The organism is Actinomyces sp. oral taxon 171 str. F0337 (genome assembly GCF_005696555.1).
Taxonomy (GTDB): Bacteria; Actinomycetota; Actinomycetes; order Actinomycetales; family Actinomycetaceae; genus Actinomyces; species Actinomyces oris_E.
This window is the reverse complement of record NZ_CP040005.1, coordinates 459,867-690,552: the sequence shown is the minus strand read 5'-3', so window position 1 is coordinate 690,552 and position 230,686 is coordinate 459,867. Positions and strand designations below refer to the sequence as shown.

The 230,686-nt window shown below is 68.3% G+C and carries 183 protein-coding genes, 3 tRNA genes and 5 pseudogenes (1 of these 191 running past the window's edge); 102 read left to right on the top strand and 89 right to left on the bottom strand.

Annotated elements, in window-relative coordinates:
- Both FBF36_RS02975 and FBF36_RS02970 read left to right on the top strand, forming a co-directional pair.
- Positions 1–338, top strand: partial view of an MFS transporter gene (locus FBF36_RS02975; RefSeq protein ID WP_034491321.1) — the end only. Its footprint begins 1,261 nt before the window's first position; only the last 338 of its 1,599 coding nucleotides appear in the window; its start codon lies beyond the left edge, outside the window; its stop codon occupies positions 336–338.
- 40 nt (positions 339–378) lie between these two features.
- On the top strand, positions 379–1,047 hold the full coding sequence (locus tag FBF36_RS02970; RefSeq protein ID WP_009394109.1) for a potassium channel family protein: 669 nt from the start codon (positions 379–381) through the stop codon (positions 1,045–1,047).
- A 46-nt stretch (positions 1,048–1,093) separates the two neighbouring features.
- On the opposite strand, the gene dhaM is transcribed toward FBF36_RS02970, so the two are convergent.
- The 3 genes from dhaM to dhaK form a co-directional block, all read right to left on the bottom strand.
- Positions 1,094–1,585 carry a dihydroxyacetone kinase phosphoryl donor subunit DhaM gene (dhaM, locus tag FBF36_RS02965; RefSeq protein ID WP_138137157.1) on the bottom strand — a complete coding sequence of 164 codons (492 nt, stop codon included), beginning with the start codon at positions 1,583–1,585 and terminating at the stop codon, positions 1,094–1,096.
- The gene (dhaL, locus tag FBF36_RS02960) at positions 1,582–2,241 is read right to left on the bottom strand and encodes a dihydroxyacetone kinase subunit DhaL (protein WP_138137155.1); all 660 of its coding nucleotides are present in this window, start codon (positions 2,239–2,241) and stop codon (positions 1,582–1,584) included. Before dhaL ends, dhaM begins: the two co-directional genes overlap by 4 nt.
- Before the next feature lie 67 nt (positions 2,242–2,308).
- On the bottom strand, positions 2,309–3,325 hold the full coding sequence (gene dhaK, locus FBF36_RS02955; RefSeq protein WP_034491717.1) for a dihydroxyacetone kinase subunit DhaK: 1,017 nt from the start codon (positions 3,323–3,325) through the stop codon (positions 2,309–2,311).
- Between the two features lie 304 nt (positions 3,326–3,629).
- On the opposite strand from dhaK, the gene FBF36_RS13390 reads away from it, so the two are divergent.
- From FBF36_RS13390 to FBF36_RS02930, 5 genes are all read left to right on the top strand, one after another.
- Positions 3,630–5,906, top strand: coding sequence for a hypothetical protein (locus FBF36_RS13390; protein ID WP_225792445.1), 2,277 nt, complete (start codon positions 3,630–3,632; stop codon positions 5,904–5,906).
- Positions 5,907–6,012: 106 nt separating this feature from the next.
- Complete coding sequence (locus FBF36_RS02945) at positions 6,013–6,516, top strand: nodulation protein NfeD (RefSeq protein WP_009394164.1); 504 nt, start codon at positions 6,013–6,015, stop codon at positions 6,514–6,516.
- Between the two features lie 118 nt (positions 6,517–6,634).
- Positions 6,635–8,113, top strand: a complete 1,479-nt coding sequence (locus tag FBF36_RS02940) for a flotillin family protein (protein ID WP_138137152.1) — start codon at positions 6,635–6,637, stop codon at positions 8,111–8,113.
- A 127-nt stretch (positions 8,114–8,240) separates the two neighbouring features.
- Positions 8,241–9,626 (top strand): hypothetical protein, encoded by a 1,386-nt coding sequence (locus FBF36_RS02935; RefSeq protein ID WP_009393742.1) that lies wholly within the window; start codon positions 8,241–8,243, stop codon positions 9,624–9,626.
- 270 nt (positions 9,627–9,896) lie between these two features.
- Positions 9,897–10,631 carry an L-ribulose-5-phosphate 4-epimerase gene (locus FBF36_RS02930; protein ID WP_009393739.1) on the top strand — a complete coding sequence of 245 codons (735 nt, stop codon included), beginning with the start codon at positions 9,897–9,899 and terminating at the stop codon, positions 10,629–10,631.
- Between the two features lie 137 nt (positions 10,632–10,768).
- On the opposite strand, the gene FBF36_RS02925 is transcribed toward FBF36_RS02930, so the two are convergent.
- The 5 genes from FBF36_RS02925 to FBF36_RS02905 form a co-directional block, all read right to left on the bottom strand.
- A complete protein-coding gene (locus FBF36_RS02925; RefSeq protein WP_009393738.1) occupies positions 10,769–12,109 on the bottom strand; it encodes an MFS transporter in 1,341 nt (446 codons plus the stop codon).
- 80 nt (positions 12,110–12,189) lie between these two features.
- Positions 12,190–13,140, bottom strand: coding sequence for a sugar kinase (locus FBF36_RS02920; RefSeq protein WP_009393737.1), 951 nt, complete (start codon positions 13,138–13,140; stop codon positions 12,190–12,192).
- A gap of 128 nt (positions 13,141–13,268) precedes the next feature.
- Positions 13,269–14,174, bottom strand: a complete 906-nt coding sequence (locus FBF36_RS02915; RefSeq protein WP_138137151.1) for an L-ribulose-5-phosphate 3-epimerase — start codon at positions 14,172–14,174, stop codon at positions 13,269–13,271.
- Positions 14,171–14,839: an orotidine 5'-phosphate decarboxylase / HUMPS family protein gene (locus tag FBF36_RS02910; RefSeq protein WP_009393735.1), complete on the bottom strand. Its 669-nt coding sequence runs from the start codon at positions 14,837–14,839 to the stop codon at positions 14,171–14,173. The genes FBF36_RS02915 and FBF36_RS02910 overlap by 4 nt, the downstream gene beginning before the upstream one ends.
- Positions 14,840–14,855: 16 nt before the next feature.
- A complete protein-coding gene (locus FBF36_RS02905; protein ID WP_009393734.1) occupies positions 14,856–15,848 on the bottom strand; it encodes a phosphotriesterase in 993 nt (330 codons plus the stop codon).
- A 231-nt stretch (positions 15,849–16,079) separates the two neighbouring features.
- Here FBF36_RS02905 and FBF36_RS02900 point away from each other — a divergent pair, with 231 nt between their 5' ends.
- From FBF36_RS02900 to disA, 6 genes are all read left to right on the top strand, one after another.
- Entirely contained in the window at positions 16,080–17,039 is a 960-nt protein-coding gene (locus tag FBF36_RS02900; RefSeq protein ID WP_009393732.1) for a sugar-binding transcriptional regulator, read from the top strand.
- Positions 17,040–17,216: 177 nt separating this feature from the next.
- Entirely contained in the window at positions 17,217–19,307 is a 2,091-nt protein-coding gene (tkt, locus tag FBF36_RS02895) for a transketolase (protein ID WP_034491126.1), read from the top strand.
- A 233-nt stretch (positions 19,308–19,540) separates the two neighbouring features.
- Entirely contained in the window at positions 19,541–20,065 is a 525-nt protein-coding gene (locus FBF36_RS02890) for a hypothetical protein (protein WP_009393730.1), read from the top strand.
- A 75-nt stretch (positions 20,066–20,140) separates the two neighbouring features.
- On the top strand, positions 20,141–20,854 hold the full coding sequence (locus FBF36_RS02885; RefSeq protein ID WP_009393727.1) for a conserved domain protein: 714 nt from the start codon (positions 20,141–20,143) through the stop codon (positions 20,852–20,854).
- A gap of 62 nt (positions 20,855–20,916) precedes the next feature.
- Positions 20,917–22,335 (top strand): DNA repair protein RadA, encoded by a 1,419-nt coding sequence (radA, locus tag FBF36_RS02880; protein ID WP_138137149.1) that lies wholly within the window; start codon positions 20,917–20,919, stop codon positions 22,333–22,335.
- 258 nt (positions 22,336–22,593) lie between these two features.
- The gene (gene disA / locus FBF36_RS02875; RefSeq protein WP_009393164.1) at positions 22,594–23,664 is read left to right on the top strand and encodes a DNA integrity scanning diadenylate cyclase DisA; all 1,071 of its coding nucleotides are present in this window, start codon (positions 22,594–22,596) and stop codon (positions 23,662–23,664) included.
- Positions 23,665–23,727: 63 nt separating this feature from the next.
- Here disA and FBF36_RS13385 read toward each other — a convergent pair whose 3' ends face one another.
- From FBF36_RS13385 to FBF36_RS02845, 6 genes and pseudogenes are all read right to left on the bottom strand, one after another.
- Entirely contained in the window at positions 23,728–24,966 is a 1,239-nt protein-coding gene (locus FBF36_RS13385) for a hypothetical protein (protein WP_225792444.1), read from the bottom strand.
- Between the two features lie 97 nt (positions 24,967–25,063).
- Entirely contained in the window at positions 25,064–26,089 is a 1,026-nt protein-coding gene (locus FBF36_RS02865) for an A/G-specific adenine glycosylase (RefSeq protein WP_412784061.1), read from the bottom strand.
- 153 nt (positions 26,090–26,242) lie between these two features.
- Positions 26,243–27,097 carry a hypothetical protein gene (locus FBF36_RS02860; RefSeq protein WP_050792643.1) on the bottom strand — a complete coding sequence of 285 codons (855 nt, stop codon included), beginning with the start codon at positions 27,095–27,097 and terminating at the stop codon, positions 26,243–26,245.
- A gap of 132 nt (positions 27,098–27,229) precedes the next feature.
- Positions 27,230–27,370 (bottom strand): annotated as a pseudogene (locus FBF36_RS02855) (SRPBCC family protein); the annotation flags it as partial.
- A 175-nt stretch (positions 27,371–27,545) separates the two neighbouring features.
- Positions 27,546–28,190, bottom strand: coding sequence for an amino-acid N-acetyltransferase (locus FBF36_RS02850; protein ID WP_034491744.1), 645 nt, complete (start codon positions 28,188–28,190; stop codon positions 27,546–27,548).
- A 137-nt stretch (positions 28,191–28,327) separates the two neighbouring features.
- Entirely contained in the window at positions 28,328–29,473 is a 1,146-nt protein-coding gene (locus tag FBF36_RS02845) for a sugar-binding transcriptional regulator (protein WP_034491742.1), read from the bottom strand.
- A gap of 363 nt (positions 29,474–29,836) precedes the next feature.
- On the opposite strand from FBF36_RS02845, the gene FBF36_RS02840 reads away from it, so the two are divergent.
- From FBF36_RS02840 to FBF36_RS02815, 6 genes are all read left to right on the top strand, one after another.
- Entirely contained in the window at positions 29,837–31,648 is a 1,812-nt protein-coding gene (locus FBF36_RS02840) for a glycerol-3-phosphate dehydrogenase/oxidase (protein WP_138137147.1), read from the top strand.
- A 167-nt stretch (positions 31,649–31,815) separates the two neighbouring features.
- On the top strand, positions 31,816–32,556 hold the full coding sequence (locus tag FBF36_RS02835) for an MIP/aquaporin family protein (protein WP_009394445.1): 741 nt from the start codon (positions 31,816–31,818) through the stop codon (positions 32,554–32,556).
- 89 nt (positions 32,557–32,645) lie between these two features.
- Positions 32,646–34,181 carry a glycerol kinase GlpK gene (gene glpK / locus FBF36_RS02830; protein ID WP_009394447.1) on the top strand — a complete coding sequence of 512 codons (1,536 nt, stop codon included), beginning with the start codon at positions 32,646–32,648 and terminating at the stop codon, positions 34,179–34,181.
- A 231-nt stretch (positions 34,182–34,412) separates the two neighbouring features.
- Positions 34,413–36,458, top strand: a complete 2,046-nt coding sequence (locus FBF36_RS02825; RefSeq protein ID WP_138137145.1) for a heavy metal translocating P-type ATPase — start codon at positions 34,413–34,415, stop codon at positions 36,456–36,458.
- Between the two features lie 278 nt (positions 36,459–36,736).
- Positions 36,737–38,446 (top strand): L-lactate permease, encoded by a 1,710-nt coding sequence (locus FBF36_RS02820; protein WP_050792632.1) that lies wholly within the window; start codon positions 36,737–36,739, stop codon positions 38,444–38,446.
- A 141-nt stretch (positions 38,447–38,587) separates the two neighbouring features.
- Positions 38,588–39,421: an RCC1 domain-containing protein gene (locus FBF36_RS02815; protein ID WP_034491463.1), complete on the top strand. Its 834-nt coding sequence runs from the start codon at positions 38,588–38,590 to the stop codon at positions 39,419–39,421.
- A gap of 230 nt (positions 39,422–39,651) precedes the next feature.
- Here the strand turns inward: FBF36_RS02815 and FBF36_RS02810 are convergent, their stop codons facing one another.
- Entirely contained in the window at positions 39,652–40,269 is a 618-nt protein-coding gene (locus tag FBF36_RS02810; protein WP_009394456.1) for a TetR/AcrR family transcriptional regulator, read from the bottom strand.
- Between the two features lie 178 nt (positions 40,270–40,447).
- On the opposite strand from FBF36_RS02810, the gene FBF36_RS02805 reads away from it, so the two are divergent.
- The 5 genes from FBF36_RS02805 to FBF36_RS02785 all read left to right on the top strand — a co-directional run bounded on the left by FBF36_RS02805 (position 40,448) and on the right by FBF36_RS02785 (position 46,533).
- The gene (locus tag FBF36_RS02805; RefSeq protein ID WP_138137143.1) at positions 40,448–41,128 is read left to right on the top strand and encodes a GAP family protein; all 681 of its coding nucleotides are present in this window, start codon (positions 40,448–40,450) and stop codon (positions 41,126–41,128) included.
- Between the two features lie 457 nt (positions 41,129–41,585).
- Positions 41,586–42,416, top strand: coding sequence for a (Fe-S)-binding protein (locus tag FBF36_RS02800; protein WP_034491464.1), 831 nt, complete (start codon positions 41,586–41,588; stop codon positions 42,414–42,416).
- Entirely contained in the window at positions 42,413–44,146 is a 1,734-nt protein-coding gene (locus FBF36_RS02795) for a LutB/LldF family L-lactate oxidation iron-sulfur protein (protein WP_138137141.1), read from the top strand. The genes FBF36_RS02800 and FBF36_RS02795 overlap by 4 nt, the downstream gene beginning before the upstream one ends.
- The gene (locus tag FBF36_RS02790; RefSeq protein WP_075375997.1) at positions 44,146–44,796 is read left to right on the top strand and encodes a LutC/YkgG family protein; all 651 of its coding nucleotides are present in this window, start codon (positions 44,146–44,148) and stop codon (positions 44,794–44,796) included. Before FBF36_RS02795 ends, FBF36_RS02790 begins: the two co-directional genes overlap by 1 nt.
- Before the next feature lie 165 nt (positions 44,797–44,961).
- A complete protein-coding gene (locus tag FBF36_RS02785) occupies positions 44,962–46,533 on the top strand; it encodes a mannitol dehydrogenase family protein (RefSeq protein WP_009396843.1) in 1,572 nt (523 codons plus the stop codon).
- A gap of 24 nt (positions 46,534–46,557) precedes the next feature.
- Here the strand turns inward: FBF36_RS02785 and FBF36_RS02780 are convergent, their stop codons facing one another.
- Positions 46,558–48,030, bottom strand: a complete 1,473-nt coding sequence (locus FBF36_RS02780; protein ID WP_009396845.1) for an OmpA family protein — start codon at positions 48,028–48,030, stop codon at positions 46,558–46,560.
- A gap of 552 nt (positions 48,031–48,582) precedes the next feature.
- On the opposite strand from FBF36_RS02780, the gene FBF36_RS02775 reads away from it, so the two are divergent.
- Complete coding sequence (locus tag FBF36_RS02775) at positions 48,583–49,851, top strand: alpha-hydroxy acid oxidase (RefSeq protein ID WP_009396847.1); 1,269 nt, start codon at positions 48,583–48,585, stop codon at positions 49,849–49,851.
- 215 nt (positions 49,852–50,066) lie between these two features.
- The gene (locus FBF36_RS13200; RefSeq protein ID WP_034492521.1) at positions 50,067–50,330 is read left to right on the top strand and encodes a hypothetical protein; all 264 of its coding nucleotides are present in this window, start codon (positions 50,067–50,069) and stop codon (positions 50,328–50,330) included.
- Here the strand turns inward: FBF36_RS13200 and FBF36_RS02765 are convergent.
- The 5 genes from FBF36_RS02765 to FBF36_RS02745 all read right to left on the bottom strand — a co-directional run bounded on the left by FBF36_RS02765 (position 50,282) and on the right by FBF36_RS02745 (position 57,608).
- Entirely contained in the window at positions 50,282–51,652 is a 1,371-nt protein-coding gene (locus tag FBF36_RS02765; protein WP_009396851.1) for an aspartate aminotransferase family protein, read from the bottom strand. The genes FBF36_RS13200 and FBF36_RS02765 overlap by 49 nt on opposite strands.
- A gap of 177 nt (positions 51,653–51,829) precedes the next feature.
- Entirely contained in the window at positions 51,830–53,413 is a 1,584-nt protein-coding gene (locus FBF36_RS02760) for an APC family permease (RefSeq protein WP_009396853.1), read from the bottom strand.
- The gene (locus tag FBF36_RS02755; protein ID WP_009396855.1) at positions 53,410–54,270 is read right to left on the bottom strand and encodes a universal stress protein; all 861 of its coding nucleotides are present in this window, start codon (positions 54,268–54,270) and stop codon (positions 53,410–53,412) included. Before FBF36_RS02755 ends, FBF36_RS02760 begins: the two co-directional genes overlap by 4 nt.
- A 30-nt stretch (positions 54,271–54,300) precedes the next feature.
- Entirely contained in the window at positions 54,301–55,728 is a 1,428-nt protein-coding gene (locus FBF36_RS02750; protein ID WP_009396857.1) for an aminobutyraldehyde dehydrogenase, read from the bottom strand.
- A gap of 299 nt (positions 55,729–56,027) precedes the next feature.
- Positions 56,028–57,608, bottom strand: a complete 1,581-nt coding sequence (locus tag FBF36_RS02745) for a PucR family transcriptional regulator (protein WP_009396859.1) — start codon at positions 57,606–57,608, stop codon at positions 56,028–56,030.
- 192 nt (positions 57,609–57,800) lie between these two features.
- Here FBF36_RS02745 and gabT point away from each other — a divergent pair, with 192 nt between their 5' ends.
- The 3 genes from gabT to FBF36_RS02730 all read left to right on the top strand — a co-directional run bounded on the left by gabT (position 57,801) and on the right by FBF36_RS02730 (position 62,040).
- Positions 57,801–59,123, top strand: a complete 1,323-nt coding sequence (gabT, locus tag FBF36_RS02740; RefSeq protein WP_009396861.1) for a 4-aminobutyrate--2-oxoglutarate transaminase — start codon at positions 57,801–57,803, stop codon at positions 59,121–59,123.
- Positions 59,124–59,214: 91 nt separating this feature from the next.
- The gene (locus FBF36_RS02735) at positions 59,215–60,465 is read left to right on the top strand and encodes a Glu/Leu/Phe/Val family dehydrogenase (protein ID WP_009396863.1); all 1,251 of its coding nucleotides are present in this window, start codon (positions 59,215–59,217) and stop codon (positions 60,463–60,465) included.
- Positions 60,466–60,504: 39 nt separating this feature from the next.
- Complete coding sequence (locus FBF36_RS02730) at positions 60,505–62,040, top strand: NAD-dependent succinate-semialdehyde dehydrogenase (RefSeq protein WP_009396865.1); 1,536 nt, start codon at positions 60,505–60,507, stop codon at positions 62,038–62,040.
- A 113-nt stretch (positions 62,041–62,153) separates the two neighbouring features.
- Here the strand turns inward: FBF36_RS02730 and fepB are convergent, their stop codons facing one another.
- The 4 genes from fepB to FBF36_RS02710 are packed head-to-tail and all read right to left on the bottom strand — an operon-like array spanning position 62,154 to position 66,413.
- Positions 62,154–63,257 carry a Fe2+-enterobactin ABC transporter substrate-binding protein gene (gene fepB / locus FBF36_RS02725; protein ID WP_009396866.1) on the bottom strand — a complete coding sequence of 368 codons (1,104 nt, stop codon included), beginning with the start codon at positions 63,255–63,257 and terminating at the stop codon, positions 62,154–62,156.
- Positions 63,254–64,288 carry an ABC transporter ATP-binding protein gene (locus tag FBF36_RS02720; protein ID WP_225792443.1) on the bottom strand — a complete coding sequence of 345 codons (1,035 nt, stop codon included), beginning with the start codon at positions 64,286–64,288 and terminating at the stop codon, positions 63,254–63,256. Before FBF36_RS02720 ends, fepB begins: the two co-directional genes overlap by 4 nt.
- A complete protein-coding gene (locus FBF36_RS02715; RefSeq protein ID WP_009396869.1) occupies positions 64,285–65,403 on the bottom strand; it encodes a FecCD family ABC transporter permease in 1,119 nt (372 codons plus the stop codon). Before FBF36_RS02715 ends, FBF36_RS02720 begins: the two co-directional genes overlap by 4 nt.
- Positions 65,400–66,413, bottom strand: a complete 1,014-nt coding sequence (locus FBF36_RS02710) for a FecCD family ABC transporter permease (RefSeq protein WP_009396871.1) — start codon at positions 66,411–66,413, stop codon at positions 65,400–65,402. Before FBF36_RS02710 ends, FBF36_RS02715 begins: the two co-directional genes overlap by 4 nt.
- A gap of 260 nt (positions 66,414–66,673) precedes the next feature.
- Between FBF36_RS02710 and FBF36_RS02705 the strand changes: the two genes are divergently transcribed.
- Genes FBF36_RS02705 through FBF36_RS02695 form a run of 3 tightly spaced genes read left to right on the top strand, consistent with a single transcriptional unit; the run spans position 66,674 to position 68,559 of the window.
- A complete protein-coding gene (locus FBF36_RS02705; protein ID WP_009396873.1) occupies positions 66,674–67,411 on the top strand; it encodes a pentapeptide repeat-containing protein in 738 nt (245 codons plus the stop codon).
- A complete protein-coding gene (locus FBF36_RS02700) occupies positions 67,408–67,971 on the top strand; it encodes a DivIVA domain-containing protein (RefSeq protein ID WP_009396875.1) in 564 nt (187 codons plus the stop codon). Before FBF36_RS02705 ends, FBF36_RS02700 begins: the two co-directional genes overlap by 4 nt.
- A gap of 51 nt (positions 67,972–68,022) precedes the next feature.
- The gene (locus FBF36_RS02695) at positions 68,023–68,559 is read left to right on the top strand and encodes a DivIVA domain-containing protein (RefSeq protein ID WP_009396877.1); all 537 of its coding nucleotides are present in this window, start codon (positions 68,023–68,025) and stop codon (positions 68,557–68,559) included.
- Here FBF36_RS02695 and FBF36_RS02690 read toward each other — a convergent pair.
- The 4 genes from FBF36_RS02690 to FBF36_RS02675 all read right to left on the bottom strand — a co-directional run bounded on the left by FBF36_RS02690 (position 68,556) and on the right by FBF36_RS02675 (position 71,194).
- Positions 68,556–69,104 carry an RloB family protein gene (locus tag FBF36_RS02690; RefSeq protein WP_009396879.1) on the bottom strand — a complete coding sequence of 183 codons (549 nt, stop codon included), beginning with the start codon at positions 69,102–69,104 and terminating at the stop codon, positions 68,556–68,558. The two genes, FBF36_RS02695 and FBF36_RS02690, sit on opposite strands and share 4 nt — an antisense overlap.
- A 61-nt stretch (positions 69,105–69,165) precedes the next feature.
- A complete protein-coding gene (locus FBF36_RS02685) occupies positions 69,166–70,467 on the bottom strand; it encodes an AAA family ATPase (RefSeq protein WP_009396881.1) in 1,302 nt (433 codons plus the stop codon).
- 212 nt (positions 70,468–70,679) lie between these two features.
- Positions 70,680–70,991 carry a cupin gene (locus tag FBF36_RS02680; RefSeq protein ID WP_009396883.1) on the bottom strand — a complete coding sequence of 104 codons (312 nt, stop codon included), beginning with the start codon at positions 70,989–70,991 and terminating at the stop codon, positions 70,680–70,682.
- Positions 70,988–71,194 (bottom strand): hypothetical protein, encoded by a 207-nt coding sequence (locus FBF36_RS02675; protein ID WP_138137139.1) that lies wholly within the window; start codon positions 71,192–71,194, stop codon positions 70,988–70,990. The genes FBF36_RS02680 and FBF36_RS02675 overlap by 4 nt, the downstream gene beginning before the upstream one ends.
- On the opposite strand from FBF36_RS02675, the gene FBF36_RS02670 reads away from it, so the two are divergent.
- Positions 71,186–72,127, top strand: coding sequence for a GlxA family transcriptional regulator (locus FBF36_RS02670; protein WP_009396887.1), 942 nt, complete (start codon positions 71,186–71,188; stop codon positions 72,125–72,127). The two genes, FBF36_RS02675 and FBF36_RS02670, sit on opposite strands and share 9 nt — an antisense overlap.
- Before the next feature lie 12 nt (positions 72,128–72,139).
- Here the strand turns inward: FBF36_RS02670 and FBF36_RS02665 are convergent, their stop codons facing one another.
- The 4 genes from FBF36_RS02665 to panC all read right to left on the bottom strand — a co-directional run bounded on the left by FBF36_RS02665 (position 72,140) and on the right by panC (position 76,845).
- The gene (locus FBF36_RS02665; RefSeq protein WP_009396889.1) at positions 72,140–73,840 is read right to left on the bottom strand and encodes a lysine--tRNA ligase; all 1,701 of its coding nucleotides are present in this window, start codon (positions 73,838–73,840) and stop codon (positions 72,140–72,142) included.
- 106 nt (positions 73,841–73,946) lie between these two features.
- Entirely contained in the window at positions 73,947–75,146 is a 1,200-nt protein-coding gene (locus tag FBF36_RS02660; RefSeq protein WP_009396891.1) for a hypothetical protein, read from the bottom strand.
- Between the two features lie 84 nt (positions 75,147–75,230).
- Positions 75,231–75,686 carry an aspartate 1-decarboxylase gene (panD, locus tag FBF36_RS02655; RefSeq protein ID WP_009396893.1) on the bottom strand — a complete coding sequence of 152 codons (456 nt, stop codon included), beginning with the start codon at positions 75,684–75,686 and terminating at the stop codon, positions 75,231–75,233.
- Positions 75,687–75,837: 151 nt separating this feature from the next.
- The gene (gene panC / locus FBF36_RS02650) at positions 75,838–76,845 is read right to left on the bottom strand and encodes a pantoate--beta-alanine ligase (protein WP_138137137.1); all 1,008 of its coding nucleotides are present in this window, start codon (positions 76,843–76,845) and stop codon (positions 75,838–75,840) included.
- 63 nt (positions 76,846–76,908) lie between these two features.
- Here panC and FBF36_RS02645 point away from each other — a divergent pair, with 63 nt between their 5' ends.
- Positions 76,909–77,892, top strand: a complete 984-nt coding sequence (locus FBF36_RS02645) for a Rossmann-like and DUF2520 domain-containing protein (protein WP_138137135.1) — start codon at positions 76,909–76,911, stop codon at positions 77,890–77,892.
- 1 nt (position 77,893) lies between these two features.
- Here the strand turns inward: FBF36_RS02645 and FBF36_RS02640 are convergent, their stop codons facing one another.
- The 5 genes from FBF36_RS02640 to folP are packed head-to-tail and all read right to left on the bottom strand — an operon-like array spanning position 77,894 to position 84,321.
- Complete coding sequence (locus FBF36_RS02640; RefSeq protein ID WP_009395896.1) at positions 77,894–79,654, bottom strand: PH domain-containing protein; 1,761 nt, start codon at positions 79,652–79,654, stop codon at positions 77,894–77,896.
- On the bottom strand, positions 79,651–80,235 hold the full coding sequence (locus tag FBF36_RS02635) for a PH domain-containing protein (RefSeq protein WP_009395897.1): 585 nt from the start codon (positions 80,233–80,235) through the stop codon (positions 79,651–79,653). The genes FBF36_RS02640 and FBF36_RS02635 overlap by 4 nt, the downstream gene beginning before the upstream one ends.
- On the bottom strand, positions 80,232–80,732 hold the full coding sequence (locus FBF36_RS02630) for a DUF3180 family protein (protein ID WP_009395899.1): 501 nt from the start codon (positions 80,730–80,732) through the stop codon (positions 80,232–80,234). Before FBF36_RS02630 ends, FBF36_RS02635 begins: the two co-directional genes overlap by 4 nt.
- Positions 80,732–83,482, bottom strand: coding sequence for a 2-amino-4-hydroxy-6-hydroxymethyldihydropteridine diphosphokinase (gene folK / locus FBF36_RS02625; RefSeq protein ID WP_138137133.1), 2,751 nt, complete (start codon positions 83,480–83,482; stop codon positions 80,732–80,734). The genes FBF36_RS02630 and folK overlap by 1 nt, the downstream gene beginning before the upstream one ends.
- The gene (folP, locus tag FBF36_RS02620) at positions 83,479–84,321 is read right to left on the bottom strand and encodes a dihydropteroate synthase (RefSeq protein ID WP_412784060.1); all 843 of its coding nucleotides are present in this window, start codon (positions 84,319–84,321) and stop codon (positions 83,479–83,481) included. The genes folK and folP overlap by 4 nt, the downstream gene beginning before the upstream one ends.
- A 396-nt stretch (positions 84,322–84,717) precedes the next feature.
- Here folP and FBF36_RS02615 point away from each other — a divergent pair.
- From FBF36_RS02615 to FBF36_RS02555, 13 genes and pseudogenes are all read left to right on the top strand, one after another.
- Positions 84,718–85,419: pseudogene (locus tag FBF36_RS02615) on the top strand (ABC transporter ATP-binding protein); the annotation flags it as partial.
- A gap of 362 nt (positions 85,420–85,781) precedes the next feature.
- The gene (locus tag FBF36_RS02610; protein WP_009393169.1) at positions 85,782–88,262 is read left to right on the top strand and encodes an FtsX-like permease family protein; all 2,481 of its coding nucleotides are present in this window, start codon (positions 85,782–85,784) and stop codon (positions 88,260–88,262) included.
- A gap of 68 nt (positions 88,263–88,330) precedes the next feature.
- Positions 88,331–88,555 (top strand): actinodefensin, encoded by a 225-nt coding sequence (locus FBF36_RS02605; RefSeq protein ID WP_009393170.1) that lies wholly within the window; start codon positions 88,331–88,333, stop codon positions 88,553–88,555.
- A gap of 188 nt (positions 88,556–88,743) precedes the next feature.
- On the top strand, positions 88,744–89,085 hold the full coding sequence (locus FBF36_RS13720) for an actinodefensin (protein ID WP_318655712.1): 342 nt from the start codon (positions 88,744–88,746) through the stop codon (positions 89,083–89,085).
- A gap of 296 nt (positions 89,086–89,381) precedes the next feature.
- A complete protein-coding gene (locus FBF36_RS02595) occupies positions 89,382–89,585 on the top strand; it encodes an actinodefensin (RefSeq protein WP_087943934.1) in 204 nt (67 codons plus the stop codon).
- A 200-nt stretch (positions 89,586–89,785) separates the two neighbouring features.
- Entirely contained in the window at positions 89,786–89,986 is a 201-nt protein-coding gene (locus FBF36_RS02590; RefSeq protein ID WP_009393172.1) for an actinodefensin, read from the top strand.
- Between the two features lie 93 nt (positions 89,987–90,079).
- Positions 90,080–91,228, top strand: a complete 1,149-nt coding sequence (adfA, locus tag FBF36_RS02585) for an actinodefensin-associated protein A (RefSeq protein ID WP_009393173.1) — start codon at positions 90,080–90,082, stop codon at positions 91,226–91,228.
- On the top strand, positions 91,195–91,440 hold the full coding sequence (gene adfB, locus FBF36_RS02580; protein WP_138137129.1) for an actinodefensin-associated protein B: 246 nt from the start codon (positions 91,195–91,197) through the stop codon (positions 91,438–91,440). The genes adfA and adfB overlap by 34 nt, the downstream gene beginning before the upstream one ends.
- On the top strand, positions 91,437–92,228 hold the full coding sequence (locus FBF36_RS02575; protein ID WP_009393175.1) for a MauE/DoxX family redox-associated membrane protein: 792 nt from the start codon (positions 91,437–91,439) through the stop codon (positions 92,226–92,228). The genes adfB and FBF36_RS02575 overlap by 4 nt, the downstream gene beginning before the upstream one ends.
- Entirely contained in the window at positions 92,195–93,949 is a 1,755-nt protein-coding gene (locus FBF36_RS02570; protein ID WP_009393176.1) for an ATP-binding cassette domain-containing protein, read from the top strand. The genes FBF36_RS02575 and FBF36_RS02570 overlap by 34 nt, the downstream gene beginning before the upstream one ends.
- On the top strand, positions 93,946–95,934 hold the full coding sequence (locus FBF36_RS02565) for an alpha/beta hydrolase family protein (protein WP_009393177.1): 1,989 nt from the start codon (positions 93,946–93,948) through the stop codon (positions 95,932–95,934). Before FBF36_RS02570 ends, FBF36_RS02565 begins: the two co-directional genes overlap by 4 nt.
- Positions 95,935–95,960: 26 nt before the next feature.
- Positions 95,961–96,341, top strand: coding sequence for a hypothetical protein (locus FBF36_RS02560; RefSeq protein ID WP_009393178.1), 381 nt, complete (start codon positions 95,961–95,963; stop codon positions 96,339–96,341).
- Positions 96,335–97,648: a S8 family serine peptidase gene (locus FBF36_RS02555; RefSeq protein WP_009393179.1), complete on the top strand. Its 1,314-nt coding sequence runs from the start codon at positions 96,335–96,337 to the stop codon at positions 97,646–97,648. The genes FBF36_RS02560 and FBF36_RS02555 overlap by 7 nt, the downstream gene beginning before the upstream one ends.
- 41 nt (positions 97,649–97,689) lie before the next feature.
- Here FBF36_RS02555 and FBF36_RS02550 read toward each other — a convergent pair whose 3' ends face one another.
- Positions 97,690–98,361, bottom strand: coding sequence for a response regulator transcription factor (locus FBF36_RS02550; protein ID WP_009393180.1), 672 nt, complete (start codon positions 98,359–98,361; stop codon positions 97,690–97,692).
- A 42-nt stretch (positions 98,362–98,403) separates the two neighbouring features.
- Between FBF36_RS02550 and FBF36_RS02545 the strand changes: the two genes are divergently transcribed.
- A complete protein-coding gene (locus FBF36_RS02545; protein ID WP_009393181.1) occupies positions 98,404–99,567 on the top strand; it encodes a sensor histidine kinase in 1,164 nt (387 codons plus the stop codon).
- A 984-nt stretch (positions 99,568–100,551) separates the two neighbouring features.
- Here the strand turns inward: FBF36_RS02545 and FBF36_RS02540 are convergent.
- The 4 genes and pseudogenes from FBF36_RS02540 to FBF36_RS02525 all read right to left on the bottom strand — a co-directional run.
- Positions 100,552–100,875, bottom strand: a complete 324-nt coding sequence (locus tag FBF36_RS02540) for a DMT family transporter (protein WP_009393184.1) — start codon at positions 100,873–100,875, stop codon at positions 100,552–100,554.
- On the bottom strand, positions 100,872–101,225 hold the full coding sequence (locus FBF36_RS02535) for a DMT family transporter (RefSeq protein ID WP_034490799.1): 354 nt from the start codon (positions 101,223–101,225) through the stop codon (positions 100,872–100,874). Before FBF36_RS02535 ends, FBF36_RS02540 begins: the two co-directional genes overlap by 4 nt.
- A 116-nt stretch (positions 101,226–101,341) precedes the next feature.
- Positions 101,342–101,752: a YvaD family protein gene (locus tag FBF36_RS02530; RefSeq protein WP_009393186.1), complete on the bottom strand. Its 411-nt coding sequence runs from the start codon at positions 101,750–101,752 to the stop codon at positions 101,342–101,344.
- 49 nt (positions 101,753–101,801) lie between these two features.
- A pseudogene (locus FBF36_RS02525) lies at positions 101,802–101,966 on the bottom strand (GTP cyclohydrolase I); the annotation flags it as partial.
- 64 nt (positions 101,967–102,030) lie between these two features.
- On the opposite strand from FBF36_RS02525, the gene FBF36_RS02520 reads away from it, so the two are divergent.
- Positions 102,031–103,251 (top strand): ATP-binding protein, encoded by a 1,221-nt coding sequence (locus tag FBF36_RS02520; protein ID WP_034490795.1) that lies wholly within the window; start codon positions 102,031–102,033, stop codon positions 103,249–103,251.
- 60 nt (positions 103,252–103,311) lie between these two features.
- Here FBF36_RS02520 and folE read toward each other — a convergent pair whose 3' ends face one another.
- The 6 genes from folE to dacB all read right to left on the bottom strand — a co-directional run bounded on the left by folE (position 103,312) and on the right by dacB (position 111,124).
- Positions 103,312–103,884, bottom strand: a complete 573-nt coding sequence (folE, locus tag FBF36_RS02515) for a GTP cyclohydrolase I FolE (RefSeq protein ID WP_009393189.1) — start codon at positions 103,882–103,884, stop codon at positions 103,312–103,314.
- Positions 103,885–103,936: 52 nt separating this feature from the next.
- A complete protein-coding gene (gene ftsH, locus FBF36_RS02510; protein WP_009393190.1) occupies positions 103,937–106,003 on the bottom strand; it encodes an ATP-dependent zinc metalloprotease FtsH in 2,067 nt (688 codons plus the stop codon).
- Between the two features lie 248 nt (positions 106,004–106,251).
- Positions 106,252–107,562 (bottom strand): hypothetical protein, encoded by a 1,311-nt coding sequence (locus FBF36_RS02505; RefSeq protein WP_034490797.1) that lies wholly within the window; start codon positions 107,560–107,562, stop codon positions 106,252–106,254.
- A 210-nt stretch (positions 107,563–107,772) separates the two neighbouring features.
- Positions 107,773–108,327: a hypoxanthine phosphoribosyltransferase gene (hpt, locus tag FBF36_RS02500; RefSeq protein ID WP_003789094.1), complete on the bottom strand. Its 555-nt coding sequence runs from the start codon at positions 108,325–108,327 to the stop codon at positions 107,773–107,775.
- 115 nt (positions 108,328–108,442) lie between these two features.
- The gene (locus FBF36_RS02495) at positions 108,443–109,645 is read right to left on the bottom strand and encodes a zinc-dependent metalloprotease (RefSeq protein ID WP_138137127.1); all 1,203 of its coding nucleotides are present in this window, start codon (positions 109,643–109,645) and stop codon (positions 108,443–108,445) included.
- Positions 109,646–109,726: 81 nt separating this feature from the next.
- Positions 109,727–111,124 (bottom strand): D-alanyl-D-alanine carboxypeptidase/D-alanyl-D-alanine-endopeptidase, encoded by a 1,398-nt coding sequence (gene dacB, locus FBF36_RS02490; protein WP_009393799.1) that lies wholly within the window; start codon positions 111,122–111,124, stop codon positions 109,727–109,729.
- 234 nt (positions 111,125–111,358) lie between these two features.
- On the opposite strand from dacB, the gene FBF36_RS02485 reads away from it, so the two are divergent.
- Positions 111,359–111,859 carry an inorganic diphosphatase gene (locus FBF36_RS02485; RefSeq protein ID WP_009393796.1) on the top strand — a complete coding sequence of 167 codons (501 nt, stop codon included), beginning with the start codon at positions 111,359–111,361 and terminating at the stop codon, positions 111,857–111,859.
- 81 nt (positions 111,860–111,940) lie between these two features.
- On the opposite strand, the gene FBF36_RS02480 is transcribed toward FBF36_RS02485, so the two are convergent.
- Positions 111,941–113,350: an NlpC/P60 family protein gene (locus FBF36_RS02480; RefSeq protein WP_138137125.1), complete on the bottom strand. Its 1,410-nt coding sequence runs from the start codon at positions 113,348–113,350 to the stop codon at positions 111,941–111,943.
- Between the two features lie 837 nt (positions 113,351–114,187).
- Between FBF36_RS02480 and FBF36_RS02475 the strand changes: the two genes are divergently transcribed.
- From FBF36_RS02475 to FBF36_RS02455, 5 genes are all read left to right on the top strand, one after another.
- Positions 114,188–115,612 carry an O-acetylhomoserine aminocarboxypropyltransferase/cysteine synthase family protein gene (locus FBF36_RS02475; protein ID WP_009393789.1) on the top strand — a complete coding sequence of 475 codons (1,425 nt, stop codon included), beginning with the start codon at positions 114,188–114,190 and terminating at the stop codon, positions 115,610–115,612.
- An 11-nt stretch (positions 115,613–115,623) separates the two neighbouring features.
- The gene (metX, locus tag FBF36_RS02470) at positions 115,624–116,847 is read left to right on the top strand and encodes a homoserine O-acetyltransferase MetX (protein WP_009393788.1); all 1,224 of its coding nucleotides are present in this window, start codon (positions 115,624–115,626) and stop codon (positions 116,845–116,847) included.
- A 140-nt stretch (positions 116,848–116,987) separates the two neighbouring features.
- On the top strand, positions 116,988–117,272 hold the full coding sequence (locus FBF36_RS02465) for a hypothetical protein (RefSeq protein ID WP_138137123.1): 285 nt from the start codon (positions 116,988–116,990) through the stop codon (positions 117,270–117,272).
- A gap of 55 nt (positions 117,273–117,327) precedes the next feature.
- Positions 117,328–119,532 (top strand): DUF6571 family protein, encoded by a 2,205-nt coding sequence (locus FBF36_RS02460; RefSeq protein ID WP_009393784.1) that lies wholly within the window; start codon positions 117,328–117,330, stop codon positions 119,530–119,532.
- Between the two features lie 749 nt (positions 119,533–120,281).
- Entirely contained in the window at positions 120,282–120,959 is a 678-nt protein-coding gene (locus FBF36_RS02455; RefSeq protein ID WP_009393782.1) for a hypothetical protein, read from the top strand.
- A 194-nt stretch (positions 120,960–121,153) separates the two neighbouring features.
- Here the strand turns inward: FBF36_RS02455 and FBF36_RS02450 are convergent, their stop codons facing one another.
- Positions 121,154–122,101, bottom strand: a complete 948-nt coding sequence (locus FBF36_RS02450) for an NmrA/HSCARG family protein (protein ID WP_034491162.1) — start codon at positions 122,099–122,101, stop codon at positions 121,154–121,156.
- Positions 122,102–122,224: 123 nt separating this feature from the next.
- Here FBF36_RS02450 and FBF36_RS02445 point away from each other — a divergent pair, with 123 nt between their 5' ends.
- The 3 genes from FBF36_RS02445 (at position 122,225) to FBF36_RS02435 (ending at position 126,733) form a co-directional block, all read left to right on the top strand.
- Positions 122,225–122,590 (top strand): winged helix-turn-helix transcriptional regulator, encoded by a 366-nt coding sequence (locus tag FBF36_RS02445; protein WP_009393779.1) that lies wholly within the window; start codon positions 122,225–122,227, stop codon positions 122,588–122,590.
- A gap of 412 nt (positions 122,591–123,002) precedes the next feature.
- The gene (locus FBF36_RS02440) at positions 123,003–125,555 is read left to right on the top strand and encodes an exo-alpha-sialidase (RefSeq protein WP_225792441.1); all 2,553 of its coding nucleotides are present in this window, start codon (positions 123,003–123,005) and stop codon (positions 125,553–125,555) included.
- A 317-nt stretch (positions 125,556–125,872) separates the two neighbouring features.
- A complete protein-coding gene (locus tag FBF36_RS02435) occupies positions 125,873–126,733 on the top strand; it encodes a family 16 glycosylhydrolase (protein ID WP_009395770.1) in 861 nt (286 codons plus the stop codon).
- A gap of 76 nt (positions 126,734–126,809) precedes the next feature.
- On the opposite strand, the gene FBF36_RS02430 is transcribed toward FBF36_RS02435, so the two are convergent.
- The 3 genes from FBF36_RS02430 to FBF36_RS02420 all read right to left on the bottom strand — a co-directional run bounded on the left by FBF36_RS02430 (position 126,810) and on the right by FBF36_RS02420 (position 130,121).
- Positions 126,810–128,414: a Na+/H+ antiporter gene (locus FBF36_RS02430; protein ID WP_009395769.1), complete on the bottom strand. Its 1,605-nt coding sequence runs from the start codon at positions 128,412–128,414 to the stop codon at positions 126,810–126,812.
- Positions 128,415–128,592: 178 nt separating this feature from the next.
- Complete coding sequence (locus FBF36_RS02425; RefSeq protein ID WP_009395768.1) at positions 128,593–129,837, bottom strand: type II toxin-antitoxin system HipA family toxin; 1,245 nt, start codon at positions 129,835–129,837, stop codon at positions 128,593–128,595.
- Positions 129,834–130,121 carry a helix-turn-helix domain-containing protein gene (locus tag FBF36_RS02420; RefSeq protein ID WP_009395767.1) on the bottom strand — a complete coding sequence of 96 codons (288 nt, stop codon included), beginning with the start codon at positions 130,119–130,121 and terminating at the stop codon, positions 129,834–129,836. The genes FBF36_RS02425 and FBF36_RS02420 overlap by 4 nt, the downstream gene beginning before the upstream one ends.
- Positions 130,122–130,201: 80 nt before the next feature.
- On the opposite strand from FBF36_RS02420, the gene FBF36_RS02415 reads away from it, so the two are divergent.
- Positions 130,202–130,540: an AIM24 family protein gene (locus FBF36_RS02415; protein ID WP_009395766.1), complete on the top strand. Its 339-nt coding sequence runs from the start codon at positions 130,202–130,204 to the stop codon at positions 130,538–130,540.
- A gap of 852 nt (positions 130,541–131,392) precedes the next feature.
- On the opposite strand, the gene FBF36_RS02410 is transcribed toward FBF36_RS02415, so the two are convergent.
- The 3 genes from FBF36_RS02410 to FBF36_RS02400 all read right to left on the bottom strand — a co-directional run bounded on the left by FBF36_RS02410 (position 131,393) and on the right by FBF36_RS02400 (position 135,411).
- Positions 131,393–132,295: a hypothetical protein gene (locus FBF36_RS02410; protein ID WP_138137121.1), complete on the bottom strand. Its 903-nt coding sequence runs from the start codon at positions 132,293–132,295 to the stop codon at positions 131,393–131,395.
- Positions 132,296–132,641: 346 nt separating this feature from the next.
- Complete coding sequence (gene ychF / locus FBF36_RS02405) at positions 132,642–133,727, bottom strand: redox-regulated ATPase YchF (RefSeq protein ID WP_009395765.1); 1,086 nt, start codon at positions 133,725–133,727, stop codon at positions 132,642–132,644.
- Positions 133,728–133,818: 91 nt separating this feature from the next.
- The gene (locus FBF36_RS02400) at positions 133,819–135,411 is read right to left on the bottom strand and encodes an alpha/beta hydrolase (protein ID WP_138137119.1); all 1,593 of its coding nucleotides are present in this window, start codon (positions 135,409–135,411) and stop codon (positions 133,819–133,821) included.
- A 308-nt stretch (positions 135,412–135,719) separates the two neighbouring features.
- Here FBF36_RS02400 and FBF36_RS02395 point away from each other — a divergent pair, with 308 nt between their 5' ends.
- From FBF36_RS02395 to FBF36_RS02355, 10 genes and pseudogenes are all read left to right on the top strand, one after another.
- Entirely contained in the window at positions 135,720–136,982 is a 1,263-nt protein-coding gene (locus FBF36_RS02395) for a DNA recombination protein RmuC (protein ID WP_009395762.1), read from the top strand.
- Between the two features lie 159 nt (positions 136,983–137,141).
- A complete protein-coding gene (locus tag FBF36_RS02390; RefSeq protein WP_009395760.1) occupies positions 137,142–137,402 on the top strand; it encodes a GlsB/YeaQ/YmgE family stress response membrane protein in 261 nt (86 codons plus the stop codon).
- 286 nt (positions 137,403–137,688) lie between these two features.
- Positions 137,689–138,173 (top strand): annotated as a pseudogene (locus FBF36_RS02385) (Asp23/Gls24 family envelope stress response protein).
- A gap of 32 nt (positions 138,174–138,205) precedes the next feature.
- Positions 138,206–138,382 (top strand): hypothetical protein, encoded by a 177-nt coding sequence (locus FBF36_RS13245; RefSeq protein WP_009395758.1) that lies wholly within the window; start codon positions 138,206–138,208, stop codon positions 138,380–138,382.
- A gap of 2 nt (positions 138,383–138,384) precedes the next feature.
- Positions 138,385–138,801 carry a hypothetical protein gene (locus FBF36_RS02380; RefSeq protein ID WP_009395757.1) on the top strand — a complete coding sequence of 139 codons (417 nt, stop codon included), beginning with the start codon at positions 138,385–138,387 and terminating at the stop codon, positions 138,799–138,801.
- Positions 138,798–139,346, top strand: a complete 549-nt coding sequence (locus tag FBF36_RS02375) for a DUF6286 domain-containing protein (RefSeq protein ID WP_009395756.1) — start codon at positions 138,798–138,800, stop codon at positions 139,344–139,346. The genes FBF36_RS02380 and FBF36_RS02375 overlap by 4 nt, the downstream gene beginning before the upstream one ends.
- 13 nt (positions 139,347–139,359) lie before the next feature.
- The gene (locus FBF36_RS02370; RefSeq protein ID WP_009395755.1) at positions 139,360–140,007 is read left to right on the top strand and encodes a hypothetical protein; all 648 of its coding nucleotides are present in this window, start codon (positions 139,360–139,362) and stop codon (positions 140,005–140,007) included.
- The gene (locus FBF36_RS02365; protein WP_009395754.1) at positions 139,997–140,653 is read left to right on the top strand and encodes an RNA polymerase sigma factor; all 657 of its coding nucleotides are present in this window, start codon (positions 139,997–139,999) and stop codon (positions 140,651–140,653) included. Before FBF36_RS02370 ends, FBF36_RS02365 begins: the two co-directional genes overlap by 11 nt.
- Positions 140,650–141,198, top strand: coding sequence for an Asp23/Gls24 family envelope stress response protein (locus tag FBF36_RS02360; protein WP_009395753.1), 549 nt, complete (start codon positions 140,650–140,652; stop codon positions 141,196–141,198). Before FBF36_RS02365 ends, FBF36_RS02360 begins: the two co-directional genes overlap by 4 nt.
- Positions 141,188–141,559: a hypothetical protein gene (locus tag FBF36_RS02355; protein ID WP_009395752.1), complete on the top strand. Its 372-nt coding sequence runs from the start codon at positions 141,188–141,190 to the stop codon at positions 141,557–141,559. Before FBF36_RS02360 ends, FBF36_RS02355 begins: the two co-directional genes overlap by 11 nt.
- Positions 141,560–141,690: 131 nt before the next feature.
- On the opposite strand, the gene FBF36_RS02350 is transcribed toward FBF36_RS02355, so the two are convergent.
- Together FBF36_RS02350 and FBF36_RS02345 are read right to left on the bottom strand one after the other, a co-directional pair.
- Positions 141,691–143,295 (bottom strand): amino acid permease, encoded by a 1,605-nt coding sequence (locus FBF36_RS02350; protein WP_138137117.1) that lies wholly within the window; start codon positions 143,293–143,295, stop codon positions 141,691–141,693.
- A 114-nt stretch (positions 143,296–143,409) separates the two neighbouring features.
- A complete protein-coding gene (locus FBF36_RS02345) occupies positions 143,410–144,477 on the bottom strand; it encodes a 4-hydroxy-3-methylbut-2-enyl diphosphate reductase (RefSeq protein ID WP_087943990.1) in 1,068 nt (355 codons plus the stop codon).
- A gap of 44 nt (positions 144,478–144,521) precedes the next feature.
- Between FBF36_RS02345 and xseA the strand changes: the two genes are divergently transcribed.
- Positions 144,522–145,892 (top strand): exodeoxyribonuclease VII large subunit, encoded by a 1,371-nt coding sequence (xseA, locus tag FBF36_RS02340; RefSeq protein WP_034492020.1) that lies wholly within the window; start codon positions 144,522–144,524, stop codon positions 145,890–145,892.
- Positions 145,893–146,017: 125 nt separating this feature from the next.
- Here xseA and FBF36_RS02335 read toward each other — a convergent pair whose 3' ends face one another.
- Positions 146,018–147,397 (bottom strand): MFS transporter, encoded by a 1,380-nt coding sequence (locus FBF36_RS02335; RefSeq protein ID WP_009395748.1) that lies wholly within the window; start codon positions 147,395–147,397, stop codon positions 146,018–146,020.
- Between the two features lie 112 nt (positions 147,398–147,509).
- Between FBF36_RS02335 and FBF36_RS02330 the strand changes: the two genes are divergently transcribed.
- The 3 genes from FBF36_RS02330 to FBF36_RS02320 all read left to right on the top strand — a co-directional run bounded on the left by FBF36_RS02330 (position 147,510) and on the right by FBF36_RS02320 (position 150,279).
- The gene (locus tag FBF36_RS02330) at positions 147,510–148,247 is read left to right on the top strand and encodes an ArsR/SmtB family transcription factor (protein WP_009395747.1); all 738 of its coding nucleotides are present in this window, start codon (positions 147,510–147,512) and stop codon (positions 148,245–148,247) included.
- A gap of 268 nt (positions 148,248–148,515) precedes the next feature.
- Positions 148,516–148,866: an exodeoxyribonuclease VII small subunit gene (locus FBF36_RS02325; RefSeq protein WP_225792439.1), complete on the top strand. Its 351-nt coding sequence runs from the start codon at positions 148,516–148,518 to the stop codon at positions 148,864–148,866.
- A gap of 471 nt (positions 148,867–149,337) precedes the next feature.
- Complete coding sequence (locus tag FBF36_RS02320; protein WP_009395745.1) at positions 149,338–150,279, top strand: carbohydrate kinase family protein; 942 nt, start codon at positions 149,338–149,340, stop codon at positions 150,277–150,279.
- Positions 150,280–150,303: 24 nt separating this feature from the next.
- Here FBF36_RS02320 and FBF36_RS02315 read toward each other — a convergent pair whose 3' ends face one another.
- The 4 genes from FBF36_RS02315 to FBF36_RS02300 form a co-directional block, all read right to left on the bottom strand.
- Positions 150,304–151,350 (bottom strand): AEC family transporter, encoded by a 1,047-nt coding sequence (locus tag FBF36_RS02315; protein WP_138137115.1) that lies wholly within the window; start codon positions 151,348–151,350, stop codon positions 150,304–150,306.
- A 116-nt stretch (positions 151,351–151,466) separates the two neighbouring features.
- A complete protein-coding gene (locus FBF36_RS02310) occupies positions 151,467–152,438 on the bottom strand; it encodes an endonuclease/exonuclease/phosphatase family protein (protein WP_009395743.1) in 972 nt (323 codons plus the stop codon).
- The gene (gene msrB / locus FBF36_RS02305; protein WP_009395742.1) at positions 152,435–152,905 is read right to left on the bottom strand and encodes a peptide-methionine (R)-S-oxide reductase MsrB; all 471 of its coding nucleotides are present in this window, start codon (positions 152,903–152,905) and stop codon (positions 152,435–152,437) included. Before msrB ends, FBF36_RS02310 begins: the two co-directional genes overlap by 4 nt.
- Before the next feature lie 100 nt (positions 152,906–153,005).
- Entirely contained in the window at positions 153,006–154,448 is a 1,443-nt protein-coding gene (locus tag FBF36_RS02300; RefSeq protein ID WP_034492019.1) for a mechanosensitive ion channel family protein, read from the bottom strand.
- A 51-nt stretch (positions 154,449–154,499) separates the two neighbouring features.
- Between FBF36_RS02300 and FBF36_RS02295 the strand changes: the two are divergent.
- Positions 154,500–154,634, top strand: a pseudogene (locus tag FBF36_RS02295) (PadR family transcriptional regulator); the annotation flags it as partial.
- Between the two features lie 206 nt (positions 154,635–154,840).
- Here FBF36_RS02295 and acs read toward each other — a convergent pair.
- From acs to FBF36_RS02270, 4 genes are all read right to left on the bottom strand, one after another.
- A complete protein-coding gene (gene acs, locus FBF36_RS02285; RefSeq protein WP_009395738.1) occupies positions 154,841–156,769 on the bottom strand; it encodes an acetate--CoA ligase in 1,929 nt (642 codons plus the stop codon).
- A gap of 274 nt (positions 156,770–157,043) precedes the next feature.
- Positions 157,044–157,116: transfer RNA gene (locus FBF36_RS02280), tRNA-Phe, on the bottom strand.
- A gap of 47 nt (positions 157,117–157,163) precedes the next feature.
- A tRNA-Asp gene (locus FBF36_RS02275) sits at positions 157,164–157,237 on the bottom strand.
- Between the two features lie 38 nt (positions 157,238–157,275).
- Positions 157,276–157,348: transfer RNA gene (locus tag FBF36_RS02270), tRNA-Glu, on the bottom strand.
- A gap of 168 nt (positions 157,349–157,516) precedes the next feature.
- Between FBF36_RS02270 and FBF36_RS02265 the strand changes: the two genes are divergently transcribed.
- The gene (locus tag FBF36_RS02265) at positions 157,517–157,957 is read left to right on the top strand and encodes a metallopeptidase family protein (protein ID WP_009395737.1); all 441 of its coding nucleotides are present in this window, start codon (positions 157,517–157,519) and stop codon (positions 157,955–157,957) included.
- A 92-nt stretch (positions 157,958–158,049) separates the two neighbouring features.
- A complete protein-coding gene (locus tag FBF36_RS02260; RefSeq protein ID WP_075375787.1) occupies positions 158,050–159,372 on the top strand; it encodes a glycoside hydrolase family 3 N-terminal domain-containing protein in 1,323 nt (440 codons plus the stop codon).
- Between the two features lie 81 nt (positions 159,373–159,453).
- Here FBF36_RS02260 and FBF36_RS02255 read toward each other — a convergent pair whose 3' ends face one another.
- Positions 159,454–160,494, bottom strand: a complete 1,041-nt coding sequence (locus FBF36_RS02255) for a hypothetical protein (RefSeq protein WP_138137113.1) — start codon at positions 160,492–160,494, stop codon at positions 159,454–159,456.
- A 301-nt stretch (positions 160,495–160,795) separates the two neighbouring features.
- On the opposite strand from FBF36_RS02255, the gene FBF36_RS02250 reads away from it, so the two are divergent.
- The 13 genes from FBF36_RS02250 to FBF36_RS02190 all read left to right on the top strand — a co-directional run bounded on the left by FBF36_RS02250 (position 160,796) and on the right by FBF36_RS02190 (position 181,781).
- Positions 160,796–161,635, top strand: a complete 840-nt coding sequence (locus FBF36_RS02250; RefSeq protein ID WP_009395733.1) for an ABC transporter ATP-binding protein — start codon at positions 160,796–160,798, stop codon at positions 161,633–161,635.
- Positions 161,636–161,638: 3 nt separating this feature from the next.
- Complete coding sequence (locus FBF36_RS02245) at positions 161,639–164,221, top strand: ABC transporter permease (protein WP_009395732.1); 2,583 nt, start codon at positions 161,639–161,641, stop codon at positions 164,219–164,221.
- Between the two features lie 362 nt (positions 164,222–164,583).
- Positions 164,584–166,452: an ABC transporter transmembrane domain-containing protein gene (locus FBF36_RS02240; protein ID WP_138137788.1), complete on the top strand. Its 1,869-nt coding sequence runs from the start codon at positions 164,584–164,586 to the stop codon at positions 166,450–166,452.
- Positions 166,452–168,188 carry an ABC transporter ATP-binding protein gene (locus FBF36_RS02235; protein ID WP_009393416.1) on the top strand — a complete coding sequence of 579 codons (1,737 nt, stop codon included), beginning with the start codon at positions 166,452–166,454 and terminating at the stop codon, positions 168,186–168,188. The genes FBF36_RS02240 and FBF36_RS02235 overlap by 1 nt, the downstream gene beginning before the upstream one ends.
- A 299-nt stretch (positions 168,189–168,487) precedes the next feature.
- Positions 168,488–168,964 carry a phage holin family protein gene (locus tag FBF36_RS02230; protein ID WP_009393414.1) on the top strand — a complete coding sequence of 159 codons (477 nt, stop codon included), beginning with the start codon at positions 168,488–168,490 and terminating at the stop codon, positions 168,962–168,964.
- Positions 168,961–169,479 carry a DUF3618 domain-containing protein gene (locus tag FBF36_RS02225; RefSeq protein WP_225792438.1) on the top strand — a complete coding sequence of 173 codons (519 nt, stop codon included), beginning with the start codon at positions 168,961–168,963 and terminating at the stop codon, positions 169,477–169,479. Before FBF36_RS02230 ends, FBF36_RS02225 begins: the two co-directional genes overlap by 4 nt.
- Positions 169,476–169,913: a DUF3618 domain-containing protein gene (locus tag FBF36_RS02220; RefSeq protein ID WP_009393410.1), complete on the top strand. Its 438-nt coding sequence runs from the start codon at positions 169,476–169,478 to the stop codon at positions 169,911–169,913. Before FBF36_RS02225 ends, FBF36_RS02220 begins: the two co-directional genes overlap by 4 nt.
- A gap of 459 nt (positions 169,914–170,372) precedes the next feature.
- Positions 170,373–171,011, top strand: a complete 639-nt coding sequence (locus FBF36_RS02215; protein WP_192574991.1) for an NYN domain-containing protein — start codon at positions 170,373–170,375, stop codon at positions 171,009–171,011.
- A 119-nt stretch (positions 171,012–171,130) separates the two neighbouring features.
- Positions 171,131–174,205 (top strand): helicase-related protein, encoded by a 3,075-nt coding sequence (locus tag FBF36_RS02210; RefSeq protein WP_225792437.1) that lies wholly within the window; start codon positions 171,131–171,133, stop codon positions 174,203–174,205.
- A complete protein-coding gene (locus FBF36_RS02205; RefSeq protein WP_138137111.1) occupies positions 174,205–178,950 on the top strand; it encodes a DNA methyltransferase in 4,746 nt (1,581 codons plus the stop codon). Before FBF36_RS02210 ends, FBF36_RS02205 begins: the two co-directional genes overlap by 1 nt.
- A gap of 42 nt (positions 178,951–178,992) precedes the next feature.
- The gene (locus tag FBF36_RS02200) at positions 178,993–180,066 is read left to right on the top strand and encodes a DUF262 domain-containing protein (RefSeq protein WP_009393567.1); all 1,074 of its coding nucleotides are present in this window, start codon (positions 178,993–178,995) and stop codon (positions 180,064–180,066) included.
- Position 180,067: 1 nt separating this feature from the next.
- Complete coding sequence (locus FBF36_RS02195; protein ID WP_009393564.1) at positions 180,068–180,802, top strand: hypothetical protein; 735 nt, start codon at positions 180,068–180,070, stop codon at positions 180,800–180,802.
- 202 nt (positions 180,803–181,004) lie between these two features.
- Positions 181,005–181,781, top strand: coding sequence for a transposase (locus FBF36_RS02190; RefSeq protein ID WP_225792436.1), 777 nt, complete (start codon positions 181,005–181,007; stop codon positions 181,779–181,781).
- Positions 181,782–182,047: 266 nt separating this feature from the next.
- Here the strand turns inward: FBF36_RS02190 and FBF36_RS02185 are convergent, their stop codons facing one another.
- The 3 genes from FBF36_RS02185 to FBF36_RS02175 form a co-directional block, all read right to left on the bottom strand.
- Positions 182,048–182,254, bottom strand: coding sequence for a hypothetical protein (locus FBF36_RS02185; RefSeq protein WP_009396114.1), 207 nt, complete (start codon positions 182,252–182,254; stop codon positions 182,048–182,050).
- Between the two features lie 171 nt (positions 182,255–182,425).
- Complete coding sequence (locus tag FBF36_RS02180; RefSeq protein ID WP_009396112.1) at positions 182,426–182,689, bottom strand: type II toxin-antitoxin system RelE family toxin; 264 nt, start codon at positions 182,687–182,689, stop codon at positions 182,426–182,428.
- On the bottom strand, positions 182,686–182,946 hold the full coding sequence (locus tag FBF36_RS02175; RefSeq protein ID WP_225792435.1) for a type II toxin-antitoxin system Phd/YefM family antitoxin: 261 nt from the start codon (positions 182,944–182,946) through the stop codon (positions 182,686–182,688). The genes FBF36_RS02180 and FBF36_RS02175 overlap by 4 nt, the downstream gene beginning before the upstream one ends.
- Positions 182,947–183,157: 211 nt before the next feature.
- Between FBF36_RS02175 and FBF36_RS02170 the strand changes: the two genes are divergently transcribed.
- The 3 genes from FBF36_RS02170 to FBF36_RS02160 all read left to right on the top strand — a co-directional run bounded on the left by FBF36_RS02170 (position 183,158) and on the right by FBF36_RS02160 (position 192,970).
- Complete coding sequence (locus FBF36_RS02170) at positions 183,158–189,706, top strand: DEAD/DEAH box helicase (protein ID WP_138137109.1); 6,549 nt, start codon at positions 183,158–183,160, stop codon at positions 189,704–189,706.
- A gap of 1 nt (position 189,707) precedes the next feature.
- Positions 189,708–192,188 carry a UvrD-helicase domain-containing protein gene (locus FBF36_RS02165; protein WP_138137106.1) on the top strand — a complete coding sequence of 827 codons (2,481 nt, stop codon included), beginning with the start codon at positions 189,708–189,710 and terminating at the stop codon, positions 192,186–192,188.
- A 578-nt stretch (positions 192,189–192,766) separates the two neighbouring features.
- Positions 192,767–192,970 (top strand): DUF3073 domain-containing protein, encoded by a 204-nt coding sequence (locus tag FBF36_RS02160; protein ID WP_009395313.1) that lies wholly within the window; start codon positions 192,767–192,769, stop codon positions 192,968–192,970.
- A gap of 326 nt (positions 192,971–193,296) precedes the next feature.
- Here the strand turns inward: FBF36_RS02160 and purM are convergent, their stop codons facing one another.
- From purM to FBF36_RS02145, 3 genes are all read right to left on the bottom strand, one after another.
- Positions 193,297–194,442 (bottom strand): phosphoribosylformylglycinamidine cyclo-ligase, encoded by a 1,146-nt coding sequence (gene purM / locus FBF36_RS02155; RefSeq protein WP_009395312.1) that lies wholly within the window; start codon positions 194,440–194,442, stop codon positions 193,297–193,299.
- Positions 194,443–194,562: 120 nt separating this feature from the next.
- On the bottom strand, positions 194,563–196,395 hold the full coding sequence (purF, locus tag FBF36_RS02150) for an amidophosphoribosyltransferase (protein WP_138137104.1): 1,833 nt from the start codon (positions 196,393–196,395) through the stop codon (positions 194,563–194,565).
- Positions 196,396–196,469: 74 nt separating this feature from the next.
- Positions 196,470–197,336, bottom strand: a complete 867-nt coding sequence (locus FBF36_RS02145; RefSeq protein ID WP_009397805.1) for a DMT family transporter — start codon at positions 197,334–197,336, stop codon at positions 196,470–196,472.
- Positions 197,337–197,372: 36 nt separating this feature from the next.
- On the opposite strand from FBF36_RS02145, the gene FBF36_RS02140 reads away from it, so the two are divergent.
- Positions 197,373–197,891, top strand: coding sequence for a TetR/AcrR family transcriptional regulator (locus tag FBF36_RS02140; protein WP_009397803.1), 519 nt, complete (start codon positions 197,373–197,375; stop codon positions 197,889–197,891).
- A gap of 13 nt (positions 197,892–197,904) precedes the next feature.
- On the opposite strand, the gene FBF36_RS02135 is transcribed toward FBF36_RS02140, so the two are convergent.
- From FBF36_RS02135 to FBF36_RS02105, 7 genes are all read right to left on the bottom strand, one after another.
- Positions 197,905–199,584: an RNB domain-containing ribonuclease gene (locus tag FBF36_RS02135; protein WP_138137102.1), complete on the bottom strand. Its 1,680-nt coding sequence runs from the start codon at positions 199,582–199,584 to the stop codon at positions 197,905–197,907.
- Between the two features lie 383 nt (positions 199,585–199,967).
- Entirely contained in the window at positions 199,968–200,429 is a 462-nt protein-coding gene (locus FBF36_RS02130; RefSeq protein WP_075375795.1) for a sterol carrier family protein, read from the bottom strand.
- 153 nt (positions 200,430–200,582) lie between these two features.
- Complete coding sequence (locus FBF36_RS02125; RefSeq protein WP_009397283.1) at positions 200,583–202,763, bottom strand: fructose-specific PTS transporter subunit EIIC; 2,181 nt, start codon at positions 202,761–202,763, stop codon at positions 200,583–200,585.
- A 238-nt stretch (positions 202,764–203,001) separates the two neighbouring features.
- Positions 203,002–204,012 (bottom strand): 1-phosphofructokinase family hexose kinase, encoded by a 1,011-nt coding sequence (locus tag FBF36_RS02120; RefSeq protein WP_075375797.1) that lies wholly within the window; start codon positions 204,010–204,012, stop codon positions 203,002–203,004.
- Positions 204,009–204,773 (bottom strand): DeoR/GlpR family DNA-binding transcription regulator, encoded by a 765-nt coding sequence (locus tag FBF36_RS02115; RefSeq protein WP_009396950.1) that lies wholly within the window; start codon positions 204,771–204,773, stop codon positions 204,009–204,011. Before FBF36_RS02115 ends, FBF36_RS02120 begins: the two co-directional genes overlap by 4 nt.
- Positions 204,774–205,071: 298 nt before the next feature.
- Positions 205,072–207,480: a bifunctional metallophosphatase/5'-nucleotidase gene (locus tag FBF36_RS02110; RefSeq protein ID WP_009396963.1), complete on the bottom strand. Its 2,409-nt coding sequence runs from the start codon at positions 207,478–207,480 to the stop codon at positions 205,072–205,074.
- A gap of 218 nt (positions 207,481–207,698) precedes the next feature.
- The gene (locus FBF36_RS02105; protein ID WP_225792434.1) at positions 207,699–209,858 is read right to left on the bottom strand and encodes a 5'-nucleotidase C-terminal domain-containing protein; all 2,160 of its coding nucleotides are present in this window, start codon (positions 209,856–209,858) and stop codon (positions 207,699–207,701) included.
- 225 nt (positions 209,859–210,083) lie between these two features.
- Between FBF36_RS02105 and FBF36_RS13240 the strand changes: the two genes are divergently transcribed.
- On the top strand, positions 210,084–210,221 hold the full coding sequence (locus FBF36_RS13240; RefSeq protein WP_192574990.1) for a hypothetical protein: 138 nt from the start codon (positions 210,084–210,086) through the stop codon (positions 210,219–210,221).
- A 138-nt stretch (positions 210,222–210,359) separates the two neighbouring features.
- Here the strand turns inward: FBF36_RS13240 and FBF36_RS02100 are convergent, their stop codons facing one another.
- Positions 210,360–212,795, bottom strand: a complete 2,436-nt coding sequence (locus tag FBF36_RS02100) for a bifunctional metallophosphatase/5'-nucleotidase (protein WP_225792433.1) — start codon at positions 212,793–212,795, stop codon at positions 210,360–210,362.
- Between the two features lie 428 nt (positions 212,796–213,223).
- Positions 213,224–214,561 (bottom strand): NADP-specific glutamate dehydrogenase, encoded by a 1,338-nt coding sequence (gene gdhA, locus FBF36_RS02095; RefSeq protein WP_009396969.1) that lies wholly within the window; start codon positions 214,559–214,561, stop codon positions 213,224–213,226.
- 184 nt (positions 214,562–214,745) lie between these two features.
- Between gdhA and FBF36_RS02090 the strand changes: the two genes are divergently transcribed.
- Positions 214,746–215,579: a class I SAM-dependent methyltransferase gene (locus FBF36_RS02090; RefSeq protein WP_009396971.1), complete on the top strand. Its 834-nt coding sequence runs from the start codon at positions 214,746–214,748 to the stop codon at positions 215,577–215,579.
- 37 nt (positions 215,580–215,616) lie between these two features.
- Here the strand turns inward: FBF36_RS02090 and FBF36_RS02085 are convergent, their stop codons facing one another.
- On the bottom strand, positions 215,617–216,630 hold the full coding sequence (locus tag FBF36_RS02085) for a TIGR01777 family oxidoreductase (RefSeq protein WP_138137096.1): 1,014 nt from the start codon (positions 216,628–216,630) through the stop codon (positions 215,617–215,619).
- 167 nt (positions 216,631–216,797) lie between these two features.
- Here FBF36_RS02085 and FBF36_RS02080 point away from each other — a divergent pair, with 167 nt between their 5' ends.
- The gene (locus tag FBF36_RS02080; protein WP_009393682.1) at positions 216,798–217,799 is read left to right on the top strand and encodes a hypothetical protein; all 1,002 of its coding nucleotides are present in this window, start codon (positions 216,798–216,800) and stop codon (positions 217,797–217,799) included.
- A 67-nt stretch (positions 217,800–217,866) separates the two neighbouring features.
- On the opposite strand, the gene FBF36_RS02075 is transcribed toward FBF36_RS02080, so the two are convergent.
- The 3 genes from FBF36_RS02075 to FBF36_RS02065 form a co-directional block, all read right to left on the bottom strand.
- A complete protein-coding gene (locus FBF36_RS02075) occupies positions 217,867–218,616 on the bottom strand; it encodes a CDP-alcohol phosphatidyltransferase family protein (protein ID WP_009393683.1) in 750 nt (249 codons plus the stop codon).
- Between the two features lie 199 nt (positions 218,617–218,815).
- Positions 218,816–222,631, bottom strand: coding sequence for a WD40 repeat domain-containing protein (locus FBF36_RS02070; protein WP_009393684.1), 3,816 nt, complete (start codon positions 222,629–222,631; stop codon positions 218,816–218,818).
- 341 nt (positions 222,632–222,972) lie between these two features.
- Complete coding sequence (locus FBF36_RS02065) at positions 222,973–223,365, bottom strand: VOC family protein (protein ID WP_009393693.1); 393 nt, start codon at positions 223,363–223,365, stop codon at positions 222,973–222,975.
- 55 nt (positions 223,366–223,420) lie between these two features.
- Between FBF36_RS02065 and FBF36_RS02060 the strand changes: the two genes are divergently transcribed.
- Positions 223,421–223,897, top strand: a complete 477-nt coding sequence (locus FBF36_RS02060) for a hypothetical protein (protein WP_009393695.1) — start codon at positions 223,421–223,423, stop codon at positions 223,895–223,897.
- 167 nt (positions 223,898–224,064) lie between these two features.
- Here FBF36_RS02060 and purL read toward each other — a convergent pair whose 3' ends face one another.
- Positions 224,065–226,425: a phosphoribosylformylglycinamidine synthase subunit PurL gene (purL, locus tag FBF36_RS02055; RefSeq protein WP_009393697.1), complete on the bottom strand. Its 2,361-nt coding sequence runs from the start codon at positions 226,423–226,425 to the stop codon at positions 224,065–224,067.
- Between the two features lie 218 nt (positions 226,426–226,643).
- Here purL and FBF36_RS02045 point away from each other — a divergent pair, with 218 nt between their 5' ends.
- The 5 genes from FBF36_RS02045 (at position 226,644) to FBF36_RS02025 (ending at position 230,235) form a co-directional block, all read left to right on the top strand.
- Complete coding sequence (locus FBF36_RS02045; protein ID WP_009393700.1) at positions 226,644–228,056, top strand: glycosyltransferase; 1,413 nt, start codon at positions 226,644–226,646, stop codon at positions 228,054–228,056.
- A gap of 367 nt (positions 228,057–228,423) precedes the next feature.
- Entirely contained in the window at positions 228,424–228,759 is a 336-nt protein-coding gene (locus tag FBF36_RS02040; protein ID WP_034491116.1) for an ArsR/SmtB family transcription factor, read from the top strand.
- Complete coding sequence (locus FBF36_RS02035; protein ID WP_009393706.1) at positions 228,752–229,186, top strand: SRPBCC family protein; 435 nt, start codon at positions 228,752–228,754, stop codon at positions 229,184–229,186. The genes FBF36_RS02040 and FBF36_RS02035 overlap by 8 nt, the downstream gene beginning before the upstream one ends.
- 21 nt (positions 229,187–229,207) lie before the next feature.
- Positions 229,208–229,579, top strand: coding sequence for a TfoX/Sxy family protein (locus tag FBF36_RS02030; protein ID WP_009393708.1), 372 nt, complete (start codon positions 229,208–229,210; stop codon positions 229,577–229,579).
- Positions 229,576–230,235 carry a DUF2461 domain-containing protein gene (locus FBF36_RS02025; protein WP_009393709.1) on the top strand — a complete coding sequence of 220 codons (660 nt, stop codon included), beginning with the start codon at positions 229,576–229,578 and terminating at the stop codon, positions 230,233–230,235. The genes FBF36_RS02030 and FBF36_RS02025 overlap by 4 nt, the downstream gene beginning before the upstream one ends.
- Positions 230,236–230,686: the final 451 nt, after the last annotated feature.

Sequence of the window (230,686 nt, the reverse complement as noted above, 5' to 3'; positions counted from 1 at the left end):
CCTCGGCGATCCTCAGCGCATCCCAGCAGATCGGTGGCTCCTTCGGGGTAGCACTCATGACGTCCTACGCCACCCAGCACGCCGAGGACTACGTGACCAACCATGCCGCAGAGGTCAAGGCGACAGCCATGGAGGTGATGATGCGGGCCCAGGCCCTGCCACAGTCGTCCGCAGGCAAGCAGATCATCGAGTCCCTCAAGGCCCAGCTCATCGACCGGGCGCAGATCGAGGCCTACTCCGGCGGCTTCTCGATGATGGCCTGGATCCTGGCGGGAGCGGTAGCGGTCCTGGTGGTGTGCGGGATCGGCCTGAGCCTCCGCCGGCACCGCAGGCGGTAGCGTAGAGGCCACTGCCTCATGGCCGACCTCAGGAGACCTCATGCCTGCCCCGCTCTCGCGCACCGACTCCACGCTCGTCATCGGGCTGGGACGCTTCGGCTCGGCCGTGGCCGCCACCCTGGACCGGCTGGGGCGCGAGGTGCTGGCCGTGGAGGCCAATCCCGCGACCGTGCGACAGTGGACCGGCCGCATCCCCCTGGTGGAGGCCGACGCCACGGACGTGGAGGCCCTTGAGCAGCTGGGCGCCACCGAGTTCGGCACCGCGGTCGTGGGGGTGGCGACCTCCCTGGAGGCCTCCGTCCTCATCACCGGCAACCTCGTGGACCTGGAGACCCCCCAGATCTGGGCCAAGGCCATCTCCCGCGCCCACGGCCGCATCCTGCGCCGCATCGGCGCCCAGCACGTCGTCTACCCCGAGTTCGACGCCGGTCAGCGCGCCGCCCACCTCGTCTCGGGCCGCATGCTCGACTACATCGAGATGGAGAAGGGCGGCTTCACCATCGTCAAGATGCGTCCGCCCACGGAGCTACATGGCTTCACCATCGGCCAGTCCAAGGTGCGCTCGCGTTACGGGGTGACCGTCTTCGGTCTCATGAGCCCGGGCGAGCCCTTCGAGTACGCCACCCCCGACACCCTGGTCTCAGCCGAGGACGTGCTCGTCGTCGGCGGGGACGCCGCCCTCCTGGAGCGCTTCGCCAACCGCGCGTGAGTGGCAGGCGGCCCTGACACGCGCCTCTCAGCGCGTCAGAAACACATCAGAAGGCGGCCACCTGGGAGCGTTTGGCCTCGGCGGCGCCGTCGGCCTCAGCGGCCACTGCCTCAAGGTCCTTGCCGATCCCGGCAGCGCCGTAGGCACCGAGCAGACCTTCGACGAAGGGCGCCGCTGACAGGCGCGTCCGCTCGGCGAGGGCCGGCTCGAGCATCTCCAGGGCCATCTCGGCGCTCATGATCCCGCTGCCCAGGTCGGCCAGGACCAGGACGCCCTCGCAGTGGTCGGCGAGACGCTCCACGGCCTCGACGACGGCGCCGGGGTCGGTGCCCAGCTCGCCGCCAGCGAGTCCTGCGGCCGTCTCGACGGGGACGTCAACAGCCACGATGAGCCGATGCGCCAGGTCCAGGGCGGCCTCGGCCAGGGCGCGGGAGTGGGAGACCAGGACGATGCCGACACTCACTGCGGCACCGCTCGACCGTGTCAGCTCAGGGACCGGCTCGGGGGCGGAGGGGCTTACGGGACTCACCGGACTCATGACGCCCTTCCGGTCACGACGTCGTCCAGGGCCGTCAGCAGCAGGACCGTGGAGGCGGCGCCGGGGTCGATGTGCCCCACCGAGCGCTCCCCCAGGTAGGAGGCCCGCCCCTTGGTGGCCACCATGGGCTTGGTGGCGTCGCGTCCCTCGGCCGCGGCCCGCGCCGCAGCGGAGACGCCCGCGGCGAGGTCGTCGGGCTGGGCGCGCAGGGCCTCCAGGGCCGGGCTCCAGGCGTCGAGCATGGTCTTCTCCCCCGTGGTGGCGCGCCCCCGCGCGGCGATACCGCCGACCCCGGCCTCCAGGGCACCCGCGAGCGCCTGGGCGTCGAGCGCCTCCAGGCCGGCCACGGCGCCGCCGGCGCGCAGGAAGAAGGTGCCGTACAGGGGCCCGGAGGCGCCCCCGACGGTGGAGACCAGGGTCGTGCCGACCTTCTTGAGCAGGGCGTCGGCACTGGTGAAGCCGCCCGTCTGCACCGCCTCGGCGGCGGCGGCCAGGCCGCGCTTCATGTTGGCGCCGTGGTCGGCGTCGCCGATGGCGGCGTCCAGGTCGGTGAGCTCCTCGGCGTACTCGGCGACGAGTGCGGCGCTGAGGCGCACCCAGGCCGCCAGGTCCGCCACGCTCAGCGAGTGGCGGGCGGCTCCCACCTCTGCGGTCATGTCGCTTCTCCTTCAGTCTCCGTAGGGTGCCCGCACGCGATCCGGGCACCCCGATTGTGTCAGGTCCTCACACGCCCCAGCGCAGGCCGGGCGTGTTGACCGGGGCGTCCCACAGGCTCAGCAGCTCGGCGTCGGCGCGCACCAGGGTCAGGGAGCAGCCGGCCATGTCGAGGCTGGTGATGTAGTTTCCCACGAGGTTGCGGGCCACGGTGATCCCGGCTCCCTGGAGGAGGCGGGCGATCTCGCCGTACATGAGGTAGAGCTCGAGCAGCGGGGTGGCGCCCATGCCGTTGACCATGGCGATGACGCCCTCGTCGGCGCCGGCGGGCTCCAGCTCGGTGAGCTCGGCCAGGATCGGGGTGACGAGGCGCTCGGCGATCTCGGCGGCGGGGGCGACCTTCTCGCGGTGGCGTCCGGGCTCGCCGTGGATGCCGATGCCGATCTCCATCTCGTCGTCGGGCAGGTCGAAGGAGGGCTTGCCGTTGGCCGGGACGGTGCAGGAGGTCAGGGCCATGCCCATGGACCTGCCGGCTGCGTTGACGCGTGCCGCGATGCCGGCGACCTCGTCCAGCGGGCGTCCCTGCTCGGCGGCGGCGCCGGCGATCTTCTCCACCATGACGGTCACGCCCACACCGCGGCGTCCGGCGGTGTAGAGGGAGTCCTCGACGGCGACGTCGTCGTTGGTGACGACGCCGGCGACCTGGATGCCCGACTCGGCGTCGACGATCTCGGCGGCCATCTCGAAGTTCATGACGTCGCCGGTGTAGTTCTTGACGATGTGCAGCACGCCGGCACCGCGGTCGACGGCGCTGGTGGCGGCCACCACCTGGTCGGGGACCGGGGAGGTGAAGATCTCGCCGGCACAGGCGGCGTCGAGCATGCCGGCGCCCACGAAGCCGCCGTGGAGAGGCTCGTGCCCGCTGCCTCCCCCGGAGATGATGGCGACCTTGCCCTCCTCCTTGGGTCGGCGGCGGTAGACGATGTGCCGGTCGAGGTCGACGTCGAGCTCGAGGGGGTGGGCCGCGGCCATGCCCCGCAGGGCGTCGGTGACCACGTTGTCAACGGCGTTGATGAGTTTCTTCATGGCGCCGACGCTACCGCGCCACGAGCCCGCGTGCGGCGTCTCAGGCTCCGAGGGTCTCACCCTGTGCACATCGGTGCAGGTCATCGCGATCGTGCAGGAGCAGATGCGCGTCGGAGCACCCAGTCGGAGCACCCAGGGGTCGGCGCATCCTGAAGCACCGCACCACCGACCACGCCCCCTCACCCTCCTATCGCGTGAGCGCGGCCACGACCTGCCTGAGTGTCACCCGCAGAGATTCTGGGGACTGTCTGGAGAGGCGCTTTTTCCGCGGCACCACCGGGTCGGTTACGGGCAGGATAGGGGTATGGATCTGTCCGTTGTCGCCGTCGTGGCCACTATCGCAGCCGGTGTCTCCATCCTGGTCGCCGTTGCCGCTGTCTTCGCCGCACGGCGCTCGACGGCGCATGCGGACCTGGCCCTCAAGGAGGCCTCACGGATCTCCCGGGCGAGCATCTCACGGATCAACGAGGTCCAGTCCGAGGCCAGCTCGGCCCGTATGGCGGCGCGTCACGCCGCCGAACGGCTGCACTCGATGACCAAGGAGCGCACAACACCCGACAGTGTCGCCGCCTACCGGGTCTTCCTCCGTGAGGTCGTCGAGGACTCCAAGCACCTGCTGGGCCCTGAGGGCACCGGGACGATGAAGAACGAGGCGCTGGACCGTCTGCGGGTGGGGGCGCTGGTAGGTGGCTCGGACGAGGTGCTGCGCGCCATGCGGAACTTCGCCCTCCTGCGCAGCCAGCGGCCCGAGGCCCCGTGGCCCAGCGCCTACGCCATGGCCTACGCGCGCCTGGAGGCGGACCTGGTCACCGCGATCCGCAACGACCTGGGCTCCTCCGAGGAGTCCCTGACGGCCGACCAGATCTGGGGTGCCGTCAACGCCCGCTGCGTCGACCCCGCCTTCCGGCTGGCCCTGCTCAGCCCCCTGGAGGACGTGCTACGCAACGCCGGGCAGGACCCGACCCACTACGACCTCGACCACATCGCCAAGTTCGCCGACTACCCGACTCCCGCCGCCTCCGCCGGCGCCACCGGATCCACAAGAGCCGTGCCCGCTGCGGGCGGCGCGAGCACCTCCGGCGCCGAGCCCCGGCGGCGCTCGCGGCGGACGCAGAGCCGGGTGGCACGGGAGGCCCCGGCGGCGGCCGCTCAGGCCACCACCGCGCTGCCCGACGCGTCCGCTCAGGCCACCACCGGGCTGCCCGACTCCGATGTCGTGTGGCCTCCACTCACTCCTGGCCGTCGAGGCGGACGCGCAGCGGCCCCGTCGAGCTCCACGACTGTTCCTGAGCCGACTCGGCCGGCATCGACGGCAACGACGACGGCTACCTCCCCCTGGCATGAATCGGCGGCCGAACCGTCTCCTTCGACCTCAGCCCCGGGTATCCGGCCCAGCGGCGTGGAGCCGTCACCCACGGCAGCCACCGTATTCCCCCAGGCAGTGCAGCCCGACGCGTCCTCTGGACCGCCCACCGACTCACTCACCGGCGCACAGTCACAGGCCGTCGGAGCCCAGCAGGCACCACCCATGGAGAGCTCAGCGCGCAGCGGTCAGTCCCAACAGTCCACCGCGGGCCCGACGAGTCACCGGGAGCCCGAGACCCGCAGGCCCGTCTTCGAGGACCCGACCCCCAGCCGCATCTCCCGCCGTCGACACGCTCAGACGGACCTGACCGGATCATCATCCATGCAGGCGGCCGCTGTTCCTGATGCGGTGACGGCCTCAGGGACGATGGCGGCATCGCCCCTGGCCTCCTCGGTGGCTCCGACCTCGGGAGCATCGACGGCGTCAGCCAACACCGAGGAGACCTCCCCCGTCTTCGCCCCGGCTCTCCCCGGGACACCGACCGGGCGCCACGCCACCGATTCGCACGTCTCAGGCGCACCGGGCGCCCCCGAAGAGCCCGCATCACTGGCCGCACCGACTGCTCCCGCCGCCGCTGCGCAGGCAATGCCCCAGCCGGTACAGCCGCACTCCGAGCACATCCGCACCCACGCGAGCCCACCGCCCGCACAGCAGGACGTGCTCGCCGCGAGGGCCGCGGCAGTATCCGCGCAGACCGTCATGGTGCCCACAGGCCCTCAGCCGTCCCCGATTGCGGTCGTGCCTGCGGGACCCGCCTCGGCCGTCGGCCCAGCAGGAGCGACCGGCTACGGATTCCTCCCGTCTCAGGGCGCGGCCCAGGCGCCCGCTCAGGTGCCGGGGAGCATCAACCATCCTGTATCCGCACCATCCGGCCTGCCCGTCCTCTCCGCGTCCCAGCAGGCCGAGCAGTCCTCAGCAGTGGCTGCCGCCGACGCCGTCCCCGCCGTCCCCGCCGACGCCGTCCCCGCCGACGCCGTCGGAGCGCACCGTGCGGCAGCGGTCGTGGCCAGCACAGCCAGCACAGCCAGCACGGCCAGGACAGTCCACACAGCCATCCCGGACGGCCCCGGCCCCGCAGTCGATCCGGCGGCGGAGACCATGACCGTCACCACCGCCCCCTCTGCGGCGACGGCCATCCCGGCGGCGACGCCCTGGCCCTCGGCTGCACAGTCCCTGCATGACTCCGGTCGGCTGCCGCGCGCCCGCGGAGCCTGAGTCCCACCGGGTTGTTCTTCCCATCCCAACCCCGGCTTCATATGCCGGCCTGCGTGGCAGAATCCAGGTGTCGGAGGCCAAGGGGCCTGCGCGGAAGGGAACTGGTGTGGGCATCTTCGCCTGGTGCGCGATCATCGGCTGCACCCTCCTGGTGGCCGGCATCCTGTTCGACGGACTGCTGGACGCCCTCCTGCCCGATGGGCTCGTGCCGATCCTCGCTCTGCCGGTGGCCGTGTTCGGCGCCATCGGCATGGGGGTGACAGCGACGACGGGCTCGGCCGACGCGCAGGTGCCGGCGGCGGTGCTGTGGGGTGTTCCCACCGCAGCGGCCCTCGGATCCGGTGCGCTCATGCGCTGGCTGTGGAACCGGCTCCACCGCTCCATGCCGTTGGACACGGCTCCGCCCACCGCCGCGGAGCTGGTCGGCGAGAAGGTCACCGTCCTGTGGTGGAAGGACGGCAGCGGTGAGGTTCGCGCCATCACGCGCGGCCACCAGCTCACCTTGCCGGCGCGATCCGAGCAGCCGCTGCGCTCGGGGCAGAGCGCCTGGGTGCTCGACGCCGTCGATTCCACCCTGGCCATTGTCTCCTGGGAGCAGATCAGCAGCTGAGCCCACCGGGAGCCGCTGACGGACCGCACCCCGCCCGTCGCTCGCGCCGTCCCTTCCCCCGCCGTCCTCCTCCTTCCTCCTTCTTCATCCCGTCTCTCCGCACAGAAAGGAACCCCGTATGGGTGTATCAGTCATCGGTCTGATCGCCGTCGTCGCCATCATCGTGCTGGCGGCAGTCGCCTACCTGTTCAGCCGCATCGTCGTCGTCCCCTCCAACCTCACCGGCCTGATCTCCGGATCGAACCGGGGCACGGTCAAGATCGTCCACCCCGGTGGACGCGACTTCGTCCTGCCGATCATCCAGACCATCCAGTACCTGCCCTTCACCCAGACCACGATCGGCTTCAAGGTCACTGCCGAGGACGAGAACAAGATCAACGTCAACGTCGCCGCCGTCGCCGCCGTCAAGGTGGGCGACTCCGACGAGCAGGTGCGCGCCGCGGCCAAGCGCTTCCTGGGCAAGCCCAACACGGACCAGGCCATCGCCGACTCCGCACGGGAGGCGCTCATCGGCTCCCTGCGCTCGATCATCGGCCACATGACGGTCACCGACCTCATCTCCGACCGCGACGCCCTGCAGCGCAACGTCTTCGACGACGCCAAGAGCATCATGGCCAACATGGGTCTGGAGATCGACATGCTCCAGGTCTCCGAGATCACCGACGCCGGTGGTTACATCGAGTCCCTGGGTGTGCCCGAGCAGCAGCGCGTCGAGAAGGACGCCCGCATCGCGCGGGCCAACGCCGAGCGCGAGGCCCGCGACGCCGAGGTCACCTCCCGTCAGCAGATCGCCGAGCGCGAGCGCGACCTGTCCCTGCGTCAGGCCCAGCTCAAGGCCGAGACGGACAAGGCCCAGGCCGACGCCGACTCCGCCGGCCCGATCGCCCGCGCCGCCAAGGAGCGCGAGATCGCCATCATCGGGCAGGAGGCGGCCGAGGCCAAGGCCGCCCTGACCGAGCGCGAGCTGGACTCCACGGTGCGCAAGCCCGCCGACGCCGCCCGCTACCAGCGCGAGCAGGAGGCTCAGGCCTCCAAGACCGAGGCGCTGCTACGGGCCCAGGCCGACGCCGAGCGCACCCGCCTGGACGCCGAGGCCCAGGCCCAGGCCACCGTGGCCCGCGCCGAGGCCGAGGCCAAGGCGACCGCCGCCCAGGCCCGCGCCGAGGCCGAGGCCATCGCGGCCCGAGGCCAGGCCGAGGCCGACACGATCCGCGCCGCCGGTGAGGCCGAGGCCAAGGCCATGAGTGACAAGGCGGACGCCCTGGCCAAGTACGGCGAGGCTGCCACCCGCCAGATGCTGCTGGACAAGGCCCCCGAGATCGCCAGGGCCCTGAGCGAGCCGCTGGCCAGCGTGCGCGACCTGTCGATCATCTCCACCGAGGGCGCCTCCGCCCTGCCCAAGGCGGTGGCCAACAACGTCGAGCAGCTCGATCTCATCCTGCGCAGCCTCGTGGGCACCGGACTGACCGACATGGTGGGCAGCCACCTGCCGGGCTCGGACGCCTCCGCCGACCACGCCGGCTCCGCTAACCACGCCGACCGCGATAACCAGGACGGCGCAGCCCCGGTCGTCGTCGTCGAGCACCCGGAGCACTGACAGCCGGCCGGTCCGCAACAAAACAAGATCATCGACGTGGCCGAGTGCGGTATTTCTCCACCCAACCGCACCCGGCCACGTAACATATCCCCGTCAGACCAGCAGAGTCGTCACCGGGCAGGTCATCATGCGTCGTCGCGTCTTCCTCACCGCCGCACTCGGCGCCACCGCGAGCGCCGGTGCGCTGTCCTTGAGCGGCTGCGCGAGCATGAGGCAGCGCATCGCACGCACGCTGACTCCCCAGCCCCCCACGGTCCTTCACGCATCATTGTCCACGCCCCCGAAGGCGACCGCCATCCCGACCAGCTTCGGCAGTGAGGCGGTGTGGCCCCTGCGCATCAAGGAGAATCAGAATCATCCGTGGCCGACCAATGCGATGATCGAGACCGCCCACGGCTCCTTTCTCATCGCCTATGACGTCAACAGCGACGACGACGACACCGCCGCCCTGTCCGGCGACCGCCCCATCATCGTGGACCTGAATGGGCCGAAGACCTACACCCTCGTGCCGGACGACTCCGAGCACGGGTACCGCATCGAGCCGATGACCGTTCCCCAGGTCGGTGGCGTTCCCTCAGGAAGCCGTGTCGTCCCCAGCCCCGGCACAGTCGTCACCGAGCAGTTCACCTGCGCCGGTACGTGCGACGACGAGTTCGCCTACCTCATCACCGGTCGCGAGGACGTCGTCGACCAGCGCCCCAAGAACCGAGGACGAGTCAGTCTGCTCAAGATCCGTCTGGCCGACCGGCGCATCGTCGCCAGCGCGGTGCTCGGGGAGAATCTTGCCCTCAAGGCGAGGGAGTCGACGTACCGCGCCGGCTCCTCGATCACGCTGACCTCCGACGGCGCCGACCTCCTGGTCACCGTCAGCGTCCCGCACCGAGCCCTGCGGCTGTCAACGAAGGACCTGTCCGTACAGTTTGATCTGGCCTCCACCACGTCCCAGAACTTCTGTGCGGTGGAGGGCGGTGAGGCGGTGGCCCTGCTCAGTGATGACGAGAAGGTCCAGACGGCCATTGTCACGCTCGCCGACGGTGTCGCTCACCCCATCGAGAACATGAGTGCCCTGCTCGTGCACCAGGGATATCTCTACGCCGTCGACAGCCGCACGAAAGTGCCGCCCTACCCCGAGCTCTGCATCAACCTCACCACTGGCGAGCGGACCGAGCTGGCGGACCTGCCGGTGGACGGGGAGGACAAGCACGCCAACCTCACCGCGAGCAACGGATACGTCATCAGGAGGACCGACTACATCCAGGTCCGCAAGAACGGCTCCGCGACCGCGCTGCTCACCCGGAAGTCCACCGAGAAGGAGTTCTACAAGAGTGCGGCGATCTACGGCTCCATCCTCTACCTCGCCCTTAATGGCGGCCGTCTGCGCCTCATCAACCTGGACACCGGCAAGGTGGTCCTGGAGTCCCCGACCGGTGGCCAGCACGAGATGGCGACGGTGACGCCCTACGGATTCTGCAACGAGGCCGGCTTCTACCCGGCCACCGCCTGGCAGACCTAGGAGACCGACGCACAGGGAGGCGTCATCCTCATGGTCATCCGCACTGTCCGCGGACGATTGAGAGACCAGTAGCAAACAGGTCGGTGCGCGTCCACGAGGGGGCAGGGACTCATGCAGCACGAGCGAGCGTGAGGTCCTCCACCCTGCTTTCGCAACAGCCCCTGGGAACGGCTATGAACATTCGTGCGTCAGGCGTGGTGACGAGGGTCCGCCGGCTCCGAAGAATCGTCGGTGAAACCGGATATCACTGACGACCAAAGGAGCGCACGCATGAGCGAGAGAATCAGGCTGGCCGACCTTGACGAGCAGACGAAGGGGGCGGTTGCGGACACCAGACGGCGGGTGGCCGCCCTGCACGCCGAGCTCCCCCGGTGGGGCCTGGTGGTATGGACCGCCGGCAACGTCTCCGAAAGGGTCATCGTCGACCGCGGCGACGGCCCCATCAAGACCGACCTGTTCGTCATCAAGCCATCCGGCGTCTCCTACGACGAGCTGACCGCGGACACCATGGTGGTCTGCACGCTCGACGGCGAGAAGATCGACGACGGGACGCCGGCCTCGCTGACGCCCTCATCGGACACCGCCGCACACGCCTACGTCTACCGGCACCGCGATGACGTCGGCGGCGTCGTCCACACCCACTCCCCCTACGCCACCGCCTGGGCCGCGCGCCGCGAGCCGATCCCCTGCGCCCTGACGATGATGGGCGACGAGTTCGGCGGCGACATCCCGATCGGTCCCTTCGCCCTCATCGGCGACGACTCGATCGGCCGCGGCATCGTGGAGACCCTGGAGGGCTCGAGGTCGCCGGCGGTCCTCATGGCCAATCACGGTCCCTTCACCGTTGGCAAGGACGCGCACGACGCCGTCAAGGCCGCCGTCATGTGCGAGGAGGTCGCCCGCACGATGAGCATCGCCGAGCAGCTCGGCGACGTGAAGCCGATTCCGGCCGACATGGTGGATCGCCTCAACGACCGATACCAGCACGTCTACGGCCAGCACTGACCGGCGGTGCAAAGCGCCCCATGCGTGCGGGGGCCGGAACCAGATGGGTTCCGGCCCCCGCACATATGTTCATGTTCCGCTCGATCCCAGAAGTGGGAGCGGGCAGCCCTCCGAACGACGCCGGAGGCCGGGACGGCTCAGATGTCCTCGAGGACCTCGCCCTTGGTCTCCCGGGCCAGCAGGTAGACGAACCCGCCCAGGACCAGCATGGCCGCGAAGAAGAGGAAGGCCGGGAAGACGGCCGCCAGCGGGTGCGCCAGCTCCTTGAGGTTGTCCGAGCCGATCATCGCCCCCATGAGCAGCGGGCCGATGATCTTGGCGATCGCCCCGATGCCGTAGCCCAGTCCTAGTCCCGTGCCCCGGGCGTCGTTGGGGAACTGCTCGCCACCGAAGGCGTTGAGGATCCCGAAGGCGCCGTCGCCGAAGCCCATGGTGATGCAGATGCCGGTGAAGAAGATGATCCAGGAGGTCTCCCAGTGGGCGGAGAGGGCCACGATGACCGCGCCCGCCGCCCCGATGAGACCGAAGGAGAACATCGTCCAGCGCCGCCCGATCCGGTCGGCGAGCCAGGCCGAGGCCAAACGCCCGAGGAGGTCCACCAGGGAGACCCCCATGAAGAGCGTGCCCACGGTGTCGGCGTTGATGTCGTCGAAGCCGACCTCCAGGAGCGTCTGACCCCAGGACTGCACGGTGAAGGATCCCAGGATGAAGCAGAAGGAGCCGATCGAGACGATGAGCAGAGGCCTGAGGTGCCTTCGGAACAGCTCGGAGTAGGCGATGCGCTGCTCGGTCTCCACCGGCGGCAGGGCACCTACCGCGTCGGGGCTCAGCTCCAGGGCCCAGGCGATGGACTCGCGAGCCTCGCGCTCGCGGCCCTGGGAGAGCAGGAAGCGGGGCGACTCCGGGACGATCCGGATCCAGGCCAGCAGGAGGATCGGGATCGCGCCCAGCGCGATGAGGCCGCGCCAGTTGTCATGCATGGCGCGTTGTCCCAGGGACCCCAGGAAGAGCCCCAGCGGGATGAACACCGAGCCGAGCCCGGCCAGCAGGCCGCGCTGCCTGGTGGGGACGAACTCCTGGACGTAAGGAATGGAGACGATGTTGAGGCCTCCGACGCCCACGCCGACCAGCACCCGCAGGAGGGCGAGCATCATCCACCATCCGGTGGGGGTGAACACCGAGGCCAGGGTGAAGATGGTGAAGAGCAGGACGCACCAGAAGAAGGTGCGTCGACGTCCCATCTGGTCGGCGGCGCGGCCCCACAGGACCGATCCGAGGACGGTCCCCAGCCCGGAGCAGGCCAGGATGACGCCGGTCTCGAAGCCGCCCAGGCTCCACTCCTTCTGGAGCTGGACGACGGCGAAGCCGATGAGGAACATGTCGAAGAACTCTGAGACGTTGGCGACGATCGCCAGCCCGATGATGCTTCGCTGGTGACCCGTCAGGGGCCGGGAGTCGATCTGTTCGAGGGCGCTCATGGCGGCAGCTCCCTGTGCCGCGCGTCCCGATGCGGTACTCATATGCGGTCCAATCTACGGTGGAACCGGCACGCAGCCGGTCAGCGGACGATGTCGGAGCCCTGCGCCTGGAGCAGCTCGGCGGGGCGCACGTGGGTGAGGTCTCCGTGGTGGGTCAAGGCCAGGGATGCGACCTTGGTGCCGATCTCGATGCCGCGGCTCACGTCGCCGTCGAGCCAGCCGTGCAGGGTGCCGGCCACGAAGGAGTCTCCCGCCCCGGGGCGGTCGATGACGGGGACGGACTTGATCTCGTAGACGCGCTCGCCCTCGGAGGCGGTGGACAGGTAGGTCCCGGCGCGCCCGTCGGTGGACACGACCGTGGGGGCGCCGATCTCCTCGCGCAGGTTGCGGCACACGTCCACACCCTGGCCCGGGACACCGAAGACGATGCCGGCGTCGGTTCGCGAGCAGAACAGGATCGAGGCTCCCCTGGCGATCGGCTCCAGGACGGCCCGGGCCTGCTCGCCGTCCCACAGCAGGGAGCGGAAGTTGACGTCGAGGGCGACGTCGACGCCCCGGTCCCGGGCGGCGTCAGCGGCGTAGCGCACCACCCGTGCGGTCTCGGGGGTCAGGGCCGCGGTGATCCCGGTGAGGAAGACCAGGCGGGTGTCGAGCAGGGCGTCCCAGTCGAACTCCTCGGGGACGATGCTGCGGAAGGGCGTGTACTCGCGGTCGTAGGTGACCTTGCCCGGCAGCGGGAACTCGCCCGGCTCGAGGAAGTAGAGGGCGACGCGGCCCTCGTCGGTCATGACGACGTGGCTCATGTCCACGCCGACGGCGGAGTACTCCAGCGCGATGCGGTCGGCCAGCTCACCGCGGGGCAGCTTGGTGGTCCAGGCGGTCGAGCGGCCGAGCTCGGACAGGAGCCCGGCGACGTTGGCCTCGGAGCCGGCGGCGGTCATGCGCAGGGACCGGGCGGTGGCCAGGCGCTCCCCGCGCTCGCAGGTCAGCCGGATCTGTCCCTCGCCAATGGTTGTCAGGTCGTACCTCATTGTCGATTCTCCTCTGCAGCGGCTGCGGTGCCGCTCGTGGTTCGGATGGTGGTTCGGGTGCGGTTGTGCGGGTCCGGTAGGGAGAGGCGGTCAGGAGACGATGGGATCCGCTCGTTGCGGGAGTGTCCCTACGGCGCCACGATGGCGATGCCCGCCGAGGCGGCCCGCTCCTCGATGAAGGCGCGGGCGGCGGCACAGCGGCTCAAGGAGTCCGGAACGTCGTCGTTCCACATCTCGATCATGAGGCGGCCGCTCCAGCCCTGGGCGGCCAGGAGCTCGAAGGAGCGGTCCCAGTCGACGACACCAGTGCCCATCTCCACGCGGCGCGGCTCGCCGGGGCGCACGTCCTTGGCGTGCATCGCGACCATGTGGCCTTCTCCGGCGGCGAGCTCGGCTCCCGGGTCGAGGCTCTGCTCGGCGATATTGCCCAGGTCGGGGTAGAGCTGGAGATAGGGTGAGTCGACGGCGTCGACGAACTCCATCGCCTTGGTCAGGGAGGTGACGTCGTCGCCGTCGACGTTCTCAATCCCCATGACGACGCCCAGGCGCGCGGCCAGCGGGACGGCGTCGGCCAGGAGCTGGGCGTACCAGCGCTCGGCATCGGGATTCGGGTCCTCGTAGTAGCAGTAGTAACCGGCCAGCTGGATGACCGGGACGCCCAGGTCGTGGCAGACCTGCAGGCCCCGGGCCATCACCTCGCGGGCGCGCCGGCGCACGGCCGGGTCGGCCGATCCGGGCCCGATCCGACGGTGCACGGACAGGCAGACTCCGCCAATATCGGTCCCGGCCGCCTCGGCGGCCCGGCGCACGGTACGGCACTGCCCGGCGTCCCAGTCCAGGCGGGCCTCCCGCTCGGGGGACTCGTCGATGGACAGATCGAGGAAGGAGAAACCGGCTCGGGGCACCTGGTCGAGGAAGACCCGCCAGGCCTCGCCATCCACCCGGTTCCCGGAGACCGCCAGCGGCCCGCTGCGCAGAGCCTTCTCGTAGATGCCAAGACTGATGCCGGCCTCGAGGTCGGCCACGGCGCTCATGTCCACACCTCCTCCAGGGTGGCGCGCAGCTCGGCGGCCGCGTGGGCGGGCTCCCCAGCGGCGACGATCGCCCGGCCGGTGATGACGATGCCGACCTCGCGTCCGGCGAAGGCCGGCAGGTCGACGGGGCTCAGGCTGCCGGTGATGGTGACGGTGAACCCCATGGCCGCCAGCTCGTCGACCCGGTCCATGTCCTCGCTCTTCCAGGACAGGTCTCCGGAGGCCTCCCGGTCGCGGGAGCGCTTGACGATGACGTGCTCGACGCCGGCCTGGCGCCAGGCGCGGGCCCGTTCGGCGTCGAACCACTCGTCGGCCAGCTCGACCTGGACCTCGCCGCCGAGCTCGTCGGCCACCTGGCAGACCTGGCGGATGGTGGACATGGAGGCTCCGGCCACACAGGAGACGAGGTCCGCACCGGCCTCGAAGGCCAGGCGGGCGATCTTGGAACCGGCCTCGGCGATACGCACGTCGGCGAGGATCTGCTTGTCCGGGAAGAGGGCCCGGATGGCGCGCACGGCGTGAAAGCCCTCGCACAGGACGAGGATGGTGCCGCACTCGATGACGTCGACATAGGGCGCGGCCTGCTGGAGGGGGCCGAGCGCAGCGGGTAGGTCGAGCGTGTCCAGGGCGATCTGAAGTCTGGGGGTTGGCGGCTGCCGGGTCATGGTGATGGCTCCTCCCTCAGCCGGCCAGGGGCTCGAAGGCGAAGAAGGTGGCGGCGTTGCCCACCAGGAGATCCTGGACGTAGGCGGGGTCGACACCCTCGTCCTTGATGAGGCGGGGGCAGAAGACGGCCGGATCGTAGTCGATGCCGGAGACCGACCCGTAGGCCTTCTGGTAGGAGGCCTTGCCCGAGTCGGTGCCCAGGAGGATCTGCTTGCCGTAGCCCTTGGCCCCCAGGGTCTTGATGAGGTCGACCCGGGCATTGTCGGGCACGTACTTGATGCGGTTGGTGCCGTCGAGCTCGACGTAGGCGCCAGTGGCGACGATCTGCTCGTGGACCCACGGGTCCCAGTTGCGCTGAATGTGGCCGATGGCGATCTTCTCCGGGGCGACGCCCTGCTCGATGAGGAAGCGGGCCTGCTCGGGGCCGCAGGTGCCGGCGGTGACGTGGGTGTTGATGGGTGCGCCGGTCTCCTTGGAGGCGATGGCCACGGCCTGGCCGGTCTTGACCTCCCAGTCGGTGATCCTGCCGTAGGCGGTGGCCCACTTGATGCAGCCGGCCCGGATGTCGGTGCGCTTGACGAGTGGCCCCATGTAGTCGTTGGCGTCGACGCCTTCGACGATGTCGGCGATGAGCAGGTCGGCGATCTCGGCGACCGTGTACTGGTTGACCCAGGACTGGCGCCACTCCAGGTAGACCTTCTGCTGGTGGAAGCCAGTGGCCTGGATGACCTGCAGGTCCGGGACGCGGTCGACGACGTCGCGCAGCGTGAGTACGCCGCGTCCCGACGAGGCCGGGCACATGTCGACGATGGTGGCGCCCGCTGCGAAGCGCTTGGAGGCATCGACGAAGGAGGTGGCCTCCTGGACCGCCTTGTCCTCATCGATGAGGAGGTGGTCGGGGTCGATATAGACCTCTCCCGCACCGACGCGGATGAGGTGGTCGTGGGCGTTGACGACTCCGAGGCTTGCGGGGTCGACGTCGCCGTGGATAGTGCGGACGATTCCCATGAGTTCTTCTCCTCCAAACGGGTTTCGGTCACGTGCTGGCGGGGCTTCGGCAGCGGCGCAACGCCGCAGGCCCGTGCCCACCCGTATCCGTCACGCTACGAAGAGCAGGACCGACATCGAAGACGAGTCGTGAACGAATGTTCAGATTGACGACGCAACCGACTTTCCGCTCCCGAAGGAATCGTTGCCAGAACATGAGATCCGATAATCACGATTAGATAACATGAACGCATGTGTGCACAGCTGACTCGGGAGCGGGCCTCGCTGCTGCTGGAGGTGGCCCACCTCTACTGGGACGAGGACCTTGACCAGGCGACGATCGCCAGCAAGATGGGGTACTCGCGCCCCACGGTCTCGCGCATGCTCTCCGAGGCCCGTCGGCACGGCGTCGTCACCGTCACTGTGTCCCACCCCATCGAGCGACTCATGGCCCTGGAGGAGCAGCTGGCGCAGGCCTTCGGGCTCAAGGAGGCGCGAGTCGCCGAGGACCGCGCCGACGGCGTGACCGGCCCGGGCACCGAGGTCGCTCGGGTGTGCGGCGATCTGCTCCTGGAGCACTGCGGACCACGCAGCGTCATCGCCGTGTCCAACGGCCGGGCCGTGGGAGCCGTCGTCCATCACCTGCCCGAGCGCGTCTGGCCCGAGTCGACGGCGGTGGCGATGCTGGGCTCGGCCGGGGAGTCCTTCCATCTCGAGGACGGCCCGGACATCTGCCGTAACCTGGCCCTGCGCCTGGGCGGCCACTACCGATCGCTGCCGGTCCCCCTCGTCTTCGACTCCCTGAAGAACACCCGCGCGGTGCGCAGCGAGGAGCGGGTGGCCACCACGTTGGAGCTCGCAGCCCGCAGCGACGTGGCGCTCACCGGTGTCGGCGCCGTCGAGGAGACGACGAGCAGCCCGCTCCTGCGCCGCTGGATGACACCCGCCGTCATGCGCGAGTGCCGCCGCAAGAACGTCGTCGCCCACGTCTGCGGACACCACCTGGACACCGAGGGCAACCACGTGCGTACGGCCCTGTGCAATCGCACCCTGTGCCTGGACCCCTCCCGGCTCAGCGAGATCCCCCTGGTCATCGGCGTGGCAGCGGGCCGGGACAAGGTCGGGGCCCTGCGAGCAACCCTGCGTGGGAGCTACCTGTCCGCCCTCGTCACCGACGAGGGCACCGCCCGGTCCCTCCTGGAGAGCGTATGAGGCGGGGCGCGGGGGCGAGTTGGAATGAACACGCGTTCATCCGTGTACTTGCCCGGCTCCACGGAAGCGGGAAGGATCACCCCTGATGCCCGGCCGCAGATGCACCGCGATGCACCACCGTCACGGCGCCCACGGCCGCGAGCACTATGCACCCTCATGCACAAGGAGTCCTCAGTTATGAGCGCTGAGCAGTTGCTCACCGACCTCGACCGTCAGACCATCGCAGTGTCCAAGGCCCTGGCCGCCGATGCCGTGGAGAAGGCCGGGTCGGGGCACCCCGGTACGCCGATCTCCCTGGCGGGGGTGGCGTGGCTGCTCTACCAGCGTGAGATGGTCCACGACCCGGCGGACCCGGGCTGGCTGGGACGGGACCGGTTCGTCCTGTCCATCGGGCACGCCTCACTAGTCCAGTACATCCAGCTGTTCCTGGCCGGATACGACATCGACCTCGAGGGCTTCACGGCCTTCCGATCCCCGGCCGGTCTGCCGGGTCACCCCGAGTTCGGCGAGGTCGCCGGGGTGGAGACCACCACGGGCCCGCTGGGAGCGGGTTTTGCCAACGCAGTCGGCCTGGCGATGGCGGCGCGCCGCGAGCACGGGCTGCTGGATGCCAGCACCCCACTGGGTGAGTCGGTCTTCGACCACTTCGTCTACACGATCCTCGGCGACGGCTGCATGCAGGAGGGCGTGACCTCAGAGGCCGCCTCCCTGGCCGGCACCCAGCAGCTGGGCAACCTCATCGCCATCTACGACGACAACGACATCTCCATCGAGGGCAACACGGACATCGCCTTCACCGAGGACGTCTCGGCCCGTTTCGAGGCCTACGGCTGGCAGGTGCTCGACGTCGACTGGCGCACCGGTCCCGACGGTTACGCGGAGAACCTCGAGGCGCTGCACGAGGCCGTCGTGGCGGCTCGCGCCGAGAGCGCGCGCCCGTCGCTGATCCGTCTGCACACGATCATCGCCTGGCCCTCCCCGACCAAGCAGGGCCAGGCCTCCTCCCACGGCGCCAAGCTCGGGGCCGAGGAGATCACCGGGCTCAAGCGGGCCCTGGGCCTGGACCCCGAGCAGAGCTTCATCCTGCCCGACGACGTCGTCTCCCACGCCCGCAAGCAGGCCGCCGAGAGCGCCCGGGCCGCACGAGCGGGCTGGGACGAGCGCTTCGCGGCCTGGCAGCGGGCCAATCCCGCCGGCGCCGCACTGCTGGATCGCCTTGAGGCCCACCGCCTGCCCGAGGACCTGGAGGCGACCCTGCCGACCTGGGAGGTGGGTGAGTCACTGGCCACCCGCGCGGCGTCGGGCAAGGTGCTCTCCGCCCTGGCCGGCGTAGCGCCCGAGCTGTGGGGCGGGTCGGCGGACCTGGCCGGCTCGAACAACACGTCCATGGCCGGCGAGCCCTCCTTCCTTCCCACCTCCCTGGCGCAGTCCGAGGGCGATGGACCCTTCGGGCGCACCATCCACTTCGGTGTGCGCGAGCACGCCATGGGCTCGATCCTCAACGGGATCGCACTGGACGGGCTCACCCGCCCCTACGGCGGCACCTTCATGGTGTTCTCCGACTACATGCGCCCGGCCGTGCGCTTGGCGGCACTCATGGGGATCGGGCCGGTCTTCGTGTGGTCCCACGACTCCATCGGGGTCGGCGAGGACGGCCCCACCCACCAGCCCGTCGAGCACCTGGCGGCGCTGCGCGCGATCCCGGGCCTGGCCGTGGTGCGCCCCGGGGACGCCAACGAGACCGCCGCGGCATGGGCCGAGATCCTCCGCCGTCACGACGAGCCGGCCGGCATCGCCCTGTCGCGTCAGAACCTCACCGTGAGTGCCTCCGCCACCGCTGCGGCCGAGGGCGTGCGCCGCGGTGCCTACGTCCTGGCCGAAGCCACCGGAGCAGATGGCCGACAGACGAGTCCCGAGGTCGTCCTGGTCGCCACCGGCTCCGAGGTCGAGGTTGCCGTGGCCGCCCGAGACATCCTCCAGGAGCAGGGCACCCCCACCCGAGTGGTCTCCGCCCCCTGCCTGGAGTGGTTCGCCCAGCAGGACGCCGCCTACCGCGACCAGGTGCTGCCGGCCGGCACCGCCAAGGTCGCCGTCGAGGCGGGCATCGCCCTGGGTTGGCGCGAGATCGTCGGTGACGCCGGTGAGATCGTCTCCCTGGACCACTACGGCGCCTCCGCCGCCGGCTCCGCGCTGTTCGAGGAGTACGGCTTCACCGGGCAGAACGTCGCTGAGCGGGCTCGCCAGGCACTGGCCCGCACCCGCGGCTGACGCCTACTCCGCCCACCACCACTGAGCCGGGCGTTTTTTGCGTGGCCCTACGGTCTTTCTGTAGGGCCACGCAAAAAACGCCCGGCTCAAAATGATGGAAATGTATGTCACGGGGGTACCCCTCCCCATCATGAGAGAGTGACCTGCCGGCCGATTTTGGGCACGCTGGGAACCGGACGCGCACCTGGCGCACTCCGTCACAACGATTCCAGACATAGAAGAGGCCCTTTCTCATGAGCACACAGCCACCCGCTCAGAACAACCCCCAGCTCCCTCACGCCAATGACTCCGGCGAGGACAAGCCCCTGCGTACGCGCTACTACCTGCTCATCATGACCGCCATGGTCGTGATCGGCATCATCATCGACATCGCGATCTTCATCGGAATCGTTACGAACGCCGAGGGCTCGGTACGTATCCCCTACCTGGTCTTCATTCTTCCCGTTGTCGGTGCTCTGGCGATCGGGAGGCTCGCCGACGCGGCCCTGGCCAGGAAGTCCCCCCACCTGGTGCCCGGCTACGTGGCACCGCACTTCCAGGGAGGGCAGGTCCCTCAGCAGGGCCAGTACGGACAGCCCCAATACGGACAGCCGGCTGCCCAGCCAATGGCACCGCAGAGCACCGGCTACGGACACGTACCCAATCAGCAGGCGGCTCCGAGCACCCCGCAGCAGCCGGGCCAGGTACCGCCGTCGGGCCAGTACGGCCAGGATCCCCAGAATCAGCAGACCTACGGACAGAACGGTCACACGAGCTAGCCCTCAACAGACAGTTCCGGACGCACCCGACTTCACGTTGAAACAACCTTCCAAGATTCAGAGAGGACTTGCTTCATGAGCACAGCTCACGTCCCCCCGAACGCCGGAGGCACCGGTGGCAACGAGTCCACCGAGGATGAGATCACAATCCGTACCCGTCTGTTCTACCCGCTGTTCGGGATCGCCGTGATCGTCGGCGTCATTCTGGACGTTTTCATCCTCATCCTCCTCAACACCTATGTGCCGGGTAGAGCGAGGACTCCGTTCTGGATCTTCATCATCCCCATCGCAGTCCTCGTATTCCTCGTCTCCTTCGTCGATGATGTCCTGGCCAAGCACTTCCCGAATCTGGTTCCCGAGGAACTGCGCCGACAGCTGGCGGCCGCCGAGGCGGCGAAGGCCGCTGGGGCAACCCAGCAGCAGGGATACCTCCAGGCGCCTGGGAACCCGATGCAGGCACAGGCGGCCCCGCAGTACCGGCCCCACCCGGGTACGGCCCCTGCGCAGCAGAGCGGCGGTCAGCCCCAGTACGGGCAACCGGCTGCCCAGCCGATGGCACCGCAGAGCACCGGCTACGACCACACGCCCAGTCAGCAGGTGGCTCCCGGCGCTCCGCAGCAGGCCCCGTACGGTCAGCCTCAGCAGCCGGCCCAGGTGCCGCCATCGGGCCAGGACGGCCGATCCCAGCAGCCGCAGTACGGGCAGGCCCCTACCGGCCAGGATCCTCGGAATCAGCAGTCCTCCGGTCGCAGCGGGCAGCCGTGGCAGACCGGTTCGGTCGGCTACTGAGGCCCAGAAGGCGCCCGGCAGACGCCTGAATAGATGTCGGTGGGGCCCGCTAGTCTCCCGTCATGCCCGCATCGAAGAGTCCCAAGGCCCCCAAGGTCTCCTACTACTGCACCGAGTGCGGTTGGTCCAGCCCCAAGTGGATGGGCCAGTGCCGGGAGTGCCGCGAGTGGGGAACCCTGGAAGGGACCCAGGCCGCCGGCGCCCCGGGTGGGGGTGCCGGCGGCGCTCTGACCGCCGGTGCCGTGAGACCGACAGTGGCCGCCCGCCCCATCGGGGAGGTCAGCGCCACGGAGGCCAGGGCCCGCCCCACTGGGGTGGGTGAGCTGGACCGGGTCCTGGGCGGCGGGATCGTGCCGGGCGCCGTCGTGCTGCTGGCCGGCGAGCCCGGCGTCGGCAAGTCCACGCTGCTGCTCGACGTCGCCGCGAAAGCCGCCGCCGTGGCACGCGGGCGCGGGGACGGTCCGGTCCTCTACGTCACCGGGGAGGAGTCGGCCTCGCAGGTGCGGCTGCGGGCCGAGCGTATCGACGCCTTGGATCCCGGGCTGCTCCTGGCCGCGGAGACCGAGCTCGGGGCCCTGCTGGGGCACGTGGAGGCGGCGGGGCCGTCGCTGCTGGTGGTGGACTCGGTCCAGACCATCGCCTCGGCCCAGGTCGAGGGCAGTGCCGGGGGCGTCACCCAGGTGCGGGCCGTGGCCGGCGCACTCATCGCGGTGGCCAAGGAACGCGGTATCCCGGTGCTGCTCGTGGGGCACGTGACCAAGGACGGCGGGATCGCCGGGCCCCGGGTCCTGGAGCACCTGGTCGACGTCGTCGCTCAGTTCGAGGGTGACCGCCACGCTCGTCTACGGCTGCTGCGGGCCGTCAAGAACCGCTACGGCCCCACCGATGAGGTCGGCTGCTTCGACCTGGGCGAGCGGGGCATCGTGGGGCTGGCGGACCCCTCGGGCCTGTTCCTGTCCGCCGCCCGCTCCGAGGTGCCGGGCACCTGCGCCACGGTCACCCTGGAGGGTCGCCGTCCCATGCCGGTGGAGATCCAGGCGCTCGTGGCCCCCACCAATGCCGGCTCCCCGCGGCGCACAACCTCCGGGGTGGACCACTCGCGCACGGCCATGGCGCTGGCGGTTCTCAGCGCCAGGCTGCGGGTGGACACCTCCAGCGCGGACGTCTACGTCTCCACCGTGGGCGGGGCCCGCGCCGTCGAGCCGGCCACGGACCTGGCAGTGGCCGTCTCCGTGGTCTCGGCCGCGCGCAACCTGCCCACTCCCGCAGGCCTCGTGGCCTTCGGCGAGGTGGGGCTCACCGGTGAGGTGCGTGCCACCGTCGGCATCCAGCGGCGCCTGGCGGAGGCCTCCCGTCTCGGCTTCGACCGGGCGATCGTGCCGTTGGCGGGCTCGACCGAGCTGCGCGAGGTCGCCGGGATGCAGGTCCTTCCGGTCGCGCACGTGGGTGAGGCCATGGGGGCGGCGCTCCCACGAGGCTGAGGTGCCATCACAGAGGCGAGGGCCGGCCGCGGGGGATGAGCAGTCGACGGATCGGCCATGCGCCGCCAACAGACCGACTGGTCCAGTGTGGGAAGGCCCTCTCCGAAGGTCGGCCCGCCTGCCGATACCATGGGGTCGTGAGCACCGGGGTGCGCACGCTCAACCAGATGCCGTGAAACCCGAAGGTCCAGAGCACCGTCCGCTCCCCGGCAGGCACACGGTGCGTTCCCTTCCCAGGACACCGCGAGATCAGGAGAGATGATGATCGAGGCCGCTGGCCAGCTGCGCGAGACGCTTGCGCTCGTCGCTCCCGGCACCGTCCTGCGTGATGGCCTGGAGCGGATCCTGCGCGGACGTACCGGGGCGATCATCGTGCTGGGCTTCGACCCGGTCGTGGAGGCCATCTCCTCAGGCGGCTTTCACCTGGACGTCGAGCTCTCCGCAGCCCGTCTGCGCGAGCTGGCCAAGATGGACGGCGGCGTCGTCGTCGACATGGACACCGCCCGGATCCGGCGCGCCAACGTCCAGCTGCTGCCCAACGCCTCGATCCAGACCTCGGAGACGGGTATGCGTCACCGCACCGCCGAGCGTGTGGCCCGCCAGACCGGATACCCGGTCATCTCCGTGAGCCAGTCGATGCGGATCATCTCCCTGTACGTCGACGGCAAGCGCCACGTCCTGGAGCCCAGCGAGTCGATCCTGGCCAGCGCCAACCAGGCCCTGTCCGCCCTTGAGCGCTACAAGGCCCGCCTCGACCAGACCTCCGCCGGACTGGACTCCTTGGAGATCGAGGACCTCGTCACCGTCCGTGACGTCACCTCGGTACTCCAGCTCATGGAGATGGTTCGCCGCATCTCCGCCGACATCGACTCCTACGTCCTCGAGCTCGGTACCGACGGCCGCCTTCTGGCCCTCCAGGTCGAGGAGCTGACCCGGGGCCTGCTCGCCGAGCACGGATTCCTCCTGGAGGACTACCTGCCCGAGGGCCTGGACACGGCCACCGTGGACGCACGCCTGAAGTGGGTGGGCTCCCCCGCCCTCCTGGACCTGGCGATGGTGGCGCGCTCCATGGGACTTGGCGGCATCGACGGTCAGGACCTGGACGCTCAGGTCTCCCCGCGCGGCCTGCGGATCCTGTCCAAGATCCCGCGCCTGCCCGTGGTGACGGCGCGCGCCGTCGTCGAGCAGTGGGGGTCCCTGCAGGGGGTTCTCGGCGCCACCATTGAGGAGCTTGAGGCCGTCGAGGGCGTTGGCGCACAGCGGGCTCGAACCCTGCGCGACGGGCTGTCACGGCTGGCGGAGATCTCCGTCGTCGAGCGCTACTCCTGAGCCCCTCGGTACCGCGGTGACCTTCACCGGCCGCCCCTGGGGCCTTCCGACCGCAGCATGCCGTCAGCCGACGACGAAGACCCGGTCCTCAGTCAGGTCCTTGCCCCCCATGACGAAGCGGAAACGGTAGGTTCCCGCGCCCGCGGCACTGCCGGGGGCGGTCTGCGCCTGGCCCGCCGAGGGACTCGCAGAGGAGCCGCCGGGGGCGCTCGGCGTGGAGGAGGCCGACGCACTGGTCGGGGAGGCCGGCGCGGCATTGGAGACCGCGCAGTCGGAGGTGGCCGCGTTGCCGTTCCAGGTCACGGTGACATCCGCGGCCTTCCCCACAGGCAGGAGAAGGTCCCGCTCAGTCTGTCCGACGGGACACGTGACGGAGTCCCACACCTGCTGAGAGCCCGAGGAGACCCGTACTCCCAGGGCCTGGCTTCCGACGTCGAGCAGACAGGGCGTCGAGCCGTTGTTGACCAGGGAGATGGAGAAGGTCGCCCCGGTGCCGACACCGACGGACTCGGGTCCCTGAACCGTGTTCGACAGGGTTGATGCGTCGCAGGTTCCCGGCGTCGGATAGACGGTGTGCACCTGAGCGGCGGCGCGCTCCTCATCCTGGCTGCGGATGGTGTTGCGAACCCAGAGGTAGCCGACAACAACGGTCACGATGAGGACGAGGAGGAGCAGGAGGACTCCGCCCAGCACCAGGGCACGGCGCAGACCGTAACGGGGCTGAGGCGGGATCGGCTTGCGCAGGCGTCCGCTGCGGGGCTGGTCCGGGCCTTGCGGGATCGAGTCGGGGGCGCCGGTGAGCCGCCCGCCGCCGATGTGGGCCCACTGGATGCCCTTGCCCCAGCTGTTTCGACGACGATCAGAACGTGCGGCCTGAGTCGAGCTCGTCCGGGCGGAGCGGGCGGTTCCCGGAGCGGCCTGCCGTGAGCGTGCCGGCGAGGGCCCCTGAGCGCCCTGGGAGGGCCGACGGTTCTTGCCGACCTGTCCTCTCTGCGCTCCTTTACCCGCCTGGGAGGACTTGCCCGAGTGCCCGCCGGCGGGCCTGCTCGTCTGCCCCGAGTGCAGGGGATGTCCGGTCGACTTGGCTCCCGAGGCGCGCCCCCCGCGCCCCTTGGCCTGGGAGGACCTGGCCGAGGAGGACTGTCCGGCGCCCGATCGCGGCCCGCCGCCGGCCCCACCCGGGCGAAGGGGCCGGGACTGGGAGCCCGAGGACGAGCGCCCTGATGAGGAGCTCGCACCGCGACGGGCCGAGCCTCGTCGTCCTGCGCTTTCCCCATGGTTGCGTCCGCGTCCTTTGGCCATGGTCACGACTCTACCGGCGTCATGGCCCCAGGACCGTGAGCGCCCCGCCCCGGCGGTGCGCAGATCGGTGCATTCAATACGCCGACTCGGTACTCGGCTAGGGAAGCCGGTAGGTGGCGCCGTCATCATCGGTGGCGATGAGCCCGTCGGCCAGGAGCGTGGCCAGGGCGCGTGCGGGCTGATCGGGATCGGGAGCACCGCCGGAGGATCGCACACCCGCCCTGGTGGCGCAGGCCACGAGCTCACCTGCGTCGACGGACTGCCCGTCGGCGGCCTCCCGCAGGCGGGCCATGACCAGTCCGCGGGCCTGGCGGTCGGTGCCGTGCCAGGCCTGGGTGCGACGTCGGCCCGCATGGATGTCCGCGGGGCGGCCGGCGGCCAGCCAGGCACAGCTCGCCCGCCACGGGCAGGCGCCGCAGTCCGGTTCCCGGGCGGTGCACACCAGGGCGCCGAGCTCCATGACGGCCACCGACCAGTGGGCGGCGGCGGGGTCGTCGTCGGGCAGCAGGTTCAGTGCCCGCTCGCGCTCGGCCCGGTTGAGGCTGGGGGCGGGAAGGGCCTGGCCTCCGACGGCGCGGGCCAGGACCCGCCTGACATTCGTGTCCAGCACGAGGGCGCGCCGACCGTGAGCGAAGGCCAGGACCGCGCCGGCCGTGTACTCCCCCACCCCGGGCAGGGCCAGGAGGGCATCGAGATCGTCGGGCAGGACGCCGCCGTGCTGATCGACGACGCTGCGGGCGCACTCGATGAGCCGCAGGGCACGGCGCGGGTAGCCCAGGCGTCCCCAGACCCGCAGCACCTCGGCGGTGGGGGCCTGGGCGAGCTCGGTGGGGCCGGGCCAGCGCCGCATCCACTCCTGCCAGGCGGGGATGACGCGGGCCACCGGGGTCTGCTGGCTCATGACCTCCGAGACGAGGACCTCCCACGGCGTCGTACCGGGCCGGCGCCACGGCAGATCGCGGGCGTGGACGTCATACCAGGCCATGACGTCCTGCGCCGGGGGCTCAACCGGATCGACGCGCGGCGTCACCGGTGCGACCGCGGGCACGATGTGCACGGGCGGCGCCGGCTTGTCCGGGGTCGCCGCAGTGAGCGTGTCATGAGGGGCGGAACGGGCAGGCACAGGGGACACCGTAGCGGTAACGGCTTGGACGGGGCTCAGATGAGGGAGGACGGGCCGGTCGCAGGCGTCCACCCGGCGGATATCAGCACCGCACCGGCGTTGTCAGGTACCACTGCGCCCGTAGCCCTGAGACGTCATGAGACAACACCTTCGTCAGAAGCGCCCCAGGCCCTGACGGCGCTCCTGACGCTCCCGGGTCCCCTGTTGAATGCCCAGGACACCATTCAGCTCGACGTACTCACCCGTCTCCTGGGTGTACCCGCGCGCGACGGCCCACTCCCAGATGCGGTCCAGCTCGGCGGAGCCCTTGCTCTCCAGCGCCCGGGCGCTGATACCGGACCAGGTCATACCGGCCAGGGCGACGGCCTTGCCGTCGGTGTTGACGACGTGAGCCTCGGCGTGACGGATCTGGATCCTGCCGGCGGCGGCGTTCAGAGCCGCCGGCGCACCGGAGACCTTGACGAACAGACCCGTGCGCGACCGGGGCCAGGGGATGTCGTGGCCTCTGCCGCCGGCCCCGATGTGGATGCCGGTGGCGTCGAGAACCGTGCGCACCGACATGAGGAGCAGAACGGCAAGCGACACGACTATCCCGAGCAGCAGCAGGATGACGAAGGCTGTGATCGTTCCCCCATCACCGAGGTGGATGAGGTTCCAGACCGCACCGGATAGGCACACCAGCGCGAAGCCTCCGCCCACGAGGAACTGGATGCGGCTGGCGGTCGTCGCTGTGGGCCTGAGGACCAGCTTGTCCTGCTCAACGGGGATCGGGCCGAGCTGGGAGGGCCGGTAGTCGGGCTGCGGGGCCAAGGAGGACTGCGGGCCCGCCGGAACGCCGTGGGGAGCCGACTGACTCACTCCGGGCTGTCCGACCTGCTGACCGTATGGGCCGGCACCGGTCTGACTGGTCTGCCCGTACTGAACCTGAGGTCCAGGGGCACCGGATTGACCGTACTGCCCGTACGGGCCGGGCTGACTGTAGGGACCGCTGACCGGTGGCTGACTCATGAGCACTTTCCTCAGGGTTTCTTCGAAGACACGGGGACCTGGCAGGACCTCGCCAGGCTACCGACTCGGTGCTGAGACGGGCGCAGGCAGAACTCCCCATCCACCCGGCCAGCACGTGACTGCTCTCGACAGCTACCTGTCACCGGTGAGGCGGCGCAGCACGCGCACCCTCGAGGACCACGCCGCGGGACGGACGACCGTGCCCGTGGCCTCCCGTTCGGCGTTGTCGAAGAGGTCCTCGACGACGGCGTCGTGCAGGGGCTCGATGGGGGCGTTGATGACGCGTTCGTGAACGTTGCGGATCATGGGCGCTCCTCCACGGTGGTCGTACGGCTGTCACACAGTTGTCGGTTGCTTGCCCGGAAGGATCGCGCCCGATCATGCAGCCACGCAGAGCCACGGCACGCCGCCCTGCACCCGCGCGCCCGGCCCACTCAGCCTGATCGACTCACAGGTGCAGGAGCATGCGGGCGTTGCCCAGGGTGTTGGGCTTGACCCGGGCCAGGTCGAGGAACTCGGCCAGGCCGTCGTCGTGGGAGCGCAGCATCTCGGAGAAGACGTCCGCACCCACCGGCGTACCATCGATGGGCTCGAATCCGTGGGCGCCGAAGAACGGCTCCTCGAAGGTCAGGCAGAACACGCGCTTGAGTCCCATCTCCCGGGCCTGCGTGATGAGCTCGCGCAGGATGGCCGAGCCGAGCCCCGTCCCCAGGGCCTCGGGGTGGACGGCCAGAGTGCGCACCTCGGCGATGTCGTCCCACATGATGTGCAGAGCCCCGCAACCCACGATCCTGGGGGCGGCCAACGGTTCTCCTCCGTCTCCTCCCCCATCTCTTCCGTCGTGGCCGACGCCGCCCGGGACCTCCTCGGCGACGATGAACTCCTGGATGTCCTCGAAGTAGGAGATGAGGTCCTTGGCGATGAGGACGCGGCGCTCGGCGTAGGGGCGCACCAGCTCGGCGATGGCGCGTACGTCCGCCGGGCGCGCCGGCCGCAGGACGCGGAGCACGCCGTCGGCCCCGTAGAGCTCGACCCGGTGCGTCGGCCGACCAGCGGGTCGATGCTCGTCTGTGGTGACAGCCGTGCTACTCATCGTCATCCGTGTTCCGTAGAGATTCCGTAGGGCTCAGTTCTGGTCTTACGCCCCACGATCCGCTGCTCCACCGGCGACGTCGGGGCCATGAGCAGACCGCGGCGCGATCCGGGCCCACATCCTGCCATGTTCACGGCTCATCGAGAACCGCCTCCCGCCTGCCCCCGGGCATCGGCGAGATCGAGGACGGCGCGTGCGGTGGCGTCGTCGACGATGAGATCGGTGGCGATCCGGGCGCGCAGCGCGGCCAGCAGGGCGCGGGCCTTCCCTGTCCCTGCGGCCACGCACAGGCGGCGCGGAATCCGGGTGAGCTGGGCGGGAGTCGGCCCCGTGGCCCGGGCGTTGAGGGTGACGTCACGCCAGGAGCCGTCGGAGCGCAGCAGGACGGTGCACACGTCCCCCACCACGTTCTGGCGGCGCAGGACGGCCTGGTCCCGAGCGGTGAGGTGGCCGCCCTCATAGACCTGGGAGGGCAGAGCCCCGTTGAGGGCATCGAGGGCGCCGACACCGAAGACGGCTAGGCTCGCGCGCCGCGCCACCGACAGGACCCGTTTGACCGAGCGCTCCGACCACATGGCCTCGCGGGTGGCCACATGGTCGAAGAAGGCCGGCACCGGGAAGGAGATCGTGCGAGCTCCCAGCGACAGGCGCATCCGGGAGAGGACCTCACCGGCGCTGGGCCCCTCGCGCACGGGATCCGAGGCGCCGTTGAGCTGGACAACGGTCAGTCCCGGCACGGGGCGCGAGGGCAGGGCGGCGCTGACCTCCGACATGGTGGTGCCCCAGGCGACGCCGACGACGAGGCCTCCTGCTCCAGCGTCCTGGGCGGCCCCGGCGGGCCCACGGGGGGTCTCGTCGTCGGAGCCAGCCGGTCCCGGCTTATCAGTCCCTCCGCTCCCGCCCTGCTCGGCCAGGGCCTCGATGAGGTCGACCATGCGCGCGGCGGCGACTGAGGCGACCTGCTGGAGACGGTGGATCTCCGTGGTGCCCTCGCGCACCGGAACGATGTGCGTGCGGACCCCGAAGACCTGCGCCATCCGCCCCTCCAGGGAGCCTGCGCCACCGGGCTGGACGAGGCTGACCCGCACGATGCCCTCCTGGCGGGCACGCGCCAGGAGCCGGGAGACGGTCGAGCGCGACACCCCCAGGTGGTGGGCGATCACCTCCATCGTCTCGCCCTGGACGTAGTACATGGAGGCCGCCTCATAGGCACGCAGGAGGCCACCGGGGTCGGCGGTGCTCACCGCGCGCCCGGCCGCATCAGAAGCGGTTCTGCCAGTCACGCCATCCTCCTTCTCCTCCCGTCGACGACGGGGCCGTTCCACACAGCGGGAGGGCACGATCCTCCCGCGTACGACGTCGGATGTCCTGGCGAGGAGGACTGCCCACATAGATAAGCGGACATTCTTGTGGATACCTCGAAAGCCATCTGCACATTAGTGCACATATCTTGCGCATTCTCCCATACGCCACGGACAGTGGTGCCCGTCACCACAGAAGGGCCGTGCGAGCGCGACGGAACGCAGCGGGCCCCGGCACCGGAAGCCGGGACTCGGTCTGCATCCGGTCCGGCACCCCGGTCAACGCCGACCGGCCCCGTAGAGCCCCATCAGTTCGACCTCACGACACGTAGGAGCCCAGGAGCCATGACCTCCACCCGCAAGCCCTCCTCCAAGAAGTCCTCCGTCCGCAGCTCCGGCCCGACCGCTCCCGCCTCGCCCTCCTACCCCGCCCCCACCCACGACACCGCGCTCAACGCCCCCCAGCGCGAGCACGCCCTGGAGGAGATGTGCTCGGCCGAGGGCCTGGACGTGCTGGTCGTCGGCGGAGGCGTCACCGGCGCCGGCATCGCCCTGGACGCCGCGGCCCGCGGCCTGCGCACCGGCATCGTGGAGATGGGCGACTGGGCCTCGGGCACCTCCTCGTGGTCCTCCAAGCTCGTCCACGGCGGCCTGCGCTACCTCTACCAGCTCAACTTCGCCCTCGTGCACGAGGCCCTCACCGAGCGCGGCCGCCTGCTGAGCACCACCGCGCCGCACCTGGTCAAGGCCCAGCCCTTCCTGTGGCCGCTCAAGCACCACTACGAGCGCTCCTACTCCGCCGTCGGCGTGGGCATGTACGACGCCCTGGCCCTGGCCGGCGCCCGAGGCCGCAAGACCGTGCCGATCCAGCGCCACCTGGGCCGCAAGGGCACCTCCGCCCTGGCCCCCTCCCTGGACACCAGCGGCCTGGCCGGATCCATCCGCTTCTTCGACGCCCGGGTCGACGACGCCCGCCTGGTCATCGACCTGGTGCGCACCGCCGTCGGCCTGGGGGCGCTGGCCGCCAACCGCACGAAGGTCACCGGCTTCCTCACCGACGAGCGCGGCCACGTCCACGGCGCCCGCATCACCGACCTGACCACCGGCACCACCCACGAGATCCGGGCCAAGCGCACCATCAACGCCGCAGGCGTGTGGACCGAGGACGTCCAGGACCTGGCCACCGACGCCGGCGGTCTGAAGGTCCTGGCCTCCAAGGGCATCCACATCGTGGTCCCCAAGGAGGCCATCGACGCCGAGACCGGCGTCTTCCTGCGCACCGAGAAGTCGGTCCTGTTCATCATCCCCTGGCCCGAGTACTGGGTCATCGGCACCACCGATACCCCCTGGGACCTGGACGTCTCCAAGCCCGTGGCCACCGCCGCCGATGTCGACTACATCCTCGAGCACGCCAACTCCGTGCTGTCGCGGCCCATCACCCACGATGACATCATCGGCGTCTACGCGGGGCTGCGCCCCCTGCTCCAGCCCAAGCTCAAGCCGGGCGCGGAGGCCGCCTCCACGAAGGTCTCCCGCGAGCACACGGTCACCCGGATCGCCCCGGGGCTGACCGCCATCGCCGGGGGCAAGCTGACCACCTACCGGGTCATGGCCGCCGACGCCGTCGACCACGCCCTGGGCGAGGCCCTGGCCCACGCCCACCCCTGCGCCACGCAGGAGCTGCCCCTGGTGGGTGCGGCCGGCTACCACGCCCTGGCCAAGCGGGCCGGACGGATCGCCGGCGAGCGCGGCTGGACCCTGGCTCGGGTCACCCACCTGCTGGACCGCTACGGCGACGAGACCCCGGCCCTGCTGGAGGCCATCGACGCCGCCGGCCCCGAGGCGCGCCTGGGCGAGCCGCTGGCGGAGGCCCCCACCTACCTGCGCGCCGAGGTCGCCTGGGCCGTCACCCACGAAGGCGCCGAGAGCCTCGACGACGTCCTGCTGCGCCGGGTGCGACTGGACCTCTCACGCCGCGACCGGGGCCTGGCCGCCGCCGACGAGATCCTGGCGATCATGGCGCCGCTGCTGAGCTGGTCGGAGGATGACGTCGCCGCCCAGAAGGAGGCCTACGCCCAGCGCGTGGCTCAGATCGCCGCGGCCGAGGCCGAGCTGACTGACGCCGCCGCAGTGGCGCACATCTCCGAGCCGATCTAGCCTCCTGCTGGCCGAGCGGACCGCACCCGGTACCGCTCGGCCCGCGGGATCCCCGTGGCGCCCGCAGATTCCGGCGGAGGCGGGCACCGCGACCACCCACCACCAACACACCGGACCTCGCAGTCCCGAATAGACCCGCACACCGTCGTGCAGAAAGAGAGCCGCACATGTCTGCGACCCTGACCCAGATCTTCGCCTCGGAGGCCCTGGGGACGTTCCTCCTCATTCTTCTGGGCTGCGGCGTCGTCGCCGGTGTCCTGCTGCCCACCTCCAAGGCCAAGGACAGCGGCTGGATCGTCATCACCATGGCGTGGGGACTGGCGGTCTTCGTGGGTGTGTACGCCGGCTACAAGACCGGCGCGCACCTCAACCCGGCCGTGACCATCGGCCTGGCGGTCGCCGGACGAGACCTGGCCGACGGGATCCCAGCGACGGCGACCACCATCCCCGTCTACATCGCCGCCCAGATGGTGGGCGCCATGGCGGGTGCCGCCACCGTCTGGCTGTCCTACAAGAAGCAGTTCGACCAGGAGGCCGACGCCGCCAGCAAGCTCGCCGTGTTCGCCACCGGCCCGGCGGTGCGCTCCTACGGCTGGAACGTCGTGACCGAGGCCGTGGGCACCTTCGTCCTGCTGGCCTGGATCATCGCCTCGGGCAAGACCCCCTCGGGCCTGGGCCCGCTGGCCGTGGCCCTGGTCGTCGTCGTCATCGGTATGAGCCTGGGCGGTCCCACCGGCTACGCCATCAACCCGGCCCGCGACCTGGGCCCGCGCATCACCCACACCCTCCTGCCGATCCCCGGCAAGGGCGACTCGGACTGGGCCTACTCCTGGGTCCCGGTCGTCGGCCCGATCATCGGCGCCGTCGCCGCCGGGCTCATCGTCCCCCACGTCGCCGGGCTGTTCTGAGTCCGCACGACCCCCGTACCGCATCCGCAATCGCTGCCGAGCGCAGCCCTCACCACCGCCCCCTCACACCGCAGTGAAAGGACATTCCTGTGAGCCCCAACAGCACTGAGAAGAAGTACGTCCTGGCCATCGATCAGGGTACGACCTCCTCACGCGCCATCCTGTTCAACCACGACGGAGGGATCGTCGCCGTCGACCAGAAGGAGCACGAGCAGATCTTCCCGCGCGCCGGCTGGGTCGAGCACGACGCGAACGAGATCTGGGACAACATCCGCTCCGTCGTCGGCGGGGTGCTGGTCAAGGCGCAGATCAACCGCCACGAGATCGCATCGGTGGGCATCACCAACCAGCGCGAGAGCGCCGTCGTGTGGGACAAGAACACCGGCGAGCCCGTCTACAACGTCATCGTCTGGCAGGACACCCGCACCCAGAGGATCTGCGACCGCCTGGCCGGCGAGGACGGCCCGGACAAGTACAAGGACCGCGTCGGCCTGGGTCTGGCCACCTACTTCGCCGGCCCCAAGGTCGCCTGGGTCCTGGAGAACGTCGAGGGCGCCCGCGAGCGCGCCGAGGCCGGCGACCTCCTCATGGGCACCATGGACACCTGGACGCTGTGGAACCTCACCGGCGGGGTCAACGGCGGCGTGCACGCCACCGACGTCACCAACGCCTCGCGCACGATGCTCATGAACATCGACACCCTGGACTGGAACCCGGAGATCTGCGCGGACATGGGCATCCCCGTCTCCATGCTCCCCGAGATCCGGCCATCCTCCGGCATCTTCGGCCACGGCCGCAAGAACGGTCTGCTGGTGGACACACCCATCAGCGGCATCCTCGGCGACCAGCAGGCTGCGACCTTCGGGCAGGCCTGCTTCGAGAAGGGCCAGGCCAAGAACACCTACGGCACCGGCTGCTTCATGCTCATGAACACTGGCACCACCCCGGTGCGCAGTGAGAACGGGCTGCTGACCACCGTGTGCTACCAGATCGGGGACGAGCCGGCCGTCTACGCCCTGGAGGGCTCGATCGCCGTGGCCGGCTCACTGGTGCAGTGGCTGCGCGACAACCTGGGCATCATCGCCGACTCCAAGGACATCGAGGCCCTGGCCTCCAGCGTCGAGGACAACGGCGGGGCCTACTTCGTGCCGGCCTTCTCCGGGCTGTTCGCCCCGCACTGGCGTCCCGACGCCCGCGGCGCCCTGGTAGGCCTGACCCGCTACGTCAACAAGGCGCACATCGCCCGGGCCGTGGAGGAGTCGACCGCCTACCAGACCCGCGAGGTCCTCGAGGCCATGAACGCCGATTCAGGGCAGGCCCTCACCGAGCTGAAGGTCGACGGCGGCATGACCCGCGACGAGCTGCTCATGCAGTTCCAGGCCGACCAGGTGGGCGTGCCCGTGGTGCGTCCGAAGGTCGCCGAGACCACGGCGCTGGGGGCCGCCTACGCCTCCGGTATCGCCGTGGGCTTCTGGTCGGGCACCCAGGACGTCATCGACAACTGGGCCGAGGACAAGCGCTGGGAGCCGACCATGGAGGAGGCCGAGCGCGAGCGGCTCTTCCGCAACTGGAACAAGGCCGTCCAGCGCACCCTGGACTGGGTCGACGAGGACGTGGTCGAGTAGGAGTGACATCCGGCAGCACTCAGGCGGCTGCGTCAGCAACCGCCTGACCACCCAGCACCCCAGGCGCCGCCGACGGGTCCCGTCTCCCCACGGGGCCGTCGGCGGCGCCCTTGCGCGCCACTAGTCCTCTCATACACTGTTGACCGGCTCGAATGGTCGGTAGATTCCTGGGTGGTGCTCTCCGGCCCGCTCCGCGGAGTCCTTCCCGTCCCCCTTGCGAGGAGTCCCTGTATGACGGCTCACCCATCCGCTGCCCACGTGTCCCCGCCCGCCTCGGCGCCGTCGGCATCGACGCCGGCACTGCCCGTCGACGAGTCCGACGAGCTCTCCGGCACCGGCGGTTCCTCCGACGCCCGCACGGGCGAGGGGATCCTCGAGCGGATCGAGTGGACCGACGTCGTACGCATCGTCCTGGTGGGACTGGCGGCACTGGGCGCCTGGATCGCGAGCGCGGCCGGCACACCCGGCTGGGCCGTGGGCGCCGTCGGGGCGGTGACGCTGGCGGTGGGCTGCTGGCCGATCATCGTCGAGGCGGTCGGCGACCTGCGCGAACGGCGCATGAGTATGGAGCTGTCGATGCTGCTGGCCATCGTGGCGGCCGCAGCCATCGGCGAGTGGGTGACCGCCCTGGCCGTGACCGTCTTCGCGCTGTGCGCCGAGGTCCTGGAGGAGCTGTCGATGGATCGCGGGCGCGACGCCCTGACCGATCTCATGTCCTTCCTGCCGCAGACCGCGCGGGTGGTGACCGCCCCGGAGTCGGCTGAGTCCGCCGAGTCCGCCGAGACCACCGATGTCCCCGTGGATGAGGTGCGCCCGGGGCAGGTCATCGCCCTGAGCCCCGGGGGCCGGGTACCTGTCGACGGCGTCGTACGCACCGGCCGGGCCGACGTCGACCAGTCCCGGATCACCGGGGAGGCACTGCCCGTGCAGGTCGGTCCGGGCGACCGCGTCCCCGCTGGATCCATCACCCGCGGCGCCCTGGAGCTCGAGGTGGAGCGGGTCGGCGAGGAGTCCTCGTACGGGCGGATCGTGGCGGCGGTGCGCCGTGCCCAGTCGTCGCGTGCTCCGGTCCAGCGCCTGGCCGACCGTCTGGCGGCCCGCATCGTCTACCTGGCGCTGGCGGCGGCCCTCGTCACCTTCCTGGTGACACGGGACGCGCGCGCCACGATCTCGGTCATCATCGTGGCCGGGGCCTGCGGGGTGGCCGCGGGCACTCCCCTGGCGGTTCTGGCGGCCATCGCCCGCGCCGCCCGCTGCGGGGCCTTCGTCAAGGACGGCACCCATCTGGAGCAGCTCTCCGCGGTGGACACGGTGGTGATGGACAAGACCGGGACCCTCACCGTGGGCGCGCCCTGGGTCGCGAGCGTGCATCCCACCGAGGACGCCGCAGGAGAGGACGAGGTACTCGCCCTTGCGGCTGCGGCGGAGTGGAACTCCGAGCACCCGATCGGCCGGGCCATCTACTCCGAGGCCGCCGTGCGCGACCTGACGGTGCCGGTGCCGGGCGACGTCACCTACTCCCCCGGAGCCGGCGTGAGCGCCCACATCGAAGGGCGCCGGATCACCGTGGGGCGCCGCCAGGCGCAGGGGCACCAGGCAGACCGAGCCACCACCGGCTCCGATGACGCCATCGCACTGAGCGCCGGGTCCGACCCGGAGGCGCCGTCGGCCACCTCGGTGGTGGAGGTGCGGTCCGACGGACAGCTCCTGGGCACCATCGCCCTGACCGACAGGCTGCGTCAAGGGGCGGCCACCGCCGTGCGCGACCTGAGTGACATGGGGCTGGAGGTCCTCATGCTCACCGGCGACTCGGCCGCCTCCGCACGCCACGTGGCCGGCCTGCTCGGCCTGACCGAGGATCAGGTGCGCGCCGACCTGCTGCCCACCGACAAGGAGGAGGTCGTCGACTCGCTGCGCCGGGCGGGCAAGTGCGTGGCCATGGTGGGCGACGGAGTCAACGACGCCCCCGCCCTGGGCGCCGCCGACGTCGGCATCGCCATGGGAACCGGTACGGACGTGGCCCGCGAGGCCGGGGACGTGGTGCTGGTGGGATCCGCCCCGGCCGACCTGGTCGAGACCGTGCGGGTGGCCCGGCGTGCCCGGCGCATCATCATGGTGAACTTCGTGGGCACGGTGGTGGTCGACGTCGTCGGCATGATCGCCGCCGGGCTGGGGCTGCTGGGGCCGGTGGCCGCGGCGCTCGTGCACGTCGTCTCCGAATCCGCCTTCATCCTCAACTCGGCCCGACTGGTGCCCCGGCGCACCCGCAGGCGCTGAGTCGGCCGGCCACCAGTACGAGCCATGGCACCGGGAGCCGGTACGAAACGGCCGCGAGCACCATCACGATCCCGGCAGCCTCGGACACCGCGCCCTCCTCCTCACTTTCACCTGGAAGGCTGTGCGAAGACGGCACGCGGCCACGCCACGTGGTGCACAAGTCATCGTCTCCGTGGCATGATCGTTAGGCCTTAGTACCCAGGACGTAACAACGCGGCTGCCAGCCCAGCCCCGTTCGCGACCTGGACGACCCCATCAGTACTCACAGTGGAGTAGCCATGACGCCAGCCGTCCTGTCAGTCCTGCCAATGCATACGGCACCACTCGCCCCAGCCTTGGCGGCACAGTCCGACACCTTCACGCCGTCGACCACCGCCGTGGGAGGCAACGTCTACCTCACCGCCGCCGTGGGCCTGCTGCCGCTGGTGGTGTTCTTCGTCCTCATGGGCGTGTTCAAGGTGGCCACCCACTGGTGCGCCCTCATCTCCCTGGTGATCGCGGCCTTCACCGCGGTCGCCCTGTTCCACATGCCGGTGGGCATGACGGTCATGAGCGCCACCCAGGGCATGGCCCTGGGATTCGTCCCGATCATCTACATCATCATCGCGGCCGTGTGGCTCTACAACCTCACTGACGTCTCGGGTCGCTCCAAGGACCTCAAGGCCGTGTTCAACGTGATCGGCAAGGGCGACATGCGCGCCCAGGCCCTCATCGTGGCCTTCTCCTTCTGCGGCCTGCTTGAGGGGCTGGCCGGTTTCGGCGCCCCGGTGGCCATCGCCGCCGCCATGGTGGCGACCCTGGGTCTGCCCAAGCTCAAGGCGGCCGTCGTCGTCATGGTCGGTAACGCCATCAACGTGGGCTTCGGCGCCATGGCCATTCCCACCACGACGGCCGGCAAGCTCGGCGGCCAGGAGCCGGTGACGGTCGCGACCGCCATGGGGCACCTGACCTGGGTGTTCTGCGCCTTCATCCCGCTCCTGCTGCTGTTCATCCTCGACGGCGCGCGCGGCGTCAAGCAGCTGTGGCCGCTGGCCATCGTCGCGGGACTGGCCACCGGGGTCGGTCACTTCTTCACCCCCTCGATCTCCTACGAGCTCACCGCCGTGCTGGCCTCCCTGCTGGGACTGGCCGCCTCCTACGTCTTCCTGCTGGTGTGGACCCCCACGACCCCTGACGAGTACCGCTCCCAGGTGGCCGCCGACGATGCCCCCGACCGCGAGCGCGTCATCCTGGCCCTGCTGCCCTACGTCCTGGTGGTGGTCATCATCGCCACCACCAAGCTGTGGACCCTGGGTGTCAATCTCGACAAGGCCTTCAAGGCCACCGACCTGAAGATCGAGTGGCCCGGCGTGTACGGCCAGCTCCTGGACGCCAAGGGCGAGGCCTCCAAGAGCGCCGTCTACAACCTTCAGACCCTGTCCAACCCGGGCACCTGGATCTTCCTGACCGCCATCATCGTCACCTTCATCTACACGGCGCGCTCGGTACCCGGGAAGTTCGAGATGAGTGTGGGCAAGGGCTTCGCCACGCTGGCCAAGACCTGCTACACACTGCGCATGGCGATCCTGACGATCGCCGCCGTCATGGCCCTGGCCTACGTCATGAACTTCTCCGGCCAGACCTCCGCCATCGGCGCGGCCCTGGCCGCCACGGGCGCCGCCTACGCCTTCCTCTCCCCGGCCCTGGGCTGGGTGGGGACCGCCGTGGCCGGCTCGGCAACGAGCGCGGGCGCCCTGTTCGCCAACCTGCAGGCCACCGCCGCCAAGGGGGCCGGGCTCGACCCGAAGATCCTGCTGGCCGCCAACACCATCGGTGGCGGGCTGGGCAAGATCGTCTCCCCGCAGAACCTGGCCATCGCCTCGACCGCGGTGGACGCACCCGGTACGGACGCCGAGATCCTCAAGAAGGCGGCGCCCTACTCCATCGGGCTGCTGCTGTTGCTGGGCACTCTCGTGTTCCTGGCCTCCCAGTTCGGACTGGGCGTCTGAGCCTGTCGGCCACCGACTCCCACGCACGGCGCCCCCGGATTCTTCGCGGTTCCGGGGGCGCCGTGCGTGCACTCACTCCTCCGGCTTCAGTGGCGAAAGCGAGGCGATTCTGCTGGGATGGGCGCGAAGGAGGGCCCCGCGATGACTCATGCTCCCCTGGCTGCTGGACGCAGGCACACCGTCCGCTGTCTCCCCAACGGTCAGGTGGTCGCCGTCGGAGCGGATGACGCCGGAGAGTGCCGGGTCTTGCAGTGGCGAGGCGTCATCGCCGTGGCGGCGGGCAGCGTCCATGCGGCCGCCAACACCGGCCGGTCCCACACGCTCGGCCTGTGCGACGACGGAACGGTGCTGGCCTGCGGCTGGAACGCGCAGGGGCAGTGCGACGTCCAGAGCTGGCGAGACGTCGTCGCCATCGCCGCCGGATGGAGATTCAGCGCAGGACTGCGCATCAACGGGACAGTGGTGGCGACTGGCCGCAGTGCCGAGGGGCAAAGGCAGGTCGACCACTGGCGCGAGATCATGGACATCAGCTGCGGCGACTGGCACACGGTGGCCGTTCGGGCCGACGGGAGCGTCTGCTCGGCCGGCAACAACACCGCCGGCCAGTGCGAGGTGCACGACTGGGGCCGGATGCGCGCGGTGTCCGCGGGCTACCTCCACACCCTGGGTCTGCTGGGAAACGGCACTGTTCGCGCGGTCGGACGTCCGGAGTCCTGGGCCGGGGTCGAGCACTGGACTGACATCATCGCCGTGGCGGCGGGCAGCTACCACAGCATCGGACTCAAGGCTGACGGCACCGTCGTCGCAGCAGGCAGGTCTGAGGCCGGTCAGTGCGACGTGAGCCAGTGGCGCGACATCGTGGCCATTGCGGCGGGCACGGCCCACACCGTCGGTCTCCGTGCCGACGGCGGTGTCGTCGCCACCGGCAGCAACAGCCACGGACAGCTCGAGGTCGAGACCTGGTCCGGCAACTGAATCCAGCGTCGCAACTGCACAGACACACGTCAGGATGGAGGGCCGTACCCAAGCCCCGGCGTCGGATCGAGAGCGCACTTATCAATTGAGGGCCGAGCCCTGTCAAGGACCGCCGCGATCAGAATCTGACCATCTACAACGACACGGGGCCCTCGCGGCGAAGGTAGGTCCCTCTCACGGTACCCGTGGCCGACGACTTCACGCTCACTGCCCTCATCGCCCCGCGGGTCTCACAGGCCGCGCAGGACCAGGCCCAGCCCCGAGCGCAGCTGGCCGATCACCTCATCGGGCTCCGTTGGCGGGGCGTTGAGCATGTCGAGGGTCAGCCCATTGACGACGGCGGTCACCAGGCGCGCTCCCTCGGCGGGTGACAGGTCCGCGCGCATACGACCGGCCTTCCGAGCGTCGGCCAGGACACCCTCGACCCAGGTCCGCATGATCTGGAGCGCCTCCCAGTAGGGATCGGCCAGCCAGGGCCTGGTGGATGCGGCGGCTCCGAAGGCGACCCAGGCAGCCGCGTCCTCGCGCTGCACGGCCCCGGTCGGCAGCAGCTCGGCAAGAGCCCTCACCAAAGTCTCCGGCTGCGCGGAGTCGACCTCATGAGAGACCACACGGCCGGCCTGGCGCTGGACGGAGCGGACGAGGGCGTCGGTCAGCAGAGCTCGCCGGCTCGGCGAGCGGTACTGAACGGTGCCCGGGGCGACGCCGAGCCGGGCGGCCACGCTGCGAACACTGACCCGGTCGAAGCCCTCCTCGGCGATGATCGCGATGGTGGCGTCAGCGGTCATGCTCACGGCCGGTGACATCGGGGTGTCGAGGACCGATTGCCGGTTCGTCTCCTGGTCCATTAACGCTCTCCTCCGTCGCTCTTCACCTCAGTACCTTCACGGACACTCTCCGACGTCACTACCGCAGGCCTCCCTGGCACTTTACGGCAGTTGCCTCACCAGACCGTTCCCCGTACGATCGTATAAGAATGATCGTACGATCGTACGACTACATCCGGTCTATGAGCAGAGGTGCCCCATGGAACACGCCACCACACTCGCAGGACTCGCCCTGCTGGACTCCACCAGCCTGGGCACGCTGATCATCCCGATCGCTCTCGTCGTGCGCAGCCGTCGCGTGGACCGCGGGCCGATGACCATCTACCTGACCACCGTGTGCCTGGTGTACCTCGGCCTCGGGATCGCCCTGGTGGCCGGCTTCGACCTCATCGGCTCCACCGCGGCACGCCTGGCCCGCACCGAGACGGCACAGTGGGCGACCCTTGTCATCGGTGTGGTGCTGGCGGGCTTCGGCATCCTCGGCCCCGACCCGGCCAAGCCCGAGCCCGGAACGGATTCTCTGGGAAGCCGACCCACCCCCGCCTCGGCCGGGGCGATGGTCGTGCTGGGACTGGGAGCCTCACTCGCCGAAGCCGCCACCATGGTTCCCTACATCGCGGCGACCGGGATCATCGCCTCCTCACCAGAGGCTTGGCCGGTACGGATCGTCACCTTGATCCTGTACTGCCTGGTCATGATCGCACCCGCCCTCGTCCTGCTCGTCCTGGCCGATACGCTGGGGCAGCGTTTTCTACCCAAGCTGGCCAGAATCGCCCCCAGGCTGGAGTACGAGGCCAAGGTCACTCTCCTGTGGGTCGCAGCGATCCTCGGTCTCCACCTCGCCGGGCGCAGCGCAGGCGCCCTGGGCCTGTTGGGTTAGCCGGACCGATCGAGGACGTACTTTCCGCACGAGGACTGCGCTTTGACGAGAACCGCCGCGGTCAGAACCCGGCCATCTACAACGACACGCATTCCTCACGGCGAAGGTACGTCCTCATCCTCCGACGGCGCCCGCGCACCCGCTCGGTCCGCACCTGAGCCCGCGGATCAGATAACAGCAGTGACCCATGACGCAATCCAGGCCTAGGACTTACCTCCCACACGCCGCGGACGCCTCTCTCCCGAACCAACACTCTCCTGCACAGAACTGCACCATCTCGCCGGAAACCCGCCCCTGGAGAGCAGAACCAACCGACCAGGAGCACGCCGTCATCAGATGAGCGCTGACACCGGCCCGTAGCCTGAGACACAGCCGAGGCCGCGCCGCACCCTGCTCCAGGCAGGCAGTCCGGACGGTCCTCGTGATAGTCCCAGCTACGACGTCGTGGAGGCATATCGTGCGAATCGCCCTTTTCGCCACCTGTCTTGCGGACACCATGTTCCCGCAGGCAGCGCAGGCAACCGTCACCATCCTGGAGCGCCTCGGCCACCAGGTCTGCTTCCCGGAGGGACAGGTCTGCTGCGGCCAGATGCACGCCAACACCGGCTACTTCAAGCAGGCCGCCAAGATCACGCGCAACCACGTGGACACCTTCTCCCCCGTCCTCGACGGCGAGTGGGACGCCATCGTCATCCCCTCGGGCTCGTGCACCGGCGCGGCCCGCCACGAGCAGGGCCTCGTGGCCGAGCACGTGGGCGACACGGCCCTGGCCAAGCGGGTCGAGCAGATCGCTGCCCACACCTACGACCTCAGCGAGCTGCTCATCGATGTGCTGGGCACCGAGGACGTGGGCGCCTACTTCCCCCACACAGTCACCTACCACCCCACCTGCCACTCGCTGCGCGTCGCCAAGGTCGCCGACCGCCCCTACCGCCTCCTCAAGGCCGTCGAGGCCCTCACCCTCATCGACCTGCCCGACGCCGAGGTCTGCTGCGGATTCGGTGGCACCTTCTCCATGAAGAACTCCGAGACCTCCACCGCGATGCTCGCCGACAAGATGAGCAACGTGATGTCCACGCGCGCCGAGGTCCTGTGCGCCGGCGACTACTCCTGCCTCATGCACATCGGCGGTGGCCTCTCCCGCGTCAACTCCGGGGTGCGCATCATGCACCTGGCCGAGATCCTGGCCTCCACCAAGGACACGCCCTTCGAGGGCAACATCTCCTTCGCCCCCAAGCACGTCCAGCACACCAGTAGCTCTCAGCACACACAGGCGGTGGCACGATGACACAGGTATTTCTGGGCATGCCCCACACGGGCGGCTGGCGCACCGAGGTCGAGCAGCCCGAGGACACGCTGCGCTGGGGACCCACCTTCCCCGAGGGCGCGCACAAGACGCTGGCCAACACCCAGATGCGCCGCAACCTGGGCCACGCCACGCGCACCATCCGCTCCAAGCGCGCCGACCGCGTGGCCGAGATGCCCGACTGGGAAGACCTGCGCAACGCCGCGGAGGCCGTCAAGTTCGAGGTCGCCTCGCGCATGCCCGAGCTGCTGGAGCAGTTCGAGGCCAACGTGACCGCCCGCGGCGGAATCGTCCACTGGGCGCGTGACGCCGCCGAGGCCAACCGGATCATCACCGACATCATCGCCTCCAAGGGCGTCGACGACGTCGTCAAGGTCAAGTCGATGGCCACCCAGGAGACGAACCTCAACGAGTACCTGGCCGACCGGGGCATCACCGCCCACGAGACGGACCTGGCCGAGATGATCGTCCAGCTCGCCGACGACATGCCCTCGCACATCGTGGTGCCCGCCATCCACCGCAACCGCTCCGAGGTGCGCGGCATCTTCCTGGACCGCATGGATGACGCCCCGGCGGATCTCTCCGACGACCCGCAGGAGCTCACGGCCGCGGCCCGCTCACACCTGCGCAACAAGTTCCTGCACGCCTCGGTGGCCGTCTCCGGCACGAACATGGGTGTGGCCGAGACCGGTACGGTCTCGATCTACGAGTCCGAGGGCAACGGACGCATGTGCCTGACCCTGCCGGACACGCTCATCACCCTCATGGGGATCGAGAAGCTGGTGCCCCGGTTCCAGGACGTGGAGATCTTCTCCCAGCTCCTGCCGCGCTCGGCCACCGGTGAGCGCATGAACCCCTACACCTCCATGTGGACAGGTGTCACCGAGGGCGACGGCCCCAAGGAGTTCCACCTGGTGCTTATGGACAACGGGCGCACCAAGACCCTGGCCGACCCGGTGGGCCGCCAGGCCCTGGCCTGCATCCGCTGCGGATCGTGCATGAACATCTGCCCCGTCTACCAGCACACCGGTGGGCACGCCTACGGCTCGGTCTACCCCGGCCCGATCGGCTCGATCATCACCCCCCAGCTCACGCAGGGGCTGGCCGACGACGACCCGGTCCACACCCTGCCCTTCGCCTCCTCCCTGTGCGGGGCCTGCGGTGAGGTGTGCCCGGTCAAGATCGACATCCCCACGATCCTCGTCCACCTGCGGGCCCGCTCCGTGGACGTCAAGCGCCGCGTGGTGCCGGACGTGTGGGACGTGGCCATGAACGTCTCAGCCCCGGTGATGTCGAAGAGCTCGCTGTGGGAGGCCGCCTCGCAGACGGTCAAGGCCTCGGCGCTTCTGGGCGGCAAGGAGGGCAAGATCGGCGCTCTGCCCTTCCCGGCCTCCCTATGGACCGGGGCGCGCGACCTGCCGGTGGCCCCCTCGGAGACCTTCCGCCAGTGGTGGCGGCGCACCCACCCCGAGGGCGAGACCCCCCTGAGCCAGGTCCCCGGCACCCGGGTCGGCCGCGGCCACCCGGACGGCTTCCCGGCCGATCCGCCACTGCCTCCCGGCGAGCCGGTGTCCGGCAGCGCGAGCGCCGACGGCGAGCCCGCCCCGGCCGCGCTGGACGCACGCTCAGCCATCATCAACCCTGAGCCGATCACCCCGGAGGCATCCGCCACCCAGGCCCCGGCCGGCTCGACCAGCGAGGAGGAGCTGTGATGGATGCGAAGTCCGCGATCCTGGCCCGCGCCCGCGACGCGATCTCGCGGTCCCAGACCCGACCGGTGGGGCCGATCCCGCGCAACTACATCCGCTCCGGTGAGAATCCCCCCGGCTCCAAGCCCGTGGTCGACGAGATGATCGAGAAGCTCGAGGACTACTCGGCCGAGGTCATCGTCGCCCCCAAGGACGCCGCGATCCTGGATGCCATTGACGAGCTGCTCGGTGAGGCGCGCTCCGTCGTCGTCCCCGCGGGACTGCCCGAGGCCTACAAGGAGGCGGCCGCCCGCAACGGCCGCACCGTGGTGGAGGACTCCCGCCAGGAGGCCATCGCCACCCTCGACCTCAATGAGATCGACGCCGTGCTGACCTGCTCGCGTGTGGGCATCTCGATCTCGGGGACGATCGTCCTCGACGGAGAGCCGGACCAGGGGCGCCGGGCCATCTCACTGGTGCCGGACAAGCACGTCGTGGTTCTGGAGCGCGAGTCGATCATGCCGACGGTGCCGCAGGCCGTCGACGTCCTGGGCGAGCACCCCACGCGCCCGATGACGTGGATCGCCGGCGGCTCGGCCACCAGCGACATCGAGCTCGTGCGCGTCAACGGCGTGCACGGCCCGCGCAACCTGCGCGTCGTCATCGCCCACTGAGGTTCATCAAGCCCACCCGCACTCCGCGTCGCCCGATGGCACACCGCCCGGGCGACGCGGAGCTCTTCTGCGGTTTCTCTTCTCCCACAAGGATTCCTGCGGAAGTGAGGCGGGCACCGGGACGGGCCGATGAGGTCGCCTGGGGCCGGCGCACACCGGTTTTCCATGAAGGCGGAGTTGACTGGAAGTGACTGGTGGCAGCATGGAAAGGACCTCTTCTTGACCACCTCACTGACTGAGTCGCCCCTGGCCCCCGACTATGACCGCTCCGCCATGATCACTGGGATCGTCCACATCGGCGTGGGTGGCTTTCACCGTGCCCACGAGGCCGTCTACCTCGACAGGCTCATGCGCAGGCGCGCCGGGGCCGGCCCCCGAGACGGCGCTGAGCCCATCAAACCGGGGGGATCCTGCCTGGAGTGGGGGATCTGCGGTGTCGGCCTGCTGCCCGGGGACGCACGGATGCGCGACGCGCTGGAGAGCCAGGGCCACCTCTACACCCTCATCCGCAAGCACCCCGGTGGGCTGCGCGACCCGGTGGTCATCGGCTCCATTCACGACTACCGCCTCGCCCCCGACGACCCCGAGGCCGTTCTGGCCCTCATGAGCAGGCCCACCACCCGGATCGTCTCGTTGACGATCACCGAGGGCGGCTACAACGTCGATGACGTCACCGGCGAGTTCCGCACCTTCAGCCCCGGGGCCGTCCACGACGCCACCCACCCGGGTGAACCGACGACGGCCTTCGGATACATCGTCGAGGCGCTGCGGCGGCGTCGGGCGGACGGAACCCCGCCGTTCACGGTGATGAGCTGCGACAACCTGCCCGGTAACGGGAAGGTGGCCCGCACGGCGGTGGTCTCCCAGGCGGCGATGAGCGACCCGGAGCTGGCCGACTGGATCGACGGGAGCGTCGCCTTCCCCAGCTGCATGGTCGACCGGATCACCCCGCAGACCACGCTGGCGGACATCGACGAGCTGCGACGCGGACTCGACATCGAGGACGCCTGGCCGGTGGTCTGCGAGCCCTTCACCCAGTGGGTGATCGAGGACGACTTCCCCGCCGGTCGGCCCCCGTGGGAGGAGGTCGGGGTGCAGATGGTCGACGACGTCGTCCCCTACGAGCTCATGAAGCTGCGCCTGCTCAACGCCTCCCACCAGGGGCTGGCCCACTGGGGGCGGCTGCTGGGGATGGAGTACGCGCACGAGGCCGCGGCCGATGCGGACATCGCCACCTGGGTGAGGGCCTATCTTGAGCGCGAGGCGCGGGCCACCCTGCGCTCGGTGCCGGGGATCGACCTGGACGAGTATGTGGACACGCTCTTCTGGCGCTTCACCAACGAGGCAATTGCGGACACGCTCTTCAGACTGGCGCAGGACGCCTCCAGCCGGATGCCGAAGTTCGTCCTGGGCACGGTGCGCGACAACCTGACTGCCGGCGGGCCGATCCGGCTGGGGGCTGCGATGGTGGCCGCCTGGGCACTGGGTGAGGAGGGCGTTGACGAGAACGGCGAGGAGATCGTCATCGACGACCCGCTGGCCGAAGAGCTCCTGCCCCTGGCGGCGGCTCAGAAAGCCGGCCATGAGACCGCCTTCATCTCCCATGAGGGCGTCTTCGGGGACCTGGCGACAGATGAGCGCTTCCGACGCGCCTTCGTCGAGGAGCTGGACGCTCTGCGCCGGGACGGTGCCCGTGAACGTCTGCAGGCCCTGGCCGGCCACACCCGAGTGGCTTAGCCCCGGCCACGGGCTGGCTCCGGTTCAGCTGTCCTTGACGGGGATGTCGGTGAGGCGGTAGGCGTAGGAGCCGTTGCCCTTCTTGATGCTCTGGTGGTCAACGGTGATGGTATCGCCACCGGGATCTGGCCAGACGACGGCGACGGTCATGGCGGTACCGGCCTGAAGCTTCTCGGCGAGGTTGAATTCGGCCAGTGGCCAGTGCGTGTCCTTCCCGCCGGGCACGTAGTCCGCCGGAAGGATCTGCATGCCCCCTGCGACCACCGCGAGGCCGTCACACGCACTGGAGAGGGTGTACTGGACTGAGGCCGAGTCCTCGTTGCGGGAGTTGGAGAAGATACCCCCGGAGTCGATGTCGTGGAACCAGTCCGACGCCGAGGTGTCGCCATCAACGGCCACGACCTTCACCTCCCCCAGGAGGTAGCCGCCGGCACGGGTGACGTGGTCCAGGCTGATCGTCAGCCAGCCACTGCCATCAGATCTTTTGACAGTGACACCCTCCGTCCCCTTGCCGACAGGCCCTTTGGCCTCAGGCAGGGAGGCACCACCAGACGAGGCCTGGGCCGACGGCGTCGCACTGCCAGCGCCGTTCCCTAATCCGCCGCGCTTCGTGCTGCTACCAGTGCCGCCCGTGGGGGTAAGGGTGATCTCCACGCGTCGGTTGGCGGCCCGCGCCTCGTCAGTAGTGCCGGAGACACGGGGCTCGGACTCGCCCTTACCAGCGACGGAGGGGTTCCACTTGTCCAGGCCGGTGAGCTGCCCCAGACGAGTCTTGACCGTGTTGGCACGCTTCTCGGAGAGGGCCTGGTTGTAGGCGTCATCCTGGACGTCGTCAGTATGCCCCACGATGGTCAGCGTCCCACCATCGGGATACTGGGCGATCTGACCTGCCACGGTCTGCAGCTGAGCCTCGGCCGCCGCAGCCAGATCCGCCGAGTCCGGGGCAAACGTGACATCAGAAGCCATGACGATGGTGACGTCCTTGCCCCCGGTACGGGCACCCAGCGAACCATCGACCGTGCGGGAGTTGATCTCGATGGGTGAGGCCGCAGCCTGCTCGGTGACCGGCTTGTCGTCCTTGACCGCCGTCTCCATGGCCTTGAGGTCGATACCGGTCCTGGACACCTCGTCGCGACTGATGACATCAACGGTGACGAAACCGGTCTGAGGAACCAGGACGGTGACGGAATCGGAGTCGACCGCACCGAAGGCGACATAGGTGGTGACGCTCTGACCGGGTTTGATGTCGAGCCGCTCCTTGCTCATGGTGGAGACGGAGGTCCACGCGCGCCCCTTGACCGTATCGATCAGGCGGGTGCTGGTCACACCATAGCGCCAGTCTCCAGCGAAGTTGATGTACCCCATGACCGTTCCGAAGGAGAAGTCACTGCCGTTCGCGTCGTCAGCAGCACGCGAAAGCACCATGGACAGGGCGGTCGTGGAGTCGTCGATCCGAACCAGTGGCGAGACCTCAACCGTCAGGCGATGACCCGACACATGACCGTCCAAGGCCTTGAAGCCCGGCTGCGTTCCTGTTGGTGACCCGGAGGACGCAGTTCCCGCAGCCTTCTTCCACGAGCGCGAGCAGGCGGCCACCACCGGAGCACCAACGGCCGCCAGCACCGAGGCCGATACGAACAAACGACGACGCATGGCAACGCCTCCTCCACTTACCCGGACACCACCCGGACATAATCGGTCCGCGACCCGACTCTACCGAGATCCAGCCAGCCCGTCGGCCGGATGGGGACATTCGGCGCCGTTGGGGTGCAAGACCCTCCGTCCGGAGCCGCACGCACCCGACCGTGCAGAATGTCCCCGCCAACGAGCGGACTCCAGCGCTTCGGTGGGCCAACCTCATCCTCCCAGCCACAACAACCATTTCCCGCCACCGCAAGGATTACTTAGGCTAACCTTGCTTCAGTGACCTTTGTCCCATAGCATGAAGTGGTTCGTGGACCTCAGGACTGGCCATGGGGGCCGGTCGCCTCCCACGAGCACTCCGCGTCGCGCGGAGCGTCCAGAATCCGACTTACTGATGAGGTTCCTATGGTCAAGCGCCAGCTGCCCAACCCGAGCGAGATCTTCGAGCTGCTCCACTTCAAGACGCCCGAGCTCAATCCGAGGCGTCGACGCCTCGACGCCGCACTGACCACCTGGGACCTGCGCAAGATCGCCAAGCGCCGCACCCCAGCAGCGGCCTTCGACTACACCGACGGCGCCGCCGAGGGGGAGGTCTCCCTGCGTCGCGCCCGCCAGGCCTTCCGAGACATCGAGTTCCACCCCGACATCCTCCGCCCCGCCGTCGACGTCGACACCTCCTGCGAGATCCTGGGCGGCCGCTCCGCCATGCCCTTCGGTATCGCGCCCACCGGCTTCACCCGCCTCATGCAGACCGAGGGTGAGGTCGCCGGGGCCGGGGCCGCCGGTGCCGCCGGGATCCCCTTCACCCTGTCCACCCTGGGCACCACCTCCATCGAGGACGTCAAGGCCGCCAACCCCCACGGGCGTAACTGGTTCCAGCTCTACGTCATGCGCCAGCGCGAGATCTCCTACGGGCTGGTCGAGCGCGCCGCGGCCGCGGGCTTCGACACCCTCATGTTCACCGTCGACACCCCCGTGGCCGGGGCCCGTCTGCGCGACAAGCGCAACGGCTTCTCCATCCCGCCCCAGATCACGGCCGGGACCGTCCTCGACGCGATCCCCCGCCCGTGGTGGTGGTACGACTTCCTGACCACGCCCAAGCTGGAGTTCGCCTCCCTGAAGTCCACCGGCGGCACCGTGGGCGAGCTGCTCGACAGTGCCATGGACCCCACCATCAGCGACGAGGACCTCAAGGTCATCCGTTCCATGTGGTCGGGCAAGATCGTCATCAAGGGCGTGCAGACGGTGGCAGACTCCAAGCGCCTCATCGACCTGGGCGTCGACGGCGTCCTGCTGTCCAACCACGGCGGGCGTCAGCTCGACCGCGCCCCCGTCCCCTTCCGCCTCCTGCCCGAGGTGGTCCGGGAGGTCGGCAAGGACGCCACGATCATGGTCGACACCGGCATCATGAACGGCGCCGACGTCGTGGCCGCCATCGCCCTGGGGGCCAAGTTCGGACTCGTGGGCCGCGCCTACCTCTACGGCCTCATGGCCGGCGGGCGCGAGGGCGTGGACCGCATGATCGAGATCCTCTCCGACGAGGTCGTCCGCACCATGAAGCTCCTGGGCGTCTCCAGCCTGGAGGAGCTCGAGCCGCGCCACGTCACCCAGCTGACCCGCCTGACCCCGGTGCGTCCGCAGGTCAAGGCCGCGGCCGACGCCCTCACCCGCTGACGGATCCGTCCGCACAGGCCCTGCCGGACCCCATCCCCTCCGCCCGTCGGAGGAGTCCTTGTGCATCACCCTCCACGGCGGCACCCGGTGGCCCCGGATAAGAGACCAGCGGTCTCTTATCCGGGGCCCCGGCGTCCTGACGAGAGCCGGAAGCATGCCGGAAACTCCAGATCTGGCCGGGCGGGAAGGACCTGTCCCCGTGGTGGTTCCTGGCCGTGGTCTTCATCATCCAGACCGTCGCCGAGCTCTTCCTGTCCCCGGTGGGCCTGTCCACGACGTCAGCACTGGCGCCCAAGAGCTTCGCCTCAGACGATGAGGTGGAACCGGCTCGGCGGCCTCGTGGCATCGCCGAGTGCCGCCACGAGCAGGACGCACTCATGGGGACCACCGGTGTCTTCGGTGGCCCCCATGAGATCAGAGAGTGCTCACGTCACTTGGCGGTGATCGCCTCGGCGAGCTCCTCGAAGCAGCTGACGTAGGCGTCGATCGCTTCGTCGGTGTGGGTCACCGACAGCGTCCACTCCTCCTCGCGGCCCGGAGTCATGAAGATCCCCCGGTTCATGTTGAACAGCCACGCGAGCTCGGACAGCTCCGCGTTCTGGTGCTCCTTGAAGGTCTCGTAGTCGACGACCTTCTTGGGGGAGAAGGTGACGCACCCCTTGCCGCCAACACCCACCGCGTAGCCCGGAAGGTTGTAACGCTCAATGACCTCCGTGCAGCCCGCGAGGATGCGATCGTTGAGGTGGTCGAGGTGGGCGTAGGCCTCCGGGGTGAGGACCTTCTCGAGGTTGGCCCGCACGGCGGCCATCGCCAGGGGGTTGCCGTTGTAGGTGCCGACCTGGAAGACAGTGTGGTCCTCCACCACGGACATGACCTCCTCGGTGCCTCCGATGGCGCCCGAGGGCATACCGGCACCGAGGGCCTTGGCCATGGTCACCATGTCGGGAGTCACTCCGAAGCGCTTGGTGGCGCCTCCCGGACCGATGCACAAGCCGGTCTTGACCTCATCGAAGATCAGGACGATGCCGTGTCGCCGAGTGATCTCGCGAACCTGCTCCAGATAGCCCGGTTCCGGCAGCACGACGCCCAGGTTCATCATGGCCGGCTCCATGATGACGCAGGCGGGCTTGCGGCCCTCATCAGCCAGCCGGATGATGCGGCGCTCCATGGCCTCGGCATCGTTGAAGGGCACCGGCACCGTCATCTGGACGGTGGCGTCGGGGATACCGCCTCCGTAGGGCAGGGAGGCCAGGTTGTCGCGGTCACCGATCTTGTCGTACTCGACGCCGATCGAGACCATGACGGTGTCGTGGTGCCCGTGGTAGGAGCCGAAGATCTTCATGACCGTGTCGCGACCGGTGTAGGCGCGTGCGATGCGAATGGCGTCCATCGTGGACTCCGAGCCCGAGTTCGTGTAGCGCCACTTCGGCAGCCCCCACCTGCTCGATAGGTTCTCCGCCACGGCCAGGGCGTCCTCAGTCGGGGCGGCGAAGTGGGTGCCCTTGCCGTACCGCTCCTGAACGGCCTCACCGATCACCGGGTGGGCATGCCCCTGAAGCATCGATCCGAAGCCGTTGTGGAAGTCCCACATCTCGTTGCCGTCGACGTCCCAGACCTTCGGCCCCTGGCCGCTTTCGAGGTAGATGGGCCAGGGCTCGCGCAGCTGGTACGAGGAGGCGACGCCGCCGGAAAGATTGTTTCTCGCGCGGTTGTACATGTCGCCGGATCCCTTGGTCCGTTCATTGAGGCGCTTGGACTCGATCTCCGTCAGCTCGGCGACTCGCTCCATGTTGATGCTCATTGCTCACTCCTTCGTGGCCCGGCCTGGCGTCCACATATCGTGCGTTGATAATCGGTGCATCGATCGGCTGTGTCCGTCGATGCGATGACATTGTGTTTCCTCTCAGATCCTTCTGCCGGCCTGGCGCGGAAGGATCTGTTTTCATGTGTGTGCGTGCTCGCTCCGGTACACCGGCACTCACGACGCAGCACAGAGCGGGGAGGCTTCGCCGCCGCCCTCCTCAAAGGCAGTTGCCACCTTCATCTCCTCGGTGACGGCGTCGGATCGTGCGATCACCTCCCCGCGGAAGAAGGCCGGTGCTCGGACGTACTGCACAAGCATCAGCACCACACCCAGGAGAATGAGGGCGAGGGTGAGGACGAAGACGAGACCGACACCGAAGACCTGCGATCCCGATCCGTACTCCGGGTCGAGGGAGTCCTTCAGGGTCAGACCGAGCAGTGAGAAGAGGATAAGACCTCCCAGCCCCGGCGAGACCAGTGTGAAGAAGAAGCTCCTCACTGAGCAGAACCATTTCCCTCGGAAATACCACACCGCGGCGAATGCGGTGAGCCCGTAGTAGAAGGCGATCATCGCCCCCAGGGTCTGAACCGTGTCCCACAGGACGGAGGTGGACACGAAGCGCAGCAGCGTGTAAAAGGTCGAGGCGGCGATCGCCGAGACGACTGTCGCGCGACCAGGGGTGAGGAAGCGCGGAGAGATCTCACCGAGCTTCTCCGGCATTGCTCCGTAATATCCCATCGACAGTAGGGTGCGGGCGGGAGAGACGAAGGTGGACTGCAAGGACGCCGCCGACGAGATCAGCACCGCCGTCGACATGAGGATCGCAAACGGCCCCAGAACCGGTCTGGCCAAGGCGAAGAAGACATTGTCCTGGATCGCGGGATTGCCCAGTCCTATCCCGTCCTTCCCCAGGCCGGCGAACATCATGGATCCGACCGTGACGAACATGTACACCGAGACAATGGTCATGACGGTGAGCACGGCAGCGCGCCCGGGGGTAGAGCTGGCGTCGTCGGCCTCCTCGTTGACCGTCAGCGACACATCCCAGCCCCAGTAGATGAACAGGGACAGGGAGACTCCCGCCACAAAGGTCCCTAGCGAGTCGACGGCGAACGGATTGAACCACTCAAGCTTCAAGGGCGTCGGATTGACGGCGGTCCCGGCGAAGTAACGGTAGATGGCCACCGCACCGAAGCCGAGGAACACCGTCAGCTGAAACCCCACCAACCAGTACTGGAGCTTCTGGGTGGTCTGCATATCGCGGTACGCGATCCAGGTCGCCAGCGTGATGAAGACCAGGCAGGTGAGGGTGTTGACCCATACGTTGTCGGCGAGATCCGCAATGGCGGCTCTGCGAGTCACCTGTGCGAGCAACAGGTAGAAGAAGTCGACGGCGATGGCCGCGAGGTTCGACAGGACGACGACGGTCGCCACAATCAGCCCCCATCCGTTCATCCACCCGATCCACGGACCGAAGGCACGTGTCCCCCAGGTGAAGGAGGTGCCCGAGTCGGGCATCGCCGCATTGAGCTCTCGGTAACCGAAGGCGACCAGGAGCATCGGGACGAACCCGACGAGGAAGATCGCCGGCACCTGTTCGCCCACCTCTGAGGCTGTCGGCCCCAGTGCGCCAGTGAGGGTGTACGGGGGCGCTATGCAGGACACGCCGATGATGATGGCGCCGAGCAGACCGACAGAGCCCTCGGCCAGTCCTTTCTTCGACAGCCCGCCTCCGGAGCTCGCGGTCGCCGCGCTCATGTCGCACCCCCGACGTCGGCAGCGTCAGCTGGGACGGCGACGAGCGGCACGGGCAGGACACGCAGGATCTTGTTGGCGTCCGGCCCCAGGAACAGGCGCCCGCTCTGGGCCAGCCGCGCCGACCCCAGGAAGGCCAGCTCGTTCCTGCTCCACTCCATGGTCAGCACGGCGGCGCTCATGCTGTGGGCGTGGACGATCTGGACACGCTGGTCATCCAGTCCCTTGAGATCCAGGCGCACCTCGGCGAGCAGGGCCTCGGTCCGCTCCCCGATCTCCGCGGTGTTCTGCGAGTCACCGGTGGCCACCGTGACGAGACGCAACGGGACACCGGCTCTGTCGGCGAAGGTCCTGGCCTTACTGAGCACCCCCCTCCACCGGCCGGACTCCCCCAGCATGACCGTGATGCGTGAGAGCCCGTCGATAGGGGCGTGCCTCATGCCGCGCGGGGACAGGGCGACCGGAACAGTCGAGGAGTTGAGCAGTGTCTGCCCCACGGAGCCGAGGGACACCCGCCCCAGGACCCCGTGACGGCCTCCACCGGCGACGAGCAGGTCGGCCTTGAGCTCCTCGGCCGAGGCGATGATGCCCTCGGGGAAGGAGAGGCTGTACCGCAGGTACTTGCTCACCGGCACACGGGGCTGATGCTCCTCCATGATCTCCGACATCCAGTCGTCGACCTGCGTAGCAACGACGTCCTGGAAGGCGTGATCGGTGACGTCAAGGACATAGCGCCCCTCACCGCCCCTGACGACGGTGACGAGATCGAGCGGGCACGAGAACGCTTCAGCGAGAGACACCCCCAGGTGATAGGAGTCTCGACCGCCGAGCGAGTTGGTGAAGGCCGTCAGAATGCGCATGAGGGTGACCTCCTGTTCGCTTCCGCGGCGTCACAGGGCACTCATGACGTGCTTGATACGTGTGTAGTCCTCCACGCCGTAGACGGAGAGGTCCTTGCCGTAGCCGGAGCGTTTGAATCCGCCGTGCGGCATCTCCGCGACGAGGGGGATGTGGCAGTTCACCCAGACGCACCCGAAGTCCAGGTCCCTGCTGAATCGCAGGACGCGCTGGTGGTCGGTCGTCCAGATGGACGAGGACAGGGCGTAGTCGACACCGTTGGCCAGGGCCAGGGCCTCGTCGTCGGAGGAGAACTCCTGAACGGTCAGCACCGGCCCGAAGACCTCCTGCTGCACGAGCGCGTCGTCCTGCTTGAGACCTGAGATGACGGTGGGCGCGTAGTAGTACCCGCTCTCGCCGACGCGGTGGCCGCCGGTCAGCAGGTGGGAGTGCGCGGGCCGCTCCTCGACGATCTTCTGCACGGAGGCGAAGTGGCGGGCATTGTTCAGGGGTCCGTAGAACGCCTCCTCCTCGGGAATCGGGCCGGTTCGCAGGGACTCGGCGTGACGCACCAGCGCGTCGGTGAACTCCTTGGCCACCGAGGCCTCGACCAGGACGCGGGTGGCAGCGGTGCAGTCCTGCCCGGAGTTGAATATCCCTGCGGCGGCGATGCCCTCGGCAGCCGCCTCGATGTCGGCATCGGCGAAGACGACGGCGGGGGCCTTGCCTCCGAGCTCGAGGTGAACGCGGGTCACGTTGCCGGCCGCCTGCTCGGCGAGATCCGAGCCTGCGCGCACAGATCCCGTGAGCGCAACCAGCCCGGGCACCGGGTGAGCGCTCATGAGGCGCCCGGTCTCGCCGGTGCCGAGTACCAGGTTGAAGACCCCGGGAGGGAGGATCTCACTGGCGATCTCAGCGAAGACGATGGCGCTCTCGGGCGTGTTGGCACTCGGCTTGAGCACCACCGTGTTGCCTGCGGCCAGGGCGGGTCCGACCTTCCAGATGAGCATCATGAACGGGTAGTTCCACGGGACGATCTGCCCGACGACGCCGATGGGCTCGCGGCGAATCTGCGAGTTCAGACCCTCGGCGTACTCGCCCGAGGCGACACCCGACTGGAGTCGGGCGGCTCCGGCGAAGAACCGCAGCTGAGAGGCCCCTGTCATGACTTCCTCCGCCCGGATCATCTCGGCGAGCTGACCGGTGTTGCGACGCTGAGCCTCGACGAGACGGTCGGCATTGGCCTCCAGGGCGTCGGCGAGCCGGAGCAGGAACCTCTGCCGTTCCGCCGGCGTTGTCAGCCGCCAGCTCTCGAAGGCCTTGAGGGCCGCGTCGTAGGCGGCGTCGACATCGGCGGACCCTGAGACCGGGCACTGCGCCACGACGTGCTCCGTTCGGGGATCCACGACGTCGAACGTGGCATCGGTGGTCGCCGGAATAAATCGTCCGTTGATAAAATTCTGGAGGAGAGGAAGGCTCATGTGAATCACTCTGCTTCTTAGCTTTGGCGGGACGTCGGTGTCGAGATGAGAAGTGTCGAGAGTCGAAAAATTGAGACGGCTCAGGCCTCTGCTGCCCAAGCTCACGCCGGACCCGTGCAGGCCACATCGCCGCAGGCGCCCGACGCGGTACAAGTCATGCGACCACAATGCGGGCTAAGGTCCTAGGTGACGGCATCATAGTAAACACACACAGTCGAGCATGTCGAACGTCACGTTCTTTACTTCACAGAACCGCACCAACATGCGGAAAAGTCGCCAGCACGCAAGACATTGGATCGTTACTTCATCAAAAAATGTAATGCAAACCACAAATTTGCCCGCTGCTCGGCGTCCTCGATGTCGACGCCGAGCGCTCGGCGCAACCGTACGAGGCGTGCGGGGACGGAGTTGCGATGCACCCCCAGATGCTCGGCGATGCGCTGCACCGTCCCTCCCTCGCTGAGGTAGATCTCCAGCAGCTCGAGCAGCTCGGGCTGATCGACGACGCTCCCGAGGCGAGTGCGGGCGAAGGCTCGGGCCCGATCCTCGTCCAGGAGGTCCGTGACCGACGGCAGCCCCGAGGCCTCCCAGCGCACCGGCTGTCCGAGCCGCCGAGCACCGGTGCAGACGGACAGCGCCTGCTGTGCGGCCCGCGGCAGGTCGGTGATGCCGACAGGACCGCTGACACCGATCCGCATCCGCCCCGTCCATGGCATGACACGACCGTCCTCGAGAAGCGCAGGAACACGCTCGGCCTCACCGAGGATGGTCAGGCGGGCGCCTCCCCGGTCCGTGCACCACAGAAGCCGCTTCCCCGCCGGGGCCCCCCGACTCTCGACGAGCAGCCGGGCCAGCGCCGTGGAGAGCCCGGCAACAGCGGCGCTGCCGCCCTCGAGGCAGATGACACGCCACTGATGACGGCCACCGGCGCCGGCCATCGATCGCCGTGGCGGAGACGGAAGGCGTTTGAGGACGAGATCCTGGGCCTGATCGGCCAGGGCCATCCCCTGCGCGACCTCGCCCGACAGGAGATGCTCGGCAGACGCCCCCACGAGCTGGAGGAGCCATCCGGTGAAGGCCTTGGAGGACTCGGCGATGAGATTCAGAAACGACCAGGCGAGATCGACCCCCAGGGTCTGGGCGCGTGTGAGCGTCTGCCGCTGCACGGTCACCAGGTAGCTCTCGGGCTCCCCGGTGATGCCGACAGGACGGACGACCAGCCGCGTCTCACCGAGACCGACCGCCCCGGCCCCTCGCATCCCTCCCGGACGGATCCTGTCGATGCACTCGGCGACCTCGTCGTCGATTCCCGGGGCCGCTGGACCGAAGGGACCGACCACCGTGCGTCCCGTGGCGTCCCGCAGTGACACCTCCCCCCGGAGGATCGAGGCCAGGGCGCGCATGATCGCGCTCTGGTTGTCCTTGGCGGCTGCGCGCGTCAGCTGCTGCAGGACCAGGGTCTCCTCGTCGCCCGCCCCCTCGGCGCCGATCTCCGGCCCGGCTGCCTGAAGCATGGTCCCCACGTCACGGCTGATGGAGGCGAAGGAGACCTCGAGAGGGACCTCGAGGAGATTGAGACGTCCTATCCGGCAGGCTTCGCGCAGGTCCTCGGGCACCGTGTCGAAGGCGATGCCGGTTCCCAGTCCGAGTGCGGCGACTCCGGCCTCGACCAGTGACGCCACGTACTCCCGCCATGTGCCCGCCTCGGCGTCGGCCATGACAAGGCCCGTGGTGAGAACGAGCTCACCGCCCTCGAGGTAGGACGCCGGCTGGAGGAGCTCGGTCGCGACGACCCAGGTGACCGCGGCGCTCGGTGCGGGCAGGAGCACCGCGCGAACCCCCAGGTCCGCTCGATCCATGAGATCCGATACCAACAGCATGTCTGGATTCAAACACCGTTCTATGCATCATGCACAGGATTCACAAAATCTTGTGCAGCACGCTTAGGTGCTCAGCCCAAGGGGCGGGCATAGCCTGAAGCAGAACTCATCGCCGAGCACGTTTCTACGACATCCCGGAGTGCTCTGTTCCAATGCAGATCTCCGCCCGTCACGACACACTGTGAGGTCCACATGGCAACGCTGCCCCAGACCATTCATCTCGCCACTCCTCTGCCCGGTCCCGAGGCCCGCACCCTCGACGAACGCGCCGGTACCGCGCTCCCGCGCGCCCTGACCGCCGCGATGCCGACATTCGCACGGCGCACGGACCGCGGTGTCCTGGAGGACGTGGACGGCAATCGTCTCATCGACTTCGGATCAGGCATCGCGGTGACAACCGTGGGCGGCGCTGCGGCGCCCGTCGCCGCGGCGATCCAGGAGCAGGCCGAGAACCTGACGCACACCTCCTTCGCCGTCACGAGGTACGCCGGATACATCGAGGTCGCCGAACGCCTGAACGCCCTGACCCCGGGCAGCTTCCAGAAGAAGACCGCGCTGTTCAACTCCGGGGCGGAGGCCGTCGAGAACGCCATCAAGCTCGCCCGCAGGCACACCGGCCGCCAGGCCGTCGTCTGCTTCGACCACGCCTTCCACGGACGCACCTCCCTGACCATGGGACTGACGGCCAAGGTCGCCCCCTACAAGGGCGGTTTCGGCCCCTTCGCCCCGGAGCTCTACCGGGTCCCCGGCTCCTACCCGTACCGCGATGGACTGGACGGCGAGGCCGCCGCCGAGCGCGCGATCAGTCAGATCGAGAAGCAGGTGGGGGCGTCCTGCGTCGCCGCTGTCATCATCGAGCCCATTCAGGGCGAAGGCGGGTTCATCGTTCCGGCGCCCGGCTTCCTCACCGCGCTCCAGCGCTGGTGCCATGACAATGGTGCGGTCTTCATCGCCGACGAGATCCAGTCGGGAATCGCACGCACCGGGGCGTGGTTCGCCTGCGACCACGAGGGAGTCGTTCCCGACCTGGTGACGACCGCCAAGGGCCTGGCCGGGGGCATGCCGCTGTCAGCGGTCACCGGTTCGGCCGAGATCATGGACTCCGCCGGACCGGGTGCCCTCGGCGGCACCTACTGCGGCAACCCCCTGGCCTGTGCCGCCGCCCTGGCGACCCTGGACATGATCGAGGAGCACGATCTCCTTGAACGGGCCCGCGCGATCGGTGAGACCGGCATCCGCCTGATGGAGCAGTGGAAGGCGAAGGACCCCCGCATCGGCGAGGTCCGGGGCAAGGGCGCCATGATGGCTCTCGAGCTCGTCGACCCCGTCTCACAGAGGCCCGACGCCGCACTGACCGCCGCTGTCGCGCAGGCCGCGCGCTCACGCGGTCTGATTCTGCTCACCTGCGGCACCTACGGCAATGTCATCCGCCTGCTGCCGCCGGTCACCATGCCGGACGAGCTGTTCACCGAGGGTATGGAGATCCTTGAGCAGGCACTCCGAGACCAGCACTGATTCACTCTTCCACCCACGTTCCACCCACGTCTCCAGGCCGCACCGGCCTCAGATCACGACGCCCCACCCGACCGACCCAGGAGGTAGCTCCATGCCCTCGACCTCTCAGCCCCTCGCCGATGCTCGGGCGCAGCTCGCCGAGGCGATCCAGTTCCTCGGCTTCGACGACGGAATGCGCCGCATGCTCGAAACCGCCCGTAAGGAGGTGACGGTCTCGATTCCGCTGCGACGCGACGACGGCACGATGGAGCTGCACATCGGCCACCGCGTCCAGCACAACATCTCTCGCGGCCCAGCGAAGGGAGGAATCCGTTACTCCCCCAACGTGGACCTCGACGAGGTCCGAGCGCTGGCCATGTGGATGACATGGAAGTGCTCTCTTCTCGATCTGCCCTACGGCGGAGCAAAGGGAGGGGTCCAGGTGGACCCGCGGGCCCACTCGGAACGAGAGCTCGAGCGACTGACCCGACGCTACACCTCGGAGCTGATCCCCCTGATCGGCCCCGACAAGGACATCCCGGCTCCCGATATGGGGACCGACGAGCAGACCATGGCCTGGATGATGGACACCTACTCGGTGGCCACCGGGCACACGGTGCTGGGAACCGTCACGGGCAAGCCGGTCAACCTCGGTGGGTCACAGGGGCGGGCCGCCGCCACCTCCCGCGGCGTCGTCTACTCCGTCCTCAACGCGATGGAGAGCATCGGAGTGAATCCCTCACAGGCCACCGCGATCGTTCAGGGCTTCGGCAAAGTCGGTCGCGGCGCTGCTCGCTTCCTCCATGAGGCGGGCGTGAAGGTTCTGGCCGTGGCGGACGTCTACAGCACGATTCGCAACGACAAGGGCATCGACATCCCCGCGCTCGAGGCCTTCGTGGATGAGACCGGCACCGTCGACGGGTTCCCCGGCGCGGACCCGATCCCTGCGAGCGAGCTGTTCGCCGTCGCCTGCGACGTCGTCGTCCCTGCGGCCGTCGAGGGGGTCATCACCGAGCAGACCGCGCCGATGATCGATGCCAAGCTGGTCGTCGAGGGCGCCAACGGCCCGACGACACCAACGGCCGATGCGATCCTGGCCGACAAGGGGATCCTCGTCGTGCCGGATATCCTGGCCAACGCCGGGGGCGTCATCGTGTCCTACTTCGAGTGGGTGCAGGCCAATCAGTCCTACTGGTGGACCGAGCAGGAGGTCAATGAGCGCCTGCGCACCAGAATGGACAAGGCCTGGAACGAGGTCTCGGACTTCTCCAAGGATCACGGGCTGTCGCTGCGCACCGCGGCGACGACGATGGCCGTCAAACGCGTCGCCGAGGCCCACGTCTCCCGTGGTCTCTACCCGTGATGCGCAGCAGGCGACAGGCGATACTCAGGGAGTACAACCATGGCTGACACACGACCCGGCGCGACAAGTGACACAGCGGCGGCGTACACGACCCTTGGAGCCCACCCGGCTCTGGCCGACTACCTGCGCAGGATCCGTCCCGAGGAGGGGATGCTCCTGGGCGGGCGGATGACGGCAGCGTCCGACGGCGGAACCTTCGACGTCGTCGACCCCGCCAGCAACGCCGTATTCGCACGCTGCACGGATGCGACTCCGGCGGATGCCGCACGCGCCGTCGACGCGGCCTCCGAGGCGCTGCCGGCATGGAGCGCCACCCCGCCCCGGCAGCGCGCCGAGCTGCTGCGGACCCTGTTCGACCTCATGGTGGGACAGGCCGAGGAGCTCGCGGTGCTCATCAGCGCCGAGAACGGCAAGTCGGTGGACGACGCCAGGGCGGAGGTCCTCTACGCGGCGGAGTTCTTCCGATGGTTCTCCGAGGAGGCGGTGCGCACCGAGGGCGGTTTCGGCTCCTCCCCGGCAGGCGGGACCCGGACGATCGTCACGCACCGGCCGATCGGGGTGGTCGCCATGATCACCCCCTGGAACTTCCCCGCGGCGATGGGGACCCGCAAGATCGCCCCGGCCCTGGCCGCCGGGTGCACGGTGGTGCTCCGCCCCGCATCTCTCACGCCCCTGACGGCGGTGGCACTGGGACATCTGGTCCTCCAGGCCGGCGTGCCGGCGGGCGTCGTGAACATCGTGCCCTCGAGCCGTTCCGTGGAGGTGTCGACGACGTGGCTCGAGGACCCCAGGGTCCGAGCCGTCTCCTTCACCGGGTCGACCCAGGTCGGCCGTGTACTCATGAAGCAGGCGGCGGAGAAGGTGCTGGTGTCGTCCATGGAGCTCGGGGGGAACGCGCCCTTCGTGGTGGCGGCAGACGCCGATATCGACGCCGCGGTGACGGGCGCCGTCCAGGCCAAGCTCAGGGGCGGTGGCGAGGCCTGTACCGCCGCCAACCGCTTCTACGTCCACCAGGACGTCGCCCAGGAGTTCACCGAGAAGTTCTCCGCCGTCGTCCGCGACCTGAGGGTCGGGCCGGCTCTGGCGGACGAGGCGAGCCAGATCGGCCCCCTGGTGACAACGGCTGCGCGCGACAAGATCAACGCCCTGGTGGACCGGGCGGTGGCCGGGGGCGCCGTCGTCTACGCCGAGTCCTCCTGGCCCCGGGAGTCTCCGGGGGCGTTCCTACCGGTGCGGGTCCTGACGAACGTCGCCCCCGACGCGGAGATCGTGCGCACCGAGATCTTCGGCCCCGTCGCCCCGATCGTCACCTGGGACGATGAGGACGAGCTGCTGACGTGGATCAATGACACCGACTACGGGCTGTCGGGCTACGTCTTCTCCCGCGATCTCGGGTGGGCGCTGCGCCTGGCCGAGCGCATGGAGGTCGGGATGGTCGGCGTCAACCGTGGGCTCGTATCCGATCCCGCCGCCCCCTTCGGCGGCGTCAAGCAGTCCGGTATCGGGCGCGAGGGCGCGCGCGAGGGGATCCGTGAGTTCCAGGAGACTCAGTACTACTCGGTCGCCTGGAGCTGAGGCGCCCGCCCCGAGCAGTGCTCGAGCGTGAAGGTCGATGTCACCGATATGCGCTGGTGCCCCGGGCCGAGAGCCCGGGGCACCAGCGCATCGATGCTCAGGTCGTCAGTGGTTCAGGAGGTCTTGGGGTAGGCCTTCTGGACGGCCTCAAGCATCTCGAGGGCCGAGTAGTAGTCCAACCGGAAGGACGAGGGCGGCATGTACTGCACCTTGCCGCCGGTCACCGGGGCCGCCGAGCTGAAGGTCTCGTTGCTGGTGACGGCGTTCTTCGCGGTCTCGTCGGCGGCGATGACCACCCAGTTCTCACCGGTGAGTCCCGCCTGCACGTTCTCCGGCGAGAGCTGGACGATGTCCTTGCGATCACCCATGGACTGGTCGCCCTTGACGCTGTCGGGGACGGTGGCGATGGTGAAGCCCAGGTCCTTGAGGAGCTGGACCTGCGGGGCCTCCTCTGTGAAGGCGTTGGCGCCCTTGGTGCCGTCCCCGGGGACGGTGAAGACCGACGTCTTGCCCTGCGGGACGGCGATGGCGCTCTTGGCCTTCTCCGCCTTGGTGGTGTAGTCCTTGATGACGGAGTCGGCCTTGGCCTGGCGACCGGTGGCCTGTCCCAGGGTCTTGGTGACGTCCTGCCAGGAGTGCGAGCCGTAGTCGATGACGAGGACGGGGACCTCGAGCTGGCGCAGGCTGTCGACGACCTTGACGGCCGAGTCCTGCCCCGTCTTGGCGACGATGATGAGGTCGGGGTTGTCGCCGGCGACCGTCTGGGCGAGGCTGTCCTCGGAACCGTCGATGGCCTTGACGCCCTTGTCTGTGGCCTGCTTGGACCACTGGGTGAAGAAGCCGTTGTCGTCGGTCTTCTCATCCTTCTTCTTGGCCGGCGTCGAGGCGACCACCGGGGCGTCGAGGGCCAGGAGCGATCCGGTCAGGGTCACGGAGGTGGACACGATGCTCTTGGGCTCGGCCTTGATCTCGACGTCGACGCCGTCGTCCCCCTTGATGGTCACCGGCCAGGTGGCCTTGGCGGGGGCCCCGGACGATGCGGCACCGGAGGCCCCGGCTGAGGCAGCGCCGGAAGCCCCTGCGGAGCCGGCGGCCGTTGAGGCGGATGTCGAGCTGTTGGAGGAGCCGCAGGCCACCAGCCCGGTGCTCAGCACCATGGCTGCCACGGCGAGGAGGCCCTGCCTCAGGCGGCTGGCACGCCGCGAGGATGCGTTCATCTATCTGTGTTCCTTTCTTGTCCGTCCTGCTGGGAACGAGCAGTCGGGCTGGTTCCTGCCGAGGCGGGATCGGCAGAAGGCTGTGGTGCCGGACTTCCGACGGAGTCGGCGGGAGCGGCGGGGGTCGCGGCAGGGTCAGGGCCGGCCGGCGTGACCGCGCCCAGGTGGCGGGGAACCACCATGGGGGTGCCGGCCACCGGGTCGGGGGCGATGACGGCCGCCAGGCCGAAGACCTCCTCGATGAGGTCCTCAGTGAGGATCGTGCGCGGGGAGCCGGTGGTGCGGACCCGACCGTCGTGCATGACGATCATGTGCTCGGCGCAGCGCGCCGCCTGGTTGAGGTCGTGCAGGACGGCCACCACCGTGCGGCCGTCGGCGTTGAGACGGCGGCACAGCTGGAGGATGTCGACCTGGTGAGCCAGGTCGAGGAAGGTGGTGGGCTCATCGAGCAGGATCGTCTCGGTGCCCTGGGCCAGGGCCAGGGCGATCCACACGCGCTGGCGCTGTCCACCACTGAGCTCGTCGACGGCGCGGGTGGCCAGCTCGGTGATCCCCACCATCTCCATGGCCTCCTCGACGGCCTGTCTGTCCTGCCACGACCACTGGCGAAACAGGCCCTGGTGGGGGAAGCGACCGCGGGCCACGAGGTCGCGCACCAGCAAGCCGCCGGGCACGGTGGCGCTCTGGGGCAGCAGACCGACCCGGCGGGCGACCTCCTTGGTGCCCAGGCGAACGATGTCGGTGCCGTCGAGGAGAACCACTCCCCGGGCGGTCCGGTGCAACCGGGCCAGGGCGCGCAGCAGCGTGGACTTCCCGCAGGCGTTGGGCCCCACGATGGCGGTGAAGACACCGGCCGGGATGTCGACCTCGAGGTCGCGGGAGACCACGTGACGCTCGTAGGCGATGGTCGCGCCCCGGGCGGCCAGTCGGATCTCGGAGGCCTCCGCCCCGGCCGCCCCGGCCGCGGCGGGCGCGTCGTCTGGCGGGGTGGTGGGGTGGTCGGTGGGCCTGTCGGCGATCGGTCCAGTCACAGGGATCTCCTTCCGCGCGCCGCCACGGTCAGCGCCACCATGAGGTAGAGGCCGCCGACGGCGTTGGTCACCACGCTCACAGGCATCGACTCGAGCACCAGCTGGCTGAGCAGGTCGGCGCCCACCAGCAGAAGGCTCCCGGTCAAACCGCTCACCAGCAGCGGGGACTGCGGAGAGCCGGTGAGGAGGCGGGCCAGGTGGGGCGCCACGAGGGCCACGAAACCGATGGGCCCGGCCGCCATCGTCACCACCGCCACCAGCACGGTGCCCAGCAGGATGAGGACGGCACTGGCCCGGCGGGTGGGACTGCCCAGGATGGTGGCCACCTGCTCCCCCAGGGCCAGGACCTGCAGGTGCCGGCAGGCCAGCAGGATGAGGGCCACGGTGACCCCGACGGCCAGGCAGGTCGGGGCCACCACCGTCCACCGAGCCGCCCCGAGGGTGCCGGTGATGGCCTTGAGGGCCCCTAGGCCCTCGTCGTCGTCGACCCGCTCCAGCAGCCAGCGGTTGACGGAGATGAGCATGGAGCTGATGGCGATCCCCACGAGGATGAAGCGCAGCCCGGTGAACCCGCCGCGCAGAGAGACGAGGTAGGTCACCGCCCCCACGGCGGCCCCGCCGATGAAGGAGGCCAGGGAGGCGGAGAGCATGGAGCCGGGCAGGAGGAGGACACTGACCAGGATCCCGGTCTGCGCGCCCGTGCTGAAGCCGATGAGATCGGGCGAGCCCAGGGGGTTGCGGGTGATGGTCTGGAAGACGGCCCCGGCCACCCCCAGGGCCAGGCCTGCCACGAGTCCCAGCACGATCCGGGGCAGCTTCCACTGCACGACGACGACCTGGACGATCTTGCGCCCCTGCCCCTGGAGCGCGTCGATGACCTCCTGGGTGGAGAGGGGGAACTTCCCCAGGCGCAGGGCGACCACGGCCACCGCGAGGCTGAGAGTCAGCAGCATGAGGCCGACAATGACATGGCTCGGGGTGATGAGCGCCGACCAGCGGCCCACGACGATCCACAGGCGTCCGGCGTCGGCCCCCACGTGGAGGCTGCGGCTCGGGCCGGAGGCGGCGCGGGAAAGTGCCGGAGAGGCTGCGCGGTTCAGGCTGATTCTTCTCATGAGGCCCGGTCCTTCATCCTCAGGACCATGAGCAGCAGGACGGGCGAACCGACGAAGGCCGTCAGCAGACCGACCTGCATCTCGCCGGGGCGGGCCAGGACGCGGCCCAGGACGTCGGCGGCCAGGACGACGACGGGGCCGCCCAGTGCACACAGGGCCACGATCCAGCCCCGGTGGGGTCCCATGAGCCAGGAGGCCGTCAGCGGGGCCATGAGCCCGACGAACCCGATGGGGCCGGCCACTGTGGTGGCGGCGGCGCACAGGAGCGTGATGACCGTGAGGCTCAGGCCCTGCACGAGGCCGACCCGGGTGCCCAGGGCGGCGGCGACGTCGTCACCCAGGGCGATGTTGTCCAGGGCCCCGGCCAGAAGGAGGGCGGCGACGGTCCCCAGCACCACGAGGGCCGTCATGGGCAGCAGGGGGATGTCGGTGCGGGTCAGGGAGCCGATCTCCCAGCCGATGAAGGTGCGGAACAGGCTCGGCGTCGTCAGCACGACGCCACGGATGACCGCCCCGGCGAAGGCCGAGAAGGCGACACCGATGAGCACCAGGCGTACCGGCGAGGAGCTCGAGGCGCCGATCATGCCGATGATCTGGACGAGTGCGGTCGCCACCAGGGCTCCTCCTGCCGCCAGGGCCAGCTGGTCGGGGACCGCGAGCTCGCCGAGCGCGGCGGTTCCCAGGATGATGCCCAGCGAGGCGCCGGCGTTGACACCGAGCAGCCCGGGCTCAGCCAGGGGGTTGCGGGTGACGGCCTGCATCACCGCGCCGGCCACCGCCAGGGCGGTCCCGACGAGCACTCCGATGATGGTGCGCTGCACGCGCAGGACGTTGATGTTGTAGCTGACGTTGGAGGCGTCGGGGTGGAGCAGGTAGTGGGCGACCTGGCCTGCGGGGATCCGGGAGGAGCCGACGAACAGGGAGGCCAGGACGCACAGGACCAGCAGGACGGCTGCGATCAGGAGGATGGCCGGACGGCGCGCGACCACGCGAGCACTCCCCTCCGTCATCCTCTGAGAACGGGGGCGACGACGATCCTCGAGGACCCCAATCGACATCTACTCTCCCCACCCCAGATATGCAAAGGTAAACCTAACCTAAGGTGTCGACCGAGGTCTGTCAAACCTGGGCTGGCCTGTTGGTTTAATCAGTGCTCGGGCGCCACCGTCCGGTTCGAGGAGCGGCGGTTCTCAGACTCCCTCTTGTCGGCACCCAGGACCGGGGAGAACAACCCCCGGTGCCCGGGGGCGATCTGCGATAGAACAGGACCATGACCGCAGGACGGACCGACACGGCCGATGACGCCTCCTCCTTGGCCGTACCGAGGCCACCGGTCCTCGCGGCACCGGACCTCGGGCGCCTGCGCGACGGTGAGGCCGATGAGCTGGCCGCCGGTGAGATGGTCGAGGACCTGCAGCTGGTCGAGGCGGACCTGAGCGGCGCGGACCTGCCGGCACTCAGTCTGCTGAGCTGCCGGTTCTCGGAGGTCTTCGCCAACGACACCGACCTGGCCGCGGCGCGGCTGGTCGACTGCCGTCTGGAGCGCCTGAGCGCCACCTACCTTCACAGTCCGCGCTCCACATGGCGCACGGTGGAGCTGGTCGACTCCCGTATCGGGGCCTGGGAGATCTACGACGCCGACGTCGAGTCCGTCCTTATTGAGGACTGTCGCCTGGGCTTCGCCAACCTCGTCGGGACCGCCCTGCGCGACGTCCTCATCCGGGGAACCCGGATCGACGAGCTGGACCTGAGCGGTATCGACGCCCAGCGGATCCGCTTCGAGGACTGCCGGGTGGGCGTACTGCGCCTGCGTGGCGGGAGCCTGAGCGACGTCGACCTGCGCGGGCTGGAGATGACAGTGGTCAGCGGCATCAGCTCCCTGGCTGGAGCGACGATCAGCAGTGGGCAGCTCACCGAGCTCGCTCCGCTCTTGGCGCAGCACCTGGGACTGCGGATCGAGGACCGGGATCACGTACAGAACGCGACACCAGGAAGTGCACACGCATGACGCTGCTGACGGCCGACGACGTTCTCAACGTGAAGTTCGAGGTCTCCTCATTCAAGGAGGGCTACAACCAGGATGAGGTCGACGTCTTCCTCGACGACGTGACCACCACGATGCGGGAGTTCGAGGAGCGACTCGGCACGTCACGAGAATCCTCGGGCCCCTCGCACCGGCTGACCGAGATCCTCCTGACGTCGGAGGGCGTCAGAAACATCCGGTTCTCGACCACCCGGTGGTCGGGCTACCACATCGACCAGGTTGATGCCTTCCTCTCCCAGGTGCTCACGACCATGGAGGCGCTTGAGGCGCAGGCGCGCACCAACGCGTTCGCCGGCCAGCCCGGCACCAGCGCCGGAGTCGGTGGGGCGTACGGGGGCGAAGCCTACGGCGCCGCCCCGGCCCAGGCCGGGTACACCCCGGGCGGCTCCGAAGCCGGCGGCTCCCAGTACACCCAGGCGATTGCGCAGCGCGACCAGTACATCGCCCAGCTCCAGCAGGAGATCACCTACCTTCGCGCCGAGCTCGAGTCCGCCCAGCGCCGCCTGGGGACTACCGGGTTCTAGGCCCGGCCACCCTTGTCAACCACCAAGCAGTCACAGCAAGGAGCAGATCGCATGACGATCCTGACGAACCATGACGTGGACAACGTAAGGTTCACAGCCACCCAGTTCCGAGAGGGCTACAGCCAGAGCGAGGTCGACAGCTTCCTTGAGAAGATCGCCAGCACGCTGAAGGTTCTTCAGGAGAGAGCAGATTCCTCCGGGTACGCGTCCGACTCCGCCCATGTCGAGGTGCTCACGGTCGATGACGTGCAGAACGTGAGGTTCGCAGCCACCAGGCTCCGGGAAGGCTACGAGCAGGACGAGGTTGACAGGTTCCTCGACCACGTCGTGGAGACGATGAGGTACCTGGAAGCACATGGCGCCACGCAGACCTCGGGATACGAGTCGCAGTGGGGCGGCAGCTCATGGAGCACCGGAGTCAACACGTACGGCAGTGCGTCATACTCCACGCCGAGCGCCACAGAGTCGTCCAGTGGTCAGGCGATTGCGCAGCGCGACCAGTACATCGCCCAGCTCCAGCAGGAGAACGCCTACCTGCGCGCCGAGCTCGAGTCTGCCCAGCGCCGCCTGGGGACTACCGGGTTTTAGAACTCGTCAGCGCTGAGGAGTCCAAGACCGCGGAGCAGGTGGGGCATCGTTGTCGATGGGCAAGGCCCTTGAGTGTCAGGCTCAGGGAGGCTGTCCGTCGGCAGATGGCACCTGACCACGGCCTGTGCGGCCCCATCCCAGGGGAAGTCGTCAGGGAGCGCCTTGGCGTTCTTCTTGCTGAGCCCCGTCAACTCCAGGTAATGAGCCTGAGCGTCCGCCTGGTTCCGGTAGTTCTTCACGGGGTCGTAATGGGCGTTGAGCCAGACCTCGAAGCAGGGCACGGAGACGATGCCATGGACAACGGTCTGGCTGCTGCTCAATTTCCGGCATTCCTTGAGGAAGTCATGACGTTCCCGGCCATCGTGGTCGACGACGATCCACACCTCCCTGTAGTCGCTGAGATCTGACCGAGGTCCGCTGAGCTCCTTGACGACGGTGAGCGGGTCACCGTTGATGACCTTCACTTTGGCTGAGACTCTGTCGCGGTCCACACGTCGGCACAGCTGCTGCAGGTAGGCGTTCTCGGTGACCCGCCCATTAGTCACGAGGAGAACGGTGCGCAGTTCGGTTCGTTGGCTGCGCCGTTTCCTTCTCGGTGGTGTCATCTCACTTCGCCTCCGCCGGCGTTGAGAGGTACCGGCGGAGGCTGGAGGTGTCTACCCGAGGGATAGCACCGAAGGCACCGGCGAGGTAGCGGCGCTGCTTGTTCGTGCCCTTGCGGTTGGAGGGGAAGTCTGCGAGCGAGAAGAGCTCACTGGCACCGAAGGGGGACTTCTCCGTCATCCACACCTCGCCCGCCTCCAGGAGCTGGACGGGAGAATTGTCCAGGAGCGCCGTGTCATGGGTTGTGAAGACGATCTGGGCACCCCGGGGATTGAAGTCCGGGTCCTTGAACATGTCCACCAGCGTGGCGGTCAGTGTGGGGTGGAGGCTCGCGTCGAGCTCGTCGACACACAGCACCTGGCCCAGTTGCAAGGCATCGATGGCGGGACCGACCGTCGCCAGCCAGGTGAGAGTTCCTTGACTCTGCTGGCTGCTCGCCAATGGGTACTCCTCACCGTCGGCACCGCGGTGGTGGAGGACGAGGTGACGCTGGAGCTCCTTGAGCACCTCGGCGGGAACCTCAGAATCCTCGTCCTCGCTCCACGGAAACCGTCGCAGAAGTTCAAGCACCTCCCGAGGGACCTCCTGCCTCTCGACCTCGAGACCGACGATGCCAAGATCGGCAACCTGAGCAATAGCATTCGTGATGCCAGTCCACTGCTCAGGGGCGTCCGTGAGCCGACTCATCACCCACCGCAGACGCGAGCTGCGCTCCTCATCACTATGGTGGATGAAGCGCATGGCTCGCAAACTGCGCGCAATCGGAGCAAGGGTGGCGTGCTTGTACTTGAGAGCGATGGCGAGGAAGAGGTCCTTGGACGTCGTGATTCGACGAACCTCGTTCGTGGCACCCTTGAGGGTGGTGCCGGACTCGACCGTGGGCTCGTCATCCTCGGGGCCCTGGGTACGCACGAAGACCTTCCGCCAGCGCTGCCCCGCTGCCCAGAGCTCCTCACGCGAAATGCCCCAGCGATGCGCCTCGACACTGTAGCTGTAGCGCTCGTTCTCGTGGGTGAAACCAATGGAGAAACGGGACGGCTGCGCCGCGTGGTCACGATCGAGACTGAAGGGCTGATACAGGATGTCCCGCTGATCACCGACGGCATGGTGTAGGCAGTCAAGTGCGTCCAGGAGGGTGGACTTGCCTGAGGCGTTGGCACCGAAGATCGCCGCCACGCGCCATGTCTGCTCCTGCCAGGAGGAGCCGCCACGCGGCGTCAGAGTCTTGAGCGAACCCCGAGTGAGATCAAGGGTCGCCTCCTCTGCGTAGCAGCGGTAGTTCGCCACGGTGAAGTCCAGCAACATACCGCAACCCTAGTGTGAACAACTCGTTTGGGGAAGTTTTTTCCCAAAGTTCAACGTTCATGGCGCCAACCTCACCATTCGAGCGCCGAGCGCGAGTCCGCCCAGCGCCGCCTGGAGATGTTCGGCGCCTAGCCGCCCGCAGCGGCCTGTCCGCCCATCCGCACCATACTGGTGCACAGTCCTGGGAGTCGTCTCTGCGGGCAACGGTGCGGTCAGATGGATCCGGCCTGCTCGATGACGAGGATCCGGGCCGTTCCAACAGGGTGGGCAACATGTTCGTCGCCATCCTCTGCGACGAAGATGCGTCCGGGTTCCAGCCGAGTCACCTGGGTCCCGGCCTCGTCGCGATAGTGCATGTCGACTGCTCCGTCGAGAACGACGAAGACCTCAACGCCGTCGTTGGTGTGCCAGACATAGGGTTCGTCAGTCCAGTGAAGCCGTACCGTGGCGTCCGCGATACGGGCCAGGTCGATGGCGGCCCAAGCGTGGTCAAGTGCGACATCAGCAGCGGTGACGATCTTCATCGCTCACCTGCCTTTCTCTCGATACCTGCCTGTTCGGGCGACGCCTGACGGCTCGAGGTGATACTCAGCTGCTCGCCCCGCTCGAACAGGTTGACGACAACAAGTCGACTCATCACTGCAGTCTGGTCGTCACGACGAGTGAGCACGAGCGGCAGGAACGACATACTGCACGCAATTCCTGCCATCATGTGCGCATGACGCATACCGTTGTCGCTCTGGCCCTGCCAGGCGTCGTCGCCTTCGACCTGTCCACAGCCGCTCAGGTCTTCGGCCATCCTGAGGAGGACGAGTACTCCTTCGAGGTTGTGACATCTGATGGCTGCCAGGTGCTGTCGTCCACCGGATTCCAGATCGCAGGAGTAGGTGGTCCTTCCTCTCTGCGCCGGGCCGATACCATCGTCGTTCCCGGATACAGCCCCCATACCACGCCCAGTGATGACGTACTCGAGGCACTGCGATCAGCACACTCCCGCGGCACCCGAGTCGTCTCCATATGCACCGGGGCCTTCGCACTCGCCCCAACGGGGCTTCTGGACGGACTGTCAGCCACGACCCACTGGCAGGACGCCGAGGAACTACGCGCAGCCTACCCGGCCGTGGACGTCACACCCGATGTCCTGTACATCGACCACGGGCATGTGGCCAGCAGCGCCGGGGTCGCCGCCGGTATCGACCTGTGCCTGCATCTTGTGCGCCGTGATTATGGGGCCGCAACAGCCAATCGCATCGCACGGCGAATGGTCGTTCCACCCCACCGCGCAGGAGGCCAGGCCCAGTACGTCGCGCCGGCAGCCCGCCCCCGTCATCCGGAGAACAGGCTGGCGGAACTGACCACCTGGGTCGTGGCGCACCTCGATCGCCCAGTGGGCGTAGCGGATCTTGCTCGCCGTGCACACCTCTCTGAACGGCAGCTGGCACGCAGGTTCGTCGCCGAGACAGGGCAGACTCCGCTGCAGTGGCTTGTCCACCAGCGTGTGCTGGCCGCCATGGATCTGCTTGAGACGACCGGCCTGTCTCTGGAGGCCATCGCCACACGCACGGGTCTAGGGACGGCCGGCACCTTGCGTCGTCACTTTCTCAGACACGTGGGCACCACACCCGGCGCCTACCGAAAGACGTTTCGCGGTCCCGAGTAAGGGCTCGAGGGGTCAGCTCCGCTTGACCAGCGGGAAGGTGATGGTCTCGCGGATTCCCTGGCCGGTGAGCACCATGAGGAGGCGGTCGATGCCCATGCCCATGCCGCCGCTGGGCGGGAAGCCCTGCTCCATGGCGACCAGGAAGTCCTCGTCCAGGATCATGGCCTCGGGGTCGCCCTTGGCGGCCGCCAGGGCCTGGGCCTCGAAGCGCTCGCGCTGGACCACGGGGTCGGCGAGCTCGGAGTAGGCGGTGGCGGTCTCGAAGCCGCGCACGTAGAGGTCCCACTTCTCGGTCAGGCCCGGCTTGCTGCGGTGGTAGCGGGTCAGCGGCGAGGTGTCCTCGGGGAAGTCGTAGACGAAGGTGGGCGCCCACAGCTTGTTGCCGACGAGCTCCTCGAAGATGTCCTCGACGACCTTGCCGGCCACGGCGTAGTCGTCGATCTCCAGGCCAATCCTCTCGGCGTGGGCGACCAGCCGCTCACGCGGGGTCTCCACCGTGATCTCCTCGCCGAGGGCCTCGGAGACGGAGGTGTAGAGGTCGATCTTGTCCCACTGGCCCGACAGGTCGTACTCGGTGCCGTCGGCCAGGGTGACGACCTCCCCGCCCTCGGGCAGGTCGAAGGCGTCGCGGGCTGCCTGCTGGACGAGGTTGCGGGTCAGCTCGGCCATGCCGTCGTAGTCGGAGTAGGCCTCGTAGGCCTCCAGGGCCGTGAACTCCGGGGAGTGGGAGGAGTCGGCGCCCTCGTTGCGGAAGTTGCGGTTGATCTCGAAGACGCGGTCGACGCCGCCGACCACGGCGCGCTTGAGGTAGATCTCCGTGGCGATGCGCAGGTAGAGGTCCATGTCGAAGGCGTTCATATGGGTGATGAACGGGCGCGCGGCCGCCCCGCCGTGAATGACCTGGAGCATGGGGGTCTCCAGCTCCAGGTAGTCGCGGCGGAAGAAGTTCTCGCGGATGGAGCGCACGACGGCGGCGCGGGTGCGCACCATGTCGCGGGCAGCGGGCCGGGTGAGCAGGTCGAGCTCGCGACGGCGCACGCGCTGCTCCTCCGAGAGCGTCACCGCCTCACCGGCCTCGTTGGTCCAGGTCTTGGGCAGGGGGCGCAGCGCCTTGGAGGCGATCCGCCAGGCGGGGACCTCGACGTCGTCGTCCCCGGCGGAGGCGGCCTCGGCGCCCTCGCGCAGGACGGGCTCGGCCATGACGGACAGCTCGCCGCGGCGCGAGGAGATGACGCGGCCGTGGACGAAGAGGTGGTCGCCCAGGTCGACGTCGGCCTTGAAGGCCGCGAGCGCGGTGTGGCCCTCGGCGGGCAGGGCCTTGGCCGAGAGCATGGCCTGCAGGGTGGTGCCGGCCCCGTCCTGGAGGGTGACGAAGCACAGGCGGCCGGTGTTGCGCAGGAAGACGACACGGCCGGCCACGCCGACGACGTCGTCGGTCTCGTCTCCGGCCGCGAGGTGGGCGTAGCCCTCGCGCACGGCGGCGATGGTGGTGGTGACGGGCACGGAGACCGGGTAGGGGTCCCAGCCCTCGCCGCGCAGGCGCTCGCGTTTGCCGGCGCGGACCTCGAACTGCTCGCCCGGGCCCGGGTCGGCCTTGGGCTGCTTGGGCTGGTCCGATGAATCGCCCGCAGACATCGCCGACTTCGGCGACCGGGAGTCGGCGGGGGCGTCGGTGGTGATCGGGTCGGGGCTGGGGGTGCTCTCGTCAGTCACGTGAAGGAGTCTAACGGCGCCCGCCCGCCCCGGCGGCTCCCTGGGGCACGACGACGCCCGAACCACCTCCGATCCTGGTCACACCGGCTGGCGGCGGATCCTCCGGTCAAGTCCAGGCGGGCACGACGGCGGCCCCGGTCACCGTTTCCTCTCCCTTCCTGTCGCGGCGCACGGACACGCAGTACTCGGCCGGGAACCAGGTGGGGCCCAGGGCCTCGCCCTTGACCGGCACCCGGCTCAGGCGCAGGGCGGTGCCGCGGGCCGTGGTGCGCTGCTCCCACTGGGGCGGTGTGCGAGTCAGGAAGGAGGAGAGCAGCCTGGTGTAGTCGGGCCCGAGGTAGCACCACGGGACCGGGGTGGAGGGAAGTCCGCTCAGGACGTCGCCGTCGGCGGCCAGGGACTGGGGCTGCTCGGCTCTGAAGTAGCCGGGCATGACGTCGCCGTCGTAGGAGTACTGCCATCCGTCGAGGACCTGTGCCCAGGCCAGGTCGGCACCGAGCTCGTCGCAGGCCTCGAGCAGCAGCTCGTGGAGGAGGTCCAGGTCGCCGACGCTCAGGGGCTCCAGCCCAGCCTCCCACTCAACGAGGTACGTGCCGTGGGCGTCCTCCCCGCGGATGCAAAGCGTCACCGTATTGATCGGCGCAGGTCCGGTCAGGAAGACCCCGACGTCGTCGACATACCTGCGCTCATCGGCGGCCTCGATCGTGGCCTCGTTCAGTGGCAGCATGCGTGCCTGACCGGTGTACTCGGTGGGGCTCCAGTGCGGGGCCACCCGCCAGATGGCGCGCATCCAGGCTTCGACCGGATCGGGGCAGACGGACTCGCGCACATAGGCCCGCATCTTGACCACCTGGAGGTCCTCGTCGAGCCGTTCCCAGTCCTTCTCGTAGACGTCGGGATCGAAGTCGGGCGCGGACAGGGCTCCCTGCGGCCGTACCACGCGCTCGAAGAACAGGGCCACGACGCCGTCGTTCCAGCGGGCGAGGGTCTGCGCCGGCGCCAGGGCCCTCTTGGTGGCCGAGCCGCCTCGGAACCAGCTCTTGGGCCAGGTGAGCCGGTAGCAATAGGGCAGATCGGGGTAGCCGGAGACCTCCTTGACGTAGTCGACGAAGTCGAGCTGCACGTCCAGAGAGGTCTCCTCCAGCTCGAGGACCAGCAGGTGGCCGTCGCGGAGGCGGAGGTGAGTTCCGTCGCCGTCGTTGCCCTCAACGGTGAGGCCTGGCAGCGCCGTGCGCACGCCCTCGATCGTCAGCTCTCGGGTGGTGTAGAGCTCGTAGATGTCCTCGTCCTTGATCTGCCCCAGCACGCTTCCCGACTTTATCGGAGCACGGCGGTGTCTGGGGCAGTTCGAGGCGGCCTGGTACGGCGGCGGTCCCGGCCCGCGGAGCGCTCAGGCGCGGGCGTCGGCCAGGGGGATGCCGGAGGGACGCAGCCCCTGGAGGCGGGCGACGTCGGAGTCGGCCGGGATCTGGCCGGGGTCGGTACCGCGCTCCACGATCCGGTTGGCCGCGTCGACGAAGACGACGTGGGGCAGGTAGGTGCGGGCCTCGGCGTCGGACATCTGGGAGTAGGCGATGAGGATGACGACGTCGCCGGGACTGACCAGGTGGGCGGCGGCGCCGTTGACGCAGATCTCTCCGCCGCCGCGCTCGCCGGGGATGACGTAGGTGGACAGACGGTTGCCGTTGGTGCAGTTGCAGATGTCGACGCGTTCGCCGGGCAGCAGGTCGGCCGCCTCGAGCAGGTCGACGTCCACCGTGATCGAGCCGACGTAGTCGAGGTCGGCCTGCGTCACGGTGGCACGGTGAATCTTGGACGTCATCATCGTCCGGGTGCGGGGGCTCATCGCGGCACAGCGTAGACGGCGGTGGGCCCGGCGCACTGTACGGTGCGGCACAGGGTGAGCGACCTGACAGGACTGCGGACGGCGTGGCGTGCCGGGGTCGGCCCCGGTTCGCGGCGGCCTGCCCGCGCAAGCGCCCAGGCGGGCAGGACGCTCAGGGACGCAGGTCGATGAGGGTGTTGTCGATGAGGCGGGTGGTGCCGACGCGCGCGGCGACGGCCAGCAGTCCTGTGGCGGGAAGCCCTTCCCCCGCCGGCTCGCTGCGCGGCAGGCCGAGGCCGGCGTCGGCCAGGTCCTCGAAGCTGTCCGGGGCGACGAGGGCCACGTAGTCGACCTCGACGCCGTCGGCCTCCTCCAGGGACGCCAGGGCGGCGCGGCGGATGTCGGCGGGGTCGGGTCGGGCCCCGGAGCCGGCCCCCTGAGCGGCGGCATCCCGGCCGGCCTGGAGCGCTCGTGACAGGGCCAGGGCCTGACGGCGCTGGTCAGGGCTGAGGTAGGCGTTGCGCGAGCTCATGGCCAGGCCGTCGCTCTCGCGGCGGATGTCGACCGGCACGATCTCCAGCGGGACGGCGAGGTCGCGCACCATGGACTCGATGATCGCCAGCTGTTGGGCGTCCTTGCGGCCGAACAGCGCCCAGCGCGGGGCGGTCAGGTGCATGAGGGTGAGCACCACCTGGCAGACGCCGGCGAAGTGGGTGGGGCGGGTACGGCCCTCCAGGACGGTGGCGATGGGGCCGGGGTCGATGCGCACGGCCGGCTGCCCGGAGGGGTAGATGATCTCAGGGGTGGGGGCGAAGACGATGAGCCGTCCCACGCCGAGGGCGCCGTCGGCACCGGTGAGGGTCCGGGTGAGGCCATCCAGGTCGCCCTCGAGGTCACGCGGGTAGGAGTCGAGGTCCTCGGTGGGGGCGAACTGCAAGGGGTTGACGAAGATGGTGACCACCACTGTGCCGGTCGGCCCGACGCGGCGGGCGGCCTCACGCACGAGGTCGAAGTGGCCCTCGTGGAGGGCGCCCATGGTCATGACGACCGCCCGCGGGTCGGGGGACTCGGCCAGGGCGGAGACGAGGTCGGCTCGGCTGCGGGCGAGGACGGTTGCGGCGCCGGTTGATCGGGGTGCGGGAACGGGCGTCGGTGCGGGTTCGGTGCTCACGCACCCCACGCTAGTCGCCCTGCTGGGCGGTGCCGAATCCGCCGGGAGCCGCGGGCATGAGAGCATCGGGGCATGAGCGACATCGATGGCACGGGTCCCGGCGTAGGCGGCGGGCACGCGGCTCAGGCCTCCGTCCCCGCGGCCACTCCGAGCAGGCCGGGCCGGCTGGGCGTCGGCATCATCTCCGCCGGGCGTGTCGGCGCGGTCCTGGGCTGCGCGTTGCGCGCGGTGGAGCACCAGGTGGTCGGCGTCCACGCGGTCTCGGAGGACTCGCGTGAACGCGCCGAGATGCTGCTGCCGGGTGTCCCGGTCCTGGAGGTCGAGGAGATCGTCGAGCGCGCTGAGCTGGTCCTGCTGGCCGTGCCCGACGACGCCCTCGAGCCGCTCGTCCAGGGGCTGGCGGACCTGGGGCGCTGGCAGCCGGGCCAGCTGGTGGCCCACACCTCGGGTCGCTACGGGGTCGCGGTGCTCGCGCCGGCCCAGCGCTGCGGGGCGATCCCGCTGGCGATCCACCCGGCAATGACCTTCTCCGGGTTCTCCACGGATGTGGCCCGGCTCGTCGGCTGCCCGATGGCCGTGACCGCGCCCGCCGCGGTGCTTCCGATCGCGCAGGCGCTGGTGGTCGAGCTCGGCGGGGAGCCCTTCGTCCTGGAGGAGTCGGCGCGCCCGACCTACCACGCGGCCCTCGCCCATGGCGCCAACCACCTGCTGACCGTGGCGACGCAGGCCGTCCGGGTGCTGGCGGCCGCCGGGGTCGAGGACGGTGCGGCCACGCTCGGCCCTCTGCTCACGGCGGCCCTGGACCGGGCCCTGCATGAGGGCGAGGCGGGACTGACCGGCCCGGTCTCGCGGGGTGACGCCGGGACGGTGGCCTCCCACCTGGAGGCGCTCTCCTCGCTGCGCGACAGCGAGGGGCGGGGTCTCGACGACGTCGTCGCCTCCTACCGGCAGCTGGCCGCCGCCACCACCGAGCGCTGCGAGGCCACCGGCCGGCTGACCGCCGAGCAGGCCCTGCGGCTGCGCGAGGTCCTGGGCCCGGAGCGGCTCGAGGGCTGACCTACGAGGGATCAGCGGCCTGAGTGGCGGCGACGGCGCGCGCGAGCCACCGGTCGAGCTGCTCGGCGCTGGAGCGGTGCAGCGCCCGCTGACTGATCTGCGCCGCGAGGGCCTTGGCGTCGGCGGCGTCGAGGTTCGTGATCGAGGTGGGGACCTCGCGGGCGACCATGTCGAGGCGGAGGGAGGCCAGGCTCAGCCTGCGATCCAGCGGCCCTCGCTGGACATTGAGGGACTGGATGCGTTCGTAGGGGATGACGGACACCCGCCGCCGCCAGCGGCCGTGGCGGATGATGACGCAGGTGTCGGTGAGGATGATCGCTGCGCGCCGCCAGGTCAGGGGGCGGAAGATCCGTCCGCGGCGGCTGATGCGCACGAAGCCGCGCTCGACTGAGCCCGCCGGGGCCTGCGGGTCGCCGACGCCTTCGTCGTCGCGGCCGGTAAGGGCCTGGCTGAGCAAGGTATCCGGATCGGGCACGCCCAGGTCGGGGACCACGAGCCACAGCGCGCGCAGGGCGGTGTCCCGGCTGCCCACGGGCAGGAGCATGTTGCCGATCTCGCGAGTCTGGCCGTCGTGGGGGTTCTCATCGCGGCCGGCCACGGTGACATTCACCTTCCACCAGTCCTTGCGGCGCCACAGGATCGGCCCGGTGAGCCCGACGCCATGGACCCGCCCGGGCGGCAGCGTCCGGGAGGTCTCGGCGGTGAGGCCGTAGCTCATGCGGATACCGCTGGGGGTGGCGGCGGCGTGGAAGTTCCAGGCGCTGTTGAAGTGGCTCCACACGATGGTCGCCATCGCGATGACGATCGTGATGTAGGAGGAGATGATCGTCAGCGCTTCGCGGCCGGTCACGAAGTCCGAGATGACGATGAGGATCCCGACCGCAAGCGTGCCGATGACCGTCAGCCCGAGCACGTAGACCGAGGAGCTGCGCAGCAGGGACCCGAGGAGGGTGGCGCCGTCGACACTGTAGAGCGGGTGCTCCTGGAAGTGAGAGGCCCGCAGCTGCGTGGAGCGCCGCCTGGTGGAGGGGGCGGCCTCCGAGCCCGGCGTCCCCTCCGGTGTGAGGCCCTCGGGCCGGGCGGTGGAAGCGAGACCGTCGATGCCGCCAGTGTCGTAGCCCGCTCCGTTGTCTTGGACGGCACCGTCCTCCGAGGCGGGTCCGGGCATGTCTATCTGTCCGGCGGCCAGGTCGAGGATGCGGTCACGCAGGGCCTGAAGCTCGCGGGTGGTGAGGAAGCCGATGACGACCCGCGAGTTCCGGCCGCCGGCGACCTCGACGATCAGCCTCCCCACGCCGAAGATGCGTCCGAGCAGGGGGTGGACGACGTCGACGGACTGGATCCGCGGCAGACGGGCCGTACGCAGCTTGCGGCTGAGGATGCCCGAGCGCAGGTAGACGCCGTCGGCGTCCACGGCGTAGGCGCGCCGCCACCAGCTGAGCAGCCCGAGCACCACCCACACGGCGATGAGCGCGATGAGGCCGAGCAAGTAGTACCCGACCTGACCGCCCAGGGAGAAGCCGTGCTCGGAGATGAAGCGATAGGCGCGCACCAGCTCGTCGAGGTTCTGAGCCGTGACGAAGGCGAGGACACCGGTGACGATCTTCCAGCCCTCCAGCAGCGGCGTGATGACGCTGACCCGGTGCCAGGTGACGTTGTCGGGAAGGGGCAGGTCCCGGGAGGCGGCGGGCTCGCCCTCACCCGAGGCCTCCGCCCTCGCCTTCCGGGATGCCTCCAGCCTGCTCTCCCAGCTGGAGCTCACAGCCCGGCCATCCTCTCCTCACCGCGCTGGGACAGGACCCGGCGCAGGTTCTCGGCCTCGACCACCGGCAGCCCGTTGATCGTGGCATCGGTACTGGCCGAGGCCGTGTGGAGCCTGACCTCGGCGATGCCCAGCCGGCGGGCGAGCGGTCCCTGGGAGGTGTCCACGAACTGCATGCGCCCGTACGGGGTGACTGTGATGGAGCGGAACATGACGCCGTGGCGCCACAGGAGGTGGTTGTCCGCCAGGGCGTAGCCCATGGCCCGCACCTGGCGCGGGATGAGCCAGAGCAGCCAGACGAACAGGACCGCGGCGAGCGCCGCCGGGATGAAGAACGCGCGAGAGACGAGCACGCCGGGGATGGCGGAGCCGATGAGGAGGACGGCACTGACGATACCGGCCCCCAGGAAACGGGCGGTGATGAGGCGGTGCGAGACCGGGTGGAAGACGACGCCGTCGGGGGCGAAGGGATCGGCTCCGGCGGGTGGCGGCGTAGGCGGGTCGCAGGCGCGGCCGGAGGCCGGGTCCGGGACGGCGGGGGTGACGGGGACGGCACTGGCCACGGTGTCGGGACTGTTCATGCGGGAGCTCCTGGTCCTTCGGGGGCCCGTCCGGAGGTGCCGGACGAGCTGTCGTCGTCACCGTCACCGGAGATGGAGCACCACTGCTCGACGACGAAGCCGATGACGCACCACACGAGGCAGGCGATGAGGCATCCGGTCGAGGTCCAGGCCAGGTGAGTCATGGCCGGCGAGCGCGGTGTCACGAGAGCCAGGATGATCCCGCCGCCGTAGACGCCGCCCAGGACCGCCCCCACGATGGCTGAGGCCTGGGCGGCGGCGGCCGTGGTGGCGGCGCCGGTCGGGGTGATCCAGGTGTGCTCACGCGCCCGCAGGCGCCTGACCGCCAGACCGGACACCAGGACGATACCGGCGATGACCAGCGCAGTCACCGCCCCCCAGGGGGAGAGGACCGGGACCCAGCCGACGTGGCGCAGCAGGAGGTCACCGGCCACCCAGGAGACCACCGCGGCGGCGACGAACCAGGTGACGGCACTGGTCCAGCGGGTGCGCCGCATCAGGCGTCCTGGCGGGGACCTGTCCCCTGGGCGCCACCGCCGATGACGTCATTCCACTGGAGCGGGGACTTCCAGGCGCCCCCGGAGGCGTCATCCTGCTGGTCGTTGGGGAACTCGTCCGGGCCGGCCGTGTGGCCGGGGGCGTGGGCGCCCTGCGGGCCGGCCGCCTCGGGGGCCGAGGCGGCCTGGTAGGGCGAGTCGATCTGCGGGACTCGCCCGGACCAGGCATTCGCTTCGTTGGAGGCGTCGAAAGACGGCTGGCCGAAGGGGGAGGACTCGACCGGTGCCTGGTCGCTGAAGGGCTGCGCCGAGGCGGTGGGTTCCGCGGCGGCCGATGAGCCCTCGGAGATACCGCCGGCGTAGTCGGCGGACAGGGAGGAGTCGGCCACGGAGGACTCGTCACGGGTGGCGTCGTAGACCAGCTCGGGCTCGGCGCCAGCGGCGTCCTGTTCCACCGGGGGCTCCACGTAGGGGCCGGTGGGCTTGTCCGGGAGAGCATCGGATTCGAGCCAGTCGAAGGCCAGCCAGCGCAGGCCACCCCGGTCGGGGGCGTTCTCGGCAAGCTCGGACACGGAGTGCCCGGCCAGCTCGGCGAAGGGGTCGGCCTGGCTCCACGGCACGAGGACGAAGGCGCGCTCGGCGGCACGTGGGTGCGGCAGGGACAGGGCCGGGTCGGTGGAGGTGACGCCCTCGACCTCCACCAGGTCGACGTCCAGGGTGCGCACGCCCCACGGCTCGGTGCGCACGCGCCCGGCCGCGACCTCCAAGGACTGGCAGACCTCAAGCAGCTCTCGCGGGGACAGGGTCGTCATGGCTGTGACCACCGTGTTGAGGTAGTCGGGCTGGGGATCGGCACCCTCGGCCACGACGGCGACAGTACGGGCCAGCGGCGCCACCTGAGTGACCTCGATGCCTTCGGCGGCCTTGAGGCTCTGGACGGCCGTGCGCAGGGAGTCCACGACGCCGCCGACGTTGGCGCCCAGACCGAAGACGACGCCGACGGGGCGTGCGGGCCGCTCGGCGAGCGGGTCGACCGGAGCGGCCGGAACCTCAGGCGCGGCGGGAGCCGCCGGTGCGGCGCCGGGGGAGGCAGCGCCCAGGAAGTCGGACTGCGCCGACGGCGCGGCGTACGAGCCGCCGGCGGGCTGGGAGAGGTCCTCAGAGACGGAGGGCTGGGTGGAGGAGGACTCCAAATGGGCAGGTGCCGCGCCCTCCTGGCCCACGGTACCGGGGTACTCGTCGGGGACGGCGAAGGGACTGGGCTCGGGCTCGGCCGGGGTCTGGGAGACCGGGGCGGAGGAGGCGTCAATGAATCCGTTGGCGTCGGTGGTCCCGAAGCTGGAGGCGTCACCGCCCGGCGCGGGGAAGGAGAGGCCGGCCGCGTCGGAGCCCGCCGTCTCGGGGGCAGTGTCCCCGGCATAGTCCCCGGCATAACCGGCCTGGTTGTAGGCTGCCCCGCTGTAGGAGCCGGACTCGCCGAAGGCGACGGGCCCACTCAGCAGGTCCGCGGAGCTGTCGACGGCCGGGGCGACCAGCCGCTCATCCTCCTCGGAGGAGGCCACGTGGCGGCCCTCGTGGGGCAGCTGGACGCCGAGGTCATCGGCCGCAGAGGTCGGCTCGGACAAGGTCCCTGCGGAAGAGTCGGCAGCCGCCTCCTCGGCATAGCTGGAGGCGGCGGGCTCCGGCTCAGTAACAACGGGAACCGAACCCAGCGCATCGGCCGCCAGGCTCACGAATCCGTCAGCACCGGCGGTCCTGCCGGCGGAGGCCGCGGTGGGGGCGCTGGTCGATGGGGTCTCCAGCGCGCTCGATGCGGCGTGGGAACCGGCTGCCGCGCTGGAGGACTGGCTGAGTGCCTCCGAGATCTCGGGAGCCTCGGGAGCCCAGGAGGAGTCCGACGAGACGGAGGAGTCTGCGCCGTCGGTGGCCCAGTCCGGTGCCCAGGACCGGGTCGACTCGACGCCCCCGCCGGGAACGCTGGGCTCGACCGGCATCGGCGTGGGGATTGAGGGTGCGGCGGCCGCGAAGGACGAGCGGGCCGGCGCCTCCAGCGGCGAGGCCGGCGAGGGCGTCGGGGTGATGGGAGGCTCGGAGGTCGGCACCACCGGGGCGGCGGCAGCGGATGCGTCGCCGCCTGTGAAGGAGGAGCCCGCGAAGTCGGGGACCTCCGAGACGAGGGGTGCCGCGGCAGTCGCGGCGGGGGGCTCGTAGGAGGGCGCCGCCGGTGAGACGGCGGCCACCGGGGAGGCTGAGGAGGAGGGGGACGCGTAGGACTGGGCCGACACGGCCACCGGCGCCTCGGCCTGCGCGGCCCAGGCGGCCTGGCTGGAGGCAGGAGCCCCACCGTGTCCGGCTGCGGCGTCGGCCACCCGGTGGATGGTCACCGAGACGTCCTCGAAGGCGACGTCGAGAGGGGCCTGGGGCTTGTGCACAGTGACCTCGGCGGCCACGACGCGAGGGAAGGACAGGACCCGCTCGGCGATCCGGTCCGCCAGGGACTCGATGAGGTTGACCGGCTCCCCCTCGATGATGCTCACGATGCCGTTGGCCACGCGGGAGTAGTCGACGGCGTCGGTCACCGAGTCGGTGACGGCGGCCACGGCGGTACCGCGCTGCCCCAGGTCGAGGATGACATCGACCGTGAAGAGCTGGCCCTCCTCACGTTCGAAGGGCAGGACGCCGTGGTGGCCACGGGCGGACAGGCCGACGAGGCTGATCCGGTCGGTGGTCGCGGAGACGGTGGTGCTCACTGATGTTCCTTCCAGAGGGAGGCGGTGCGGACGGCGGCCCGGTTGGCCGGGACCTCGTGGACTCTGACGGCCCAGGCGCCTGCGGCGGCGGCCAGGGCGGTGGTGGCGGCGGTGGCGGCGTCGCGCTGGACGGGGGTGGCCTCGGCCTCGGCGGCCTGGGCGAGGAAGCGCTTGCGGGAGGAGCCGACCAGTATCGGCTGACCGAGGTCGGCGATGAGGCGGGAGGTGGCCGCCAGCAGCTCCCAGGACTGGGCGTGGGTTTTGGCGAAGCCGAGTCCGGGGTCCAGGACCACCTGGGAGCGGTCCACCCCGGCGGCGTCGAGCTCACTCAGGCGCTCGCGCAGCTCCGCCTCGACCCCGGCGACGACGCCGCCGGGGTAGTCGGTGAGCCGGTCCATGGTCTCGGGGTCGCCGCGCCAGTGCTGGCAGACGTAGACGACGCCGGTGCGGGCGATGAGGCCGTGCATGGCGGGGTCGGCCAGGCCTCCGGAGACGTCGTTGATGATGTGGGCGCCGGCGTCGATGGCGGCCTCGGCGGTGGCGGCATGGATGGTGTCCACCGAGATGACGGCGCTGCCGGCAGTGCCTGTCCCGTCTGTCCCGTCGGCGAGGAGCGCGCGCACCACGGGCAGGACGCGGGAGATCTCGGTGTCGACGTCGACCCTCTGGGCGCCGGGGCGGGTGGACTCCCCGCCGATGTCGATGATGTCGGCGCCCTGGGTGATGAGCTCGCGGGCGTGGGCGGCGGCCGCCTCGGGGGCGGCCCAACGGCCGCCGTCGGAGAAGGAGTCAGGAGTGACGTTGAGGACGCCCATGAGGAGCGTCCGGTCGCGGGGCACGAACCCCGGCAGGGGGCCGGGGCGGCGGCTGGAAGAATCGTCACGGGGTCAGGCTAACGGTTGGCCCGCCGCTGCGGGAGGACCGAAACATCTTCAGCCCGCCGCAAACTGAGAGCCGGAACACGATCCGGCTGGGTCAGGGCACCTCACTTCGACCGAAACTTCATAGAAGACGCGGAGCCGGGTCGATTATGAAGTTTCGGTCGAAGTGACTGGGGGCTGCGACTGACCGGCATCAGCGGTCCTCCATCGAAAGGCGGAGACGCCACTGCAGTCCGTCCCTTCGACGCATTCCGGTTCTTCTCCGCGATTCCTAGCCTCAAGGTATCCACCCATCTATCGCGGGGACTGTGCGGCACACCGGCCGCGGCCCCGCCCGGAAGGAAGAGAAGCACCATGCCGCACCAGATTCCACACATCAGTCCCACCGTCAACAAGGTGGTTGAGGCCCGCGCGCTAAGCAAGATCTATGGCGAGGGCGAAGCCCAGGTCGTGGCCCTGGACACGGTCAGCCTCACCATCACCGAAGGAGAGTTCGCGGCCATCATGGGCCCCTCCGGCTCAGGCAAGTCCACCCTCCTGCACTGCCTGGCGGGCCTGGACACCCCCACCTCCGGCAGCGTCTTCATCGCCGGACAGGACCTGTCAGGTATGAAGGACAAGCAGCTCACCGCCGTACGCCGCGACCAGCTCGGCTTCATCTTCCAATCCTTCAACCTGCTGCCCACCCTGACCGCCGAGGAGAATATCCTCCTGCCCCAGCGCCTGGCCCACCGCAAACCAGCCCGAGACTGGTACGACGCCGTCATCTCAGTCCTAGGTCTCACCGACCGCCTATCCCACCGCCCCAACGAGCTCTCCGGCGGCCAGCAACAGCGCGTGGCCGTAGCCCGCGCCCTCGTGGGACGCCCCAAAGTCATCTTCGCCGACGAACCCACCGGCGCCCTGGACACCGCCTCAGCCGCCAACCTGCTACAGACCCTCGCCCACATGTGCCAGACCCTGGGCCAGACCGTCGTCATGGTCACCCACGACGAACAAGCCGCAGCCACCACCAACCGCATCATCCGCCTACGCGACGGACGCATCACCAACGACGACACCGTCCACCACACCCCCGGCACCCACACCGCACCGACCGCCCGCCCGGCCCAGCAGACACCCGCCGCTCCCACCCAGGCAGCTCCGCCCGCACCACCGACGACGACACCGACAATCCCGGCCGGCCCCACTACGGGATTCGACGCCGTCACAGCCCCGGGCCGCCCCACGCCGGCTCGCCGGGCCATCACCCCGGCGAGCGCACCAGAGCCCCGCCGCACCTCCGGGGCGAGCACCACCCCCGTCGCCCCCACTCCTGGTCCCGCCGCGGTCTACAGTGCACGCCATGCCGCGCCTCCCAGCGCAACCCAGATGTTCGGCTTCGGCAGCCCCTACGCCACTGGAATGGAGGCCCGCTGATGCCGTCCCTCCTCGACCTACGGCGCACCGCGGCCGCCCTCGTGGCCGTGGCCATGAGCGCCGCCCTCATCGCCTTCGCCTTCATCATCTCCGACTCCTTCCGCACGCAAACGCAGACCAGCGCGCGGGTGTCCGTAGGCGACGCCGACGTCGTCGTCCAAGACGGTCGTAGAGCCAACAGCACGGAAGGCGCCCTGGACGACTCCCTCCTCAACCGGGTCTCCGCCCTTGACGGTGTCAGCTCCGTCCGTGGTGCCCACTGGGACATGCTGTGGCTCGACCTGCCCAAGCAGCTAAGCGCCGTCGGAGCCCAGGTCGCCGTCCAGGACGTCCCGGCGCTCACCAAGTTCACCACCCTGAGCAGCGGCCGGCTCCCCACCGCCACCGGTGAGGTGGCCATCGACTCCGACCTCGCCGAGCAGCAGGGCCTGAGCGTCGGCGACACCATCCGCCTCACAACCAAGGACAACGACAACGCTAAGGCCGTCCACTCGGCTCCCACGGTGGTCGGCATCATCTCCGCCGGGGCCGACAGCAAGGACACCGGCACCGGCACCCTCTACGCCACCGCCGAGCAGCTCCAAGCGATGGGAGCCAGAATCAATTACTACAGGCTCTACGTCAGCGCCAAACCTGGAACTGATACCAGTTCATTGATGAGGAATGTGTCCGAAATCATTCACTCTACCCAGCCCTCCGCCGTCATCCAGAGCGCGGACGAGGCCATCTCTCAGCGAGCTAAAGCAGAATTAGGAGGGACGATCATCTCAACCATCCTCAACCTCCTGTCCCCGGTCTGCGCGGCGGTCGCCATCATCGTGATCGCCACCACCTTCAGCACGCTGGTGGCGCGCCAGACGCGCATGGTCGGCCTCATGCGCTGCATCGGCACAACCCGCCGTCAGGTGATGCTCGCCGTGCTGCGCACCGGACTCATGACGGGTGTGGTCGGCTCCGTCCTGGGCGCGGCACTCGGAACCGGTATCGGTGCCATCGAGGTGTCCTCGGGAACCTTCGCGGACCTCAAGGCCGATCAGCTCACCATCTCGCCGGTGTCCCTTGGGCTCACCGTCGCCTTGGGGACGCTGGTCACCCTCATCGCCGTCCTGCGCCCTGCGCGCACAGCCACCCGCATCTCACCGCTCGTGGCTCTCACCGGGCAGGTTGCGAGCACCAAGCAGGCCGGACGCAGGCGGATGTGGAGCGCCGTCGCCGGAGCCATCATTGCCGTCATCGGTGCGGCCGCGGTCGCCCTCGGCGTTCAGGCATCCGATATCTTCATCACAGCATGCGGGAGCGCCGTCGTCACCCTCGGCGCGATCCTCGGCCTTCCGCTGCTCGTCACCGTCATCATCGGATTCATCGGCAGAATCAGTGGTGACGCGCGATTCCCGGTCCTGCGCCTGGCTACCCGGAACCTGGCCCGCAACTCCGGACGGTCCGCCGCGACCGCAGCCACACTTTTCGTCTGCGTCCTAGTGGGGTCAGCACTCTTCGTCGGCCTGTCCTCCTTGAACGCCTCCTTCGACGCCATCCTCGGCCACAGCTCACCAGTGGACGCCAGAATCTTCGGAGTCACACCGCAAACCGATACCGCGCAGCTGACGAAGCAGGTCAAAGCAGTCGACGGGGTCAAGGACGTCACCTACGTTCCCTCCCTCGGCCTGACCCAGACCATCGATGGAAAGTCGAAGGACATTACTGTCGACGTCATCGACACCGGCACTATCGCGCCGATCGCACGGTCCACCAGCGGCTTGGAAGACCTCAATGACAAGACCCTCATTGTGGGCGGCATCTATAACATTCCAGATGGCGCCACAGTCACCCTGACCGGCGCTGCCGACAGCGTTGAGCTGACGGCCCGCGTCCAGGAGGGCTGGGGCGCCGCCATCAGCCCGGCAGTGGCTCAGCGCATCAACGGCAATACCCCTACCAACACCACCATGTGGGTTCGGTCCACCGGCAATTCCATGACATCCGATACCGAGCACGCCCTCAATGCGGCTGTCCGAGGTCAGGCTCTGATGGTGGCCGGTAGCGCCGCCGCAAGTGAGCAGATGTCATCCATCATCACGAGGATGGCCCTCATCGTCTGCCTGGTTCTGGGGGCCGCCCTCGTCATCGCCCTGTCCGGGCTGGCCAACACCACGGACGTCTCAGTTCTGGAACGCATTCGAGAGATCGGGGTTCTACGCGCCACCGGCAGCTCCCGCCAGGAGATCCGGCGCCTCATCGTCACCGAGGGGACCCTCCTGGCGGCCGTGGGGGGGAGCCTCGGTCTCCTCATCGGAATGTTCCTCGGCACAGCAGGCACGGTTGCGGCGGGAGGGGCCGCTAAGGGTATGTCTGTGCACATCCCCTACCTCGCGCTGATCGGCATGTTCGCCGCGACCCTGGCCGTCGGCCTGCTGGCCTCACTGCGCCCGGCCGGACGGGCAGCCTCGGTGCCGCCGGTCATGGCGCTCGCAGAGGACTGATCACATACCGAAGACTCGGAAACACACCCACATCCGATGACAGCTTCCTCACCCCACACAGAACTCACATGAAGAAGAAGATCTACATGGACATGTTCTCCCGGCGCCGCAAATCATTGAACGATAGCAGATTCAATGACGCCATGAACGCCGAGACCCGCAGCCCTCTCGAAACAAGCGACTGCTTCGCCTGCCCTTTCAACGAACATCAGTGCCACAACCACTGCTTGAGCAAAGGATATCGCGGAGGGTTCTGCGGAGGATTCGCTGCCGCCACCTGCCGCTGCCACTAACTCCCATCACGTGCGGGGCCGCTTCCAGACATTTGGAAGCGGCCCCGCACGCCACATACTGACCATACTCGACACCTCGAAGAGCATCTCACCCCCTCACGGATGACAGGAAGGAATATTTCCTACCTTCGGTGAGTATTTCTGTGCGAGCCACCCCCATAGAGTGACACCAACTCGGCGGCAGATACATGCACAACGCAGACTCAGACACCACATCACAGTCTTCCCCCAGTCCGGGGAAGGTGCCCGGACGCACTCACCCGCACACCCCCACAGCCTCCCAAAGGAATCATCCAGGGAGACCACCAGAAAGGAACACGCCAATGGACAAGTTCACCCGCCGCACCACCACCCTGAGCGACAGCGACTTCAGCCAGGCCGTCAGCTCCGAGACCCAGGCCCCCATCGAGGGCACCGAAGACCTTAGCTGCCCCTGGGCCCCATCCGTATGTAACCGCCACTGCCTTAGTCACGGTTACAGGGGAGGCTATTGCGCCGGCCCCATCAAGCTCGTGTGTCACTGCTACTGATCCAGACACAACTCGCGACCCGTCCCGCACCGTAGCTGCGATAAAGGACGGGCCCCGAGCGTGGGCTGCCAGATGCTGAACATCTAGCAGCCCACATTTTCCTTCCCAACCCTCTCACATCAGATAGAAAGTCATCCTTAGGGAGGACTCGCTCCCATAAATACCGCTCTTCGGAGAATTTCCTCCAGATAGGCATCCCCGTAATCTTCTCATATCAGCCAAGGCAAGGCGAAGACATTACTGCTTACACTAACGTCTCGCACTACCTGTGCGAGAGATGACAAAAGGATCACCCCATGCCTCATTTTGTTCGCCGATCCACCGCTCTTGCGGATGTGACATTTGAGCAGGCCCTTCATTCAGAGACACATACACCCACCGAGGGAGCAGAATACAACTGCCCTACTGACGAGTCTCCGTGCGACCGTCACTGCAGGTACTCCGGATACCGGGGCGGCTACTGCGGAGGAATACTCAAGACCTCCTGCCGCTGTTACTAACTCAATCAGCGATATTGCAGCGCACAGGACCACACCATCTGAATCATCTTTCTTGCGAGTGACTCCGGCATCCCGGTGCCGCCAGCATCGCATCACAGGCTTCCCCCAATCCGGGGAAGGTGCGCAGACACATTCACCCGCGCACCTCACAACCTCCCACGGGAACCGCCCGGGGAGGACCACCAGAAAGGAACACACCAATGGACAAGTTCACCCGCCGCACCGCTAACCTGGTCGACGCCGACAAGGCCCTCAACGCCGAAACCCACGCCCCCATCGAGGGGGCCGAGGGCTTCGGCTGCCCCTGGAACGCCTACGAGTGCGACCGCCATTGCGTCAGCAAGGGATACACCGGTGGAAACTGCCGCGGCAAGATCCGCCAGACCTGCCACTGCTACTGATCCAGACGTAACACGGGGCCTGTCCCGCACCGTAGCAGCGGCGCAGGGCAGGCCCCGCCCTCAATCCAGTCCCCCAGATCAAGGTACACACCAATGAGTCTTCACGATACGCCTTGGGTCAACAGAAACCAACTACTCATCAACAGCGCAGGAACCTGGGAGCAGGTTGATGAGTCCACGCTCGCAGCCAGGCACACGTCCGCCTCGCTCCGGTTCGTCCTCGCCCGCATCGCGGACGTCAGGCCGCCCTTCGGACAGTCGCTCTTCACCGAGGTCCTTCACAAGGCTCCCGGAACGCGACTCACCAACGACTCTATTCAGACCCTGCAGCCCGAGCAGTACAGCACCGGCGTCATCAGCCTCGAGGCCGCCGAAGAGGTACTGACCCAGGCCCTGCGCCGGAACACCTCTGCCACCCACTTCTCCTCGGCATCAATGCCCGTTGACGACATCATCCTGCGCTATCTCAATGCTCTCACGGTGCCCGCTCCGGACGGTGACTCCGCACCATCTGAGACCGAGGCGAACGACATCGACGCACGGGGCATTCGGGACCTCATCGGCTCCATTCCGAGTGAGGCGAAGAAGGATTCCCAAGGCGGGGGCTTCTTCCATCGGCTACTGTCCAAGAAGGATAAGTCGGACTCACACGAGCCTGAGCACGAGCACGCCTCGGAGGACTCGGAACCAGTCATCGTGGAGCCAGACCCACAATGGCTCAGCATTGACGCCATTCAGATGATCGATGTCGCAAGGATCGTGTCACTGTCCTCGTGGGAGGAGGCCCTCAAGGGACTCCCACCGCGGGCGGCCCAACTCCTGTGGACAGTCTCCAGCGACTCATCGTCGTCATCGGACTCGCTGTACCGCCCAGCCCATGACCCAGACGTTGTCGGCGCCTTCGCCCAGGTTCCTGTTGAGCAGCGCTCCATGGAGGTCCGGAACGGCATTCGCACCCACGACGCCGCACTGTTCCGCAGATTCGGTAAGGAGCCCGTCAACGACCACGCCGCAGCCCGGCTGCGAGCCGTCAAGGAGGCCGCCGAGCTGTGGCCCTCCTGGCAGGAGGAACTGGCCGACGGCTCCCTCGCCGCCCAAGGCTGCATCGACATCGACGGAATGACTTTGATCGGAAAAGACCCTTTCCTTCGCCAGAAGTACGCACTGGACGTCAAGAAAACCGTAGAGACAGAAAGGTGGGTGACCTCATGGCTGAGCGCTGGAGGCTCGCTGACGGAATGACCCTGACACACCTGGAGAACGGGGGATGGACACTCGCCGACCTCCATCGCCTCTCCGTCCATGAGCTGGATGAGGAGAACGGGTCCCTCCTTGATGAGGCCCTCCATTCCACCAGCCCTGCCCCGCTTTCCCCACTTATCGAGTCCGCTATTGAGTCCGGCATCATCATCGATTCAGATTCCACCATCAATGCTCAGGAGAGGTCATTATGAACAGCCTATTCGTCACACTGCTCACCGGAGGAGCGACCGGAGTCCTCCTGGGGACGGCGGGAGCCAAGATCTGGGCGGCCGCCCGCACCCGCCTCGCCTGGCCCGAGGGGGCGAACTTCCTGCGCTTCCATCTCTCCAGCAACTTCGTCATCGCCGCTGAGATCGTCGTGTCCGCTATGGCGCTGGCCGTTGCGAGCTATCGAGCCGCCTCCCTCCTACTCGCCGTTATCTACGTCGGATTCGTGGTCGGGGCCACGACGCTCAAGGGCCAGGAGTGCGGCTGCTTCGGCATCGAGGGCATGAAAGTCGGTCCCGCCCACATCTGGGGCTGCGTCTTCACCGCTGCCGCCCTGCTGGCCAGCACTGTCAGCAGCGAGGAGATCACGAGCCCCCGGCCCCTTCGCCTGGTGATCGCCCTGGTATCGGCCGTTGTGATGACCGCCGCCATGCAGCTGTGGAACCGGCTGAGCCGCACCGCGGTAGACGACGCGCATCACGATCAGCTCCTCATCGTCCTGTCTCCGACCTGCACGGCGTGCTCGGCGCTCAAGGTGATAGAGAACCACGATGTCGACGACTCCGAGCTCGACGGGACCATTCTCTGGGTGGACCGCGACTCCGAACAGGCCACCTCGCTCCGCGAGGCAGGAGTCGATGTCTCCGCCTATCCCGCCGTCGTCTCGATGAGCTCCGCCGACCCGTCCGACGCCCACGTCCAGTCAGGCCTACGTGAGTGCAGGGAGGTGCTTCAGTCATGGCGCACTCGGCAGCTCGCCCTTCAGGCCTGAGCTCCGCGCGACGCGTCCTGGCGTCGTCATGCGGCCGGGCGCTACGAACCTCCGCCCCCTCCATTATCATCGCGGCGCTCCTCCTTGCCGTCCAGGCAACCCTGGACACCATCTCTCCGTTGATGCTCCAGCGCATCATCGACAGACTGACCCAGAACCCAACGACGGCGGGCATTCTCCTACCGGGCCTTCTGGCCGCCGGCGCCGCAGTCGCCAGCACGGCGGTCAGCGTGGCCTCGCAACGCATGACCGCATTCACCGGGCAGCGCTTCCAGGAGCGCCTGCGGATCCTCATGCTCAACAAACTGACCCGATTGTCCTCATCCACCGTCAGCGCGGCGCCGGGAGGCTCCCTGCTCTCACGGATCACCAATGACACCGCGCAGGCCCAGACCTTCGTGTCCACTATTCTGCCGCAGGCCCTTGGCCTCATCGCCCGACTGGGGATCCTGCTGAGCATCATGTGGACCCGGTCCTTCACGATCACCCTGGTGGTCCTCGCACTGGCACTGATCCTGGCCCTGCCCACGGAGCGGGTCTCACGGACGCTCAGCGCCACGACCGACCGCATGCTCGACGCCATGTCAGCCTTCAGCGGCACCGTGGTGGAGCGCGTCGGCGTCACCGGTCACCTCTTCTCCCGCACAGCGGCCGACATCCCCTCGGACCGGCGTCGGGCCGAGGAGACGGCCGCCGGTGTACGCGCCTCCTACACCCGCATGATCACCCTCGACAGCGCCTTCTCCTCATCACTGGACCTCGTCGGTGCCCTGGGAACCGTGGCCGTGCTCATCATCGGCGGATACTCCGTGGTCCAGGGGGACATGACTCCCGGGGCGCTGGCCGCCCTGGCCGCTCTCACGCCCCAGCTCTACGGCCCGCTCCAGGCAGCGTCCGGGGTCCGCACGGGCCTGGCGACGTCATGGTCCGCGCTGTCTCGCGTGAGCGACTTCCTTGAGTCCCAGGAGGAGTGGTACGAGACTCCCCCGGTACCGGTCGACGTCCCCAACGGCGGAGCGCTCCTGGTCAGGGAGACCGATTACTCGGTCGCCAACGGGACGAGCAGCACCGTGCTTCTGGACTCGGTCAGCCTCACCGCCCGGTGCGGAGAGATCGTCGCCATCGTCGGCCCGTCCGGAAGTGGGAAGTCGACCCTCCTCAGCCTGATCGCCGGGGCCAACCACCCCTCACAGGGCAGTATCACCGTCGCCGGGTTCTCGCCCGTCGTCACCGGTACAGAGGCCTGGAACAGCATCGTTCAGTACTGCCCCCAGGAGCCATTCTTCCGCAGCAGCACCCTGAAGGAGAACTTCGAGGCGGTCTGCCCCGGCATCAGCGAGGCCAGAGTCCACGAGCTGTGCAGCCGAGTCGGACTCGATCTGTCCCATCTGGGGGACCGCTCCGGGACGAGCACGATGCTCGGGGAACGCGGGGCACGCATCAGCGGCGGAGAGCGCGCCCGCCTGGCGATCGCCCGAACCCTCGCCCTCAACCCGCGAGTGCTCCTGCTCGATGAGCCCACAGCAGCCCTCGACGACGAGTCCACTGACCGTCTCATCGCCACGCTGCTCGACCTCAAACGCGATCACTGCATCGTCGTCACCACCCACGACGCCCGCCTCTTCGCCATGACCGACCGGGCCTACCGCATGGAGCTCGGCAGGCTCCGCGAGGTGCCCACACCAACCCTCGCTCGCGTAGAGAAAGGAGTGCTCGCATGAGCGCGACGGTCACGACCCTTCCCATCGAGCACCAGAGGGAAGGGCTCAACCGGCTCAGCATCCACACGCTGGTGGACCACCGCACCGGCACCCGAGCAGTGCTGGAGGCCCCGGTCTTCCGCACCTCTCCCAGGACGCGCATGGACCTGCTCCGCTACCGGGGGGTCGCCTACGACCGGCAGTCCGGCGACGTCGTCTCCTCCCCGGTGCCACAAGGCTACCTGGGAACCGTCAACGCAGGCCACCCGTTCCTCTTCTCCGAGCGCGGTGACGGACTGCCCCTGCCCTTCGGCCCGCGGGGCTGGGTCCTGTCCACCTGGCAGGACGACGGGCGCGTCGAGGTCAGCGCCTGCGACGAGGTCGGAACCACCGCATCCCGGTGGGGAATCAGCACACGCTCCCTTCTGGGTCTTCGCCCCAACCCGGCCGGCTCGACCCGCCTGTGGCACTTCGGGGACCACGTCGTGTGGCTGCGTCAGGAGTACCAGCCCTCCGAGGTCGTCACTCGTCACAGCGGCGACGCCGAGCTGTGGCCGGACGCCCTGGTGGAGGAGTTCTTCACCTCCTCACTGTGCACCGTCATGCTCGACGACGCACCGCTTCCCGGGGTGCCTCAGGGCTCGGTGGTCCTCCTCGAGGCCGGCTCCCCCTTCCTCATCGGAGTGGCCAGCACGCCCGAGGAACTGGCCGCCTTCATGCGGGAGGACCATGTCCCCCACTACCTCGTCGACCTCCACGACGGAAAGAACGGGGAAGACCGGGAAGGCGCATCGCCGTCGTCGGTATTACACATCGGCGATCTGCCCCGCGGATCGGTGGCCCACCGCCCCCTGGGCGGGCGCAGCGCTGTGGTCTACACCGAGCGCCTTATCGATGAGACAATCTCCTACTCCGCCGAGGATGGTTCGGTAGTCGCCACCGTCGCCTACGGCGTCAGCCACTACACCGGGATCCCTGGACTGACCGGGGTATGGGTCGCGCTCGGTGCACCCCACGTCCTGCGGTGGGCCGGGGGCTCCTGGACCAGCGATAACCCGATTGACCGCCTCCTTCCCGGCGGGGCCGACGACAATGTCCAGGTCATCACCTCCGACGGCTCCCACCGGCTGGTAGGAATCGGCGGAACCGCCGAAGCAACCGACGCTCCTCATGCCTCCTCGTCCCCCATTTTGTGGTGCCCCTCATCGGAAGATCCAGCCGGCAGCGTCTCCGGAACCGTTATCACCCGAGTCCTTCCCGAGCGTACGGTCGACATCACCCTGACCGAGTCGACACGCGGATCGGTCCCGCTGGTCTGGTTCGACAGCTCCTGGGCACTGCAGATCGAGGCCTCCGAGCCCGCTCCCATCGACCTGGGCTCGCTGCAGCCGGACAGCGTCCGGTGGTGCCACGCGGGCTCGCGCCCCGTAGTGCGGGTGGGCATCGACTACCAGGCACTGGCCGAGGTCCACGCAGAGGACATCCTGGCCGAGCTGCACCAGGCCTGGGAGGCCGCCCTGGGGGTAATCACCGCCGAGCTGCCGAGATCCCCGATCCCGCCTTTCCTGGGTGGCCACAGCTTCGGCGCGGCGCTCGCGGCTGTCTCGGTGCTGCGCGGCATGTCCTCCCCCAGGGGGGTACTCCTGCGCAGCGGCGCGTACGACCGGTACGCGACGCCGTCGGGATTCGAGCACGACCGGCGCACCGCCGCCTCCGATCCCAGTCTATACAGCATGATGACCATTCTTCCCAGCACTCGCGCACACCGGGATATCCCCTTCCTGCTGACCTGCGGGGACTCCGATGAGAACTCAGCGACGACTCCCGAGCAGTCGCTCCACCTGTACGAGAACCTCCTGGTCGCCGACGCCGACGTCACCCTGTCCGTCTTCCCCGGCGAGGGCCACGTCTTCAGCTCCCGGCAGTCGATCGTGGATCGCCGTCGCCTGGAGGAGAACTGGATGAGTGAGCGCATCCAGTCCCCTCAGCAGTCCCATCACCAGTAATCAGCCACGACCTAAGGAACACCATCATGAACCGAATCAAGCGCTCCGACATCAAGGACTCCATACAGACCGTGCTGACCTCCCGGAACGAGCCCGGAATGACGGGGTGGATTCCCCGCACCGATCAGCCCTCCACGGAGAACCGCGACTCGGTCGAGGCGGACCTCCTCGCACTGCGCGGCCTCCTGGAGAAGCACGGCGACGCCCTGTCCGGAGACATCGAGAAGGACGCGGCCCTGGTGACCGCCGCACGCCGTCGTGGACACACGGTCGACCTCGTCGTGGGTAGGGAGCGCGCTCCATACAACGGTGAGGCGGGCTTCCTGTCCTGGATCGAGCACAACGGCTCGGTGATCCTGACCCTCGCCCCCGTTCGCGAGCTCTACGAGGAGGTGGCCCGGTGGTGAACATCGTGGCACCCGCTTGTGCGCCTCATCTTCGCAGGAGGGCACTGACCGCCTGCGCTACGCTGTTCCTCCTCCTGGGCGCGGGGAGCACGACGGCCGGCGCCGCCTCGGCCAACTCATCGTCTCACGGCTCACTGCTTCCGGGCGATCCCCTCCAGTCCAAACAGTGGTACCTCAGTTGGCAGAACCGCCCGGGCTCGCCCTCCACCGGCAAAGGCGCCTCCGTGGGCATCATCGATACCGGTGTCGACGCCTCCCACCCCGATCTGGCCGCCGCATACGACTCCGCCAGCAGCAAGTCCTTCCTGTCGGGGGGCTCCTGCAACAGAGACACCGCCTGTGACGATCCCACCTATGACGGCTTCGGTCACGGAACCTCCGTCGCCGGGATCATCGCCGCCGCCGTGGACGGGCACGGCATCGTCGGGGCCGCTCCGGGGGCCAGGATCGTCAGTCTCAAGGCCGGGGACCGGACGGGCACTTTCTCCGCCGACGCCGTCAGCCAGGCGATCCGGTACGGGGCCGACGAGCATCTCAGCGTCCTCGTCATGAGCTTCACCGTCGACCCCTGGTTCCGCTACTGCGACAACGCGCCCGCGGACACGGCCGAGCAGCGGGGAGAGCAGAAGGCCGACCTGGAGAAGGTGACCTCGGCACTGAAGTACGCCGCCGATCACGGGGTGGTCCTCGTAACCGCCGCCGGCAACGAGGCCTACGATCTCGACCACGGCACATCGGACCCGTACAGCTCGGGCTGGTCCGGTCAGGCAGAGCGTCCTGTCACCGATCAGTGCGTCACCATGCCCGCCCAGTCCGACGACGTCATCACCGTTGGGGCCATCACCGAGAAGGGGGCTCGGAGCAGCTACTCCAATGTGGGCGCTGCACTCGACATCGTCACATTCGGGGGCGAGCCGCCTCTGGCAGGGCCGGGCGGTGCCGTGGTCCAGGGGCCGGGGTCGGGGATCCTCACCACGGCATCGGCGGACAGACTCCGTGAGCTAGGCGCGCTCAACGACGACGGCTCTCCTCGAACCGACGAGGTCCTGAGCGACTGCCCCTCAGGAGGGGGTTCCTGCAGGTACTACTGGTACCAGATCGGAACCTCGTTTGCGGCGCCCCAGGTCGCGGCCGCGGCGGCGGAACTCAGGTCTCGCGAAGTACCGGCGGGTGACGTCAAGAAGCAGCTGACGACGTCGGCCACCCCGATCTCATGCCCGAGCGAGAAGCAGGCTCTGGCATGCGAACCCATCACAGGCGGAGGCAACACCTGGTACGGGGCAGGAGCGCTCCGGCTCCCCAGGTGACACAACCGACCGGAGCCACTCATCAGGAGAGAGGATAGCCTTCACCTCTCCTGATGAGTGGCGACGACCAGCTTGAGGCGTGAGGACACGCCGTACTTCTTCATGAGGTGGGAAACGTGGCTCTTGACCGTGGCCTCTGAGATGAAGAGCTGGTCGGCGATCTCAGCGTTGGAGTACCCCTCGCAGAGGAGATCCAGCACAGCTTGCTCAGCCTCAGTAACACCGGGGCGCGAGCTTGGAACGGGGCGCAGGTACTGTGAGACGAGGCGGGAGGTGGTGGCCGGGGAGATCGTCGTTCCGCCGTTGTGGGCGGCGATGACGGCCCGGATCACCTCCTCCGCCGAGGAGTCCTTGAGCAGGAAGCCGTTGGCCTTCCGGTCCAGCGCGGTCCGCATGGCCTCATCGTCATCGAAGGAGGTGAGGACGATGACGGCGACCTCGGGCATCCCCTGCTTGACCTTGGTGAGGAGCTGAAGACCGTCCATTCCCGGCATCCGCACATCGGTGATGAGCACGTCGACCCGGTAGTTCCGCAGGAAGCCGAAGGCGTCCGTTGCAGACCCGAAAGTGCTGAGAACCTCGATCTCCTGCGCTTCGTTCAGGTAGGCCCTCAGGGCCTGCAAGACAAAGGGGTCGTCATCAACGACGATGACCCGGATCTTCTCCGAGTTATTGTTGTCACTTAAACTATTCGAGAGAGCATCTGTCCGCATGGAAGAATGATACTGAGTTTGCCCGACTCGAGAGCGGTTCGTATGTCTTTTCTTGCCTTCGACACTCAGACATCCTTCACATGGCACCCCACGCGACGCACCCACCTGCTCCATGCAGGAGTTGCCATCTTCATCCTCACCATCGCACCGATGGCCTTGGGAGTACCTCATACTGCCTCTGCACTCCTGGTCACCTCCATGAGCCTGGCCTGCCTGCCCCTGGCATCCCGGCTTCCCGCCGCAGGAGCAGCCGCAAGCCTGGCTGTCGCCTGGTTCGCCGCCAACTCCCCATACGATCTTGGCGGCATTTCCGTGGTACTGCCGTGGGGGCTTTGCATCATGCTCCTGGGCCGAGGCCTCCGACGCGACATGATCTACGTCCTCGCCTTCGCGACGACGTTGTCACACCTCTCAGCAGCACCAACGTGGTATTTAGGGCTAATCCAAACAGCAACTTTCGGTGTTCCTTGCGTGGTGATCGGTGAGGTCATCCGTCATCACCGCCTCCAGGCCAACGTCGCCGAGCACGAGCGCCGGCGCAAGCTCGACCAGCAACGGCGCCTGGTCGTCTCCGAGCTTCACGATACCGTCGTGCGCGACCTCAGCCACGCCGTCATGATCGCCGAACAAGCCCGCCTAGCCGACCCCCACAACACCCACCTCAACCAACAGCTCGCAGCCATCATCACCCCCGTACGCACCGCCGTCGAACAACTACGACGCAGCCTGAAAGCCATGAGCACCGCCGAAGGAGACGACTCCCTCCTTCTACTGGCCGCCTCACCCCCACCACCCCTGACTGACACCATCCGCGCTGTCCGGGAAACCCTCGCGCACCGAGACGCCCACCTGACCACCCAGGGCACCGACCTGCTCGACAACCCCAGCATCGGCCCTGGCGTCCGCCAACAGCTCGTACGCATCATCGCCGAGCTCATCAACAACGCCGCCAAGTACACACCCCCCTCCAGCACCGCCACCCTCACCATCGAGGCCGACGACAACACCCTCGAGTGCATGTGCACCAACCCCATCGACCCCGACCACCCCACCAGCATCGCCACCTCATCCCAGCTCGGTCTCATTCAAGCCCAGCAACGCATCGAATCCCTAGGCGGCTCCCTCCACATCACCCGCACCCTCGACCGCTGGACCACCATCTTCACCATCCCCCTCCGCCCCACACCTCAGACAACCACGAAGTGACGCGCCAACCACTTCCACCTTTGAGCACGCCGGAACGACCGGCATCCGCAGAAAGTCGTATGCGATTTCATCCATAAGAAGGCTGGTGCAGTCACGGAAGGCAGGTCAGACTTAAGCCAACACCTCACCACCGCAAGGAGTCGAACATGCGTAAGGCCATTTCCCCCATCCTCTCAGCCACCGCTCTCGGAGGAGCCCTGCTTTTGTGTCCACCTTCTCACGCTGCCCCCACCTCCGCGCATACTCACGATGAACCTATCGCTTTTCACGCGCCAACGAAAGTAAATTGCGTAGACCTAGCAGGCATATTCACCACTTGCAAACTCTAGCCACATAACCCACCGAAGCCCCGTCTGTTCTTCGGAAAATAGGTGCGATTCACAGATACTCGATCATCATTCATTTTCGAACCGCATGCGACAGCAACCAACAGCTCACGAGGAAGTTCCATTGATGCCGCCCACACAAATCTGGACGACATCAAGGGAACTTCCTTTTTCATATCGTATCCGCAAGAGCATCCATCTCAACATCGACTCGCAGCTTGCAAGATATTGACCAGATCGGATTCTTCTTAGACCCGCAAGGGCACAGAACTTCTCCGGCCTCGTCGCTGCCGCGGCTCCTCGGGCCGGGCATGGAGGGGACGCAGCGACGCATGAAGGTCATGGGCGGCGGCCTGAACGTGAGTCAGTGCGACGACCGCTGGACCACCATCTTCATTATCCTCCCCCACCCGATATCCCCAGTACACACCGCCTGAGGCACCGGCCGAGATATCCCGCGCAGCCGGGGGCTGATGGCGCCCGGCGGGGACACGTCGCGCGTTCGGGGAAGGCCATCATGTCCTCGGGCTCGTGGACTGCACCCGTCGATGTCGAATGTCCCCGGCCGAGAGAGCCTTCTACCCACGCCACTCACCTCAGGGGGCCGCTTGGCCAGTCCGTGCAAGACAGGAACGGCCTGATCGTGTCCAGTGCGTTGTCAGTGCGGGCTGCCGAGCTCGACGAGGAGCACCCCGGCCATGATGAGCACAATCCCGGCCACCATGGTGCGGGTCAGTGGCTCACTGAAGAGGAGCCGTGAGGCGATTGCCGTGACGGCCACTCCCCCGGCCGACCAGATCCCGTAGGCGACACCGAGCGGCAGTCCCTCTGTGAGGGCCAGGGTCAACATGGCGAAGGCCGCCAGGTAGCCGACCATGACAACGCCGTACCACCGTAGTCCCTTGCCGTCGGAGGCGAGCTTGAGTGACAGTGTGCCGGTGGTCTCGGAGGCGATGGCCGCCACAAGGTAGACCCCGCTCATGGCATCTCACCGTCCTTGTCCTGCGTACCCGCGCGCTGCACCCCGATCTCAACGAGGAGCACCCCGGCCATGATGAGCACAATCCCGGCCACCATGGTGCGAGTCAGTGGCTCACCGAAGAGGAGTCTTGAGGCCATAGCCGTCACGGCCACTCCCCCGGCCGACCAGAGCCCGTAGGCGACGCCGAGCGGCATACCCGCTCTGAGCGTCAACGACAGGAGGATGAAGGCCAGCGCGTACCCGCTCCCGACAACGACGTAGAAACCCGGTTGGTTCAAGGCCTGGCGCAGGGCGAGGGTCGCCGACACCTCGGAGATGATGGCACCTCCAAGCGCCGGCCAGGCGCACACTCCGCGACCCGTCGACCCCAGGCACTCCTTCAACGCACCGAGCACCGTCGGGCCCGTGGGCGCGCCCGGGCGGCACACGCTCCCCCACGTCGACGAGCAGAGCACGTCCTTGACCGTCATGCCCGGTTCTCCACGGTCTCGAGCCGCCTGCAGACCATGGAGCCGAAGGCGAGCGCCGGGACGATCATGAGCAGGGCGTTGGATCCCCACCACATGGGGTCGAAGTCGCAGTAGAAGGACCAGAAGGAGATCGCCATGAACCCGGCGCAGAAGGTGAGCATGAGCCCGACCGTCAGCACCAGGTCACCGACCCTGCTGCCCACGCGCGTCAGGTGGGCGCCGAGGAAGACGGTCAGTGCGGCGGCGACGTCGAGCGGGAAGAAGGACCAGTTCCAGGCCTGGATGACCTGGTTGGAGTAGTCCTTGAAACGCAGGTGCTCGGGAATGAGATTGAGGAAGACGGCCGCCCAGTAGAGCAGCAGCCCGGCATCGACGGCCACCAGCAGCCTCTTGTACGTGGGACTCATCGCCCCACTATTTCACCAGTCCTGTCCGGTGTCGAGGTCTTCTGGCGGCTCAGGACCGCCGGCCCAGGACCAGGCTCATGGCCTCGGATCGGGTGGCGGCGTTGCGCATGATGCCACGCACGGCGGAGGTGACCGTGTTGGAGCCGGGCTTGCGCACGCCCCGCATGGACATGCACAGGTGCTCGGCCTCAACGACGACGAGCACGCCCCGGCAGCCTACGCCCAGCCCAACTTTATTAGAACTAGATAAAGTTAAGTAAAGATCCTAAGATGACCGCGTGGACAACATCAACAACCCGTACACACCCAACGCAGGAGCAGCACCGGAGGTCCTCATTGGTCGCGACGGGCAAACCGAGGCGTTTTCCATCCTACTTCAGAGGCTCAAACGAGGCCGGACAGAGCAATCGATGATTATGACCGGCCTGCGCGGCGTCGGCAAGACCGTCCTGCTTAACAGGTTCGCAGAACTCGCCGAGCTGGCAGGATGGGAGTCAATCGAGCTTGAAGCGAGCAAGCACGACGAAACAGCATTCCGTCAGTCCATCTTCTCCAAGTTTCGCGCAGCACTCCTACACATATCACCTCGTCGCCGCTGGAGCGAACGCGCTCGACACGCCGCAGAAGTACTCAGTTCCTTTGTGCTATCGATCGACCAATCCGGCACTTTTTCCGTCACATGGGACGTAGACCCATCCGAAGGCTACGGTGATCACGGCGACCTAGGGCTAGACCTCACGGACGTATTTCTAGCCGTAGGAGATGTTGCGAAGGAAAAAGAAACCGGGATCGTCCTACTCATCGACGAAGTTCAATTTCTCACCACTGTTCAACTTGAATCACTCATACAAGCGGTTCACAAGTCCGTCCAAAAAAAGCTTCCCATCACTTTTGTGGGAGCCGGCCTACCACAGATCGCCGAGCTCGCTGGAGACGCCAAGTCTTATGCCGAAAGACTGTTCAAGTTCCCACGCATCGACTCCCTCACCCCCGAGGAAGCCCGGCAAGCACTTGTGGGACCCGCAGAAACCGAGAACGTGTCCTACGACGAAGATGCCGTGGACCTCGCAGTCAGCCTCACTCACGGCTACCCGTACTTCATTCAGGAGCTGGGGTACCAAGCATGGATCGTGGCGAGCGGAAACCACATCACAGCAGAAGACATCAGTACCGCTAAAGAAGCATACGAAGCAAAGCTCGACGGGTCGTTCTTCCGCGTACGACTCGACCGTGCAACCCCCCTTCAAACCGCATACATGAGAGCCATGGCGGAACTCGGCTCCGAGCCCCAGAAAGCAGCCGATGTCGCTTCCCTCATGAAACGAGAGTCATCACAAGTGGCACCCATCAGATCTCAACTCATTGACATGGGGCTGCTATACACGCCCCAGCACGGTTATGCTGCCTTCACCGTCCCGGACTTCGACAAGTTCATGATGCGAGCCGTACCCCGCCTCGAAGTCCCAGAGATTCAACATCGCCGTCGACGCGGGAAATGAAGTCACCATTCCACCCGGGGAGGCAGCCACTGGATTCGGGTGTCGAGGTCTTCTGGCGGCTCAGGACCGCCGGCCCAGGACCAGGCTCATGGCCTCGGATCGGGTGGCGGCGTTGCGCATGATGCCGCGCACGGCGGAGGTGACCGTGTTGGAGCCGGGCTTGCGCACGCCCCGCATCGACATGCACAGGTGCTCGGCCTCGACCACCACGAGCACCCCCCGGCACTCCAGACGCTCGACGAGGGCGTCGGCGATCTGCCGGGTGAGCCGCTCCTGGACCTGGGGGCGCCGGGCGTAGCCGTCCACGAGGCGCGCCACCTTGGACAGGCCGGTGACGCGCCCGTCCTCACTGGGGATGTAGCCCACGTGCGCCAACCCGTGGAAAGGCAGGAGGTGGTGCTCGCACACCGAGTACATGGGGATGTCGCGCACGAGGACCATCTCCTCGTGCCCGACGTCGAAGACCCGCTCGACGTGCTCGGCCGGGTCCTGCCCAAGACCGGCGAACATCTCCGCGTAGGCGCGCGCCATGCGCTCGGGGGTGTCACGCAGCCCGTCGCGCTCGGGGTCCTCCCCGATGGCGACGAGCAGGTCGTGCACCGCCCGCCGCACGCCCTCGTCGTCGTAGCTCATGGTCAGCCTCTGTCTCTCTGCGCCTGCCGGGCCCGCCGGGGCCTGGTTCGACTCACTGGTTGTAGCCCCAGAAGTCGTCGCTGCCGTGGGAGTCGCCGGACTCACCGTCAGGGACGGAGGCGGCCTCGACGACGGGCAGGGACTCGTCGCTGCGCCACAGGGGCCGCTCGGGCTGCTTGACGACGGCCGCGAAGATCCTCTCCAGGTCCTTCTCCAGGAGCGTCTCGCGGGTGAGGAGCTCCTCGGCCAGCTCGTCGAGCACGGCGCGGTTGCGGGTGAGGATCTCCCAGGCCTCCCGGTGGGCGGTGTCCAGCAGGCTGCGGACCTCGGCGTCGACGGTGGCGGCGACCTGCTCGGAGAAGTCACGGTTGGTGGCGTTGAGCCCCAGGACCGTCTCACTCTCGGTGGTGCCGAGCTTGACGGCACCGACCGCGCTGGTCATGCCGTAGTCGGTGACCATCTTGCGGGCCGTGGCGGTGGCCTTCTCGATGTCGTTGGAGGCGCCGGTGGTGGGGTCGCGGAAGATGATCTCCTCGGCGGCCCTCCCGCCCATGGCGTAGACGAGCTGGTCGAGCAGCTCGTTGCGGGTGGTGGAGTACTTGTCGTCCTGAGGCATGACCTGCGTGTATCCCAGGGCGCGCCCGCGCGGCAGGATCGTCACCTTGGTGACCGGGTCGGAGTAGGCGCCGGCGGCCGCGCACAGGGCGTGACCGGCCTCGTGGTAGGCGGTGACCCGCTTCTCGTGGTCGCGCATGACGCGGGTGCGCTTCTGCGGGCCGGCGATGACACGGTCGATGGCCTCGTCCAGGGCCCGGTTGTCGATGAGGTGGGCGTTGGAGCGGGCGGTGAGCAGGGCGGCCTCGTTGAGGACGTTGGCCAGGTCCGCACCGGTGAAGCCGGGGGTCCGCTTGGCCACGAGGTCGAGGTCGACGTCGTCGGTCAAGGGCTTGCCCTTGGCGTGGACCTTGAGGATGGCGGCGCGCCCGGCCATGTCGGGGGCCTCGACGCTGACCTGCCGGTCGAAGCGGCCCGGGCGCAGGAGGGCCGGGTCCAGGACGTCGGGGCGGTTGGTGGCGGCGATGAGGATGACGTTGGTGTTGGCGTCGAAGCCGTCCATCTCGACGAGGAGCTGGTTGAGGGTCTGCTCGCGCTCGTCGTGCCCGCCGCCGGTGCCGGAACCGCGGTGGCGGCCGACGGCGTCGATCTCGTCGACGAAGATGATGGCGGGGGCGTTCTCCTTGGCCTGGTCGAACAGGTCGCGCACGCGCGAGGCTCCCACGCCGACGAACATCTCGACGAACTCGGAGGCCGCCATGGAGAAGAAGGGCACGCCGGCCTCGCCGGCGACGGCCTTGGCCAGGAGGGTCTTACCGGTTCCGGGCGGGCCGTAGAGGAGGACGCCCTTGGGGATCTTGGCGCCGACGGCTCGGAACTTGTCCGGCTCGGAGAGGAACTCGCGGATCTCCTCGAGCTCCTCGACGGCCTCGTCCTCGCCGGCGACGTCGGCGAAGGTGACGTCGGGCATCTCCTTGGAGCCGACCTTCGCCTTGGAGCGGCCGAAGCCCATGGCGCCGCCGCGCCCGCCGCCCATGCGGCTCAGGAGCCACCACATGAAGCCGCCCAAGAGGATGGCGGGGACAAGCAGCTGGATGAGGGAGGACCACCAGCTGGTGGTGGGCACCACGGAGTTGAAGCCCTCCTTGGGGGCGGCGGCCTGCACGAGGCGGTCGACCTGCTCGGCCTGGGCGTCGGTGTAGGAGAACTCGACCTTCTTGCCCACCGGGCGGGACTCGATCCCCTTCTTCTTGGGCTGGACGTAGGTGGTGTTGAGGTCCAGCTCCACGCGCTGGTTGCCGTCGACGACGGTGATCGACTTGATCGTGTCCGGCTTGTCCCGCAGAAGCGTCAGGCCGTCGGAGGTGTCGATGGTGCGGTAGCCGAACATCGAGGAGAACACGGCCCAGCCGAGGATGACGACCAGAAGGAAGGGCACCAGCCACAGGAACGGGTTGCCCAGGGTGTCGCGGAGCTTGCGGTCACGCTTGCCGCGGTCGTTCTTGCCGGCCTTGCCCGGCTTATCCGAGTCCTTGCGGCCGGGCTCACGCCCAGAATCTTTCATCGTGCGGTAGGTCCCTTCAACATACTTGACCCTCCGACGTTAGCCGATGGCACGGCAAAGGTCCCATTGCGCTTGCTCACGTTCGCGCCGGGCGTGGCCGGGAAGATCCGGGAGAGCCGGCCGGTTCGAGGCTGTCTTGCCGAGAGGAGGCACCGTAGGGCCCGAGGACTGCGGCCCGGGGCGCCGTCCGGCCCCCTATGGTGCGTCCTCGGCAGCCCAGCCAAGCCGCCCCGCGTACCGTCCCCGCTTCAGACGCGGCGCAGGCGCAGGACGATGAGGCCGCCGGACAGCAGGATCGCCGCCACGAACAGCACACTGATCGCCGCACCGGTCACCGGCAGCCACCGCTCCCGGACACTCTGGGCGGCGGGCCGCTCGGTGGCGCTCGAGACCCTCGTCGTGTCATGGCTGCTGCCGGCGCCCACCACGACCTCGTTGTGGTCACTACCTTCGGACCCGCTCGAGGACTGCGAGCCGGCACTCGAGCCGTCCGGCACCGAGCCGCCGTTGGAGGGCGGGGCCCCTGCAGTCGGCCCCTGCGGAGTCCCCTGCTGGGGCGAGGCCGACGCCGAGGCCTCCGGGGCCGGCGTCGCAGTGCTGCTAGCACCAGTGCCGGGGCGCTGCTGATCCGTTGGTGTGGTCGCGCCGGTCTCCGGAGCGGACCACTGCGGGCGCGCCACCAGAGCCACCTCGGCCATCGCCTGGGCATCCAGGGCCTGCGCCTGGGCGGTGCCGGTCGAGGCCCGCACGACCTGGTTGTCGCCGACGTAGATGCCGACGTCGTAAACGTTTCCGAACACCGCGGACTGGGCGGACGCCGAGTCGGGGGCGTTCTGCCCGCCGGGCGTGGGGCGGGAGAAGAAGACGATGTCCCCGGGGTTGATGGAGCCGTGCGTGTTCAGCCACAGACGCCCCTGGGAGTTGAACCAGCCGGCCAGGTCGTCGGGCTTCCAGCTCCCGGAGAGGTCGTGCCCGACGTCGGCCCGGTAGCCGACCTGGCTGTTCTGGTCCGCCGCATAGGTGGTGTGCGAGTAGTCCCAGCCGGAGAGCACCATGCCCACCAGTGCCGAGGAGGTGATCGGGTAGGGGCCCGGGCCGCCGGCGCGAGGGTTCGCGCCCGACAGCGGCGTGGGACGCGACGCGTCCGACACCAGGGACCCCCCGGCGTTGACGAAGGACCGGGTCCGGGCCACCACGTCGCTGGCGGCGGCGCCGTCCGAGGCGACGGTCGGGGTGGTGGGGAGGCCCTGCGGCACGGCCCACTGGCCGTCGGCCAGCATGACGGAGACGGCACCCAGCGCACCCTCGGGACTGGTGCTCTCGACGCTGTAGGTCAGACCGCCACCGTCACCGGGCGCCTCGTCACCGAGAGTGGTCAGGGTGCCGGAAGCACCTCTGACCTGCGTCATCTCAGCCGCCGTATTAAACGTGTCGCCAGCGGTCGGCTCGGCGGCCACGGAAGGCATCATGGGGATGCTCAGCGAGGACGACAGCACCACCGCACCAACGAGGCCGACCAGCCTCGGGGCACGTCGACGCACAGCCTTCTTCACTGTCACCAACAGTCCTTCCACATCACCCGCCGGCAGGGGTCACCGGCGACTCACACTTGTTATCTTAACGTAACGTACGCACCCCCGACCACCTTGAAAAGGGGGCAGATCGCAGTTCAAGGACCCCGACTCACCGCCCGACAACGGCACCCAGACGCCGCAGTCCTTTATTTTTCCGTCTTACCATCAGGATTTGTCAAGGTTGCCCTGAATCAGTCAGCCCCCGTAGACCTCAGGGCGCAACGTACCGATGAACGGCAGGTTGCGATACCGCTCGGCATAGTCCAGCCCGTAGCCGACGACGAACTCCGTAGGAATATCGAAGCCGACGTACTTGACGTCCACCTCGACCTTGGCAGCGTCGGGCTTGCGCAGCAGCGTGGCGATCTCCACCGAGGCCGCACCGCGGGAGGAGAGGTTGCCCACCAGCCAGGACAGGGTCAGCCCGGAGTCGATGACGTCCTCGACGATGAGGATGTGACGGTCGGTGACGTCGGTGTCCAGGTCCTTGAGGATGCGCACCACGCCGGAGGACTTGGTGCCCGAGCCGTAGGAGGACACCGCCATCCAGTCCATCGGCGCGCTCATGTGCAGCCGGCGCGACAGGTCCGCCATGACGTAGACAGCCCCCTTGAGCACCCCCACGAGCAATGGGTCGCGGCCGGCGTAGTCCGCGTCGATCTGCGCGGCCATCTCATCGAGGCGCTGACCGATCTGCTCCTCGGTGATGAGAACCTGCTGAAGGTCCGATCCCATGTCCGTGGCGTCCATACGCCCCCGCCTTCCTCATGCGTCGTCATGGCTTACGCGGAGCCACCAGGGCCGGGGAGGCCACCGGTCCGCGTCGACGCCATAAGCCTGCCATAACGGGCCCCGACCTGGCACTTCAGCTCACGCGGCGCACCCACACGTCGGGGCGGGCGAGCTCGGCAGGAGTGGGTAGCAGCTCGGGGTCGGTCCACACGGCGTTGAGCCCCTCGTGCCCGATGCGGGTCACGACGCTGCGCACGAAGGCGGCACCGTCGGCGTACTGGGCCTCCTTGGCCTCCAGGCCCATGAGGCGGTGCAGCAGGAGCGACCCCAGGCCGGGGCCGGGACCGATGCCGCCGTCGGCCGCGCGGCTGCGTGAGAGCACGGCCCGAAGCCGGTGGACCGAGGGCATCCGGTTGGGGTGCACATCATCCAGGACGACCTCGGCGTGCCCCTCCAGGAAGGTCAGGGCAGCGGCCAGGGAGGCGACCTCGGATCGATCCGTGACGTTCATCAGTCCCTCGAGGACCCGCCCCCGGCCGGCGCGCGCCGCAATGCGCACCGCCCGGCCTCGCTGCGGCCGCCTCCCCCGCACCTGCGGACCCGCGTCGCCAGCCCCGTCAGCGCTACCGGCACTACCGGCGCTACCGGCACCGCCGTATGCGGCCTCGACGACGGCGCCGATCACCATGCGCATGGAGTCGGACAGGTAGGGACCGAGCCAGGGCGCAGCGGCCAGCTGGACGGCGTGGGTCATCTCATGCAGGCAGACCCAGGCGGGCAGGTCGAGCATGTCCAGGTCCATCTGGCGGCGCACCGCCAGCACGTTGGGGGCCACGAGCAGGAGATGCGGCGACCCCACCTCCCCGCCTCCGCCTGCCGTCATGTCGCTGACCGGTGCCGTGCGGGACGTCGCAGCGCCGGTTCCATGACCATGGGGCCTGCTCGGAGCCGTGGGCACCACCTGCCCCAGGAGGCGGGTGGCGAGCAGGCTCATCGCCCCGGCGACCTCGGCGGCCCCGACGAGCTGGACCGCCTCCGAGGCCCGCGGAGCGGGCACCTGCTCCATGAGGCCGCGCAGCGCCCGGGTGGAGGCGCGCACGAGGCCGGCCCGGTCCACGACGCTCACGCGCGTGGTGTCGGCGACCTGCTGGGCTGCCCGGTTCAGGCCGGTGATCCTGGCGACCCAGGCCGGTGCCTCCTGGGCGGAGCGGCGCAGGACCGCCACCGAGCTGGCGCGCGCTGAGCGCGAGGCGCTGGGACCCGCCGGGATGAGCGCGGTCAGGCGCTCCACCGTCCGCCAGTCGACGAGTCCCGCCGCAGTACCCTGGGTCGTCACCGTTACGCCTTTCTCACCGAGGTCACCAAGCTCCCCGAGCCCTTGCCTTCCGCCGGTCCTCCGGATGCGCTGCCGCGTCCCTCACGAGCAGCCGCAGGAGGCCAGAGGCGCCACGAAGTGGTTGTCGATCGCAGCTTCGACCGCCGCCGCCGAGCTGTGGTCTTTGGAGAAGTCGTTGGCCATGACCGCGAAGGTCAGCTGGCGTCCGTCGGCGGTGGTGACGACACCGGCCAGGGAGGACGTCTGTTGCAGCGTCCCGGTCTTGGCGCGCACCGTCCCGGCCGCGGTGGTGTCGTGCAGACGTTTTTTCAGGGTCCCGTCCAGGGCGGCAACGGGCAGATCGGCGATGAGGGTGCGTCCGACCGAGCCACCCTCGCCTCCGGCGGCCTTGGCGAGGATCTGGGCCAGGAGCCTGGCTGGGACCTTGTTGCCCTTGGCCAGCCCGGAGGAGTCCTGGAGCGTCACCCCGGAGGTGTCGAAGCCGTCCTTGCCCAGCTGGGCGAGCACGGCCTTGGAGGCCCCGGCGAAGTCGGCGGTCTCCTTGGCCTGCACGGCCACGAGCCGACCCTCGACCTCGGTCATGGTGTTGTCGGAGGTCTTCAGCGACACGGAGAGGACGTCGGACAGCGGGGCGGAGGAGACCGAGGCCACCTCCTTGGCCCCACCGGATGCTGCGGCGCGGGTCGTCTCGCCATCAAGCGTGATGCCGGCCTCGCTCAGGTGCTTGGCGAAGGCCTGGGCGGCCTCCATGGCCGGGTCATCCGGGTAGCCCTGGTTCTGGGTGGCCGAGACATCCACCATGATCGGTTGGACCTTGGCCACGTACTGCTGGTTGCCGTCCTCCCACTTGTCGTTCCACTGGGGGCCGCTGAACAGGGTGTCGTCCAGGCGCAGGGAGACCGACGTCGTCCCCTGGGACTTGAGCTTCTCAGCGGTGGCGCGGGCGAGGTCGCCCAGGCCCGCGTGGCCGGGCGTGGCGCTCGGGTCGCCTGCATCCTCAGCCAGCAGCACGTCACCGCCGCCCACGAGGGTGAGGGTCTGCCCCTCCAGGACGGTCTTGGTCTGGAGGGTGTGACCCGGCCCCATGGAGGACAGGGCCGCCCAGGCGGTGAGCACCTTGTTGGTGGAGGCCGGCGTCACCCCGGTGGCGGCCGACCGGTCCAGCAGCTCCTCGCCGGTGGCGACATCAATGACAGAGGCTGTCACGTTCCCGCCGGTCAGGGCGGCGTCAGAGGCCACACCCTTGACGTAGCCGTCCAGGCTCGCCTTGGAGGGCGTGGGAGCCCCCTGATCCAGGCCGGAGGGTGCGGCGGTCTTGGCGCTGGGGCCGGCCGGTGTCGGGAAGGGCCGGGGGGCGACGTCGGCGTAGGCGACCGTCACCGGGCCGGGCAGCAGGTCGAGAGCATCGCCCAGGCTGTAGTAGCCGCCGAAAACCAGCAGGCTCGCCGCCGTCAGGGCAGCGGTCTGGACCTTGCGCATACGTCCTCCGGACTGGGTTGTGGACAGGCTGGGATGGCCTGTATATCAGGTAGGTGGGGCGCCCAGGAGGTTACTGCCACCGGTGCACCGACGTGCAGCGTACGCGTTTACCGACCTCAGGCGCTGTCGTGCGCCACACTAGTGCCATCAATACCGCCCCGCCGGATCGACGCCGACCACCAGGCACCGTTCCAGCGCCCAACGAGCTGAAGACACGAGCGAAGGAGGCTCCCCGTGGAGTTCGACGTCACGATTGAGATTCCCAAGGGCAACCGCAACAAGTACGAGATCGACCACGAGACCGGCCGGATCCGCCTGGACCGCATGCTCTTCACCTCAACGCGTTACCCCGACGACTACGGCTACATCGACGGGACCCTCGGTGAGGACGGCGATCCTCTGGACGCGCTGGTCCTGCTGGAGGAGCCGACCTTCCCCGGCTGCGTCATCCGCTGCCGCGCGCTGGGCATGTTCCGCATGCGCGACGAGAAGGGCGGCGACGACAAGGTCCTGTGCGTACCCAGCGCCGACCAGCGTGCCTCCTGGCGTACCGATATCGAGGACGTCTCGGAGTTCCACCGTCTGGAGATCCAGCACTTCTTCGAGGTCTACAAGGACCTCGAGCCGGGCAAGTCGGTCGAGGGCGCCCACTGGGTGGGCCGCGAGGAGGCCGAGGAGGAGATCCTCCAGTCCTTCCAGCGCGAGGCCGACCGCGTCGCCCGCGACGGCCACTGACGCTAGCCGGACGGGGCGGGGCGGCATACACGCTCCGCACCGACCCCACAGCTCGCGACTGACGAACCGCCCGCCCCCGCTTTAGAGGCGCACCGCGTAGGGCATGACGCCGGAGTAGCGCATGGAGGTGACGCGCACGGTCATGCCGAAGGTCGGGGCCTCGATCATCATGTCGTCGCCCAGGTAGATGGCGACGTGGTAGATGCCGGACTGGCTGCCGTCGGAGGACCAGAAGACCAGGTCCCCGGGCTGGACGGCGTCGAGCGGAACCTGGGCGCCCTCCCCGTACTGCACGCGCGAGGAGTGCGTGAGGTCAACACCGGCGGCCGCGTAGGAGACCATCGTCAGTCCGGAGCAGTCCAGGCCCGACGCAGACTCCCCGGCCCACACGTAGGGGGTGCCGATGTAGCCCATGGCCGTGCTGATCGCGGTGGAGGCGGCATTGCCGGAGCGCGACGGCGCCGGCTCGGAGGACGTCGCGGGCTCGGGGGCCGGGGCGGGAGCGGGAGCGGAGGCGGCTTCCTCCTCGCCGACCGCTTCGGGTTCCGGCTGAGAGGTGGTGGCGGGTTCCTGGGCTGAGGCCCGCTGGCCCGAGCTGGGCCGGCTCGACTGCTCCTGAGGAGCGGGGGCCGATTCCTGAGGCTGGGCGGCGGCCTGCTCGGCCTGCTTCTGAGCGAGGTCGGCGGCGGCCTTCTCCGAGGCCGCCTTGGCGGCCGCCTGGGCGGCGGCCTCCTCGCGGGCCCTGCGCTCGGCCTCGACCTGGTCCTGGTACTTCGTCTCCAGCTCGACGGTGGTGTTGCGCTGCGCGGCCAGCTGAGTGATGAGGTTCTGGCGGTTGGTCCGAGTGGTGGCGACGGCGTTCTGGGCGTCGCCGGCAGCGGCCTCGGCGTCGGACTTGGCAGTCGCCGCGGAGGTCTTGGCGGCCTCCTTGGCCTTGACCTTCTGGTCGGCGATGGCCTGCATGCTCGTGGCCACCGTCTCGAGGGCCTCGACGTTCTGGACCTTGGCGTTGTTGCTCTCGCCGGCGCGGGCCAGGGCGACGTCGGCGTCGGCCAGGTCCGCCAGCGACTCGCTGGTGAGGTAGGGGGTGAGCGGGTCGAGCGGGTTGCCGCTCTCCTGGTAGGTCTGGACGACGATCGAGCCGAGGTCGGAGCGGGCGGATGCGGTGCTGGAGGTGGCGGCGTCGGCGTTGGCCTGGGCGGCCTGGGCATCCTTGGTGGCCGTGTTGAGCTCGTCGACAGCGGCCAGGTAGTCCTCGTTGGCGACCTGGGCCTTGATCTGAGCGTCTTCCAGGTTGCTGCTCTCCTGGGCGAGCCGAGTCTCCAGGGAGGCGATGGAGGTGGAGGTCGAGCGCTCAGAGGCCTTGGAACGATCGATATCGCTCTGGTCCACAGGGTCGGCAAGCACCGAGGGCGCCAGGGTGCATGCCAGGGCCACGACTGCGGTGGCGACGACACCGTGTCCGTGCCGTCTTGGGGGGATCGGGCTCACAGGGGTTCTCCGTCGTGATGGGGCTGAACGTGAGGATGACGCCTCACCCGGGGACCGGCGCGGGCCTACCGTCAGGATCCGTTCCGCGAGATCACGAGGGCGCGGAGCAGATGAGGGGACGAAGACGGCAGACAGCGTCAGCCCGGATGAGACAAAACCACCCTAGTCTCTTTAGTCCCACCTGAAAACAGAGTTCACACTATTCACAATCGTAACTTACGCCCCTGTAGTTAATGGATTGCGCTTGCGCCGACAGGGCTCTCAGCCTTCGTCATACGGTCGTGACCGGTATGACATCCGGCACAAATGACCGTTTGCGCAGGTCGATCAGCGTTTAAACGGCCGGATCGTCGCTTACGAAAGACCCTCGAGCACAACGGTGCGGCCCCTCGACGCCGGGGCGCCGGACCGACACCGGACCGACACCGAACCGACACAGCACCCGCATCGAGCCCTCTGGGCAGCCACATTGCGGACACGCGTTTGGACCGCCCGCGGAGGAAACCGCTAAAGTCGGAACATGTTCCGTCGTCCTGAGGCCCTTCGGCCGGACGCCCCCACCACGGGGCGAATGCGCAGCTGACGCGCACGCCGCCGTCGGCCCACGTGCGCGTCCCCGCCCTCACCCGCACCATCGAGAAGTTGCAGCAACGGTGACGGCGGACGACTCAGCGCCACGACGCCTCGCTCCCTCCTGATTGCAGGGTCGGATCCGACGCCGGTCGCAGCAGGCTCCGGGGAACCGTTCGGAAGCGCGCCGCAATCGCCGGCGCGGGGCAGGCACCGCTCGTGACACTGACATCGCCGCCGGTCACCGGGAACCACCAAGGAGTCCTCATGACCGACCAGCGCCCCACCACCCCCGACCAGGCCGCCCCCCAGAGCGCGGATCCAGTCCCCTCCCCCACCAGCCCGGCGGGATGGCGCTTCGAGACCAAGCAGGTCCAGGCCGGGCACGACCCGATGTCCGAACCCGCCCACGCTCGGGCCATCCCGATCTACCAGACCTCCTCCTACGTCTTCGAGTCGGCCGATCAGGCGGCCGCCCGCTTCGCCCTGAGCGACCTGGGCCCGATCTACACGCGCCTGACAAACCCCACCAATGACATCGTCGAGCAGCGGATCGCGGCGCTGGAGGGCGGTGTCGGGGCGCTGCTGACGTCGTCGGGTCAGGCGGCCACGACCCTCGCCCTCGTGACGCTGGGCGGGGCCGGCGACAACATCGTGGCCTCGCCCTCCCTGTACGGAGGTACCACGAACCTGCTCACCCACACCCTGCCGCGGCTGGGCATCGAGGCGCGCCTCGTGGACGACACGGGCGACCCGGCGGCCTGGGCGGCGCTGGCCGATGAGCGCACCGTCGCCTTCTTCGGGGAGTCGATCCCCAACCCGCGCGGCGACATCCTGGACATCGAGGCGATCTCGGCGGCCGCGCACGAGCTGGGCATCCCGCTGGTCGTGGACAACACGGTGGCCTCACCCTTCCTGACCCGTCCCTTCGAGTGGGGCGCGGACATCGTGGTGGCCTCGGCGACGAAGTTCCTGGGCGGGCACGGCTCGTCCGTGGCGGGCGTGATCGTGGACTCGGGCAGCTTCGACTTCGCGGCCCAGCCCGAGCGTTTCCCGGGCTTCAACACGCCCGACGATTCCTACCACGGCCTGGTCTACGCCCGGGACCTGGGCGTGGGCAGCCCGCTGGGCGCGAACCTGGCCTTCATCCTCAAGGCGCGCGCCGAGGGCCAGCGTGACCTCGGTTTCGCGCTGGCGCCGCACTCGGCCTTCCTCATCGCCCAGGGCATCGAGACGCTCTCGCTGCGCATGGAGCGGCACGTGGACAACGCCCTGGCGGTGGCCACGTGGCTCGAGGGGCGCGATGACGTCGCCTCGGTTCGCTACTCGGGACTGACCTCCAGCCCCTACTACGAGCTGCACCGCAAGTACTGCCCGCGCGGGGCGGGCTCGATCGTCACCTTCGACCTGGCCGGCGGGCGTGAGGCGGGGGCGGCCTTCATCGACGCCCTGAGCCTGTTCTCCAACCTGGCCAACATCGGGGACGTGCGCTCGCTGGCGATCCACCCGGCCACCACGACGCACTCCCAGCTCGACGATGCCGGCCTGGCCGCGGCCGGGATCAGCGCCGGGACCGTGCGCCTGAGCGTGGGGATCGAGCACATCGACGACATCCTGGCCGACCTCGAGCGCGGCCTGGCCACGGCCCGGGCCGTCGGGGCGGGCGACGCGAGCACAACGGCCGGGGCCTGAGGCGGCGTGCCATGAGTGCGACCACGTCCTCCTCCTACCCCGTCTCCAGCGGCAGCGCCGAGACCGAGCCGGCCGCCTTCGGCGTGGGGACGGCCTCCTCCAAGCTGGTGGACCGCAAGGCCGGTTCCCCCACGGGCGCCTGGCGGCCCGGTGACGAGCCGGGGCACCGTCGGTTCCTGGAGATCGGGGACCTGCCCCTGGAGTCCGGAGAGGTCCTGCCCAACACGGTCCTGGCCTTCGAGACCTGGGGGGAGCTGAGCCCGCAGCGCGACAACGCGGTCCTCGTGCTGCACGCGCTGACCGGCGACTCCCACGTCACCGGGGAGGCGGGGCCCGGGCACCCGACGCCGGGCTGGTGGTCGGACCTGGTGGGGCCCGGGCGGGCCGTCGACACCGAGCGCTACTTCGTGGTGGCAGCCAACATCCTGGGCGGCTGCCAGGGCTCGACGGGCCCGTCGTCGACGGCGCCGGACGGACGCCCCTGGGGGTCGCGCTTCCCGTGGCTGACCACGCGCGACGCCGTCGAGGCCGAGTCGCGCCTGGCCGACGCCCTGGGGATCGAGGTCTTCCATCTGGTCATCGGGGCGTCGCTGGGCGGGCACCGGGCGATCGAGTGGGGGGTCACCCACCCGCAGCGGGTGCGCAACCTGGCGCTGGTGGCCACGGGCGCCTCAACGACCGCCGACCAGCTGGCCTGGTGCCACCTGCAGGAGCTGGCGATCGTGGCCGACCCCTTCTTCTTCGACGGCGACTACTACTCCCACTCGGTGGGACCGGTGCGGGGACTGGGGCTGGCGCGGGCGCTGGCGCACACAACCTACCGCAGCGCCGCCGAGCTCGATGAGCGCTTCGGGCGGCGCCACCAGGGTGAGGAGGACCCGGCGGTGGGCGGGCGCTACCAGGTGGAGTCCTACCTGGACTACCACGCCGGCAAGCTGCTGGCGCGCTTCGACGCCAACACCTACCTCATCGTCACCCACTCGATGATGGTGCACGACGTCGGCACGGGGCGCGGCGGCATCGAGGCCGCACTGGCGAGGGTGCAGGCGCGCACGCTCGTGGTGGACGTGGACTCCGACCGGCTCTTCCTGCCCGCCCAGGCCGAGGAGCTGACCGAAGGCATCCCCGGCGCGCGGCGCGAGACGATCAGCTCCCTGCACGGGCATGACGGCTTCCTCATCGAGGCCGAGCAGATGGACGCGATCCTGCGCGACTTCCTGACTGAAGCTTCCTGACCTCTCAAACCGGCCACCCAGCAGGAGTCCGAAGCGCTCGTTGGGTTGGACTGCACCTTGAAACCGCTTGAGCATCCTCACCACTGCACCTACAGTGGACGCCATCTAGCCGACCGTTCACATATTTAATGGAGAGACGCATGGCGGACAAGGCCAAGACTCGCGAGAACCTTCAAAAGCTTGCCGACTTCGTTGGCACCAAGACCAAGTCCTTGGGTTTCGAGGACGGGCCGAACGGAGAAGCAGCCAACCCGGGGAGCACGTACGCCCAGGGCATCAATGCCGCGGACACGTGGACATCCACTCTCGCAGATCAGGAGGCCAGCTCAGTCACAGAGCCCCTTAATAACCTGGCAGGCGACTTTGCTGGGCTTTATGACACGCTCAATCAGGAAAAAGATTCTGACGCCCTAAAAGACGACTGAATCGAGCAACACCTTATTACTATATTCACCAGTAACATCAAAGAAAGATTCACAAATGGGCACCATCAAGCTCAATCCTGACAACTTGAAAAAGAAGATCAAAGGACTTCGAGACAAGGCCGATGAGGCAGGACGCGCCCGAGCGAGCATCGACAGGGAGAGTGAGAACCTGGGAGACCCCTCACCTTCAAAAGCGGTTGATACGTTCTGCAACAACTCAGCCACCCACATCAATGATGTTCGTTCTTGCGCCGATCGAATCGAGAGCGAGATGAACCGCATCATCGAGCTCAATCAGAGTGGCGTAGCCAAGATGGACGGCGGAACGATAACGGTGGAGAACGTTCCCGACACGGTTTTGAAAGGAGGAAAGAAAGAGTTCGACACCTGGAGCCAAGGAGCGCTAGATGCCAAGGACCTGCAAACCGTCCTTGGCGGCGGCAAACCCAAGAGTGGCCGCAGCTACCAAGACATCAACAAGTCGATGGACGCCAACAAAGACAATGCCAGTTACTCTCGAGGGGTGATCGACACTATCGGGGCAGAGAACCTCACTCAGTTACCACTAGACGCCACAAACTTTTTCTATGATAAAAAAAATCGAGTGAGCAGCTACCCGGATTCCGGGAAAGACTTAGCAGGCTTATTCGGTACGTTGCTCGCCAGCGCATCACACACCTGGAGCGCCAAGGAGACTGCCGATGTTGCTGAAAGAATATACTCATCAGTCAACAAGGATGGTCACTATGGCCGCATCACTGTACTCAATTCAATGCTGGGCGGCCATGACACTAATGGTGACCACATAAATGACCTAAACTTCACCACCAGTTTCCTAGATGAACTGGCTCCCAGATTAGAAAAAATCGATTGGGAGAAAGTTCGGCAGTATGCTGAGAAAGCAAAGAAAGACCCTTACTACAAAAGTGCCGCAGGCGAACTTGTGCCTGGAACGCTAGATTACCCTGGACTCGGCCAGGTTCTTACTGATAGAGCCTTTGACCCAATGGCGGGAGTGCTGGATGCAATGGGAAATAATCCAGATGCAGCCATGCACTTTCTTGCACCTCCAGCTAAAGGCTCGAAATCTGATGCCGACACCACCAGAATGGAAAGACTTGCACAGCGAAACTGGGAGTCTGCGGGCTACTCTGGAGCCGCTGCAGGCTACTCTGGATTCACCGCAGCCCTCGCCGCTTTGTCAACAAAACGCGCTTCGTCCTCTACGGAGGAAGCCGCCCGCGCAAGTGATGCCACAGGTACAGCGATTCATAATCTTGCCTCCTACGGAAAGGAAGAGTTCTACAATGACGATGCTAAAACTCGCGTCGGCATGATCCTGGGAAACTGCGCACCTGAGGTTACAGCGACGTGGGCAGGCGGAAGCCCCACCGACCCAAGGCTACCAAATCAGACACACACACTCCCCGGAGCAACATACAACGATATCACCGCACTTGGATATAAAATCGCAGACAGTCCCGATGCGACAGCAACGGTGAGCGCCGGAATTGGGGAGTATACTCATCGACGAGCGCAGGAAAGAATGGCCCAGTACCCGAACGATAAGACCGAGCAAGTAAAGTCTATAAATTTGGCATACAATGATGGAGTTATGGCCACAGGTTTTCTCGCAGGGTTGGCAGACGAAAAAGCGAAAGCCATGAACAAAGATAGTGAAAAGAAAGCGGAAGCTGCTTCAGCAAGTTCTAGAGCTGCGATTAATGTCTTCACAGACACAACGCTCGCCGGACTTGGTGCGATCGAGGGCGGACCGGCAGGAATGGTTGTTAACTCAGCTGTCGCTCAGGTCGCGAAACCCGCACTTACAACGATGCTGACGCCCGTAATTGCCGACGCGACCAATGGAAACAACAAGCCGGTTCAGAGAACCTCCGCCATGACAGCAGCCCCGAACGAAGGGTTGTACGCATCAGCCGTACAAGAAGCCGCCAATTCCGGGCTACTAGATCAGCAGGACTTCGAAAAAGATAACCATCAGAAGAGAGACTACAAATGGATCACTCAAGGAAACGACGGAAACTATAAAGTCGACCTAAAAAATGCGAACCCCGAAACATACAAGGAAGTTAAATCGTGGACGTCGTCTATCCAGCAGGACCACAGCAGTCCAACCTTAGATGGAATAGAAGACGACTTTAATGGAAACTACGCTGGCAGCCGAAGCAACGGCGCAGAAGCGGCGACAAATCTAAGAGTACACGGGAAGCCTAGTGGCACCGAGGCCAGCGGAAGTTAAAATGAGATGGCAAAACATTTTAAACAGACATCAAAAATGTCTATATTTGCTACACTGTCGCTTTTTGTTGCATGTTTCATTGCTTTGACTTCTTGCCACAAGGGAATCGCCCCGACTAATTCAAGCACTCGAACAACGATGCCGGATGACACGGTCGTTTGTGACCTAGCAACAGCATCACAGATATCCGCTGCAATAAAAAGAAAGCCTAGTAGCTTCCACTCAAGCCACAAACACACAGAAACGACAACAAAGCTACATTGCTACATTCTTTTCTCAGGATCCACCCCACCAACACCAATGATCGAGATCATGTATGACCACCGTGCTGCATCAGCGATCGGAGTGCCAGGAGATGGATCGAGGAACTTTGAAAGTGTAGCGGCACTGAAAAGTGCATCACCTTTAAATATTGATGGAATGGAGGGACGTGGCGTCACTATCACCGACGCACTAGGAAAATCGGCCGTTGCCTGGGAGTACCGAGACGGATACGTTCTTTCTATGACAATGAGCAACCAAGGTGGAGACGAGGATAGGCTGAAAACACAGAATACGAGAATTCTCACATCACTCCTTAAGCAAATCGGAAACAAAGTTCCCTCGATAGCAACCGGGCCAGACAACACATCCAGCTTCCCCTAACGAAAACCCTGATCCTCACTGCACATTTTTCAAATTTCAAGGCACAGCCACAGTCAACGATGAAACCACTCCAAAGCTCTCACGAGCGCATCATCTGCGGATTCATGGTGACCTCACTGCTTCTTGCGGGATGCTCGACGATCAGTTCTATCCAATCAGCTCAGGTATCCGCCTCAAGCACGGCCGCTGTTGCCGCTAATATTCCAGTATGTGAAGCCACCACCGCAGGGGCGGTCGAAGAGAAGCTGGGACAGCAGGTAGAACTGTTCTTCTACGAACACAACAACGAGTTCTCCTGGGGATCCTACGGATGTTATGTATCCAGTTTCATTGGACAGAAAGGCGAAGTAGACGGGTTCCAGGTTAAATACCAACAGAAGAAAGCGCTCGATGAAGTGGATGTTCCGGCATTGTACGACGCTCACACCTACGCAGAAGCGGCAGCCTTGGAGCGTGCAACCCGATTCACCCTGGACGGCGTCACAGGTGAAGGGGTGACAATCCCCCTGGAAACCGGTAACTGGGCGGCAGTATGGAGATACCCGGACACCACTATCCTCACTGTCCTCATTAAACGAAAATCGGATGTCGAGAAGATAGCCAACGGCGGTTCCATCGCTAAGTCCATCACGGAACTCTTCGCTCCACATGTCCCCCAGGTGGCTGCGGGCCCCACACAGGAGCTGACATTCTACCCACAAAACGAAGATACCGCTCGAGTGCTAGGAATTCACGACGGTGGCGCCACGCCCCTGAAACCATGGCCGTCACCATCGCCGTGACAACATCCCCAACTGAGACCGACCAGATGGACGCGATCCTGCGCGACTTCCTGGCCGGTGAGTGAGAGAACCGTCTTCGAGGTCGCAGCGAAGACCGACACATGAACACCTTGTGGCGCGAGACTCAGCACGCCCTCTCAGGCCCCACAAGTGCCGATCGCATCAGCGCGTGGAGCGGACATCAAGTTCCAGGATCATAATCCATATGAACGAGCCTCTCCGCGCCAACCCGTGGCACGGAGGAACTGTTCCCACGTGAGCGCCTCCGGGTCTATACTGCGGCTCCACTCCAGGTCACGATCCTGCCGAAAGTAACCGTACTCAGCAGCATAGTTGACCATCCCCAGGATCTCCTGCGCATGAAGATCGTCGGCAACCAGTTCAGGAAAGTTGCGCGCCAACCCGTCATACGTGAACGCATCGCGATATTCGGCTTGCAGCCCGGTAACATCCTGGAACACTCTCACCATCTCGCGCGGGGAGACTACATCACCCACGATCGGTAAGGTTTCCCCGGCATACTTCTCCGGCTTGCTGATGATTTCCCGTACAGCCGGACCGGTTGCCGTGACAGGATCGACGAACGGCGCCCGAAAATCTTCAGGAAGATATATAGGGAGGACAAGCGAGCCACCTTCCACCCTGGGAACATAATACTCCATCAAATTGGTGTAGAAAAATGAGAGGATTACAAAAGTGCTGGCTACAGGCAAGCCGCTGATGTACTCCGCAATCCGGGCCTTGTCGGTGAAATGAGGGGCGAACAACTTTCCACTTGTGATCTCATCAACGTTCTCCAAGGCACTAAACACAACGTGTTCAACCCCTGCCCTCACTGCAGCATCAGCGATCCGACACCCCAGGTCATATTCGCGAGATCCTCTCGGAGGAGTGGGAGGGGTGATCAAGAATGCAGCACGAGCACCGGAAAAGGCGTCAACCCACTCATTATCACTCCCCAACGAAAGCGACCCCGTCACCAATTCAGCACCCTGACGTTCAAGGCTCTGCGCTACCTGCGATGCGGGATCCCGAGTAAGTGCCCGCACCCTGTAGCCTCCGCCCTGCAGCAACGATCTCACAACACTGCGCCCCTGCTTGCTGGTTGCACCGGCAACAGCAATAATCGGCGTATCCAACATGTTATGCTCTCCTCCATGAATCATAACGAACACTGGTTGACGCAGGACAGCGTCGCAGGAGCGAGATCACAGCGTCAAGAACTATCTTTTTAGATAGTCCCCGAAAAACGGAAGCCTGAACATATGAAGACCGAATGCATCAGCAAGTTCGTCAACTTCAACGACAAGACCTACTCCTGCCCGATCAGCGTTGCCATGAATCTTGTCGGAGGGAAATGGAAGGCGGTCATTATTTATCACCTGCAGCATGAGCCAAAGCGCTTCAGTGAACTACGAAGCGACCTTGTATCAGTGACAGACACAACACTGACCCTCCAGCTTAAACAGCTCGAGATGGATGGTCTTGTATCGCGTCGAGTCTTTGGTGATAAGCCGCCACTAAAGACGCTCTACTCACTCACTGACTTCGGTCAAACCTTCTTACCCGCTTTACGGGCCCTGACACAATGGGGAAATCAGGTGGTGACAGAGCGAGGTCAATTCATGTAGACGTCCACATATTTTTTACATGTGGACCACCGAGGACCTACACGGCACGCATTTTCCTGGCGCGAATCACGATCACGGAGTCATTCACCGACACGACCGGCAGTCGAGAAGAACTTGACGGACAGTAGATTTCACACACCGTCAGCGACTCGCCCAACTTTGCAGAATTGAGATCTTCCGTTACCTTATCGCAAGACGTCTGACATCTGTCGTCAACATTTTCCTGACGCAGGCAAGGTCGCCTCGCCTTTTAGAACGGAATACCTATGACATCCCACAGTCCCTTCTCCCGGAGGCGCCTGCCCGCCCTCCTGGGCTCCCTGCCACTGGCCCCACCGGTCTGATCGCCGCGGCACCGCCGGCGGACGCCACCCCCACGGCTGACGGCCTGGTCGACGTCACCATCACTCAGGTGAACGCGCCCACGGACGGCCTCTACTCCGTCGGCGACGTCATGACTTTCAACATCACTCTCACCAACACCAGCGGCGAGGCCCACTCCTACACCCCGGCATCGACGAACCTGTCCGGGAACGTCTCCAAGTGCCGGTGGCGCAACGTCCCCGCCGGAACGACCAAGACCGACTGCACCGGCCTGGCCACGCACACGGTGACCTCAGAGGACCTCAAGGCCGGCGGCTTCACCCCGCAGATCGCCTACGAGGTCAAGGCCGTGGAGTACGCCGGGAAGGCCCTCAGCACCCCGGAGACGATCAGCGGTGCGACGAGCCCGGTTAAGGCCACCTCGCTGCGGGTCGAGTCCTTCACCCCGTCGACGACCCAGGAGACCTACAAGCTGGGCGACACCGTCAGCTACACGGTGCGCATCCGCTCGGTGTCGGACAAGACGATCAACGTCGCCGCCACCGGCTCCTCCTTCGACGACCTGGCCCGCCAGTGCCACTGGGCCGGTCTCAAGCCCGGCAAGGGCGCCGTCTACAACTGCAAGCCGCTCACTCACACGATCACGCAGGCCGACGTCGACGCCGGCCGGTGGACGCCGTCGATCACCCTGACGGCGACCGGCACCGACGGCACCGCCCTCCAGACGCTCACCGCCACCGGCAACCCGATCAGCGTCGTCGGCGAGCACCCGCAGGCCGAGCCCGCGCCGGCGCCCGACGCGAGCACGGACCTGCCGGCCTCGATGAGCCAGGCCCAGCACCTCGCCGCCAACACGGCCACCGACAACTACCGCATCCCGGCGATCACCACCGCCCCCAACGGGGACCTGCTCATCTCCTACGACGAGCGACCGAAGGACAACGGCAACGGCGGCAGCGACGCCCCCAACCCGAACCACATCGTCCAGCGCCGCTCCACCGACGGCGGCAGGACCTGGTCGGCATCCACCTACATCCACCAGGGCACGGAGACCGGCAAGAAGGTCGGCTACTCCGACCCGAGCTATGTCGTCGACCACCAGACGGGCACAATCTTCAACTTCCACGTCAAGTCCTACGACCAGGGCTGGGGCGGCTCGCGCGCCGGCACCGATCCCGAGAACCGGGGCATCATCCAGGCCGAGGTGTCGACCTCCACGGACAACGGCTGGACCTGGACGCACCGCACCATCACCGCGGACATCACGAAGGACAACCCCTGGACCGCGCGCTTCGCGGCCTCGGGCCAGGGCATCCAGATCCAGCACGGCCCTCACGCCGGGCGCCTGGTGCAGCAGTACACGATCAGGACTGCCGACGGCGCGGTGCAGGCGGTCTCGGTCTACTCCGACGACCACGGGAGGACCTGGCAGGCCGGTCAGCCGACCGGGACCGGCATGGATGAGAACAAGGTCGTTGAGCTCTCCGACGGCTCCCTCATGCTCAACTCGCGCGCCTCGGACGGCTCCGGCTTCCGCAAGGTGGCCCGGTCCACCGACGGCGGGCAGACCTGGAGCGAGCCGGTGCCCGACCAGAACCTGCCCGACTCGGTGGACAACGCCCAGATCATCCGGGCCTTCCCGAACGCTGCCCCCGACGACCCGCGCGCCAAGGTGCTGCTGCTGAGCCACTCGCCGAACCCGCGGCCGTGGTCGCGTGACCGCGGCACCATCTCGATGTCCTGCGACGACGGCGCCTCCTGGGTGGCCAGCAAGGTCTTCCATGAGCCCTTCGTCGGCTACACGACGATCGCGGTGCAGTCCGACGGCAGCATCGGCCTGCTCAGTGAGGACGCCAGCGACGGCGCCAACTACGGAGGCATCTGGTACCGCAACTTCACGATGAGCTGGCTCGGCGAGCAGTGCAACCAGGCGCAGCCGGAGCCGAGCCCGGCACCGTCACCGACGCAGGCCCCGACGGCCGAGTCGAGCACTGAGCCCACACCTGCCCCTGCACCGTCCTCCGCGCCCGAGCCGAGTGCTGCGCCGGAACCGAGCAGCGCCCCGGCGCCGGAGCCCACGACCGCCCCGAGCGCCGAGGCCGCGCCGGCGCCCGAGCCAAGTTCTGCACCCGAGCCGAGCAGCGCTCCGGCATCGGAGACGTCATCTGCTCCGGCCGCCGAGCCGACACAGGACCCGACGGCAAGGCCTTCCGCTGAGCCCACGCAGGTACCGAGCACGCAGCCGAGTGCTGCGCCGTCGGAGAAGCCGGCTCCGCAGCCGAGCTCGGCTTCCGTGCCGGGCGCGACGGGTCGGGTGCCGTCGGCGGTGGACCCGAAGGCGACCGCGGTGCCGACGCAGTCGGGTAAGCCGTCACCGAGCGCAAGCCCGGCGCCGAGCCGGACCTCGGCGGCGACGTCGAAGCCGGGTATGGAGCCCGATGAGATTGATCGGCCGGCTGACGGCACCATGGCGCAGTCGCCCGGTGGTGCCAGCGCGCCGAGCGCCTCACCGACGCAGGCGGCGAAGGCCGGGAGCAGCCTGTCTCGGACGGGGACCAACGCACTGCTGGTCCTGGGCCTTGCGGGTGTCGCGGTTGTCGGCGGGTACCTGCTTCTGCGAGCTCGCCGCACGAAGAACTGAACACGCGATGAGCCGGCTCGATCCGGCTCCGAGCACTGACTGAGGGGTGGGACGCCTGCACGTCCCACCCCTCACTGCGTGTTTCCAGCCCAATAGACCGCCCTCAGACTCCCCACGGCAAGGAATCCGTTCACGAGACGAACCACTAAACAACTTGTAGGATAACTACAATCGTGGATCAATTTCCGCGTGACAACACGACGATGCCAGCCGAGTACTCCTACGGCACGTACTCGTTGGCAGTACAAGGAGGTGAGGCCACATAAATCAGATGTCAACCAGAAGTACTCCCTCATGCATCTTGTAAAAGGAGAACAATGAGCCCTTTGACACGACGTTCGCTGATCGCCACCCTCGGACTGGGCGCCGGAGCCACAGCCGCAGGCGTACTCGCACCCACCGCAGCATTCGCAAGCACTCCATCACGATCCTTCAGCACCCTTGTCTTCGATGAGCAGTTCACGGACGGCTCAGACTTCAGTACCGCACGGTGGCGGGAGAAGGAGCCCAAGGGTGACACGTATCTGGACTACGACTGGGGCGTCGTCACGCATGACACCCACAGCGTGAATCGTGGAGCGGGCCACCTGTTCTGGCGCAAGCGCTCGACCCCCAAGACCGGCTGGCAGAACAGGTACGACTCGGGCAAGACCGTTCGCCACGTCAACGAGGCATCGCTGACCACCGAGGGACTCTTCTCCTTCGTGTATGGCGCCGTCGAGGTACGAGCACGCTTCCCGCAGCAGAACCTCGGACTGTGGGCTGGAATCTGGCTGAGGCCGGACGGGGCCGCGAATGGCGGAGAGATCGACATCGTCGAGACCTACGGGGGTGGCCGTGCCAAAGGAATCGCCGAGTCGACGGTCCACTTCAACCAGTCCGGTAAGAGCAAGAGCGGCAAGAGCGTCAGCAACAGGCCGGACCTGAGTGCGTGGCACACCTACCGGATGGAGAAGACTCCCGAACGCATCACGTTCTTCTTCGACAACCAGCGATTCCATGAGGTGCTGCGCTCCAGCAACCAGCAGGCCTTCGATCGGTGCTTCGGCGCCAAAACCCCCTACCACCTTCTTCTCATCACACAGACGGGGAGCCACTACTGGGGGCAGCTGGACGCCAAGAACTTCAAGGAAGCGCAGTTCGACATCGACTACCTGCAGGTCCGCTCCATGGACTGACCGGCCGGCACAGGAGGGGGTGGGGTGCGCTGGTACCCCTCCCCCTCACTGCCGCCCTTCATCCTCATTCGCCCACTCACTCAACGTCGATGGGGCCGTTGATGTGGAGGGTCTCGGCGTCGAACCGCCGGTTGACGTTGGAGGCGGTGGAGTCGTCGATGCGGCCGGCGAAGCGCAGGTCGTGCACGCGCTCGCGCAGGTGCTCGATGACGGCGAGCCGCAGGGCGCTCTCCTGGTCACCGTAGACCCTCGCCTCCTCCTCTGCGCTGACGTTGCTCACGGAGCTGTGACGACGTTGGTAGTCGGCGCGCACCGCCTCGATGGCTGCGTCGTCGTCGACGCCCGCGCGTTCTGCGATGGCATCGAGCTGGCTGATGGTGTCGGCGAGGACGTCGGCGAGGACCTCGGTCTCCTGCGACTCGACGCACTCGGCGGTCTGCGTGCCGGCCGAGGGCCTGGCGTTGGCCCAGCGGACCACGTAGGGCAGGGCGATCCCTTGGATGAGGAGGGACAGGAGGGTCGCACCGGCGACGACGAGGATGATGAGGTTGCGCTCGGTGTAGGCGGCACCGTCGAAGGAGACTGGGATGGACAGCGCCATTGCCAGTGAGATCGCGCCGCGGAAGCCGGCAACCGTGGAGACGATGCGGCCACGGATATTGGTGCGGCGCAGGCGCTGCTCGGGGCGGCGGTCCAGGGCGCGGATGGAGTAGATGATGAGGTGCTGGCCTGCGAATCTCCCCGCCACCATGGCGATATAGATGATGGGGATGAGGATGAGGCCGCGTACCAGGTCGGCGTGAGGGAGCTCGGCGACGATGCCGGGGAGCGCGACACCCACCATGACGAAGAGGATGGTGTTGAGGATGTGGGTGAGGATCGTCCAGAAGGGGACGCCCAGGACTCGCGAGCCCAGGGACATGTGCGGGGTGGCGAAGCGGGAGATGACGATGCCGCAGGTGACGACGGCGAGCACGCCCGAGCCTCCGACCTCTTCAGCGAGGAAGAAGGTGACGAACGGGGTGGCCAGGGCGGTGATCGTCGCCAGCATGGGGTCGTCGGTAATGGTGCGGACCCGGATGCCGATCTTGGTGACCGCCGCGCCGACGAGGACTCCTGCACCGACCCCTCCCCCGAAGGACAGGAGGAGCTCTCGTGTGACGAGACCGGCTGTGACGCCGGAGGAGTCCTGCGCAGCTTGGAGGGCGATGGCGAAGATGACAAGGGCGGTACCGTCGTTGAGAAGCGACTCGGCCTGAAGAACGGTACGACCGTTGGGGTTGATGCCGCGCTCCAAGCTGGAGACGGCGGTGGCATCGGTGGGGCCGAGGCAGGCCCCGATGAGGAGAGCGGCTCCCACGCTTAACCCTGTGAGGACACCGATGAGCGCGATGAGGGCCGCCGTGATGGCGACAAGGACCGTGGCGCTGAGGATGATGCCGCGCAGGCTTCGTCGCATCCGGTTGAGGGAGACTGACAGCGACTCCCAGTACAGGAGGATCGGCAGGAAGATCGTGAGAACCACCGTGCTGGGCAGGTACATCTCCTCCCCTACCGGGAGTAGGGCGACTCCCACACCCGCGGCGATGAGAAGCACCGGGGCGATGAGCCGGAACCTGTTGGCGATCGTGTAGGCGACAACCGAGGCGCCGATGAGTGCGACGATCATGTCGATGGTCATGGGGCTGCCGGGCTCCCTTCCTGGACTGAACGTGGTGGGCCGACTGCAGCCGGCCCGAGCGAGGGACGTAGTAGCTCCGGGCCGCGACCAGGATGGACCCAGGTCAGGCCGGGCGCAGCCTACAGAAGCTTCCTTCACCGCCCCTGGGGATACTCGATTCGCTTCACGAGACGCCGCTTCAGTCCTCGGAGTGCGCGGCTCGGGTGAGGGCTTCCAGGCGAGGTTCGATGGACTCGGACATCATGGTGATCTCCCGCTCGAGGACTCGGTTCGCCCGCGCCTGGCCCCGCCAGCCTGACAGGGGCACAGTGATGCGTCTGATTCGCTCCCGCGCCTCCGATTGAGTGAGCCGGTAGTCGTTTGCTATAGCCAGGAGCCCGTCGATCTCGTCGGGCATCGCGTCTGCTCCCATGATCGACATCGCACGGGGCCGACTGGGGTCGGGATTCGGGTTGACGTCAAAGACGGGACTGAGTCTCCAGAGCCCACGGTCGGCGAGGAACCCGTGGTTGCGCAGGTGGTCGTCAGTGTTGCCGAGGGCGATGCTCGCGATGATTCGGTCGTAGAACTCATGGAGGTCTTGCACGGGCGAGCGAGAGAGATCGCGAATCGCCTCGGCGAGGTCGGCGTAGTCCTTCTGGTCTCCGTCGGACGATCCAGTGGCTGTCATGGCACTGATATAGCCGATACGACTGCCATCACGGGTTCTGTCGAATCTCCGCAGGATAAGGACGCTTCGATTGCCCACCTGGGTGAGCTGGTGCTGGGGTGCGCGAACGCCCGCGGTCTCAAGGAGGTCGAGAGCAGTGGCCTCCCAGGCCATGACGTCCCAGGAGTCGCTGGAGTGAGGAAACTTCGCAATGGCGAGGCCGCCATCATCGAGTCGGACCGAGGCCTTGGGCCGCGCACCTCCGAGGCCCGTCGTCCCTGTGTCGAGAAGTCGTTTGACGGCGTCGGAGGGGTCATCGTCGGAGGCCAGCTCGTCGCTGGCGTACAGAAGCTCAGGGAGAGCGACGAGCCGCAGAACGCGCGAGGGTTCTCCCAGGAACTCGTCGCTCCCGGGGGCCCGAAAGCGCAAGGCGCCCTGACGAGTGTCGTCGCTGACACCCAGGAGGAAGTCGAGGTCGTCCAGCTGACGGGGAACGCGCCCCTCATCGCGGGCTCGCGATCGTTCGGCCTTGCGGATGAGGTTGCGGCCCCAGCGGTCAGGCGTGCTGTCAGCAAAGGCTCCAACGAGCCCGGGATGGTACTGAGCACCGGAAACCAGGCTCAGGCCAGGATCGATGTTCATCCCACCGTCGGCGAGGTAGGTGGGGTCGTAGAGAAAGGTGGTGGAGACCTGGCCGCGCGATCGGGTGACGTGCGCTTGGCCGACCAGGCGGTGGGAACCATTGGCATCGGAGACGATCTCGATAGTGGTCATCGGGCGCGCTTTCTGGTGAGGCGGCCGGCACGGAGGCGACCGATGTCGCTGGCCAGGGGATCGGCCGCGTCGACAAGCTGGTCGAGGATGCCCAGGGCGCGCAGCACCTGGGTGACGCTGTTGAAACTGACGTTGGGGTTGCCCGACTCGATCTTGCGCAGGGTGTCGCGGGTTATGCCCGCCCGCTCGGAGACCTGCTGCGCGGTCAGGCCGAGCACCATGCGCCACCCGCGCACGTGCTCTCCGAACTCCGTCACCTGACGGTTGATCCTATAGCCCGACATGTCCCTCCATCCGCTATGACGATTATCGTAGCCTGATCTGAGAGTTATGGCGATGATGCTCGTCGCACGGTTCAGCGAGATTGGAGAGAGCAAAGGTTCCGGCAACTGGGATCGTTCCCCGGGCGCCTGGGCTGCTTGCCGGCGGGCTGTTCAACCTCGTGGCTCAGGGGCAGGACGTGGTGGCCGTGTCCTCCGAAGATCCACTGATGCTTCTGGACTGCTCGCAGCAGCCGACCTTCGTTGTCCCGCAGGCCGCGATCTGCCGGTCGTCGGACCTGCAACTGCAGATCAAGAGCAGTTTCAAGATGGGGTCCCTTATTGGGCGCGGCTCGGGCGAGTCCTTCCAGCTGGCCTTCCACGGCCCGGGCTTCGTGGTGGCCCAGCCCAGCGAGGGCCAGCCGGTAGTGGCGTCGTCCTGAGCAGGGTGCTGGCGGAGCGCACGCACCCGACAGCCATACAATCAGCGACTTTGATGTATAAACTGGCTGTAAGTGGCCAGCCTGCTGAGGGATCGGTACTGCCTGAGAGAATCTCGTACATGACTTGCCTCCGGCTTTTCAAACCACAAAGCTTATTCGCGAGATCATGCAGATTAATATGATTCCAAGAACCGCTATCGCAGGTTCTCGGAAGATTTTTAGCGACCTTCAGTATTCTACACACAGGACCCCAGACCTTGATGCTGGTGGCGACAACTCACTCAATCTTGTAGTGGACCTGATTTTACAGTCTTATCGTAGACATGAAGCACGCATGTCCACACTTTCCGAGGGAATCTATACACACCCCTTGTCGCTAACATGACACGACGCCTATTTCCATTCCGGCTGATCAACAGAAGGAATATCGAGCAACCTGCCGGACCTCCCATAGCACCATACCGACTCAATAGAGCCGCCCCTAGACCGGCATTACGACATAGTTCGTGGGACGCAGTGCTCGCATCGTGACCGAAACCCTGGAGGGGTGGCACGAATGCCGCAGCCCTGCGCCGCAGCACACAATCTCCTCACCTTCACCAAAGCGCAGGCAACAGCAGGGCCCCATTCAAGTTGGCAAGCATCGCCCCTCCTGCGCGACCAAACCAATGAGAGCTCCGCCGCAGCCAAAACGCCAGCTTATCACCAGCACCCCGGTACCGACGCCAGAGGCAATCAGCCACCACTGACCTCACACAAGGACAGCGGACGTCCAGGCGAGCACATCGGCGCCCGCAGCACCTAATCAGCACACCATCACTGACACCTCAGTAATTAACTAGTGAAAAAGACCTAAAACAACCACGGCAGAATAGTTGCAACCATATCCCGATACCTCGCAAAGCCGCCTGCAAATACAATCGACAACAATAACCAAGAACAAACAGCACCCAAGAAATATTCTAAGTAAACCATGGGTTGTTTCGACGAAGAGGCACCTCGATACTTTACCAACAATATACGCAGACCGCCAATGTAACCCCCAACAATAGTGCCCAACACTGGTAAAACTGAGACCTGCCACCCCATCACATCTCCCTTAGGGATATTAAAAAGCCGAACTACGAGACCGACGAATAATCCTAGAGTCCCCCCGGTCCCAGCCAATCCAAGAAAATTCCCAGCCAATCCTGACGCAACCTTTATTTTATACCACCTTCCAAGCCAATCCGCCGAACATTCTTTGTCTGAAATATACCAACCAATAAAAGAAACTTTTGATAGATCGCGAGCGCATTTAATAATTTCATACTTTTCTTCATCGCCCCATTGATTCACATCTTTTAGATGGCATTTTATGGTGTGCTTTATATTGCATTTTCTATCATTAAGACGGCGATTGCGCACCTCCTCCCACCCCTCAGGCATCTCAATCCCCAGACTCCGCTCAACAAATTTCAGGACCTCAACATAACTTCCCTTAACTTGCGCTTCACCTGAAAATGAACCCGTAGCTATTATAATTCCGTTCAACATATTTCTAGACTTTTCAGAGCGCACTGACTCTACAGAGATTCCCTTACCACCTAAGCAGTTTATTGCATACCTAGCCAAATCTTCTTTGAAATATCGCCTACCTGAGGCGACGTCAACTACTCCACCTAGCGCCACCAGAAGCAAGATAACTCCAGATATAGCCCCTGCCAACCCCGATCTCGCCAAAACTTCATTAACAGTCAACGCATTGTCTGGCATATTACCCCGAATCACACCTCAAGAAATATCGTTTTACGCCACACCAACTGCAAGCAACGTAAGATCAACACAACCACATAAAGGTTTCTCTGCGCCCTAAAACTTCATTCTCTTTCTAACGCCATAAAGTGTTATTCACAATCATGATGATCGTTCATAGTTTTTCCCCGACCTGGAACCATTTTCCTCACTTGTAAATAGTGATATAGGGTTACAGGCAGCAAAGTCGAGATAAAAACAGTGGATCAACCCATAATGCTCGACATGAGATAAAAATCCCCCCGAAACCTGAGAAAACTCCTACTGTTGGCCGACAACAGCAAGAATCTTCTGCTTTTCCAGCACTTCACACATTAAACCTAAACTCGACCACGTCCCCATCGCTCATGACGTAGTCCTTTCCTTCCATGCGCACTCGGCCGTGAGCGCGGGCTTCGGCAACGCTGCCGTACTGGACCAGGTCATCGTAACTCACGATCTCGGCCTTGATAAAGCCTCGCTCGAAGTCCGTGTGGATGACGCCCGCCGCCTGGGGCGCCGTCGCACCCTTGCGGATCGTCCACGCGCGGGACTCCTTCTCCCCCGCCGTCAGGTACGTCTGCAGCCCCAGGGTGTCGAAGCCGACCCGGGCCAGCTTGTCCAGGCCCGACTCCTCCTGCCCGTTCTCGTGCAGCATCTCCGCCGCCTCCTCGGGCTCCAGCTCCACGAGCTCGGCCTCGAACTGGGCGTCCAGGAAGATCGCCTCCGCCGGCGCCACCAGCTCGCGCAGCTCGGCCTGACGGGCCTCGTCATTCATCCCGGCGTCGTCCATGTTGAACACGTAGATGAAGGGCTTGGTGGTCATGAGCTGGAAGGTCTTGAGCACCTCCGCATCGATCCCGGCAGCCTCCGCCCCGGCGGACAGCAGCGTCCCCTCCTCCAGGACCTTGAGGGCCGCCTTCGCCGTCTCCAGCACCACGGGCTCCGTCTTCTTGCCCCGCACCTCCTTCTCCAGGCGCGGGATCGCCTTCTCCAGGGTCTGCATGTCCGCCAGCACCAGCTCGGTGCTGATCGTCTCGATGTCCCCGGCCGGCTCCACCTTCCCATCCACATGGACCACGTCCGGATCCTCGAAGGCGCGCGTCACCATGCAGATGGCGTCCGCCTCACGGATGTTGGCCAGGAACTGGTTGCCCAGCCCCTCACCCTCGCTGGCGCCGCGCACGATCCCGGCGATATCCACGAAGGAGACCGTCGCCGGGACCACCCTCGCGGAGTGGAACAGCTCAGCGAGCTTGTCCAGGCGCGCATCCGGCAGGGGCACAACCCCCACGTTCGGCTCAATAGTCGCGAACGGGTAGTTGGCGGCCAGGACGGTCGCACGAGTCAGGGCGTTGAACAGGGTGGACTTGCCGACATTGGGCAGTCCGACGATTCCGATGGTAAGTGCCACGCAGGAGAGTTTAGACGGCCCCTCCGACACCGTGCGCCCCGACGGCGTCCCCCGCGGCGCCCCGGCCGGGTCACGCCGTCGGGCGCCCCGCTCACTTCCCGGCGTTCTCGTTCACCCGGACCGAGGCCCGCAGATCACGCCACGAGGTGTAGAAGCCCCCACTGGCGTTGGCCCCGATCCCCACCGTCACCGCGACCAGGCCCGCCGCCACGAGGATCACCACGACACGGCCCAGGATCGAACCAGTCAGCCTCGCCACTGACGGCTTGCCGCCGTCGCGCCCTCGGCCCCAGCGGGGCGACCAGAACATGACAGCACCGAGCGCCCCCAGCGAGGCGACCACAGCCACGATGATCGTGCCCAGACCGTTGATCTCGAAGGGCCTGGCGCGCATCGGCGAGACGGACCCCACCACGCGCTGATCCTTGGGGGTCTCCGTCAAGGGCTTCACGCCGGCAGCAGTGGCCTTGGCCCACGTATTGCCCTGAGGCGCCGGAAGACCGGCCGCCTTGAACACGGCCGGGTCCGAGCCCCACCACGTCAACAGGGACGGGAAGTAGCCGTTCCACAGGACCCAGGAGTGCCCGCCCGTGGCCGGGGTATCAACCGTCAACGAGTCCGGCTTGCGCACCGCGTCGTCCATGAACCACGCGGCCCGGGCGGCACCGGATGAGTCGTCCTGGGCCCCCAGGACGTAGAAGCGCATGCCGTCGGGCTTGCGCTGTCCCAGCATGGTGGACAGCCCGTTCTGCGCCTGAAGCGTCTTACCGCTGTGCGCCAGCGAGCCCTCACCGGGCAGGTCGTAGGAGGACATGACGCCCACGGCGCCAAAGCGCTCCGGGACGTCGTAGGCGGTCCGGGCCGCGCAGTAGGCGCCCGCTGAGATCCCCATGATCATCCAGCCGGCTCGCTGGGTGGTGACGTTGGGGAAGGTCGCCTGGATCATGCGGGGAATCTCCTCCGCGGTCCAGGTCCCCACAGCCGGGCGGCCGGCGATATTGACGCAGTCGGGCTGGCCGCCGTCCACGTTGAGCGAGGGGAACACCAGGATCGACGGCGGGATGCGGCCGGCACTGATCGCCTCCTGAAGCCGCTGGGGTGAGGCAATGCCCGTCACCAGGGACTGCGGGTCGCCGACCCAGCCGTGGAGACCCACGAGGACGTTGTAGGTGCGGCCGTCGTCAGGCCGGTAGCCCGCCGGCAGGACGACGCGCACCGGCAGGGTGATGCCGCTGACCGGGCCGGTCCAGGTGGCCTCCTGCGAGCCGTCGCCGACATCATGGAAGGAGGCCTTCCAGGCCGAGGCCGGGACGGCGTCGTAGGCGGAGGCCTTCGGCAGGGGCGCGATACGCGAGGTGACCTGAGTGCGAGGGGTAGCGGCTTTGACGACGTCGCCCAGGGTACGCACGTAGTGCATGGGCCGGTTGATGAGCAGACCCCCGAGCGCAATGACGAGCAGCACCGGGACACTCACCATGACGATGCGCGCCATGCAGAGGCCGACGGCCCGCAGCACCGTACGCGCTGCGGGGCGGGCGGGGCCGTCCACGGTGCTGCCGCGCGTGGTGGCCGGGACAGTTCGCGGCAGGAGGACCGCGGCGATGATGGTGGTCACGATGGCGACGACCAGGACGACCACGATCGTTCGGGGGCTGGTCAGCTGGATGCTGCGTAAGAGGCTCACGTCCGATAAGCATGGCACCACCTGCGCAGATACCCATCATCCTGCGGCAGCAGAAGGACAGTGCTCTTGGTCTCTTCGCCTCCACCGCCTGGAGGAGCGGGCGGGATGCGGGACCGCCGTCCCAGGTCCGAACGGTCGGTTGGCACATGCCCGGAAGAAATGTGCCCGACGACGCCGGAGCGGATCAGCGGACCTGGCCGGGGCGGGCGGACCGGATCGATGAGGCGGCGCGGCGACCTGCGGCTGCGTGGCGCCGTGGGGCTTAAGGGGGCGGAATAGATGTCACACCGTGGGTGCACCATCGGTTCATGAGCTCCTCAACGGTCCTTCTTCCCATCCTGCTGCTCCTCGTCGGCCTGGCGATCGGGGCGGTCGTCGGCTACCTCGGCGCGCTCGCCCGGCGCACCACCGCGCAGCAGTCGGAGGGTGAGCAGGTGGCTGAGCTGCGGGCGCAGGCCGCCCAGTGGCAGGCCCGGGCCGAGGAGCTGTCCTCACGCACCCAGGTGGCCGAGGAACGCGCTGAGCGGGACGGCTCCGTGCTGCGGGCACTCGCCCCCGTGCGCAACCAGCTGGAGCAGGTGGGGGCTCGGGTGGAGTCCTTGGAGAAGCAGCGGGCGGAACAGCACGCGGCCCTGGCCGAGCAGCTACGGGCCACAGCCCTGCGCGAGCAGGACCTGGCCCGCTCCACGGCCTCCCTGGAGGGGGCGCTGCGCTCACGCTCGGCGCGCGGCATGTGGGGCGAGGTCGAGCTGGCCCGGGTCCTGGAGGCCTCCGGGATGATGCGGCACGTGGACTTCTCCGAGCAGCGCACCATCGGGGCGCTGGTCCAGCGGCGCGGCGGCTCAGCCCGCTCAGGCGACCCGACCGCCGGCGAGGGGACTGCCGGCCGTTCCCGGCCCGACGTCGTCGTCCATCTGCCCGGGGACGGGTACCTCGCCGTGGACGCCAAGGCACCCATGGACTCCTACCTGGCGGCCACCGCCGTCCGGGGTGCGGGTCCCGAGGACGAGGAGCGGCGCCGAGAGCTCCTGCAGGCTCACACCAGGGCGCTGCGCGGGCACGTCGACCAGCTCGCCGCGCGCCGCTACGACCGGGCCCTGGGCGACTCCCCCGAGCTCGTGGTCCTCTTCGTCCCGGCCGAGGCGGTACTCTCGGCCGCCCTGGAGGCGGACCCCGCGCTCCTGGAGCACGCGCTGGGACGCGGCGTCGCCCTGGCCTCGCCCGTGTCACTACTGACCCTGCTGCGCACCTGCGCCACGGCATGGGCCCGCACCGCCGTCAACGACGACGCCCGCGAGCTGCTGGAGCTCGGCCGCACCCTCTACGAGCGGCTGGGAACCGTCGCCGGCCACCTCGATGCGCTGGGCGGGGCACTGCGGCGCAGCGTCACCGCCTACAACAAGGCGGTCGGCTCCATGGAGAAGCGGCTCCTGGTGACCGCCCGGACCCTGGAGACCCTGGGGGACCAGGTGAGCTCCCCCGCGCTCATCAGCGCCGACGCCGCCCAGGTGCGCACCTTCACCGCATCCGAGCTGACCACCGACAGGAAACCCGAGTCCACGACGATGTAACGTACACCACACCCTCGGCCCGTGACGATTGACATTTCCATGGCGTCTATCAGGCAGCGTTGTCTCCCAACTCATGAGTGGCTGACACGCTGCCAGAACGTTTCAACGTCCGGTTGGAGAACATCTCTGCCTCATCGGACCTTCTCGGAGGAAGACACCATGCTGTCATTCATCGGAATGATCATCGCCGGCGCCGTGCTCGGCGCCCTCGCCCGGCTCATCATGCCCGGGGTTCAGAACATCTCGATCCTGTGGACCGTCGTACTGGGTGCCGTGGGCGCACTCATCGGAGCCAGCATCGCCAGTTTCTTCGGCGTCGCCCACACCGACGGGTTCGACTGGATCAAGTGGGCGCTGTCCCTCATCGCCGCCATCATCGCGATCTCCGTCTACATGGCCGTCACCGGCCGCAAGCAGTAGCCCCTCAGCGCCCTGAAGCGGGTTTTACGGAGACGCTTACCGCCTCCGTGAAACCCGCTTCACCTCTTGTGACGCACGCCATGAATTGAAGCCATGAGGATTTCTCGGTCGGCGGCGTCCTACTTTCAGCGCGGCAATCATGACGGACAGCAGCACCAGTCAGTCACGTCGGTCAGTCACACGACCCGACACGGCAGCCACTAAGCCACCTTGACGGACCAGCTGCTGGACCGCGCACCTCACATCCCGTCGCCATCCAACTCACGGATCAACGAAAGAGGCTCTCATGAGCAACAACGCCATCCCCCAGACCGGTCAGCAGCGCGAGCGCATCGAGCGCAACGAGAAGACCGAGGAGGACAAGACCCCCGCGGCCCCCTCCAGACCTCGCACGGCGTGACCACCATCGACGAGAACGTCGTCGCCAAGATCGCCGGTATGGCCGCTCGTGAGGTGCCCGGCGTCTACGACATGGGCAACGCCGTGCGTCGCGCCTTCAGCGCGGTGACCGACCGCATCCCCAACGCTCAGACCAACGTCGCCGGCGGCATCAGCGTCCAGAAGGGTGAGACCCAGGCCGCCGTCGAGGTCACCGTGGTGGTCGAGTACGGCGTCTCCATCGTCGAGGTCTCCGACGCCATCCGCCGCAACATCATCGAGCAGATCGAGGGCACCACCGGCCTGGAGGTCGTCGAGGTCAACATCAACGTCACCGACGTCCACCTGCCCGACGACGACTCCGACGCCGCCGAGGCCGCCGACCTCAAGTGACCCGTCCCGACGCCTTGATCTGAGGAGCTCTCATGAAGACAACGTACCTGGCCCTCCTGGTGGGCCTGTTCCTTGGCACCATTCTCGCCTTCGGCTCCTTCGCCGACTTCGTCCTGGTGGCCCTGTGCGGCCTGGCCGGATTGGCGGTGGGCCTCTACCTGGAGGGCCGGGTCGATGTCCAAAGCATCTTGGATCGGCGAAAGAAGTGACGATGGCGACCGCGACCCAGCCCGCCATCACGCAGCCGGGCCCCTCCCAGGACGAGGATTCCTCCTGGGAGCAGCGCGGCACCACCACCATTCCGGCCCGAGTCGTCGCCCAGATCGCCGCCCAGGCCGCCTATGAGACCGGCAATGTCGGCTCCAACGCCGGAGGTCTCCTGGGAATCGGCGCCCGCCGCAACTTCGCCTCCCGGCCCGAGGCCCAGTGCGAGCTCTACGGGCGGGTCGCCGTCCTCCACCTGGACCTCGGCCTGGTCTTTCCCGCACCACTGTCCTCCACCATCGAAGACCTGCGCGCACACGTGCGCGGCCGCGTCGAGCACCTCACCGGGCTGAGCGTCGGCAAGATCACCATCGAGATCTCCTGGCTCAATCCGAGCAGCCACGTCAGGAAGAGCCTGAAATGAGAACACCCGTTCCGAAACTCATTCGTCGCCCGTCCCGCAGCACCCCCAGTGTCGTCCTGGCGCTGCTGCTGCTCACGGCCGGAGGCCTGGGGGCCTGGCTGACGGGGCACCGGATCGTGACCGGCACCTGGCCGGACCGCACCGTCACCACGCTCGACACCATAGGATCCACCGCCCTCGGTTCCGCGGCGGTGATCACCGCCGCCGGGATCGCGGCCGTGTGCGGCCTGGCCATGATCCTCGCGGCCCTGTGGCCGGGGCTGCCCGAGCGCGTCGAGTTCCTCCCCGACACTGTCCCCGGCCAGACCGCGGTCAGGCGCCGTGACCTGGCCAACCTGGTGAGGACCCAGGTCGAGCAGATCGGCGGCGTCCACTCCGCCGCCGTCACCACCCGCCGCTCACGGGTCGACGTCGTCGTCCTCAGTGTCCTGGACGACCTCGACCCCGTGCATGAAGCGGCCCGCAAGAAGACCGACGAGGCCCTGCAGACGCTCCAGCCCGTGGGCATCACACGCAGCCGCGTGCGGATCAAGCGCACGAGCTGAAGGAGATACGACCATGCGTTCAGTTTCTGGTGTCCTCAACAGGACGGTCCTGGCCGGCTGCGGACTTCTCATCGCGGCAGCGTCATCCTGGCTCCTGGCCTCCGGCCTCGGTGCCGGTCGGTCCTGGCCCGACGCCGCCCCGTACCTGGCCACTGCGCAGAACCGGGTGGACAGCCTCATCGCACCCCAGGCGCACTGGCTCCTGCCAACGGCAGCGCTGGTGTCCGTGCTCGCCGTCATCGCCGGGCTGGTCCTGCTCATCATGCAGGTCCCCCGCAAGGCGGCCGCCTCACCCCTGAGGTTCAGCGACTCCGAGGGTGTTCTCATGGCCACCGTCGCACCCGACGTCCTGTCACAGGCCCTGTCCGAGCGGGCTGAGGACGTTCCCGGGGTGGAGCGGTGCACCGTGTGGGTCACCGGTTCCCCAAGCAGTCTGTGGGTCCAGGCGGACACCACCGTGTCCCAGGACTGCGAGGTCGAATGGGCCGTGGCCGAGCTCAGGCGCCGGATGGAGGATGACGTGACCACGTCCCTGGGCACGAGCCCCCGGCAGGTCGACGTCCTGGTGCGCCTGGAGCGCTCCTCGAGCTCGCGCAGCGTCTCGCAGACCGTCACAGGGCAGCACTCGCCCGCGATCACCGGGAACGGCGATGACGCATGACATACAGGACGAGGCAGTGCCGGCTCCTCGCCCGCGTCCACACCACGCCGCGCAACCGAGTACCTCGTCCGCTACGCCCCAGGACAAGGACCGCTACCTGGTCCTGCGAGCCCAGGACGGGGACATCAACGCCTTCGAACAGCTCGTCGAGCGTTATCAGGGACGCCTGTTCCGCACCGCCTACATGATCGTGCGGAACCGTCACGACAGTGAGGACATCGTCCAGGAGACCCTCATCCAGGCCTGGCGCAGTCTTCACCTGGTCAGGGAACCTGCCGCCTTTCGGGGCTGGCTCATGCGGATCTGCACCAACAAGGCCACCAGCATGACGCGCAAGCGTCAGCGCAGGGCCACCGACCCCTACGACGCCGAGAGCCTCGAGACCGCGAGCGCCATGGCGGAGACGACGTCGAGCAGCACCGCTGACCCGGCCGAGTCCAGCGAGGTCAACGCCCAGATCGAGGCACTGGCCGACCTGCTGGCCTCCGTGCGCCCCGAGCTGCGCATCGTCTGGGTGCTCCGAGAGATCGACGACATGTCCTACGAGGAGATCGCCCAGGCCCTGAACCTCACCGAGTCCACCGTCCGCGGGAGGCTGGCACGCGCCCGCTCTCTCGTCATGCGCCAGATGAAGGAGTGGGCATGAGCACCGTCAACCAGCTCTCGCACAGCGTCCGACGCTCGACGGCGTCGGCCAGGTCATTCGCCCGGTCTCATGAGCAGGACGACGCGGACACGCGGGAGTACCTGCGTCTGATCGCCTCCCTGCACGAGGAGTGGGACCAGCTGGAGTCCCGGGCGAGCGCCTCGGTCATGCCGCAGCGCCACCTGATGGACGCCATCCTCGCCGAGACCCGTCACGGCGCCCAGGTGGAGATGCCCGCGACCGATCTGGGCCCCTACAGCATGTCCGAGTTCTCACTGCGGGCGCTGATTCGCCGCACCGTGGACCGCGTGCCCGGCGCGCGCGCCCTGCGGTCCTCCTTCGAGCACGCACCCTCAGGTGAGGACCACCGCGGCCTGGGGGTTCCGGAGACCATCTTCTGCCGGATCTCCGTCCACGTCAGCGTGGACAGCCTGCCGCAGCTCGCCCAGCGGGTCCGCGAGGCCGTTCGAGCAGCCTGCCATGAGAACCTGGGGGTGTCCCCGACCGTCAACATCCACATCGAGGATCTCCACGATGACGACTAGCCTCTCAGCGGCCGAGCTGGCCCGCCTGGTCACCGCTGTCCCCGGCGTACGAGGAATCGAGCCGGGGATAGGCAGCACGTTGAGGGCGATCGGCAACCACATGCGGCAGCAGGATCCTCAGCAGGCCCGCTTCGGAGTGGTCGTCGAGGCGGGCTCACGCAGGGCCGTCATCGAGATCGGCATCGACGGCTCCAGACCCGTCAGGGACATCGTGCGCGATGTCCAGGAGACCATCATCCGCTCCCTGTCGCAGGCGGATGACCGCGACGACGCCTTAGAGGCACGTGAGGGCTCCGGCTCCTCCGGCGTCGGGGACCGAAGCGCGCCTCAGGTCACGGTGCGGGTCCAGTCCCTGCTGTAGGTGCCCAGCCCGCAGCAGCTCCACCTCGTGCGGGTTCCAGCACGAGTCGACGTCGGGGCACCGGTCAGATGATCGGTGCCCCGACATGGGGTTCAGGACATGAGCCCAGCAGACGTGGGCTCAGCGGGGGCTCAGCTGCGCTCACGAACGACGGCGCCGGAGACGTCGGCGTCCTCGAGGCGCACCATGCGCGATCCGGTCACCAGGCGGTGCCCCAGCCAGATGGCCCCGAAGACCGGCAGGCCGATGTAGGAGGAGAGCACCTCCAGCAGCTGGCCCTTGAAGACCGCCTCGTAGTTCTGGCCCAGGACCACCAGGGCGCACAGGGTGAAGGCCAGGACCGGCCCCAGCGGGAACCAGGGCGCCTGGTAGGGCAGGTCGGCCGGGTCATTGCCCTGGAGCACGTAGGCGCGTCGGAAGCGGAAGTGGCACGCGGCGATCCCCAGCCACACGATGAACCCGCACAGGGCGGAGACGTTGACCAACCAGGCGTAGGCGGTGTTCTGCCCCACCACGGCGGTGAGGAAGCCGGCCGCCCCCACCAGCGCCGTCGCCCCCAGGGCCCGCACCGGGACCCCGTGGCGGTTGACGTAGGAGAACCAGGCCGGGGCCTGCCCCTGCAGGGCCATCGAGTGCAGCATGCGGGTCGAGGCGTACAGGCCCGAGTTGCCGGCACTGAGCACCGCGGTGAGGATGACGGCGTTCATGAGGGCCGCCGCGATCCCGATTCCCGCCCGCTCGAAGACCAGGGTGAAGGGCGAGTAGGCCACGTCCTCGGTCTCGGTGTGCAGCAGCCGGCTATCGTTGAAGGCGATGAGGAAGCCGATGACCGTGATCGCCCCGATGTAGAAGATCATGATCCGCCAGAACACCGTGTGGATCGCCTTGGGCACGTCCCGGCGCGGGTTGCGTGCCTCACCGGCCGCCACGCCCACCAGCTCGGTGCCCTGGAAGGAGAACCCGGCCACCATGAATACCGACACGATTGCCAGCATCCCGCCGTGGTAGGGCGCGTCCTCGACGACCCAGTTGCTGAAGCCCGGGGACTTCCCGTCGATGATGCCGAGGATCATCGCCAGACCCGCCGCGAGGAAGACGATGACCGTCACCACCTTGATGGCCGACAGCCAGAACTCCCCCTCCCCGAAGGCGCGGGCGGACAGGGCGTTGAGCGTCGTCAACAGTGCCAGGAACAGTGCCGCCCAGATCCACGACGGCACCCCCGGCAGCCAGTAGCCCATGACGATTCCGGCGGCCACCAGCTCGGCCGCCACGGTGATCGCCCAGTTGAACCAGTAGTTCCAGCCCATGGCGAAGCCGAAGGAGGGGCTGACGAACCGGGTGGCGTAGGTCTGGAAGGAGCCGGCCACCGGCATGTGCGCCGTCATCTCTCCCAGGGACTGCATGAGCAGCAGCACCATGAGACCGATGGCCGCATAGGCGACGAGGGCGCCGCCCGGGCCGGCCGTGGAGACCGTGGCGCCCGAGGCCACGAACAGCCCCGTGCCGATGGCGCCGCCAATGGCGATCATCTGCATGTGCCTGCTGGTCAGGCTCCGGCGCAGCCCGCCGTCCTCCTCCAGGGTCTCGTTGGAGACCTGGCCGGAGACCGCCGCGCCAGCAGGGCCTGCGGAGGTTACGGGGGCAGCACTGTCGGCGCCATCGTCACCGGACCGTCCGCCCGACGCGGCGGGGGCAGGGCCACTGGGGGCCGACTCGTCATGGGAGTGTGTCACCCAACCGAGGGTAATCGTCGAGCATGCAACCCGGTGTTCACGTTCGGCCCGTCTCGCGCACCCGGGTGTGTGCTGACGCTCACGGTCGGCCGTACGGCCAGGGGCGGCGCGGCCTCAGCAGGTGTGGTCGGCGGCCGGCTCGCGGCGCTTGTGGCCGGACGCGGCGCCCTGGGCCGCCATGAGGTCGGCGCGCAGGTTCTTGGGCAGGGAGAAGGAGATCTTCTCCGTGGTGGTGCGCACCTCCTCGACGTCGTCGAACCCGAGCTCGGCCAGACGCTCGACCACCTCACGCACCAGGATCTCCGGCACCGAGGCGCCCGAGGTCAGGCCGACCGTCTCGACACCGTCGAACCAGGACGGGTCGATCTCGCTGGCGAAGTCCACCCGGTGGGCGGCGCTCGCACCGGCCTCGAGAGCCACCTCCTTGAGGCGCACCGAGTTCGAGGAGTTGCCGGAGCCGACCACGATCATGAGGTCCACCTTCGGGGCGATCTGCTTGACCGCGGCCTGACGGTTCTGGGTGGCGTAGCAGATATCCTCGCCGGGCGGGTCGATCATCTCCGGGAAGCGCTCGCGCAGCAGGCGCACCGTCTCCATGGTCTCGTCGACGCTCAGGGTGGTCTGGCTGATCCACACGACCTTGGAGGGGTCGCGCACCTCGACCTGGTCCACCTCGTGGGGGCCGTTGACGACCTGGATGTGGTCGGGGGCCTCGCCCTGAGTGCCCTCGACCTCCTCGTGGCCGGTGTGGCCCACGAGGATGATGTCGTAGTCCTTGTCCGCGAAACGCACCGCCTGCTTGTGCACCTTGGTCACCAGCGGGCAGGTCGCGTCGATCGTGTCCAGCCGGCGCTCGGCGGCCTCGGCGTGGACGGCCGGGGAGACGCCGTGGGCGGAGAAGACGACGCGGGCGCCCACCGGCACCTCGTCGGTCTCGGAGACGAAGATGGCGCCGCGCTTCGAGAGGGCCTCCACGACGTACTTGTTGTGGACGATCTCCTTGCGCACGTAGATCGGCGCCCCGTAGTGGGCCAGGGCCTGCTCAACGGCGTCGACGGCGCGGTCCACGCCGGCGCAGTAGCCGCGCGGGGCGGCCATGAGGATCCGCTTGCCGCCCTTGGAAGAGGGCGGGGCGGCGTCGGTGTGCTCGCTGGCGAGCTCGATGGTCGTCACGGTCACCACTGTGCCACAGTGGGACCCAGGTCCCCAGTGGTGGACGTGGCACAGTGGTGCATGTGACAGGCCAGAGCCCCTCCCAGCCCAGCCCGCAGCCCTCCTCCGGTGCCGGCCCGATGTCCGGCTCCGACGCGGACGGCGGCTCCGGCAGCCCCCGGGAGCTGGCGCCGCGAGCGAACCTCACCACCGCGGAGAACCCGTGGCCACTGCGGCTGCTGTCCTCCAAGATCGACCAGTACGTCGCCCGCATGAGCCAGGTGTGGGTGGAGGGGCAGGTCATCCAGCTCAGCCGCCGCCCCGGCGCCGGCATGGCCTTCCTCACCCTGCGGGACACGGATGCCGATGTGTCCATGTCGGTGTCCATCTACGCCCGGGTCCTCGACGCCGTCCTGGCCCGCACCGGCGCCGAGCTGAGCGAGGGCGCCCGCGTGGTGATCCGCGCCAAGCCCACCTTCTGGACCAAGCGGGGCTCGCTCCAGCTGCAGGCCGACGACATCCGGCCCGTCGGCGTCGGCGATCTGCTGGCCCGCATCGAGCAGCTGCGCCGCATCCTGGCCGCCGAGGGCCTGTTCGACGCCGAGCGCAAGCGGCCCCTGCCCTTCCTGCCGCGCAAGGTGGGCCTCGTGTGCGGCCGCCAGGCCAAGGCCAAGGACGACGTGCTGGTCAACGCCCGCCTGCGCTGGCCCGGTCTGCCCTTCGAGGTGCGGGAGGTCGCCGTCCAGGGGGCGCGCGCCGTCGGCGAGGTCACCCGGGCCATCCAGGAGCTCGACACCGATGCGCAGATCGACGTCATCGTCGTGGCCCGCGGGGGCGGCGCCGTCGAGGACCTGCTGCCCTTCTCCGACGAGGGGCTCGTGCGCGCCGCGGCCGCCTGCCGCACGCCGCTGGTCTCCGCGATCGGTCATGAGACCGACTGTCCCCTGCTGGACCTGGTGGCCGACTACCGGGCCTCCACCCCCACCGACGCCGCCCGCCGGATCGTTCCCGACCTCGCCCAGGAGACCGTGGGCCTGGACTCGGCCCGCGAGCGCCTGCGCAGCGTGCTCGCCTCACGGCTGGACGCCGAGCAGGCGGCCCTGGACCAGCTGCGGGCCCGGCCGGTCATGGCCGACCCCACCTCGATCGTGCGCGACCGGGTCATCGAGCTGGGCCAGGCCCGCGACAGGATGCGCCGGGCCGTGGAACATCGCCTGTCGCTGGCGGCCGCCGACCTGCGCGCCGACCACGCCCGGCTGACGGCCCTGTCACCGCAGGGAGTCCTGGATCGTGGCTACACGATTCTGCGCACTCCCGGAGGCAAGGTCATCACCAGCGCCGAGGACGTCAAGAAGGGGGATCTCATCGAGGGGGTCCTGGCCCAGGGGCGGCTCGTCGCCCAGGTCGTCGGCGCCACCAGGCCCCGGCCCGCCGACATCGACTGAGCAGCGACTGGGCACCGGCAACGCCTTGGGTGACCGCGCCCGCTTGTGGCCTCCCACGACCTCGCCAAGATCCCAGGACGCACCGTAGGCGTGCGGACGGCACCCCAGGGGTCAGTCGTCGAGACCTATGGTGCGTCCACGCACTCCGGGCGACTGGCAGCCCTGAGGATGACGACGGCGACGGGGATCGCTGCCACCGCGAAGACGGCCGACGCCCCGACGACTGCCCGGTGAAAGCCAGTCAGGAAGTCGCCTGAAGCGATCAGGCTGCCAAGGACGGCCACACCGACGACGCTGCCGGTCTGTCGGGCCGCGTTGACGACACTTCCGGCGACTCCGGTGTACCCAGCCGATGCGGAGGCGACGGCGGCCGAGGTTGCGGCGGGCATGGTCAGTGCCGTGCCGAAACCACCCAGGAAGGTCAGGGCCGCCACCAGCGGGTACGGCGTCGAGGCCGTGGCGAGCGCGAGCCCCGCGAACCCGGCCGCACCGGTGAGCAGGCCCGTCAGCATCGCGGGGAACGCCCCGATCCTGGCGGTCATCCTGCCTCCCATCGGGGAGGCGACGACAGCACTGCACGCCTGCGGCGCCAGGGCCAGGCCGGCGAGCCACGGCTCGTAGCCCAGGTAGCACTGGAGGAACAGAGCCAGCACGAATAGCTGGCCGAAGAATCCGGTATTGAGCGCGAATCCAACCGCGGCGGCCAGGGCGAAACGTGGTCGGGAGAAGACCGCCGTCGGCAGCATCGGCCTGCTAGCGGTCCGTTCAACCAGGACGAAGGCCGCCAACAGGCTCAGTCCGGCGAGGGTCGAGGCGACAACGTGCGGACTCCACCCGTGCTCGCCTGCGGCGATGATCCCGTAGGTGGTGGCTGCGAGCCCTGCGACGGAGAGGACCTGCCCGGGCAGGTCGCCGCCTTCGCGTCGTCGCAGCGACCGCGTCTCCGGCTCGGGCAGGCAGCGGGCGGTGAGCCACAAGGCGGCTGCGACGAGGGGAAGGTTCACCCAGAACACGAACCTCCAGCCGGTGAAGGTCACGAGCAGTCCCCCGGCCACCGGGCCGACGGCCGCGGCGATACCACCGGCACCTCCCCACAGGCCGATGGCTCGGGCCCGGTCGGCAGGGCGATCATGGATGAGGGAGAGCATCGCCAGGGAGGCCGGGACGATCGCGGCGGCGCCGACGCCCTGCAACGCGCGGAAGGCGATGAGCGCCCCACCGGCAGGGGCCAGGGCACAGGCCGCCGAGAGCAGGCCGAAGACCGCCAGGCCGAGCAGGTGGACGCCTCTTGCGCCCATCCGGTCACAGGCCACACCTGCCGACAGCTGCAGGGCTGCGAAGGTGAGGGCGTAGGCGTCAACGACCCACTGCAGGGAGGCGACCGGGGCGCCCAGGTCCCTGCCGATCCGCGCCAGTGCCACGTTGACGACCGTCGTGTCGAGCATGACGATGAAGAATCCGAGCAGCGCCGCGATGAGGGCGCCACGTCGTCGGTATGCGTTCATGAGTGGTCTCCTTGCTCCTCCGGCCCCGTCTGCCGGTTGATGCCGGCCACCGGCAGGCTAGAGCCGCAATCGTTCGGCGCAGACCGAACCGGCGCGGGCGCATACTGGCCGCATGTCACGGCTTCCCGATCGTCTCTTCCCCGAGGCGGTTCCCGACGTCGCCGGCACGGCGGCGGCGCTGGCCGACCCGTCAAGGACCGCTATGTGCGCGGCGCTCATGGACGGCAGGGCGTGGACGGTGGGCGAGCTCGGCTCATACGCCGGGGTCGCGCGGTCGACGGCCAGCGAGCATGTCGACGTGCTGGCGGCGGGCGGCCTCGTCACGAGGGTCCGGCAGGGGCGGCACTGCTACGTCGTGCTCTCAGGGCCCGAGGCGGCTCGGGTCATCGAGGCCATGGGGGTGATGGCGGCCTCGACGCTGCCCACGGCTCGTAGCCTCAACGCGTGGACGGCGAACAGGCGACTGCTCGCGGCCCGTACCTGCTACCGGCACCTGGCCGGGCGACTCGGTGTGGGGCTGGCCGAGCAGCTCCGGGAGTGCGGCTACCTGGATTCCTTGTGGCAGCTGACCGCCCCCGGGAAAGCCCTCCTGATCGGCTGGGGTCTGTCGGAGCCGCCTCATGCTCCCGGGGAGGCGTGCATGGACTCCACTGAACGACGGTTCCATCTCGGTGGCCGGTTGGGGACGGCAGTGACCGAAGTGTTCTTCCGCCGTGACTGGATTGCGCGCATCGAACGGACCAGGGCGGTCAAGGTCACCGAGGCCGGCCGCGAGGCACTGGCGCAGGCAGGTTTGGAGGGAGTACTGACACATCTTGATGAGACGACCCCCAACGACGCAGCAGGGTAGAAGTAGAGGCCTGACGCATCGGTGCTCTTCGACCGGAACCAGCAGGAGTCAGGAGAGACTCAGGTCGGGATTTTGTCCATACGGGACGACTTTGGAGCCTCCACAACCAGTCGACACCGCACCAAAACGCTCTGGCCAGCACAGATGCGAACGCCACTAAGACGAAGCACCGTCAAAGTCGTCCCTTGTGGACACTTTTACCCTGCGGGCACCCCTCAGACCGTCCAGCCCGCTCTGCTCGTGGCCCGGCCCGTGCGAGAATCGAGGAGTGAGCTCCGAGATGAACCCCGGCCCATACTCCGACCAGTACCCAGACGAGTACTCACCCCAGAACAGCCCCTACTCCGCATCCTCAGCGCCCTCAGGGTCTTCAGCGTCGTCGGTACCCTCCGCCAACGGTGCCTCCGGCGCCAACGAGGACGTGGCCTCGCTCAGCTACGAGCGGGCCCGTGAGGAGCTGGTGGCCGTCGTACAGCGCCTCGAGGCCGGCTCCGTCCCCCTGGAGGACTCCCTGGCCCTGTGGGAGCGCGGCGAGGCCCTGGCCCAGCGCTGCCAGACCTGGCTCGATGAGGCCCGCGCCCGCCTGGCCGCGGTCGCGCAGGAGGACCCTGAGGACTGATGGGACCTGGGGCTGACAGGGCATGACCCGCCCGGGTCAGCAGGTCCAGGCCGCGCGCGGGCCCGCCCGCGCGGCGAACTGACCGAGTTGACCGGGGCTCCGGCTGGCGGTGGTGCACCCATCGAGCGTCACTGGGAACCGGAGCAGGAGCCCGGAGGGAGCCATGGATGTCCCAATCTGCAGCAAAGGGGCTCTCAGGTCCTCTGTGGCCAGTAGCAGAACCGCGGAATCATGCGGTTTCTTCTTCGCAGCAAAAGCGACATCGCTGCCTTTACTGCAGATATGGACACTCTTGGGCGAGACGAGCCCTGTGGGCGACGCCGGATCGGTAGTCTGTGAGCATTCGCCCTCCGGCCGCGCGCATCGACCAGCGCGCCGGCCACTCCCGGGCAGTGCCGCGCCGCCGCGCTCCTCATCCGCCCGAGTCCCCTCACCGCCACCGGACCCCGGTCCCGCACGAAGGAGTCACCCATGACCGCACCCGGCCGCCCAGGATCCGCCCTCATCATCGGCGAGGCCCTGGTTGATGTCGTCATCCACCCCGGGCAGGAGCCCGTGGACATCCCCGGCGGCTCGCCCGCCAACGTCGCCCTGGGGCTGGCACGCCTGGGTCGCGACACCGAGCTGCACTGCTGGATCAGCACCGATGATCGCGGTCAGGCGGTGCGCTCCCACCTGGAGGCCTCCGGGGTCCGTCTGGCTCAGGGTGCCGATGGCGCGGCGCGCACCTCCACGGCGCAGGCCACCATCGGTGAGGACCGCGCCGCCACCTACATCTTCGACCTGGACTGGAACCCGCCGCGCCCGGCACTGACTAACGGACAGGCACCACTGCTGGTGCACACCGGTTCGATCGCCGCGATCCTGGCTCCCGGCGCCGCCACCGTGGAGCAGGTGCTGCGCGAGACCCGCGCCACCTCCACCATCGCCTACGACCCCAATGCCCGCCCCCAGCTCATGGGTGAGCCCGAGGACGCCCGCCGGGTCGTCGAGCGCCTGGTGGGTCTGTCCGACCTGGTCAAGTGCTCCGATGAGGACATCACCTGGCTCTACGGCCAGGACGCGGACCTGGAGACGGTGCTGCGCTCCTGGCTGGAGAAGGGCGCGGCCGTCGTGGTGGTCACGCGTGGCAAGAAGGGCGCCCTGGCCCTGTCCGCCTCGGGGGTGCGTCTGGAGGTGCCCGCCGACCCGAGCGTCGTGGTGGCGGACACGGTGGGCGCCGGCGACTCCTTCATGGGCGGCCTGGAGGACGCCCTGTGGAGTGAGGACCTCGTGGGCGCGGACCGGCGCGAGGCGCTGCACACGGTGGACGCCGCGACCCTGGAGCGGATCGTGCGCCACGCCGCGGCCATCGCCGACATCACGGTCTCGCGGGCAGGAGCCAACCCTCCCACGCGCGAGGAGCTGCCCTGAGCTGATGATCCTGCGCCGCCGCGATCAGCGCAGGATCGCGGCGGCCAGCAGGACCACGGGCACGAATCCGGCCGTCGTCAGCAGGACGGCGTCACGGGCCAGGTCCTTGGCCGCCCCGTAGCGCGAGGCGTACATGAAGACGTTCTGCGCCGTGGGCAGGGCGGCGGTGACAACCGGGACAAGCAGCTGCGTTCCTCTGAGTCCCGCCGCCAGTCCGATGGCGACGGCCAGCCCCGGCATGACGGCGAGCTTCCAGCCCACGGCCAGCCACAGGGCGCTGCGCCGGACCGCACCACGATGAGACGTCGACGCCGCCGCCTGGGACTCCTGATCCTGCCGGGCTGACTGGATCAACCGGACCGGCAAGCCCTGCGAGGATGGGGCGGGCTCCTCCGGCGCGGGCTTCCGCAGGGGCCGGGGCGCCCCGGCCAGGCTCATGCCCAGGGCCAGCATCATGAGCGGCACCGCGACGCGCCCGAGCATCTCCAGGCCCTGGGCCGGGTGGCCGCCGCCCCACTCCGTCAGGTTCACCCCACCCAGGTTCGCCGCGGTCCCGGCCACAACGCCCCACAGCAGCGGGTTGCGCAGCGGGAGGGTCAAGGTCGCCAGGCGAGACGGGTTGCCGCGGCGGGTGACGGCGTCGAGCACGGTGAAGGTGACAGGGGTGAGCACGAGGAGCTGGAGCAGGAGGATCGGGGCGATGGTGGCCGCGTCCCCCAGGACGAGGACGGCCACCGGGATCCCCAGGTTCGCGGCGTTGACGTAGCCGGAGGCGAGCGCGCCGATGGTGGCCTCGGCGGTGGGGCGGTGCAGCACGAGGCGGTGGAGGCACCAGGCCGAGACGATGGCCGCGAGCTCGGCGGCCACGGCCACGGCGGTGGACCGGGAGAGAACCGACGTCAGGTCGGCGCGGCTCAGCGTGGTCACGAGCAGGGCCGGGGTGGCGGCGAAGAAGCAGACGCGGGTGAGGACCCCGTCGGCGTCGGCCGGCACGGCCCGGGTGCGCACCAGCAACCAGCCGACGGCGATGACCACGCCGAAGACGGCCAGTCCCGCCACCACATCGGCCATGAGCTCCCCCTCTCATAGGCCCCAGCGCTACGAGTTCGTAGGTTAGCCCGCGCGTCCGTACCTCATACCCCTCGGACAGGCGGCATAAGGTACGAAGGCGCGGGCAGGAGTGCCCGTTAGCCGACCGGCTCGAGGTCCACCCAGGTGCCGACGTGGTCGGAGATGATGAAGGAGGCCGTGCCCCAGTCCACGGCGCGCAGCAGCGGGCTCCCACCCGCCGCAGCCGCCTCATCGGTCAGGGGCAGGCCGTCGGGGCCGGTGGGCCACAGGTCGGTCAGCACGTGATCGATGCGCCGCTTGGGGCCGGATGCCGGGAAGGTGAGCCCCTCCCCCACGGTCCGCCCCAGCCCCAGAACATCGACATGCTCGGCGGAGAGGTTGTAGTCACCCACGAGCAGGTGCGGCCCGGGCAGCCCGGCGAGCGCCCCCCAGGCGGCGGCGAGCTGACGCGCCGCCATGGACTCGCGGGTCGCCAGGTGGGTGGAGGCGACCGACAGCTGGCGGATCGGCCCGCCAGCGCCTTCGGGCACATCGAGGGTGGCGGCCACCATGATGCGCTGGGAGGCGGTGGACACGTGGTAGGAGCGCGGGTCCCAGGCCCGCTCGCCGCGCTTCTCCACGCTGGAGGCCCCGCGCCCCAGGCGCTTGACGTGCCAGCCGGAGACCGGGAAGCGGGAGAGGAGGGCGTTGCCGTAGCCGATCGGCCCGGACCCGACAGCGGCGCGCAGCGGCCCGAGGACGTCGTCGGTCGGCGAGCTCAGCGCGGTGCGCAGGGGCCGACGGCGCAGTCCCACCACCGGCCCGGCGTAGCTGGCGGAGAAGCGGCAGGTCGGCATGCCCAGCTCCTCGGCCAGGAAGGCCGCCTGGTGGAGGCGACCGGAGCGGGCCTGGCCCAGGTCCACCTCCTGGAGGGCGATGATGTCGGGGGCCAGCTCGGCGATCTGCTCGGCCGTGGCCCGCATGACGGCGCGGGCGGTGGCGGGGTCGGAGATGTCGGCGCCGGCCAGTGAGCCGGTGGAGGCGCTGCCGTCCCCGGCCCCGGCGCCGGGCAGACCGTGCTGAAGGTTGAGGCTCAGGACCCGGATCATGCTTGTTCCTCCTCGAAGGTCAGGCTCACGGAGTTCATACAGTAGCGCTGGCCGGTGGGGGTCTGGGGGGCGTCGTCGAAGACGTGTCCCAGGTGGCTGGCGCAGATGGCGCAGCGGACCTCGGTGCGCACCATGCCGTGTGAGGTGTCAGTGCTCAGGGTGACCGCCTCGGACTCGGAGGGATCGTAGAAGGAGGGCCAGCCGCAGTGGGAGTCGAACTTGGTGGTGGAGCGGAACAGCTCGGCGCCGCAGCCGCGGCAGCGGTAGACGCCCTCACGGTGCTCGTCGAGCAGGGCCCCGGTGAAGGGCCGCTCGGTGCCGGCCTCACGCAGCACGTGGTACTCCATGGGGCTCAGGGCGGCGCGCCACTGGGCGTCAGTGCGCGCGGCGGCCTCCAGGTCGATGGCCGGGTCGGAGGGCGCGGAGGCGGGCGCCATGGAGGGGGCGCCACTCATGTCGGTACTCATGGATCCATCGTCACCCGCCCGACGACGCCGGGGGACCTGCGTTCACGCATCGAAAACTCACCCATCCGCTCGGGCGCCGGCCACGTAGCGGCTGCCCGGCTCACCTGGGTCCCAGTCCCCCGCGCCGGGCGCGGTGCAGCAGGGAGCGCCCCATGGCCCGCCCCAGGGTGACGGCCCGTCGGGCCCCCAGCCCGTGGGCCGCGCTCTCGCCCTCGGCCTCCGTGGTCACGGCGTCATCGGCCTCGTTTGCCACGGTGGCCGTGGCGTCGATGGCGTCCCTATCCTTCTGCTCGGCGACGATCTCCTCGGCCGCTCGGGCCACCTCCTCGGGGCTGAGGTCCTGGGTGACCTCGACCTGCTCGACCTCCACTCGCGTACGCGGCAGGGCGTAGGGGGCCTCCCGCTGGAGCCAGGTGACCAGCTCCTCGCGCACGTAGGACTTGAGGGTACCGACATCGCCGGGGTTGTCCCCGGTCAGGACGATCTTCACGGAGACCTGGCCGCCGATGGCGTCGGAGACCTCGAGCGAGGCCTGGCGCCCGTCCCAGACGGTGGAGGCGGCCACGAGGCGAGCCAGCTCGGCGCGCAGCGAGGCGATGGGCACGCGCCAGTCCAGGTCGAGGGTGAAGGAGCCGGTGGCCTGGGAGCCTCCGCGTGTCCAGTTGGCGAAGGGGTTCTCGGTGAAGTGGGTCGAGGGCAGGATGAGGCGCCGGTCGTCCCAGGTGCGCATGACCACGTAGGTCAGGGTGATCTCCTCGATGGTTCCCTGCTCCTCGCCGACGACGACGATGTCGTCCACGCGGATGGCGTCGGTGGTGGCCAGCTGGAGGCCTGCGAAGACGTTGCCGAGCATGGAGCGGGCGGCCATACCGGCGATGACGGAGGCCAGACCGGCCGAGGCCAGCAGCGACCCCATGGCGAACTGGACGCTGGGGAAGGTCATGATGGCGCTGACGAGCCCGGCGATGACGATGATCACCTGGGTAACGCGCCGGATGATCTGGCTCTGGGTGGTCACCCGGTTGGCGTGCCCCTGGTTCCCGCCGGCCTGCGCCCCTTTGACGACGGTGGACTCGATGGCCTTGGCGAAGGCGACGACGAGCCAGGTCACCGAGAAGATGAGGGCGATGGTGACCCCGCGCTCGATGACGACCATCGTCGTGGAGTCACTCTTGGCGTGCCGCAGTCCGGTCAGGGCGATCTGGGAGCCCAGGAAGGCACCGGTCATGGCGCCGACGGCGACGATCGGCCGGCGCCCGAAGTCCACGATCTCGCGGTACAGGAGGCGGCGCCTGCCCATGAATCGGAGAATCGCCACCGCTACGAAGGCGACGACGAGGCCGATGATGACTCCCACACCGGCCTGCCAGGCGATGGTGACCAGGTCGTTCGTCGTCTTGGTCACCACTTTGACGGTCTCGTCCACATTGACCTGTGGTACGCCCGTGGGAGCGGTGGTGGGCGTGGGGGGCGGGGTGGCCGAAGGATTCGCACTGGGATCTGCACTGGGGGTCGCGGGAGCGGTGGTGGCAGCGACGAGCATGGGGCCACCTTAAGCAGCCAGGCTGTGCCTGGACTGTGACGAATGGCCGGAGGCGGGGCCGACTCCGGCAGGTCCCGCACCTACTACCGCCTCACCTCCCAGGGCACCACCCACCTGACCACCAAGGTCTCCGAGTGGGAGGACACCAAGACCCTCATCGACCGCTTCGCGAGAGGAGCCCACTGATGGACACCATCGAGACCTTCCTCGACAACATGTTCGCCCCCTACCCGGCCACGCCTACCAGCGCAGGCGCCGGTAGGCACTCCAGCCCCCAGCCTCGGTCCGAAGCTCAGACAGTCATGAGCGAAGGCCCGGAACCTGGTGGGTTCCGGGCCCTTCGCAGTGGCTCCGACCGCCCCTGATCCGGGGGCTGGCCTGGGCGGAGGAGCTCACTCCTCGGCGAGGGTGGACAGGTCGCCCTCGTCCTGCCCCAGCGCCCGGGCCCGCAGCACCCGGCGCAGGATCTTGCCCGACCGGGTCTTGGGCAGAGACTCGAGGAAGACGAAGGACTCCGGCTTGGCGATCGGCGACAGGGTCGCCGCCACGTGCTGGCGCAGCTCGGCCTCGAGCTCACGCGACGGCTCGACCCCGGTGGCCAGGACGACGGCGACGTGGACGGAGTGGCCCTTGACCTCGTGGGGCAGGCCGACGGCGGCGGCCTCGGTCACCGCGGAGTGGGAGACGAGCGCCGACTCGACCTCGGCCGTGCCCAGGCGGTGGCCGGAGACCTTGATGATGTCGTCGGTGCGCCCGATGATCCAGAACCAGCCGTCAGCGTCGCGCTTGGCCGAGTCCCCGGTGAGATACAGGCCCGGGTACTTGCTCCAGTAGGTGTCCACGTAGCGCTGCGGGTCACGGAAGAGAGTGCGCATCATCGCGGGCCAGGGACGCTTGAGGACGAGGTTCCCCTCGACGCCGTCGGGGACCTCCCGGCCCTCCTCATCGACGACGGCCGCCTCCTGGCCGAACACCGGCCGGCCCGCAGCGCCGGGCTTCTGGGGCATGGAGGGCACCGTCGTGATCTGAAACATGCCGGTCTCGGTCTGCCACCAGGTGTCGATGATCGGGCAGCGGTCGGCACCCACGACGTGGTGGAACCAGTGCCATGCCTCGGGGTTGAGGGGCTCGCCGACGCTGCCCAGCAGCCGCAGGCTCGACAGGTCGTGGCGCCGCACCCAGGCCTCGCCGAAGCGCATGAGTGTGCGGATGGCCGTGGGGGCGGTGTAGAAGGCGTTGATGCCGTAGCGCTCGATGAGGTTCCACCAGCGGTCCGGGTAGGGGTAGGTCGGGTTTCCCTCGTACATGAAGACGGTGGCGCCGTTGAGCAGCGGACCGTAGACGAGGTAGCTGTGGCCGGTGATCCAGCCCGGGTCCGAGGTGCACCACCAGCGGTCGGCGTCGTGGACGTCGAAGCAGTCGTGGAGGGTGGCATAGGTGCCCACCTGGTAGCCGCCGTGGGAGTGCAGGATCGCCTTGGGCTTGCCGGTGGACCCGGAGGTGTAGAGGATGAACAGGGGATCCTCGGCGTCGACCTGCACGGTCTCGCAGCGGCCCTGGGCGATCGGGAGCTTGCACAGCTCGTGGTACCAGTGGTCGCGGATGGGGTCCATGACCGCCTCGGTGCCGGTGTTGCTCACGACGATGACGTTCTGGACGGTGGGCGAGAAGCGCACCGCGTCGTCGACGATCTTCTTCATGGGGAAGACCTTGCCGTTGATCCACGAGCCGTCGGCGGTGATGACGACCTTGGACTCCGAGTCATCGATGCGTGCGCTCAGGGCGTCGGAGGAGTAGCCGGCGAAGACCACCGAGTGGATGGCCCCGAGCTTGGCGCAGGCGAGCATGGCGAAGAAGACCTCGGGGATGCGGGGCAGGTAGATCGTCACGACGTCGCCCTTGTGCACGCCCATGGCCCTGAGGACGTTGGCCATCCTCTCGACCTCCCGGCCCAGGTCGAAGTAGGAGAAGGTACGCACCTGCTCGATATCCTCACCCACCCAGATGAGGGCGAGCTTGTTGCGGTGGGAGTTGGTCAGGTGCCGGTCGACGGCGTTGGAGACGATATTCGTCCGAGCACCGACGAACCAGCGGTAGAAGGGCGCCCCGGACTCGTCGAGCACCGTGTCCCAGCGCCTGGACCACTCCAGCTCGCCGGCGCGCTCGGCCCAGTAACCCTCCAGGTCCGCGGCGGCCCTCTCCTCCAGCGCGCGCCAGTCGCCGACCCAGGCGTTCGCGACGACCTCGGGGTCGGGATGGATGGTCTGCTCCGGCTCCGCCATCGGCTCGCCCGGGGGCTGGAGCACGTTTCCTGAGATCATGGCCTCCTCCTTGCGTAGTACGGTTATGGCGCCGTGACGCGGCGCGGGTCGTGTGGTGGCGTGCGGGCCGCGTGAGGTACGGAGCTCTCGGCGCTCACGAACGTGGCGGCGCACACATGTGGGCTACCATCATCCATCATGAGGGCCTGCTTGGTGACCGAAACGGCGAAGGGATCCGCAGACGACCCGCAGGAGGGACCTGGCGCGCCCCGGTGTGCGCCCGCCCAGCAATGAGCGAAGGCCCGGAACCTTGTGGGTTCCGGGCCTTTCGCAGTGGCTCCGACCGGCGTCGATCCGGTGACCTTTCGATTTTCAGTCGAACGCTCTACCAACTGAGCTACAGAGCCTTGGGATGGAAGCGGTCCGACCATTTCTGATCGGACCGACCTTTCCGCGACCTCGACGGGACTTGAACCCGCGACCTCCGCCGTGACAGGGCGGCGCGCTAACCAACTGCGCCACGAGGCCAGTGTGAATTCACTGTGTTGTTCACTTGTGCGAATCCGTACCCCCAACGGGATTCGAACCCGTGCTACCGCCGTGAAAGGGCGGGGTCCTAGGCCGCTAGACGATGGGGGCCAGGGGCCTTCGACGTCGTCGCGCCTCGAACCGGGATGAACACTAAGGGGACAGTCTTCCACAGCGCAAATCCCAGGAGCGTGACCCTCCTCACCGCTCGGTTTTCGGCGGGATTCCGGCCCGTGAGGACTGTCGAGCCGGAGCCTGGCGGTCTGGCAGGCTGAGCCCGTGAGCCACGAGCACGAGCAGGAGCCGATCCAGCCCCATCAGCCCCGGGAACAGCCCTCGGGGCGGATGACGGATCAGGAGTTCGAGGACGTCGTCGGCGACGCCCTCGACAGGATCCCCGCGGACCTGGCCGAGGCGATCGACAACGTCGTCGTCCTCGTCCAGGACGAGCCCGATCCGGAGATGCTCACCGAGGACGACTATGACGACTCGGGCCTGCCCACGCTCCTGGGGCTGTACGACGGCGTCCCCCTCACCGAGCGCGACGAGGGCTGGTCCATGGTGCTGCCCGACCGCATCCTCATCTTCCGCGGGCCGCTGGAGCGCTGGTGCACCAGCCGCGAGGAGCTGGAGGAGGAGATCACCGTGACCGTCATCCATGAGGTGGCCCACCACTTCGGCATCCCCGACGAGCGCCTCCACGAGCTGGGCTGGGAGTAGCGCCGGCAGCACCGCGGAACCGGCCGGACGAGGACCTGGGAAACGGCCTGCACGAGCCCATGCCTCGCGTCGGCCCCGGGACCTGTCTTAGTGTGGCCGGCATGAATGACCGTCATCGGCCTGAGACTCCGGACGCCGGGAAGACCCCCAGCACCAGCGCCCCCAGCCAGTCCCCGCAGCACCACGTGAGTCGACGGCCGGTGCTCCTGGCAGCCTTCCTGGGCGCGGGCTCCCTGGCGGGATGCTCCCTGATCCCCGGATCCTCGTCGGCCGGCGGCTCCTCCTCCAGCGCGAAGCCCAAGGCCCCGGCGCCCGCATCGCCCAGCGCCGCCCCCTCGCCCACCGCGAGCGCGATGGCGTCGGCCACCGCGACGGCCAGCGACGGGGCGCTGGCGGGCTGGAGCCTGGAGGAGAAGGTCGGCCAGCTCATGATGGTCGGGGTGGACGCCACCGCTCCCAAGGACTCCTCCACCGAGGCCGTCGACACCCACCATGTCGGCAACATCTTCATCGCCGGCCGCACCACGGCGGGCGGCCAGGCGACCCAGAAGGTCATCGCCTCGTTCACCGGCAAGGTCGGCCCGGGTACGACCCGCAGCACCCCGATGCTCGTGGCCACCGATCAGGAGGGCGGCGAGGTCCAGGTCCTGTCCGGGTCGGGCTTCTCCGAGATCCCCTCGGCGATGGACCAGTCGACCCAGTCGCGCGATCAGCTGGTGGCCGCGGCGCGCACCTGGGGCAAGGAGCTGGCCGACGTCGGGGTCAACATGAACCTGGCCCCGGTGGTCGACCTGGTCGACATCCCCCGGCCGACCACCAACGAGCCCATCGGCAAGTGGGGGCGCGAGTACGGGCACGACGCCGCCACCGTTTCCTCCCAGGCCGGCGCCTTCGCCGAGGGGATGCAGGCCTCGAAGGTCATCCCCACGTACAAGCACTTCCCGGGCCTGGGGCGGGTGACGGCCAACACGGACACCTCCGCGGGCGTCGTCGACAGCACCACGAACCGCAGCACCGACGCCGCGGTCGGCGTCTTCGCCAACGCCATCGCCGCCGGCGCGCAGGTCATCATGGTCTCCTCGGCCACCTACACACTCATTGACGCCTCGGCGCCGGCGGTGTTCTCCTCGAAGATCGTCACCGAGATGCTGCGCACGGAGATGGGCTTCTCCGGAGTGGTCATCACTGACGACGTCTCCGCCGCCGCCCAGGTCCAGGGCGTGGCCGCCGGTGATCGGGCCGTGCAGGCGATCCGGGCCGGCTGCGACATCGTGCTGGCCTCGGCGGACCCGACGGTGGCCGCGGACATGGTCAAGGCCATCATCGCCGCCGCCCAGTCCGACCCGGCCTTCGCGGCGCGGGTCGATGAGTCGGCCACTCGGGTGCTGGCCCTCAAGGGCGGCCTTCAGTCCTGAAGCGCGCCGACAGCGCATCGGCCCTCCTGAGCAGCCTGCTCAGGAGGGCCGTCCACGTTTCTCGGGGAGCCGGCTCAGGCCTCAGCGGGACTTGGTGGTGCCCTGAAGCGACCCGCTGGGGGTCTCGGCCCAGGCGGCGATGTCCTCGGCCGACGGGGGCGGGGGCACGGGGAGGGCCACCGACTCGGCCGAGCCCGCTGTCCAGCCGGTGGCCGCAGCCGCGGACTGGGCTGAGGCCGTGACGTCAGTCGTGTCGGCCGAGTCGACCTCGTGCCACTGCGATGCGGGGCTGAGGGCGGTCGTGTCATCGTTGACGGGCTCGACGGGCTCGACGTCCTCAGCCTCAGTGGACTCATCAGCCTTCGGCTCCTCGTCGGCCGGGACGGCAACGTCATCGGCGCCCGCGGCCTCGTCATCCGGCTCCCCGGAGCCCGGCTCCTGAGCCTCGTCGGCAGCGTCCTGAGTGGTCTGCGCCTCCGCATCGGTCCCAGCGGCCGCCTCAGCCGCAGACTCCGCGCCCTCTGCACTCTCATCCGCATCGGCGGACTCGGCGATCCCCTCACCGGCGGACTCGGCGACGACGGCGCCCTCGGTACCCTCAGCGGGCTCGGCGGGTTCCTCTGTTGTCTCCTGCTCGTCACTAGTCTCGCCAGAGTCATCATCAACGTCCGCGGCCTCGTCGAGCTCGGCCGGCTCCACGCTCGGCTCTGCTATCGGCTCCGCGGCCGGATCGGTGCCCGGCTCGTCCCCTGCCTCGTCATCCGGCTCCCCGGAGCCCGGCTCCTGAGCCCCGTCGGCAGCGTCCTGAGTGGTCTGCGCCTCCGCGGCGGGATCACCGTCCGCGGCGCCCTCGGTACCCTCAGCGCCCGCGGCATCAGCAGCATTGGCCGCTGCGTCGTCGGTCAGGTAGCCGCGCGCACGCAGGTTGGCGAGGACCTCGACGTTCCCGGTACTGGCCAACCAGCCGAGCAGGTCGGGATAGGCCGCCGGGTTGGTCGACAGCGGCGCCCACAGGTCGGGCCGGCTCTGCGCGATCGCGGCCTGCAGGGCCTGGTCCGGAGTCTGCGCGGCGACCGCCGCATCGGCCTGATGCGCCGCCATCATGAGCTGAACCGGATCCATGCAGGGCCCTTCCGGGAGAACGTATGAGTGACCTCGACTGATCGGGCTCGTCGCCAACCCGTCCCGGGTCCCTCACCAGGCTCCGATCAACCCCGATGGTAGTCACGAGTCGGCCGATAGGTTCAAGAAACGGGGGTCGGTCAAGGAGGACACCCTTCGTCCTCCACGCCGCTGCGGCCCCGTCATCCCCTCGTCTCAGGGGCGTCCCCGACCTCGGGTCAGGGTCGACCGACCGTGCAGTCAGGGACCTGTCCTCCGTCAGGAGGATTTGCCTATCCCATACCGCTGTCAGACTGCACCTATGAGTAGCTCCGTTCCAGCCGCCGCCCCCTCCATCCTCACGCCCCACCGACCGGTGAATGACCCCGTGGTCTCCGCACGCAGTCTCACCAAGGTCTACGGCCGTGGTTCGGGCGCCGTCGCAGCGCTCGACTCCGTCAACGTCGACATCGCCCGAGCCCGCTTCACGGCCATCATGGGGCCGTCCGGCTCCGGCAAGTCCACGCTCATGCACTGCCTGGCCGGCCTGGACTCGATCACTTCCGGGGAGATCATGCTCGACGGCGACATGGTCTCCTCCATGAGCCAGCGTCGCCTCACCCGCCTGCGCCGCGAGCGCATCGGCTTCATCTTCCAGTCCTTCAACCTGGTCCCCACCCTCACGGCGGCGGAGAACATCACCCTGCCCCTGGATATCGCCCGCAAGAAGGTCAACCCGCAGCGCTTCGACCAGGTGATCGACGCCGTCGGCCTCAGGGACCGCCTGTCCCACCGGCCGGCCGAGCTCTCCGGCGGTCAGGTCCAGCGCGTGGCCTGCGCCCGGGCGCTCGTGGGCGAGCCGGCGGTCGTCTTCGCCGACGAGCCCACCGGGAACCTGGACTCCCACTCCACCGACCAGGTCCTGGAGATCCTGCGCCGCAGTGTCGACGACCTGGGGCAGTCGGTGGTCATGGTGACCCACGAGCCGGAGGCGGCCGCCTGGGCCGACACCGTCATCTTCCTGCGCGACGGCCACGTCGTCGCCCAGCTGGACGCGCCCAACCGCGACCGGGTCCTGGACGCCCTGCGCGAGCTGAGTGAGGCCGAACCCGTCCCCGTAGCCGACGCCCAGGGCGCCGCCTCGGCCGCCAAGGGGGCCTGAGCCTTGAGACGAGTCGCCTGGCGCTCCGTACGCGCCCACGCCAAGCAGTTCTTCCTGACCACCTTCGCCGTCATGCTCGGGGTGGCCTTCCTGTCGGGAACGCTCGCCCTGCGCGCCTCCATGTCGGAGACCTTCTCCAACCTGCTGTCCTCCACCGTCACCTCGGACCTGTACGTCCAGGGCCCCAAGATCGCCACCAACGGCGACACCAGCTCGTCGCAGTCCGCACCGACCCAGCCCATCGACGGCTCCCTGGCCGATCAGATCAAGCAGATCGACGGCGTCGAGACCGCCAAGCCCGGCGTCCAGACGAGCGGGGTCCTCGTGGGCGCCAACGACGCCCCGGTCGCAAACATGGGAGCACCCACGCTCTTCCTACCGCTGTACGAGAAGGAACCCGGCTTGACCTGGGCCCAGGGCCACAGGCCCCAGGGCGAGAGCGAGATCGCCCTGGAGTCGGGAGCCCTGAGGAACTCCGGCCTCAAGGTCGGGGACACGACGCACATCGTCCTCCAGGGTCACCCCACCGAGGTCAAGGTGGTGGGTGAGTTCCACTTCGAGTCCTCCATGGCCGCTGCGACGGTCGTGGGGATGGACCCCGACTACCTCCTTCCACTGGCCGCCCCGGACGGGAAGGTCTCGTCCATCTCGGTCGACGTCGCCAAGGGGGCCTCGGCGGAGACGGTCAAGTCCGAGGTCACCAAGATCCTTCCCGATGGCACCCGGGTTCAGACCCGCGCCGAGGTCATCAAGGAGCAGAACAAGGCCATTGAGGAGCAGCTGGGCTTCATCCAGGTCTTCCTGCTGGTCTTCGTCGTCGTCGCCATGTTCGTGGGGTCCTTCATCATCATGAACTCCTTCGCGATGAGCGTGCGCCAGCGCGTCAAGGAGTTCGCCCTCCTGCGGGCCGTCGGGGCCTCGCCCGCCTCGGTGTTCGGCGTCGTGTTCCTGCAGGCGGTCGTCATCGGCGTCGTCGGCTCCGCCCTGGGCGTGGCCGCGGGCGCGGGGCTCCTGGCCGGGCTGTCCGCGATGCTTGACGCCGCGGGCATGCCGCTGCTGGAGGGCACGGGCCTGAGCGGGCCGATCATCGCGATCTCGCTGGCGGTGGGGCTGGGCGTCACCGTCATCGGCGCTCTGCTGCCAGCGCGGGAGGCCGCCCTGACCCACCCGGTCGAGGCCATGCGCGGCGTGTCGGGCTCCCGAGAGAAGTCGCTGGTGCTGCGCACGATCCTGGGAGGGCTGCTGCTGGCAGCCGGCGTGGCCGCGATCGCCGCCGCGTGGGTGGACGCGGACCTGACGCAGCGCGGCCTCATCATGGGGCTGGGCGCGGGCGGCACGGTTCTGGGACTGCTCATCGTCTCCCCAACCCTGGCCCGCCCGGTGGTCGCCGTGCTGGGCCTGCCCTTCCGGCTGCTGCGGCCCGCCGGGCGCCTGGCGGTGCGCAACATCGTCCACAACCCGCGCCGCACGGCCAACACCTCCGGCGCCCTCATGGTGGGCATGGCCCTGGTGTGCGCCGGCGCCACGCTGGCCGCCTCCTTCCAGGCCTCGACCGCCGACGAGATCGACAAGTCCCTCAAGGCCGACCTCGTGGTCCAGCCCGCCACCATCGGCAGCCTGACCACCCGGCTCTCAGCCGACAAGACCAAGGACATCGCCGCGATCGACGGCGTCAAGGAGACCTCCTCCTACTCCATCTACGCCGACTCCGTCACCAAGCCCGACGGCAGCCAGAACCCCACCGCCACCGTCATCGTCGTCGAACCCGACACCTACTCCAAGGCCTACGACGTCTCCACGAGCGCCGGGTCGATGAAGGATCTGGACGCCACCCACGTGGCCGCGAAGAAGGACGAGGGCCTCAAGCTGGGGGACAAGGTCGCCATCACCGGTCCCTACGGGTCGGTTCAGGCCACGGTCGGCGCCATCGTCGACCCGAAGGGAACCGGCGGCAACTACTACATCTCCCCCGAGCTGGCGGCGTCGGTGGGCTCCTGGAGCTCGCCGGGCACCAGCACGGACCCGGCCCACGTCCTGGACTCGCCGCTGGGCATGCTCCTGACCCTGGACGAGGGCACCGACCTCGACACGGTGCGGGGCAAGGCCCGCGACATCGTGGCCGACACCTACCAGTACTCGGTGCGCGACGCCGACGAGATCTCCGACCAGGTCGGTCAGCAGATCAACCAGATGCTCGCCGTCCTCTACGGCCTGCTGGGGCTGAGCATCGCCATCGCCATTCTGGGCATCGTCAACACACTGGTGCTCTCGGTCTCGGAGCGCACTCGGGAGATCGGGCTCATGCGCGCCGTCGGCCTGGGCAAGGCCCAGCTGTCCGGGGAGATCATCACCGAGTCGGTCCTCACCTCCCTGTACGGCACCGTGCTGGGCGGAGCGACCGGGGTGGTCCTGGCCGCCGCCCTCAAGGAGGTCCTGGAGGAGCAGGGGCTCACGACCCTGAGCATCCCCTGGGGCCAGATGGTGGGCATGCTCGTGCTCTCCGTGGTGGTCGGCGTCATCGCGGCCCTGTGGCCGGCGCTGCGCGCCTCCCGGATCCCCGTCCTGGACGCCATCGCCACCGAGTGAGCCGAGTGAGCCGAGTGAGCCGAGTGAGCCGAGTGAGCCGAGTGAGCCGAGTGATCTCGGCGTGAACGGCGAGGCGGACGCGACAGGCGAGCCCCGCCAAGCCCGGTGCCCCGGCCGCCCCCGTCGCGGGGGCGGCCGGGGCACCGACGTATCCGCACGACCCGCCCAACAGCCGACTGAGCCGCACTCGCCGGATATTCCCGCACCCGGTATCTTCCTTGTCACCGGTTCTCCCTCTGCCGCTCCCGCGTCAGCTCCGATAGCCTCATGCGATCATGCCCGAACCGTCCTCACGGTCGTTCCCGACCGCTCCGGCAGCGCTGTCCGCCCTGACTAGTCAGTCCATGCAGTCCATGCAGTCCATGACCCCCGACGCCCCACTGCCCCAGCCCCCGTCGCTCGGGGCCGGGGCGCTTCTGCGCTGGCTGCTGCGCCGCGCCGCCGTCCCGGTCACCCTGGCGACCCTGGCGGCATGCACCTCCAACATCATTCAGGCGATCGTGCCGGCCTTCCTGGGCCAGGCCCTGGACTCCGGGATCGAGAACGGCCTCAACGGCCGCGTCTGGGGCATCGGCGCCCTGCTGCTGGTGCTGTTCGTCGTCTACGCCGTCGGGGACACGATGCTGTCCTACTTCGGGGTGACGGCCTGGATGCGCACCGCCTTCGACGTCGACCGGCTCGTGGGCCGACAGATCTCCGCCACGGGCAAGGACCTGTCCCGGCAGGTCTCCACCGGCGAGGTCGCCACCATCATCGCCTCCGACGCCGACTACCTGGGCAAGCTCATCCAGCACCTGCCGGCCCTGCTGGGGGCGGCGGCCAGCTTCATCGTCGTGTCCTTCCTCATGCTGCGCACCTCGGTGAGCCTGGGACTCATCGTCATCCTGGGCATGCCGCTGGTCGCGGCGATCGTCACCCTGGTCATCCGGCCCCTGCAGAAGCGTCAGGCCGTCCAGCGCGAGGCCCAGTCCGCGGTCACCACGGTCACCACGGACACGGTGGCGGGCCTGCGGATCCTGCGGGGCATCGGCGGGGAGGACGTCTTCGCCCGCCGCTACCGGGACACCTCCCAGGAGCTGCGGCGCCGCGGCGTCGAGGTGGCCTCCTCCCAGGCCACCCTCATGACCCTCCAGGTCCTGCTGCCCGGGCTCTTCGCCGCCATCGTCGTGTGGGTGGCGGCGCGCATGGCCGTGGCCGGCAGCCTCACCCCCGGCGGACTCATCACCTTCTACGGCTACACCGCCTACCTGTCCTGGCCGCTGTGGGTGTTCACCAGCTCCGTGCAGGACTACACCCGGGCCGTCGTCGGCGCCCGGCGCCTGAGCCGCCTGCTGGAGGTGGCACCGGCCGCCGGCAGCCTCGTGGAGCGCCTCAACCTGGACCCGGCCGCCGCCCACCCCGTCAGCGGCGACCTGGTGGACACCGACAGCGGCCTGCGCCTGAAGGAGGGCCGCATGACGGCCCTCGTGTGCCCCGACCCGCAGGTCTCCGCCGAGCTGGCCATGCGCCTGGGGCGCTTCACCGACGCCGGCCCCACCGTGACCCTGGCGGGCCGGCCGCTGACCACCATGCCCCTGGAGCAGGTGCGCGCCAGCGTCGTCGTCTCCGGTGCCACCGCCCAGCTCTTCACCGGCACCCTGCGCGAGGCCCTCGACGTGCGCGGCGGCCCCGACCCGCAGCCGGTGGGCCTGGAGGACCTCGTGCGCGCCGAGACCGAGCGCACCACCGGGGCCGACGTCGACCAGCAGGTCCGCGCCCAGGAGCGTCACATGCCCGGCGACGACCGGCTCATCGAGGCCATCGGGATCGCCGACGCCGGCGACGTCCTGACCTCCCTGAGCGAGGGCCTGGCCGGGATGATCACCGAGAAGGGCCGGTCCCTGTCCGGCGGGCAGCGTCAGCGCGTGGCCCTGGCCCGGGCCCTGCTCACCGAGGCGCCCACGCTCGTGCTCATCGAGCCGACCTCCGCCCTGGACTCCCACACCGAGGCCCGCGTGGCCACCCAGGTGCACCGGGCCCGCGCCGGGCGCACGACCGTCGTCGTCACCGCCTCGCCGCTGGTCCTGGAGGCCTGCGATGAGGTCGTCCTCCTGGACTCCAGCGGCACCGAGCTCCTGCGCTCCACGCACCGCGAGCTCATGGCGATGGCCCGCGCCGGTGACGCGCAGGCGGCCGACTACCGCGCCGTCGTCTCGAGGGCCATGGGCGAGGACGCGGAGGTGAGCTGCTGATGGCCCTTCCCGTTGCTCCTGGGCCCGTCGCCCTGCGCAAGACCTTCCGGATCATGGCCTCCTACCGGTGGCGCTTCGTCGTCGTCCTGGCCCTCCAGATCACGGCGGTCCTGTCCACGCTCGTGGCCCCGCAGCTGCTGGGGCGGCTGGTCGGGCGGGTCTCGGCCGGGCGGGCCGACGCCGGCTACGTGGACCGGATCGTGCTGACCATCATCGCGGTCACGCTCGTGGGGGCGCTCATCAACCGCTTCGCTCAGAAGCACGCCCGGACCCTGGGCGAGTCGGTCTTCGCCGACCTGCGCGAGCGCATGATGAACCGGGTGGTGCACCTGCCGCTGAGCGCCGTGGAGTCAGCTGGGACCGGCGACCTCGTGGGGCGCACCACCACCGACGTCTCCCGCATCGACTTCCTGGTGCGGGTGGGGATCCCCCAGATCCTCGTGTGCGTGGTGACGATAGTCTTCACGCTCCTGGCCGCCGCCGTCGCCGACCCCCTCCTGGCGCTCGGGCTGCTCGTCATCGCCCCGCCCGTGTGGTCGATGATGCGCTGGTACCTGCCGATCTCCATCCCCGCCTACCGGGCCGAGTCGGCCGCCCAGGCGCGCCTCAACGGCGCGGTCTCCGAGACGGTCGAGCACGCCGAGACCGTGGACGCGCTGGGTATCGGGGCGCGCCGCGAGCGGGCCATCATGGCCTCCATCAAGGAGGCCTGGTCCCTGGAGCGCTACACGGCCGCGCTGCGGGTGCGCCTGTTCATGGTGCTCGACGTCGCCTGGCGGGCGCCCGTCGTCGTCATCCTCCTGTGGGGAGGGTTCCTGGCCGGCCGCGGCTACGCGACCCTGGGGGCGATCACCACCGTCGCCCTCTACTCCATGGAGCTGCGCAAGCCGGTGGGCCAGCTCATGTTCTGGATCGACCAGGTCCAGATCGCCCAGGCCTCCCTGTCCCGCATCCTGGGGGTGGAGGAGGTCCCCGACGACCGCGCCCCCACCGGCGAGGAGCCCGAGGGCACGCGGATCGTGCTCGACGACGTGCGCTTCTCCTACCGGGAGGGCGTCGAGGTGCTCCACGGGATCGACCTGGAGCTCGTGCCCGGGGAGCGGCTGGCCGTCGTCGGGCCCTCGGGGTCGGGCAAGTCCACGCTGGGGCGGATGCTGGCCGGCATCAACCCGCCCACCTCCGGGCGCGTCACGGTGGGAGGGGTGGCGCTGACGGACCTGACCGAGGACGAGCTGCGCCGCCACGTGGCCCTGGTGACCCAGGAGCACCACGTGTTCGTCGGCACCGTGGCGGACAACATGCGCCTGGGCCGCCCCCGCGCCTCCGACGACACGATCCGCGAGGCCATTGAGGCCATCGGGGCCGGCACCTGGGTGGACGCGCTGCCCGAGGGGATGAACACGATGGTCGGCTCGGGTCACCTCGAGCTCAGCCCCGCCCAGGCCCAGGAGGTGGCGCTGGCCCGGCTCGTGCTGCTGGACCCGCACACGCTCATCCTGGACGAGGCCACCTCGCTGCTGGACCCGCGCGCCGCCCGCACCCTGGAGCGGACCCTGTCCACGGCACTGGCCGGGCGCACCGTCATCGAGGTGGCCCACCGCCTCTACACGGCCGCCGACGCCGACCGGGTCGCCGTCGTCATGGACGGGCGGATCGTGGAGCTGGGCACCCACGACGAGCTCGTGACCCTCGGTGGGGAGTACGCGAGCCTCTGGCAGGCCTGGAACCAGGAGTAGGAGGCCGGCGGGGCGCCCGTGCCGACACCGCGCACCGGCTCGATCCACGCCGTCGGGACCATCCGGGCCGCCCAGTCGGTCAGTGCGGCGACGGCAGCCTTTCGTAGATCGCCGGTGGCGAAAGCCGGCCCCTATCTCCCAAACCTACAAACCCGTTCGGGCCTGCGTTGTTTCACGATGGCGTCGGCTGTGAGATTCTTAGTCCGGCGGGTCGTCCCACTGTCGCGATCCCGCCGCCTCGCAGTCAGCTGATTGCGTGATTGCGTCCACCGCCGTGCCTCACACGAGAAGGTTCGTTCATGCCCAACAACCAGCCACCTCCCCCGCCGCCGTCGGCCTCCACCACGCCTCCTCGCAGGGCCGGCAGCAGCGCCCAGCCCACGCTCGGTGAGCTCATCGCCCGCATCTCGGAGAACATCTCCGCGCTGGTGCGCGGCGAGATCGATCTGGCCAAGGCCAAGGGCCAGCGCATGGTCAAGGAGATGGGGCTGGGGGCCGGGCTGCTCGCCGCCGCCGGGGTGCTGTCCCTGTTCATCTTCGGGCTGGTGCTGGGAGCCATGACGTCCGGGCTGTCCAACATCATGCCGCTGTGGGCCGCCTTCCTCGTGGTGGCGCTGCTCCTCACCCTCATCGCCGTGCCGATGGCCCTGATCGGCATCAAGCGGCTCAAGGCCGCCAAGGCCGACACGCCCACGCCGCAGGAGGGGCTGAAGGAGTCCGTCGACGCCGTCAAGGGGGCCGTCGCCTCCGGCCTGGAGAGGGGGAACGCCCGGTGAGCACCAATGCTGTACCCACGCCCACATCCGTCCCCGCTGTGCCGGCCAGGCCGGCCGTGGAGGCCGCACCGGCCACGCAGGCCGTGCCGTCGGCTGACGACGTCCTGTCCGACCTGGCGGCCCGGCGCCTGGCGCTGGCCGCGGACGTCGACGAGCTCGCCGCGCGCCTGGCTCCGAACAACCTGGCCAAGGTCGCCAAGCTCAAGGCCCGTGAGAAGGTCCAGGACCTGCGAAGTCAGGTCGTCAGCAAGGCCGAGGACACGGTCGGGCAGGTCAAGAACCGCCTGGCCTCCCTGGCCGGCGGTGGCACCGACCCCGAGGGCGGGGTCGACACCTACGAGCCCGGCACGCTGACCCTCGGTCAGCGCGTCTCCCGCCTGTTCGACGACGCCCGCGACGGCGACCCCGCCTCCCTGGGGATCGTCACGGTTGCGGGGCTCGCCCTGGCGGGCCTGAGCGTGACGGCGACCGTCGCCGCGGTCAGGGCCTTCCGCGCTCGTGCGGGTCAGGCATGACCAGCGGCCAGCAGGCCGGAGCGTCCGGTGCCGAGGCCACCGAGTCCGGGTCGCTGAGCCCCGAGCAGATTGAGGAGCGGCTGCGCGCCCAGCGTGAGGCCCTGGCGGCGAGCGTCGATGAGTTCGCCTCCCGGGTCGACCCGCGCACGCAGGCGAAGGAGGCCGGGGAGCATCTGCGCGAGCAGGCGAGTGCCAAGGCCGACCAGCTGCGTGAGCAGGCTGCCGCTGGAGCCGACCGTTTGCGTGAGCAGGCGGAGGCCGGCGCCGGCCGACTGCGCGAGGAGGCCCAACGCTGGGCCGAGCAGGCGGAGGAGACCTGGGAGCGCGCCAAGCAGGGCGACTCCGAGGCGGCCTCCAAACTCGCCAAGGCGGCCGCCGTCGCCGGGGGCGTGGTGACCGCAGGCATCGTCCTGACCCGCCTCGCCCGCCGCTGACACAGAACCACCCACCGAGGACGCACCATCGGGTTCGCGGACTGCATCCCTAGGATCAGTCCTCAGTCCCTATGGTGCGTCCTCGCGTCACACTGGCGCCCCGCCGTACTCCAGCACCTGCAGCCAGCCGGCCCGCATCGAGAACTGCGATGTCCGTCCGGGACGCACTCCTCCCTCAGATGACTGCGCTCAAACCCAGTAGTTGGCAGGAGAACGCAGTCTTCGATCAACAAGTACGTCCTCGTCCCCGAGGGTGCGTCCTCGCGCACTGACAGCAGGGAGGACAACTCCCGTCACACTTGAGCAAGGCATCAGGGGGCGCCCCCACCAAGCAAAATGTGTCCCAAGCCACATTCGCATCGTCTGGCCCTGCACCTCGAGATTCCCTAACCTAATCCCATAACTCCCCGCCGTCCTCCGGGACTGGCGGGGCCTATTTTTCTTTGCAGGAGGCTACTCGTGGCCCTCAAAATGGCAGTCGTCGTTGACTACCAGAACGTCCATCTCACTGGGGCAGGCCTATACACACCAGGGTGTCCTCCCGAGGACGCACTCATCGATCCTTACCGGTTCGCCAGTCAACTTGCTCAGGCCCGCAACGCGACGAACGACGACATGCACCAGGTAGAGGTCTCCAGGGTTGAGGTCTTTCGCGGCCTGCCCATTCCAGAAGATGACAGCGATGCTTACCGACGCAACCAGGCCCAGCAGGCACAGTGGACCCGGGGTCACCACGGAGTGGTCAACGTGACGTTGCGGCCGCTGAAGTACTCATGGGAGTACATCGATGGAGTCAGGCGACCTGTCCGCTCATCGAGACAGGAAAAGGGTGTCGATGTCCTATGCGCCTTGATGCTCGTTGACTTGGCTCGCTGCGGCTTGTACGACGTCGTGGTTCTCGCTTCCCGGGACACGGACCTCGCCCCAGCCCTCGACAATGCTGCCCGAACTGGCAGCGCCAAAGTTGAAGCGGCCAAGTGGTACCACCCTGGAGTCCCAAGCACACGAGGCCGTATCAAGACCGAACGCCGGCTGTGGACCACGTCCATGACTGAGCAGCACTTTCTCTCCAGCCTGGACCCCATCGACTACACCTGAGATCTCGACCGCCGCTGAGGGGCTGGAACGCGAGCCCCGACGCCGGCCCGCAGGTCACAGATCAGTCACTGCCCCGAATTGGTCTCGACCACCTGCGCCGGCGTCCTAAAATCACTTCCGTGACAACGGCGCCCACGACTCCCCAGGATGCGGTGACGGATCCTGCTCCTTCCCTCCCTTCTCTTGATGTCGCTCCGGGCTCTGTGGTCCGGGTACGCGACGAGGACTGGCTGGTCACCCAGGTCTCCACCACGTCTGACGGCATGCTGGTGACGGTGCAGGGCCTGTCCGAGCTGGTTCGGGACACGACGGCGCAGTTCTCCGCTGGTCTTGACCACATCGTCCCGGTGGGTCCGCGCCACACCCGGGTCATCGCGGACACCTCCACTCATCACCGGCTCTCGCGCCTGTGGCTGGAGGCGACGCTACGCAAGACGGCGCTCCCAGCGACCTCCACCGACCTGGCCGTGGTCAGTGACGTCCTCGCCGACCCGCTGGCCTACCAGCTGACGGCGGTTCGCCAGGCCCTGGACCCGGCGAACCTGCGCCCGCGTATCCTCCTGGCTGACACCGTGGGCCTGGGCAAGACCCTGGAGATCGGCATGATTCTGGCCGAGCTCGTGCGCCGCGGCCGGGGCGACCGCATTCTCATCGTCACGCCCCGTCACGTGCTCGAGCAGATGCAGCACGAGATGTGGTCGCGCTTCGCCCTGCCCTTCGTGCGCCTGGACTCGGTGGGCATCCAGCGGGTGCGCCGTTCGGTACCGGCCTCACGCAACCCGTTCTCGGTGTTCCACCGCGCGATCATCTCCATCGACACGCTGAAGTCGGACCGCTACCTCAACCATCTGCGCAAGCAGCGCTGGGACGCGGTCGTCATCGACGAGTCACACAACGTCACCAACAAGGGCACGCTCAACAACCGGCTCGCGGACATTCTGGCCCGTCAGACCGACGCCCTCATCCTGGCCTCGGCCACGCCCCACAACGGCAACCCGAAGTCCTTCGCCGAGCTCATCCGTCTGCTGGAGCCGACGGCGGTGCGAGCGGACGGCACCCTCGATGAGGAGGCTGTGCGTCGCCTCGTCATCCGCCGTCACCGTCACTCCGACGAGGTGCGCGACGTCGTGGGGGGCCGCTGGAAGGAGCGCCTGACTCCGGTCAACAAGCTGGTGGAGCCCTCCCCGGCCGAGGACGCGGTGGCCGGCGAGCTCTCGCGCACCTGGCTGCACCGTTCCGACGGCGCCACCCTGCCCGGAGGCCGGAAAGCGGGCTCGCGCGGCGACTCCCTGTTCGCCTGGACCCTGGCCAAGTCTTTCCTGTCCTCACCGGCGGCCCTCATCCAGACGATCGACGAGCGCCTGGCCCGACGCCGCAGCCGGGCAGCAGCCGGCTCCGCCCCGGAGCCCTCGGAGCAGTCACAGACCCTGACCCGCCTGCGCGAGCTGGCCGTGGAGGCCAACACGACGGCGTCGGGGAAGTATCAGGCGCTACTGACCGAGCTGCGCCGCATCGGGATCGGCCCCAGGTCAACTGAGCGCGTCGTCGTCTTCGCCGAGCGCATCGCGACGCTGACCTGGCTGGCTGAGCACCTGCGTGAGGACCTGCGCCTGCCCGCCGACGCGGTGCGGGTCATGCACGGGAGCCTGTCTGACGTGGAGCAGCAGGAGATCGTGGAGCAGTTCCGCCAGGCTCACACTCCGGTGCGCGTCCTGGTGACCGGCGACGTCGCCTCGGAGGGCGTCAACCTGCACGCCCAGTGCCATGAGCTCATCCACTACGACATCCCCTGGTCGCTCATCCGCATCGAGCAGCGCAACGGCCGCATCGACCGCTACGGCCAGAGCGTCTCACCGCAGATCACGACCCTGCTGCTGAGCCCATCAGACCCGCGCTTCTCCGGCGACGTCCGCGTGCTCACGCGCCTGATGGAGAAGGAGGATCAGGCGCACCGGGCCCTGGGCGACGCCGCCTCTCTCATGGGTCTGTACTCGGGCGAGAAGGAGGAGGCAGCGATCCGCGAGGCGCTGGCGGCCGGGCAGGATATTGACGACGTCGTCCCCGACGCCGACGACGCACTCACTCTGGACCCCATGGCCGCCCTGTTCGCGAAGCTGACGGGCACGGCCGAGGCCCGGGGCGACGACGCCGCTGCACCCACCGGCGCCGAGGACTCCCCTGCTGCTCCAAGCAATCCCAGCGACCCGGCCGGTCCGGCCGCCCCCACACCACCCGCTGCCCCGCTGGCGACGTCGACGCTGTACGAGACCCAGCTGGACTATCTGCGCCAGGCCCTCACCGAGCTCTATGAGCGCCCCGAGGAGCCCGAGCAGCGCCAGACCGGCGGCGGGGGCGTCTCGTGGCGCGAGCACGGCACGCAGCACGTGGTGGAGATGGTGCCCCCGGCGGGGCTTCGCCATCGCCTGTCGGTGCTGCCGCAGTCCTACCTGCGTGAGCGCCGCGTCCAGGAGCACCTCAAGCTAGCGACGACGCAGACGAAGGGCGCTCGTCTTCTCACGGAGGCCCTGAGTGACTCTTCGGACTCCTCCTGGCCAGAGGCTCACTACCTGGGACCGCTGCACCCGGTGCTGGACTGGGCCGGCGACCGGGTTCTGGCCAAGCTTGGCCGCTCCTCAGTGTTCGCGGTGCGCGGCGACGTCGACTCACCGACCGTCCTGCTGCTGGGGACTCTGACGAACCAGGCGGGCCGGACGGTGTCGATGGTGTGTGTCAGTATCGCCTTCCCCTACTTGGACCTGGCGGCCGCGCAGTCGGAGCTGGATGCGGGCCGGCCGGTCGAGGCGGTGCCGATCGGGCAGGTGCACGACTCCCCCACCGCCATGTTCGAGGCAGTGGGCATCTCCCGCGAGCTGCGGAACTCCGGGCCGGTGACGCAGACCAGCCTGCTGGAGGCGCTCATCCCTCCGGCGGTGGATACGGCTAGGGACCACATGAGACTGACCCTCGACGCAGCGGAGGAACAGGCGACGGCTCGGGTTGAGGCCTGGGCGGAACGTGCGAATACCTGGGATGACGAGGCCGGTCGCCTCATCCAGAACCGCCACCTGCGCGAGCAGCGGATCACGGTGGCGCAGGAGCACGAGCTCAGGAAACAGCACCTGCCCGCGCACACGCTGGTGCGCCCGCTGCTGGTGGTGGTGCCGCAGGACTTCGGGATGGAAGGGGATCTCTGATGGCGGTGTCGGATGCGCTGGTCGTCGGCGAGGACTGGATCAGCGAGCACTACTTCACGACCGACGCCACCAAGGAGTCCTTCCTGGCGCGCGTGCTGGAGCGTCGCAAGGAGTGGGAGGCCCTGGAGAAGCCGGCCGATCCCGGTACTGCCTCGACGCCGACGCCTCGCTCCCGGTTCCGTTCCGAGCGCTCCCGCTTGGAGGAGCTGCTGGCGGCCCTGCCCGCCGACGACGCCGGCTCCCTGACCGGCGCCGCACTGGAGGCGGCTGGCGAGCTCGACGCGCTCCTGCGCGAGATCCTGGGCTTCACGTCGTCGGAGTACCGCCGGACCGAGCGGGGCCCGGTGACCCTGGTGAGGCCGGTGGGCGATGAGGGCCCGGCGCCGCTGGCGCTGCTGCGCGCCCGCCCGGTGACCACGGTGGAGGACCTGCTGGTCAAGGAGGCCCTCACGCTCGCTGAGGCCTGGGAGCCGGTGGATCTGGGGGACCCCGACGCCCCGGTGCTGGAGGGGGCTGAGCCGGTCGAGTCGGTGTCCCGGGCGCTGTCGACGCTCATGACTGATGGTCACGGCCCGGCCTTCGCCCTGGTCCTGGCGGGCCAGTGGGCGCTGGTGGCGGAGCGGGAGCGGTGGCCGGAGGGGCGCTGGCTGGCGGTCAACGTGCAGCTCGTCGTCGAGCGTCATGAGACGACGCGCGGCGGCGAGGTGGAGCGGGCCCTGACCTGCCTGGATGCCCGCTCTCTGCTGCCGACGGCGGAGGGTGAGACGTGGTGGGCGGCCACCTTGGAGGACTCGGCGGCCCACACGGTGGGGGTCTCGAAAGACCTACGTGAGGGCGTGCGCTCCTCCATTGAGATCCTTGCGAATGAGGTGGTGCGCCGTCGCGCCGCGCGGGGGCTGGAGCCGCTGCCCCAGGAGCGTGCGCAGGATCTGGCCTTGCAGTCGCTGCGCTACATCTACCGGATCATCTTCCTGCTGTATGCGGAGGCGAGCCCTGAGCTGGGGGTCCTGCCGGTGGGCGCCACCGAGTACGACGCCGGCTACGGCCTGGATCGTCTGCGCGAGCTGGCCTTGAGGGAGCTGCATGAGGAGTCGGCCCTGGCGGGCACGCATATCTATGAGTCCTTGGACCGGCTGTTCCGCCTGGTCGATGAGGGCCACAATGAGCAGGTGCCAGCCGCCGACGAGGGTGGCTTCGATGGTCTGGTCTTCCGGCCGATGCGCGCCGACCTCTTCCGCCCGGTGGCGACCGCCCTCATTGACGAGGTGGGCCTGGGCAACGGGGCCCTGCTGCGGGTGCTGCGCCACCTGCTGCTGACCAAGGAGAACAGCAAGAGCGGCCGAGGCTTCATCTCCTATGTGGAGCTGGGCATCAACCAGCTGGGCGCCGTCTACGAGGGGCTCATGAGCTACTCGGGTTCCTTCGCCACCGAGCGCCTGTGGGAGGTGGCGCCAGGCGGTGACGCCTCGAAGGGCTCGTGGGTGGTGCCTGAGGACGTCATGAAGGGCCTGGAGGAGAAGGACTTCGTGACGGTGGAGGATGAGGTGACGGGTGAGCGCCGCAACGTCACCTATGAGAAGGGTCAGTTCGTCTACCGGCTCTCCGGCCGGGACCGGCAGCGCTCGGCTTCCTTCTACACCCCGGAGGTGCTGACGCGTTTCACGGTGCAGCAGGCGCTGGAGGAGTTGTTGGATCAGGACGGGCGGACGACGACCGCGGAGGAGATCCTGCACCTGACGGTGTGTGAGCCGGCGCTGGGGTCGGGGGCCTTCGCAATTGAGGCGGTGCGCCAGCTGGCGGAGCAGTATCTCTCGCGGCGCGAGCGCGAGCTGGGCCGGCGCGTGGACCCTGAGGAGCGCCCCCGGGAGCTCGCGAAGGTGAAGGCCTTCATCGCCTTGCACCAGGTCTATGGGGTGGACCTCAATGCGACGGCGGTGGAGCTGGCGGAGGTGTCCCTGTGGTTGGACACGATGGTGGAGGGGCTGGCGGCCCCGTGGTTCGGGCTGCGGCTGCGGCGCGGTAACTCCCTGGTGGGGGCGCACCGGGCCCTGTACTCGACCTCCCAGCTGAAGAAGAGGGCGTGGCTGTCGGCTGCACCGATGCCCGAACCGCTGAGCCAGGTGGCGGCCGTGCTCGACGACGCCGATGCCGCCTCCCGACACCGGATCGGTGGGACGCTGGATGTCTCGGGGAGCATCCATCATTTCCTCCTGCCGGCCAAGGGCTGGGGCAGCGCAGTGGAGGTCCCCAAGCAGGTGCGGGACCTGGTCGATGCCGGCCGGCTTAAGGCCCTCAAGACCTGGCGCAAGGAGATCACGAAAGCGCTGAGCACCACTCAGGCTTTGCGGCTGACGGCCCTGGCCCGGCGCGTGGAGGTCCTGTGGGAGATGACCCTGCGGCGCCTGCGGGTGGCGGAAGCGGAGGCCTCGCGGCGCATTGACCTGTGGGACCGCGAGACGCAGGACGACGCCGGTTCAACGGTGTCCCGCGAAGACATCGAGGCCTACCTGGCGGCACCGGGTTCGGCGTACCGGCGGCTGCGGCTGGTCATGGATGCGTGGTGCGCCCTGTGGTTCTGGCCGCTTACCACTCAGGTGACGCCGCCAAGCCTCGATGAGTGGCTGGGTGCCCTGGAGGGGCTGCTGGGTAAGCAGGTCAAGGACGCCAAGGGCACCGACGGAACCCTGGTGGATGCTTCCTCCTGGGCGGAATTGGAGACCATGGAGGAGGTCGAGCTCGGCCTCGCCGGAGCCCGCAAAGTGCAGTCGGTCGTTGACGAGCACGAGTGGCTCACCGTGGTCCAGAAGGTGGCGGAGACTCAGGGGTTCTTCCACTGGGAGCTGGACTTCGCCACCGTCTTCGCCCGCGGAGGCTTCGACCTCCAGGTGGGGAACCCGCCGTGGGTGAGGCCGACCGTGGACCTCAACAGTCTTCTCTCCGATGGCGACCCCTGGTGGTCACTCAGCAATAAACCGTCCGTTTCAGTCAAGAAGGAGCGCATGCCACTCACTCTGGCTCGCCCTGGAGTCCTGCGCACGGTTCTTAACGGAACCGCCGAAGTCATTGTTCTCTCTGAGCTCCTGAGCGACCCAACGGTCTATCCGCTGCTGAGCGGCCAGCCGGACCTCTACCGCGCCTTCATGTGCCAGGTCTGGGAGCACCAGAGCAAGCGAGGCATCTCCTCCCTCATTCACATGGAGACTCATTTCACCGACGCCAAGACCCCAGAACTACGCGCCGCCACCTACCGGCACCTGCGACGCCACTGGCAGTTCATTAACGAATTAAAACTCTTTGATATTCACGACCTGGTTCGTTACGGCATACAAGTCTACGGCGCAGAGCATCCACCATCATTCCTTCATGCCGCATCGCTCTACCACCCCGAGACGGTAACACGTTCTCTCATGCATGACGGCAGCGGACAGGAGCCCGGCTTCAAGGATCCCCACACTGGCTCCTGGGACCTACGACCCCACGCCTCGCGGATTCAAAATGTCGGCGAGACAGTTCTTCGAACGTGGCAGGCCGTAACCGAAGCGGACGACTGGCACTCTACTCCGTTGGTCTCCACCGTGAACTCGGCTGCATCTCGCACACTCGCAACATTGGCTTCGCAACCACGCATCAGCACTCTCAACCTCCAATTCTCATCCGGATGGCACGAAACGTCGGACTTCGAGAAGGGACGCTTCACCAAAACCTGGGGAACAGCCTCCTGGGAAGCCGCCATCCTCCAAGGGCCTCATATTCACGTCTCTACTCCGCTGTATAAGCAGCCTAACAAGACGATGAAGCACAACCAGGACTGGACCTCAACCGATCTAGAAGCGCTCCCCACAAGCGCTCAGCCCGTCACCCAGTACGAGCCTGCCGGCGACCGCGACACCTACGATCATCTCTACACCCACTGGAACGACTCTTCCGCCCGCGACCACTACCGCATCGCCTGGCGAGCCATGGCAGCCAACACCGGCGAAAGAACGCTCATCCCAGCCATCATTCCCCCTGGAGCCGCCCATCCAAACGGAGTCTTCTCCTCAGGATCTCCGAGCCTCTCACCATCGGATCTCGCGACTCTCCAAGCAGGCTCATCCTCTCTTCTTACCGACTTCGCCCTTCGAGCACTTCCCAAGTCCGGTATTTACTTCCCCGACTTCTCTAGACTACCCACTCTACCCCACAACAACCCTCTCACCGCACGTGTCGTCCTGCGCACCCTTCGGCTCAACTGCGTCACCGACGCCTACGCGGACCTGTGGGCAGAGTGTTGGAATGATTCGTTTGTGACTGATTCACCGATTCTGGAGCGTTATGACGAGCGTCCGATTGACCCGAAGTGGACGGCGAGTACACCCTTGCGTCGGGCGGAGGATCGTCGCAACGCACAGGCGGAGATCGATGTCATGGTAGCGATGATGCTGGGCGTGCCAATCGAGGATCTGTGCACGATCTACCGCACTCAGTTTGCGGTGCTCTACGACTATGACCATGGCCGCGGCCAGGGCGCCTATGTCTATGACGCGAAAGGTCGCCAGCTGCCGACTCTGGTCCGTCGGGCCTGGGAGAAGCGTCAGCGCCCCACCTCCAACGAGGACATGCCACTCTCCGAGCGCACTCACACCCACCCCGGCTCTGGCGTCTCCTACGTCTACGACCTCCCCTTCCGCATCCGCGACCGCGAATCCGACTTCCGCCGCATCCACGCGGCTCTCCTCCTGTGCAACAGTTCTCAGGTGAAGTAGAATGACATTCACAGGTCGATTTGACATGATCGGAGAATAGCAATGACTGACACTTTCAAAGGACTAGAAGGACAACTGGGCGATGCCAGAGAAAAAGTAGATGTTTCAAACGTCAGTTTTTCCGTACGGGAAATTGTCAGGATGTACACCGATGATGAACTCATCATAGCACCTTCCTACCAAAGAAAATACCGATGGCCCACACAAGTTGCCTCCCGGTTCATTGAATCTCTATTTCTCGGACTACCAATCCCTCCTATTTTCGTCGCCACCAACGATAACTTCACCTGGGAAGTTGTGGACGGTCTTCAACGCATTTCAACACTGATATTATTTCTTTCCAATAGTTCAGAAGTTCGCTCACGGGTTTCAGCGAAAGGAGGATCGCCACTCAAATTAACAGGGCTCGACGAACTCACGCAACTTAACGGAATCACATACTTCGACCTCCCCCGCCCAATTCAGTTGTACTTGGCAAGGCAACCACTTCAAGTAATCGCCCTCACCGACAAAAGCGACAAGAACGTACGATTCGACCTGTTTTCACGCCTCAATACCGGAGCCATCTCGCTCACACCTCAAGAGGTTCGCACTGCGGTTTACGGCGGTACGTTCATGTCATTCATTGAAAAACTCAGCGAAAATGAAAATCTAGTGTCGCTCCTCAAACTTCAGAAAGCCAATCAACAAGATGGCACAACTGCTGAACAAGTACTAAAGTTCTTTGCTTACAAGAATAATTCCGAGCATTTCAAAGGCGCTGTCGCAGAGTTCCTCAATAAGTACACCGAAGGTGTCGAGAATCACGCTTCCGGTTTTGAGTTTACATATTCGACGGAAGAAACTATATTCACCGAGACCATGGAGTTTCTCGCGAACATTGTCGGCGGACCATTCCTCAGGCCGAGCACTCACATTACTCCTCTCGTGCAATTCGAAGCAGTTACTGTTGCCGTGGGAACGTTGATTCAGGAAGGAGTGACTCCATCAATGCCACCGGAGAACTGGATGGACGACCCTGCACTAGTGTCAGCAAGTTCAGCCGGAGCCAACACTAGATCTAAACTTGCGCGGCGCATCGAACGCGCAAGGGAACTCTTTTCCGGGTGCGCCTAATATGCAGATTGACCCTTATGTGCGAGCGGAAGAGGCGAGAGAGAGACTAGAGAAATGGAGGGCGATATTATCTGGAGCGAGTACGGGACGCGATAAATACACAGATGAAATGCTAGCGGAACTTCTTGGCAGTTCATCAGTAGCAACAATGGCGGAACTTGAAAGTTTCATGAGAGATCTTGTAGACTCCATCAGTAGTGCCATTAATGATGCACAGTATCCCGTAACTTCCCTTTGTTCGGAATTACACATTCTTCATGCACACAGTAAATTTACTTCAATCCAAGACCTCAGAATACATAGTCGGAAATACTGGTCATCACGTCTCGAGGTTGCACAACTGCACACAAGTAATGAAATTGCTTCACTTCCAGGAGCCGCGGATGAGAGTCCGCAACCTCCATTGCGCGGAAGCACGATCGACATTAGGAGTATATCAGAAGTAGCGGAAGTGTTCTGTTTTCCTCACAAGAAGTCACTTATTTCTGGAAGCCAGCAAGGATCGCTACATAAATTACACGGATATCGAAATGGTTTTGCCCATGCAATAGTTCCTCCACTTACATTATTTCCAGATCCCCATAAAGAAATAATGGATACACTTAATGACATTAATAACATATTGGACGTACTCTATGTTTTAGCCAAAGAATGGGATTCAGTGATCACCCAGAAGCTGTTTCTTAAGTCCAGCCATCGCCAGATTTTGATTAATTCAGATGACAGCAATACGTAGAGGTACTTAGTTTATAGAACACGGTGCCGGCTATGGGGTTGATTGATTCTTATTCACAGGCACGCCAGCTAGTTACGTTTACCATATCGTGAGGCTTATTCATAGGGGTGTTTAAGGGGGGTGTGTCGCTAAGTAGGGTGGCGGCTTGCTCTTGAGAGAGTTTTGGTGTCTAAGCCAGCTCAACCAAGAACAAACCGCCGCCATGAATAGTAGCACGAGGATCACTCGCAGCGAGGTTGTGGACCTGTGCGAGACCATTCACGCCGAGAACCCCGACCTGCCGGCGTTCGGGACCCGGGTGCTGGGCCTGTTCCTGTGCGTGCGCCTGACACTGACATACCTGAGGCACAACCTGCCCCAGGGGCTTGTCGCCGAGGTCTACGGCGTCTCGCAGGCCACCGCCTCCCGAGTCATCACCGCCTACACACCCCTGATTGCCCAGGCTTTGGAAATCAGTGTGCCGACTGTGGAGGACCTGGGCCCCACCGTGCAGCCAATCATCGACGGCACCCTGCTGGAGTGCTGGTCCTGGAAGAATCACCCCGAGCTGTACTCCGGCAAGCACCAGACCACCGGAGTGAACGTCCAGGTCGCCTGCACCCTGTCAGGAACCCTGGCGTGGGTGTCCGACCCCCACGACGGAAGGGTCCACGACACCGAGGCCCTGCGCCGCTGCGGACTGCTTGACGTGCCACCCGCCGACCTCCCGGACGGGGCGCCACCACCGCAGCACATCGGCGACAAGGGGTATATCGGGCTGGGAATGATCACCCCCAAGAGAAGACCCGCGAACCTACCGCTCCACCCTGATGACAAGGCCTACAACACCACCGTCAACCAGGTCCGCTACAAGATCGAACGAGTCATCGCCAACATCAAGACCTGGCGCGCCCTGCACACCGGCTACAGAAGACCACCAGAAACCTTCCCGGAAACCATCACAGCCATCCTCGGAATCATATTCACCTACACCCTATGAATAAGCCTCCATGAGTTTCTTGTGCCACCAAAGTCTTGACACAGAATTTTCACCGCTCCCAATAACATAACAGGCCCTTCACGTTTGAGGGTGTGGCAGGTGGGGCTTATCGGCAAGTTTAGGTGCTTGCTTTCAGGTGGTCTTTGAGGCGTTCGGTGTGGATGAGGCTTCGGATGGTGTAGCTGGTGAGGTTGCGGAAGCCCAGGGCGATGCCGTGTAGGTTCTCCAGGCGCTCGGTCTGGCTGTCGGTGAGCAGGCCGGCCCGGTCAGCGGGGTGCGCCTGACCCGGTGCCGGTCACCTGCACAACCCCGCTATCCTGTGATCGTTCGTTGGATGCGGCGGCGGCACGGAGGCGTATCTGCGCGACCGCAATTTTTGCGAGAGCGGGATCGTCGACCGTGGCCACAGGATCCGGGCCATCCCCGTTGTTGGCGTTCTCGATCTCGTCAAGCATCTCTTCGGTGGGCTTCATATTTCACTTCCTCCTCAAGAACTTCTCGCGCGCAGACATAGCATGAAAGATGAAGCCGTCATCATTGGCACCGGTCTCGATCAAGCGGCAGAGTGAACGACCTCTATGAGGAGGACACAAGTCACCGGACAGAAGGTCTGGCGCATGTGCCACCCGTGCAGGCACCCGTAGCTACCTTCGACGGTAGACCTCGCGACGGTGACCGACAGCGAGGACGAGGACCACCAGTACCCCGTCGTCGATCTCGTAGATGATGCGGTAGTTGCCGGTGCGTACGCGCCACTCACCATGCCCGCCAACGAGCTTCTTGGCGCCCGCCGGGCGGGGCTCCTGAGCAAGCAGCTCAACGACAGCCTGAATCCTGCGTTGGGTGCGGCCATCCAGCTTGCGCAGTTGACGGGCCGCGGCCGGGCTGAACTCGATCCGGTAGGTCATGCGAGCCCAAGGTCAGCCTTGACCTCGTCCCAAGGGATGGTGCCGTGCTCTGCGATCTCAGCGCGAGCGGCGTCGGCCGCCTCGATGTCCGCAAGGTCCTCCGCAGCCTGGGTAAGCCGCTCCAGGTCGTCCGCATCGATCACCGCCGCTACACGACGGCCCCTGCGGGTGAGGAACACGGGCGCATGAGTCACCCGGGCGTCGTCGATGACATCGGCGAGCTTGTTGCGCGCAGCGGTAACAGTCATTTCGATCATAACGGACATTATGGACGAAAAGTGCAGAAACGTACATAACGTTACTTGCAAGTGTCTCAGCCCTCACGCAGCCTGCGGTAGCCTCTGACCTGCGGGATCACTCCCGGAACAACGACGATCCGCACGAGGTAGTGCCGGCCCCGGCAGACACCACTCCCGTACACCATTCGCCGCTATCCACCCCATCGCCCATCACCACCACGCTCCAGCTATGACGCTCCTCCTCCCTAGCCTCCAGGCCGAACGCATCCGGCGGTCCATCGTCGACTACCTCTCGACGACCTTCGCCCTCACCGACGCCGAGCCGCGGCGCGTGCTCACCGACTTCCTGGAGGACGAGCATCAGGGAGTTTTCGTCGGCCCCTTCGTCCGCCTGCGCCTGCCCTACCTGGCGGCGAGCGCCCGCCCCGGTACAACCGACCCAGCACACCCCGCCGACCGTCCCCTCGACTGGGACCCGGGCCTCACCCCTTACCAGCACCAGGAGGACTCCTACCGGCGCCTGACCACTAAGGGCGGCCACCGCCCTGAGCCGACCATCGTCACTACCGGCACCGGCTCAGGTAAGACCGAGTCCTTCCTCCACCCTGTCCTCGACCACGTCCTGCGCGCCCGAGCCCAGGGAGTCACCGGTATCAAGGCCCTCATTCTCTACCCCATGAACGCCCTGGCCTCCGACCAGGCCAGCCGCCTCGCCCGCCTCATCACTGAGGATCCCGCCCTGTCGGAAGTGCGCGCCGCCATCTACACCGGGGACTCCTCCGCCAGCCCCCGCAAGCACGTCACCGCCGACTCCCTCATCACCGACCGCTACGTCATCCGCGACAACCCACCGGACATCCTGCTCACCAACTACAAGATGCTCGACCAGCTCCTCCTGCGCCCCGAGGACCGCGAGCTGTGGCGGGCCTCAGCCGGGTCGCTCACCTACCTGGTCCTTGACGAGTTCCATACCTACGACGGCGCACAGGGCACCGACGTCGCCATGCTGCTGCGGCGCCTGGGCCTGACCCTGCGCGCCCACCTGCCCGCCGACGACCCCCGCCAGGAGGCCTTCGCCTCCGCCCCGCTCGGCCCCGTGTGCCCTGTGGCCACCTCCGCCACCCTCGGCGACGGGGCAGACCCCTCCCAGATGCTCGCCTTCGCCTGCGACGTCTTCGGAACCGACCTGCCCACGAGCGCCGTCGTCACCGAGACCCGTGCCGACCTCGACCAGTGGGCCGCCACGCACCGCCAGATTGCCCAGACTAAGGGCCTGGCCGGCCGCGCTCTGCGCCTGCGCTCCCTGCCCGGTGAGAACCTGCAGGCCCTGGCCCGCCTCGCCGAGGCCGGCTCCCCCAACCCCGAGGAGCTGCTCCGCGACGTCGTCGCCCACCTCTACGACCTGCCCGAGGAGGTGGAGGACACCCTCGACGCCGCCGGCCTCGCCTCCGCCCTCCAGGCCCACCCCGACGTCCTGGACCTCGTGCGCGCCGCCGAGCGCTCCACGCCGCTGGCCGACCTCGCCCGGGGCCTCCTGGGCCCCGTCCCCGAGTCGGGTCTGGCCCGGCGGGTCCTCTCCGCGATCCTGGCGGCCCTGTCCGTCGTGCGCGCCGGACTCGACGGCAAACCCGACCGCAGCGCGGTCAACGTGGAGGTCACCCTGTGGATCCGGGAGGTCACCCGCGTCGACCGGGCCCTGAGCTCCCTGCCCTCCTTCCGCTGGGCCGACGCCGCCTCCGAGCAGACACAGGTCGAGGAGCCAGCGCGCCCCGCCCTGTACTGCCGCTCCTGCGGGCGCTCCGGCTGGGGCATCGTCCTGGCCCCCACCGGCCAGAAGGAGAAGGACGACCAGACCCACGTGCGCCGCGACCGCAAGACCGGCGACCCCCGCTTCCGAGCCCTCCTGCACGCCCCCGGGGAGGACGCCGACTACCGAACCCGCACCGAGGCCGGCGAGATCAACCTGGAGGCCCGCCACCCCGGGCTGCGCTGGTACTCCATCAACAGCCGCGAAATCCTCACCCGCCGCCCCGCCCAGGAAAGCACCGAGGCCAAGGAGGGCCTCGTCCTGCCGGTCCTCATGCTCACCGGGGACGAACGCAGCATCACCGAGGACTCCACCAACGACGTCTGCCCCTCCTGCGGCGCCAAGGACTCCATCCGCTTCCTCGGCTCAGCCGTCGCCACCCTCCTGTCGGTGTCCCTGACCACCCTGTTCGGCGACGACGCCCTCGACAACACCGAGAAACGCGCCCTCATCTTCACCGACTCCGTGCAGGACGCCGCCCACCGCGCCGGCTACGTCAACCAGCGCTCCCACACCATGAGCCTGCGCTCAGCCCTGCGCGGGGCGCTGCGAGCGGAGATGCCCATCGAGGAGTGGGCCGAGGCCGCCCTCGACGACGCCCAGGCCAGCGCCTTCGACCGCTACCGGCTGGTCCCCGCGGCCCTGTCTGAGCACCAGCGCTTCAAGCACTACTGGGACCCGAAGGCCCCGGCCTCCAAGCGCAGCCGGGCCAAGCCGCACGTGCGCCGTCGGCTCCTGTTCGACATCGCCCTGGAGGTGGGGCTCCAGTCCACCTACGGGCGCACCCTGGAGGCCACCGGCTCGGTGACCGTCCACGTCAGCGCCGGGCGCGCCAACGCCCTGGTGACTCTGGCCCGTCAGGCCCTCGGGACCGACCAGCAGGGCGTCCTCGACGGTTTCAAGGACACCAGCGACGCGGCCCTGCTCGCCTGGGTGCGCGGCACCCTGGAGCACATGCGCCGCGAGGGCGCCATCGACCACGAGTGGCTCTCGCGCTACAAGCGCGACGACGGCAAGCGCCTGTGGATCTGGTACAAGCGCAACCGTCACCAGGGTCAGCCGGCCTTCCCCACCGGGCGCGCCGCCCCGGCCTTCCCCCAGGTCGGCGGCGGCCTCGACACCCGCAAGTCGGCCTTCGCGCCGGTGGGCTCCTCGAAGTCCTGGTACGCCACCTGGGCCCGCAAGTGCCTGGGGGTCGTGCCCACCCACGCCTCCCGCCTGGCCTGCGCGCTCCTGGCCCACCTGGCCGAGGCCGGGATCCTCAGCGTCACCACCACCAACTCCGGCGGCACCGTCTACGGGCTGCCGGCCGGCCGCGTCGTCGTCTCCCCGCTGCGCGAGACCACGCGCGAGGCCCTGCTCCTGGTGTGCGACACCTGCCGCACCCAGCTGCCCGCCGCCACCGCCACCGTCGACCAGCTCGACGCCGCCCCCTGCCTGGCCGCCACCTGCCCCGGCCACCTGAGGGCCCAGCCGCACCCGGCCGAGAGCTTCTACCGCAGCATGTACGCCGGGGCCCACGTGCGCCGGGTCGACTCCCACGAGCACACCTCCCTGCTCGACGCCAAGGAGCGCGCCGACGTCGAGACCGGGTTCAAGCGCCCCACGCAGGTGCCCGGCGACCCCAACGTCCTCGTGGCCACCCCCACCCTGGAGATGGGTATCGACATCGGGGACCTGTCCACCGTCATGCTCGGTTCCCTGCCGGCCACCGTCGCCTCCTACGTACAGCGGGTGGGCCGCGCGGGCCGCCGCAGCGGCTCGGCGCTCGCCCTGGCCTACGTGCCCGGCAGGCGCAGCCAGCTCCCGATCCTTGACGCCCCGGATCGGCTCCTCAACGGCTCCGTCGCGCCGCCGTCGACCTACCTGGGGGCCGAGGAGATCCTGCGCCGCCAGTTCCTGGCCTCCGTCATCGACACCCTCGCCCGCGAGAACCACCCGGCCATCCCCTCCGGCGGCCACGGCGGCGGCACCGCAAAGACCGCCCTGGGCGCCACCGGCGAAGGCTCGCTCATCACCACGCTGTGCGAGCGGATCGAGCGCGACGGCGCCCTGCTGGCGCAGGCCTTCACCGCCGCCTTCCAGGAGCGCACGCCGGCGCTCGACCGCCTGAGCGCCTGGGTGACCCAGGACTCCGGCGCCGGGCCTCGGGAGATGCTCCAGCGCGCTGCGGCCGAGCACCGCGCCGAGTCCGAACAGCTCCACCGCCAGGAGCGCCAGATTCGGGAGGCCCTGCCCGACCTCAAGGTCGCCGCCGAGCGCCCCAACGCCACCGAGGAGGATCTACGGGCCCATCGCTCCGCCGAAGGAGCCCGGAAGGCGGCCGAGTCCCGGATCTTCGACCTGGATCGTGAGCACTGGGTCTCGGCCCTGGAGCGCCACGGCGTCCTGCCCAACTACACCCTCATTGACGACTCGGTGCGCTTGTCCGCCCGCGTCTCCTGGCGCGACCCGGACAGCGACGAGTTCCACTCCGAGCCCTGCGACGTCGACAGGGCCTCCGTCCACGCCCTGCACGAGTTCGCCCCCGGCGCCACCTTCTACACCCGCGGCCTGGAGATGGAGATCGAGGGCATTGACGCCTCCGACCTGAGCAACCAGGCCCAGTGGTGGTTCTGCTGCAAGGCCTGCGGCTACATCGATGCGCGTGAGCCGCAGGAGACCCGGCCCGCCGCGCCCACGGAGTGCCCCCGGTGCCGCGACACCGACATTGCCGAGGTCGGACGGGCCCGGCGGGTCCTGCGCCTGAGCCGGGTCTTCGCCGACGTCTCCCAGGACGACGCCCGTATCGGGGACTCCAGCGACGAACGGCTCCGCACCCACTTCGAGGTCCTACCCCTGGCCGACTTCGACCCTACCCGCGCGGTGCGCCAGTGGAACGTGGAGGCCTCCGGGTTCGGGGTGACCCGCTACCGCGGCATGCACCTGCGCTGGCTCAACACCGGGCGGCCCCTGGCCGGCCAGAGCGTCGACCGGATCTCCGGCAACGCCCTCTCCTCGCGGGACTTCCGCCTGTGCGAGGCCTGCGGCAAGCTCGACACGGACACGCGGGCCTCCTCCGCCCGCGAGCACCGGCCCTGGTGCCGCTACCGCAGCGACTCCGCCGAGCACGTGATCGCCGTCGACCTCATGCGCGAGCTGAGCACTGAGGCACTCGCCTTCGTCCTGCCGCTGGGTTTCGCCACCGACCGGGTGGGGGTGGACTCGCTGGCCTCCGCGATCCTCCTGGGACTGGAGATCACCACTGGCGGCTCCCCCGACCACCTGGGCATCGCCTCCGTCCCCCACCCCGTGGCCGGCGGCGCCCCCGGTGAGACCCGCCCCGCCCTCCTGCTGCACGACACCGTGCCCGGAGGCACCGGTTACCTCACCGACCATGACGACTCCTCCCGGCTCTGGAACCTCCTCATCCACACCGGCCAGCACCTGGAGAACTGCCCGTGCCGCGCCGAAGGTAAGGACATGTGCCCGGACTGCCTGCGGCCCCACGCCGTCTCCGCAGAAGTCACCCGCGCCGCAGCCCTGCACGCCATCGGCCAGCTCCTCGGACTGGAGACCACCGGCAACCAGGACACCGAGGGCGTGTTCGCCGAGCTCGACCCAGAGGTCCCCCTGTGGGAGGTCACCGACGAGGCCGTGCGCGCTGGCACCGGGGAGAGCCCCCTGGAGGTGCGCTTCCGCGCCGCACTCGCCGAGCTCCTGAGCAAGCAGATGGCCGTGCGCACCACCAGCGACCCCTCGGGCGCGCCCGCGTTGGAGATCGACGGGGGCCGCTGGCGGATCCGTCCCCAGCTTGACGCCCGCGGCACCCGCCCCGACTTCACCTGCCTGCGCCCCGGCGGTCGCAGTCCCATCGCCGTCTTCACCGACGGCCGCAACTTCCACGCCAGTCGCAAATACAACCGTCTCACCGACGACGCCGACAAACGTGCACGCCTGCGCGCAGCCGGCTACCGGGTCATCTCCGTAAGCGTCGAGGACCTGGACGGGCCGTGGAACCCGGCCTGGCTGAATGAGGACACCGTCGCCCAGCTCAAGAACGGCTCCCTGGGGGCCTCGCGCGCCGGCGGCGTCACCGACCAGGCCATCGACGCCTGGCGCGGGGGGCCAATGGCGCTGCTGGAGACGATGCTCAGCGATGACAACGAGGACCCCGAGACCAGTCCGACCACCGCCGCTCTGGCGGCTCTGGCCGACTCCGCCTGGGGGCCGCTCATCGTCGGGGCCGCCGGCCACCTGCCCCTGGGACAGAACGCATCCCTGCGGTACTCCTCCACCCAGGGCGCCGGGGCGGACCCGCTGTGGGAGGCGTTGCGTGTGCTGCGGCCTGAGACCGAGCTGCCCGAACCCGCCGGCGCTGCTGATGCCGCAGGCGCTCCTGCGGCATCGACGCACTCCGGTTCGGTTTTCGCCATCCCCCACCTTGCCCTGGCGGTTCAGCTCACCGGTACCTCCACCACGGGGATGGCCCTCGTGCTTGACGACTCCGATGAGGCTTTGGGGAGTCCCGAGCACTCGGAGGCCTGGCTGGCATGGCTGCGGCTCAGCAACGTGCTCGCCCTGACTCAGGTGCCCGTGGACATCACCACGACCAGCCGGGCCCTGGCTGAGCTGCGCGCCCGCGCCCAGGCCGAGGTCACTGTTGCCGACGTCGCCGGCAGCCCAGCCGCCATGAGCGATCTCGGTTGGGACGACGTCGACCAGGACCTCACCCCCGAGCCGATCCTCACCCTGCTGCCCCATCTGGCTGCGGCCGGCCTCCCCCACGAGGGCGACGGCGTCGAGGTCGGCGGCATCATGACGGACCTGTCCTGGGCTGCGCCCAAGGTTGCTGTCCTCGCCGAGCCGCTGGACGGCGACGAGGAAGCCCTGACGGCTGCCGGCTGGCGCGTCATCGTCACCGGCGACGATCCGGCCCGCACCGCCACCGATATCTGCGCGCTCATCCCCGAGCTCCTGGAAGGACACTGACATGGCCACGATCCTGTTGCCCAGCAGCAAGACGAAGGACGCCACCGCCAAGGACCCCTCCCTCAGGGCGAAGATCGGGCCGTTCATCAGCAAGCTGTCCACCATGTCCACGAGCTCGGGGCTGCACCTGGAGCCCATTCGTGGATCGCGGGACCGGCGTGTGCGTACCGCGCGCGTCACCGACTTCTACCGGGCCGTCCTGTTCGAGCTCACCGCCGACGGCGAGGTCGTCTACGTCATCCACGGCATCTGGCCACATGACGAGGCCATCAAGATTGCCGAATCCGTCACCGTCCACGTCAACCCCCGCAACGGCATCACCGAGGTCGTCAACGTCGGGGACCTCATCGGCCTGGATCCCCGCGCCGTCGAGGAGGCGCGACGCACAGCCCAGGCCGAGCTCGCCGCCGCCCAGCGCGAGGCCGACGAGATCGCCCGCGAGACGGCCCGCATCCAGGCCGCCAACGCCGAGGCGCGCCGTCGCAACGAGGAAGCCAGAGGAGCCGACGCCGGTTCCGCGCCCACCCAGGCACCTGGCGAGCCGGTTGGGACGGGGGGCCAGCGGGGCGAAGGCGGAGCGGTTGCCGGAACGGCGGGGGCCGCTGCCGTGCCGGGCGCCGTCGTCGTTCCCAGCCGGGACCAGGCACCGGTGTGGCCCGATGGGCTCACCGTGGAGATGCTGCACGACGAGCTCGGTATTGACGTCCGACTCGGCGCAGCGGCACTGGCGGCGCAGCGCGAGTCCCAGCTCCTCGACCTGGCTTCCACCGCCCGGGTGTCCTGGCAGGGCGAGGCGCTGCTCAACCTGGCTACGGGGGCGACGATCGAGGAGATCCGTGAGGACTTCGGGCTGCGGCCCTCACGTGACGTGTCCGCAGAGCCCACCGACGCCGACCTCATCGCAGGTCTGCGCACCCGCGCGGCGCGCTCGACCTTCACCTGGTTGGAAAGTGACGAGGACCTGCGCCGCGCCATCGAGGGGCTCAGCTTCGCCGAGTGGCAGCTCTTCCTGCACCCCCAGCAGCGGGCCCTCGTGGAGCGGCGCGCGAATGGTCCCATGCGTGTCTCGGGCGGCGCCGGAACCGGGAAGACCGTCATTGCCGTGCACCGCGCCGTCGAGCTGGCCAAGCGGGACAAGGCTGACGGGCAGGAGCCGCGGATCCTGCTGACGACCTACACGCGCAACCTCGCCGACGACCTGCGCCGCCAGATCGCCCAGCTCGAACCACGGCTGCCCTTCACCGAGAGGCTGAGCGAGCCCGGAGTCATGGTCAGCGGCCTGGACCGGGTGGCGCGCATGATCCTCCAGCAGGCCGGAGCCAGGATCTCCCCCATCGCCCAGGAGGTCATCGGCCAGCCGCGCGGGCGAGTACTCACCTACCCCAGGGAGAATGTGTGGCAGGAAGTCCTCACCCTCATGGGCGATGAGCTGCCCGAGGGGCTGCGTTCCGCCGACTTCCTGGAGTCCGAGTACGAGCTGATCGTGCTACCCCAGCGCGTCACGACTCTCAAACAGTACCTGCGCGTGCGCCGACCAGGGCGAGGCGTGGCCCTGGACCGGTCCAAGCGGGCCGCCGTGTGGAAGGCGATGGAGCGCTACCGAGACCGCAGCGCCGACCTGGGCGTAACCTCCTTTGACGAACAGCTCGCCCTGGCCGCAGCCTGGCTCGACCAGGAGGCAAACCTCGGCACACCCCGACCTTTCCGACACGTGCTCGTCGATGAGGCGCAGGACCTCACGCCCGCTCACCTGCAGCTGCTGCGGGCGCTGGTGGAACCTGGCCCGGATGACCTGTTCCTGGCTGAGGACTCCCACCAACGCATCTACGGCAAGAAGATCACGCTGAGCCACTACGGGATCCAGGTGCGCGGGAGGTCGCGGCGGCTGACGCGCAACTACCGTACCACCCGTCAGAACCTCGATGTCGCCTTCGGGATCCTCGATCCCGGCACCTACGAAGACATGGAGGGGCAGGCAGAGGAGCACCACTACGTCTCACCGCGCTCCGGACCCGAGCCGCTGCTGCTGCACGCTACCGACCGCGCCGATGAGCTGAGCAAGGCCGCTGAGCTGCTGACGGTGTGGCTGGAACAGGACCGAGACAGTGAGGACAGCGCTCCGGAGACAATCGCCGTCCTCGTGCGTGACCGCTACCAGCGCGACGCCGTCGTCAACGGTCTGGCCCAGCACGGGATAGAGGTGCGCGCCGTGGACCGGGAAGCGGCCGGTCGGGGCAGGCCCGTAGTTATGACGATGCACCGCGCCAAGGGTCTGGAGTTCCGCAAGGTACTGCTCTTCGACGTCTCGAGGAAAGCGATCCCTCGGCCACTGCGGGACCAGCAGTACTCCGACGCGGACCGCGACGATGCCCTCCTGCGGGAGCGCTCACTGCTGTACGTGGCCGCGACCCGCGCCCGGGACCAGCTCGCCATCTCCTGGAGCGGCGAGGCCAGCCCCCTCATCACCGCCCTCACGCCCTAGGTTGTGGTCTCTCAGCTGCATTTTCACGCGCCGGGCACCACATGCCTCACCCATCGAGGACGCACCATCAGGCTCACGGACTGCATCCCTAGGATCAGTCCTCAGCCCCTATGGTGCGTCCTCGTGGTTCGGTCGGTCAGGGCCGCCACCTGCGCACCCGTGCGTCCGTCAGGGCCGCCACCCCCGCGCATGTCAGGTCCTCCACTGTCCGGCTATCCGCGTACGCCCCCGGCGAAGTGCCGACCCCCAGTCACCAGGCAGCCCCTCCTCCACCCCTTCTCAGGAGTCCTCGTGTCGGCAGCCTCGCGCCTCTGAGACTCCCAGCCCCTGGAGGAACGTCGGGGCCGTGTTGGGCAGCATCCGCAGGCTCACTGAAGGCCCACCGAAGGCCTCCTGGGCGCCCTCCATGGGGCTCTTGGACCCCGCGTCCCATATATGGGGTGTGCGTCACCACGCCCCTCCCCCGGTGTCTGAATGGTGTTCGTGACCATTGACGTTGTACGGTTGCCCCACGACATATTTGACCAGGAAGAGCGCGCCCACGTGCGCGCCGTGACACGTTGGAGGGGGTCGAGCCTATGGGGCGCGGCCGTCAGAAGGCCAAGGCAACCAAGGTTGCCCGTAAGCTCAAGTACTTCAGCCCGGAGACTGATTACAAGGCTCTGGAGCGGGAGCTCGTCTCAGCGTCCTCGGGATCTGAGCCTGACGACGAGATCGACTACGAGGAACTGGCCGCCAAGTATGCCGTCGACGATGATGACTGGGACGAGGGCGGCAACTAGCCCACCCCAGTCGAGGAGGGCCGGAGGAAAGCACCTGCCGGCCCTTCCGCGCGCCTACGAGCGCGTGAGTCGAGGCCATCCGGGCAGCCATCGGTGTCACTCTCGGCGACTTCTCACTCCCGAACCGAACCGCCTGTGTCGCATCGACCCAGGCCAGGGCGGTGCTGCCCTGGCCCGTTGCTCCAGAACCGGCCCGGCGGGGATTGATTAGTCGCCACACGTGACATCTCACGGTGCGAGGCCCCGGCTGGATACCGCATCCAATCGGGGCCTCGTCGTTGTCGTGTCGTCCCCCCGCTGTTCGTGCCAGCGGCGGCCTCGGCCGCTCAGGCGGTCCGGTAGGTGCCGTGGATGTCGACCGATCCCCCGTCGACGCCCTTCGTGCCGGAGACCACCCGGCCCTGAGCCTCGTACTTCGCGGCCTCATGCACCTCGCCGAGCACCCAGGCGGGGATGTCGGAGCCCTCGGCGACCCGCAGGACGGCGTCGACCACACTCGGGTCGACGACGGCGACCATCCCCACGCCCAGGTTGAGAGTGCCCTCGAGGTCCTCCCACGGCACCGAGCCGAGCTCGCGCACGGTGGAGAAGACCGGCGGCACCGTCCAGGAGGAGCGGTCGGCGTCGGCGATGAGCCCGGCCGGCAGGACCCGGGCGACGTTGGCGGCCAGTCCCCCGCCGGTGATGTGGGACAGGGCGTGGACCGGCCCCGGGGCGGCCGGTGAGGACAGGGTCTCCAGCATGGCCAGGCACACGCGGGTGTACAGGCGCGTGGGCTCGAGCAGCTCCTGGCCCAGGGTGCGGCCGAACTCGGGGACCTCGTGCTCCAGGCCCCAGCCGGCGTGCTCGATGACGCGGCGCACCAGGGAGTAGCCGTTGGAGTGCAGGCCGGAGGAGCCCAGGGCGACCAGGACGTCGCCGGCACGCACCTTCTCGGCGCCGAGGACGCGATCGGCCTCGACGACGCCGGTGGCGGCCCCGGCGACGTCGTACTCGTCGGGGGCCATGAGGCCGGGGTGCTCGGCGGTCTCACCGCCCAGCAGCGGGGTGCCGATAGCGGCGCATGCCTGGGCGATGCCGCGCACGATGTCGGCGATCCGCTCAGGGACGACGTGCCCGCAGGCGATGTAGTCGGTCATGAGCAGGGGCCGGGCCCCGACCACGACGATGTCGTCGACAACCATGCCCACCAGGTCCTGACCAATGGTGTCGTGGATGTCGAGGGCCTGGGCAATGGCGACCTTGGTGCCCACGCCGTCGGTGGAGGTGGCCAGCAGGGGGCGGCGGTAGTCACGCAGGGCGGAGACGTCCACGAGCCCGGCGAAGCCCCCGACGCCGCCGACGACGGCCGGGGTCATGGTGGAGGCCACGGCGTCCTTCATGAGCGCGACGGCCCGGTCCCCGGCGGCGGTGTCCACGCCGGAGTCGGCGTAGGTGATGGCGGAGGTGGGCTGCTCGGGCTGCTGTGTCATGTGGGGGCTCCTTGTGGACTCGGGTCGAAGGTGCGGTGGTGAGCGGAAGGGGCGAGGGCGGAGCAGGTGGCCGGCGGCTGACCGGGGTCGGCCAGTCAGCGCACGGCCGGCCGCCCAGGGCTACGACGTCGTCGAGCCCAGGGGGCTGCCGGAGGCCAGGTCCGGGCGGGTGATGCTGCCCGGCGGCACGGTGCGCTCGGCGTCGTCGGCCTTCTCGCTGCGCCGACCGCGGTAGGCGGTCGGGACGCGGCGCACGGGGATGGCGGCGGACGTCAGGCTGCGCACGGGCGGCGGGATCGGGTAGTCGCCGGTGAAGCAGGCCAGGCACAGGTCGTCGGCCTTCTGGCCGCTGGCAGCCACCATGCCCTCGACGGACAGGAAGCCCAGGGAGTCGGCGCCGATGGACTCGCCGATCTCCTCCACGCTCATACCGGTGGCGATGAGCTCGGCGCGGGTGGCGAAGTCGATGCCGTAGAAGCAGGGCCACATGACCGGCGGGGAGGAGATGCGCACGTGGACCTCGGCGGCGCCGGCCTCGCGCAGCATCCGCACCAGGGCCCGTTGGGTGTTGCCGCGCACGATGGAGTCGTCGACGACGACGAGGCGCTTGCCCTCGATGACCTCGCGCAGGGGGTTGAGCTTGAGGCGGATGCCGAGCTGGCGCAGGGTCTGGGTGGGCTGGATGAAGGTGCGCCCAACGTAGGCGTTCTTCACCAGGCCCTGCCCGTAGGGGATGCCGGAGGCCTGGGCGTAGCCGATGGCGGCCGGGGTGCCCGACTCGGGCGTGGCGATGACGAGGTCGGCCTCCACCGGGTGCTCGCGGGCCAGGGCGGCCCCCATCTCGTTGCGCGAGGTGATGACGCTACGTCCGGCGATGCGGGTGTCGGGGCGGGCCAGGTAGACGTACTCGAAGACGCAGCCGGCCCGGCGGGCGGTGGCGAAGCGCGAGGAGCGCACGCCGTCCTCGTCGATCTCGATGAGCTCGCCGGGCTCGATCTCGCGCACGAAGGCGGCGCCGACGATGTCCAGGGCCGCGGTCTCGGAGGCCACGGCCCACCCGTTGCCCAGGCGCCCCAGCACCAGGGGGCGCACCCCGTGGGGGTCGCGGGCGGCGTAGAGGGTGCGCTCATCCATGAAGACCAGGGAGAAGGCGCCGCGGAGCATGGGCAGGACCCGCCGTGCGGCCTGGTGGATGCTCAAGGGGGGCGGTGCGGAGTAGGCGGCGTCGAGCTCGGCGTCGTCGGTGATGCCGGAGGTGAGGATGTCGGCGGCCGAGTCCCAGCCCTCCAGGGCTCCGTGCTCGGAGACGAGGTTGAGCAGGGCGGCCAGGACGGCGGTGTCGGTGGAGGAGCCGCGGCCGAGCTCACCGCTGAGGTCCTCCCCGGAGGTGACGCGTACGGCGTCCATGAGCTCGCGGGTGTTGGTGAGGTTGCCGTTGTGGGCCAGGGCGAGGGTGGAGCCGGCCGCCGGGCCGAGCATCGGCTGGGCGTTCTCCCAGGTGGTGGCCCCCTGGGTGGCGTAGCGGACGTGGCCGACGGCCACGTGGCCGGTGAGGTTGGACAGGGCCTGGTCGTCGAAGACCTGGGAGACCAGGCCGAGGTCCTTGTAGACGAGGATCTGGGAGCCGTTGGAGGTGGCGATGCCCGCCGACTCCTGGCCGCGGTGCTGGAGGGCGTACAGCCCGAAGTAGCTCAGGCGGGAGACGTCCTCGCCGGGGGCCCACACTCCGAAGACGCCGCACTCCTCGCGCGGCGAGGGCTCGAGCTCGTCGGAGTGGTCGTCGGGCAGAGCGGTCAGGCCGGGGACGCTGACGGGCACTGCGGGAACCGTCGGATCGGGCGGGCTCAACCGGGCGGATCGGCTCGGAGGCTCGGTGGAGCCGGCCCGCGGGGTGGGGCGGGCGCCGTCGGGATGGTCGAAGGTGATCTGCGAGGGTTTCTCACCGGTGCGCACACGCACAGTCTGTCATGGTCCGGCGCCGTCTGACCATTGCGGCCGCCGGAGCCGGTCCGCGGGCGGCTCCGGAATCAGCTCGCCCCCACCAGGACCCCGACGACGATCATCGAGACCCCGAGTATTGATCGCCTGGTGAAGGGCTCACGCAGGAGCCACACCCCGGCGATGACACCGAAGACGACGTTGAGGCTCCGGGAGGTGGCGACGACGGACGGAGGCCCGAAGCGCATGGCGACAAGCACCAGCGCATAGCTCGCCGGCACCAGCACCGCGATGGGGAGGGCCCGGGCCCAGCCGGCAGCCAGCGCAGCGGGCAGCTCGCGACGACGCCGGCCCAGCACGATGGTGAGCAGCACGAGCTGAGCCAGACTGGACAGCGCCATGTAGGGCACAACGGCGACGTGCAGCTCCGCGACGGCGAAGGCGTCCCACAGAGTGTAGGCGGCGGTGCAGGATGCGACGGCGCTGCCCGCCCGGAGGCCCCGGGCCCGGGTCAGATCCCGCCAGGTGGCCCCCGAGGCGAGGGGGACGCCGATGAGGACCGCCAGAAGCGCGAGCGCCTGGATGGCGCTCGGGCCCCCGGTCCACGGCGCCACCACCGCCGTCACCAGAACCGGCGCCAGCCCGCGTGAGACCGGATAGACCACTGACAGGTCCGCCGACGAGTAGGCGCGTTGGAGGACCGCGGCGTAGGCCGTGTGCAGCGCCGTGCTGACGAGGGCCGCCCACCAGGCCGGGCCCAGACCTCCCCAGGTCGCCCCCACTGTCAGTACCGCGAGCCACAGCGGCGCGGCGATGGCGCTGTAGACCCACACGAAGGCGACGTCGGAGGTACCGGAGCGCTTCACCAGCACGTTCCACAGGGCGTGCAGGGCGGACCCGACCGAGACCAGGGCGAGGGAGTATCCGAAAGCCATCATGTAGACGATGTCTACCATATTGTAGACGCCGTCTACAAGAGGCAGGCTAGGGCCATGAGCCCGACAACGGAGGACCGTCTGATCCAGGCTGGGCGGCAGCTGCTCGAGGACGACGGCGTCAGCGCGGTGACCGTACGAGAGGTGGCCCGGCGCTGCGGCGTCTCCCACGGAGCACCGAGACGCCACTTCCCCACCCTCGCGCTGCTACTGTCCGCCATCGCCGAGGTGTGCCTCGATGAGCTCCGCACTCGCCTCACCGATGCCGCGGCAGGCCTCAAGGAGACCGCGAGGGCCTACGTCGCCTACGCCGTCGAGCACCCCCACGCCTTCGACCTCATCACCCGTCACGACGTGCTGGCCGGCAGCGGCCGAGAGCTTCGGGCCAGGTCCCTGCCACTCCTTGAAGAATGGCGCGCCCGCTTCGCCAAGGAACGCCCGGATGCGCCCGAGGCCGCCGCGACCGCAGCCTGGGCGGCCGTCCACGGCGTCGCCTCACTCGCCTCACGGGGTGCGCTGGACCTGGTGGGGAGTGACGCTGAGGAGCTGCTGGAACAGCTGCTCCCGCAGGCCTGACGCACCTGGCGCCTCAGGGTCGGTTCCGCAGGAGCTGGAAGCGGGTGCCGGAGGCGGGGTCGGCGGACAGGAGGCGGACCCGCACGCGCTCACCCACCGGGAGGCCATCGTCGGGGGCCTTCGTGCCGGCGCGGATCTCGGTGACGACGGCGGGCTCGGCCAGGACGAGCTCGCCGCGGCCGTCGCGCTCGGAGGTGATGACGCCGTCGAAGACCTCGCCCTCGTGTCCGCGCAGGACCAGGGCCTCCAGAGCGGTCAGGGCTCCGCGGCCGATGGCTCTGGCGCGCTTGCCGGTCTGCTCCATGACGTCGGGCAGGTCGGGGAGGGCCTCAAGGACCCACTCGGGCACGGGCGCCTGGGCGCAGGCGGCGATGCAGACCTCCTCGCCGTAGCGGTCCACGAGGCGGCGCAGCGGGGCGGTGACGTGGGCGTAGCGGGCGGCGATCGCGGAGTGGACGGCCTCCTCGGTGTCGGAGGCCTCGTCCTCGGCCGGTACCCCGACGCCGCCCACTCCGAAGGCGAGGTAGCCCGATCCACGGAAGAGGGACATGGCCTGCTCCATGAAGGCAGCGTGAGCGGGCACGGCGTGGTCCAGGCCGCGCACGAGCTCGGGGTAGGGCTGGGCGGCCGGCCAGTCGATGCCCAGGGCCGTGGCGACGCGCCGCAGACGGGCGTAGTCCTCGGGGCGCGCCGGCGGCAGGGTCCGCAGGATGCCGACGCCGCACTCGACCATGACCCGGGCGGCGCACATGCCGGTGAGCAGGGAGATCTGGGCGTTGTACTGCTCGGCGGGCACGGGCACGCGGTAGGCGAGCCGGTAGCCGGCGGGGCCGGGCGCCTCGGCGGACTCGGCGGACTCGGAGTCCCCTGCCGGCTCTGTCACCTCTGCTGCCTCTGCCACCTGTGCCGCCTCGGTCACCTCGACGACCTGCTCGGGCGTGGTCATGCTGATGCCGCCGCGGGCGGCCTCGCGTTCCAGGCGCAGGCGGCCGATCTCGGCCAGGAGCTCGGGCAGGTCGGCCGGCGCCTCCTGGGGCAGGGCGCCCTCCCCGTCAATGGCGGCCTGGACCTGGGCGTAGGTGAGGCGGGCCCGCGAGCGCACGAGGGCCCGCTCGACGCGGGCGGAGACGACCTCGCCGCGGTCATCGAGGTCGATGGTCCACAGGCAGGCGGGGCGCTCGGCGTCCTGAAGGAGGGAGGCGGCGCCGTGGGAGAGGACCTCGGGGTGCAGGGGCGTGGCGGCGTCGGGGGCGTAGACGGTCTCGCCGCGACGGCGCAGCTCGGTGTCCAGGGGGCCGCCGGGGGTCACGAAGGTGGCCAGGGAGGCGATGGCGTAGTGGACTCGGTAGGCGGCTTCCGACTCCGGGGCGTCCCCGACGTCCCCGACGGTCGCGCCGGCCTGGTCAACATAGTCGGCCTGCGCGGGCAGGTGCTCCAGGAGAACCGCCTGGTCGAGGTCCATGGAGCCGGGCGGGTCGATGGTGACCAGGTCCAGGTCGCGGGCGTCGCGGGCGCCGTCGGCCAGGAGACGGGCGGGGCCGTCCTGGGCCCAGGCGCCGGCGGCGGCCTCCGCCTCGGCGAGGGCCTCGGGCGGGAAGGCGGTGGGGACCTCGTAGTGCGCGCGCAACGCGTCCAAGGTCCGGGTGACCTCGGCGGGCGGGGCGGTGTAGGTGCTCAGGCGCGTGCGACTCATGGGATGAACCTACCGGCGCGGGCCGCCGGCGCAGCGACCAACAGACGGATGGAGCGGAATCAGCCCGATCTGTCACGGGCGGCGACTTTTAGGACCGAGTGGGCTCCGCAGACGACCAGTCAGAACGCGTTGACGCTGGTCAGGACCTTGCGCCCTGACGTCTGCCCCGACAGGGTGCGTTGAAAAGTCGCCATTTGTGACACTTTCGTCCTCTGCGCGGTTGGCACAACAGTCCGAGATGCCTCAGGACATGGGAGTGACCGGCCCCTACGAGTCCGCGGAGCAGCCCCGGCTCGCAAAGCGACAGTCAGAATCAGGGCGGCGGCGCTACGGCGGCACGGCGGCGACCATGCCACGCCGGTCGGCCCAGACCGGACAGGCTTTCAGAGCTTGACCAGAGGCAGGTAGGCGGACAGGTCGCAGCGCTCGCCGGAGGCGTGCAGGGCGCCGCCGGCCAGGGCGTCCTGCCAGGTGAGTCGGCCGGTGGCCAGGGCCAGCCAGGTGGCGGCGTCGGTCTCGACGACGCTGGGCGGGGTGCCCCGGCGGTGGACGGTGCCGGCGACAGCCTGGGTGACTCCGAAGGGCGGGACCCGCACCTCGACCGAGCGCCCGGGCGCGCAGGCGGCGAGCTCCTCAAGGGTGTAGCGCACGGCGGTGGCGGTCATCCGACGGCGGGCGGCCCGGTCGGCGGGACTGGCCGAGTCGGGGCCACCGGCGGCACGCTCAGCGCCGGTCGGTCCTCCGGTCCCGTTGACCGGCCCGTCCCCGGGCCTGTCATGCTCCTGGGCCCACTGGCGCAGGGCCTGGGCGCCGGCGGCGGGGTCGATGCGTCGTCTTGCAGCCATGTCGTGAAGCCTATGCCGGACCGCCCCGGGGAGCGTCCTGCGTCAACGGGGACACCGAAACTCTCGGACTCGGCCTCTTAGCTCCTCACACGCGTCGTGCGGGGCCCCGCACCTGGTGGGACCCCGCACGACGCGGTGATGAGGATCGCCGGATCAAGCGGCATCTGCCGCCTGCGCCTCAGCGGTCTTCTTGCCGTCGGTGTTGCGCCCCAGACCCTTGAGGACGATGACCAGGGCGGTGGTCACCGCCGTCCCGGCCAGGATCGCCAGGAGGAAGCCACCGAAGTTGGTGATGGCGAAGGCGACGAACACGCCGCCGTGGGGCGCTCGGGAGCCGACGTGCATGGCCATGGTCATCGCGCCGGTGACCGCGCCGCCGGCCATAGTGGCCGGGATGACGCGCAGCGGGTCGGCGGCGGCGAAGGGGATGGCGCCCTCGGAGATGAAGGACAGCCCCAGCAGCCAGGCGCTGCGTCCGTTCTCCACCTCGGCCTTGGTGAACAGCCGCGAGCGCAGGAAGGTCGCGACGGACATCGCCAGCGGCGGCACCATGCCGGCGGCCATGACGGTGGCCATGATCTCGTAGGGGGCGGCGTTGGTGGCGCTGGCCGCGGACAGGCCCGCGGTGCCGAACAGGTAGGCGGCCTTGTTGACCGGTCCGCCCAGGTCGAAGCACATCATGAGCCCGAGGATGATGCCGAGCAGCACGGCCGACCCACCCCCGGACATGGAGGTCAGTCCGTTCTGCAGCGCGGTCATGAGGGAGGCCAAGGGCAGCCCGAGAACCAGGTACATGACGGCGCCGACCACCAGCGTGGTGCCCAGCGGGATGATGACCACCGGCATGAGCCCCCGCAGCCAGGACGGCACGCCGAGCCCGGCGAGCCAGGCCGCGAAGTAGCCCGCGAGGATGCCGCCGACCAGGCCGCCGATGAACCCGGCACCGACCTCGACCGCGACGACCCCCATGACGAATCCGGGCGCGATCCCGGGCCTGCCGGCCAGCCCGAAGGAGATGTAGCCGGCCAGCGCCGGGACGAGGAAGCTCATGGCCGCCTGCCCCAGCAGGAACAGCGTCCACCCGATGTACAGCAGCAGCCCGGACTGGGAGACGGTGATCGTCTCGGTGCCGACGACGTCGCCGGCCGAGTTCTTGATCTCGTGCACGAACTCGTTGCCGGGCAGGTTCCACAGGGAGTAGTCGCTGATGGAGATCTTCTCGTAGAGGTTGGCCACGTCGTACCCGGCCAGGAGGAAGCCCAGGGCGATGAGCAGACCACCGGCGGCCACGAAGGGAATCATGTAGGACACCCCGGTCATGACCGAGCGCTGGAGGCGCCGGGCCCAGTGCTCGGAGCCCTCCTCGCTCTCCTCGGCGGACTCGCCGCCGGCCGGCACGCGGGTGGCGCTCGGGTCGTCGACCACGGCCAGGGCCTTGTCCACCAGGGAGCCGGCGTCGTTGACGGCGGCCTTGACGCCGACGTCGATGACGGGCTTGCCGGCGAAGCGCTCGCGGCCCTTGACGGGCAGGTCGTGGGCGAAGATGACGGCGCTGGCCCGATTGATGAGGTCGGGGTCCAGGGCGTCGATCTTGCCCGAGCCCTGGCCCTCGATGGCCACGGTGATGCCGCGGTCCTTGCCGGCCTGCTCCAGGGCCTCGGCGGCCATGAAGGTGTGGGCGATGCCGGTGGGGCAGGAGGAGACGCCCACGATGACGGTCTCGCCCTCCGCCGGAGCCGACGACGCCGAGGCCTCCTTGGTCTCCACGACGCCGGCCCCTTGGGCCGAGTCCGCGGCGCTTGCGGCCTCACTGGTCTCACCGGCTGCGCCGTCCGCGCCGTCCGCGGCCTGTGTCCCGTCGTCGAGCAGCTCGGGCTGGACCTGCCTGGTGACGATGCGGGCGATCTCCTCGGCGTCGGCGGCCTGGCGCAGGGCGTCAGTGAAATCGGACTGCATGAGTCCGCGGGCGAGCTTGGCCAGGAGCTGGAGGTGGAAGTCGTCGGCGCCGTCGGGGGCGGCGATCATGAAGATGAGGTCGGCGGCCTGTCCGTCAGCGGCCCCGAAGTCGACCGGCTGCGACAGGCGGGCGAAGCCGAGGCTGGGGGCCAGGACGTGAGAGCTGCGGCAGTGCGGGATGGCGATGCCACCGGGGATCCCGGTGGGGGCGGTGGACTCGCGCTTCTTGGCGTCGGCGGCCAGGCCGTCGGGGCTGGAGGCCCGGCCCGCACCGGCCACGGTGGTGGCCAGGAACTCGATGACGTCTTCCTTGCCCGGGCCGGCGTCGGCGTCGAGCGCGACCAGCTCGGGGATGATGAGGGGCTTGTTCTCGGTCATGGTCTTCCTTGGTGTCCGAGGTGCCGCCGCCCGGTGGGCTGCGGCGGGTCACAGGTGGTCAAGGGTGGTGGGCGGCGGTCATGCGGTCAGTGGTGGTCATGTGGCGGGTCGGTGGACGGGTGATGGACGGTCGAGGGGCGGTCGGTGGCGGGGCCGGCTGGGCGGTGACCGGCCGGCAGCCGCTGACATGTGCGGGGGCTCGCGGGTCTGCGACCCCGGCGCCCGCGGGCGCCCCGACTCAGGAGAGCCGGGTGACGACGGCCGGCTGATCGGGCAGGTCGGCGGGCGTGGGCAGGGTGGTTCCGGGCAGGGAGGCGGCGGCCGAGCCGTAGGCCATGGCGGTGCGCAGGCGCTCGGTCTCGTCACCGCCGTTGACGTCGGCCAGGATGTAGCCGGCCACCGAGGAGTCCCCGGCGCCGACGGTGGAGACCACCGGGACCTCGGGGGCGGTGGCGTGCCAGGCGCCGTCGGCGGTCACCAGGACGGCGCCGGCGGGGCCGAGGGTCACCAGGACGGCGCCGATGCCCAGGTCCACCAGGAGGCGGGCGGCGTCGACAACGGGGTCGTAGTCCCCCTGAACGGCGCCCTCCTCGAGGGCCATGGCGCGCTCGGCGGGCAGGCCGGTGAGCTGGCCGAGCTCCTCACCGTTGGGCTTGATGAGGTCGGGGGCCGATCCGGGCAGCTCGGCGGCCAGGGCCGCCAGGGGCTCGTCGGAGGTGTCGACGGCGATGCGCAGCCCCGGGGCGGCCTCGCGCAGGAGCCCGACCAGGCGGGCGTACCACCTGGCCGGTGCGCCCGGCGGCAGGGAGCCGGACAGGACGGCCCAGTGGTGGGGGTCGGCTCCGGCCGACACCCCCGTGAGCGTCAGGGTCTCCAGGAGGGCCTGCTCGACGGCGTCGATCTCCTCAGCGCTCAGGCCCGCTCCCAGCTCATTGAGCTTGGTGGTGGTGCCGTCGGGCTCGGTGACGGCGGTGTTGATGCGGGCGGGGCCGGCCACGGGCACGGATCGCACGGTGAGGCCGGGCAGCTCGAGGCCGTCCAGGGCGGTGAGGATGGGGTCGTGCTCGGCGGCGGGCAGGACGGCGGTGGCGGCGCGCCCGGAGGTGGACAGGACGCGGGCGACGTTGACGCCCTTGCCTCCCGGTTCCATGACGACGTCGGTCAGGCGCTGGACGGCGCCGCGCTGGAGGGGAGCGGGTAGGGAGACGGTGCGGTCGAGGGACGGGTTGGGCGTGAGAGTCAGGATCATGCGACAAGTACCTCGGTTTCGGCTGCGGTGAGCTGGTCGATGAGTGCGGGCGGGAGCTCGACGTCGGTGACCAGGAGGTCGATGTCGTCGAGGGAGGCGAAGGAGACCAGGTGCTCCTGGCCGATCTTGGTGGAGTCGACCAGGGCCACCACCTGGCGGGCGCTGCGCACCATGGCGCGTTTGACGGTGGCCTCGTCGGGATCGGGCGTGGACAGCCCGTGGGCTGCGCTCAGGCCGTTGGCGCCCAGGACGGCGACGTCGACCCTCAGGGTGGACAGGGCCTCGACGGCCTCGGGGCCGACGGCGGCCTGGGTGAGTCCGCGCAGCTGGCCGCCCAGGATCCGCACCCGGGTACGTCCGGCGGCGGCCAGGGATGCGGCGGTCAGGACGGAGTTGGTGATGACGGTCAGGTCGCTGTCGCCCGGCAGGAGGCGGGCGAGCGACTCGGTGGTGGTTCCAGCGTCGATGAGGAGGGTGGTGCCGGGTTTCGGTGCGAGCCGCGCCAGGGCGGCGCGGGCGATGGCCTGCTTGGCATCGGGGTTGACCTGCTCGCGCTGGGTCACGCCGGTCTCCGGCAGGGCGGGGGCGGGGATGGCGCCACCGTGGACCTTGCGCAGGGCGCCGCTGCGGTCCAGGGCGGTCAGGTCACGACGGATCGTCTCAGGGGTGACGTCGTAGTGCTCGGCGAGCTCGGTGACGAGAACCCGCCCCGCACCGCGCACCTGCTCCACGATCTGGCGGTGCCTGTCCTCGATGCGCATGTTCACCCCCTGAGGTCGGTGCCATCGACAGAGGCGCCCGTTCGGACATCTCTTCGACTTTTTATGTTTGAACAGACGTAAGAGTATGTCTGTTCAGACATTCATGTCCACCCCTTTGTGACTCACAATACAATCTATAGGTTGTTTTGAGAACAGGGTCCGCCCCACGGGCGCCGCCGACACCCGCCACCCAGCACTCGTGCCCGCCACCCCTGGTGAGGGCGACGGGCACGAGCGTCGATTCGCGCGTCGCTGCAGCAGCTCGGTGTGAGACCACCTCGGCGCGCGTCAATCCACGTCAGTCGACCTGCCGTCTGCGGCGCAGGATGAGGTAGCCGCCGACGATGAGGATCAGGGCGACGACGCCTGCACCCAGGGACGCACCTGTGCGGGCCAGCGGCCAACCACCCGAGCCACCGACCGGCTGAGCGCCGTTGCCACCACGGGCCTCAGGAGCAGCGGCTGCGGGCGGCGCGCCGCTCCCGGCGGATGGCTCGGTGCCGCCACCCACGGACGCCTCATCAGCATCACGACCGGCCTGCGGGGTGGACGTCGCCTCGCCGCCGGCCTCGTCCGCCGCCGTGTCTGCGCTCCCTGCCGTGCTGGCACCGGCGTCCGCACCGGGGTCGTCCACAGCCTCACCCTCGATCTCGACCGAGAAGCGATTGAGAACCGTGCCTGCGGCATCGAGGGTCTCGACGGTGGCCCAGCGGCAGGTGGTGGCCTGGACCGTACGGCAGGCACGCGTGGGTGCGTCGTCCGGGAACGTGAGGTTGAAGTCAACCCGCCCGGTGGTCGGGCCGGTGGCGTCGACGGTGAGGTCGAGGTCCTTGGTCAGGATCTCCTTGCTCCCCGTGCTCGCGCGTACGCGCCGGGCGCCGGCGGCCTGCTCGGAGGCGTTGGTGTAGGCCAGGGACTCCAGGGTCACCGAGACCATGTCGGTGCTGCGCGCGCCGCCTGAGCTGATGTACACGGGCCCCACGGTCATCCCGGTCTGCCGCTTGGAGTAGTCGGCCTTGACGGGCTGGTCGCCGAAGGAGGCCAGGTAGGCGGAGGTGACGTCGCGGTCGAGGACGCCGGTGTTGGTCACGGGCTTGCCCTTCAGGACGGTGTAGCCGTCGCCGCCGGTCAGCAGGAAGGAGTTGGAGGCGACGACGACACTGTCGCCGTCGGCCAGCGGCTTGCCGTCGACGAGGATCTCACGGATCGCGGGGGCGGCTCCGGCTTCAGTCCCGTGAGCGGCATCGGTGCTGGCCTCGGTGAGGACGTCGACGTTGCTGGACAGCCCCAGGGTGAGGACGGGCCGGCTGGAGCCGGGCTGCCACTGCTGGGACAGCAGAGCCTTCAGCTCGGCGCCGGTGAGGGTCGTGTAGGCCATCTCGTTGCCGAAGGGCTGGACGGTGTAGGCCTCCCCCGAGGTCAGGACGCCATCACCCTCGGAGCCGGAGGCGGCGTAGAGCAGGTCGGCGCGCACGCCGCCGGCGTTCATGATGCCCACGTAGCGGGTGGAGCCGGCCGGCTGGATGTCGGTGGCGAGCCAGCTGCGGAAGGACTCGGCGATGAGGTTGGAGGCGGTGGACTCGGTGCCTCGGTTGGCGCCGGGTCCGGAGCCGTCCGAGCCGCGCAGGAAGTCCGATCCGATCCGGGCCAGCGGCTTGCCGCCCTCGGTGGCGGAGTCCTTCTCCGCCTGGGACACGATCCCGGCGACGCCGTAGGCGTCGGTGGTGCAGTTCGAGCTGCGCAGGTCCTTGTTGTCAGCACTGACCACCGAGGTCTTCCGGCTGGCGGGGTCATAGCTGAGACGGATGCGCCCCAGCGCCCAGCCGTAGTGGTCGGCCTGAACGACGGCGATCTGGTTGCCCTCAGCACCGGTGACGGTCTGGGCGAAGGGCACGTGGGTGTGTCCGGAGAAGACGGCATCGACACTCCCGCCGAAGCTGGTGGCAGTGGTGGCGGCATCCTCGTGACTGAGCACGACGACGACGTCGGCCTCACCATTGGCGGGATCGCCGTCCTTGAGCTCGGCGGCACGGGCATTGGCGGAGGCGACCGCTGGACTCAGGGTGAGAGTGGACAGGGCTGAGGGTGACACGAGGGTGGGAAGCTCATCGGTGACGACGCCGACGAAGCCGACGCGCACACCGCCGACCTCCTTGATGAAGACTCCCTTGCCGACACCCTCGGCGCTCAAGGGAGCCGAGCCGGAGACGTTGGCGGCCAGGATCGGGAAGTTCGAGGCGGGCAGGATGCGCGTCTCCAGGTCGGTCAGGCCCTGGTCGAGCTCGTGGTTGCCCAGGGCGGAGGCATCCAGGGACATCGCGTTGAGCGTCTCCATGGTGGGGCGGTCCTGGAGGATGGAGGAGACGTAGGCCGACCCACCCACGGAGTCTCCGGCGGAGACGAACAGAGTGTTGGGGTTGGTGGCGCGGGCGGCGGAGACCTCGCAGGCCAGAGTGACGGCGCCGGGGTCCTCGACGGAAGTCTGCCCGGTGTTGCGGTCCGTCTGAGTGGTACGGGAGATGTGGCCGTGCAGGTCGGTGATGCCCAGCAGGTCGATGGTGGTGGTGCCGCTGGCCGGAGCGTCAGCCGGCGCGGCCGGTTCGTCGGCACCGGCGGTCGGGGTGAGCGGGGAGGGACTGAGGGCTGTCAGAGTGAGCGCGCACATGACGGCGCCGACCTTGACGGCCCACGTGGGGTGCAGTCGCATGTCGTTCCTTGTCAGGCGGAGGGATGGTGACCCGGGAAAAGATGAGGAGAGGAACATGACTAACCGTATGTGACCGCGCGACACGAGGCATTTTTTCACGGAACTCACTGACATTCATCACCCAGGACTCGTGCCCACCTCCCCTGGTGGGGTGGCGGGCACGAGTGTCGATTCGCGTATCACTGCGTCAGCCTGTGTCAGACCTGCCGCGATCCACGTCAGTCGATCTGCCGCCTGCGGCGCAGGATGAGGTAGCCACCGACGATGAGGGTCAGGGCGACGACGCCCGCGCTGAGGGAGGTACCGGTGCGGGCCAGCGGCCAGGCTCCCAAGCCGCCGATCGGCTGACCACCACCGGCGCCGCGAGCCTCACGAGCGGCAGCACCCGCCCCACTCGTGGCGGCAGGCAGACCGCCTGCACCGTTGACCGGCACCGTGGCACCGTCAGCGCTCCCGCCTCCGGGTGAGGCAGTCGCCTTCCCATCCGGGACCGCACCGCCACTGGGAGCCGCCGAGGCCGACGGAGCCGCCTTGGCACCGGGCGCAGCCGACGTCGTCGCCGTGGCACCCGCCGACGGCCCGGCACCGGAGGTCGAGGACGGAGTCGGCTGCGCGCCGGGAGTGGACGACGGAGTGCTAGACGCGGCCGATGGCCCGCCACTGGCAGTGGCCGACGGCGTTGCCGTGGGCGCCGCATCGGCCGGCACCTCGACGTAGAAGCTGTTGAGAACCCGGCCGACGCCGTCAACGGACTCCAAGGTGACCCAGCGGCAGGTCGTGGCCTCCGCGCTGCGGCAGGCGCCGGTGGGTGCATCGGCCGGAACCGTGAGGTCAAAGCTCGCCTGACCGGTGGTGGGGCCACTGCGGTCCACGGTCAGGTCGATGTTCTGACTGAAGAACTCCTTGTCCCCGGACACGGCGCGCACACGGCGAGCCCCGAGAACCTGCTCCGTGGGGTGGGTGTATACCAGGGAGTCCATCGTCACTGTCACCGTGCCGGCCTGACCGGGCTTCGGGGTCGCACTCATACCCACCTGACGCTTGGCGTAGCTCGGTTTGAGTATCTGCTGGTTGAAGGAGGCCAGGTAGTTGGTGGTGATGTCACGTCCGAGCGAACCGACGTTCACAACCCCTCTTCCATGGGGGAGTGTGAAGCCGGCGCCGCCGGTGAGCAGCTCCTGGGTGGAGGCCACGACCACCGTGTCCGTGTCCCCCAGGACCTGCCCGTCCACCCGGACCTCGCGAATCGAGGGAGCGGCGCCGTCCTCGGTCTGGGCCGCGGAGTTCACGATGACGTCGACGTTGGCGGACAGCCCCAGCTGGACAGCCACCGAATCCGCTCCGGGGCGCCACTGCTGGGCGATGAGCCCCTTGAGCTCGGCACCGGTCATGGTGAGGTATCCCATGGCCTTGTCATCCGGCGAGACGTTACGGACCTCGTCGACCGTGAAGAGGCCGTCGACCTGGTCAGCGGGCACTTCTCCGTGATAGTTCCCGGTGCTCTTGTAGCGGAAATCGGCTTTGAGGTCGTCGGCCCGGACTACTCCCACATAGTGTGTGGAGGCTGGCGGCTGCTCCATGGGATCCATGTCGGCGAGCCAGTATCGGTAGGACTCGGCCACCAGGTCGGCCGCCGTGGACTCGGTGCCGGTGTGGGCTCCGGGGGTCACACCGTCCGATCCACGCAAGTAGTCGGTGCCGAGCTGCGCCACCGCCCGGGCAGCCCCCAGATCCATCATCTTGTTGTATCTCTTATATGAGAAGATATTGATGCCGCCGAAATCGTCTTCATGACAGTATTCCTGCCTCAGATCGCGGTTCTCCACGTTGGCGACGGAGACCTTCTTGGTGTCCCGGTCGTAGTTGAGCCGAATCATCCCGAGCTTCAGACCGTAGTGGTCGGGCTGGACGACGGCGATCTCATTGCCCTCGACCCCGGTCACCGTCTGCGCGTAGGAGACGTGGCTGCGTCCTGCGACGACGGCGTCGACGTTCTTGGAGAAGCCCGTCGCCGTGGAGGCCGCGTCCTCGTGACTGAGCACGACGACGACGTCGGCCTCACCATTGGCGGGGTCACCGTCCTTGAGCTCGGCTGCGCGGGCGTTGGCCGTGGCCACCGCCGGGGCGACCGTGAGCTGTGCCCGGGTGGAGGAGGAGACCAGTTTGGGCAGCTCATCGGTCACCACACCGATGAAGCCGACCCGCACCCCGTCGACCTCCTTGATGAAGACACCGCGACCGTCCCCCTCGGCACTCAGGGCATCGGAGCCGGACACGTTCGCCGCCAGGATGGGGAATGTCGCATAGGGAAGAACCCGACCCTCGAGGTCACCGAGACCATGGTCGAGCTCGTGCACCCCTAGCGCAGAGACATCCATGCGGAACCGCTCCAGCACATCCAGTGTCCCCTCATCATCCATGTAGGACGACAGGTAGTATGACGACCCGATATTGTCTCCCGACGAGACGAATAACGCATTGGGATTCGCTCTGTAAGCCCGGCTCAAATGGCACGCCAGGGACGTCACACCGGGATTCTCCACATTGTTGAGGTCGACCTCGCCAGTCTCCGGATTCTTATGGAACGTCGTTTCGATGTAGCCGTGCAGATCGGAGATGCCAACGAGGTCGATGGGGACTCCCCCATCCGGGGAGTCCAATGGCACAGCAACGTCGGGCAGTCCGGCGCCCTGAGGTGGAACCGTCCCGGAGGGCGCGGCGGTGGAAAGAGGGCTGAGTGAAGCGAGGGCCAGCGCGCTGAATGCGACGCAGACTCGTCCCCGCCTTCGCGATATGAGCCTCATGATATGTCCTTAGGTCAGCGTGAAAAGAGTGCAGAGAGAACGTGGAAGGAGAAGGGCCGCACCATCGCTGCCCCCTCATCCCTCCTGGCGTCTGCGGCGCAGGATGAGGTAGCCGCCGACGATGAGGGTCAGGGCGACGACGCCCGCGCTGAGGGAGGTACCGGTGCGGGCCAGCGGCCAGGTGCCCGAACCACCGGCCGGCTTCGCGCCGGCTCCGCGGACCTCCGGGGCGGTGGTACTCGCCCAGCTCGTGGCGGCAGGCAGACCGCCCGCACCGCCGACCGGCACCGTGGCACCGTCAGCGCTCCCGCCTCCGGGTGAGGCCGTCGCCTTCCCATCCGGGACCGCACCGGCACTGCCGCTGGGGCCCGCCGTCGCCGTGGCACCTGCCGACGGCCCGGCACTGGGCGTCGAGGGCGCAGCCGACGGCGCACTGGGTGGGACCGGCTGTGCACTGGCAGTGGCCGACGGCGTTGCCGTGGGCGCCGCATCGGCCGGCACCTCGACGTAGAAGCTATTGAGGACCCGGCCGGCGGCGTTCACGGACTCCAGGGTCACCCAGCGGCAGCTGTCCGCGGAGGCTGTGCGGCAGGCGCCGGTGGGCGCATCGGCCGGGAACGTGAGGTCGAAGCTCGCCTTTCCGGTGGTGGGGCCACTGCGGTCCACGGTCAGGTCGATGTTCTGACTGAAGAACTCCTTATCCCCGGAGCGGGCACGGACTCGCTGCGCACCGAGGGTCTGTTCGGAGGCGTTGGTGTAGGCCAAGGAGTCCATCGTCACTGTCACCGTGCCGGCCTGACCGGGCTTCGGGGTCGCACTCATACCCACCTGACGTTTGGAGTAGGACGGCATCAAGGGCTTGTCCCCGAAGGAGTGCAGGTAGGAGATGAAGACGCTGTGGTGGAGTGAGCCGACGTCGACGATGACCTTCTGGTCAGGAATGGTGAAGTCGACGCCGTCGTCGAGCAGCTCGTGGGTGGAGGCCACGACCACTGTGTCCGTGTCCCCCAGGACCTGCCCGTCGACCCGGATCTCACGCACTGTGGGAACGGCTCCGCTCTGCGCCGTCGCCCCGGGATCGACAATGACGTCCATGTTGGAGGACAGTCCCAGGTTGAGCACGGCAGGATCGGCGTGGAATCTCCACTGCTGAGCGATGAGCGCCTTGAGCTCTGCACCATTCAGAGTGGCGTAGGAGAGCGCTTTATTGTCGGGCTGGACGCCGAGCGCCTCCCCGTAGGAGACGAGGCCGTCCTGGTCCAGGCGCGGGATGTCGTTGTAGTTACCGGACGCGAGGTAGGTGAGGTCCTTCTTGACGTCACCGGAATTGACGATGCCGACGTAGTGGCTGGTTCCAGGAGGTTTGATGTCGGTGATCCAGCTGCGGTAGGACTCGGCGACCAGGTCGGCTGCCGTGGACTCCGTTGCCGCATTGGTGTCGGGGACGCTTCCATCGGAACCCCGCAGGAAGTCCGCCCCGATATGCGCCAGCGGTTGCTTCTTAACGTCTGTGACGGAGCTGTAGTACTCCCACATCGTATTCAGGACGTCGGGAGAGGATCCTCGGCATTCGAAGCCTTGGATGGGTGTGCTATGCGCGTAGTAGGCGAATGTCTTCCGGGTCGTTCGATCGTACTCGAGGAGAACATCCCCGAAGGTCCGCCCGTAACGGCCGGGCTGGACGACAGGAATCGCATTGCCCTCGAATCCGGTGACGACCTGCCCGTGGCCCTGTCCGCTGCGACCGGCGACGACGGCGTCGACGTTCTTGGAGAAGCCGGTTGCCGTGGAGGTCATGTCCTCATGGCTGAGCACGACGACGATGTCGGCCTCACCATTGGCGGGGTCACCGTCCTTGAGCTCGGCGGCGCGGGCGTTGGCCGTGGCCACCGCGGGGGAGACTGTCAGGGCCGCCCGGTTCGCCGCGGGCGTCCGGGCGGGAAGGTCGTCGGTCACCACGCCGATGAAGCCGACGCGCACCCCGTCGACCTCCTTGATGAAGACCCCCCGACCACTCCCCTCGGCACTCAGGGCATCGGAGCCGGACACGTTCGCCGCCAGGATGGGGAAGTCGGAGGCGGGCAGGATTCTGTCCTCGAGGTCCTTCACTCCGCCGTCGAGCGCGTGGACCCCCAGGGCTGAGGCATCCAGCTCCATCGTATTGAGCCCGCTGATGACGGGCCGGTCCTGCAGGAAGGAGGACGCGTGGGGCGAGGCGCCGACATTGCCGCCGGAGGAGACGACGAGCGTATTGGGGAAGTCCTCTCGAATCCCACGGACAGCGCACTCGATCCCGACCAGGCCGGGGTCCTTGGGGAGGTCGTACTCCTCGGTATCCGGGTTGAACCCGCTCGTCTCCAGGTAGTGACCATGAAGACCGCCCAGGCCCACCAGCTTGATGCTCACCTTGTTGCCCGGATCATCGGCCCCCTGGAGCCCGTCAGCGCCGTCGGGAGGTTTCTCCGCAGCGGCAGCCGGCGGCATGAGGGATGCTGTCGGAACCGAGATCATGGGACTCAGTGCAGCCACAACCAGAGCGCTCAACGCAGCGCAGACTCGTGCTCTGCGAGCTGGAAGTATTCTCATGTCAATCCTCATGGGACGTAGGGATGGAGATCGGGATCACTTGAGGAAGGGAACATCACCAAGGTACGCCTCTCCCGGGATTTTTGCAGTATTTTTTACGATCTCATCCAGTCGGTAGATCGCTCGATCTCGACTGCCCGTCACGGAGCGGTATTGAGGCGTACGGGATCGACGTTCGCAGGCGTGGATGGGGCTGGCGGGAGCGCGGCGAGGAGCGAGCCACGCGGTTGGCCGCCAAGGGCATTGATCCCGCACGCCCCGCCCCTTCCCACGGCACAACGACGGCGTCCGCCACCTCGGAGAGGAGGTGGCGGACGCCGTCGCTAGGGGCGCGAGCCCGGATCAGCCAGGTATCAGACGATGCCGTGGGCGATCATGACGTCGGCAACGCGGGTGAAACCGGCCGCGTTGGCGCCGAGCACGTAGTCGCCGGGGCGGCCGTACTCCTCGGCCGCGGCGACGCAGGAGTCGTGGATGTCGGCCATGATGCCGGTCAGCTTGGCCTCGGCTGTGGCGAAGTCCCAGCGGGTGCGGCCGGCGTTCTGCTCCATCTCGAGGGCGGAGGTCGCCACACCACCGGCGTTGGCGGCCTTACCGGGGCCGAAGAGGATGCCGGCCTTCTGGAAGGCCTCGACGGCCTCCGGGGTGGAGGGCATGTTGGCCCCCTCGGAGACCACGCCGCAGCCGCCCCGCAGCAGGGTGTTCGCGGCGTCGCCGTCGAGCTCGTTCTGGGTGGCGCAGGGCAGGGCGACGTCGCCGGGGACGTCCCACACGGAGCCGCCGGTCACGAGGCGGGCGCCGGGGCGGCGCTCGACGTAGTCGGCCACGCGACCGCGCTCGACCTCCTTGATCTGCTTGAGCAGCTCGAGGTCCACACCGGCCTCGTCGACGACGTAGCCGGAGGAGTCGGAGAAGGTGATGGGGATGGCGCCGAGCTGCTGGGCCTTCTCGATGGCGTAGATCGCCACGTTCCCGCCACCGGAGACGATGACCTTCTTGCCCTCGAGGGACTCGCCCCTGGTGGCGAGCATGGACTGGGCGAAGAGCACGGCGCCGTAGCCGGTGGCCTCGGTGCGCACGAGGGAGCCTCCCCAGGCCAGCCCCTTACCGGTGAGGACACCGGCGTCGTAGGAGTTCCGCAGGCGCTTGTACTGGCCGAACATGTAGCCGATCTCGCGACCGCCCACGCCGATGTCGCCGGCGGGCACGTCGGTGGACGGGCCGATGTGGCGGGACAGCTCGGTCATGAAGGACTGGCAGAAGCGCATGACCTCGGCGTCGGAGCGGCCGTGCGGGTCGAAGTCGGAGCCGCCCTTGCCGCCGCCGATGCCCTGGGCGGTCAGGGCGTTCTTGAAGATCTGCTCGAAGCCGAGGAACTTGATGATGCCGGCGTTGACCGAGGGGTGGAAGCGCAGACCGCCCTTGTAGGGGCCCAGGGCGGAGTTGAACTCGATGCGGAAGCCGCGGTTGACGTGGACCTGGCCGGCGTCGTCGACCCACGGAACCCGGAACATGATCTGACGCTCGGGCTCGACGATGCGCTCCAGGAGGGCGCCCTCGGCGTAGTGGGGGTGCTTGGCGATCACGGGACCGAGGGAGTCCAGCACCTCGTGGACGGCCTGGTGGAACTCGACCTCTCCACGGTTGCGGGCCACAACCTGCTCATAGACCTTCTCGACAACGTCCTGCATGGGGGACTCCTTCGCCTAGCGGAATAAGCTCGGCACCTGGCCGGTCGCCGCGGCGCCGCGAGAAGACTTCCACCGAGACGTTCACTGAGACGAAACATCTCGCGATCCGGAGGGAATATGCCGTAGCGGAGGCCACATTCCGGACGTTCACGCAGCACAGATCACATTCCCGGATGATCGGGATATGAACAGTGAACAGCTTTCGGACGATTCAGCCGGGATGGCGCGTTACACCCACGGCCACAGCGCGCCGGTGCTCAGCGCGCACTCGCGGCGCGGAGCCACGGACTCGGCCGCCTACCTGCTTCCTCACCTCAAGGCGGGAATGGATCTGCTCGATGTCGGCTGCGGACCGGCGTCCATCACCGCGGACCTCGCTGAGCACGTCGCCCCGGGACGGGTCGTCGCCCTGGATGCCGCGGCCGGCGCCCTGGATGCTGCTCGGGCGACGCTGAGCGAACGGGGCCTGTCCGAGCAGGTGGAGCTGGCCCGCGGGGACGTCATGGCCCTGCCCTTCGAGGACGGTTCCTTCGATATCGTCCACGCCCACCAGGTCCTCCAGCACCTCACGGACCCGGTGGGCGCCCTGGCCGAGATGCGCCGTCTCACCCGCCCCGGCGGGATCGTGGCCGTGCGCGACGCCGTCTACTCCGCCATGACCTGGTTCCCCGAGCCTGCGGGCCTGGAGCAGTGGCGCTCGGTCTACATGGCCACCGCCCGGGCCAACGGCGGCGAGCCCGACGCCGGGAGCCGACTGCTGTCCTGGGCCCGGGCTGCGGGCTTCACCGACGTGACGGCCTCGGCCGCCACCTGGTGCTACGCCACGCCCGCCGACCGGGCCTGGCAGTCGGAGACCTGGGCGCAGCGGTGCCTGACCTCCTTCGGGCCGCAGGCCGTCGAGCTGGGGCTGGCGGACAGCGCCGACCTGGAGACGATGGCCGAGGCGTGGCGGCAGTGGGGTGGCAGCGAGGACGCCTGGTTCGTCGTCGTGCACGGCGAGGTCATCGCCCGCGCCTGACAGCGGGGCACGAGACCGACCGGCACCGGGGCGGGCGTCAGGCGCCGAGTCCCCAGATCGAGGCCGCATCCGGCGCAGTGAAGCGGAATCCGGAGGCGAGCAGCGCCTGGGGAACCGCGCGCTGAGAGGCACCGAGTAGCTCGGCGAGCATGCCTCCGATGCCTCCGGTACCGCCGGTCGCCCCGGCCCTTCCCACCCGGTCCAGCAGGACCTGGGGCACCACCGCCGGCGAGGGCGGGCCGCAGGCTCGGGACAGCAGCCGGTGGAGGTCGCGGTTGCGCAGGGGCTCGGGCGCGGTCAGGTTGACCGGCCCGTGGACGTCGTCGTGCTCGATGGCCCACAGGAGCCCGGCCGCGGCATCCTCCAGCCCGATCCACGGCTGCCACTGGTCGCCGCGGCCGAGCCGGGCCCCTGCCCCGACCCGGTAGGCGGCGCCGAGGATCCTGCCCAGTCCGCCCGAGGAGCTGACCACCAGGCCCGTGCGGGACTGGACCGTGCGCAGCCCGGCCCGCGCCGCCGGACCGGCAGCGGCCTCCCAACGCCGGCACAGCTCAGACAGGAATCCCTCACCCGGGCCGCAGGTCTCGGTGAGGATCTCATCGCCCCGATCCCCGTAGAAGCCGGTGGCCGATCCGCTCAGCAGGACCTCGGGCCGCCCCGCCGGGGGCAGGCCCGCGGCGACCCGGGCGATGAGGGCGGTGGTGGAAAGGCGCGAGGCCGCCAGCGCGCGACGGCGCGCCGGCGTCCAGGGGCGCGGCGCGATCGGGGCGCCCGACAGGCACACCACGGCCCCGGCTCCCTCCAGGGCACCGGGTGCCAGGAGACGCTCGGCGGGAGCCCACCAGGCGTGCTCCCTACCGGAGGCATCGACCTCAATGCCCTCCCGTGGCGCCTTGCCCGGTCCGCTGCGGTGGAGGATCCGGATCCTCCAGCCACTGTCCCGGGCCATATCCGCCAGGCGGGATCCGATGAGGCCCGCTCCAGCCACGACGAGCAGCCCCGGGCCGCTGCGCCGGCCGGGCGGTGCCAGAGGGATTCCGTGAGTGCCCATGACCCCACCCTAGGCCCTCGGCCGACCCTTGTGCCCACCCAGTCCCGACTACGCCGCTGGCGCCAGGACCGGGGCAGGATGAAGGCCCCTCCTCCTGAGTGAAGAGTGAGCCGTATCGACTCACAGGATGCACACAACGGGCACCCCGCTCCTCTAGGCTCATCCCAATGCCCGAACACACCCCTACCTCCCACTCCTCCGTGATGGATGTCATGGCTCTGCGCTCCGTCACCGAGCTGCCCGTCACCCGGCGCCACGTCCTGGACCCCGAGGTCCTGCGGACGGTGGCGGCCGTCGACCGTGTCGGCGACCTGACGCGCTTCAACGTCGCCGAGGTGCCCGAGCTGGCACAGATCTCCAACCCCGAAGAGCTTCTGGCGCCCGACGAGCACGGCTGGGCTCTGGGGCACGCGCTGTCCCTGGCCGTTGAGCACGGGCAGCGCCTGTGGCTGAGCGAGGTTCCCAGGGAGCGCCTGGAGCTGCTGCGGACGGTCCTGGGCGAGCACCTCGTCCACATCGCCTCCCCGGAGGCGCCCGAGGACATCGAGGCCCCTCAGGCCGACGGGGCCGATGAGGGTGAGGGCACCGTCGTCGTCGCCGTGAGCCCTCGCCATCTCCTGGACGAGTGGGCCACCGGGACGCCTGAGCAGATCAGCTACCTGCGCACCGTCCTGGAGGGGACGGACCCTCTGCGGGTCTCCCGGCACACCCTGGCGGCCCTGCAGGAGGCGAAGGTGGACCTGGTGCCGCGCGCCGGTATCGTCCGGCTGCTGCACAACCCCCGCTTCCTCGCCTACGCGACGGTATTCATCTACTCCTCGCTGCGGGCGCTTCCGGCCGTCTACGCCCCCGGCTTCCGCGGCAGCCCCTGGGTGCTGTGGACTATCGATATCGTCACCGCTGCGCCCTACACGTGGGGGATCATCGCCATGGTGGCGGGTCGACGGCGTCGCATCCGCTTCGCCGGCTTCCTCGTCACCCTCATCACCTTCGTAGCGCCCTACGTGTACTTCTTCCTGGCCGGCGACGACGGGCACGGCAACCACTACCCCGGCTGGGTTGTCATGGTGGTCATCGGCCTAGTGCTCGCCACCTTCCTGCTCGAGGGCGGTCGCTGGCTGCGTGACGTGGCTGTGGCCCGAGGCCTGCGCGCGACACGGGTCGGCTGAGTCGGAGTCGTCTCCACCGGGGGCGGCGCTTCTGCGACCTGCAGGCGGTACGGTCGCTATCGAGTAGCTAGGAGCGGGTACCGGAGGGCTGTGCCTCTGACTCGGCCCCGCGCAGCGAGCGCAGCACCCCGGCGAGCAGGAACCACCCGCCGGAGACCACGATGACGGCGACCAGGCTGAGCGGCCGCTGAGGGTAGATCGCCACCAGCCAGCAGGTGGCCAGGAACCACACCACCACCGCGCCGATGTTGAGGGCGCGGAAGCGCTTGACGCGTGCCGGGTGCGCGTAGTGGGTGGGCACCAGGGTCAGCACCACGAAGACGAGGGTGACGATGATGTTGATGACCGCCGGGGTCTGCAGCACGTAGAACATGAGGGCCACGATGTTCCAGGCGGCCGGGAAGCCCACGAAGTAGTAGTCAGTGGACTTCCACTGCTTGTTGGCGTAGCAGAACATCGACGAGCTCAGGATGAGGGCCATGAGCAGGCCGGCCACCGGTTTGCCCCCCATCGGCAGGGCCACGTACATGAAGACCGCCGGGATGAAGGTCCAGGTGAGGTAGTCGACGACGATGTCCACGATGCCGCCGTCGAACCAGGGGATGATCTCGGAGACCCTGGCGCGCCGAGCCAGGGTGCCGTCAACGCCGTCGACGACGAGGGCGACGAGCAGCCAGACCCACATCCACGTGATCTTCCGGTTGGGGTTGATGGTGGCGAGCATGGCCAGGCTGGCCCACACCAGTCCCGACATGGTCAAGATGTGCACTGCCCAGGCGGCGACACGGGCCCGTGCCGGGTACTGCGCCGTCGACACAGACGTCCCCTCTCGGTGGATAACACTGACGGCGGGCAGTCTATGCGGTTCACAGCCCCGGCACATGTCCGCCGGCTCCGCTCGTAAGCGATCCCCGTCTCCCTCTTGGCCCACTCGAAGAACCGAGTGCGTCCCCGAACCTGCTGGACGGGGACGCACTTCGAGCTGCCGGGCGCCGGGTGGGCGCGCAGGAGACGACTCACATACTCACGTTGCGGAAGTCGAAGGGATAGATCCCCATGGGGTTCCAGTGGGCGACGAGGCGCGCACCTGTGGTCGCTTCGTGGGCCCACAGCTCGCTGCTGATGACGACGCCGCCGCCCTCCAGCTCGCTGAGGTCCAGACGGTGGTGGCCGTCAACGTAGTCGTCGGCCTGCTCCACGGGGTAGAGGGTCAGGTCCGAAGCAGAAGAGGACAGGCCCGCCAGCTGCTCATCAAGGCCGGCCAGGTCGTTGCCGGCGATGCCGTAGCGGCTCGCCAGCTCGTTGACGTCACGGCGTGCGATGGCGGCGACGAACTCCTGGACCTCGGTGTAGATCCGCTGGCGCAGCTCCTCACTCCCCCAGGGCTCGGGGGTCGGCTCAGCCGGCTCAGCGGACCCGATCGGCTCAACCGGCGCCTCCTTGGCGGTCTGCGGGGCCTCGGCGACCTCCTCAGCCTCCGTATTCTCAGCCTCCGCGTGCGTCTGAGACCTCTCCGGGGTCTCCTGGCTGTCCGGGCGCTCGACGGGAGACTGCTCGCTCGGGGCCTCCTGGACCGCGTGGCCCTCGGGCGTTGAGGAGGTCAGCGCGGGGGCGGCCTCAGCACCGGAGGTCACCAATGCCTCAGGTACCACCGCATCGGCGGCGTCGGTCGCCTCGGCCTGGCCCGCAGCGTCCGCGGCATCAGCGGTTTCCGCGACGGACGGTACCGTCGCCTCGACGGATGCCGCGACCTCGGGGGCCTCCTTCTGCGTCTGCCGGGTTTCCTTGGAGAGTTCGAGGGCGGTCTCATCGCCCTCGTCGGGGGCGACGGTCTCACCTGTGGGGGCGGCCACGGGCTCACCACCGGCATGCTCGACGGCGGGGATCGCCACCGGCTCGTAGGCGGACTCGGCCGTCCCGGAGGACTGCACCACCTGGGTCGACGGGGCCGGCTCCGACTCGGCGTGCGCGGCCGCGTCGGCACCGTCCTCGACGACCTGCTCCGGGGCAGACTCTGCCGGGGTCTGAGCGGTGGCGGCGGCGTGCCGGGCTCGGCGCGCGATGTCGGCCGAACTCGTCTCAGGCACCGGGATGGCGGGCGCCGGAGCGCCGGCCTCCTCGTTGGTCTCTGCGGGGCTTGGCACGGCCTGCGGCATCTCAACCATCGGAGACGGCGTCACGGCCGGCGCACTCACCTCGCCATCCACGAGGCCCTGGTCCACAGGGAAGGGCTGGACGAGAAGGGTCTCCCCCGTCGGAGCGGCGACCGGCTCGGTCTCAGCCTGCGCGACCGGCTGCCCGACGGCGTCGGGGACCGCAGCGGCCTCAGCCGGCGTGTGGGCGGTCGCCGCCGCGTGCCGGGCCTGGTGAGCAGTGGCCGGGTCCTCCGCCTCGGGGGCGGCGACTGGTGCGGGGCTCACAGTCTTCTCGGTCTCGACGGAGGCGGGCTCCTCGACCTGCGGGGCCTGTGTCTCAAGGGAGGCGTCCTCGATGAGAGGCTCGCCGGCAAGCACCGGCGGCTCCTCCGCCTCAGCCGGGGCGTCCTCAGCGGGCTGGGAGCCGACGGGCTGCTCCGTAGCTGCACCGGACTCGGCCGGTGCGGGCTCAGCCGCCTGCTCCGTGGGTGCAGAGGAAGCATCAGCGGAATCACCGAGTGCGACGGCCTCCGGCGCCTCGGAGGGCTCGGTGGTCTCAGGTACCTGGGGCGCCTCGGCCGGCTCCTGCGTCGTCGACCCCTCGTCGGCCAACTCAGCCGGAGCCGGCTCCGCGACGACCCCGGGCAGCGGGGCGGAGTTGAGGTACTGGCGCCGTTCCACGCCCACGCGGGTGAGCTGGCCGGCGAGGATCTCGGGGCGGCCGAGGTAGTCCCAGACCTCCCCGGGGCCCGAGCGCAGGCTCAGAGAGGGGGCGTCGAGGATGGCGACCCCTCCGTCGGGCAGGAAGCACAGGAACAGCCCGGTCATCTCACCGGTGGTGGCGTCCCACAGGCGCACGGTGCCGTCCTCGGAGCCGGTGAGGATCCGCATGCCGTCGGGGCTCCACTGCGCGTCGGTGACGCCGAAGCGGTGGCCGGCCAGGGACAGGACGATCTTGCCGGAGACCTCGTCCCACACGCGCACGACGCCGTCGTCGAAGCCGGCCAGCACCCGGGTGCCGTCGGGGCTCCAGGCGTAGGAGCGGACCATGGCGGCATCGTCGCGCAATGTCACGAGCTCGCCGGAGGTGATGACGTCCCAGACGTGGGCGGCGCCGTCGGCGCTGCCGGTGACGACGCGAGGGCCTCCTTGCGTCCACACGACGTCGCGCACCCAGTTGCCGGTGTAGGTGTGGATGACCTCGCCGGTGGTGGCGTCCCAGATGCGGGCCGTCCCGTCCTGGGAACCGGTCAGGACGCGCTGACCGTTGGGGCTCCAGGCGACCGAGGTGATCATGTCGCTGTGCCCCTCAAGGGTGAGGAGGCGCTCGCCGCGGGCTGCATCCCAGATCGCGGCGCGGTCGTCCCCCAGGCCGGTGAGGATGCGCTCGCTGTCCGGGCTCCAGGCGATGTCGTTGACGTCGTCCTCCCCTGCGGTCAGGGCCTGGACGACTTCACCGGTGGAGGCGTCGAGGATGAGGACGCGCGGTGAGAGGTAGGAGGAGGTGGCCAGGCGGGTGCCGTCCGGACTCCAGACGACCTCGCTCAGCTCCCGGGCGCCGTTGTCCACCGTGAGCCGCGGCTCGCCGGTGGTGGCGTCCCAGACGCGGTTGCCGCCGGTCTTGGCGCCGATGGTGAGCCTGGTGCCGTCAGGGCTCCAGGAGACGGTCTCAACGGAGTTGCCGGCCCCCAGGACGAGCTGGGTCTGGCCGGTAGCGGCGTCCCAGACGCGCACGGTGTCGTCGTGCGAGCCGGTGGCCACGCGGGTTCCGTCCGGGCTCCAGGCCAGGGCGCAGGCCCACTGGGTGTGGCCGCGCAGACTGAGCAGCTCCTCGCCGGTGGCGGCGTCCCAGATGTGGGCAGTGGTGCCGGAGATGTCGTCGGTGATGATGCGACTGCCGTCGGGGCTCCAGGAGACGACGCTGACCCAGCGGCGTTCGCGACCGTGGAGGCTGAGGACCTCCTCGCCGGTGGCGGCGTCCCAGACCCGGGGCTCGGCCGAGTCGAAGGCGGTGATGATGCGGCGCGAGTCCGGGCTCCATGACAGGCCCGTCATCGGCTCGATCGGACCGACGTGGGTCGGCCGGCCGTCGGGTCCCATGGTGGCGCCGCGTCCCACGAAGGCCATGGGGCCCACGCGCAGCAGCTCGGTACCGGTGGTGACGTCCCAGATCCGGGCGGTGCCGTCGTCGGAGGCGGTGGCCACGCGGGTCCCGTCCGGGCTCCATGACACCGCGGTGAGGTGCTCCGTGTGCCCCGACAGCGTGCGCACCACCTGACCGCTGGAGGCGTCCCAGATGCGGGCCGAGGCGTCGTCGAAGCTGGTGAGGATGCGGGTGGAGTCGGGGCTCCAGGCCACCGCCCCTCCCACGCCGGAGCCACCGACCCCCAGGGTCAGCAGGTCGGCGCCGGTGGTCGCGTCCCAGACGCGGACGCTGTGGTCCTCCGCCGCAGTGAGAAGCCGCGTGCCATCGGGGCTCCAGGCCACTGCGCTGATGGACAGGCTGGGGCCGGCCAGCGCGAACAGCTCGGTACCGCGGTTCGCGTCCCAGACCCGGGCCGTGCCGTCGTGCGATCCGGACAGGAGCCGCGTGCCATCCGGGCTCCAGGCCACACCCCACAGCGCGTCGAAGTGGCCAGCATACAGTGACACCTCACGAGGGTCGATCGTCGCCGAGGTCTCTGAAGGCACAGTCATGGTTGAAGTCTAGAGATCTCTGCAAGGTATCTGCGGCATCTTGAGCCGATTGCGAGCAGTTACCTGAGTGATATCTGGCAAATCCAGGGCTGAGAGGGCGCCACGCCGGGCGCGCGACACGCTGAGGCGCCGCCTTCGGCGCCACCGCGCCCCATTCGGACGGGCGCAGGAGGGCGTTGCGCTGCCTGCGGCACCCGACTCGCCCACCGCGTCGATATCTTCCCGAGACTCCCGGAGATTTCTCGCCCGCTGTCGCCGAGGCGACGTCGAGCATCCCCGACCACGAAGAAGTATCCCCGACGACGGCGGGCTCAGGCGGAGGTGAGGCGCGCAGTCGGCGGTCAGTCGCCGGCGCTGTGGAAGACGGCCTCGAGGTTGTTACCGTCGGGGTCGAGGACGAAGGCCCCGTAGTAGCCGGGGTGGTAGTGCGGGCGCTCGCCTGGACCGCCGTTGTCGGTGCCGCCCGCCGCCAGGGCCGCCTCATGGAAGGCGTCCACCTGCGCCGTCGACGACGCCGCCAACGCGATATGGCAGGGCGTCGGGTGCTCCGCCGGGGCCAGCCACAGGTCCGTGTGGACCGGGGCGTCCTCCGGTGCACCGGGCGTCGGCCCTCCCAGTCCGGTGACGGGCCCGAACTCCATGACCACGCGGTAGCCCAGCGGCGCGAGCGCCGCCTCGTAGAAGGCCTTCGAGGCCGCCGGATCACTGACACTCACAGAGGCATGATCGATCATGCCTCCAGGCTAGCCACTGGTTGATGCACGGCAGGCACGTTGACAGACTCCAGCCATGACATCTTCTGCGGCCTCCTCCTCACGCCCCACACGATCAGCCGACATCGAGTCCATCATCACCATCGTCGCCTGGGGCGCCCAGGTGGTGAGCGTCATCGTGTCCAACCGCCTCCTCGACGCCTCCCCGCTCGTGCCGCAGAGTTCCACGGACAGCTCGTCACCCCACGTTGGCCTCAACTTCGTGAGTCTCGTGCGGGCGATGAACAGCGTCATCCTGATTCTGGCCGTTATCGGCATCATCACCGCGTTCTATGTCGCCGCAGCCGACAACAAGATGGGCGGGGCAGTCCTCAGCGTGGCACTGGCCGGCATCTCTCTGTCCGTCTCACTGACCATCGGTTGCCTCGTCACGGCAGAGATGTCCAACCCGAGCGCCTGGATCTACCTAGTGAACGTCCTGCCGGCAGTGGTACTGCTCGTTTCCGCAGCGACACTCCACCATCACACGTCGACACCTGAGGTGGCACGGTAAGGAGGCGCGACGCCTACTCAGCAGGGCGGAGCGACGGGGACATTCCACGTGGCCGGGTGCGCGTCACTCCGGACGGGGGCATCCTGCGCGTTCGGGGACAGGACCCCCGTCCCCGACGGCGTCGAATGCCCCCAGTCGTGAAGAGAAGTCCCGGCGGTGAACGCGACTCAGAACAGCGCCGGCAGGACGCCCTCGACGTCGCCCCCCAGCTCAGCCAGGTCCAGGACGAGGGGACGCCCGGCACCGCCGTCGGAGAGCAGGTCGCTGCCGGCCACGACGAGCAGGTCGCCGCCGGTGGTCCCTAGGCGCGCCACGGCGACGTCCTCGGCCTCGGCGGCCGCGGTGACGGCGGGCACGAGCTCCTCACGCACGGCGACGATCGCACGGGCCCCGGACTCGGAGAACAGGGCGGTGAAGTCGTCCACGCCCTCCTCCTGGATGGCGGTCAGGTCCACGCTGGCGCCGACGCCGCAGCGCAGGCAGGAGTCCACGAGGGTCTGGATGAGGCCGCCGGCGGAGCAGTCGTGGGCGGCGCGCACCAACGACTCGCCGCCGGGCCCCTCCGCGTCGCTCAGAGCAAGCAGCACCCGCCCGAGCGCCATCTCCGCCTCGAGGTCGACACGCGGGGGCAGCCCGCCGAGGTGGTCGTGGACCACACGGGACCAGGCCGAGCCGTCGAGCTCGTCGGCGGTGGTGCCCAGGGCCATGATGGCCAGGCCCTCCTCGTGCAAGCCTGAGGGGTTGGCCCGGCGCACGTCGTCCATGACGCCCAGGACGCCGACGACGGGCGTGGGGTTGATCGAGGAGTCGATCCGCCCCTTGACCTTGCCGTGGGAGTTGTAGAGGGAGACGTTGCCGCCGGTGACCGGCACGCCCATGACGGCGCAGGCGTCGGCCAGACCGGTGATGGCCTCGACGAGCTGCCACATGGCGTCGGGGTCCTCCGGCGAACCGAAGTTGAGGCAGTCGGTGACGGCCAGGGGCCGGGCGCCCACGGTGCACACGTTGCGGTAGGACTCGGCCAGGGCCTGGGCGGCGCCGGTGGCGGGGTCGAGCTTGGTGAAGCGGCCGTTGGCGTCGGTGGAGATGGCCACGCCGCGACCGGTGGCCTCGTCGACGCGGATGACACCGGCGTCGTCGGGCTGGCACAGGGCGGTGTCGCCACGCACGAAGCGGTCGTACTGGTCGGTCACCCAGGCGACGGATGCCTGGTTGGGACTGGTCACGACGGCGCGCACCTGCTCGGCGAGCTCGGTGGCGGACTCGGGGCGGGCCAGGCGCTCGGTGGTGTCGGCGTTGAGCTCGTCCTGCCAGGCGGGGCGGGCGTAGGGGCGCTCGTAGGTGGGGCCCTCGTGGGCCACGGTGCGCGGGTCGACGTCGACGATCCGCTCCCCGAAGTGGTCGATGGTCAGACGGCCCGAGCCGTTGACCTCCCCGATGACGGCGGCCTCGACGTCCCACTTGTCGATGACTGCCATGAACTCCTCGAGCTTGTCGGGCGCGACGACGGCCATCATGCGCTCCTGGGACTCGCTCATGAGGATCTCCCCGGCGGTCAGGGTGGGGTCGCGCAGGAGCACCTTCTCCAGGTCGACGTGCATGCCGCCGTCTCCGTTGGAGGCCAGCTCGGAGGTGGCGCAGGAGATGCCGGCGGCGCCCAGGTCCTGGATGCCGAGCACGAGCCCGGCGCCGAACAGGTCGAGGCAGCACTCGATGAGGACCTTCTCCATGAAGGGGTCGCCCACCTGGACACTAGGGCGCTTGGCGGGCATGCCGTCCTCGAAGGACTCCGAGGCCAGGATGGAGGCCCCGCCGATGCCGTCCCCACCGGTGCGGGCCCCGAAGAGCACCACCTTGTTGCCGGCGCCGGTGGCGTTGGCCAGGTGGATGTCCTCGTGGCGCAGCACGCCCACGCACAGGGCATTGACCAGCGGGTTCTCCTGGTAGGAGGAGTCGAACTCGGTCTCGCCGCCGATGTTGGGCAGGCCCAGGGAGTTGCCGTAGGTGCCCACGCCGGCCACCACGCCGTGGACGACGCGCGCGGTGTCGGGGTGGTCGACGGCGCCGAAGCGCAGCTGGTCCATGACGGCCACAGGCCGCGCCCCCATGGAGATGATGTCACGCACGATGCCGCCCACACCGGTGGCGGCCCCCTGGTAGGGCTCGACGTAGCTGGGGTGGTTGTGGGACTCGACCTTGTAGGTCACGGCCCAGCCGTCACCGATGTCGACGACGCCGGCGTTCTCCCCCATCCCGACCAGGAGGTGCTCGCGCATCTCGGGGGTGGTCTTGGCGCCGAACTGGCGCAGGTGGATCTTGGAGGACTTGTAGGAGCAGTGCTCGGACCACATGACCGAGTACATGGCCAGCTCGGCGTTGGTGGGACGGCGCCCCAGCAGCTCGCGGATGGACTCGTACTCGTCGGCCTTGAGGCCCAGCTCCTTCCAGGGCATCTCCCTCTCGGGCGTCGCGGCGGCGTCGGCGACGGTGTCGGGGTGGGCGGCTGGGATCGCGGGCTCGGACGCCATGGGGGCTCCTGGTTGAAGAGGAAGTGCGGCCGGGCCAAGCCTACCCACGCTCCGCCGCACCTCACACCACCACCCACGCGGGGTAGCGCGCCACACACCCCACGCGCCTCAACCAGAGCACTTCGGATGCCGACCAGAAGAATGCCGAAACGGCAACAAGGCGCCACGCCCAGACCCAAAGTGCTGCGCCTCACACGATTTCGGGGGAAGATCGTGGCATGAGAGACATCGACGTCGCCCCGCTGCCCCTGTCGCACCTGGAGAGCCACTTGGACGAGGTGGCCATCAAACGACTGCACACGAGCCTGACGGGGGCCGAGGCCCTGCTGGAGGGACGCACCGTGTGGACGGTCACACCGTCGGCCGCCGCCGGCTCGGGGCCGGCAGAAACGGTCGCGCCCCTCGTGGGCTACTCCCTGGGCGCCGGCCTCAATGTGCGCTGGCTGGCTCTGGACGCCCCTGAGGAGTTCACCCGGATCGCGACCCGCCTTCATGCCGGCATCCACGGGGACCGCGGCGACGGCGGCAAGCTCGGGGACAAGCAGCGTGACATCTACGAGCACGTCCTGGCCTCCAACGCGGAGAACATCGTCGATGAGGTCCGCCCCGAGGACATCGTCATCCTCCACGACCCGCCCACGGCGGGCCTGGCCAAGGCCCTCAAGGCCGTGGGCGCCACCGTCATCTGGCGCTGCCACGCCGGAGCCGAGGGCGCGGGCGAGGCCGCCGATTACGCCTGGGCCTTCCTGGATCGCTACCTGGAGGACGTGGATCTCGTCATCGTCTCCCGACCCGAGTACCGCCCGCCCTACATCGAGGCCGAGCGCTGCGCAATCCTGGCCCCCTCCATCGACGCCGACTCCCCCAAGAACCGGGTCCTGGACCTGGACGAGGCCTGGTCAGTGGCGCGCCTGTCCGGGATCTTCACCGGCGAGCCGCCCTTCGAGGCCGTGCCCTTCATGCGTCACGACGGACGCGCCGACGCCTTCCGCGGCCTGGCCGACGACCCGGTCCTGGCCGGCGGCCCGGTGCCGCTGGGTGCCCGAGTCGTCACCCAGGTCAACAGGTGGGACCGCCTCAAGGGCGGCCTGGAGCTGGTGGAGGCCTTCGCCGAGAACATCGCCGTGCTGCCCGAGGACGCCCACCTGCTGCTGGTCGGCCCGACCCCGGACGGGCCCGAGTCGCAGGCGACCCTGACGCAGATCGTGGAGCGCTGCTCGGTGCTGCCGGACTCTGTCGCCTCACGGATCCACGTGGCAGCGGTGAGCATGGAGGACCGGGAGGTCAACGCCACCGTCGTCAACGCCGTCCAGCGGGTCAGCTCGGTGGTCACCCAGCGCTCCCTCATCGAGGCCTTCGGACTGACTGTGGCCGAGGCGATGTGGAAGAAGGCCCCAGTGGTCGCCTCCGCGGTGGGCGGCATCCGCGATCAGATCGACGACGGCGTCGACGGCGTCCTGGTCGACCCGACCGACGGCGTCGCCTGGGCCGAGGCCGTGCGCGACCTACTGCTCTTCCCCGAGCGGGCTCAGGAGATGGGACTGGCCGCCCACGAGGCCGTGCGCCGGGAGTTCCTGTCCAACCGCCACCTGCAGGACCTCTTGCAGATCGTGGCCGATCAGGTGGGCTGACGAGCCGACGAAAGAGGCCTGGCGGGGGTGTCAGTGTCCATGGCGCTGACATTAACTCCGCCCAGACACCGCACGCCGCGGAAAAACCGCAGAATTCCAACGATCTCCACTGGTCGCTTCGACGGCGAGCTCGTTAATGTCAGCGCTGTGGACACCAAGCCGCGAGCCTGAGCGACTCCGCGGGGCGCGGGCGAGACAGTCAGGCGCCCTCACCCCGGCACTGGCAGCGACTTCCCCTGCCTAAACTCTTCCAGCTCCCGCACTGGGCGCCGGAGGTCATGCTTCGACGCCACCTCCAACACACAAGCACCTATGAGTACAAACATTCATTTGTGTTAGTGTGGGGACGTCAACCGAGGAGGAGCGCGTGGGAGTACCAGAGGCGATCGACGTCGATATGACGCTGCGGGCGTTGGCTGACGGGAACCGTCGGGCGATCCTGCGCGTCATCCGTTCAGAACCGCAGCCCGTCGGCGCCGTCGCACAGGCAGTTGGACTGTCACAGCAGACTGCCTCGCATCATCTCCGGACTCTTCAGAAGGCGGGGCTGGCGACCGTCACCACCGATCACACGCGCCGCCTGTACGCACTCAACACGGACGGGCTCGCGGCGGTGCGCTCCTACCTCGACGACTTCTGGCCCGAGAGGCTGGCGGCCCTCAAGTCCGCCGTCGAGCAGCGGGAGGAGAAACAGCATGGCTGAGTTTCAGGACTCCATCGAGATCGAGGCACCCCCGCAGGCGGTCTTCGAGTACCTCACCACCAACAAGGGCATGACGGCGTGGATGGGGCAGTACGCCAATCTCGATCCGACGCCGGGCGGCCGGTTCGCGGTCGACATTGCCGGCTACCCCGTGCGGGGCGAGTACCTCGTGGTTGAGCCCTTCCAGCGCGTGGTGGTCTCGTGGGGATTCGCCGGCAGTGACGAGCTGCCCACCGGCGCTTCCAAGGTCGAGTTCATCCTGACGCCGATCACTGGCGGCACACGTGTGGACCTGCGCCACCTCGACCTGCCGGAGTCCGAGGTCCGCGGGCACGCGCACGGCTGGGCCCACTTCATGCCCCGCCTCAAGGTCGCCGGTGCGGGAGGGGACGCCGGCCCGGACCACTGGCAGCCCTTGACCGACTGACCATCAACGGGAGACGAAGCGATGGCATCCATGACACCCGAGCAGCACCACCTCGTTCAGCGCGTCCGCGCGCTGGTCGATAACGAACCGGATGTGCGCGAGGTCTCCATGTTCGGAGGGCGCGCGATCATGGTCAACGACAAGATGATCGTCAGCGCCGGGAAGACCGGGGACCTCCTGGTGCGCGTCGCCGCGGACCGCCACGAAACGCTCCTGGGCGAACCGGGCGCCCAGCAGGCCCAAATGGGCGCCGGGCGAGAGATGGGAGCCGGATGGATCACCGTCGCACCCGAGGCCATCGCCGACGACGGCCGCCTCACCTTCTGGGTTGACGTCGCGATGCACCACAACCGTGCCGTCACTGGCGGGCAATCGGGAAGCGACGATTCATGAGCACCTTCCAAGGACTACCGACAGCCCTTTTCGAGTTCTTCGCCGACCTGGCGCAGGACAACTCGAAGGACTTCTGGAATGCCAACAAGCAGCGTTGGCAGCGGGACGTGAAAGCCCCTATGAGTGCATTGGTTGACCAGCTTTCCGGAGAGTTCGGTCCTTTGCGCATGTTCCGCCCCAACCGTGACCTGCGTTTCACCCGCGACAAGGCCCCTTACAAGCTCTGGACAGGCGCTACCAGCACCCCTCAGACCACTGGCGGAATCGGCTACTACCTCGGTGTGTCGACCACCGGTATCACCACCGGCTACGGAGCCATGCGGATGACCGCCGACCAACTTCGCCGCTTCAGGGGCGCCATCGATGCCGACATCAGCGGAATCCGCTTCGAGGAGCTCACACAAGAGCTCGCCGCACAGGGGCTGCCCGTCTCACCCGGCGCCGACCAGCCATTGAAAAACGCACCGCGAGGCTGGTCGACCGACCACCCCCGCATCAACTTCCTCAGATGGAAAGGGGCCGCAGTCGTTCAGGACTGGCCCACCGACACTTGGATGCACACTCCCCAGGTGCACGAGAGGATTCGAGACACCTGGGCCGCCGTCGAGCCTCTCAGAGCATGGCTCGACGAGCACGTCTCGCCGCGCAACCACTGACCGGCGGGCAGCTGACAGACGCGCGCTGGAGAGTCGGTCCGAGGGACCTCACCACACCATGAGCGGAGTTATCCACAGGTCGTATCCACAAGCTTGTGCAGGGGTGTGTGGATTCGTGGAATGTCGCCACTGGCCCTGTGCACAAGACCTGTTCGAGACCTCCAACCCGAGTGAGCGATCCCGCTGGAGGCTTCCCACAAACCCGGCGGCGAGCCTTGGGGCATCATCGCTATAGACAGAGTTTTGGCTGAAAATCGGGGAAAATCATCCGATCAGTCGCGTTCGGCCCAAGGGAGCTCGGCGGCGGCGCCCCGACGGTCGGGACAGCATATTCTTCATCATCGTGCAACCTGAGCGCGGTCACTGTCAGGCCGTCCGAACGAGGAGTCGCGCCGCCCTCTCCAAAGTTCTGCACAGGCCCGAGGCGGATCTGTGGATAACCTGGCACGAG

Coding starts and splice junctions, on each gene's coding strand:
- FBF36_RS02970 (WP_009394109.1), top strand. CDS start 379: ATGCCTGCCCCGCTCTCGCGCACCGACTCCACGCTCGTCATCGGGCTG.
- dhaM (WP_138137157.1), bottom strand. CDS start 1,585: ATGAGTCCGGTGAGTCCCGTAAGCCCCTCCGCCCCCGAGCCGGTCCCT.
- dhaL (WP_138137155.1), bottom strand. CDS start 2,241: ATGACCGCAGAGGTGGGAGCCGCCCGCCACTCGCTGAGCGTGGCGGAC.
- dhaK (WP_034491717.1), bottom strand. CDS start 3,325: ATGAAGAAACTCATCAACGCCGTTGACAACGTGGTCACCGACGCCCTG.
- FBF36_RS13390 (WP_225792445.1), top strand. CDS start 3,630: ATGGATCTGTCCGTTGTCGCCGTCGTGGCCACTATCGCAGCCGGTGTC.
- FBF36_RS02940 (WP_138137152.1), top strand. CDS start 6,635: ATGGGTGTATCAGTCATCGGTCTGATCGCCGTCGTCGCCATCATCGTG.
- FBF36_RS02935 (WP_009393742.1), top strand. CDS start 8,241: ATGCGTCGTCGCGTCTTCCTCACCGCCGCACTCGGCGCCACCGCGAGC.
- FBF36_RS02930 (WP_009393739.1), top strand. CDS start 9,897: ATGAGCGAGAGAATCAGGCTGGCCGACCTTGACGAGCAGACGAAGGGG.
- FBF36_RS02925 (WP_009393738.1), bottom strand. CDS start 12,109: ATGAGCGCCCTCGAACAGATCGACTCCCGGCCCCTGACGGGTCACCAG.
- FBF36_RS02920 (WP_009393737.1), bottom strand. CDS start 13,140: ATGAGGTACGACCTGACAACCATTGGCGAGGGACAGATCCGGCTGACC.
- FBF36_RS02915 (WP_138137151.1), bottom strand. CDS start 14,174: ATGAGCGCCGTGGCCGACCTCGAGGCCGGCATCAGTCTTGGCATCTAC.
- FBF36_RS02910 (WP_009393735.1), bottom strand. CDS start 14,839: ATGACCCGGCAGCCGCCAACCCCCAGACTTCAGATCGCCCTGGACACG.
- FBF36_RS02905 (WP_009393734.1), bottom strand. CDS start 15,848: ATGGGAATCGTCCGCACTATCCACGGCGACGTCGACCCCGCAAGCCTC.
- FBF36_RS02900 (WP_009393732.1), top strand. CDS start 16,080: ATGTGTGCACAGCTGACTCGGGAGCGGGCCTCGCTGCTGCTGGAGGTG.
- tkt (WP_034491126.1), top strand. CDS start 17,217: ATGAGCGCTGAGCAGTTGCTCACCGACCTCGACCGTCAGACCATCGCA.
- FBF36_RS02890 (WP_009393730.1), top strand. CDS start 19,541: ATGAGCACACAGCCACCCGCTCAGAACAACCCCCAGCTCCCTCACGCC.
- FBF36_RS02885 (WP_009393727.1), top strand. CDS start 20,141: ATGAGCACAGCTCACGTCCCCCCGAACGCCGGAGGCACCGGTGGCAAC.
- radA (WP_138137149.1), top strand. CDS start 20,917: ATGCCCGCATCGAAGAGTCCCAAGGCCCCCAAGGTCTCCTACTACTGC.
- disA (WP_009393164.1), top strand. CDS start 22,594: ATGATGATCGAGGCCGCTGGCCAGCTGCGCGAGACGCTTGCGCTCGTC.
- FBF36_RS13385 (WP_225792444.1), bottom strand. CDS start 24,966: ATGGCCAAAGGACGCGGACGCAACCATGGGGAAAGCGCAGGACGACGA.
- FBF36_RS02860 (WP_050792643.1), bottom strand. CDS start 27,097: ATGAGTCAGCCACCGGTCAGCGGTCCCTACAGTCAGCCCGGCCCGTAC.
- FBF36_RS02850 (WP_034491744.1), bottom strand. CDS start 28,190: ATGAGTAGCACGGCTGTCACCACAGACGAGCATCGACCCGCTGGTCGG.
- FBF36_RS02840 (WP_138137147.1), top strand. CDS start 29,837: ATGACCTCCACCCGCAAGCCCTCCTCCAAGAAGTCCTCCGTCCGCAGC.
- FBF36_RS02835 (WP_009394445.1), top strand. CDS start 31,816: ATGTCTGCGACCCTGACCCAGATCTTCGCCTCGGAGGCCCTGGGGACG.
- FBF36_RS02825 (WP_138137145.1), top strand. CDS start 34,413: ATGACGGCTCACCCATCCGCTGCCCACGTGTCCCCGCCCGCCTCGGCG.
- FBF36_RS02820 (WP_050792632.1), top strand. CDS start 36,737: ATGACGCCAGCCGTCCTGTCAGTCCTGCCAATGCATACGGCACCACTC.
- FBF36_RS02815 (WP_034491463.1), top strand. CDS start 38,588: ATGACTCATGCTCCCCTGGCTGCTGGACGCAGGCACACCGTCCGCTGT.
- FBF36_RS02810 (WP_009394456.1), bottom strand. CDS start 40,269: ATGGACCAGGAGACGAACCGGCAATCGGTCCTCGACACCCCGATGTCA.
- FBF36_RS02805 (WP_138137143.1), top strand. CDS start 40,448: ATGGAACACGCCACCACACTCGCAGGACTCGCCCTGCTGGACTCCACC.
- FBF36_RS02795 (WP_138137141.1), top strand. CDS start 42,413: ATGACACAGGTATTTCTGGGCATGCCCCACACGGGCGGCTGGCGCACC.
- FBF36_RS02790 (WP_075375997.1), top strand. CDS start 44,146: ATGGATGCGAAGTCCGCGATCCTGGCCCGCGCCCGCGACGCGATCTCG.
- FBF36_RS02785 (WP_009396843.1), top strand. CDS start 44,962: ATGAAGGCGGAGTTGACTGGAAGTGACTGGTGGCAGCATGGAAAGGAC.
- FBF36_RS02775 (WP_009396847.1), top strand. CDS start 48,583: ATGGTCAAGCGCCAGCTGCCCAACCCGAGCGAGATCTTCGAGCTGCTC.
- FBF36_RS02765 (WP_009396851.1), bottom strand. CDS start 51,652: ATGAGCATCAACATGGAGCGAGTCGCCGAGCTGACGGAGATCGAGTCC.
- FBF36_RS02760 (WP_009396853.1), bottom strand. CDS start 53,413: ATGAGCGCGGCGACCGCGAGCTCCGGAGGCGGGCTGTCGAAGAAAGGA.
- FBF36_RS02755 (WP_009396855.1), bottom strand. CDS start 54,270: ATGCGCATTCTGACGGCCTTCACCAACTCGCTCGGCGGTCGAGACTCC.
- FBF36_RS02750 (WP_009396857.1), bottom strand. CDS start 55,728: ATGAGCCTTCCTCTCCTCCAGAATTTTATCAACGGACGATTTATTCCG.
- FBF36_RS02745 (WP_009396859.1), bottom strand. CDS start 57,608: ATGCTGTTGGTATCGGATCTCATGGATCGAGCGGACCTGGGGGTTCGC.
- gabT (WP_009396861.1), top strand. CDS start 57,801: ATGGCAACGCTGCCCCAGACCATTCATCTCGCCACTCCTCTGCCCGGT.
- FBF36_RS02735 (WP_009396863.1), top strand. CDS start 59,215: ATGCCCTCGACCTCTCAGCCCCTCGCCGATGCTCGGGCGCAGCTCGCC.
- FBF36_RS02730 (WP_009396865.1), top strand. CDS start 60,505: ATGGCTGACACACGACCCGGCGCGACAAGTGACACAGCGGCGGCGTAC.
- fepB (WP_009396866.1), bottom strand. CDS start 63,257: ATGAACGCATCCTCGCGGCGTGCCAGCCGCCTGAGGCAGGGCCTCCTC.
- FBF36_RS02715 (WP_009396869.1), bottom strand. CDS start 65,403: ATGAGAAGAATCAGCCTGAACCGCGCAGCCTCTCCGGCACTTTCCCGC.
- FBF36_RS02710 (WP_009396871.1), bottom strand. CDS start 66,413: ATGACGGAGGGGAGTGCTCGCGTGGTCGCGCGCCGTCCGGCCATCCTC.
- FBF36_RS02705 (WP_009396873.1), top strand. CDS start 66,674: ATGACCGCAGGACGGACCGACACGGCCGATGACGCCTCCTCCTTGGCC.
- FBF36_RS02700 (WP_009396875.1), top strand. CDS start 67,408: ATGACGCTGCTGACGGCCGACGACGTTCTCAACGTGAAGTTCGAGGTC.
- FBF36_RS02695 (WP_009396877.1), top strand. CDS start 68,023: ATGACGATCCTGACGAACCATGACGTGGACAACGTAAGGTTCACAGCC.
- FBF36_RS02685 (WP_009396881.1), bottom strand. CDS start 70,467: ATGTTGCTGGACTTCACCGTGGCGAACTACCGCTGCTACGCAGAGGAG.
- FBF36_RS02680 (WP_009396883.1), bottom strand. CDS start 70,991: ATGAAGATCGTCACCGCTGCTGATGTCGCACTTGACCACGCTTGGGCC.
- FBF36_RS02670 (WP_009396887.1), top strand. CDS start 71,186: ATGACGCATACCGTTGTCGCTCTGGCCCTGCCAGGCGTCGTCGCCTTC.
- FBF36_RS02675 (WP_138137139.1), bottom strand. CDS start 71,194: ATGCGTCATGCGCACATGATGGCAGGAATTGCGTGCAGTATGTCGTTC.
- panD (WP_009396893.1), bottom strand. CDS start 75,686: ATGAGCCCCCGCACCCGGACGATGATGACGTCCAAGATTCACCGTGCC.
- FBF36_RS02645 (WP_138137135.1), top strand. CDS start 76,909: ATGAGCGACATCGATGGCACGGGTCCCGGCGTAGGCGGCGGGCACGCG.
- FBF36_RS02635 (WP_009395897.1), bottom strand. CDS start 80,235: ATGAACAGTCCCGACACCGTGGCCAGTGCCGTCCCCGTCACCCCCGCC.
- FBF36_RS02630 (WP_009395899.1), bottom strand. CDS start 80,732: ATGCGGCGCACCCGCTGGACCAGTGCCGTCACCTGGTTCGTCGCCGCC.
- FBF36_RS02610 (WP_009393169.1), top strand. CDS start 85,782: ATGCCGTCCCTCCTCGACCTACGGCGCACCGCGGCCGCCCTCGTGGCC.
- FBF36_RS02605 (WP_009393170.1), top strand. CDS start 88,331: ATGAAGAAGAAGATCTACATGGACATGTTCTCCCGGCGCCGCAAATCA.
- FBF36_RS13720 (WP_318655712.1), top strand. CDS start 88,744: ATGCACAACGCAGACTCAGACACCACATCACAGTCTTCCCCCAGTCCG.
- FBF36_RS02595 (WP_087943934.1), top strand. CDS start 89,382: ATGCCTCATTTTGTTCGCCGATCCACCGCTCTTGCGGATGTGACATTT.
- FBF36_RS02590 (WP_009393172.1), top strand. CDS start 89,786: ATGGACAAGTTCACCCGCCGCACCGCTAACCTGGTCGACGCCGACAAG.
- adfA (WP_009393173.1), top strand. CDS start 90,080: ATGAGTCTTCACGATACGCCTTGGGTCAACAGAAACCAACTACTCATC.
- adfB (WP_138137129.1), top strand. CDS start 91,195: ATGGCTGAGCGCTGGAGGCTCGCTGACGGAATGACCCTGACACACCTG.
- FBF36_RS02575 (WP_009393175.1), top strand. CDS start 91,437: ATGAACAGCCTATTCGTCACACTGCTCACCGGAGGAGCGACCGGAGTC.
- FBF36_RS02570 (WP_009393176.1), top strand. CDS start 92,195: ATGGCGCACTCGGCAGCTCGCCCTTCAGGCCTGAGCTCCGCGCGACGC.
- FBF36_RS02565 (WP_009393177.1), top strand. CDS start 93,946: ATGAGCGCGACGGTCACGACCCTTCCCATCGAGCACCAGAGGGAAGGG.
- FBF36_RS02560 (WP_009393178.1), top strand. CDS start 95,961: ATGAACCGAATCAAGCGCTCCGACATCAAGGACTCCATACAGACCGTG.
- FBF36_RS02550 (WP_009393180.1), bottom strand. CDS start 98,361: ATGCGGACAGATGCTCTCTCGAATAGTTTAAGTGACAACAATAACTCG.
- FBF36_RS02545 (WP_009393181.1), top strand. CDS start 98,404: ATGTCTTTTCTTGCCTTCGACACTCAGACATCCTTCACATGGCACCCC.
- FBF36_RS02540 (WP_009393184.1), bottom strand. CDS start 100,875: ATGAGCGGGGTCTACCTTGTGGCGGCCATCGCCTCCGAGACCACCGGC.
- FBF36_RS02530 (WP_009393186.1), bottom strand. CDS start 101,752: ATGAGTCCCACGTACAAGAGGCTGCTGGTGGCCGTCGATGCCGGGCTG.
- folE (WP_009393189.1), bottom strand. CDS start 103,884: ATGAGCTACGACGACGAGGGCGTGCGGCGGGCGGTGCACGACCTGCTC.
- ftsH (WP_009393190.1), bottom strand. CDS start 106,003: ATGAAAGATTCTGGGCGTGAGCCCGGCCGCAAGGACTCGGATAAGCCG.
- hpt (WP_003789094.1), bottom strand. CDS start 108,327: ATGGACGCCACGGACATGGGATCGGACCTTCAGCAGGTTCTCATCACC.
- dacB (WP_009393799.1), bottom strand. CDS start 111,124: ATGCGCAAGGTCCAGACCGCTGCCCTGACGGCGGCGAGCCTGCTGGTT.
- FBF36_RS02475 (WP_009393789.1), top strand. CDS start 114,188: ATGACCGACCAGCGCCCCACCACCCCCGACCAGGCCGCCCCCCAGAGC.
- metX (WP_009393788.1), top strand. CDS start 115,624: ATGAGTGCGACCACGTCCTCCTCCTACCCCGTCTCCAGCGGCAGCGCC.
- FBF36_RS02465 (WP_138137123.1), top strand. CDS start 116,988: ATGGCGGACAAGGCCAAGACTCGCGAGAACCTTCAAAAGCTTGCCGAC.
- FBF36_RS02460 (WP_009393784.1), top strand. CDS start 117,328: ATGGGCACCATCAAGCTCAATCCTGACAACTTGAAAAAGAAGATCAAA.
- FBF36_RS02455 (WP_009393782.1), top strand. CDS start 120,282: ATGGTGACCTCACTGCTTCTTGCGGGATGCTCGACGATCAGTTCTATC.
- FBF36_RS02450 (WP_034491162.1), bottom strand. CDS start 122,101: ATGTTGGATACGCCGATTATTGCTGTTGCCGGTGCAACCAGCAAGCAG.
- FBF36_RS02445 (WP_009393779.1), top strand. CDS start 122,225: ATGAAGACCGAATGCATCAGCAAGTTCGTCAACTTCAACGACAAGACC.
- FBF36_RS02435 (WP_009395770.1), top strand. CDS start 125,873: ATGAGCCCTTTGACACGACGTTCGCTGATCGCCACCCTCGGACTGGGC.
- FBF36_RS02430 (WP_009395769.1), bottom strand. CDS start 128,414: ATGACCATCGACATGATCGTCGCACTCATCGGCGCCTCGGTTGTCGCC.
- FBF36_RS02425 (WP_009395768.1), bottom strand. CDS start 129,837: ATGACCACTATCGAGATCGTCTCCGATGCCAATGGTTCCCACCGCCTG.
- FBF36_RS02420 (WP_009395767.1), bottom strand. CDS start 130,121: ATGTCGGGCTATAGGATCAACCGTCAGGTGACGGAGTTCGGAGAGCAC.
- FBF36_RS02410 (WP_138137121.1), bottom strand. CDS start 132,295: ATGCCAGACAATGCGTTGACTGTTAATGAAGTTTTGGCGAGATCGGGG.
- FBF36_RS02395 (WP_009395762.1), top strand. CDS start 135,720: ATGAGCTCCTCAACGGTCCTTCTTCCCATCCTGCTGCTCCTCGTCGGC.
- FBF36_RS02390 (WP_009395760.1), top strand. CDS start 137,142: ATGCTGTCATTCATCGGAATGATCATCGCCGGCGCCGTGCTCGGCGCC.
- FBF36_RS13245 (WP_009395758.1), top strand. CDS start 138,206: ATGAAGACAACGTACCTGGCCCTCCTGGTGGGCCTGTTCCTTGGCACC.
- FBF36_RS02380 (WP_009395757.1), top strand. CDS start 138,385: ATGGCGACCGCGACCCAGCCCGCCATCACGCAGCCGGGCCCCTCCCAG.
- FBF36_RS02375 (WP_009395756.1), top strand. CDS start 138,798: ATGAGAACACCCGTTCCGAAACTCATTCGTCGCCCGTCCCGCAGCACC.
- FBF36_RS02370 (WP_009395755.1), top strand. CDS start 139,360: ATGCGTTCAGTTTCTGGTGTCCTCAACAGGACGGTCCTGGCCGGCTGC.
- FBF36_RS02365 (WP_009395754.1), top strand. CDS start 139,997: ATGACGCATGACATACAGGACGAGGCAGTGCCGGCTCCTCGCCCGCGT.
- FBF36_RS02360 (WP_009395753.1), top strand. CDS start 140,650: ATGAGCACCGTCAACCAGCTCTCGCACAGCGTCCGACGCTCGACGGCG.
- FBF36_RS02355 (WP_009395752.1), top strand. CDS start 141,188: ATGACGACTAGCCTCTCAGCGGCCGAGCTGGCCCGCCTGGTCACCGCT.
- FBF36_RS02335 (WP_009395748.1), bottom strand. CDS start 147,397: ATGAACGCATACCGACGACGTGGCGCCCTCATCGCGGCGCTGCTCGGA.
- FBF36_RS02330 (WP_009395747.1), top strand. CDS start 147,510: ATGTCACGGCTTCCCGATCGTCTCTTCCCCGAGGCGGTTCCCGACGTC.
- FBF36_RS02320 (WP_009395745.1), top strand. CDS start 149,338: ATGACCGCACCCGGCCGCCCAGGATCCGCCCTCATCATCGGCGAGGCC.
- FBF36_RS02315 (WP_138137115.1), bottom strand. CDS start 151,350: ATGGCCGATGTGGTGGCGGGACTGGCCGTCTTCGGCGTGGTCATCGCC.
- FBF36_RS02310 (WP_009395743.1), bottom strand. CDS start 152,438: ATGATCCGGGTCCTGAGCCTCAACCTTCAGCACGGTCTGCCCGGCGCC.
- msrB (WP_009395742.1), bottom strand. CDS start 152,905: ATGAGTACCGACATGAGTGGCGCCCCCTCCATGGCGCCCGCCTCCGCG.
- FBF36_RS02300 (WP_034492019.1), bottom strand. CDS start 154,448: ATGCTCGTCGCTGCCACCACCGCTCCCGCGACCCCCAGTGCAGATCCC.
- acs (WP_009395738.1), bottom strand. CDS start 156,769: ATGATCTCAGGAAACGTGCTCCAGCCCCCGGGCGAGCCGATGGCGGAG.
- FBF36_RS02255 (WP_138137113.1), bottom strand. CDS start 160,494: ATGGATCCGGTTCAGCTCATGATGGCGGCGCATCAGGCCGATGCGGCG.
- FBF36_RS02250 (WP_009395733.1), top strand. CDS start 160,796: ATGAGTAGCTCCGTTCCAGCCGCCGCCCCCTCCATCCTCACGCCCCAC.
- FBF36_RS02240 (WP_138137788.1), top strand. CDS start 164,584: ATGACCCCCGACGCCCCACTGCCCCAGCCCCCGTCGCTCGGGGCCGGG.
- FBF36_RS02235 (WP_009393416.1), top strand. CDS start 166,452: ATGGCCCTTCCCGTTGCTCCTGGGCCCGTCGCCCTGCGCAAGACCTTC.
- FBF36_RS02230 (WP_009393414.1), top strand. CDS start 168,488: ATGCCCAACAACCAGCCACCTCCCCCGCCGCCGTCGGCCTCCACCACG.
- FBF36_RS02220 (WP_009393410.1), top strand. CDS start 169,476: ATGACCAGCGGCCAGCAGGCCGGAGCGTCCGGTGCCGAGGCCACCGAG.
- FBF36_RS02205 (WP_138137111.1), top strand. CDS start 174,205: ATGGCGGTGTCGGATGCGCTGGTCGTCGGCGAGGACTGGATCAGCGAG.
- FBF36_RS02200 (WP_009393567.1), top strand. CDS start 178,993: ATGACTGACACTTTCAAAGGACTAGAAGGACAACTGGGCGATGCCAGA.
- FBF36_RS02195 (WP_009393564.1), top strand. CDS start 180,068: ATGCAGATTGACCCTTATGTGCGAGCGGAAGAGGCGAGAGAGAGACTA.
- FBF36_RS02190 (WP_225792436.1), top strand. CDS start 181,005: ATGAATAGTAGCACGAGGATCACTCGCAGCGAGGTTGTGGACCTGTGC.
- FBF36_RS02185 (WP_009396114.1), bottom strand. CDS start 182,254: ATGAAGCCCACCGAAGAGATGCTTGACGAGATCGAGAACGCCAACAAC.
- FBF36_RS02180 (WP_009396112.1), bottom strand. CDS start 182,689: ATGACCTACCGGATCGAGTTCAGCCCGGCCGCGGCCCGTCAACTGCGC.
- FBF36_RS02175 (WP_225792435.1), bottom strand. CDS start 182,946: ATGATCGAAATGACTGTTACCGCTGCGCGCAACAAGCTCGCCGATGTC.
- FBF36_RS02170 (WP_138137109.1), top strand. CDS start 183,158: ATGACGCTCCTCCTCCCTAGCCTCCAGGCCGAACGCATCCGGCGGTCC.
- FBF36_RS02165 (WP_138137106.1), top strand. CDS start 189,708: ATGGCCACGATCCTGTTGCCCAGCAGCAAGACGAAGGACGCCACCGCC.
- FBF36_RS02160 (WP_009395313.1), top strand. CDS start 192,767: ATGGGGCGCGGCCGTCAGAAGGCCAAGGCAACCAAGGTTGCCCGTAAG.
- purM (WP_009395312.1), bottom strand. CDS start 194,442: ATGACACAGCAGCCCGAGCAGCCCACCTCCGCCATCACCTACGCCGAC.
- FBF36_RS02145 (WP_009397805.1), bottom strand. CDS start 197,336: ATGGTAGACATCGTCTACATGATGGCTTTCGGATACTCCCTCGCCCTG.
- FBF36_RS02140 (WP_009397803.1), top strand. CDS start 197,373: ATGAGCCCGACAACGGAGGACCGTCTGATCCAGGCTGGGCGGCAGCTG.
- FBF36_RS02135 (WP_138137102.1), bottom strand. CDS start 199,584: ATGAGTCGCACGCGCCTGAGCACCTACACCGCCCCGCCCGCCGAGGTC.
- FBF36_RS02130 (WP_075375795.1), bottom strand. CDS start 200,429: ATGGCTGCAAGACGACGCATCGACCCCGCCGCCGGCGCCCAGGCCCTG.
- FBF36_RS02125 (WP_009397283.1), bottom strand. CDS start 202,763: ATGACCGAGAACAAGCCCCTCATCATCCCCGAGCTGGTCGCGCTCGAC.
- FBF36_RS02120 (WP_075375797.1), bottom strand. CDS start 204,012: ATGATCCTGACTCTCACGCCCAACCCGTCCCTCGACCGCACCGTCTCC.
- FBF36_RS02115 (WP_009396950.1), bottom strand. CDS start 204,773: ATGCGCATCGAGGACAGGCACCGCCAGATCGTGGAGCAGGTGCGCGGT.
- FBF36_RS02110 (WP_009396963.1), bottom strand. CDS start 207,480: ATGCGACTGCACCCCACGTGGGCCGTCAAGGTCGGCGCCGTCATGTGC.
- FBF36_RS02105 (WP_225792434.1), bottom strand. CDS start 209,858: ATGGATGTCTCTGCGCTAGGGGTGCACGAGCTCGACCATGGTCTCGGT.
- FBF36_RS02100 (WP_225792433.1), bottom strand. CDS start 212,795: ATGATCTCGGTTCCGACAGCATCCCTCATGCCGCCGGCTGCCGCTGCG.
- gdhA (WP_009396969.1), bottom strand. CDS start 214,561: ATGCAGGACGTTGTCGAGAAGGTCTATGAGCAGGTTGTGGCCCGCAAC.
- FBF36_RS02090 (WP_009396971.1), top strand. CDS start 214,746: ATGAACAGTGAACAGCTTTCGGACGATTCAGCCGGGATGGCGCGTTAC.
- FBF36_RS02085 (WP_138137096.1), bottom strand. CDS start 216,630: ATGGGCACTCACGGAATCCCTCTGGCACCGCCCGGCCGGCGCAGCGGC.
- FBF36_RS02080 (WP_009393682.1), top strand. CDS start 216,798: ATGCCCGAACACACCCCTACCTCCCACTCCTCCGTGATGGATGTCATG.
- FBF36_RS02070 (WP_009393684.1), bottom strand. CDS start 222,631: ATGACTGTGCCTTCAGAGACCTCGGCGACGATCGACCCTCGTGAGGTG.
- FBF36_RS02065 (WP_009393693.1), bottom strand. CDS start 223,365: ATGATCGATCATGCCTCTGTGAGTGTCAGTGATCCGGCGGCCTCGAAG.
- FBF36_RS02060 (WP_009393695.1), top strand. CDS start 223,421: ATGACATCTTCTGCGGCCTCCTCCTCACGCCCCACACGATCAGCCGAC.
- purL (WP_009393697.1), bottom strand. CDS start 226,425: ATGGCGTCCGAGCCCGCGATCCCAGCCGCCCACCCCGACACCGTCGCC.
- FBF36_RS02045 (WP_009393700.1), top strand. CDS start 226,644: ATGAGAGACATCGACGTCGCCCCGCTGCCCCTGTCGCACCTGGAGAGC.
- FBF36_RS02035 (WP_009393706.1), top strand. CDS start 228,752: ATGGCTGAGTTTCAGGACTCCATCGAGATCGAGGCACCCCCGCAGGCG.
- FBF36_RS02030 (WP_009393708.1), top strand. CDS start 229,208: ATGGCATCCATGACACCCGAGCAGCACCACCTCGTTCAGCGCGTCCGC.
- FBF36_RS02025 (WP_009393709.1), top strand. CDS start 229,576: ATGAGCACCTTCCAAGGACTACCGACAGCCCTTTTCGAGTTCTTCGCC.